We start from the raw sequence: 226,390 nt of genomic DNA, 5'->3' as shown, positions 1-226,390 counted from the left end.
GCAACTCCAGCAGTGGCGTGTGGGCGACCCGGACCTCGACGGGGTGGGTCAGCAGCAGGGTCGGGGCGAAATCGGTGAAGAGCGGTCGCTTGGCGGCCGGGTCCGGGCGCGACGACTCGAACAGCAACTCGACGGCGACCTTGAGGCGTTCCAGCGGGTCGGAGTGATTGGCCGTCGCGGCCCGGATCTGATCGGCGGCGCGGCTCAGGGCGTCTTCGAAGAGCGCCAGCAGCAGCTCGTGCTTGCCGTCGAACTGCAGGTAGAAGCTCCGCAGCGACTGGCGCGAGCGGTCCACGACCTCCTGGACGGTGAAGTCAGTGCTGCCCTTTTCGATGATGATCGACTGCGCGGCATCCAGAAACCGCTGGACGCGTTGCGCCGCGCGGATCTTCGCCGTCTTGATTGAGCGTTCGACCGCGCGCTGCTTCCAGGCCGGTTCCTCGCTCGGATTGGTCACCGGCGTTCCGGACGCTGCGGTGACCGAGACATGGCGCAACTGTACTGGACGTAAATGCGCCGGTGGCGCAGCACACCGGCGTGGGGGCGACGATTCAGAGATCGTAACTTCTCCATTCGAGAATGATATTCTCATCTGCGCGTCTAGGGAAGCGGACGAGCAAGATCGCCAGCCGCTTTCGAATCGGGTCTCCCGGGACGCCTGAGTCGAGGAGTTCGCCAGTGCAACTGACCTTTGATCCTGAAGTCGAGAACTTCCGGGCCGAGTTCGCGGCGTTCCTCGACGAGCATCTGCCCACCGACGCCGAGGCCCTGCAGCGGTCGCATTCGTGCTCGGACGTGCCGGACTGGGCGCGCCGCTGGCAGCGACTGTTGTTCGACAACGGCTGGCTGCTACCCGCGAACCCGCCCGAGTTCGGCGGCCGTAACGCCACGATTCTGCAGCAGTACGTGCACTCCGAGGAACTGTCCCGTCGGCGCATCTACCCCAGCTTCAACCCGCAAGGAGTCGGCATCATCGCGGCGTCACTGCTGTCGTTCGGTACCGAGGAGCAGAAACATCGTTGGGCGGTACCGATTCTGCGGGCCGAGATCACCGCGTCGCTGGGCATGAGCGAACCTGGCGCCGGATCGGATCTGGCCGGCCTGCAGACCCGGGCGGTGCTCGACGGCGATCATTTTGTGGTCAACGGACAGAAGGTCTGGACCTCCGGCGCCCACGACGCCGACGTGCTGCTGACGTTCGTACGCACCGACCCGGATGCGCCGAAACACAAGGGCATCAGTGTCCTGCTGATCCCCACCGACACCGAAGGCGTTGTGCGACGTCCCTTTGCATCGGCGTGCGCGCACGACGACATCGACTTCAACGAGGTCTTCTTCACCAATGTCCGGGTGCCCGCCGAGAACTTGGTGGGTCCGCTCAACGGTGGCTGGGGAGTGGCCAACGGCTCACTCGGGCACGAACGCACGTTGTTGTGGATGAGCTTCGCCGACCGGCTGCGCGATCTGATTCATGACTTCCAGCCGGCCGGTGCGCTGGACCGCGACCGCTTCGCCACGCTGCTGATGGACAACGAGGCGCTGCGGCTGCTCGGCTCGGTGGCGCTGGCGCAGGCCGCCCGCGGGGAGCAGGACGTGCCCGCACTGTCGGTGCTCAAGCTGCTGGGTTCAGAAGCCGTACAGAACGCCGCCGAACACGCGCTCGACAATGCGGGTGTAGCCGGCCTGATCCACCCCGGCAGCTCCGGTACCTATATGCCGCTCAACGAAGATCACGCCTCGGGAAGCTGGTTCGACCGGTACCTGCGCAGCTTCTCGGGAACCATCGCCGGCGGCACCTCGGAGATTCAGCGCAACATCATCGCGCAACGGGTGCTCGGTCTGCCGCGGGGATAGCCCAACTGCCTCGCTACCTCGCGAGTGGGAATTCAGCGACGCCGCAACGGCGTGTCGCGTCGTGGGATTCCCTCTCGGCGACCTAAAGCTGGACCATGCGGGGCGCCGAGCCGCGGGCCCGCAGGCCGCCGCCGACCTGGCGCGTCAAGTCGCGGGCATTGCCGAGCAGTCCGTCCAGCACCAGCACCCGCTCGACGTGACGGTGCAGCTCGTGTTCCGCGGTGAAACCGACCCCGCCGAGCACCTGCTGGCAGTGCTTGGCCGCGGTCAGCGCCGCCTTGCCCGCCGCGGCTTTGGCCAGCATGGAGGTGAGGTCCGGGCTGTCGATGACGGGCACCGAGAGGGTGGCCTCGGCGCCCTCGATGGCGACCAGGGTGTCGGCGAGCCGGTGCCGAACGGCCTGGAAGGAGGCGATCGGTTTGCCGAACTGCACCCGGTCCAGTGCGTGCTGGCGGGCCAGGGCCAGCATGGCTCGCGCCGAGCCGACCATCCACCAGCCCAACGCGCGGCGGGCTTCACCCACCCGCATCAGTTCCCCGCCGGGTACCTGGCGCAGTGGCAGCCCGCCGAGGACCGGATTGCCCTCGCGTTCGCTCCGTTCCCAGATCACCCAGCTGCCGCCGGCATAGGGCATCGGGGGAGTGCCGCCGGGCAGGCCGCCGATGGTCTCCAGGATCACGTCATTGAGTACCGAGGCGTGCGACCCGGTCTCGCCGAGCAGCCGGAACACCAGCGGGATCGCCAAGTCTGGATCCTCGGAAAGCATTTCCGCCCAACCGAGTTCAGCCAGTGCCCGGTCCAGTGCAGCGCCGGACGAAGTCGCCATGGTCTTGCGCAGAGTGTCTTCCAGCAGAACGATCGAGGCGGCATCCATTCCGGTGGTCACCGTCACTCCTTTCCGAGGTCGAGCAGTCGGCGGGCGATGATGTTGCGCTGAACCTCGGCGGTGCCGCCGTAGATGGTGGCCGCCCGGGAGTACAGGTACTCGGCGCGCCACTCGCCCTCGTCCAGCTCGATGACGCCCGGCAGCAGGTCGCGCGCGGTGTCGTAGAGCAACTGTTCGGCGCTGGCCAGCAGCACCTTGTCGATCGAGGTGTCCGGGCCCAGCCGTTGACCTTCGGCCAGTCGGTGCTGGGTGGCGCGGGAGCGGCAACGCAAGGTGTGCAACGCCAGATACACCGCCCCCAGGTCATTGTCGACCGCGGCGCCCTGGCGCTTCACCTCGGCGATCAGCGCATCGAAGCGTGCGTACAGGTAGGCGATGCGTTGCCAGAAGCACGTGGACCGCTCATACGGCAGCAGGTCCATGGCCAGCTGCCAGCCGTCGCCGGGCTTGCCGAGCATGCGCGAGCCGTCGACGACGACATCATCGAAGTACACCTCGCAGAACTCGTCGACGCCGTGCATGGTGCGCAGCGGGCGCACGTCGATGCCGCGGGTGTCCAGGTCGATGAAAAATGCTGTGATCGCTTGGTGATTCGGCGTATCGGCGCCCCCGGTGCGGGCGAGCAGAATGCAGCGCTGCGAATACTGGGCGAAGCTGGTCCAGACCTTCTGGCCGTTGATCACCCACTGGTCGCCCCGCGGCGCGGCGCGGGTGCTCAGTGATGCCAGGTCGCTGCCGGATCCGGGCTCGGAAAAGCCTTGGCACCACTGTTCCTTGCCGCTCAGCAGCTTGGGGACCATCTCAGCGGCCAGCTCGGGGGTGGCGTAGTCGATCATCGTCGGCGCCAGCACCTCGAGCATGGAGTAGGGGCCCGGCTCCACCAGGCGCCGCCCGACCACCTCCTCGCCCACGATGGCGCGCAGCATGGCCGGGCCGCCGAGGCCGCCGGCGTGCTCGGGCCAGCCGTAGCGACTCCAACCGGCCTCGTAGAGCGCCTGCTGCACGCGGGCGAACTGTTGCAGGTGTGCCTTCAGGCCAGGATCGGGAGGCGGTGTCAGATCGGTGGATTCGAGCCAGACGCGTAGTTGGGTGCGGAACTCGGCGGGATCGTGCAGTGCACTCATCCGGCTTCGGGCCTGCCGACCGCGTGGGGACGTCCGGCATCGTGCGCGCCGCTGCGGCGGATGAACGTCATCTTTCGGGTCCGCAACCGCCAGCCGTCGGCGGTGCGCACGTAGGTGTCGTTGTAGTAGCCGATTCGCATGTCGTGGCTGGCATGGTCGATGAAGCACAGCGGCTGGGTGCCGCTCGCGGTGTCGCCGTCCAACTCGATCACCGGGGTGCCGGTCATGAACAGGCCTTTGGGTGCGGCATCGACCAGCACCGGAAACCGGTCCAGCGAATAGGTTTCGCCGAATGCGCTGTAGGTGCCGTCCGGGGTGAATACGGCCACCAGTCCGTCGATGTCGCCCTGGGTGATGGTCACCGCGTAGCGGGCCAGCGTCTGCTGGATCTCGACCAGGTCGTCAGTTCTTGTTGACATATACCTTGCCGCCTTTCATGACGAAGTTCACGTTCCGGGTGACGGCGATGTCGGCCAGCGGATCACCGGGCACCGCAATGACATCGGCCAGCAGCCCCTCGGCCAGCCGGCCGCGGTCGGCGGCGTTGATGAGCTCGGCGGCGGTCACTGTCGCCGCCCGCAGCACGGCGGCCGGCGGCATACCCCAATCCACCAGGGTGACCAGCTCATCGGCGTTGCGTCCGTGCGGGATCGCGGGCGCGTCGGTGCCGACGGCGATCTTCACGCCGGCCTCGTAGGCCGCCTTGATCGACGTGCGGGCTTTGGGGAACATCTCGGCGGCCTTGGCCTGCAGCTCGGCGGGGGCCTTGGAGACGTCCATGGCTTCGGCCAGCCGCCGGGTGGTGACCAGGAAGCGGTCGTTCTCGACGAGCATCCTGATGGCCTCGTCGTCCATCAGAAAGCCGTGCTCGATGCAGTCGATGCCGCATGCCACCGCGTGTTTGACGGCCTCGGCACCGTGGGTGTGTGCGGCCACGCGCAGGCCCCGCCGGTGCGCCTCGTCGACGATTACGCGCAGTTCTTCGTCCGAATAGTGTTGTGCGCCGGCTTCTCCGGTCAGCGACATCACGCCGCCGGAGCAGCACACCTTGATCAGCTGCGCGCCGTGTTTGATCTGGTAGCGGACCGCTTTGCGGATCTCGTCGACACCGTTGGCGATGCCTTCCTCGACGGTCAGCTCCAGCACACCCGGCATGAACGCCGCGAACATGGTCGGATCCAGGTGCCCGCCGGTGGGGGTGATCGCGTGCCCGGCCGGCACCACGCGCGGCCCCTCGATCCACCCGGCGTCGATCGCCTTGCCCAGCGCCACGTCGAGCAGGTATCCGCCGGTCTTGACGAACAGACCGAGATTGCGCACCGTGGTGAACCCGGCGCGCAGCGTGCGCCGGGCATTGCCCACCGCGCGCAGTACCCGGGTCGGCGGATCGTCCTGTACCTGGGACAGGCCGGGATTCTCGCCGCGGCCGCCCATCAGCAGGTTGACCTCCATGTCCATCAGCCCGGGCAGCAGGATCGAGTCGCCGAGGTCGATGACCTCGTCGGTCTCTGATGGCGGTGACCCGCCGACGCCGACGATCCGGTCACCGTCGATGTGCAGCACACCAGGCCGGATGATCTCTCCGGAGTCGACGTCCAGTAGGCCGGCCGCCTTGAGCGTCAGCACCCCTAGATCACCGGCTCGCTCAGCAGTTCCACCCACGCCGCGCCGCTGTCCGGGACGCGCGGCTGCTTCCATGCCTCGATCGGGAACGACACCATGACGAGGGATTGCATGATGTGCATGAGAGTCTTTGCGTCATCCGGCAAGTCATCCAGTGGGAACTTGTCGCAGTAGGAAACGACGTCGTCCAGCATCGGGAACGCGACGTCGTAGAACTCCTGCATCTCGGCCATGGATGACGCCAGCCGCTTGGCGTAGCGGTCCGGCTCATGGGCCAGGTCCCAGCCCAAGTAGGGCTCCAGGGCGGCGAATTCAGACGGCAGCGGCACTTTGGTACTCCTTTACGAAGTCGCGGTTCACCTTGTGCAGGTGGCGGATCAGGATCTCTTGGTCGCACAGCAGGAAGTCCTTGACGGCCTTGGTGCCGATCATGGTCTGGGTGGCTTCCAGGGTATTGGCGTCCTGGAGCGCGTACTCCTTGAACGTGACGGCGGCCAGCTCCTGGGCCAGGCGTTCGCGGGCATTCTTCGGCGGCACGAAGTACAGATTCGCCTCGAAAGTGTGCTTGTCGACCGCGGTCGGCCAGTACTGGTAGGTCAGATACCAGCCCGGCTCCCAGATCAGCAGCATGAAGTTCGGGTAAAAGAGCCACGAGTCGATGCCCCACTGCGGCACTCGCTTGACGTTCACGCCTGGCGGCAGGTCCTTGAGGTTGGCGATGAGTTCCGGCTTGTCCCAAGGACCGAACAGCCCGCTGCGCAGCACCTGGTCCAATGGCTTGACCATGGACATGTCGGGGGGCGGCGCCTGGCCGCCCCACGTCGATTGCAGGCTGTGCGGGCCGGCCAGCTCGTAGTGCAGCGCTTCGTAGCCGAACTTCTGGATCTTGGCGGCTTCTTCCTTGGTGTACTGCCCCTGGTGCAGGATCGGCGCGTGGTAGAACTCGATGAACGCGTCGATGAACAGCTTCCAGTTGCTGCCGACCTCGGCGCGGTAGGAGTAGGTCTCGGTCATCTCGCCGAACGGGTAGCCCTCGATCCCCTTGGCCAGCGGCCCGAGGTAGTCGGCGAGCGGTTGCGCGTTGTCGTCGAAGTTGACGAAGATGAAGCCTTCCCATACTTCGCAGCGCACGCCTGCCAGACCGTAGTCGGTCTTGTCGACGTTGAAGAACTCGTCCTCCTGCTGGACGAAGGTCAGGTCGCCGTCCAGGTTGTAGCGCCAGGCGTGGTACTTGCAGGTGAACTGTCGGCAGGTGCCGGAGGTCTCCTCGTTGGGGAAGTCGTTCCACACCAGCTTGTTTCCGCGGTGACGGCAGATATTGTGGTAGGCCTTGACCGACCCATCCTTGGTCTTGACGACGATGATCGAGGTGCCCTTGCATACCGAGGGCAGCTCCCGGGTGAAGTAGCTGCCGGTCTTGGGGAGCCGCTCGACTCGTCCGACGTTGATCCACATGCGCTTGAAGACCGCTTCGCGCTCGGCCTCGTAGAATGCCGGGTCGATCGAGTCGCTGTAATCGACTGGCTCGGTGCCCAGTTCGGGATAACTCTGCGTCCAGCTGCCTGCAGCCGGCTTGGGGAAGTGGGGCACGGTGTTACCTCTCTGATTCGGGTTTTTCGTCGAGCTCAACGCCAAAAGTGTTGAAGGCCATGGCCAACATGGAGTAGCAGCCGACCGTGAAGACGAGTTCCATCAGTTGGTGCTCGTCCAGGTGTTTGGCGAGGACCGCCTCGGTGGCGGGGGAGAGCCGGGAGGTCTCCTCGAGTTCGTCGGCTGCGTTCACCACGGCCTGGTGCAGTTCGTCGCGTCCCGCGCCGTGCTGCAGGTCTTCGATGTCGGCGTCGGTGAGGCCGGCTTCCTTGCCGATCGTGATGTGGTGCACCCACTCGTATTCACAGCCGCGGCGGTGGGCGGTCCGCAGGATCGCAAGCTCGCGAAGGTTTCCGGGCAGCGATGAGCGGTAAAGCAGCTCGACATTGAATTTGAGGAAGGCCCGGGCCAGCTTCGGGTGGTGAACCAGCATGGTCATTGCCGACCCCGCGTCGCGGGAGTTGCGCCGATCGGCGGTCAGCACCTGGGCCAGGGCACGCTGGACTGCCTCCTCGTCCCACTGGGACTCCGACAGCGGAGTCAGGCGCATCGGTTCCTCCTCGCAAGCGAGAATCACATTCTCATATTTGACCAACAGATTTCCATGTTTGGCTCGATTGGTCAACACTTCGCCGTTTGTGCAGGTAGGAGGAGTGGGTGGAAGGGCCCTGGGCGCGGCCGGTACGGGAGCGGGTTCCGCAACCTATTGAGCCTGCGCGAAGGTTGATTCTCCGAAAACGGGAAGATAGTTTTCAGTGGAGACGTCAGAAGCGTCAGGGGACCGGCGCCGCTGCCGCGCCCGGAACGGAGGATGGCCGTGAACAAAGACGACATGATTCTGATCAGCGTCGACGACCACACCGTGGAACCGCCGGACATGTTCGCCAACCACCTGCCCCGTAAGTACCTCGACGACGCGCCGCGGTTGGTGCACAACCCCGATGGCTCCGACTCCTGGCAGTTCCGCGACGTAGTGATCCCCAACGTCGCGCTCAACGCGGTCGCAGGCCGGCCCAAAGAGGAGTACGGGCTGGAGCCGCAGGGCCTCGACGAGATCCGGCCCGGTTGCTACAACGTCGACGAACGGGTCAAGGACATGAATGCCGGCGGCATTCTCGGCTCGATCTGCTTCCCGTCGTTCCCCGGCTTCGCCGGCCGACTGTTCGCGACCGAGGATCCGGAATTCTCGGTGGCACTGGTGCAGGCCTACAACGACTGGCACATCGACGAATGGTGCGGGGCGTATCCCGGGCGCTTCATCCCGATGGCGATACCGGTGATCTGGGATGCCGAGAAGTGCGCCGACGAGGTGCGGCGGGTGTCCAAGAAAGGTGTGCACGCCCTGACGTTCACCGAGAACCCGGCGGCCATGGGCTACCCGAGTTTCCACGACGCGTACTGGAACCCGCTGTGGCAGGCGCTGTGCGACACCGACACGGTGATGAACGTGCACATCGGGTCGTCTGGGAAGCTGGCCATCACCGCTCCCGATGCGCCCATGGACGTGATGATCACCCTGCAGCCGATGAACATCGTGCAGGCCGCCGCGGATCTGTTGTGGTCCAGGCCGATCAAGGAATACCCGGACCTCAAGGTCGCCCTGTCCGAGGGTGGTACCGGGTGGATCCCGTACTTCCTGGAGCGGGCCGACCGAACCTACGAGATGCATTCGACCTGGACGGGCCAGGACTTCGGCGGGAAGGTGCCCTCCGAGGTGTTCCGGGAGCACTTCCTGACCTGTTTCATCTCCGATCCGGTGGGTGTGCAACTGCGCCACCTCATCGGCATCGACAACATCGCCTGGGAAGCCGACTACCCGCACAGTGACTCGATGTGGCCGGGCGCGCCCGAAGAGTTGTGGGACGTGCTGACCGCCAACGACGTCTCCGATGACGACATCCACAAGATGACCCACCGCAACGCCATGCGCTGGTACTCGTTCGACCCGTTCGCCCACATCACCCGTGAGCAGGCCACCGTCGGCGCCTTGCGGAAGGCTGCCGAGGGCCACGACGTCTCGATCCGTGCGCTCAGCCACCACAAGGATGGGGACCGGCAGACCAACGCGTTGATGGATGCCGCGCGGTCCAACAGCTGAGTCGGCGCAGCCCCAACACTGTTGACGGGCACCGGCGGCGTATGGAAGTCTGATCACCGGTTGCGAGAATGGCATTCTCGGTTGTGAGAGGGAGCGGAACAGCTCGATGGATCCAGACACGATCGACTTCTTCACCGACCAGTCGGTGGTCGGCGACCCCTACCCGTATCTGCGTGCGCTGCGGGAGCGCTCGCCGGTCACCCGCGAGCCGCACCACGATGTGATGATGGTGACCGGCTGGGAGGAGGCGTGCGCGGTGGCCGGCAACGCCGACGTCTTCTCCTCGTGTATCGCGGTGACCGGCCCGTTCCCCGGCTTCCCAGTGCCACTCAACGGCGACCTCGGCGGTGAGACCGTTGCCAGCCTGATCGACAAGCACCGCGATGAACTGCCGTTCAGTGACCAGTTGCCGACCCTGGACCCGCCGACGCACACCAACCACCGCGCGTTGCTGATGCGACTGCTCACCCCCAAGCGCCTCAAGGAGAACGAGGACGCCATGTGGGAGCTGGCCGATGCGGTACTCGATGACTACCTCGCGCCCGGCGCCGGGGAATTCATCAGCGGATTCGCCGCGCCGTTCACCCTGCTGGTCATCGCCGACCTGCTGGGCGTTCCCGACGAAGACCGTGACGACTTCGTCAAGAACATGCACCGCAACGTCGGCGGCGGGATCGGCAGCACGGACGCCAAGGCGCTGGCGCACAGTCCGTTGGAGTTCCTCTACGCCACCTTCGCCGGCTACATCGCCGATCGTCGCAGCGCACCGCGCGACGACGTGCTGACCGGTATGGCGGAGGCGACGTTCCCCGACGGTTCCATCCCGGACCCGATGGACGTGGCTAAGGTGGCCGCCAACGTCTACTCGGCCGGCCAGGAAACCACCGTGCGACTGCTCGGCTCCGCGTTGAAGATCATCGGGGAGCGGCCCGACATCCAGCAGCGCCTTCGCGGCGACCGCAGCCTGATCCCGAACTTCATCGAAGAGGTGCTGCGCTTCGAGAGTCCGGTCAAGGGTGACTTCCGGCTCTCCCGGGTGGACGCCGAGATCGGCGGCGTACATGTCCCGGCCGGCACCACGCTGATGGTGCTCGCGGCCGGGGCGAACCGGGATCCGCGCCGGTTCACCGACCCGGACACCTTCGACCCCGCGCGCTCGAATGCCCGTCAGCACATCACCTTCGGGCGTGGCATCCACAGCTGTGCCGGTGCGCCGCTGGCCCGCGCCGAAACCCGGATCGCGATCGAGCGCCTGCTGGACCGCACCACCGACATCAGGATCTCTGACGAGCTGCACGGCCCCGCCGGCGCGCGGCAGTACCACTACATTCCGACCTACATCCTGCGGGGACTGATCCAACTGAACCTGGAATTCACCCCGGTCAAGCGGGAAGCGCGATGAAGGCCTGGGTCGACCCGGATCGCTGTGCCGGACACGGCATCTGCACCACGATCTGCCCCGAGGTGTTCGCCATCAACGACGACGGATACTCCGAGGCCGCCGCAGGCGACGTGCCGGAGCAGTTCGAAGACGCGGTTCGCGACGCCATCAAGCAGTGCCCGGAACACGCCATCGACGACGTCACCGACGATTCATCCACGGAGGAGAGCTAATGGCCAATGCGCCCAAGGGATATGTCATCCTGACCGAGGCCATCAAGGATCCGGCGGGCATGGTCGCCTACGGCAAGGCGGCGGGGCCGACGATGGGCAACGCCACGATCCTGGCCGTCGAGACCCAGCATGAGGTGCTGGAAGGCGACTGGCACGGAAACCAAACCGTCGTCCTGGAATTCGAATCCGTGGACGCAGCCCGTGCCTGGTATCGCTCCGAGGGCTACCAGGAGGCCGCGAAGCTGCGGCAGGCCGCGGCCGAGTGCAACGCGGTCATCCTGTCGGGTTTCCCGGCGCGCTCCTGATCCGGGCCCGCTACGCGGCGCGAAACTCGTGCCCAGTGTGAATGTGACGACGTGACACCGGCGTGTCGCGTCGCCAGATTCACACTCGCGGCGAGGGCGCTGAATCCTCGGCGTCGACCTCGACCTCGACGACCGCCAGCGCTTGACGTGGGCAGCGGCGGACCGCCTCGATGACGTCGCGTTCGGTCTCCGGCGTGATGTCGGGCTTGAGAATGAAGAGGTTGTCGTCGTCGTCGACGTGGAACACGTCGGCGTTGATGCCCATGCAGATCGCATTGGCTTCGCACAGTCCGTAATCGACCACCACTTGTCGCCGCGACATCGACACTCCTATCGCAACACGCGGACCGGAACGTTCTTCCATCCGGAGACGTTCTGCATGTGAACTCGTTGCAGGCCAGACCAATCCACCTCATACCGAGGCATGAAGTCCAACAGTCGCTCCAAGGCGATCACACTTTCCATCCGGGCCAGCGCCGCTCCCAGGCAGCTGTGAATCCCATACCCCAGGCCCAGGTGCTGCGCCTGCGTCTGATCCCGGTCGATGTCGAAGGTGTCGGGATCGGTGAACGCTTCCGGGTCCCGGTTGGCCGCGGCGCCGATCAGAAACACCGGTTTGCCCGCGGGGATGGTACCGCCGGAGACATGTGCCTCTTTGAGGGTGTAGCGGACGTTGTACTGCACCGGGCCCTCGTAGCGCAGCAGTTCCTCGACGGCTGCGGGAACCTTGCTGCGATCATCCAGCAGCTTCTGCCACTGGTCGGGCTGGCGGGCGAAGATCACCGCGGCGTTGCCGACCAGCTTGGTGACGGTTTCCGCGCCGGCGGCCCCGAGCAGCGAGGCGAATCCGGTGATCTCGATATCGTCGAGACGCCGCATCTGGCCGTCTTCGCCGGGCATTTCGGCGGCGATCAGCCTGCTGATCATGTCGTCTTGCGGGTCGGCGCGCCGTTCCTGGATCAGTCCGTAGTAGTAGGTCGCGGTCTCGATGGTGGCCTGCATGCCGGCCTCGCTGGTCTCGATCTGCCCCGGTTCGCGGTGCAGCGAGGTGTCGATCCAGTGCCGTACCTGCTGGCGGTACTCGTCGGGTACCCCGGCCATCCGAGTGATGACCTCCACCGGGAACGGCCCGGAGAAGTCCTGCACCACGTCGAAACCGTCGGGGTCGACGGCGCCCAAGAACCGATCGACCTGCTCGATGACGGTGTCGCGCTGGGCCTGGATCGCGCGCGGGGTGAAGGCCTTGTTGAGCAGGCTTCGCATGTGCCGGTGATCGGGCGGGTCCATGAAGATGATCATCTTCTGCGGCGCATCACCGGAACGCACCATGGCAAGGTCACAGCCGCGCGCCGACGAGTAAGTCTCGAAGTCCTTGAACGCCGCCGCCACATCCTCGTGGCGGGTCAGGGCGTAGAAATCCTCGTCGGCGTTGTAATACAGCGGCGCTTCCTCGCGCATTCGCCGATAGATGTCGAACGGATTGTCGTAATACTCCTCGGAGAACGGGTCAAAGACGAGCTCAGCCTTGGTCATCGAGCCTCCTCAGGGCGCCGGGCGGTAGGTGAAGCCGACGCTGGGACGATGGACTATAACGGCAACTGTAAGACAAACGGCAGCTCGTCGGAAGGGGGCACCGCAGACCGGTGTCATCGGGGGTGGTCCATCAGCGACAGCGCCGCGTCGGCGGCATCGAGCACCGCACCGGGATCCGCCCCAGCCCGCTGCGCCAGGTCGGACACCAGCCGGACATCCTTTTGCAGCAGGGATCCCGCCAGGCCGGCCAGCCGGTCCAACGTGCCGCCGGAACCCCGGATGCTGTTCAGCGCGAAGCTGTTCGCACTGCCCCGTGACACCACCTCGGCGAGCCGGTCGGCGGCGACGCCCAATTGCTTGCCCAGAGCCAGCGCGGTGGCGGCGGTCCCGAGGTTGGCGGTGAACAACAGGTTGTTGAGCAACTTGGTTACTTGACCCGAGCCCAGATCGCCCAGATGCACCACCGGATCGGCGTAGGTTTCGAAGACCGGCCGGCAGCGCTCCACGACGTCGGCGTCGCCCCCGGCCATCACCAGCAACGTGCCGGCCGCGGCGGCCGGACCGCCCCCGCTCACCGGCGCATCGATCACCGAAACCTGCTGTTCGCCAAAGTCTTGAGCCAACCGGCGACAGGTCTCGGGATGCACCGTGCTGTGAATCGCGAGGATCCCGCCGGGCTGCAGACCGGCCAGCACGCCGTTGTCCCCTCGGACCACTTCGTCGACGTCGGCGTCACCGACCACGCAGAGGCAGACGAGGTCGCTCTGGCGGGCCAGCTCCGCGGGCGAGTCGGCAACGCGGGCCTCGGTGTCGGAGAAGGGCTCCAGCGTGCCGTCTCGTCGCGCCCACAACGTCGTTGCGTACCCGCCCTCGACGATGCGGCGTGCCATCGGCGCGCCTTGACTGCCCAATCCGATGAAGCCGACGCGCATCAGCTGACCTCCGAATCCCGCGCGACGACAGCAGCCGCGCAATCGTCGACGAATGACAGCACCGAGCGGTGATATTCCGCTGCGCTGAAGCCGAGGCTGAGATTGTGGCCTGCCTCGGGCTGCTGGTGGCTCGTGAAACTGTCTGCGGCGGTGAAGATGTCGCGGATCTCGCGCTGCGCGTCCGGGCCGGACTCCCAGACCTTCTCGTGCTCGGCGAAGGTGAAGCGCACTGGAACCCGAACCCGTCCCGCCAGCGACGGAAAGTCCCGGCGCGGCCAACTGGTAACCATGTCGGCTTCATAGGGCGAGCCCGGGGACGCGTTGGTGATCCCGCGCAGCACCGCCTCCGGATACAGCGCGGCGGGCTCCCAGAGCAGTTCGCGCAGACCGGCGGGCCGCTGGCCGGGCCCGGCCGAGCCCAACGCGGCTCGCGCGGCGTCCTGGTAGCGCAGTCCGGTACCCGCCAGCTCCAAGCCCAGCAGTTCGGAGCCCCGGTCATCTGCCGCCATCCGCACCGCCAGCTCGCAACCGTTGGAGTGGCCCAGCACGAACAGGCCGGCGCCGCGCGCCCGGTCACCGAGGATCCGGTCGACGGCCAGGTAGGCCAGCCGGACGCGTTGCTCGGGCTCGGTCATCGCCTCGGGATACAGTGCCGAACTGCCGTAGCCCGGACGATCCAACGCGATCACGGTGTAACCCAGCGCCGCACCGGTTCTCAACAGCGACAGCGTGGCCTGTCCGGGGCAGTCGAAATAGATCGACGTGGTCCCGCCGCCATGCAGCGCGACCACCACGGCATGCGGGTCAGGGACCTCGGCGACCAGCGCCGACATCGGCACCCCGTCGGCGCTGACCATCCGGGGGCGAACCGTGGCGGCCTTCACGCGTCTGTCCGCAGCAGTATGACCCCGCTCGGTGTGAGGCCGCCGCTGCTCGCCACGGCGACTCGCGCGCCGGCGACCTGGCGTTCACCGGCCTCGCCGCGCAACTGGGTGACGGCCTCGTGGATCAGTCCCATGCCGTGGGTGCGACCGTGCGAGAGTTGACCGCCGTGCGTGTTCAGCGGCAGCACCCCGTCGCGCGCGATGTTGGTGCCCCCGTCCAGGAAGCTCTTCGCCTCACCGATGCCGCAAAAGCCCAGTGCCTCAATCCAGGACAGGCAGTTGAAGGTGAACCCGTCGTAGAGCTCGGCGACGTCGACGTCGGCCGGCCGCAACGACGTCCGCGACCATAGGTGCGCGGACTGGCCGAGGACCTGCGGCTCATGGGTCAGCGTGCTCTGGTCCCAATCGATCCGCTCGATGATCTGGGTCCCGACCGCCTCGACTCGGATCGGCGGCTTGGCCAGGTCGCGTGCCGCATCGACGGCCGACACGATCACCGCGACCGCACCGTCGCAGGGGACGTCGCAGTCGTAAAGACCGAACGGGGTGGTGATCATCCGAGCGGACAGGTAGTCGTCCATGCTCATCGGGTCCCGGTAGATCGCCGTCGGATTGAGCGCGGCGTTGGCCCGCTGATTCAGCGCAATCCAGCCCAGGGTCTCGCGGGTGGTGCCGTAGCGGTGGAAGTGCCGTTGGGCGTTCTGCGCCAGGGTGTGCGCGGCCGAGGTGGCCCCGAACGGCATCTGCCAGCTCGTGGTCCGCCCGCCGGGTGGCCTGATCTTGCCCTGCTTCATCAGCTCGTTGTAGGTGGCCTCCCACAGGGTGCGGAAACACAGCACATGGCGCGCCAACCCGGTGGCCACCGCCAACATGGCGGCGATCACCGATCCGCTCGGCCCGAACGTCTCGAGTCCGCCGTTGTGCCAGGTCGGGTGGAGGCCCAACGCCGCTTCGAGCGCGGTCACTCCGCCCTCACCGAAGGGACCGGGCAGGCCGGCGCCGGGATACGTGGAGAGCCCGTCGATGTCCTCGATGCTCAGCCCTGCATCGGCGATCGCCGCCTCGCACGCGGCCACGGTCAGCGACAGGGGGTCCACCATCTGCCGGCGCCCCAACGTGGACATGCCGATCCCGGTGAGCGCCACCTTGTCCTCGAACTTGTCGGTCGTCACCATCGGGCGCACGTGCTGTGCGTAGTCCTCGGGTGCGATCTCGTCCTCGGGAAGCGGCTTGGTCTCCGCACTGTCCGGCACCGGGCGAAACAGCGGCAGCCACACATCCTCGATGTTCTCGAACGCCACCTGCACCTGCTGGCCCAGCTCGAGGTGGTCGGGATCGCAATCGATGATGTTGGTGGTCAACCGAACTCGCGGGTCTTCGTTGATCGCTACCTGGGCCACCACATAGGGCGCCGGCAGCCCGGGCAGGCTGAACCGATGGTTGACGGTGAACCCGGCCAGGGTGGCGCGCCCGGACACGTCCCGCACACCCATGTTCGTGCCGCGGCAATACCGGCATACCGGCTGCGGCGGGTGAATCAGCGCGGCGCAGTCGAGGCATTTCTGTACTCGCAGCACGCCGTCGGCGCCTGCGGTCCAGAAGAATTCGTTCTCGGGGGTAACGGCTGGAAGAGGGCGTCCGGGTGAGCTCATACGTCGTACTCCTCCTCGGTGATCTCGATGATGGCGTGCACCGGGCAGTCCAGCAGGGCGCGCATGACGTCGTGCTCGTCGGACTTCGCAACGGAACCGTCGCCGGTCAGGGACGCGTATCCCCAGTCGTCCAGGGAGAAATGCTTGGGCGCGTGTTTGGCGCAGTAGCCGAACCCGTCGCACAGCGTGCGGTCCAGGCGGATCTTCATGCCGTCACCTCCTCGACCGCGTAGGGACGTTCGGCGCGGAAGGCGCCGCCGCGGCAGGCGTCGCAGGAGCCGTCCAGGTGGCTGGCCACCAATTCCGGGAACCGAGTCAGCAGGCTGGCGGCAACATTGGTGGCGCCGTCCAGCGTGCCGCAGGCACCCCGCCCGGGCAGCGCACCGGCCCACCGTTGCAGTCGCTGCACGTCTTCAGCGGTCGCGACCCCGTCGCGCAGTGCTTCGGCGACCGCGGCCATGGCCACGGTGCCGTTGAAGCATGACCCGCACTGCCCGGCATTCTCCCGTCCGAAATAGGCCAACACCGAGGCTGCCACCGCGACGGGGCAGTCGTCGGTCAGGACGGAGATCGCTCCGCAGCCCAGACCGCTGCCGCGGGCGCGCAGCGACTCGTGGTCGAGGGTGGTCTCCAGTGCGTCGCGGTTGAGCAGGCCGGCGAAGTAGCCGCCCATGAGCGCACCGCGGACCTGCTCGGCCGGAATCCCGTGTACCCGCAGTAGTTCGGAGACCGTGATGCCATGCGGCAGCTCGTAGAGCACGGGCGGTCGCCCGCCGCCGCTCACCGTGGCCAGGAAGGTGCCCGGCGACAAGGCGGTCCCGTGTGCACGGAATGCCGCCGCGCCGTGTCGCAGCAGATAGGGAAGATTCGCCAGCGTTTCGACATTGGAGACCAGTGTCGGGCGCCGATGAATTCCCCGCTGGTAGGGGCGCGGCGGCTTGTCGGTCGGCTTGGCCGGGCCGCCATTGATGGCCCGAACCGCCGCGGTCTCCTCGCCGGCCACATAGCCCGCGTCGACGGTGTACACCGTGATCAGCAGCCTGCCAAGGACTTCCGGGGCGAGTTCGGACAGTGCGTTCTCGACGCTGCGGGCCGCCGACGGATCGGAGACATAGACGTAGGCGTGCGTGGCCGCCACGGCTGCGGCGGCCAGGCGCAATCCGTCCAGTACCAGGTGCGGGCGGTTGCGCAGCAGCCAGCGGTCCTTGACCGAGGCCGGTTCGCCCTCTTCGCCGTTGGCCAGGACAACGGTGTCGCGGCCACGCAACGCGGCGTCGCGCACCGAACGCAGCTTGACCGCAAGCGGAAACGCCGCTCCGCCGCGTCCGAGCAACCCGCTGCGTTCCACCTCGGCGAGGAACTCCTCCGCGTCGGGCAGCGGCCGATAGCCTTCGCCGGCGAGGTATTCCGCCGCGTCCTCGACGCCGGATCGCACGCGCAGCAGCCGCGGAGCGCAGCCTGCCCACGTGGCTACGGTGACCCCTGGCGTTGCTGCAGTTGTCGTCATTGCCACCTCTTTTGGCTAGGCTCGCGGACGTGAGAACAGCGGTGGTTCGCCTCGACGTCGACCCGGCGGGCAAGCTGTTGCCCGAGCATCTGACGGCGGGAATGGCAACCCTGCGAGAGCTGGCCGGCCAAGCCGGTGTCGATGTGGTCGATGCCGATATCGCCGCGATGCCGGTGGGTCGGCGCCACGTTCGGCTGCTGATCGCCGGACCCGAGACGGACGTCATCGACATCGGGATGCGACTGTGCGCCAACGCATTCGATACGATGCCTGCGCCGGGCGTGGTGACCTACCTGAGCCGGGGCACCGATGACGACGTGCACGGGGTGCTGGCCGGGCTCGGACTCTCCGGTGAGATTGCCCGTATACCGGGATCCGATGGTCTGGACATCGTGCACGTGACCTTGGCGGAGCCGGACCTGCAGCGAGTCGGTGAGAGCCGCATCCACACCGCGCTGGAGGCGTCGCTGAACTGCGAGGTTCACATCCACACCCGCTGAGGCCATCAGCGGCCCAGGAATTCGAGGATGGCCGGGGCGGCCTGCACCCAGGTGTCGAACATGTTGAAATGACTGACTTTTCCGGAGGCGCGCTCCTCGCCGGCTCGCTCCCAGGCGTCCTCCGGCCAGGGCGGATCGATCAGCTCCGAGCCCTTGATCAGGCAGTTCACCTCCAGCGAGGTGCGTTTCGGGTGGTCCCAGTCGTTCTCGCCGCCGCGGATGATCAGCGTGGGAACCGTGATCCGGTCGAACATCTCGTCGTCGACGCCGGGAATTGTCTGGCCCGGCTTGGACACAAATGCGTTGAGCCAGCGCAACATCACTTTGAGGAACGCATCACCGTCCAGGTCGAGCAGTCGCTGCTTGTTGTTCGGGTTCTCCTCGATCCGCTCCCGCCACTCGCGCATGCCCAGTAGGGCAGCCGGCCCGCCGCCCCGCACGGCCAGAATGCTGGGCACCACGTAGTAGGACCCGAGCACGAAGGTGCCGTAGACGCCGCCCACGATGTTCCACAGCGCCAGCTTGGTGACCAGCTCCGGATAGAGCATGGTGGTCAGGATCGAGTCCCGCGCCCCGCCCGAGCCGCCGGCCAGGATGACCGGCCCGGTGTCCAGGGCGGTGAGCAGTCCGTGCAGGGTCTCGGCGCGCATGTGCGATTCGGACTGGCCGTAGAACTGCACGTCGGAGGCGCCGCAGTTCGGACGGTCCCACAGCAGTACCCGGTAGCCGCCGTCGACGAGTGCTTCGGCGAGCGGGCGCAGCCCGGGAATTTCCTTGGAGAACCGGCCACCGGGTGTCAGCACGATCAGGTCACCGGCGGTGCCGAGGATTTCGTAGACAACGTTGCCCGCGTTGACTTCGATAGAGGCCACCGAAAACTCCTGTGTGCTAGGCCTGGACGAGGACGTCGTTGCCGACTACCCGCACCGGGTAGGTGCGGATGCTCCATTCCGGTTTGACCGCGGTCGTGCCGGTGGCGAGTTCGAAACCCCATTGATGCCAGGGGCAGTAGATGTACTCGAGGTCCCGCACCATGGTGGCGTCGCCCGGGCTCTCCTCGTCGACGACGGTGCGGCCCCGCAGCCGGCCCGAGCACAACGGACCGCCCTGATGGGGGCAGAAGTTCGCGATAGCGTAGAACGTCCCGTTGATGTTGTACACGCCGACCCCGTGATGCCCGATCGGGACGAGTTTGTGTGTGCCGGGCGGGATTTCATCGATGGTGGCAACAATGTGCTCGCGGCCCTGGGCCAGCCGGGGCCGCTTTTCGTCGGGACTCATCTAGAACACCCGCACCTGTCCTTCGAGGGCCGGGACCGTGTCGGGGAGGTGGTAGGTCTGCAAGCCGTTTTTGAACATCACCGCTTCCCTGGCCGCCTTGGGCAGGTGCTTCACCAGCCAGCGCGGGTCGTCGAAGGTCCAGTGCGGGTAGTCCGAGGAGTACAGCAGGATCTTGTCGCACTCCATCCATTCGAGGACCCGCGTGAGTTCGGTCTTGTCCTCCGGGTAGTCCAGCGGCTGGGTGGTGAATTTGATGTGTTCCTTGACGTACTCACTGGGCTTGCGCTTGATGTCCACCCATGACTTGCGGGCTTCGTAGATGGCGTCCATCCGCCACATCAGCGGCAGGATCCAGGTGAAGGCATGCTCGACCAGCACGATGCGCAGGGTGGGGAACCGGTCGAAGACTCCGTCGAAGACCAGGCTCATCACCTGATTCGCGGCCAGTAGCGAGTAGGTGACCATGAAGTCGTGGTTGTAGCTGGGCATCCCGACCGGCGGCATCGGCAGTTCTTCGTGGTGGCTGCGGGACAGGTGGCAGCTGACGGTGATGTCGTGCTTGGTGGCCGCCGCCCAGATCGGGTCGTATTTGGGGTCCCCCCACGACGGGCGGGGCTCGGCCTTGATCAGGACCTGTGCCATGTACGGGTGGCCGGCCCACTTCTCGATCTCATCGGCGGCGCCGGCAGGGTCCTCGATCGCGGCGCAGATCGAGCCGCGCCAGCGCTGGTGCCAGTTGTTCTTGGCGTCCAGCCAGTGGTTGGCCTGCCAGTCGTTGAGCGCCGAGGACATCGCCTGCTGTGCTTCGGGAATGCGGGCCGGGTAGGCGCCGGGCTCCAGGATCACGAAGTCAGAACCTGCGTCCATGATGAGCTGCTTGAACGCCAGATCCGGGTCGCTGCCCGGGAATTCGCCGTCGGCGGGAAACGCGTCGACGCGCATGGCGAAGGCGTGCGCGTAGTCGGGGGCGTCGTAGTAGATCAGCTCGCCGACCCGGCGGGGCAGGAAGTACTTGCTGCGCCACGGCTCAGGAAGGTACTGGACCAGTTCGCCGCGTCGCGGCATGGGATGAACGTCGGAGTCGACGCACCGTACGGCAATCCTCTCGGCGGCCGGCTTGCGCTCGGTGGCTGTCACAGACATCGTGATCTCCCTTGATCCCAACTGCTCTCTAGTGTGCGCCTGCGCGGGCCGGAACGTCGATGCCGTAGAGCCGACTGGCGTTGAGCCAGCACAGCTTGTCGCGTTGTTCGGCGCTGAACGCGCTCGGCACGGTCAGTTCGTTGCGCTGCCAGTGCGGGTAGCTAGACCCGTACATCACCATGTCCTCTTTGCCGGTGAATCCGAGCCATTCGCCGGCGAAGTCGGTGTCGCCGGGGCCGTCCATGGCGCCCTGAACGAAGAACACGTGGCCGGGCAGGTAGTCGCTGGGCATCTTCGGCGCCCACGGCGTCTGCTCCAGGTGCGGCCGGCCGAAGCAATCCATCCGCCAGATGAACGGCGTCAGCAGGTCCGCGGCGCCGTCGGCCCAGACGAACTTCAGCTCGGGCATCCGTTCGAAGACGCCCTCGGCGATCATGTTCATCAGGTGATAGATGTAGTTGCAGGCCATGAAGCTGGCGTACTGCTCGTAGGTGCGGGTGTTGCCCGACGGCGTCGGCGCCGCCGCGATACCCGCGCCGACCTCGATATGAGCTGCGACCGGTAGGCCCGCGGCCACGGCCGCCTCCCACAGCGGCCAGAACTGCGGTTTGCCGAAGAGCTCGCGGGACTGCAGCGGGATGCCGATCTGCACCACCCGGGGGTGGTCCTTCCACCGGTCGATCTCACGCAGCGCGCCGGCGATGTCGTCCGGGTTGACCCTTATGGTGCCGCGGAACTGCTCGCCGTACTCGGGGTGATCCAGCCAGCGTGACACCAGGATCTCGTTGTGCGCCGCGGCGATCGCCGAGCCCAGATGCCGGTCCGGCATGACGCCACGGGTCATCGGGTGCAGCACCGCCACGTCGACCCCGCGTTCGGTGAACAGGTGCTGGGCGACCACCTCGGGGTCCGACCCCGGGTATCGGCGCTGCGGGCCGTCGGTGCCGGGCGCGTATTCACCGCCCGGCGCGCCGTACCAGTCCATCTCGTAGTCCGGGAAGCCACGGCTCTTGAACGGCTCTCGCATGAAGCTGCGCAAATCCTTGTTGGATGCCGCGAAGATGTGCACGCTGGCGTCGATCACGGGCGTGCGGGCGCCGTCCGGGTGTTCGATCATCCACGCCGCCCTTCGTCGTACCGCCCGCCGGGCACGGTGCTGCAGTCACCGTGTCGCCCGGCCCCCCGGTGGAACCATTGTATAGCTGTATTCTTTGCACGCAAGAACAAGATTCTCATTCCGGCGCTCAACGGTCGACGGGCAGGGGTCGCGCGGCGGGGCGATCAATCCGTCGTTACGCAGCGGCGACAAGGTATCTCAAGGCGAGATCGTTACATCCGTTAGCGAGAATGTTATTCTCGATCGGCGCTTGGGAGAGGTGGCTGCAATGCTCTTGGAGTTCGACGACGATCAGCGGCTATGGCAGGGCACGGTACGCGATGTGGTGGGCAAACAGTGTTCGCCGTCGCTGGTGCGCAGTGTCGCCGAGGGCGAGGCGGACGGCGCTGTCGACGCCCTCTGGAAGGTCTACGTGGACCTGGGCTGGACCGAGCTGCACGAGCCGGACACCGCGGTAGAGCTGGCGATCGTCCTGGAAGAACTGGGCCGCGCCACCGACCCCACGCCGTTCCTGGCGACCATGACCCAGTTCGCTCCGCTGGTCGGGGACCGCCACAACCCCGACGGTTCCACCGGTGCGGCGGTCTTCAGCGGGGTGAGCGCACACCGTAACGCCGGCGGCTGGGTACTCGACGGAACCGCTCTGCACGTGCTGGATGGGGATCGCGCCGATCGGTTGGCGGTGGTCACCGCGGCGGGCGTGTTCGTGGTCGACGCCGGCGCGGTGACGACTCGCAAGTCGGCCGTCTTTGACCCGACGTTGCATGTCAGCGACGTGTCCTTCGCCGGAGTCGAGGTGCCCGACAGCGCCCGGATCCGGGTCGATGTCGAGCGGGCCCGCCACGTCGCGCTCAGCGGAATGGCGATGACGATGGTCGGCGCCTGCCAGCGCATTCTCGATCTGGCGCTGGAGCATGTCCGCAGCCGGCATCAGTTCGGGGTCCCGATTGGGTCCTTCCAGGCTGTCCAGCACAAGGCCGCAGACATGCACGTGGCGATCGAACGCGCCCGGGCGCTGGCCTATTTCGCCGCGCTGACGATCGCGGTCGATGACCCGCGGCGGCGGATGGCGTCCGCCATGGCCAAGGCTGCGGCCGGGGAATGCCAGTCGGTGGTCTTCCGGCACGGGCTGCAACTGTTCGGTGCGATGGGATTCACCTGGGAGAACGACCTGCAGTTCGCGCTGAAGCGGGCCAAGGCCGGTGAACTGATGTTGGGTGGTGCCGCGCAGCACCGCGCCGCGATCGCCGAGGAATACCTTGCAGCTCGCATTTGACGCGCAAGTCGAGGAATTCCGCGCCGAGTTCGCGGCCTTCCTCGACGCCAACCTGCCCGCCGAGGCCGACACGCTCGAGCGGCCACGTTCGGTGTCGCACATGCCGGGGTGGGCGCGCCGCTGGCAGCGATTGCTGTTCGACAACGGTTGGTTGTTGCCCGGCAACCCGCCGGAGTTCGGTGGCCGCAACGCCACCCTGCTGCAGCAGTTCGTGCATCTGGAGGAGCTGTGCCGCCGCCGCATTTATCACAGCTTCAATCCACAGGGTGTGAATATCATTGCGGCATCGTTGCTTTCGTTTGGCAGTGACGAGCAGAAGCGGCGCTGGGCGGTGCCGATTCTGCGCGCTGAGATCACCGCGTCACTGGGCATGAGCGAACCGAGCGCCGGATCGGACCTGGCGTCGTTGCGGACCAGGGCGGTACGCGACGGTATAGAAGGGGACGATTTCATTGTCAACGGCCAGAAGGTGTGGACCTCGGGCGCGCACGACGCCGACGTGCTGCTGACGTTCGTCCGCACCGATCCCGACGCGCCCAAACACAAGGGCATCAGTGTGCTGGTCATCCCCACCGACACCCCGGGGGTGGTGCGTCGTCCGTTCCCCACCATCTGCGGGATCGAGGACCAGGACTTCAACGAGGTCTTCTTCACCGATGTGCGCGTGCCGGCGGAGAACCTGGTCGGTCCGCTGCACGGTGGCTGGCGGGTGGCCAATGGATCGCTGGGCCACGAACGCACCATGATGTGGCTGGGTTTCGCCGACCGGTTGGACAACATCATCGCCGACTTCCACCCCGAGGGCGCGCTCGAACGTGACCGATTTGCCACGGCGGTCATGGACTACCAGGCCCTGCGCCTGTTGGGGTCGGCGGCGCTGGCGCGGGCGGCGCGCGGCCAGGAGGACGTGGCCGCACTGTCGGTGCTCAAGCTGCTCGGCTCCGAGGCCGAGATGTTCGCCTCCGGTCACGCGCTGGATGCGGCCGGGATCGACGGGCTCGTGCACCCGGCGAATTCGGGACCGTACGCGCCGATGAACCTCGACAGCTACTTCGCCAGCTGGTTCGAGCGGCACGCCCGCAGCTTCTCAGGCACCATCGCCGGGGGCACCTCGGAGATTCACCGCAACATCATCGCCCAGCAGGGGCTGGGTTTGCCCCGGGGCTGACGCAGCGCTCAGTCGATGACGACCATTTCCTTGCGCTCGGTGATCGGGCGTGCGCACTCCTGCTCGTCGCAGATCCGCTGCAGCTTCTCCAGCGTCTCGTCCAGGCCCGGCCCGAGCCGCTTGCCCGGCGTGAAGGTCGCCGGCAGGTTGCGCATGCCCTGGATGACACCGATGGTGTCGTAATGCACCGCCCCTTCGGGGTCGCACTGGTAGTCGGGCATCCGGTCGAGCACCGCGGTCAGCATCGACTTGAAAACCGTGCGCGCGACATTGGACCCGATGCAGCGGTGTACGCCCAGACCGAAGCTGAAGTGCCGGTTGCCTTTACGGTCCAGGATGATCCGGTTCGGGTCTTCGAAGATCGCGGGATCGCGGTTGGCCATCGCCCAGGACAGCCACAGCCGCTCGAACTGTTTGAACTGCTGCCCCGCTACCTCGACATCCTCGGCGAAGGTCCGGCCATCGCCCGGCGCCGGCGTGAAGAACCGCAGGAATTCCTCGGTCGCCGGGTCCAGCAGCGTGGCGCGTTCATCGCTGAGCCGCGTGCGCTCGGACGGGTGCTGGCCGAGCCATTCCAGCGCGTGTGCGGTCAGCGCCGTGGTGGTGTCGAACCCCCCGCCGATGACCAGGCCCAAGTTGCCCAGGATCTCGATGTCGGGTGCCGGCTCACCGTCGATGCGGAACTGCGTTAGCGCGTTGACCAGGCCGGGGCGCGGGTTCTCCCGGATCTCCATCATGTTGTTGATGATGTCGATGCCCATTTCGCGGTGCTGCTCGTTGATCTTTTCGCGGTCGGGCGAGTGCTCGGGGGTGTACACCGAGGCGTGCGTGGGCTCGCTGTAGACGTTCCACTTCTTGAGTTCGATGCCCATCATGGCGAGGGTGAACACCGCGGGCACCACATTGGCCAGATGCTCGACAAAGTCGATGTGGCCCGACTCGATGTGCTCATCGAGTGCGGCACGGGTGATCTCGTCCACGAACGGCACCCAGCGCTTGATGGCCGCGGGGGACAGGTAGGGGTTCAGTGCACCGCGGTAGAGGCTGTGCTCCGGCTCGTCCATCTCGAGGATGCCGCCGCGCACCACCGTCGCACGGCTGGCCTTGGGGATGGTGATGCCCTGGAAAGGCGTTTCGCCGGTGATGTCGTGGTGGTTCGAGACGACGGGGCAGCGGGCCAGTTCGAAGACGTGCTTGCTGTCGGCGGCCACCCAGTGCCCGTTGTATGTGGGGCTCCACGCCATCGGGCACTTGGCCTGCATCTCGGTGGTGATCTCTTCGAACTGATCGCGGTACTCCGGGGTGTGCCGGTCGAAGTAGAAGGTGTTCTTCTTACGATCGTCGGATGCATCGTCTTGGCCGGTCGCGGCCAGGGAATCGTTGACGCTCAAGGAATCCTCCTCCCTGTTCATTCCTCGATGAGAATGGCTTGTTCGGGGCAGGAGTGTGCGGCCTCGCGCACGGCATCCTGCTGATCGGCGGGAACCACTTCGGACACCGGCGACGAAGTGCCGTCAATGTCGTTGAGCACGAAGGAATCGGGCGCGATCATCGCGCACAGCGTGTGCCCTTGGCAGCGCTGTCCGTCGACGGAAACCTTCATGTTCTCGCTCCTTTCAACCGATTTCGGTGCGCTGCATCACGCCCGGCGAAACCACGGGCGCCATCAGACGTGGTAGTCGTACCACTTGAGGTAGCCACCGGCGTCGACCCTCAGCTGCATGCCCGTGACGTAGCGGGCCTCCTCGGAGGCGAGCCACAGCACCGCGTTGGAGATGTCCTCGGGTTCGATGAACGGCACCTTCATCGCCTGCTGGACATAGAAGACCGGTTCGGCATCGGCACGGGTCGGATGCTCGAGGTCGGGCCGGAAGGAGCGGTACATCGGCTCGCTCTGCAACATGTCGGTGTTGCAGTTGGTCGGGTGAATGACGTTGGCGCGGATGCCGCGTACCGCCAACTCCGTTGCGAGGTCGTGCACGTACTGCGCGATCAGGCGCTTAGAGGTCATGTAGGCCATCCCGCCCGGGTCGCCGCCCGGGTTGGCCTTCTGGTGGGCGTCCATCAACGCCGCTGCCGAGGAGGTGGCGATGATCGAGGCTCCCTCGGACAGGTGGGGCAGCGCGACCTGAATGCCGTTGATGGTTCCGACCAGGTTGGTGTTGATGACGTCGGTCCAGGCCTGCAGCGGTGGGTTGCCTTTCATGCCCGCCACACCCGCCTGCGCGACGACGATGTCGAGCTTGCCGAACTCGGCGAGACCGGCGTCGAGCGCGGTCTTGAGCGCCGCCGCGTCCCGCACGTCGGCCTGCGCGGTGACGATGCCGCGCCCGGTTTTCTCGACCAGCTTGGCGGTCTCCTCGAGGTCCTCGGGCCGCGCCATCGGGTAGCCGATCGTCTCGATGTCCTGGCACAGGTCGACGGCGATGATGTCGGCGCCTTCCTCGGCCAGTCGCAGCGCGTGGCTGCGGCCCTGGCCGCGGGCTGCCCCCGTGATGAATGCGACCTTTCCGGCAACGCGTCCCACAGCGGTTCCTTTCTTAGTGCTCGATTTGTGTGGCGAGTGTCAGGTGTTCCGGCCGCCGTTGACGCCCAGGATCTGCCCGGTGATGTAGCCGGCCTCCTCGGACGCCAGGAACGCGCAGGCCGCCGCGATGTCTTCGGGCTTACCCATGCGGCGCACGGGGGTCTTGGCGATGTTGTCCTCGATGTTGCCGAGGAACCCTTGACGATCGGCGTTGCGCAGCATCGGGGTGTCGATGAAGCCCGGTGGCACGGCGTTGACCGTGATACCGCTCGGGCCGTACTCCAGTGCCAGGGTTTTGGTGAGTCCGTTCACCGCGGACTTGGCCGCAACATAGTGCGCCATATAGGGAGTACCGGAGTGCGTGCTCGACGAGGAGATGTTGATGATGCGGCCCCAGCCGGCTTCGATCATGTCCGGCAGCACCGCCTGAATGGTGTGGAAGACACCGTTGAGGTTGATGTCGATGATCTGCTGCCAGTCTTCGAAGCTGATGTGGCTGAACTTCTTGAAGCCGTCTTTGCCGGCGGCGTTGACCAGGATGGTGACCGGCCCCAGCCGTTCGCGGATCTGCGACAGCGCGGCGTCGATCTGTGCGCGATCGGTCACGTCGGCGGCGAAGGCCAGATCCTGACCGCCGTCGGGTTTGAGATCGATGATGGCCACCCGGTGGCCGTCGGCGCGCAAGCGGTTCGCGACTGCCGCGCCGATGCCCGAGGCGCCCCCGGTCACGACAGCAGTTCGTACGAGGCCCGTCTCGGTCACAAAGAATCTCCTTTCCGAGCATTGAGAATCGTACTCTCGCACAACTGTTTCTGGCAAGGCGCGTTCGGACCGCCTCCCAGCAGCGAAAATGCCGCAGCCGCATTAACTCCTGTCGTAGAAGTGCAGGCCGCAAGGCTTTTCATGCACTCTTGAGTTCTCACATGCGAGATGTATGATTCGCCGCAGATGAGAATCTAGTTACCCCGCCGGGAGGCTTGGATGCATGCGCAGGACACGGCAGAGACCATCACCGATGGCTCCGCAGGGGGGACTGTCGCCCGGCGACTGCTGATCAACGGTGAGCTGGTGGGTGCCGACAAGACGTACCCGTCGCTCAACCCGGCCACCGGAGAAATCCTGGGATACGCCCCGGAAGCCAGTGTCGAGCAGGCGACCGCCGCCGTCGCCGCGGCGCGACGGGCCTTCGACGCGGGCGAGTGGGCCACCAACACCGAACTGCGAGTCCGCTGCCTGGACCAGCTGCACCGTGCGCTCGTCGAGCACCGTGACGAATTCGCCGCGCTCACCATCGCCGAGGTCGGCGCCACCGCGGCACTGACCCAGGGTGCGCAGCTCGACGGGCCGATCGCGATCGTGCGCTACTACGCCGATCTGCTCAAGGACTATCCGATGACCGAAGACCTCGGCAACGTCGAGAGTCGCGGGATGCAGCACCACCGCTGGGTGGAGAAGGAAGCCGCCGGCGTCGTCGCCGCGATCATCGCCTACAACTACCCCAACCAGCTGGCCCTGGCGAAGCTCGCCCCGGCGCTGGCCGCCGGGTGCACCATCGTGCTCAAGGCCGCGCCCGACACCCCGCTGGTCACGCTGACCCTCGGTGAGCTGATCGCCAACCACACCGACATCCCGCCCGGCGTGGTCAACGTGCTCAGCTCCTCGGACCCCGCGGTCGGTGCCGCGCTGACCACCGACCCGGACGTGGACATGGTCACCTTCACCGGCTCCACCCCGACCGGGCGGGCGATCATGGCCGCCGCCAGCGGGACGCTCAAGCGGGTCTTCCTGGAGTTGGGCGGCAAGTCCGCGGCGATCGTCCTCGACGACGCCGACTTCAACATGGCCGCGGTGTTCGCCGCGTTCTCGATGGTCACCCACGCCGGCCAGGGCTGCGCGCTGACGTCGCGGCTGCTGGTGCCCAAGCGTCATCACGACGAGATCGTCGAGATGATCAAGACCAACTTCTCCCACGTGCGCTACGGAGACCCGACCGACCCCACGACCTACATGGGCCCGCTGATCAGCGCCAAGCAGCGCGACAAGGTCGACGCCATGGTGCAGCGCGCGGTGGCCGCCGGCGCCACCCTGGTGACTGGCGGCGAGAAGGTCGATCCCGGATTCTTCTACACCCCAACGCTGTTGACCAATGTTGACCCCGACAGCGAGATCGCCCAGGAGGAAGTCTTCGGACCGGTCCTGACGGTGATCGGCTATGACGACGACGACGATGCGGTCCGGATCGCCAACAACTCGATCTACGGACTGTCCGGTGCGGTCTTCGGTAGCCAGGACCGTGCGGTGGCGCTGGCCCGCCGGATCCGGACCGGAACGTTCTCGATCAACGGCGGCAACTACTTCAGCCCGGACGCGCCGTTCGGGGGATACAAGCAGTCCGGCATCGGCCGCGAGATGGGCGTCGCCGGACTCGAGGAATTTCTGGAGAGCAAGACGTTCGCCGTGCCGGTCGCCGGAGCCGCTGGATGAGGCCGCTCGAAGGCGTTCGCGTGCTGGAAGTCGCGATGTACGGGTTCGTTCCCTCTGCCGGTGCGGTGTTGGCGGAGTGGGGCGCCGAGGTCATCAAGGTCGAGCACGCGGTGACCGGCGACCCGCAGCGCGGGCTGCGCCAAACCGGCATGCTGCGGGTCGAGGGCGACCCGAACCCCAACATCGAACACGCCAACCGCGGCAAGCGCAGTATCGGTCTGGACGTCTCAACGCCCGAGGGTCACGAGGTGCTGCTCGAATTGGCAAAGCGCGCAGACGTTTTCCTGACCAGTTTCCTGCCCGGCCACCGCAAGAAGTTCGCCATGGACGTCGAGGACATCCGCGCGGTCAACCCGAAAGTCGTCTACGCGCGCGGCAGCGCGCTGGGTCCCCGCGGCATCGAATCGGAAAAGGGCGGCTACGACATGACCGCGTTCTGGTGCCGCGCCGGTACCGCCGCGACCATCACCCCGCCCGGTATCGAGGGCATGATCGGCCCGCCCGGACCCGCCTACGGCGACACCATCTCCGGAACCAATCTGGCCGGTGGTATCGCGGCCGCACTGTTCAAGCGCGAGCGCACCGGTGAGCCGTCGGTGGTGGACGTGTCCCTGCTGGGCAGTGGCCTGTGGGCCATGGGCCACACCGTCGCCCTGACCAGTCATCTGGGCGAGCGTCTGATCCAACAGCCGCCCGGTGTCCATGGCTCGCCGATCAATCCGCTGGTTGGGGTTTACGCGACCGCCGATGAGCGTTACATCTCGTTTGTCATGATGCAGCCCACCAAGTTCTGGGCCGACGTGTGCAGGCACATGGAACTCGACGAGCACATCGACGATCCACGGTTCGCCACCGCGCAGTCGTTCGCCGAGCACACCCCGGCCGCCGTGGAGATCCTGCGCGCGGCAATGGCCAAGCGGACGCTGCCGGAGTGGAGCGAGCGCTTCGCCACTCTGGCCGGACCGTGGGCGCCGGTCCAGGACACCCTGCAGGCCGCTCAGGACCCGCAGATCCGCGCGAACGAATACATCGTGCAGGCCGGTGAACTGGAGTTGGTGGCCAATCCGGTGCAGTTCGACGTGACCGCGCCGGAGACCGGGCCGGCACCCGGATTCGCCGAGCAGACCGATGAAATCCTGGCCGAGCTCGGCCTGGACTGGGACCGCATCATCGAACTCAAGACCGTCGGCGCGGTCACCTAGGCCATCGAGTAGCAGCAGGGAGATCTCGATGCCGTGCCGGTTGAACCGCAAACGCCACCCGCCGGGTGCCCCTGGTGTGGCACAGTGCGTACAACTCTTCGGGGGTCCAACTGCGGTGTCAGCGGTAACCATCGTGGAAGGGGGCGGCAGCGGTGATCTCGGCACACGATGACGTCTGCCTCAACGCCTCAGCGACGGGGCGGTAATGGTTCTGGGAGCGACCGCGGATCCGCCGTTGGGCGGCCACCTCGACGATCCGAACCGAGGGCCGGCCGGCGCGGGCCGGCACCGGCCCACCGGTGCGAGGCGCCAGCAGCCCGCTTACCTACGCCCGCTGATCGGGCTGGCGACGGTCGTGACGATCGCGGCGCTCATCGGACTGCCGATCGGGCTGTTCCGGGGCAGCTTCACTCGTACCGTGCCGGTCACTGTTCTCTCGCAGCGCGCTGGCCTGGTGATGTATCCCGACGCCAAGGTCAAGATCCGTGGTGTGCAGGTCGGCAAGGTCGGTGACATCGAGGCCAAGCCGGACGGCACCGCGGTGCTGCACCTGAAGATGGAACCGGCGCAACTGTCGCGGATACCGGCCAACGTCAGCGCCCGGATCGCGTCGTCGACGGTGTTCGGCGCCAAATTCGTCGACCTGGTGCCGCCGCCCGATCCGGTGACGGCCCGAATGCACGCCGGCCAGGTGCTGGCGGGCCAGCACGTCACCGTCGAGATCAACACGGTCTTCCAGCAGCTGGTGCGGGTCCTGGACAAAATCGACCCGAAGAAGCTGAACGAGACCCTGAGTGCGGTCTCGACGGCGTTCAACGGACGAGGCCAGAAGCTGGGGCAGGCGCTCACCGACTTCGACAAGCTGCTCGCCGAGATCGAGCCCAGCCTGGGCACCCTCGAACACGAGGCCGCCGCCATGGCGCCGGTGTTCCGGTCCTACGCCGATGCGGCACCGGACCTCACCGCCGCACTGAACTCCACCAGCACCATGAGTGACAGCATCGTGCAAGAGCGCAACAGCCTGGACACCTTCCTGCTCAGCGCCATCGGGCTGGCCGACACCGGCAACGAGGTGCTGGGGGACAACCGGCAGGGGTTGACCGACCTGACGCAGGTACTGGAGCCCACCGCCGCGCTGCTGGACAAGTACCACGAGGAGCTCGGCTGCGCGATCGGCGGCTTGGTGCCGTTCGCCAACTCCCCGCCGTTCGACGTCCCCGGCATCATCATCACCGCCAGCTTCACCCTGGCCAAGGAACGCTACCGCTACCCCGACCACCTGCCGAAGGTGGCGGCCCGCTCCGACCGTTCCTACTGCACGGAACTGGGCCTGCCCGACGTGCCGCCGGAGTACCGGGTGCCCGCGTTGGTCGCCGACGTCGGCGCCAACCCGTACGACTACGGCAACCAGGGCATCCTGCTCAACTCCGATGGACTCAAGCAGGCGCTGTTCGGGCCGATCGGTGGGCCGCCGCGCAACAGCGCTCAGGTGGGGATGCCGGGATGAGAAGCGGGCTGGGAACTCTGATCAAGTTCGGCGTCTACGCCGTGGTGATGGTGCTGGCGACGATATTTCTGTTCGCGATCTTCGCTGAGGTCCGGACCGGACCCACGGTGGGCTACCAGGCCGTTTTCGCCGACGCATCCCGGCTCAAGGCCGGCGACAGCGTGCGGGTCGCCGGCGTGCGGGTCGGCACGGTCGGCGGCGTGGCGCTGCGTTCGGACGGCACGGTGTTGGTGAAGTTCCAGGCCGACCGCAACATTCCACTCACCACCGGCACCCAGGCCTCGGTGCGCTACCTCAACCTGGTCGGCGACCGCTACCTGGAGCTGACCGATGGGCCGGGCTCGACCCAGCTGTTGGGAAAGGGAGCGCAGATCCCGCTGGAACGGACCGCGCCGGCCCTGGACCTGGACCTGCTGCTCAACGGTCTCAAGCCGGTGATCCGGGGACTGAATCCCCAAGACGTCAACTCGCTCACGGCCTCGTTGATCCAGATCATGCAGGGCCAGGGCGGCACCATCGACTCACTGATGTCGCGGACGTCGTCGTTCTCGAACTCCCTGGCCGACAACAACGAAGTGATCCAGTCCCTGATCGACCAACTGCGCACGACGCTGGCGACCCTGTCCAACGGAGACAAGCGATTCTCCGGGGCGATCGACCGACTCAACAAGCTGGTCGCCGGACTGGCGGCTGACCGCGACCCGATCGGGACCGCGGTCACGGCCCTGGACCGCGGCACCGCGTCGCTGGCCGACCTGCTTGGCAACGCCCGCGATCCACTGACCAACACCATCACCCAGGTCGATCGGTTGACCACCGCGATCAACGCCGACCTGGCCGGCCTGGACATGTCGTTGCAGAAGGCGCCGGAGAACTACCGCAAGGCCATCCGGCTCGGGGCGTACGGCGGGTTCATCCAGTACTACCTGTGTGCTGTCCAGATCCGGGTCAGCGACACCCAGGGCCGCACTGCGGTGTTCCCGTGGATCAAAGCGGAGGAGGGCCGATGCAGCGACACCGACTGAGCGCGGTGCTGTCCGGTACCGCGCCGGTGCGGCGGGGGGCGCGCCGATGCTGAGGTATCACGGCAGCCATCTGATGCGCATGGGTCTGATCGGCGTTGTGGTGGTCGCGTTCATCGTCGCGATCGGGTTGCAGCCCGAGCAGTTGATCCAGTGGGCCACCTGCGTGCGATACCAGGCCCGGTTCGCCGAAGCCGGTGGCCTGAGTACCGGTGCCGACGTCACGCTGTCGGGAATCAAGGTCGGTTCGGTCACCGATGTCGCACTCGACAACGGTGACGCCCTGGTGACTTTCACGCTGGCGGGCAAGTATGGGCTGGGCGGGCAGACCACGGCGCACATCCGCACCGGGTCGCTGCTCGGTGAGCGGGTGCTGACCGTGGAGCCGGCAGGCAGCGGCAAGATGCACCCGCTCGAGGTCATCCCGCTCACCCGCACGTCGTCGCCGTACTCGCTGGTCGACGTGGTCGGTGAACTCACCACGAACACCGCCGGTACTGACACCGAGTCGCTGAACCGGTCGTTGGACACCCTCTCGGAGACCATCGACCAGATCGCTCCGCAGCTGGGGCCGACGTTCGATGGCCTGAGCAGGCTGTCCCGGGCGGTGAACAGTCGCAATGAGGGCCTTGCCGACCTGCTGAAGTCGGCCGCCGAGCTCACCGGTGTGCTCTCCGAACGCAGCCAGCAGATCAACTCGCTGATCCTGGACGCCGACAGTCTCGTCGACGTGCTCAACACCCGGCGGCAGGCGATCGTCAACCTGCTGGTCAGCACATCGGCGGTGTCGCGGCAGCTGTCCGAACTCGTCTCCCAGAACAACGAACAGCTGCGACCCACGCTGAACAAGGTCATCGCGCTGAACAAGATCCTGGAGAAGAACCGGGACAACCTTGCCAAGGCTCTGCCCGGCCTGGCGAAATACGAACTCACCCAGGGCGAGACGGTGTCAAACGGTGCTTACTACAGCGCCTATGTGCCGAACCTGTTCCTGCCGCAGCTGCTCCAGCCGTTCCTGGACTACATCTTTGGCTTCCGGCGTGGTGTCGACGCCGGTCAGCCCCCGGACAATGCCGGTCCGCGTGCCGAACTTCCGTTCCCGGTCAATGGGATTCCGCAACCAGGAGACCTGCCGCCCCGATGAAGACTCGTACGCCACTGCAGATCGCGGTCAGCGCGCTGGCCGCGCTGCTGCTACTTGCGGGTGCGGGAATCCTGGTCCGCCAGACCGTCCTGAAACCGACCCGGATCACCGCGTACTTCTCCACTGCGACCGCGATCTATCCCGGTGACGAGGTCCGGGTCGCCGGGGTGAAGGTCGGCAGCATCGACCGCATCGAACCCCAGGGCACCCAGGCCAAGCTCACCCTGCGCGTCGACCGCAAAGTGCCGATCCCGGCCGAGGCCAAAGCCGTCATCGTCGCGCCCAACCTGGTGGCGGCACGATTCGTCCAGCTGACGCCCGCCTACCATCGCGGCGACGGGCCGACCCTGCCCGACGGCGCGGTGATCCCGCGCGAGCACACCGCGGTCCCGGTCGAGTGGGACGAGGTCAAGACCCAGTTGAACCGGCTTGCCGCCGAACTGGGGCCGCGCAGCGGGGTCTCGGGAACGTCGGCGTCGCGGTTCATCGACAGCGCGGCCAATGCGATGGACGGCAACGGTGCCAAACTACGCGAGACGCTGAAGCAGCTCTCCGGCGTGGCCCGGATCTTCGCCGAGGGCAGCGGCAATATCATCGACATCATCTCGGGTCTACAGACTTTCGTGACCGCACTGCGCGACAGCGATCAGCAGATCGTGGTGTTCGAATCGCGGCTCGCCACGTTGACGAGCGTGGTCAACGACAGTCGATCCAACTTGGATGCAGCTCTCACCGACTTCGCCGGCGCGATCGACACGGTGCGGGATTTTGTAGCGGGGAGCCGCGCCGAAACCGCCGAGGCGCTGCAGGGCGTGGCCAACGTCAGTCAGACGCTGGTCGATTCGAAGAATGCGATCCGCAATATCCTGCACATCACCCCGAACGCGATCGCGAACACGCTCAACATGTACAACGTGACCAGCGGGACCCCGGTGGGTTCGTTCGCGTTCGCCAACTTCAGCAACCCGGTTCAGGCGATCTGCACGATGACCGGTGCGGTCGGCAATGTGACGTCGATGGAGACCGGCAAGCTGTGCGAGCAGTACCTGGGCCCGGCCATGCGGTTGCTGAATTTCAACGGGCTCCCGTTGCCGATGTCCCCGTACCTGACCAAGGCGGCCAGCCCGGACAAGTTGATCTACACCGACCCGGCGTTGATGCCGCACGCCGAGCACCCGGGAAACCTGCCGGAACAGACGCCGTCGATTTCGGCCTACACCGGGTTGAACGGCGACGTCCCGCCCCCGCCGGGGTGGACGGATCCGTTGCAGCCGCGCGGCTCCTACGCGCCCGACGGCCTGCCCGCCGCAGCGACACCGCCGCTGATCCCTGGTGCGCCGCTGCCCAGTCCGACCACCTTCGACGGGATGCTGCTGCCGGGCGGTCCGCCGCCGCCCGGACCGCCGCCGGGGCCGTTGCCCGCGGAAGGGGGTCCCACGCCATGATCGGTCTTCGTTCCCTGCGGCGCAGCGCGGCGGTCGCGGTCTTGGTCGCCGGCGCCACGTCCGGCTGCGCCTTCGGCGGCCTGAACTCGATGGCGCTGCCGGGTGTTCAGGGGCGCGGTTCCGGGGCGCAGCACTTCTCGGTCGAGCTGGCCAATGTCGGGACACTGGAATCTAATTCGCCGGTGATGCTCTCCGACGTGGTGATCGGCAGCGTCGGCAAGATGACCGTCAGCAACTGGCACGCCAACGTCGACATCGCGGTCAACCCCGGCGTCGAGGTGCCGGCGAACGCGGTGGCGACCGTCGGGCAGACCAGCCTGCTCGGGTCGATGCACCTGGCGCTGAATCCGCCGATCGGGCAGGCGCCGACGGGCCGGCTGATGCCCGGGGCCAGAATCCCGCTGAGCGACTCCTCGACTTATCCGTCGACCGAACAGACCCTGTCCTCGCTGGCGGTGTTGGTCAACGGAGGCGGACTCGGTCAGATCGGCGACATCATCCACAACTTCAGCGCCTCCATGGCAGGCCGGGAAAGCGACATCCGCGACCTGATCGTCCGGCTGGATCACTTCACCGGTGCACTGGACCGGCAACGCGACAACATCATCGACGCCATCAAAGAGATGAACCGGACGGCCACCACTTTCGCCGGGCAGCGCGACACCATCAACCGTGCACTGAACAAGATTCCGCCGGCCATCGACGTCTTGATCAAAGAGCGCCCCAAGTTCGTCACCGCCATGACCAAGCTGGGCCAGTTCGGTGACCTGTCGGCGGGTCTGGTCAACGACTCCGGGCACCAACTGGTCTCCGACCTCATCCACATCGAACCGGCGTTGCGCTCGCTGGCCGACATCGGACCGGAGCTCAACTCGGCAGTGGCCTACGCCTCGGCCTTCCCGTACGGGCCCAACGCGATCGAGCGCGCCGTGCGGGGCGACTTCCTGAACCTGTTCGCCGTCTTCGACCTCACCAAACCGCGACTCAAGCGGGCGCTGTTCCCCGGCACGCAGTGGGGAGACGAGGACGCGAAACTGGTTCCGGCGCCAGGCGATCCCTGGTATCTGAACTACTCCTACGATCCGCTGCAAGAGCCGATCCTGCAGTCGTCGGGCCAGGCCCTGCCGCCGGGCGCGGTTGCCTCGGGAGGCGGTGGCTAGATGCTGACACGGTTTGTACGGATCCAGCTGATCCTGTTCCTGGTGGCGTCGGTGATCGGCGTGGGAGCCATGATCTTCGGCTATATGCAGGTGCCGACCATGCTCGGGATCGGCCGCGTGATGGTCAAGCTGGACCTGCCCGAAACCGGGGGGCTCTACCGCTTCTCCAATGTCACCTACAACGGGGTGCAGATCGGCACGGTCACCAACGTCGAGCTGACGTCGGACGGCGTGCGCGCCACGTTGTCGCTGAATCGATCACCGAAGATCCCGGCCGATCTGGTGGCCGCGGTGCGCAGTGTTTCGGCGATCGGCGAGCAGTACGTCGACCTGCTGCCGCGCAGCGACGGCGGCCCGTACCTGCACAACGGCTCGGTGATCGCGGCGTCGGACACCCAAGTCCCCCAACAGGTCGGTCCCATGCTCGATCAGGTCAGCAAGCTGGTCGACTCGATTCCGAAGGACAAGCTCAGCAATCTGCTCGACGAGACCTTCCTGGCCTTCGACGGCGCCGGCTACGACTTCCAGTCCTTGCTGGACTCGGCGACCACCATCAGCGGTGACGCCAACCGAGTCTCGGACAAGGTGCGCAAGCTGGTCGACAACAGCGCGCCGCTGCTGGACTCGCAGGTGCAAAGCACCGACGCGATCCGGACCTGGGCGCGCAGCGTGGCCGGGATCTCCGAACAGGTAGCCGCCAACGACCCGCAGTTGCGCGCCATCCTGCAACGCGGCCCCGGGTTCGCCGACGAAGTCTCCGGCCTGATGCAGGATCTCAAGCCGACGCTGCCGATCCTGCTGGCCAACCTGAACACTCTTGGGCAGGTGCTGATGGTCTACAACCCGTCGCTGGAGCAGTTGATGGTGCTGCTGCCCGGATACATTGCGGCCCAGCAGTCGTTCGGTCTGCCCAAGAACAACCCGACCGGTCTGCCGCAGGGCGACTTCACCCTCACGTTCGGTGACCCCAACCCGTGCACCGTGGGCTTCCTGCCGCCGTCTTCGTGGCGTTCCCCGGCCGATACCACCACGATCGACACCCCCGACGGCCTGTACTGCAAACTGCCGCAGGACTCACCGGTATCGGTGCGCGGCGCCCGCAACTTCCCGTGCATCGAGCATCCGGGCAAGCGCGCTCCGACCGTCGAACTCTGCGACGACCCCAAGGGTTTCGTCCCGATCGCGATGCGCCAGCACCTCACCGGGCCAACCGCGTTCGACCCGAACCTGCTCAAGCAGGGTATCCCGGTCGATGACCGGGTCGACTTCAGCGACCGGCTCTTCGCCCCGACCGGGGGCACTCCGCTGCCGCCGTGGGCCACACCGTCGGGCACGTCACCGGACTCTCCACGGCCCGAGGTGCCGGCGCCGCCGCCGTTGGCAGGCAACGCCGGCATCGGTGAGCAGGCGCCGTCGGTCACGGTGGTGCCCTATGACCCGAACACCGGCAAGTACATGACCCCTGACGGGCGCTACGAGCAGCAGACGAACCTGGTGCCCGGTTCCGGGCCCAAGTCGTGGACCGATCTCATGCCGTCTTGAGTGCCGAAGGAGGACGAATGCGCGCACGTGAATTGATCGTCGCTACAGCGGCTTTCGGACTTGTCGTCGGGGCGGCACCGTCGCCGCCGGCGCAGGCTGCCCTGGGCTTCGAGCTCAACGGCCCCTACCGGGTCACTTCAAACGGGGACTGGGCCAAGACCAACGAAGTCTTCATGAACGAGGTCACGGTGACGTCGGTGTGGACGTTTCGTTCCAGTTGCGAGAACGCGCACGTCTGCACCGGCCAGGTGAGCAGTGACCAGGGCTGGACGGCGCCGCTGGAGTTTCGCACCTCACGCTGGATCGTCGACCGCTTCCACGAGAACTGGCAGACCTGCCCGGACGGCACCACCTCGTCGGGACGGCAGCGATACCAGTTTCAGGGCAGTGATGCCAACGGCCAGTACGACAAACGCAATATCGATCTCCTCGTCGGCTACGACAGGACGATCGGTGTCTCGGGAGCCTGCGGACGCAACCAGCCCACGGTCATCCTCATGCCGCTGACCGTGCAACGACTCTAGGCGGTAGGGGAGACCATGCAGAACCCTCGCGTGATGAAAGCACTCGTCGCGGCGGCACTTGCCGCTGGGGCGGTCGCCGGCGTGACACCCGCGGCGCCGTCGGTTGCCGACCCGTATGTGCCGATGTGCGACGTCCCGGCGTGCACACCGGGAATCGCGCCGAATGTCGTGCTGGGCGCGCCGTGCTCCAACACCACCTACTTCGTCTTCGGGTCCGCTGTCGCAGGGCCCTCGACCCTGCCGGGCAGGCTGGTGTACTGCGCGTCGCCGCGCCGCTACGAGCCCCGCTGGTTCCGCTCCCCGGAGATGCACGGCATCAAGGAGGAGAACAGCAAGTGCGACGAATATTCCGGCGAGGTGGCGCAGGCCCCCGACGGGCTTTTCTTGACCTGTGTCGCCGACGGCGAGACGCGGTGGCGGCGCGGAGACCTATAGCCGCACAACAGTTTTGGCACGTCGAGGGAGTTCGCCCATGATACGAACCACTGTCGGTGCAGCGCTGGCGGCGGTGACTGTCGCGACCGTCGTGGCGCCGCAGGCCGCGGCCGAGATGCGCTTCGGCAATTACGAGGTGTTGAGCAATCGGTGGCCCGACGCCACCTGGGTGTGGACGGCGTATCCCTGCGAGGAGATGGGGAAGTTCGACACTGTGCCCTCCGGCTGCGTTCTGGTGACCGCGGTGGACCGGCCGCATTTCTTCGGCCGCGGATATTACGGCGGCACCGCCAAACTGGTGGACGGACACTACTCGTTCACCTCGGACTACCCGGACGGTCTGCACTGCCCGGCCGGGCCCTCGATGCCGACCCGGGACACCTTCACCTGGGATGCGAACACCCTTGCCGGCGTGATGGAATCACACTTCGATGTGGGCTGTTTCAACGGCCCCGCCGGGGTCAACACCTGGACCTTCGCCCTGGTGCGGATGTAGATCGCCGCTAGACGGGGTCGAACGAGGAGATCAGCCACCGGCCGTCGTGCTTCACCAGGCCGACCTTGACGCTGCTCATCGAGAAAGCGCCGTCCGGGTTCGTCTTGCTGATCGTGGTCTGGTTGAGATAGATCAGCACCTCGGCGGAACTGGGGCGCAAGGACACGACGCCTTTGCGAACCACCGCGGCCACCGTCTGCACTTCCTTTTCCTTGACCGCCGGGGTGACGACCTTCTGGGTGAAATCGGTGTAGTGGGCGAGGAAGTCGCCGGTGAGGTGGCTCTCAGCGGCGGCGAAATCCTGTTCCATCGTCTTTGGTGCGTAGGTCAGGATGGCGACCGCGCCGTCGGCGGCGGCAGCCATCACCGTTTGTTCGTCCGCGGGACCGAGCTGCTGATCGGCCCGGAGCACCCCGAAGTAGAGCCAGCCGGCCAGCCCGGCCGACGCCACCAGCAGCCCGCCCAGCGTGGCCGCGATCCAGCGCGCGGTTGAGACGGTCGGGCCGACCTTCGGCTGCTCGGCCGGTGACTCTTCCGCCACCTGCTCGGCGGTTTCCAGGGTGTCGTCGGCCTCGGTGGTCGCGGGCTCGGACTCGGCTGCCTCGCGTGTCACGTCATCCTCGTCGGATTCGGTCATGCCGCGAAGTCCACCTTCGACATCTTGACCCGGTCGCCTTCGCGGGCCAGGTGCACGGTGAGGCGCCAGGCGCGGGGTTCCTCTTTCGCTCCGGCTTTATTGGTGACCTTGGTGTTCGCCGCGACCAGCACCACCGCGTCGTTGTCCGACATCGACTCCACGCCCGCGACCGCCGTGTCGACCGTGGTGACGGTTTTCGACTCGCGGGCCACCTTGGTGAAGTCGCCGGCGTGGGCCTCGAAGTCCTGCTTGAACTCGCCGGTTGAGTTGTCGAGGATCGCCTTGACGTCGTCATCGACGGTCTCGTAGTTCAGCGACATCAGCGTCACCACGCCCTGACGGGCGGCCGCGGCATACTCGGCCAGTTGATGCTGGCGCTGCGCGACATCGCGATGGTGGGACAGCATCAGCACATCAATCGCCAGGAACCCTCCGATCGCGAGTACCGCCAGCGTCGCCGCCACCCATCGCAGTTGTTTCCAGGCGTGGATGAGCTTGCGGGGCTGCTCAGCCGGTTCCTCGTCGACGCCCGCCTCTGGCTCGCCGGCGTCGGTGCTTTCGGCTTCGACGTCGGGTGCGGTTTCCAGCTCGACCGCCGGGGTGGACTCCGGCTCGGACTCCTGCTGCGCCTTGAGCAGTTCTGCTCGGGCGCGGGCCAACTCCGCCGCCGCCTCGGCGGCCTTCGCCTCGGCCTCCGCCAGCGTCAGAGCATTCTTCGAAGCGCGCTTGGCGGCGTGCTTTCCGACGTGTTTTCTGGGACCCCCCGGCTTCGCCGGATCACGCGACGGCATACGCCTCTCCTGTCCGTTGTCCACCCAGCACCAGGGTCCCTCACCAAGTGCGGAGCGAGCAGAGCGCCCCCTTGGTACCGGCGTCGGTGGCGACTACGACGTCGTCGACGCGCAGTTCACAGACGAACCCCGGTGAGGGCAGTTCGGGATGCATTCCGGGCAGCGACACCACCACCATGGCCCAGTCCTGCGGGTCGGCCAGGGTGGTCTCGAAGATCCAGGGCTGGTTGGGGCCGACCGTGACGTCCGCACGCGGGCTGTACTGGTAGGGATTGTGGCTGTACTCGCCGAAGTTGGGCGGTTGAACCTCGCGGTAGTAGACGAACGCCTGCGCGGTCTGCGTCGCGCTGACCGAGTAGCGCACCCGGTGCGGCGCCGGGTCGTCGGCGCCCGCCGGGGTGGCGGCGGCCAGCGCGCAGGCAAACGCCAGCCCCGTAGCCAGGGACGATACGGCGAGCTGCCTGCCTCTCACGGGCTCCTCCACTGCTGCATCCGCCGGAGCGGCCGCGCTGCCAAAGACTGAAATTCTTGGTAACGAAGAATAACATTTCCGCTGTGCTTGCGGCGGCCAACCAGCCGGCCCGTCACGCCCCGCTGCCGGTGGTGGCGGCCGCGCGCCCCGCCCGGAAGCCGAACACCATGGCCGGACCGATGGTGCCGCCCGCCCCACCGTAGGCCCGGCCGGTGACGCCCGCCATCGCGTTACCCGCGGCGAACAGCCCCGGGATGGGCCGGCCGGTGACGTGCAGGACCCGGCCGTCGGAGTCGGTGCGGGGCCCGCCTTTGGTGCCCATCGCTCCGACGGACAGCGGCACGGCATAGAAGGGTGCGGTGTCGACGGGTCCCAGGGTGCGACCGGCAACCGTGCTGGCCTGATCGTCACCCCAATAGCCGTCGTAGGCGCTGGATCCCCGCCCGAAGTCGGGATCCGATCCTGCCGCGACGCCGCGGTTCCAGGCGGCCACCGTCTGCGCCAGGCCATCGGCGTCGATTCCGGTCTTGGCGGCCAGGGCGGCCAGATCGGGCGATTCGGAGAACCACTCCGGGGCGGTGCCGTCGGGTGCGACGCCGAGGAATCCGTACCGGCGCAGGTGCCCGGCGTCGAACACGATCCATGCCGGGTCGTTGACGTATCCGCCGCGGGGCTCCAGGTAGTGGAAGGCGCCGGCCATCGAGTTGTAGTCGCAGGCCTCGTTGACGAACCGCCGCCCGGCCCGGTTGACGATGATGCTGCGCGGGCGGGTCCGCTCGAGCCGCACGCTGCGGCTGCGCTGCTCCCCGGCGATGGTGTCGCCGGGGATCCGCACGATCGGGACCCACCACGCCTCGCCCATGTTGGCCAGGTCCGCGCCGTGCGCCATCGCCATGCGCAGCGCGTCACCGGTGTTGTTCGGCGGTGACACCGCGCCGCGCATCGGCCCGCGCAGAAACGCCTCCACCAACGAGACGTCCCATTCGAAGCCGCCGTTGGCCAGAATGACTCCTCGCCGGGCGCGCACCCGGCGCGAGGTGCCGCCGCAATCGACCCGGACGCCCGCTATTCCGCCGTCGGCGTCGGCGATCAGTTCCACGCCGCGACAGCCCATCGCCGGCGTCACGCCGTGATCCAACGCGCCCCTGAGCAGCCCGCCGATCAGCGCGGTGCCGGCCACGCAGATATCACCGGCGGCGTCGGCCTCGATGTCGGCGTGCAGCCGAGCGCGAGTCTCGGCGTCGAATCCGACGTTGCTGTAGTCGGCGGGGAACGCGGTGATCCGGTCCCGCCAGGAGCCCACCCGGGAGACGTCGTAGGGCAGCGGGCTCAGTGAGCGCCCCCCGGACGGGCGTCCGCCGGGCAGCTCCGGCTTGTAGTCCGGGAAACCGGTGGCGACCTCGAAGCGGACATCACTGTGGGCTTCGACGAAGTCGACCATCTCCTGGCCGGTCCGCACGAACGTCGAGACCAGCGCGTCGTCCATCGCACCGAAGGATTGGGCGCGCAGGTAGTCCATCGCGGCATCGACGGTCAGCCCAGGAGCACGATTGTGCGCCGGAATCCAGGCAATGCCACCGGAGACCGCCGTGGTGCCGCCCACGGTGTCCGACTTCTCGTAGAGGGCCACCGACGCGCCGTGCACTGCCGCGGTGAGTGCGGCGGTGAGCCCGGCACCGCCGGTGCCCAGCACCACCACGTCGGCTGAGTCGTCCCAAGCGTCGTCGTCCCAATCGGCATGCGCACCGGCTGACATCAATGTTTTCCTCTCGGGCAGATTCAGCTCAAGATTTCGGACAGCCGGCTGGCTGCCGCCAGCACGGCGTCGCGGCCGCGCAGCACCACGTCCTCGCGATGCGAGATCAAGTTGATGCAGGTCGGCGGTGCCGGGGGCCGGCGGCGAACGGGAACGGCCAACCCGAAGGTTCCGGGCTCGATCTCGCCGTGGGTGACCACCCAGCCGCGCTCCCGCGTCTGCGGGACGATGTCGCGCTCTCCGGGGCGCGCGGGCATGGCTGCCAGCAGTGCGATCCCGGCGGCGCCCAGGCTGAGCGGATGGCGGCTGCCCTCGTGGAACGCGAGTTGGTAGCCGACTTGGGTGGGGACGATGACGGCGACGGCCACCTGCTGGTCGCCCTCGGCGACCAGCAGAGACACCGTGGTCCCGAGTTCGTCGGCGAGCGCGCGCAGCGTCGGCAGGCTCAGCTGTCGCACGTTGTTGTCGAACGAGGCTCCGAGTACGGCCAAGGCGGCGGCCGAGCGGTACCGGCCGTCGTCTCCCTTGGCTATCAGCCGGAAGCCGGTCAGCGTGTTGAGCAGCCGATAACTGATGGTCCGGTGCACGCCGACCCGGTCGGCGACCTGTTGCACCGTCAATCCCTCCGGCGCGGCGGCCACCGCCTGTAAGGCGGCCAACCCCCGGGCCAGGGTCTGCGAACCCCGCGCGGTCTCGGCGGCAGCATCGGACATCAGCCTGGGCATCAGCAGGGCCTCCTTGACATACACCCGCGTGAGAGTGATGCTCTTGAATATAACGTACATCTATGTGCGATAAAAGCACGTTTGATATGCCGCAAAATGAGAATGATATTTCCGCTGAGCGTAGGGAAGAGGTGGGCGGTGCCGGAGTTCGAGAGCGTCTGGAGTGACCTCCAGGGTGTCGCGTTCGAGCAGGGGTATCTCGACGCGAGCGGCGTTCGCACCCGGTACCTGCGGGCCGGCGACCCGGCCAAGCCGGTGCTGGTGCTGCTGCACGGCTCCGGCGGGCACGCCGAGGCCTACGTCCGCAATCTCGCCGCACACGCCGAGCACTTCTGGACCTGGTCGGTGGACATGCTCGGTCACGGCTACACCGACAAGCCCGGTCATCCCCTGGAAATCGGCCATTACGTGGCGCACCTGATGGATGTGCTGGACGCGATCGGTGCGCAGACGGCCAGCATCAGTGGTGAATCCCTGGGGGGATGGGTGGCGGCACGGGCCGCCATCGACCACCCCGACCGGGTCGGGCGGCTGGTGCTCAACACCGCCGGCGGGTCCCAGGCCGACCCCGAGGTGATGAAACGGATCATCACGCTGTCGATGGCCGCGGTCGAGAACCCCAGCTGGGAAACGGTCCAGGCGCGCATCAAGTGGTTGATGGCCGACAAGACCAAGGACTACGACGACATCGTCGCCAGCCGCCAGCGGATCTACCGGCTGCCGGGATTCGTCGACGCGATGCGCGACATCATGGCGTTGCAAGACCCACAGATCCGGGCCCGAAACCTGTTGGGACCAGCCGACTACGGAAAGATCACCGCGCCCACACTGGTGGTCTGGACCAGCGACGACCCTACGGCCGACGTCGAAGAGGGGAAGCGGATCGCCTCGATGATCCCGGGTTCCCGGTTCGAACTCATGCCCGGCTGCGGCCACTGGCCCCAGTATGAGGACCCCGAGACCTTCAACCGCCTCCACCTGGAATTCCTGCTGGAGCGCTAGCGTGGCCGTGCTCAGTGATGTCGAGGTCGTCGTGGTCGGCGCCGGTCCGGTCGGCCTGACCCTGGCCAATATCCTCGGCCTGCAAGGGATTCGCACCCTGGTCATCGAGGAACGCGACACACTCATCGACTACCCCCGGGGGGTCGGTCTCGACGACGAGTCGCTGCGCACTTTTCAGGCGATCGGTCTGGTGGACGCCGTGCTGCCGCACACCGTCCCGAACCAGATCCTGCGGTTCTACGACGGCCGGCGGCGATTGCTGGCCGAAATGGCGCCCGCCGACGCCTGTTTCGGGTGGCCCAAGCGCAACGGCTTCGTGCAGCCCCTGGTCGACGCCGAGCTGCTGCGCGGCCTGGAGCGCTTCGACCATGTCCAGGTGCTGTGGGGCCGGCCGATGAGCGGGGTCGCCGAGACTCCCGATTCGGTGACGGTGAGCATCGGCGGCGAGGGCCGGGAACCGCAGACAGTCTCGGCTCGCTACGTCGTCGGTTGCGACGGGGGACGCAGCGCCACCCGCCGGTTGATGGGAGTGTCCTTCGACGGCACCACCTCGTCGACGCGCTGGCTGGTGGTCGACATCGCCAATGACCCGCTCGGCCATCCCAACAGCGAGGTCGGTGCCGACCCGGCGCGCCCGTACGCCTCGATCTCGATCGCGCACGGTATTCGCCGGTTCGAGTTCATGATTCACGCCGACGAGACCGATGAGCAGGCCGAAGATCCCGAATTCGTCGCGGCCATGCTGGCTCCGTTCCTGCCGCATCCGCACGACGTCGACGTGATCCGTCACCGGGTCTACACCCACCACTCCCGGATCGCCGGCGCCTTTCGCCGTGGCCGGCTGCTGCTGGCCGGCGACGCCGCGCATCTCATGCCGGTCTGGCAGGGCCAGGGCTACAACAGCGGGATCCGCGACGCGATGAACCTGGGCTGGAAGCTGGCCGCGGTGGTCCGGGGTCAGGCGCGGCCCAGCCTGCTGGACAGCTACGACACCGAGCGGCGCAAGCATGCCCGCGCGATGATCGACCTCTCCACGATGGTCGGCAAAGTGATCTCCCCGACCAACCGCCGGGTGGCGGGCCTGCGTGACCGGGTGATCCGTGCGGCCTCGGCGGTGCCGACTCTCAAGCGCTACGTCCTGGAGATGCGGTTCAAGCCGATGCCGCGTTACGAGCAGGGCGCGGTCGTCCATGACCAGCCACGGCGTCCCGATTCCCCGGCGGGAACCCTGTTCATCCAGCCGCGCGTCGACACCCGCAGTGGTACCGACCTACTCCTGGACGACGTGATCGGCACCGGCTTCGCGGTCGTGGCCTGGAACAACAATCCCCGGGTTCTGCTCGGCGAAGACGCCTTCGCGCGGTGGACGGCGCTGGGGGCCAGCTTCATCGCGGTGCGGCCGTCGACCCAGCTGCACTGGACCCCGCCCGGTCAGGCCGATGACCCCGCGGTCACCATCGTCGGCGACCGGACCGGGCAGCTGAAGGCCTGGTTCGACCGGCACAGCGAGTCGGTGCTGTTCCTGCGCCCGGACCGCTGCATCGCCGCGGCCTGCATCGCGCAGCGCGCCCCCGAGGTGAGCGCCCGACTCTTCAGTGTCTTGGCCCTCGAGCCGGTGGCTTCGACGCCGCAAGGGGGTGATCGTCCCGATGGCACTGGCCCTGTGCTGCATGTCCCACAGCCCCCTGTTGAATCTGCCGGAACCACCCCGTGAGTTGATGGACGACATCGAGGCCGCGATCGCCGACGCCGCGGCGTTCGTCGCCGACTTCGACCCGCAGCTGACGGTGATCTTCGCGCCGGACCACTACAACGGGTTCTTCTTGCAGCTGATGCCGCCGTTCTGCATCGGCACCGCCGCCCAGGGCATCGGTGACTACGGCACACACCTCGGGGCACTGGACGTCCCTGCCGACATCGCGCGTGAGTGCGCGGCGGCGGTGCTGGAACGCGGTGTGGACGTGGCCGTTTCGGCGTCCATGGAGGTCGATCACGCGGTGACGCAGCCGCTGGCGCGGCTGTTCGGTGACGCTACGGCCTGCCCGGTGATCCCGATCTTCCTCAACGCGGTCGCCGCCCCGCTCGGGCCGATACACCGCGCTCGCGCGCTGGGCGCCGCGGTGGGGGAGTTCTTGGCCGGCCTGGAACTGCGGGTACTGGTGGTGGGATCCGGTGGGCTCTCCCATGATCCGCCGATCCCGACGCTGGCGACCGCGCCACCAGTCACCCGGGACCGGATCCTGCACGGCACCGCCATGAGCGCCGAGCAGCGCCAAGCCCGCCAGGACGCGACGATCGCGGCGGCCCGCGACTTCGCGGCCGGGGCGAACAACCTCGCACCGCTGAACCCGGAATTCGATCAGCGCTTTCTGTCCATCGTCGACAGCGGCCGGCTCGACGACCTCGCCGACTGGTCCAACACGTTCATCACCCAGGAGGGCGGCGGCTCCGCGCACGAGATCCGCACCTGGGCAGCAGCATTCGGCGCGCTCGCGGCCCAGGGCCGCTACCGCATCGCCCAGCGCTACTACCGGCCGGCCCCGGAACTGATCGCCGGGTTCGCCATCCGCACCGCGCAACCCACGGAGGTGATCCGGTGAGCGACCCAGACCACGTCGTCGACGTGCTCGTCGTCGGCTCCGGTGGCGGCGGAATGACCGCGGCGCTGGCCGCCGACTCCCGCGGGCTCGATACGTTGGTCGTGGAGAAGTCGCGATACTTCGGCGGTTCGACTGCGCTGTCCGGCGGCGGCATCTGGGTGCCCGGGGCGCCGTCGCAGCGTCGGGAAGGCTACGCGCCCGACCCCGACGACGTGCTGACCTACCTCCGGGTGATCACCGACGGGCTGGTCAGTGATGCGCGGTTGCGGCAATACGTGGATGCCGCCCCGCGGATGATGGAGTTCTTGGAGGCCAGCAGCCCCTGGTTCGAGTTTGTCTGGAAGCCCGGCTATGCCGACTACTACCCGGAGCTGCCGGGCGGGTCGGCGCTGGGCAGCACCATCAACGTGCCCGCCATCGACCTGCGCAAGCTCGGCGACGAGGAGCAGAATCTGCTGGCTCCGCTGGCGTTGGCGCCCAAGGGGATCTGGCTGGGCCCCAAGGATCTTCGGCTCTTCTACCAGGTTCGCCAGTCATGGCGCGGCAAAGCGATCCTGGTCAAGCTGCTGTGGCGGATGTTCCGCGCCCGGGTATTCGGGGATCGGATGGCCGCCATCGGTCAGTCGCTGGCCGCACGGCTCCGGCTGGCCATGCTCGAACGCGACATACCGCTGTGGCTGGACACACCGATGACCGAGCTGATCACCGACGACTCCGGCGCGGTGATCGGTGCGGTGGTGCGGCGCGGCGGTCGGACACAGCGCATCCTGGCGCGCCGTGGCATCATCTTGGCCAGCGGTGGGTTCGACCACGACTTGGCCTGGCGCCAGCAGTATCAGCCGGTGCTGGAACACGATTGGAGCTTCGGCAACCCGCTGGCCACCGGCGACGGTATCCGGGCCGGGGAACGCATCGGCGCGGCGACCGAACTGCTCGACGAGGCCTGGTGGTTCCCGGCGCTGTGCTGGCCCGACGGGCGACTGCAGTTCATGCTCAACGAACGCATGATGCCGTCCCAGTTCATCGTCAACGGCGACGGCGAGCGGTTCATCAACGAAGCGGCGCCCTACATGGATTTCGCGCACGCCATGATCGCCGGACAGCAGGCCGGCGTCACCCACATCCCATGCTGGCTGGTCACCGACCAGCGATCCTTCCACCGCTACGTCGTCGCCGGACACCTGCCGATCCCGAAGATTCCCGGAGCGCCCGTACCGACCGGGCGTCGGATACCGCAGGCCTGGCTGGAGTCCGGTGTGGTCAAGGCGGCCAACTCCTTCGAGGAGCTGGCCGGCGAGATCGGTGTCCCGCCGCAGCGGCTGCGGGCTACCGCGCAACGGTTCAACGAGTTGGCCCGCTCCGGCCACGACGACGACTTCAACCGCGGCGACAGCGTCTACGACAACTACTACGGGGACCCGACGCTGCCCAACCCCAACCTGCACCCGCTGGGCAAACCGCCCTACTACGCGTTCCGCATCATCCTCGGCGATCTGGGCACCTCCGGTGGCCTGCGTACCGACGAGCACGCCCGGGTGCTGCGCGCCGACGACTCGGTGATCGACCGGCTCTACGCGGTGGGCAACACCTCGGCCCCGGTGATGGGCCGCAGCTACGCCGGCGCCGGAGCCACCATCGGCCCCGCGATGACCTTCGGTTACGTTGCCGCCCAACACCTCGCCGACATCTCCGGTCACCAGCTCTCCGCCGAATCGCAGACTCCCAACCAATCGCCCAGGAGGTAAAACGTGAAGATCTCACTGTTCTACGAATTCGCGCTGCCGCGGCCATGGTCCGACGACGATGAACGCCTGCTGTTCTCCGACGGCCTGGACGAGGTGGAACTCGCCGACAAGTCCGGGTTCTCCACGGTCTGGCTCACCGAGCACCACTTCCTGGAGGAGTACTGCCACGCCACCGCGCCGGAGATGTTCTTGGCCGCGGCCAGCCAGCGGACCAAGAACATCCGGCTGGGCTTCGGGATCATGCACCTGCCCCCGGTGGTCAACCACCCCGCCCGAGTGGCCGAGCGGGTCGCCACCCTGGACCTGCTGTCCGGTGGCCGGGTCGAATTCGGCACCGGGGAAGGATCCTCGATCGCCGAGCTCGGCGGGTTCGGCATCGACCCGGCCGACAAGCGCGCGCAATGGGAGGAGGCCCTGGAGGTCTCGATTCGCTGTATGACCGAGGAGCCGTTCACCGGCTTTGACGGCCAACATGTGCAGATGCCCGCCCGCAACGTTGTCCCCAAGCCCATGCAGAAGCCGCATCCGCCGGTCTGGGTGGCCTGCACTCGACCGGCGTCGGTGCAGATGGCCGCCGAGAAATGCATCGGCGCACTGAGTTTCGCCTACACCGGTCCCGGACCGCTGGCCGAGCGGGTCAACGGCTACTACAAGGCACTGGAAGAGACCGGTGTCCCGGTCACCCCGCAGGTGAACCCGAACATCCTGGCCATCGGTGGTGACCTGTCGATGATGGTGGCCCCCACCGATGAGCAGGCGATCGCGCGTCTGGGGGTCGGCGGCGGATTCTTCTCGTTCGGGATCATGCACTACTACATGACCGGCGAGCACACCCCGGGCCGGACCGGAGTATGGAACCGCTATCTCGAAGAGGTCGAGAAAGATCCGACGCTGGCCTATGGGCCGGGCCGCGGGGCGATCGGAAGCCCGGCGACCGCACGGGAATTCCTGCGCGGCTACGAGGAGAGCGGCGTTGACGAGCTCATCCTGTTGCTCAACCCGCGCAGCCACGAGGCGACCATGGAGGCCATCGAGCTGATGGGCAAAGAAGTGCTGCCGGAGTTCATCGAACGCGATGAGAAGGCGGTCGCCGAGAAGGCCAAGCGGCTCGAGCCGGTGCTGGAGAAGCTGGAGGCTCGCCGTCCGGCGTCCGCCGCACCGGCATTCGACGAGTCCTACTCGTTCGGCGGACTGCCGACCGGGCGAGGCGGCACGTTCACCGCCACCGAGATCCCCGAGGCGATGGCCGAGATGAACGAGGGCCGGGTGCAGGCCGCCCAACTTGCTAAGGAAGAGCGAGCAGAGCGGGAACGCGGCCGGCGGTGAGCGCACCGTCTGGGCTGTGGCGCTACGACGGCCGACGAACCGTGGTCACCGGCTGTGCGTCGGGAATCGGCGCCGCGCTGGTGATTCAGCTCGCGGAGCTCGGAGCACGGGTCATCGGCCTGGACCGCGTCGAGCCTGCCACGGGTGTCGACGAGTTTCACGCGATTGATCTGGCTGATCCGGCGTCCATCGACCGGGCCGCCGCAGCGATCCGGGAGTCGGGGGAGGTCGACGCACTGTTCAACGTCGCCGGAGTGTCCTCGGGCATAGGCGATCCGGAGCGGGTGGTCACGATCAACTTCCTGGGTTTGCGCCACCTCACCGAAGCGCTGTTGCCGGCGATGCCGGCGGGATCGGCGATCGCCAATGTGTCCTCGCTGGCCGCGGCGACCTACCGCGAAAACGCGCCGACCACCCTCGGCCTGTTGAACTCGCCGGGCATGGCTGCCGGATTACAGTGGTGCCGTGCCAATCCCGCCGCGCTCGCCGACGGGGGCTACCGGCTGTCCAAAGAGGCGATCATCCTCTACGGCATACTCAACGCCGAACCGTTGGCGCACCGCGGGATCCGGATCAACTGCACCGCGCCCGGCGTCACCGAAACCCCGATCCTCGATCAACTGCGCAGCAGCTACGGTCAGGGCTTTCTCGACGGCATTCCCAAACCGCTGGGACGGGTCGCCAGTGCGGGCGAACAGGCTGCACCGTTGGTGTTCCTGAACAGTTCGGCGGCCGGCTACATCACCGGTCAGGTGCTCTGGGTCGACGGCGGCAACATCAGCAGCCGGGCCACTGCCGCGCTGACGGACGGATCGACGCCGTGGCCGGCCTGACCGAGTTCCGCCGGGTCGCCGAGACGGTCCGCAACTGGGGGCGATGGGGCGACGCCGACGAACTGGGCACGCTCAATCTCATCACCCCCGCCAAGATCGCCCAGGCTGCCGCCCTGGTCCGGCACGGCAAGGTGTTTCCGCTGGGGGTGGATTTCGGGTCGTCGGGCCCGCAGGGAGCGTTTCAGTTCCGGCACAACCCGATTCACGTGATGACCGTCGACGGTGGCGACGTCAGCACGCTGGCTCAGTACGGCCCGGAGTGGCATCGCAATATCGTGGCGCAGCAGCTCAGCGAGTTCTTCGTCGACAACCCGTTCCGGTTCAACGACGACATGATCGTGATGCCGCTGCAGGCCGCCAGTCAGTGGGATGCGCTGTCGCACGTCTACTACGACGACCAGCTCTACAACGGCTTCCCGGCCAGTTCGGTCACCAGCCTGGGCGCCTACCACTGCGGTATCGACAAAGTCGACGGCAAGGGCATCACCTCGCGCGGCGTGCTGCTTGATGTGGTCGCCCACCGCGGCGCGGGCACCTTCCTGCCGCTGGGCACCCCGATCACCCCGGACGAACTCGACGCGGTGGCACAGGCTCAACAGGTCACGGTCGAGCCCGGCGACATCGTGGTGGTCCGAACCGGCTGGTGGGAAAGGTTTCGACAGACCGGCGACGGCGCCGAACCGGGTGCCGGGTTGGACTGGCGGTGCGCCAGCTGGCTGCATGAGCGCGACGTCGCGGCGGTGGCCGCCGACAACCTGATGGTCGAGGATCCGGTGTCCGGCGTCGAGGGAACCTATCTGCCCCTGCACATGCTCTGCCTGCGTGACATGGGGTTGATGCTCGGGGAGTACTGGGACCTCGGCGCGCTCGCCGCGGATTGCGCCGCTGACGGTCGCTACGAGTTCCAGTTGGTGGCGCCGCCGCTGCGGGTGACCGGCGGAGTCGGGTCGCCGGTGAATCCGATCGCGATCAAGTAGCCCGGGGCAGGAGCGTCATGCGATTCGTCTTCGTGCACGGGGGGTTTCACGCAGCCTGGTGCTGGAGCCGCACCATCGCGGAGTTGGAGAACATCGGGCACACCGGTATCGCCGTCGACCTGCCCGGCCACGGCTCTCGGCTCAGCGAGGAGTCGACCCTGGCCAACCGCCGGGAGGCCGTCGCGTCGGTGCTGCAGCCCGGCGACGTCCTGGTCGGGCACTCCGGCGGCGGGTTCGACGCCACCCTGGGCGCGGACAGTGCACCGGATCTGGTGCGCCACATCGTCTATCTGGCCGCGGCGCTGCCCCGGGAGGGGCGCAGCTACACCGACGCGATGACGATGGGTAGCGAGGGAGCCGAGTTCTTCGACACCGCGGCCGCTGACATGCTGAACCATTTGCACTTCGCGGACGACGGGACGATGACCTTCGCCGACATCGATGGTGCGCGGCAGTACTTCTACCACGACTGCGATGACGACACGCTGCGCTGGGCTTTCGAACGGCTCGGGCCGGAACGGTTCGGCGACACCACGGTTGCGCCGGTGTCGGTGCCGCACTTCTGGGCGGCCGATATCGGCCGCAGCTTCATTCGCTGCGAGCAGGATCGGGCCTATCCGCGCTGGCTGGCCGATCTGGTCTGCCGGCGGCTCGGTGTCGAACCCCTGACCATCGACGCCTCGCACTCGCCCTTCCTGAGCCGACCCGCCGAACTGGCTGCACTGCTGGTGCACGCCACCACGACCCGGCCGATCGGCCCACTGATCCCCGACTGAGGAGCCGACCTTGCTGTTCACGCGCAAGACCGTCCTGGTGGACGGCCTGAGCACCTCCTACCTGGAGGCCGGCGACCCGGCGGCCCCGACCGTGATCCTGCTGCACGGCGGCGAGTTCGGTGCCGGCGCCGAAGTCGGCTGGGAACGCACCATTCCCGCACTGGCCGCGCGCCATCGGGTGCTCGCACCGGACATGCTCGGGTTCGGGGAGTCGGCCAAGGTCATCGACTTCAACGACGGACGCGGCATGCGGATCCGCCACGTGGCAGGGTTCTGCGCGGCGCTCGGCGTGGAATCGGCGGATTTCGTGGGCAATTCGATGGGCGCCATCATGCTGCTCGTCGACGCCACCTCGGACGCGCCGCTGCTGCCGGTGGGGCGACTGGTGGCCATCTGCGGTGGTGGCGAGATTAAGCAGAACGAGCACATGGCCGCGCTCTACGACTACGACGCGACGGTGCCCGCCATGCGCCGGATCGTGGCGGCGCTCTTCTATGACCCGGCCTATCCCGCCGACGAGGCCTATGTGGGACGGCGGTACGCGTCGAGCATCGCGCCCGGCGCCTGGGAGGCGGTGGCGGCGGCGCGATTCCGCCGGCCCGGCGCCGAGCCCCCGCCGCCGGCGTCGAGCAGCCGCCGCTACGAACGTATTTCAGTACCGACCCTGGTGATCGAGGGCGCCTGCGACAAGCTGCTCCCGCCCGGGTGGGCGGCCCAGATCGCCGATCAGATCTCCGGCGGGCACGCGGCGGTTGTCGACGCGGCCGGCCACTGCCCGCAGATCGAGCAGGCCGAAAAGGTGAACGACCTACTGCGGGACTTCTGTTCCGGTGACTGACCTAGTTGGTGGTTGGTGGTGCTTGTGGTTGGAAGGGTTGGTACCACCACCAGTCGGCTCGTTCGCCGGTGGGCCCGGGGCAGGGCGCGACCGCGGGTGGGGGTTGCTTGGGTGGGCGGGCCAGTGATGCGGCGCTCAATGGTCGGTCGGTGTTGTCGGTGACGGTGAGGTTGCCGGCCGGCCCGGTGATGGTGATGAGGCCTCGGTGATGCTGGCGGTGGTGGTAGGGGCAGACCAGCACCAGGTTGCTAACACGTCGGAAATGTATCCCCTTGGACGTGGTGGCGCGCGCGTCGCTAGGCGGGGGGATGCGCCGCAGGGGATCAACCGATCCGCCCGGGGTTCGATTGATCTCCCGAACGGGCATTCAACAATGCGGCCGGTGAGGTTGTGCAGCTCGACTTGGTGACGAGGCTCCAGAACTGGAAATGCGCCCTCAGCGCTGCCGCGCGGCCCGTTCGCGTCGACGGCTTCGCGTCGCACAACACATTGCCGAAGCAAGTATCGGCGTAACACGGCTCCAGCTCCTACAACGGTGTTGACCGGCGTTCAGCTTAACGATGTCGGCGGATTTAGCACTGCGACACGCCGCCGCCAAGGAGTCCAGGCGCGGTCCGGTCGTGACTCCTTGATCGGCTCCCCTCAGGTAGTGGTGCCCGGCGAGGTTAGCCCCGCCACCCGGCGGATCTCGGCCAGCCGTTCTTCACAGATGCGGTAGAAGACCCAGCTTCCGCGACGCTCCCGCGTGACCAGGCCTGCCTCGTGAAGGACCTTCACGTGGTAACTCACGCTCGGTTGGGAGATACCGAGTGGGCCGGTCATGTCGTAGCCGCATTCCCCGCCCGGTCTGCCTCTGAGCAATCCGAGGAGTTGGACTCTGGTCGGGTCAGCCAGGGCCTTGAACAGCTTGGCAATCCGTTCGGCCTCGTCGCGGGACATCGCCTGGTCCAGCGGCGGACAGGGGCTCGTGTCCTCGATAGCAGTAAAGAAAGTCCTCACGTGCGAGGTCAGGGCATGTGTCCCACGGTGGCCGGCGGTCTGGCCAGGCTCTGGTCGCCGCGCGAGAGGCGCAAACGCCGTTGGCCTGGCGGTGGCAGGCGCGAACACGGCCGGTGTTCTCACTGAGTGGTGGGCGCTGGTCTGGTGCTCGGCGGCGGACGCAGGGCGCAGTGGAGCGACCGGCGCGGACGGGAGCGCCAGCGGACGGAAGCGAAGGGAGCGCAGCGAAGCCCGGAAGGTAGCCGCCGAGCTGTCGCTTGTGCTCAACGTGTGGTGAGGAGTTCGATCAGGGTGTCGGCGTTGCGGCCGAGGTGGTCGAGGGCACTGCTGCCCTTGGCGGCGGTGGCCTGGGATGGTGAGCCGATGACGCCGGTGGGTGCGTAGGCGTGGATGCCGAGGCTGGTGAGGTAGCGGCGGTCGTTGGCGGTGTGGTCGCTGGTCTGCCAGCCGTCGCGCAGGTAGTCGGGTGCGGTGGCGAGCAGGATGGAGGTTTCCAGTTCGCCGGCGTGCATGTCGTCGTGGTTGCTGCTGTGGATTCCTGCGGCGGCGCGGGCTTCGGTCCAGTCTTCGCGGCTGGGGTAGAGCCCAACCTTGACGGGGTTCTTGGGGTGGTTGGCTTGTTGGACGACGTTGGTGAGTACCGCGTTGCCGCCGTGGCCGTTGACGACGATCAGCCCGGCGATGTTCTGGCGTGCCAGCGATTCGATGATGTCAGCGACGATCGCGGCCAAGGTGGTGGCGCTGATGCTGATGGTGCCGGGGTAGGCGGCGTGTTCGTGGGAGCAGCTGAACGCGACCGGTGGTAGCTGAAATACGTTGTGGTGCTGACTGATTACGGATGCGATGGCAGTGGCGATGAGGGTGTCGGTGCCCAGCGGAAGGTAGGGGCCGTGTTGTTCGAATGAGCCGACCGGCAGCACCGCGACCGTGTGGGTGGCCGCAGGGTCGGTGGTGGTGGTGTCGGGGATGATTCGACGGCTCACGGGGTGACTCCTTGGGTGGCGTTTTTGATGCGGCCGGCAAGCTGTTGCAGGATCGGGTCTTTGTTTCGCCGTCGACGGTCTCGCACGATTGTGCCTGCCCTGGCCAGATGAATCCTGGCTCGCTGCGAGGGCGCGGCCAGGTAGCCCGGGATCGCTGTGGCGGTCAGTGCCAGTGCTTGCTGGTATTCGCCGGTGGCGATGTAGGCGTGCAGGAGTCGCATATCGGCCACGGTCTGATCGCGGTGCTGCTGTGATGTCCAGGCGTGATGGTGCCCGGCGAGCAGGGTTAGGGCTTTATCCGGGTCACCGATGCGCAGGTAGCCCGAGGCGATCTCGCTGGCGACGTAGGCGCCGTGGGCATAGATCGCATGATCATGCGGGTGGGGTTGCAGGTCACCGAGTTCGAGGGCTGCGGCGGCGTGGCGATGAAATCCCCGCTCATTGTGATTGGCCAGCTCGGCAAGGGCCTGTTGGCGGGCGATGCTGGCGGCCAGGCGACCCACGTCGTGGCCGTCGATGAGGTCGGCGGCATCGGTGGCCAAGGCGGTGGCCAGGTCGGGGTTGGTGCGGGTGAGAATGTTGGATTGGCGCATCAAGATCATGGCGTTGAATGCCGGGCTTACCGTACGTAGGTGCAGGGCTGCGGTGTGGGTGAGCTTCTCCGCGGCGGCGTGATCTCCGAGGTCTTGGGCGATCCACCCGGCAACTTCGGCGATAGCCCCAGCGGCGCGCCGCATCTCTGCCTTGACCTGCGAGGGTGCGTGGGCAATCAGGGATTCGATGGTGACCAGATCGGATTCCACCAGGGGGCGGGCGTGTTGGGGGCCGAAGGTGTGCTCAGCTTGGATGTGGGCATGTTGCTGGGCCTCGATGACGGCGAGTACGTCACGGTCGACGGGTAGTTGTATCAGCAGCGGGTGCGGCAGCTCGGTGGCGATCGGCACGCTGAACATTTCGTCGGGTTCGACGCCGAACACCGCGGCCAGGTCTTCACGCCACAGCGGGCCGAGCATTCCGGTCCGCTCGATCTGGGCGATTTTTTGCCGCAGGGATTCCCGCGCGGGCAGGTCGGGATCGCCGCGTAGCTTGCGCACGTTTTCGACCTCGATCGCCAACTCACGCAAGCTGTAGCCGTAGCGTTTGCGGGCTTGGCTGAGCCGCTGCGCATTGAGTGCCCGGATCGGGTCGACTGCGGCCATGGCTTCGATCATGCCGCATACATCAGCGCAGGTCAGCTACGTGTGCGCGTGTGCGGTCATCACCAGTATCACTGCCTGTCACTTCCGGGCGCATCCGGGATGGCGCTGTCCTTGAGTCGCGGCCGAACAGACCGCGCCAACACCGCAAGGAAGGACAGCAATCCATGAAGTTACGTATCGACACCACCGGGGTGACGTTCCTCTGTACTCGGATTCCCGAGCAGCGCACGAATTTCGACACCGGTGCACCGCGCGTGGACAAGGCCACCGGGCAGGCGTTGTGGCAGGTGCAGCTGATCGCCCTGGACGCCACCGGCGGTGAAGTGCTGGCGGTCACCGTGGTCGGGGAACCGAAAGTCGTTGTCGGCCAGCCGGTGTCTGTGACGGGTCTGGTGGCGTTGCCGTGGTCGCAAGACGGCCGCTCGGGCATCGCGTACCGCGCCGAAGCCATCACCGCCACCGACCTCGCCACCGTCAAGACGGGCCAGCAGGCCCGGTAACCGCAGGCCGGCCCGGCAGCCCCGCGACAGCGTGCGCCTATGGGCTGCCGGGCCGACGCTCCCGCCCCTTGTTTCCCCGTCGTAAGTGAAGGCAGACCGTCATGTCGAATAGTCCAAACCGTAAGAACCACAACAACAATCCATCACCCGATGATGACTGGATCGGCGAGCTGATCGTCGGACTACTCAAAGCCGCCGGGTATCTGCTGTGGTGGGCAATCCTGTTTCCCTCCCTGAGCATTCCCACCGTCGTCGCCATCTGGGTCGGTTTCAGTCACGGCGCCCGAGCCGCGTTTTGACCGCCGTTGTGGAGGCCGCGGCATACCTCGGCTGGTGGGTGTGCCAGCCGGCCTCATTCACCCGGTGGGTCAGCGCTCCGCTGCGGCAGCGTTTCTGGGCGTGGTGGCGTTATCACCGCAACTGGGAATCGGTCTGCGCCCTGCACGGCCTGACCGCCAAACTGGGTGAACGCACGTTGGTGCCTGCCCTGCAATCGGTGCGGATCGGCCATCACGCCGACGTGCTGATCGTCAAGGTGGTGACCGGCCAGTCGATTGCCGACTGGCAGAAACGCGCCCTCGCACTGGCGGCGACCTGGGACGCGGAGCGGTTGACGATCCGCGCCACCACGCCGGGCCAGCTGCGGATCATCATCGGCCGCGGGGATGTGCTCGGCCAGCCGATCGCGGTGCCCATGCCAACCCCGGGTTCGGCGGTCGATCTGGGCGCGGTGCGGGTCGGGGTCACCGAATCACGGCGCTGGTGGCACCTACCGGTATTGGGCCAGCACATCCTGGCCGCCGGTGCCACCGGAGCCGGCAAAGGCTCGGTGTTGTGGTCGCTGATCGCCGGGCTGGCACCCCACGTTAAAACGGGGCGGGTGCGGTTGTGGGTGATCGACCCCAAAGGCGGCATGGAACTCAGTGCCGGCGCGCCGCTGTTCGCCCGGTTCTGCTACCACACCGGTCAGCCCACCGTGGAACTGCTGCGCGAGCTGGTGAAGCTGATGCAGACCCGCGCCACCCGGCTGCGCGGGCACACCCGCCTGCACACCCCCGCCCTCGCTGAGCCGTTGATCGTGCTGATCATTGATGAGATCGCCGCGCTGACCACCTATGTCACCGACCGCAAACTCCGCGCCGAGACAGAACAACTCCTCGGCCTGCTGTTGTCCCAGGGGCGTGCGGTCGGGATATCGGTGGTAGCCGCGGTGCAAGACCCGGCCAAAGACACCCTGCCGGTACGGCAGTTGTTCACCGTGCGGATCGGGCTGCGGATGACCGAGGCTACCCAAACCGCCATGGTCTTGGGCCAAGGAGCCCGCGATGCCGGCGCCGAATGCGACCTGATCGCTGATACCACCCCCGGCATCGGGTACGTGATGATCGATGGCACCGCCGACCCGATACGGGTCCGGGCCTTTCACGTCACCGATCGCGATATCACCTTGTTGGCCCGCACCTTTCGGGCACCGCGTTCAGGCGAACAGGGAAATCGGTGAAGACCGTAACGACGCAGAGCCCGGTGATCGCGCTGCCGGGCCTGCTTACCACCATCGATGCCGATGCGGTGGTCACCCAGATGTCTTAAGCGCGCCTCCTCACCCGGTTTCGGGTCGTGGTGGCGGCGAGTGGAATCGGTCGGTTACTGCGCCCACCCGATCCAGCTGCTCGGTGCCGACACCGCCGGGCGTCAGCACACGGTGTGGACGCGCTGCAACAACCGCCGTCACGCGGTGTGCCCGTCATGCTCAGACCTCTACGCCCGCGACACCTGGCAACTCGTGCACGCCGGAGCCGCCGGCGGCCACCACGACATACCCGTCGAGGTCGCCAACCGTCCGCAAGTGTTCACCACCTTGACCGCCCCCAGCTACGGGGCCGTGCACAACGCCACCGGAACCCCGTGTCACGCCATACCCAACAGGTCGGCGGGCCGCTGCCGGCACGAAAACTGCCTGCGCTGCACCATAATCCACAGTGTCGATGACCCTCTGGTGGGCCAACCATTGTGCGCGGACTGCTACGACTATCTGGGACATATCTTGTTCACCTGGCATCTGCCCGAGCTGTGGCGGCGGTTCACCATCGCACTACGGCGCGCCGTGGCGACGCACCTGAAAACAGTTGGCGTCAAGCCCGGCTCGGTGCGGGTCAGCTTCGTCAAAGTCGTTGAATTGCAAGCCCGCGCCATACCCCACATCCATGCCCTGATCCGCCTCGACCCGCCACCCGCCACCAACGACACCACGAAATCAGGTGACCACGATCGTCACGGCCCCGCCGCCCCGCGGGGTGGTGGGGTGTCTCGTCCGGTAGCCGAGCAGCATCCCGGCTGGTCGTCACCGATCACCGCCGCCGAGCTGGCCGCCTTGATCCAACACGCTGCCAGTCGCGTCAGTATCGACGTGCCCGCCGGCGACGACGATTACCCCAACCCGGGCGGGGTGCGCACGGTGCGGTTCGGCACCCAAATTGATACCCAACCATTGACACCCGAACCAATAACCGCAAGCGATTCCGAAGTCGACGACACCGCAGTCGCTTCGGCCTCGCGGTTGTCGCCGCGCAGGGTTGCGGCATATCTGGCGAAATACGTCACCAAATCCCTGCACGACTTCGGCATCACCGCGCGCCGGCTGTCCGCAGAAGCGATCGGCGAACTCGACGTTACTGAACATGTGCGGGCCATCCTGTCCACCATCGCCGGACTCGCCGAACACCCAGCGTCCGCGGGTCCGTCGTTGGCGGGGATTGGGCGCTGGCTGCACACCCTGGGCTACCGCGGCCACATCACTACCAAATCGCGGCGCTATTCGACCACCATGGGTGCCCTGCGCGCCGCCCGCGCCACCTGGACCCGTAACCAGATAGCCAAACATTCAGGGCGACAGGACGATACGCAATCCGCCCATTTCGCTGACGACGTGACGGCGAGCACAGGCAGGCAGCAGCAACCGATCGACACCGATGAGATGCTGTGGGAGTTCGACCGCGCCGGACACGCCAGCGCCGGTGACCGCGTCCTGGTCATCTCCGCAGCCCTGCGCCACATCAGCGCCCGCATCACCGGTATCACCGAATCCCGGACTGTCTCCACCCGCATCTCGCCGCCACCACGCGGGGCAGGGTGATGGCCACGACGCCCGCGGGCGGCGCCGCCAACAACCACGATGCCGGCGCGGTCCCGCTGCACGAGCGCCCGGAGTTCATAGCCTGGCTGACCGCCTCATGTGAACGCCAAGCCCTATCCGTCACCGTCACCGACCCCACCACCCTGGCTGCCATCGCAACCCTCCTGCGCTGAGCACGCAAAGGCACCGTACCGTCACCGGCCAACCGGATAGACGACGAAAGTTATTTCAACACAACCCTTCCCGGCGATAAGAGCATTCCTGGTGTCTGGGCTGGTGGGCCGTCCAGGCTCGAAGCTGGCTTCGACCGCGTGCGGCTTTGGCCTTGACGGCCCACCAGCCCAGACACACACTCGGCACTCGCCAGGGAGCATCCGCGACGCCGAAAACCTAGATGCGCCAATGGGGTTGCACGCGGTTAATGTCGAGACTGCGGGAACCGGGGGTGCCCGGTGCGATCACCGCGTGATCCAGGATCGATTTGACGATGCTCCGCTGGCGTTCCACGTCGAGGTCGGGCCATTGGCCGCGCAACGCCCCGCCGGTGCCCGCCAACTCATAAACCTCACTGGTATCGGTGGCCTCAGCGATGTCACGCCTGGCCTGCTGGATGCGGCTGGTGATCGGGTCGCGGGCCGCGATCCACTCCCGCGCGCTGATCGCGCCGTCGGCATACAACCCGGCCAGCTCATCGAGGCGCGTTTGATCGGCCTCCACGGCCGCCGCCAACGCCGCCACATCATGATTAGGGCTGGCTTTGCCGGCCAACACCTTCGCCAGATCCCGAGAATCCAGGCGGGTCAACACCGCATCAGTCAACAAAGCCTCAACCGGTTCGGCGACCACCGTCAGCCGACCACAGCCGCCATGATCGGGTCCTTTCAGACAAACATAGCGGCGCACCCGATGATCGGGATTACTGTGCCGGGCTTGCGAATACAGCCGATTACCGCAACGCCCACACCGCAGCATCCCTGACAACACATATGTGCGCGCCGCCCGCGTCTTGGTCACCGACCGCGCCGCGATACGCGCCAAGATCCGGTCCCGCTCCGCCGGCGTAATGATCGCCGGCCATTTCGCAGGCCCGATCACCTCACCACGATGCTCCCGCAGCCCGGCGATACGGCCCGAGCACAGGATCTGGCGCACCGCCGAGGTCTGCCACGACTTGGCCACCGCCGGGGAAACGCCGGAGTCGTTGAGCCACACCGTCAACGACAACAACGACTGGCCCGCCAAGTAGCGGTCCACCATCTCACGCACCACCGCCGCCTCCGACGTCCGCAGCGTGATCTTGTCGTCCTCGTAGCCGAACGGGCGCACCGAGCCGTGCGGTAGTCCCTGTTCGGCGTTCTGCAACATCTTGCGGCGAATACGTGCGGACTTGCGCCCGGACTCCTTGGCGGCGAACGCGGCGAAAATCCGGGCCATGAACAACCCGTCATCGTTACCCAGGTCAATATCGGCGGTCACGGTAGCCACGTCTCGCACACCCACCGACTCACACAAAGCGACAAACTCTTCCAACTCCACCGGTCGGCGATGCAACCGGTCCAAGTTGTAGACGATCACCGCATCCCGCGCCCCTGATGCCAGATCGGCCAGCATCCGCGCATACTGCCGACGCGGCTTGCCCGAGAACGCCGACACATCGTTATCGACATACTCATCGCCAACCGGCCAACCGCGGTCAGCAGACAGCTTGCGGCAATCCTCCAACTGCCGCGCCACCCCCAACCCGGTGCCCTCCACATCAGCCGAGATACGCGCGTAAATCGCCGCCGACCGCACCCCAGCCCGCTGACCAGCGGATTTCATCTTCGCCATGGGGGTATATTACCAACATCTGACCTTGGCTAGTTCGGTTTCGCCGCCGTCTTCCCAGTGCCGGATGTGATGGGCATGGAGGCCGCGGGTGGCTGCGCAGCCGGGAACCACGCAGCAGCGGTCGCGGTGTTCAAGGGCTCGCCGAAGCCGGCGGCTGATTCCGCGGGTGGTTCGGCCGGCACCGATGGGTTCGCCGTTGCGCTCGAACCATGTCTCAAAGGTGGCGTCGCACAGCAGGTATTGGCGTTCGTCTTCTGAGAGCAGCGGGCCCAGGTGCAGTGCGGCGGCCCGGTCTTTGATGTCGAGGTGGGCCACCACGGTGGTGTGCTGCCCGTGGGGCCGGCGGGTGGCCTCGGCGTCCCATCCGGCCTCGACCAGACGCAGGAATGCATCAGCGGTGGTCGGCAACGGAGGCGTTGGGTCGGTTGCGCGGTCGGGATCGTCGTGGTCGTGTTTCCACTGCGCCATCAGGGCATCGAGGTGAGACTGTAGTGCCGCGTCGAACTTGGCGGCGTCGAGGTGATCGAGTGTGATCCGCCAGCAGCTGCCCTGTTCGTCGCTGGTTTTGGTGATCGACCGCACCCGCTCTGGCCGGTACTCGGGTTCGGGTCGCGGTTCGAGCTTGACCGCGGTGCGCAGTTGGTTGACCGTGGCCACGCTGGCCAGTTGTGCGTAGTGCTCATCGGAGCCGTCGGCTGCCCGCGCGGCGATCACGCCGACCTGGTCCAGCGACAGGCGGCCCTCCCGCAGGCCTTGGGCGCAGCGGGGGAAGTGGGCAAGCCGGTGTGCCACCGTGCTGATCGTGTGGGCGTTTCCCGGTGACACGCCAGTCTTCCAAGCCACCAACGCCGCCACCGACCGCGCGCCGGTGTTTCCCCACAGTTGGTTGTGCTCGATCTCGGCGACGATGTCCACGATGCGCCCATCGATGGCATTGCGCTGACCGGTCAGCTCCGCCAATTCCTCGAACAGCACCTCAAGACGTTTGTCGGAGCGCGCTTCGGCGCTGGCTGCAGGTCCGGTCGGGGACATGACTTCATCATGGCAGTGAGGTCTGACAAGTCTGGCTGCCGAATCAACCGCCGTGGGGGCGGACCGGGGGATTGGTGAACCAGAGGTTCTCCTCGCGCAGGTTGCGGCTGCGCCAGCCATCGGGTGTGCGGACCAGGTCGTGATGGTAGTAACCGCCGCAGTAACTCAAATCCGCCATACCGGGCAGCTGCATGGGGTTGTAGAACATCGCCCGCACGAGCGCGGAATCCGCGGTGTGCTCCATGATCTCGATGTTGGTGATGTAGTGCATCGACATTGGAATTGCTGCAAAGCCGGCCGCCAGCCAGTCGGTAACTTCGTCGAGCGTGCCGCAGATGGCGCCGGCCGACGAATAGTCGATGACGGCGTTCTCGGTGAACACCGACCGGTACAGCGCCCAGTCCTTGGTGTCCACGGCACGGGCATAGCGGTAGAGCAGCGCGGAGATCTCCAGCCGATCATCGGCTGAGACGGGGCCTGTCATGCTGCCGACTTTAGGTCGCCTTCCCATTTAAATCAGTCGCTTGACTGAACCCGGGGAAGCGGGTTGAGTCGAACCACGGACACAGCGGAAGGGTGGTCGATGGGCAACGAGTTAGCCGGCAAGGTGGCGGTCGTCACCGGAGGTGCATCGGGGATCGGCCGGGGGATCGTCGAACGCTTCGTCGCCGAGGGGGCGCGGGTCGTCATCGCCGATCTGGATCGCGAGCGCGGCGAGGCGCTCGCGGGAGAACTCGGCGCGGATACGACCTTCCGGGTCGCCGACGTCGCCGACCAGGCGCAAGTGGGCGCGCTGGTCGAAGCGGCCGTCGAGACGTTCGGCGGACTGGACATCATGGTCAACAACGCCGGCGTCTCGGGGACCATGCACAACAGGCTCCTCAACGACGACCTGGCTGACTTTCACCGCATCATGGCGGTCAACGTGCTCGGCGTGATGGCAGGCACCCGCGACGCCGCCCGGCACATGTCCAAGGCCGGCGGAGGGTCGATTCTCAATCTGACCTCGATCGGCGGAATTCAGGCCGGCGGCGGGGTGATGACCTACCGGGCGTCGAAAGCCGCGGTAATCCAGTTCACCAAATCCGCGGCAATCGAGTTGGCCCACTACGACATCCGGGTCAATGCCATTGCTCCTGGCAACGTTCCCACGCCGTTTGTGGCGTCGTCGGCGGTGGCGGGCTTGGACCCCGAAGCCCTGGAACGCTATGAAGCCGCGATCCGTGAGACCATGCGCGCCGACCGGCCGCTGAAGCGGGAGGGCACCCCCGAGGATGTCGCCGAAGCCGCGCTGTATCTGGCCGGTGAGCGTTCCCGGTACGTGACCGGCGTGGTGCTGCCGGTGGACGGCGGGACTGTCGCGGGCAAGGCGATCCGACGCAAGCGCCCCGATGAGGCAAAAAATTAAATCAATCGCTTGACTTAATCCCTGAACCACGGTTGACTGGCGCCGTGACCACCGCTGATCGGGCCGTGCGGGCTGAACGGGCCAACAGCACGCGGGAGGCGATCCTGACCGCGGCCGAACGGCTGTTCGCCGAACACGGGGTGTTCGCGGTCTCCAACCGGCAGGTCAGCGAAGCTGCCGGCCAGGGCAACAACGCCGCCGTCGGTTACCACTTCGGCACCAAGACCGACCTGGTCCGCGAGATCGAGCGGCGCCACCGGGTCCCGGTCGAGCGGCTGCGCGAAGAGATGGTGGCGGAGGCAGCGGAGTCCACCGAACTGCGCGACTGGGTGTCGTGTCTGGTCCGCCCGCTCACCGATCACCTTGCTGCGTTGGGCAATCCGACCTGGTACGCGCGATTTGCCGCGCAGGTGATGGCTGACCCGGCGTATCACAACATCGTCGTCAAGGACGCGCTCAGTTCGCCGTCCCTGGTGCAGGTCATCGATGGCATCAACACCTGTCTTCCGGATCTACCGGTCCGGGTCCACCAGGCCCGCAACGTGATGGCCCGAAACCTGTTGATGCACACCTGCGCCGAACACGAGCGAGCGCTGGCGTCCGGAGCGTCGGCATCCGCCAGCTGGACCGAAGCCGGATCCGACCTGATCGACGCAATCGTGGGGCTGTGGCTCGCTCCGGTCACCGGAGTTCACGGAGGACCGCAATGAAAGTGACTGCTGACCAAGACATCTGCGCGTCGTCGGGACAATGCGTGGGATTCGCGCCCCGAGTGTTCGACCAGCGTGACGAGGACGGTGTCGTCGTGGTGCTCGACGAGTCCCCGCCTGAGGAGCTGGCCGAGGTCGTGCGCCAGGCCGCCCGAGTCTGTCCGTCCGGAGCCATCAAGATCGTCGAGGAGTGAGCGTGACCGACGCGACCACCATTGTCACCACCGCAACGCCGGAGTATCCGATGAGCCGGGACGGCCGGTGCCCCTTTGCGCCGCCGCCGGAAACCATGGCGCTGGCCGCGCAGCGGCCGCTGAGTCGGGTGCGGATCTGGGACGGCAGCACGCCGTGGCTGATCACTGGCTATGAGGCGGTGCGCACGCTGTTCTCCGATCCCCGCGTGAGCGTGGATGATCACCAGCCCGGCTTCCCGCACTGGAACGAGATGATGCGCGCCAGCGTCAATCACCGCCCCAAGTCGGTGTTCACCACCGACGGCGCCGAACACATCCGGTACCGGCGAATCCTGTCCCCGGCGTTGACCATGAAGCGCGTCGAGGCGTTGAAGCCGGTGGCACAACGGATCACCGACGAATACATCGACGCCATCCTGGCCGGGCCGCAACCAGCCGACCTGATCGAGGGATTCGCACTGCCGATTCCCTCCTTGGTCATCAGCGAACTGCTCGGCGTGCCCTATGAGGACCACGAGTTCTTCCAGCAGCACGCCACCATGGGCGTGGACCGCAACGCCACCTCCGACGACCTTGCCGAGGGCGCCACGGAACTGTCCAAGTACCTGGTCCGGTTGCTGGAGGCCAGGATGGCCGAACCGGCCGACGACATGGTTTCCGAGCTCGGCAAGCGGGTGCGCAACGACGAGCTGTCGGTGCGCGAGGCTACCCAGCTGGGCACCGGGATGCTGATCGCCGGGCACGAGACCACCGCCAACATGATCGGCCTGGGCATCGTGGCGCTGCTGCACGAGCCCGACAAGATCGCCGAGAAGACCGCGGTGTTCCGTGGCGACGACGACGCCGCGATCGCCAATGCCGTCGAGGAACTCCTTCGCTACCTGTCGATCATCCACACCGGCCAGCGCCGGGTCGCCCTTGAGGACATCGAGATCGCCGGCGAGACAATCCGGGCCGGCGAGGGCATCATCATCGACTTGGCGCCGGCCAACTGGGATGCCTCGGTCTTCCCCGACCCGGAGGCATTGGACCTGGCGCGCCCGGCCCGCCAGCACATGGCGTTCGGTTTCGGTCCGCACCAGTGCGTCGGTCAGCAGCTGGCCCGCGCCGAGATGGTGATCGCCTTCCGCACCCTGTTCCGGCGCATCCCCACCCTGAAGCTGGCGGTGGGCATCGACGAGATCCCGTTCAAGAACGACCGGCTCGCCTACGGCGTCTACGAACTCCCCGTCACCTGGTAACCGCCCGATTGAAAGTGGATTGACATGTCCAGCACATCAACTCAAGACGCTGCGTTCTATCCCGCCGGCGGTTACGGGGCGCCCAAGGACCGTCACGGACACGCCGGGGTCGGCACAAGTGATATCGGACTGCCCGCCGGAACCGAAGTGTTCTCCGCCGACAACCACATCTCGATCGCCGACGATATCTTCTACCAGCGATTCCCCGAGGACCTCAAGGACAAGGCGCCCCGGATCTGGTACGAGGACGGCGCGTACATGGTGGGCCGCAAGGGGCAGTCGTTCCTGCCGGGCGACTTCTCGGCGGTGCTCATGCAGTACGACGATCTGGCCGGCGCGGCCAGCAGCAATATCGAGGCCCGGATCCAGGAGCTGGCCAGCGACGGCGTCGACAAGGAACTGGCGTTTCCCAACGCTGTACTCGCGTTGTTTCATTTCCCCGACAAAGAGCTGCGGGAGCGGGTATTCCGCATCTACAACGAGTACATGGCGGAGCTGCAGGAGCGGTCGAACGGTCACTTCTACGGGGTGGGCCTGATCAACTGGTGGGAACCCGCCGGCACCCGGCGCACCCTGGAAGAACTGAAATCGTTGGGGCTCAAGACGTTCCTGCTGCCGCTGAACCCCGGCAAGGACGACGACGGCAACATCATCGACTTCGGCGCGCACGTGATGGACCCGGTGTGGGATGTGATCGAGCAGGCCGGGCTACCGATCACCCACCACATCGGTGAAACCCCGCCGAAGACGCCCTGCGAGGTCAACAGCGTCGTGGTGGGCATGATGGTCAATGTGGACTCGTTCCGCGAGCAGTTCGCCAAATACATCTTCTCCGGCATCCTGGACCGTCACCCGGGGCTGCGGATCGGCTGGTTCGAAGGCGGGATCGCCTGGGTTCCCACCGCTTTGCAGGACGCCGAGCACCTGCTCGCCTCCTATCAGCACATGTTCACCCATCAACTGCAGCACGGCATCCGGCACTACTGGGACACCCACATGAGCGCGTCGTTCATGGTCGACCCACTCGGCCTGCGACTGATCGACCAGATCGGGGTGGACAAGGTGATGTGGTCGTCGGACTACCCGCACAACGAGAGCACCTTCGGCTACTCGGAGAAGTCGCTGGCCAACGTTGTCGCAGCCCTGGGACCGCAGGACGCGGCGAAAGTGGTGAGCGGCAATATCAAAGCGTTCCTGGGGGTTTGATGGTGGCTGCTGCGGCAACGCTGTCGGCCGTGACCGGCAACGTTGAGATCGCAGAAGTCCCGGACCGGCCCCGGCTGCGCCGGGAGACCGGTGCCCGGCTGCGGGCGGCGATGGCCGAGCGGGGCATCGATGCCCTGGTGCTGCTGGGCAACAACGCCGTCACCTACGCCACCGGCACCGGCTGGCGGCTGGGCGACGCCGGTCTGTCCCACGTCGATCGACCGGTGGCCGTGGTCCTTGCCGACGACCCGTGGCCGCATCTGTTCACACCGCTGCGGGACGGCTGGGAGTCAAGTCTGGGCGCTGTCCACCTGCACGGACCGGCGTTCCTCGAATGTGACGAAGGTGTCGACCAATTCGCCCGAGTCATCGCCGAGCTGATCCCGGGCACCGCCGTGGTCGGGGTCGACGAATGCACCGGTGCCATGCGGCGCGCCCACCATCGGCTGTTCGCGGCGCGGCGGCCAGTGGACGCCGCGCAGGTGGTCAACGCCGCCAAACTGACCAAGACCGCCGATGAGCTGTCGTGCCTCCGCACCGCATGCCGGATCACCGGGCAGGCGATGGCCGAGGTGCAGGCGAGACTGGAGCCCGGCGTCCGTCAGCGCGAGCTATCGGCGCACTTTCTGCGGCGGGCTTTCGAATTCGGCGCAGACGCCGTCATGCTCGAACCGATCTGGCAGGTGATGACCGACGGCAGAGCCGCCGGTGACCTGCCGCTGGTGACCCCCGGCCGCGAGCTGACCGCGGGCGATGTGGTGTGGTCTGACGCCTCGATCGGCTACGGCGGGTACTGCTCGGCCTTCGGCCGCACTTGGCTCGTCGGAGCCGACCCGACACCACGCCAGCAGGCGCAGTTTCGGCAGTGGCGTGAGATCCTGTCCGCCGTACTGAACGTGACGCGGGCCGGCGTCACCGCCGGAGACCTGGCCCGGGTGGCCACTGCCGCCAACGGTGGACGGCGGCCATGGTTGCCGCACGGCTACCTCGGCCACGGCCTTGGCGTGACTGCCGGCGAGGCGCCGATGATCGGCACCGACCTGGGTACGGAGTTCGACGAGAACTTCGTGTTCGAGCCCGGCATGGTGCTGGTGCTGGAGCCGATGGTGTGGGAGGCCGGCACCGGCGGCTACCGCAGCAAGCACGTGGTGGCGATCACCGAGGATGGCTTCCTCTCCCTGACCGACGACCCCCACACGCCCTATGCGTACTGAGATTGCGCTGGACGCGCCGGCGCTGAACTATGGGCGACGGGACCGCGCACTGGCCCAGATGGAAGCCCACGACCTCGACGTGCTGGTGTTGGGGCGCCAGGCCAACGTCCGCTACGTCGCCGGCACTCCGCAGCGCTGGATGGCGGGCACCCGTTCGTTTGCTCCCAACTGCGTACTGGTGCGCGCAAGCGGTGCCGTGCACCTGCTGAGCTCTTCGGAACAAGGCGTACCCGAGGACATTCCGCACGATCACCTGAACGAGGTTTCGTGGAATCCGACGAACATCATTGCCGCGCTGGCGCATCTCGACGGGGCGCTGACCGCGCGACGGGTGGGAACCGACGCGATGTCACCGCTGTTCGCCCAACTGCTCCCGCTGGCCTTCCCTCGAGCCGAACTCGTCGACGGGGAACCCGCCATGCGGGCCGCGCGGTCCGTCAAGACCGCCGAGGAAGTCGCGGCGCTGCGGACCGCGGTCGCGGGCGCTGATTCGGCGCTGGCAGCGGCGGCGAGCGCATTGGAGGACGGCGTCAGCGAACAGACGTTGACCGGGGTACTGATGGAGGCGATGACCGCGGGAGGTGACAGCACCCCGGCCAACCAAGACGTCGCCTGGGTGACCTCGCGGGAACACCCGTGGCGGCGTGCGAGCGGCGACGGCAGAGTTCGGGCCGGGAATCTCGTTGCCATCTCGGCAGCTGTGCTCGCCGGTGGCTACCTCGGTGAGGTGGGACGCACCTTCGCGGTCGGCGGCCCGCCCGACGGTAACACCGCTGCTCTCTACCGGCGCTGGGATGCGCTGTGGGAGAAGCTGTCCGGTTCCTGCCGTCCCGGTGCGCCGGGCAGCGCGCTGTTGAGTGCCTACGCCGCCGCCGGGGAGCCGTTGCCGCCGGTTCCCGTGGCACACGGCCTGGGGCTGGGATTCGACCCACCGGTGGTATCGGCTCACCTGCCGCAGACCGCGGCTGCCGGACGGTTGGAGCCGGGCATGGTGCTGGCCGTCACCGGTTACGTGTTCGAACCCGGGGTGGGTTCGGTATTCGGACGCCAGTCCGTACTGATCACCGAAGACGGCCACGAAGTTTTGACCACCAGTCCGAGTTAAAGGAGCAGACCGCGAATGTCCGACACGACAGGGTCTTCCGCGAGGCCGTCCGCGGAGGAGATCATCCGCTACCACAAGGACCCGGCCACCAAGATCGCCACCATCACGTTCGACCGACCCGAGTATCTCAATGCTCCGACGTCATCGGCGCGGCTGCGCTACGCGGATCTGCTGCGCGGGGCCAGCGTGGACAACGACGTCAAAGTGGTGGTGATCCGCGGCGTCGGGGACAACCTGGGCAGCGGTGCCGACCTGCCCGAGTTCATGGAAGGCGTCGACGAGCCGGAAAAGCGGTTGGCCGAGCTGCGTTTGGAAGGCATGGATGTCAACTATCCGCCCAAGGGCACCTTTCGCAACGGCGCCACCATCAGCGCCTGGTACGCCAACGTGCAGGCCGGCAACCGGCCGCTGCAGGAGCTCAAGAAGATCAGCATCGTCGAAGCCAAGGGCTACTGCTACGGCTGGCACTTCTATCAGGCCGCCGACGCCGATCTGGTGATCTCCAGCGACGACGCGCTGTTCGGCCACCCGTCGTTCCGCTACTACGGTTGGGGACCACGGATGTGGACCTGGGTGCAGATGATGGGGCTGCGCAAGTTCTCCGAAATGGTTTTCACCGGCCGGCCTTTCACCGCCGCCGACATGGAGAAGTGCAACTTCCTCAACAAGGTGGTCCCGCGCGAGGAGCTCGAAGCCGAAGTCGACAAGTACGCACTGGCCTGCGCACGTAACCGCCCGGTCGACACCGTGTTCATGCAGAAGATGTTCTTCGAGGTGTACAAGCAGCATCAGGGCGAGTACATGGGCAGTCTGCTGTCGGCGTTCTTCGAGTCGATGGGCTCCGGTGTGGCGCCCGACGCCGACGACCTGATGCTCGACGACGCCATCGAATCCGGTCTGTCCGGAGCCGTCAAGGACAACGACTCGAGGTTCCCGCCGGACTTCCGGCTGAGCAAGTCCAGCCGCGACAAGGAATCCTGACGCCGTGGCACCGCTGCACGGCTACCTCGTCGTCGACCTGTCCGACGGTATCGCCGGTGCGTACGCCACCAAGATGCTCGCCGACGGCGGCGCGACGGTGATCAACGTCGAACCGCCCGAAGGTGATTCGTTGCGGGGCTGGTCGGCTTCGGGAGCGGGGGTCGACGTCGACGCCGGCGGGGCGCTGTTCAGCTTTCTGGGCTGCTCCAAACACAGTGTCGTCGCTGACCCAGGCAACGTCGACGACATCGAGTTCGTACACCGGTTGCTGGACTCCGCCGACGCGGTGGTGTGGTCGCCGGACGGGGCCGTCGGTCGCCACCCGTCGTTGGCGCCGGCCGAGATTCATCGGCGTCACCCGCATCTGGTGGTCACCGCCATCACGCCCTTCGGGCTGGACGGGCCGTGGTGCGACCGCCCGGCCACCGAGTTCACCCTGCAGGCCTGGTCGGGGGGAGCGGTCGGCCTTGGGCGTGGGTCGCAGGATCGCGCACCGGTACACATCGGCGGGCAGGTCGGGGACTGGCTCGCCGGGGCCTACGCGGCGGCGATGACGTTGGCGTCGCGGGTCCGCGCAATGCGCGACGGCACCGGCGAACTGATCGACCTGTCCGCACTGGAAGTCCAGATCCTCGGCCTCACTTACTATCCCGTCACCTACTTCCGGGTCCTCGATCGCCCTTGGCGGTCCGAACGCAGGCCGACGGTGCCCGGCGTGGCCGAGGCCGCCGACGGCCTGGTCGCCCTGGGCTGCGGCACCGCGCAGCAGTGGTTCGACCTGTGCGCAATGTCGGGTCACGATGAGTGGATCGACGAGAACTCGCCGCTGTCGATCACCGAGCAGGCGAACCTGCACGCTCCGGCACTGTACGAGTGGGTCCGCAATCACAAGGTCGACGATGTCCGCGATCTGGCGTCGGCGTTCCGGATACCCAACTCGCCCGTCGGCAACGGCGAGAACATACCGACGTTTGATCATTTCCGGCATCGCCAGGTGTTCACCCGCAATCCCCGAGACGGATTCCTCCAGCCTGTCCCGCCCTATCGGCTGAGCGGTGTGGCGTTGCAGCCGCCGACTTCGGCGCCCCGCCTGGGCGAACACACCGACGTCTACCGGCGGTCACCGCCGGTACGGCGCGACGTCCCGGCCTCGCAACCGGCCGGGGATGGACTGCCGCTCAGCGGTATACGTGTGCTGGACATGACCACCTTCTGGGCTGGACCCTCGTGCACGCACCTGCTGGCCATGCTCGGCGCCGAGGTGATCCACCTCGAGTCGACCCGGCATCCCGACGGCACCCGGCTGATCGCCGGAATACCGGTCAGCGAGGAGTTGTGGTGGGAGAAGTCCCCGATCTTCTCCGCGCTGAATACCAACAAGAAGGGCCTGACGCTGGACTTCCAGACCGCGGCCGGCCGCGACGTACTGCATCGGCTGATCGCCGGCTGCGACGTCATCGTCGAGAACTTCACCCCCCGCGTCATCGAAAACCTGGGCCTGGACTTCGCATTCGTGCAGTCGCTGCGAAACGACGTGATCATGCTTCGGATGCCCGGCTTCGGTCTGGACGGTCCGTGGCGGGACAACCCGGCGTTCGCCTACGTCATCGAGGATGCTGCCGGGCTGGCCTGGCTGACCGGCTACCCCGACCGCAACCCCTACGAGCCGTACTCGATCGGCGACCCGAACGCCGGTGTGCACGCGCTGACGGGCCTGCTGCTGGCCCTGGAGCACCGGCGCCGCACCGGCGAGGGCGTGCTGGTGGAGGCGGCCATGATCGACGCCGCACTCAACATCGCCGCCGAGCAGGTGATCGAATACTCCGCCAATGGTGCGCTGCTACAACGTGACGGAAACCGCGGACCCGCCGCCGCCCCGCAGAATTTCTACCAGACCGCCGGTATCGACGAATTCGGCAGGGAGGACTGCTGGGTGGCGATTGCGGTCGCCACCGATGAGCAGTGGACGGGCCTGCGCGCCGCGCTGGGCGACCCGTCCTGGGCCGCTGATCCGGCGCTCTCAGACGCCGCCGGACGCCGCGCCCGCCACGACCTCATCGACGAACAGCTGTCCGGCTGGTGCGCGTCCCGCAGCGCCGACGACGTCGTCGAAGCACTGTGGGAGGCCGGCGTACCGGCCGCCAAGGTGATGCAACCGCACCGCCAGACCGAGTTGCCGCAGTTGGCCGAGCGGGATTTCTTCGAGCAGGTCGATCACCCGGTCAACGGCCCCGCGCCGCACAGCACGTTGCCGGCCCGAATGTCGCGGGGCCCGCGGCGTATTCATAACCGCCATGCGCCGCTGCTGGGCCAGCACAATCACGAACTGCTTCGCGAGCTGGGCCTCACCGAGGACGAGATTGCCGCGTTGGCGGCCGACGGGGTTATCGGCAACGCACCCGGATAGGGCGGTGGGCTATCGCCCGGTGCGGTTGATCGAGTGCACCAGCTCGATCGCGGCGCCCAGCGTGGCAATCCGGTCTTCGAGGCGCTCGCCGGCCGGGTAGACCCGCACGGTGTCCACGCCGGCGTCGCACCAGACCTGCAGGCGGTCCCGAACCATCGAGGCGGTGCCGATCAGGGTGGTGGCCAGGACCATCTCGTCGGTGATCAGCGCGGCGGCGCCCTCCCGGTCGCCGGCCTGCCAGCGTTCCTTGACGGCAGCGGCGACCTCGGACCAGCCCTGGCGACTGTAGGCCTGGTTGTAGAAATTGGTACTGGCCGAACCCATTCCGCCCAGGCTGAAGGCCAGCTCGGCCTTGCGGCTGTCGATCAGCTCCTTCAGATGCTGCTCGTCGCTGGCGAACGACACCTCTGCGCCCTGGCAGATGTCGAGGTCCGCCCTGGTGCGCCCGGAGCGGGCCAGACCGTCGTCGAGGTGGGTGAAGTAGGCCGTGTCGGCGCCCTCGGGCACGAAGCTGGTGCCCAGCCAGCCGTCGGCGACTTCGCCGGTCAGCGTCAGCATCGCCGGGGTCAGGCTGGCCAGGTACAGCGGGATCTGGTGTTCGGCGCGCATCGACAACCGCATGGGCTTGGTACCAGAGCCGGAGCGGGGGATCTGGAAGTGCTTGCCGCTATAGGAGATTCGGTCTCCGGCGTTCGCCTGCCGGATGATGTCGATGGTCTCGCGCATCCGGCCGAGCGGCCGGGCGAAGGGCTGACCGTGCAGCCCCTCGATGACCTGGGGGCCCGAGGCGCCCAGACCGAGCAGGAACCGGCCCCCGGAGAGGTTGGACAGCGTGATGGCGGCTTGGGCGATGGCGACCGGCGTCCGGGTGGACAGCTGGATGATCCCGGATCCCAGCAGCATTCGGTCGGTGCACGCGGCGTAGTAGCCCAGGGCGGAGACCGCGTCCGCGCCCCATGCCTCGGCGACCCAGCAGACGTCCAGGCCCATCTTCTCGGCCTCGCGGACCAGCAACTTCTGGTGTTCCCAGCTGCCGACGCTGGCCGCTTCCAGCGTGATGGCCGCGCGCATCAGTGCTCGGCGCGCTGTTTGAGGTGCTCGAGTGTGGCCGTCATACCCGCCTCGAATTCACGCAGCCGGACGAACACGATCTTCTGCTCCTTGTCCGGCATCGCGGCGATGGCCAGTGAAAGGCCGGACGGCGCGGGCCCCAGCCGCATCCATTGGGTCAATCGGGTGCCGGTGCCCTCCGGGGCCAGGCTCAACCGCCACGTGGACGTGGGATTGGCAGGATCGCTGACCGCCCAACCGAACACCGTCAGCGGTTCGAATTCGACCACCTCGGAGATCGTGGACCATTCCCCGAGGGCGGGGTGCCGGTTGTATCCGGTGAACCGTGCGCCCAGCCGCGGCCCGTCACCGTCGGCCCATTCGACGCGCTGAAGTTCCTGACTGCTCTCGGCGACCGCGTGGATGTCGCTGGCCACTTCCCAGACGCGTTCCGGCGGGGCGTCGATCCAGGTGGAGACCTCCACCGTCGGTGCGTCGGCGTAGACGGCTCCGGTCCACTCCATGGCGGGTTCCTCTCAGTTGCTGCCGGGGCGACCGGCCGGGTCGGCGGTAGTGCAGAACAGGGTTCGGGCGGACACCAGCACGCGCAGTTCGCCGGCGACATCCTCCAGCGGCTGCAGGCTCGCCTCGGTGCGGCACATGATGATCGCGCCCTGCATCGCGGCGATGCACATGGTCGCCAGCCGGCCCGCCGCGTCGGCGTCCAGCCCGTCGGTGACGAAGCAGTCGATCAGCCGCGTCTTCCAGGCCGCGAAGATCCGTTCGGCGTGTTGGAGCAGCGGTGACTCCGGCGCTGAGCTGACCGCGGCCGACACCACCGGGCACCCGGCGGTGTAGCCGGTCTCGGTCAGCATCTTTCGCCAGAAGCCGGTCAGGCGATCGAGCACCGCGATCGGTCCGCCGGCCGCGGAGCCGGTGATCAGTGAGCCGATCGCGTCGCCGCCCAGTTGAACGGCTTCGTCGAGGATCTGGGCGCGACCGCCCGGAAAGTGGTGATAGATCGAGCCGCGGGGCGCCCCACTGCGGCTGACCAGGGTGTCCAGGGTGATCCCGTCGGCGCCGCGTTCGCGCAGCAGTGCCACGGCGGTCAGCACCATCGTCTGCCGGGTGTCGCGCGCCATTGGCCGATTATGATGAATCGCATAATCAGCCGTCAACAGCGCAGCTCGATCGCGAGGAATGCAGCACCGACAGTGCGCGGTCACCTATAGATTATGAAATTCGGCATATCCGCCCCGTTGATGTGATGAAGGGGCGGGGCCTCCGCTCCTCGTGACGTTCCCGGCGGATGCTGGGGGTGTCACTACCAATCACGATTGGGGAGGCCCCTAATGAGTGAGTATGCCGGAAAACAGTTCGTCGGGATTGACCTGCACCGACAGCGATCGGTGGTCGTCCGTCAAACCGATACCGGGGAGCAGCTCGCGGCAGTACGCATCGCCAACGATCCGGTGGCCTTGGCGTTGGAGATCGAGCGAGCTGGACCCAATCCAGAGGTGGTGCTCGAAGCCACCTACGGCTGGTACTGGGCGGTCGATGTTCTGCAAGCCGCAGGTGCCAGTGTCCATTTGGCGCACCCGCTGGGTGTCAAAGGATTCCGCTATCGGCGAGTGAAGAACGACGTGCGCGATGCCGCCGATCTGGCGGACTTGTTGCGGATGAACCGTCTGCCGCAGGCCTGGATCGCACCGCCGGCAACACGGGAACTGCGTGAATTGGTCCGCTACCGCGCCAAACTGGTGGCCCTGCGATCGGGGCTTAAAGCTCAGGTGCATGCGGTTTTGGCCAAGGCCGGGGTGTTGATCGTCGCGACGGACCTGTTCGGCGCCACGGCCCGCAAACGCCTCGAACGCACCCCACTGTCGGGTGTGTATGCCCAGCGGGTCGCCTCGCTGCTGCGTCTGATCGACATCCTCGATGCCGAGCAAACCGCCCTGTCCGAGCGCATCGCGGCAGAGTTACACCACCACGGCGGCTACCAGGCGATCCAAGAATTGCCGGGTGTGGGACCGGTCCTGGCTGCGGTCTTCGTGGCCGAGATCGGCGACGTGCACCGCTTCACCCGGGCGCAGCAGTTGTGTTCCTGGGCCGGTCTGACACCGCGGCACTACGAGTCCGACACCGTGGTGCATCGCGGGCACATCACCAAACAGGGATCCAGGCTGGTGCGCTGGGCCGCAATCGAGGCAGTGCAACGGCACCAGTGCACGGCCAAGATCGCCGCCGACAAAGACCGGATCGCCGCCCGACGTGGCACCAATATCGCCAAGGTCGCTGCGGCCCGCAAGCTGCTCACCCTGGTCTACTACGGCCTGCGCGACGAACATATTCGTGCATTGGCCAAGGACGCAGCGTGAGTAATCCGGGTGCGGTATACGCGTGGTCGCCGCAGAGTCTGGCCCCCCTCGGGCGTGGCCGTGGCGTTGATTGACCCCGTATACCGCACGCCGCACCGCTCCATGCCCTAGCCAATCGGCCTTGGGCGAAGGGATGACCGGCAGCCCGGAACAACCCGGGCCCTGCCCCAAAGCCTTTGCGCTTCACACTGGAGAGCCGGCACCACCCACAACTGCACACCAGGTTTGCCGATTTCGGTCTGCGCCGATTCTGCGCTGAAACGGGCGTCCTCAAGACCGTTCGTCCTCGCTACGCTGCGGGCGCTGCGTCATTGACCCCGACCCTCATTCAGCGCTGCCCGCACATATCCCGAAACCGAAAAAACCCCAGCACACCAAACCTTGACCAGACCCCACCCCTTCAGGGATGACTCTGCGCTCAGGGCGGCGGCTTCTCGCACTTTCCCGCCCTGGGCGCAGAGTCAACGGGGAAATCGCCTACTTCAGGCAGCTGCCCGCGTCGACCGGCAGCGTGACTCCGGTGATGTAGCGGGCCTCGTCGGAGGCCAGGAACAGCACGGCGTTGCTGATGTCGATCGCATCCACCCAGGGCACCGGCAGGGTGTGGAACATCTGGCAGATCGGCGCCATGTCGTCGGGCCCCGGGTTCTCCAGGTCCGGACGGAACATCTTCCAGGTGCCCTCGTTCATGATCATCCCGGTGCTGACATGGGTGGGGTGCACGGTGTTGACCCGAATGTTCTGGTGCCCCAACTCGACGGCGAAGGAGCGCATGATGCCCACCACCCCGTGCTTGGCGGCGACGTAGTTGCCGCAGTGCGGGTAGGCCTTCAACCCGCCGACCGAGCTGGTCAAGATGATCGACCCGCCCTTGCCGCCGGAAATGAGATGCGGGACGCCCGCTTTGACCGTCTTCCACACGCCCGAGAGGTTGATGTCGATCATCTCCTGCCAGTCGTGTTCGCTGCACTGGTCCAGGGTGTCGCCACCGTTGCCGATGCCGGCGTTGGCCACGATGATGTCCAGGCGGCCCAGCTCCTCCACGCCGGCGTCCACCGCGGCCTTGAGCCCGTCGAAGTCGCGAACATCGACCTCCGCCGTGAAGATCCGGCGACCGCGAGCCTTGACCAGATCGACGGTTTCAGCCAGTTCCGCACGCGTGGCCGGCGGGATGGGTGAGTTCTCGACGATCGGCTTACAGACGTCGATCGCGATGATGTCGGCGCCCTCCTCGGCCAGCCGCACCGCGTGGCTGCGGCCCTGACCGTGGGCCGCGCCGGTGATGAACGCGACCTTGCCTTCAACACGTCCAGCCATGGAAAACCTCAATTCGTAACTTGTAGAAGTGGATTCATCCGACCGAAGCGGGCATGGACTCCCACCCGCGGACCGTCGAAGTCGGTGACAGCGCTGCCTTGGTGAGGTCGACGTCCCACTCGGGGAAGCGTTTGAGAATCTCCTCCAGCGCGATTCGCCCTTCCAGGCGGGCCAGTGCGGCACCCAGGCAGTAGTGCGCGCCCACGCTGAAAGTCAGGTGCTGGCGGGCTTCGCGGTGGATGTCGAAGACGTCGCCGTCGGGAGCGAATCGCCGATGGTCGCGGTTGGCCGCGCCGATCAGCATCATCATCACGCTGCCTTCGGGCACGGTCTGGCCGTAATACTCCACATCGCGGGTGACGTAGCGTGCGACGTGTGGTGCCGGTGGCTCGAAGCGCAGCAGCTCTTCGATGGCCTGCGGTATCAGTGCCGGGTTCGCCACCAAATCGCGGCGCTGGTCGGGATGTTCGGCCAGCACCTTGCCGGTCCAGCCGATCAGCCGGGTGGTGGTCTCGTTTCCGGCCCCGGCCACCAGCATCACGTACATCAGCAGCTCGTCGCGCGACAGCCGCCGGGTGGTGCCGGATTCGTCGGTGAATTCGACGTTGAGCAGTTCGGTCATGATGTCGTCGGACGGGTGCTCGACGCGCCAGTCGAGGTAGTCGGCGAAGATCGAGCCGTCGTCGAAGCCCTCGGACGCAACCGTCATCGGCTTGCCCGCTTCGGTGCGCATGTTGTCATTCGAGCGGTCCCGGATGATCTCCTGATCGGCTTCGGGAATGCCCACCAGCATGCCGATGACCCGCATCGGCATCTGCGCGCCCAGGTCGGCCACGAAATCGAGGCGGCCGGTGCCGATCAGCGGATCGAGGCAACGCGCGCAGTACTCGCGGATCTTGGATTCGAGTTCGGCGATCTTGCGCGGCGTGAACATCCGGGCCAGCAGTTTGCGGTGGATGTCGTGGATCGGCGGGTCCTCGAACAGAATCAGTCCCGGCGGGATCGGGGTGTTGGCCTTGATCAGCTCCAGAATCGCGCCGCGCGCCGAGCTGAACGTCTGGTGATCGACCAGGGCCTTGTTGACGTCGTCGAAGCGGCTCAGCGCGTAGAAGTCATGCTCGGCGTTGTAGTACAGCGGCGCCTCTTCGCGGAGCCGGCGAAACATCGGGTACGGATCACTGTTGAGGTCAATGTCATACGGGTCGTAGCGCGCTTCGTCGGTGGTGGTCACCGTCATGTTGTCCGTCCCTCGTGTCGGTGAGAGCTGTGGTCTACAGGCCGGCGGTGACCGGAGCCGCCACCGGGGTGAATTCCAGGTGCAGTTCGGTCAATCCGCGCAGGATGAAGGTCGGCTCAAAGGTGAACCGGCGCTCGCCTGCCGGGCCGTGCCGGGTCTCGTCGAGCCGGATGTCGGTCATCCGATCCAGGATTCGTTCCAGCGAGATACGGCTCTCGGCGCGCGCCAACGGTGAACCCGGACAGGTGTGGCTGCCGCGGGCGAATGCCAGGTGCTCGCGCACATTGGGGCGGTCGATCCGCAGCTCGTGCGGGTCCTCGAACTTGCGGGGGTCGCGGTTGACCGCCCCGGGGAACATGACCACGACGGTGCCGGCCTTGAGCTCCACCCCGCCCAGCGTGGTGGTCTTGCGCACCAATCGGGGGTCGGTCTTCACGGGGCTTTCCAGCCGCAGGGTCTCCTCGAGGAAGTTCGGGATCTTGCTGCGGTCGCTGCGCAGCTGCTCGACCAGGGCCGGGTCCTCGGCCATGAACCGCAGTGCGGCACTGAGCAGTTTGGTGGTGGTCTCCTGGCCGGCGCCGAACAGGAACGTGGCGCTCTTGACCACGTCGATGATCTCGGGAGTCGAGCCGTCCTCGTAGGTGGCGGTGGCCAGATCGGTCAGCACGTCGCCGCGCGGGCTCTCCCGCCGGTCAGACAGGTAGCGGCTGAACTTGTCGTCCAGCCAGGCCAGCGGGTCGTGGGCCAGCTCCTCGTGGTCCAGCGATCCGATGCGGGCCCCGGGCTGTGGTGCGCCCAGCACTTCCTGGAATACCGGCCGGTCCTCTTCGGGTACACCGAGCAGGTCGGCGACCACCAGCAGCGCGAACGGCCTCGCGTACTCGGAGAGGAATTCGCAGCTGCCGCTGTCGATGAAGTAGTCGAGCTGGCGGTCGGCCAGCCGCCACATGAAGTCCTGGTTCTCCTTGAGCCGTTTCGGAGTGAGCAGTCGGTTCAGCAGCGACCGAGCCTTGGTGTGCATCGGCGGGTCCATCGTCACCATGTGCTCGGTCATCGGCATCAGGTGGCGGTTGGCCTCGATCTGCTCGCTGATGTCGTCGCCCTCGGGAGTGAACGGCAGCGGCGGAAAAGGCCCGCCGACAGCGACCAGGTTGGAGTAGGTGTCGGAGTCGCGGTAGATCTCGTTGGCCTCTTCGTGGCCGGTCACCGCGACCACGTCGTACACGCCCAGCGGAGTCACCGGGTTGCGGGCCCGCAGGTAGTCGAAGTACGGGTGCGGATCGGGCACCAGGGACTGATCGGTGAAGAAGTCGATCGTCGCGAAGTCAGTCAACGGGGACCTCTCTGCAGAACGGGCTGACAGCTGCTGTGCACCTGCTTAGCATGGGCGGGGTTGGGGGGTCAAGGGTTGCGACGCCACTACGATGGCCGCCGAAGGTGTAAAGGTGACGACAACGATGCGGAGCGAACGGTATGCCCGAATCGGCTAAGGGACAGCGCAGAATTGGCGCCCCGGACGCGAAGAACCGGACCCTGTTGCTCGACGCTGCGGAAGAGCTGCTGCTGACCGCCGGCGCCGGCGCGGTCAGCTCCCGTCGCGTCGCCGAGCGGGCGGGCCTCAAGCATCAGCTCGTGCACTACTACTTCCGCACCATGGACGACCTGTTCCTGGCGATGTTCCGCCGGCGAGGCGATCAGGGTTTGGCCGAACAGGCGGCGGTGTTGGCGTCGCCGCAGCCGCTCTGGGCGCTGTGGCGATTCAACACCGATCCGGCCTGGACGGCGTTGACCATGCAATTCATCACCGTGGCCAACGAGCGCGAGGCCCTGCGGGCCGAGATCGCCAATTACGCCGAACGGCTGCGCGCCGAACAGATCGCGGCGGTATCCGGGCTGTTTGCCCGGTACGGCGTCGACGACGCGGAGTTCCCGCCGACCGTGCTGATGGTGCTGATGACCAGCGCCTCGCGGATGCTGATCATCGAGCAGGAGGCGCTGGGCATGACCCTCGGCCACGCCGAGACCGTGGAGTTCGTCGAGCGCTGGCTGCAACGGCTCGAGGGGGACCCGCCGCCGTACGCGCCGCTCGCCGGCGTCGCACTGGCCTCGGGGCCCGTCGAGCATTAGCGCTGCTTCCTGCCTTGTTGGAGGCGATCCGCGGCCTCCCAATGCTCGTCGGCGACCCACAACCGGGCGAACGCCGCCACCGCCTCGTCCGCCGAGGCGCCACCGAGCACCCGTTTGATCTCGCCGGCCGACGGGTTGGCCAAGGACCGGGCCAAGGCGCGCCATTCGGCGTCGAAGGATTCCCGGGGAACCACCCGGTTGATCAGGCCGATGCGTTCGGCCGCCGGAGCGTCCAGCATGGTTCCGGTGCCGGCCAGCAGCAGCGCCTGACTGTGTCCGACCAACTTGCCCAGCCGCTCGGCGCCACCCCAGGCCGGCATGATCGCCAGCGACACCTGATTGAACGCGATCTTGATGTCCGCGGCGGCGATGCGGATGTCGGCCGCGACCGCGACTTCGGCGCCACCGCCCAACGCGTGGCCGTTCAGGGCGGCGATCACCGGTGCCGGAAACGCGGCGATCCGATCACACAGCGTGCGCATCCGCCAGGCCATGGTCGCCGCTTCGGCCTCGGTGCGCAGGGCGGCGAGCTGCTTGAGGTCGCCGCCGGAGACGAAAGCCCGGTCGCCGCCGCCGGTGATCACCAGCGCCTGCGCCCCGGCGACCTTGTCCAGCGCCCGGTCGAGTTGGTCCATGGTCTCCGGCGCGATGGCGTTGCGGGCCTGGGGCCGGTCGATGGTGATGATGGCCAGGCCGTCATCCAGTTGCACGTCCAGCTCGTCCGGACAGTCCTGGCCCATGGCTCTCCACTCAAGATATTGGCATTCTCAAAAACGGAGAATAGCATCGCGGGCGAGATGCGAAAGATTCCTGCCGACCTGGTTCGGCGCTACGAAGAGCAGGGCTGGTGGACCCGCGAAACCCTCGGTGACCTGCTCGCGGCCGGGCTGGCCGCGGGTGCCGAGACCGGCTTCGAGGTGCATTCGGCGGTTCGGCCGTGGCGGGGAAACTTCGGTGACGTGGAGCTCGTTGCCCGCCGGTTGGCGGCCGGGTTGCGAGCCCGCGGAGTCGGCCCGGGTGACGTGGTGGCCCTGCAGCTGCCCAACTGGATGGAGGCCGCCGCGGCGTTCTGGGCGGCGGCGTTTCTGGGTGCGGTCGTGGTGCCCGTCGTGCATTTCTACGGCCCGCGGGAGTTGGGCTTCATCTTGTCGGCCAGCCGGCCGCGGGTGTTCATCACCGCCGAACGATTCGGGCGGATGAGTTTTCGTCCCGAGCTGTGCGCCGACGTCCCGGTTGTCGGCGTGGTGGGCGGGAACGGTGCGAGCGTCGTGGGTCAGAACTTCGAGGACCTGCTCGCCGATGAACCGATGGCGGGCACGCTCGATGCCGACCCCGGGGCGCCGGCGTTGATCGCGTTCACCTCCGGGACCACCCGCGAACCCAAGGGTGTGATCCACAGTCACCAGACCCTGTGCTGCGAGACGCGCCAGTTGCTGGCCAACTACCCGAAGGACCGCGGCCGGCAGCTGACCGCCACTCCGGTCGGACACTTCATCGGCATGGTCGGGGCGTTCCTCATCCCGGTGCTGGAGGGGGCGCCGATCGATCTCGCCGACGTCTGGGATCCCGCCCGGGTGCTGGCGCTGATGGCGGAGCAGGGGGTGTCGATCGGCGGTGGGCCGCCGTACTTCGTCACCAGCCTGCTCGACCATCCGGACTTCACCGACGAGCACCTGAGCCATATCCGTCACGTCGGCCTCGGTGGGGCGACGGTGCCCGCCGCCGTCACCCGCCGACTGGCCGAGCTGGGCATCTTCGTCTTCCGCTCCTACGGCAGCACCGAGCATCCGTCGATCACCGGTTCGGGCCCGAACGCCCCGGAGCACAAGCGGTTGTTCACCGACGGCGACGCCCGGCCGGGTGTGGAGCTGAGGCTGGCCCCCGACGGCGAAATCCTGAGCCGCGGACCCGACCTGTGCCTGGGCTACACCGATGACGCGCTGACCGAGGCGGCGTTCGATGCCGAGGGCTGGTACCACACCGGCGACATCGGAGTGCTCGACACCGACGGGTATCTGACCATCACCGACCGCAAGGCTGACGTGATCATTCGCGGTGGCGAGAACATCAGCGCGGTGGAGGTCGAGGAGGTCCTGCTGGCGATGCCGGCGGTGGCCGAAGCGGTGGTGGTCGCGGCGCCGGATGCCCGGTTGGGGGAGCGGGCGGTCGCGGTGCTGCGCCTCAAGCCGGGATGCGTGCTGCCGGCCCTAACGGAAGTGCGGGAGCACTTCGAGCGGATGGGCGTCGCGCGGCAGAAGTGGCCCGAGGAATTGCGGGAGGTCGAGGACTTCCCGCGCACCGCCAGCGGCAAGGTGCAGAAGTACCTGGTGCGCAAACAGCTCGCCGAGAGTGTTGCAACGACACCTTTATGAGAATAAGATTCTCATGAACCGAAAAGGAGCATTTCATGGGTCAACTGTCACATCGCGTGGACGTCCCGTTCCCCTTGTTTGATGCGGATAACCACCTTTACGAGCCGCCGGAAGCGCTGACCAAGTACCTGCCCAAGGAGTACAAGGACGTCGTCCAGTACGTAGAGGTGAACGGGCGCACCAAGATCGCCATCCGCGGCCAGATCAGCAACTACATCCCGAACCCCACCTTCTCGGTGGTCGCCAAGCCGGGCGCATGGGAGGAGTACTTCAAGTACGGCAACCCCGACGGCAAGAGCAAGCGCGAACTGTTCGGCGAACCGATGAAATCCATCCCGGCGTTCTTCGAGCCCGCCCCTCGGCTGGAGCTGATGGATGAGCTGGGTATCGATCGCTCGCTGATGTTCCCGACCCTGGCCAGCCTCATCGAGGAGCGGCTGCGGGATGACCCGGTCACCATCCACGTCATCATCCACGCGCTGAACCAGTGGCTGGACGAGGTCTGGGGCTTCAACTACCAGAACCGCATCTTCACCACGCCGGTCATCACGCTCCCGATCGTCGAGAAGGCGATCGAGGAACTGGAGTGGGTGGTCAAGCGCGGCGCCCGGGCGATTCTGATCCGTCCGGCCCCGGTGCCCGGCTTCCGCGGCCCGCGTTCGTTCGCGCTGCCCGAGTTCGACCCGTTCTGGGAGAAGTGCGTCGAATACGACGTCTTCATCGGGATGCACTCGTCGGACAGTGGCTACTCTCGCTACACCTCCGAGTGGGACGGTGCGGTCGAAGAGATGCTGCCGTTCCAGACCAACGCCATGGGCATCCTCAACGAGTGGCGCCCGATCCAAGACGCGGTGGCCTCGTGGGTGATCCACGGTGCGCTGTTCCGGCACCCGAAGCTGAAGGTCGGCATCGTGGAAGCCGGCTCCAAGTGGATGTTCCCGCTGTTGGACTCGATGGCCGAGGTCTACCGGAAGGCGCCCGAGGCGTTCCTCGGAAACCCGATGGAGGAGATCAAGAACCGGATCTACGTCAGCCCGTTCTACGAGGAGGGCATCGACGACTTGATCAACCTGGTCGGTGTGGACCAGGTGCTCTACGGTTCGGACTGGCCGCACCCGGAGGGCCTGGCCGAGCCGACCCACTACATCACCGCGCTGTCGCATCTGCCCATCGAGGACCAGGCCAAGATCATGGGCGGTAACCTCGGTCGGCTCGTCACCGTCTAGGGGTGCCACGCTGGGAGACCATCCCCGAGATGGTCCTGAGCGTCGGCGATCGCTTCGGGGATGCCGAAGCGATCGTCGACGGCCCGGTGCGGCTGAGCTTCACGCAGCTGGCTGACCGGGTTCGTTGTGCGGCAGGTGCCTTCGCCTCGGCGGGTGTGGGCAAGGGCGATCGGGTGGCGATCTGGGCGCCGAATTCGGCGGCCTGGATCATCGCCGCCTTTGGGCTGCTGACCGCCGGCGGGATCCTGGTTCCGGTCAACACCCGGTTCAAACCGAGCGAGGCCGACGACATCATCCGTCGTAGCGGCGCCAAGCTGGTGCTGGTCGAGAAGGGCTTTCTCGGACTGGATTTCAGCGCCCCGCCTGGGGTTCCGGTAATTGACCTGAAATCAGACTTCCTGAGCAGCGGTTCGCCGTTGCAGCGCAGCGTCGACGGCGGCGACATCGCCGACATCATCTTCACCTCGGGCACCACCGGTCGGCCCAAAGGCGTCATGATGACCCACCAACAGAACCTGCGGCTCTACGCCGAGTGGTGCGATCTGGCCGACCTGCGCGAGGGCGACCGGTATCTGATGGTCAACCCCTACTTCCATACGTTCGGCTATAAGGCGGGCTGCATCGCCGCGTGCATCCGGGGCGCCACCATGGTGCCGGTGCGGGTCTTCGACGTCGATGCCGTGCTGGAACTTATTGAAGCAGAACGCATCACCATGCTGCCGGGGCCGCCGACGCTGTATCAGTCACTGCTGGACGCCGGCGGAACACACGACTTGTCATCGCTGCGGGCCGCGGTCACCGGCGCCGCAGACATCCCGGTGGACCTGATCCGCAGGATCCGCAACGAGTTGCCGTTCACCTCCATCATGACCGGATACGGGCTGACCGAAGCCGGCACGGTGACGGCTTCCCGGCGTGGCGACTCGTTCGAGGACATCGCGACCACGGCCGGTCAGGCATGTGAGGACATCGAAGTCCGCATCGCCGGCGATGCTGAAGCCGGTGAGGTCCTGGTGCGCGGCTACAACGTGATGGTCGGCTATCTCGATGACCCGGCTGCTACCGCCGAGGCCATCGACGCCGAAGGCTGGTTGCACACCGGGGATGTCGGCACGCTGGACGCCGCCGGCCGGTTGCGGATCGTCGGCCGCAAGAAGGACATGTTCATCGTCGGCGGCTTCAACGCCTATCCCGCCGAGATCGAGGGTTTCCTGCTGGAGCATCCGGGGATCTCGCAGGTCGCGGTGATCGGGGTGCCCGATGAGCGGATGGGCCAGGTGGGCAAGGCGTTTGTGGTCACGAACGCCGCGGAGTCGCCGATCTCCGAGGCGGAGCTGATCGCTTGGAGCCGAGACCGGATGGCCGGGTTCAAGGTTCCGCGCTCGGTGTGTTTCGTGAACACACTGCCGCTGAACGCCACCGGCAAAGTGGACAAGTCTCAGCTGGAGGCAAGGGCTCTTGAGGCCGGGGCGTGACGCGCTGTGTACGTCTGCTTGTGCGCTGGGGTGACCAGTCAGCAGGTGATCGACGCAGCCCGGGCCGGCGCCTCAACCACCAAGCAGGTCGGTGAGTGCACCGGCGCCGGCACGGTGTGCGGACGTTGCCGGAACAACATCCGGGCGCTCATCGCAACGGCCCTCCAGGAATCCCGCACGCTGACTTAAGTCATCCAATGCGCGCGGAGACGCTGAGGCGCTACTGTCGTGGCCGTGGCGGACAAGCCAGAGAAGATGACGGCGCGCGAAGCCCGGCGGCTGCAGACCCGCGAGCGGCTGCTGGGTGCGGCGACCGCGGAGTTCAAGCGCACCGGGATGGCTCAGGCCGACGTCGGCGCCATAGTGGCCGCGGCCGGCGTCGCGCACGGCACGTTCTTCTTCCATTTCCCCACCAAGGAGCATGTGCTGCTGGAGTTGGAGCGCCGGGAGGAAGAACGAATCACCAAGCAGTTCGAAAAGTTTCTGGTCGAGCACCAGGGTCTTTCCGACATCTTGAGTGAGTCCGCGCGTCTGATCATCGATTTGGAGAAGCGCCTGGGCGATCCGCTGTTCACCGAATTCCTAGCGCTGCACTTCTCGCCGACTCGACCGCCTGCTGAGAACGGCGAGCATCACCCGCTGATCGTGCTGATCGCCGAGCGTATCGACGTGGCGCGGGAACGCGGCGAAATCGACGACGACGTCATCGCGATGAACAGCGCCGTTTTCTTCCTGCTCGGTCTCTATGCGCTACTCATCACCACGCACGACTGGCCGAACCGGCCGGAGTTGGTCGCCGACTACGTGGCCAGGACCTTGCGTGGCCTCGGCGCCGACCGCGGGCCCCAGTAAAAGTCATTGACTTAAGTCAGTGATTTCCTTACCGTCGTAGGCGTGCGACGGCTACCGCAGGACGGGTCCGGGCTGGGGCTCGACGAGCACCTGGACCTGTCGCGAGCCGCCCAGCGTCGAGCAGACCGCTGGATGATCTCCGGCGGCATGCTCATCGGCACGGCGGCGGCCGGTGTCTTCGGCCTCCCGCTGTTCCTGCGCGGAATCTGGTTGCAGGGCAAGGCTGCGCGTGACGGACTGACCGTGCGGCCCATGCTCGTGACATTGCTGGGCTACCTGGTCATCATCGATGCCGCGATCAACGCCGTGGGCTGGGCGCTGGACATGGTGGCCAACCACACCCTGCTGGCCCGGGTGCTGCTCAACGGCTGGGGCGCGATGTTCGATGCCGGCTATTTCTGGCACTACAACGAGCTGTGGATCGGTGGGGCTGCCGGCCCGGGGGAGAAGGGCTGGGAGATCGGGCTGATCTTCACGGTCTTCACCATGCGGATCGCCGCGGCGATCGGATTTCTGCAGATGAAGCGGTGGGGTCATCAGTGGATGGTGGTGACCTGCTGGATGGGCGTAGTGATCTGGCTCGGCTACGTGTTCAACATGACCATGTATGCCGATGTGCGCTACGCCGGTGTGGTGTTCCCGGTGATCGGCTGGTGGCTCTACGACATCTTCTACATCACACCGTTTTTGGCGATCCCGTACCTGCACACCGTCAACCGGGAGATCTTCTCCGACTGATCAACGATAGGAAGTCCTGATGGCCTGGCTCTGGGAAATTCTCCGTTACGTCGCCGCGTGGGGCGGAACGTGTTTGATCATCGCGTTCTGGTACTGGATGTTCTCCAGCATCGGAACCTTTTGAGCCAGCCGTGGACCCCCTGGCGCTCGAGACCAGCTGCGCGCTGACGGCGGTCGCACTGAGCGACCGGCGCCGCGAAGGCGCGCGGTTGATGACCGGCGCCCGAAGAAGCTTCAGCCTGAACCCGAACCTGTCCACCGTCTATGTGCCCCATCCTGCGGAGCCGGGCTGGACTCGACGGACGCTGACCTGCGGGGTGGCGCTGCAATGTTCACCCTCCAAGGAGCGAATCGCGCAGTACCGGTTGGCCGACCTGTCGCCGCGTGAGCGTCTGGCCCTGACCTTCGTCGAGTCGCAGGTGGCCCTCGGCTGGGTTGCCGGGCGGTGGCCGGGACTGGTGGCTGAGCTGCAACGGATGCTGCCGGATCTCGATCCCGCCGATCCCGAGATGCCGGCCGCCGAGATGGTCGATCGCGCGATCGCCTTGGCGCGCACCCGGCAACCGCTGGCCGGGCATTCGCTGACGGGGACACTGCCGGCCGCTTGGACCGGACCGGGGCGCCTGGCCTCCTCGGTGCGTCGCCTCGGCCGGATGCCGTGGTCCAGCAACGAGAAACGGCGCCCACGTCCGTATTCGGTACCGGTGGGCGGTGACGGGGGTGTTCGCAACACCACCATGCCGCCGCCGAGCCGGCCCGAAGACGACGATCGCTTTCTCGGTCGTGACCGCAGGCCGGGCATCCCGTACCCGGAGTGGAACCTGCACACCGGCGCCCTGTTGCCAGACCACGTCGCCGTAGTGGAATTCAACCGGCGAATACCTTCAGGCGAGCCGTCCCCGGCCGCGGTCGATCTGCGTAAGTGGTTCGAACAACACACCGTCCGCGCCATGACCAATCGGCTTGCCGATGGATCCGATCTCGATGTCGACGCCTACGTCGGCTACCGACTCGACGTGGCGGCCGGCACGGCCGGCGAGCCCCGGATCTTCCGGGACCTGCTGCGCGCGGACCGGGACGTGACCACAGCGGTGCTGCTCGATGCGAGCTCGTCGCTGGGGGTGCACGGTGGCCGGTTGTTCGGCCTGGAGCTCGCCTGCGCGGACGCGCTCTCGGCGGCGATGACGCGCGCGCGTCAGCGCCACGGCATCTTCGCGTTCACCGGCAACACCCGCCACCACGTGGAAGTGCACTGCCTCAAGGACTTCGGCGACCGGAGGTTCGTGGCGCCGAGCGCGCTGGGACTTTTGACCGGCGGCTACACCCGGCTGGGCGCCCCGCTGCGGCATCTGACCAGCCGGCTGCTGACGCAGCCTGGCGGACGGCGGCTGCTCATCGTGATCGGCGATGGGCTGATGTCCGACGAGGGCTACGAAGGTCGATACGCCTGGGCCGATGTCGCGCACGCCGTCGAAGAAGCCGAGGAGGCCGGCGTCTGCGTGTACTACGTCGGGGTCGGACCCGTGCGCGTCGATCCGCTGCCCGAGGTGTTCGGACCGCGCCGCTCCCAACGGATTCGGCGGGTCGCGGAGCTACCGCGCGTACTGGCCCACGTACACCGCGAACTGACCGCAGCATGACCGACGACGTGCGAGGAGCCCGATGAGCAGCGATGTCTACTTCGCCAACGGCAACGAGGTGCAGTTGTTCGAGAAGGCCTACCGCCGCCGAATCCCGGTGATGCTCACCGGCCCGACCGGCTGCGGCAAGACCCGGCTCGTCGAGCACATGGGCCAGCTGCTGGGGCGCCCCGTGGTCACCATCAGTTGCCATGACGACCTGACCAGCTCGGACCTGGTGGGCCGGTTCCTGGTGTCCGGCGGTGACGTGGTGTGGACGGACGGACCGCTGACCCAAGCGGTCAAGGCCGGTGCGATCTGCTACCTCGACGAAGTCGTCGAGGCGCGGCACGACTCGCTGGCCATTCTGCACTCGCTGACCGATCACCGGCGCAGCCTGTACCTGGATCGTGCCGGCGAAACCATCACGGCGCCGGACACCTTCATGCTGGTCTGCTCCTACAACCCCGCCTACCGGAGCTCGCTCAAAGAGCTGAAGCCCTCATTCCGGCAACGGTTCGCCACGCTGCCCATGCAGTACCTGCCGCCGGAGCGCGAGGCGCAGGTGATCGTCGCCGAGACCGGCATCGAGTCACAGATCGCCGGTCGGCTGGTGCGGTGCGCCACCGCGCTGCGCACCGCAGACCAGGCGTTGCACTTCGAACCGCCGTCGACGCGCACGCTCGTCAACGCCGCGCAGCTGGTCGCCGCCGGCGCCCCCGAACTGGAGGCGGCCGAAGCGTGCATTCTCGCGCCGCTGACCACCGACGGCGGAATCCACGACGGCCTGCGTGAAGTGGCCGCCAGTGTGCTCACCGCTCAGGCCGAGCGCCACTAGGAAAGGAAGTCGCAGAACATGGACCAGCAAGAACGCAACCGCAAGCGAGCCCTGATCGTCTTTCAGATCTTCATCTACGGCTACCTGGCCATCATGTTCGGCATCCAGCTGTACATGTCGTTCGCGCGGGGATGGTGGCAGCTGTGAGCGCGCCGGCTTCGGCGACAGACTTCGCCGCGCTCGACGATCATGAGACGCAATCGCGTGCCGCCCAGCGCCGAGCCGACCGCTGGATGATCGCCGGCGCAGCGTTGATGGGAATGTGGGTGCCGGGCATCATCGGCTTGCCGATCTTCCTGCGCGGCGCTTGGCTGCAGCGGCAATCACTGCACGCCGGCTTGGCCGTACGGCCGATGATCGTCACCCTGATCGGATACCTGGTGCTGATCGACGGCATGCTCAACAGCCTGGGTTGGTCGCTGGACCTGGTCGCCAACCACACCCTGATCAACCGGGTCCTGATGGTCGGCTGGGGCGGCATGTTCGATGCCGGCTATTTCTGGCACTACAACGAACTCTGGATCGGCGGCTCAGCCGGACCCGGCGAGAAATCCATGGTCTTCGGCATGATCCTCACGGTCTTTGCGATGCGCTGTGCCGCCGCGATCGGGTTCCTGCAGATGAAGCGCTGGGGCCACCAATGGATGATCGTCACCTGCTGGATGGGCGTACTCATCTGGATTCTCTACGTGTTCAACATGACCATGTATGCCGATGTGCGCTACGCCGGTGTGGTGTTCCCGGTGATCGGCTGGTGGCTCTACGACATCTTCTACATCACACCGTTTTTGGCGATCCCCTACCTGCACACCGTCAACCGGGAAATCTTCTCCGACTGATCAAGGAGCCCCACGATGGAAACACCTTCCGCCGACGCACTGCCGCCGGGCACCACCCCGTACTACGCACGGATGCACAAGTGGATCAAGCGCGCCACCTTGGTCTGCCTGGTGGCGCTCGTCATCGAGGGCGCCTTCACCCTGCCGTTCATGGCGGTGTACTACGGCTACCCGACGCTGAGCCTCACCCAGATCTGCAGTGAACTGCTCAAGACCCGGTTCTCCGACGACACCCTGGAGTGCAAGCACCCCTACCCGCCGCTCGGGCCACCAGAGGGGGCTGCAGGCAAGGCCAGTGCCCAAGACGAGTGGGGTATCCAGCCCGTTCCCCACTACCACCGGCTGCGTTTCCGGGAACTGGTGCGCATTCACAACGAGCGGATTGCGCAGCAGGACTAGCGCCGCCCGGGTCCGACCGGGCCGGGGCCGACGGGGCCCGGTCCGGCCGGGCCTACGCCGGCGGGGCCAACAACGCCACCAGGTCCCGCGGGGCCGCCAACACCGACGCCGAACGGTCCGACGGGTCCGACGATCGGATGCGGGTCTACGCCCCCGGGCTCGCACTGATTTGTGTCTGTGTTGAAGTACATGCCGTAGCCGCAGCCATCTAGCGGGTCGGCCAGGCTGACGGCGGGTGAAGCGAGTCCGATCAGGGCCGCTGATGTCACAGCAAGGGCAAATGCCGGCATCGTGGCGCAATGCCGCAGCGCTGAACTCATTGCCGTCCTCCTGTTGTCATCGGGGCGCTGCTAACGGTGTCAGCCGGTCACCATAGTCGTGCGTAATCGGATCTAGGGGTGGATCAGTGGAATACGATCCGCCGACCTTGACGACGACAGTTCCCGTGACGAACAGGCACCCCGTTCAGTACTGGGTGCAGCCCTGATCCACCGGAATCGCGGCGGCGGTGACAAGGTGCGAGTCGGCGCTGGCCAGCCAGCACACCGTGCCGGCGATGTCCTCCGGTTCGGCCACCCACGTGGGCAGGAAAGGCGTGAGCATCTGAGACAACTGCGGGTTGGTCTCCATGGCCTGGTTCAGCGCACTCATCATGTCGCCGGTGCCCATGTCGGTGTTGACCGGACCGGGGTGCACGCTGTTGACCCGAATTGCGTGCTTGCCCAACTCAGCGGCGAACGCGCGGGCCATTCCGGTGACGGCGTGTTTGCTGGCCGTGTAGTGGACCATGAACGGCTGCATCTTGATGCCGGCGGCCGAACTGATCAAGATGATCGAGCCGCCGCGCTGCCCGGCGATGATGTGCGGTGCGCCGGCCATCACAGTGTTCCAGGTGCCAGTCACATTGATGTCCATGACATCGCGAAAGTTCTCCGGCGAGATGGCATCCCACGCTTGGGGGGCAGCAACACCGGCGTTGGCGACGATGATGTCCAGCCTCCCCAGTGTGCTCACGCCGTCGGTGACCGCCTCACACAAGCCGTCGTAGTCACGGGTGTCGACGATCGAGGACACCATGCGCTGCCCGGTGGCCTCCACCAGCCGGACGGTTTCGGCCAGATCTTCCGGGCTTGCCGGGTTGTACGGCACGCAGTCGGGCAGTTTCCCGGCCACGTCGACCGCGATGATGTCGGCTCCCTCGCCGGCCATCCGTACCGCGTGGGCGCGTCCCTGTCCCCGTGCCGCGCCGGTGATGAATGCCACCTTGCCGGTCAGTCGTCCTGTCATATCCGTTCCCTCCGTTGTTGGTTCACGCCTAGGTCGACGTGGCACCCAGTGCTCAACATGTCCCGTACCCGCCGTTTGTCGACTTTGCCGGTCGGCCCATGCGGGATGGCATCGGGCCCGGCGACTATCAGCCACACGGTCGGCACCTTGAACGAGCTCAACAGATCTCGACACCGGTCGCGCAAGTCATCGATGGTCAGCCCATCGCCGGCCACCACCGCTCCCACCCGGCTCCGGTCTCCGTCGGGCACGTTGGTGACGACCGCGGCCTGGACACCGGCGATGCCGCGCAGGGCCGTCTCGACTTCGCTCGGATAGACCGTGGCGCCGCTGACCTTGAACATGTCGTCGGATCTGCCGTGGTAGAACAGGAACCCGTCGTGATCGAGCCGGCCCAGGTCGCCAGTGGGGTAGAAGCCGTCGACCGTGAAGACGTCCTCCCGGGTGCGACGGCAGATGCCGCGCAGCGTGTGCGGCCCGCGCAGCTGGATCATCCCGACCGTGCCGGCGGGCACCGGCACGCCGGTGTCGGTGTCGACGATCCGAACGTCCATGCCCGCGAACGGCTTACCGCAGCTGCCCCACGCCGAACGCGGTAGGTCGGTGTCGGCGGCGTAGCCGCAGTACGGCCCGAACGCCTCGGTCATCCCGAACAGGTTGGCCCTCGCCCCGGGCTCGGGGCGCAACTCCGGCGGCAGCAGCGCCTCCAGACTGCCCGGCCGCAACGCCGACAGGCCGGCGGTACCAGCGTGGCGGGCCAGTGCCGCGGCCTGGTCCGGCCAGCCGCGGAACAACGTGACCCGCTCGGACTCCAGCAACTGCAAGGTGGTCTCCGGCTTGGGAAGCTCCTCGGTGACCAGGGTGGCCCCGGCCAGCAGCGCCGACAGCACCCCGCCACCGAAGCCGCCGACCCAGAAGAACGGCATCGGCAGATACAGCCGGGTGTCGGCGTCGATGCAGCGGGCGGCCAGTCCGGACCGGACCGCGCCCAAGGCGCTGCCGTGCGAATGCAGCACACCCTTGGGCGGGCCGCTGCTGCCGGAGGTGAACATGATCAGCATCGGGTCGGCGGGGGTCACGGTCGCGGACAGCGCCTCAACGATTCTGGCGGGGCCGTCGCCGGCGGCGGCCGACGCCAAGCTTTGAGTGGACCAGACATGCTGCAGCGCAGGAAGATCCGCTGTCAGCGACGAGTCCGCGCGTAGGTCGTCGAGATAGCGGCGGCCACGGAACTCCTCGACGCTGATCAGAAACTGCACCGCAGCGACGCGAAGCTGCGCGCGCAGTTCCGGCGGGGTCAGCAGAGTGCTCAGGGGCACCAGCACCGCTCCGATCCGGGTGAGGGCGATCGCGATGCGGACCCAGTCAACGCCGTTGGGCATGATCAACCCCGCCCGGGTGCCCTTGCCGATACCAGCCTGAACGAAGACCGCGGCCAGCTCACGCGACGTCGAGTCGAGCTCGGCATAGCTGAGTCGGTTGATCGGGTCGATCACCGCCGGTTTGCCCCGATGGAGAGCGGCATGGGCGCGGACCAGGGCGTCGACGGTCAGAGTCTCAGGCATCGAGCGCCTCCGCCAGCCGTCGCAGATCGACTTTCCCGCTGGACAGCAACGGGATCCGGGCCGCGGGGACGCTGGTGATCCGGCGCGGGATCTTGTAGGCGGACAGCTCGGTGGCAAGTCGAGCCCTTAGCTGTCCCTCGTCGATCGCGCCATCGCCGGTCACGATGACCGCGGCCACCAGCTGTCCACGGACGGGATCGGGGACGCCGAACACGTGCGCGACGGATCCGCCGGTGACGTTGGCGATGGCTCGCTCCACCTCGGCCGGAGACACATTGGCTCCGGCGGTCTTGATCACCCTGTCTCGTCGGCCCAAGAAGTAGTAGAAGCCGTCGGCGTCGGTGCGGACCAGATCGCCGGTGTGGAACCAGCCCTCGGCGTCGAAACACTCTTCGCGGCTGCGCTTGTGGTAGCGCCGCATCAGGTAGGGGCCGCGCACCCACAGTTCCCCGTCCTCGATGCGGCACTCGAACCCCGGAGCGGGTTTGCCGTAGCTACCGCGACGGTGTTCGGGCTGGTCGGTGTCGTCGTCACTGAGCAATATCGGGCCCCCGGTCTCGGTCATCCCGAGCATGCTGTGCCGCAGCCCAGGGTCGGCCGGGCGCGCTTCTGGCGCCATGATCGGGTACAGGTTGCCGCGCCGGAGGCTGGTCAGGTCTCGGTCGCCGAGGCTGGGATGCTGACTCAGGGCGGCGATACCGTTGACGAAACCATTGGTCAGCGTGGGCTTCTCGGCCTCCAGCAGGTCCAGCGTGATGGCGGGGTCGGTGGCGTTGGAACACAGCAGCGTCGATCCGGCCAGCACCGTGGCCAGCAGCGCGAACGCGAACCCGCCGATCCAAAAGAACGGCGAGTTGCAGAACAGGGTGTCCTCGGCGGTGAGTCGCCGGATCGCGTTGAGATTGCGTTGGTGGCCGATCAGGCTCGCGTGACTGTGCACCGCGCCTTTGGGCGTGCCGCTCGACCCGGAGGTGTAGATGATCGCCAGCGAGTCACCGCCGTCGACGTCGTTCTCAATGGCCTCCAGGGTGGCCTGGTCGCCCGGCGCTCCGGAGTTCTCGGCGTCGAACAGCACATGGCGCAGTTGCGGCGCGTACACGCTGAACAGCGGTGCGGCGCTGTCGATATCGACGTCGACGAGAATCTCGGCCAGCCGAGCCCGATAGTCGTGTGATCGGTACGATTCGGCCGTCAGCAGGATCCGCACGTCGCTGTGCACCAGTTGGTCACGCAGCTCGGGTGCCGTGGACGGGGTCGGGAATGGGACCACCACCGCGCCGATGCGGCCCGCGGCGAGCATGCCGACCACGAACGCTGGGCCGTTGGGATACAACAGTCCGATGTGGCTGCCCTTGCCGGCGCCCAGTGCGACGAGCCGGCGGGCCAACGCGGCGGAACGCTGGTCGGCGTCGGCGTAACTGATCCGCTCGGTGTCGCAGATCAGCAGTGGGTGGTCGCCGCGAGTCCGCGCTTGGACGCGCAGGATCTGTGGGAGGGTCTCAGTCAGCATTCTTGCTCGACATACCGATCAGCTCCCGAACCGCGCCCAGGTCGGCCTTGCCCGAAGGCGTACGCGGGATGACGTCGACGATCGCGATCTCGGTGGGAATCTCATAGCGGGCCAGTCGGCCGCGCAGAAACTCGGTCAGCGTCCCGGCGTCGGCGAAGGCTCCAGACCGCAGCTCGACCGCCGCCACCGGAGTCTGCCCGAGACGCTCGTCGGCGCGGCCCACGACGGCGGCGCCTTTGACCGCCGGATGCGCCTCCAGAGCGACCCGCACGTCATCGGGCAACACCTTGAATCCGCCGCGGATGATGGCTTGATCCGCCCGGCCCAGGATCCATAGGAAGCCGTCGGCGTCGATGCGCGCCAGATCGGTGGTCCGCATCCACTCCGCGTCGGGGCCCAGCTGGCCCGGTTTGACCTCCAGCAGCCCGGGCTGATCGGGGCCGAGTGGGGCGCCGTCGTCGTCGACCACGCGCAGTTGCGCGCCGAGGCTGGCGCGCCCGACGCTGCCGCGTTTGTCCTGCCAGTACTGCTGATAGTCGGCCAGCGTCCAGCCGGCTACGCCGCCGCCGAATTCGGTTGCCGCGTAAGAGGTGAGCACCGGGATGCCGAACTTGGCGGTGAACGCGTCGGCGTCGTCGGCGGACAGCGGAGCGGTTCCCGAGGTAACCGCACGGATCCCGGCCAGGTCCTCGCGGCTGAGGTCCGAATGCAGCACCGTGCGCAACGCGGCCGGCACCAACGAGACCGCGCGCGGCCGGCAGGTGCGTACCGCCTCGGCCCAGCGCTGCAGCTCGAATCGCTCCAGCAGCACAAAGGATCGTGCCTCGGCGATGCACTGCAACACCCGGTACACGCCACCGATGTGCACCAGCGGCGAGTTGACGATCGCGATGCCGCGTCGCAGCTGCGGTGCCGGGGCATGCTCGGGGTCGGGACCGATCACGCTGTGCGCCAACATGTCGTAACGCAGGTCGACGCGCTTGGGCGGCCCGGTGGTTCCGCTGGTCAGTATCCACACCGCCACGCCGGGGCGCCCGGAATCCGGGTTGGGCTCGCTCGCCACGTCGATCTGCGGGGCGGTGGCGAGATCGCAGATCGTCACCACGGCGGTGCGCCGTGTCGCGGTCACCAGGGCGGCCAGATCATCGGGATCCCCGATGATCACCGGCAGTTCCAGCGCCGCGATTTCGCTGCGGGTGCGGTCGTCGCCGCGGGACGGATTGATCACCACCACGCAGCCCCCGGCCAGCAGCACGCCGAGCAACGCGGCCACCTGCGGGGGGCGGTTGCGCAGCAGGATCCCGACTCGTCCACCGGCCGGTGTCAGCTCCGCGATGCGCCGCGCCAGGGTCGCGAGCTGCGACCAGGAATACCACCGGCCGTCGTATTGCAGTGCCGGTGCCTCAGGCGCCAGATCGAGCACCTCGGCAATGCGCCGGCTCAGCGGATGCGGCATCAGCGGATCCGCGGCGGTGTGGCGGGGCGCGGCGGCAGTGCGTCGAGTTCGGCCTTGCCCAGTGGGTTGCCCAGCCTGGTGTAGATCAGGCCCTGATCCAGGGCGGCACGGTACGGTTTGTCCAGCGACTCCCAGATCGCCTTCACCGTGCCCTGCGTGGCCGACGGCGGCTTGGCCGCAATCGTGGCGGCAATCTCCTGGGATCGCGTCCAGAGCTGTTCGCGCACAACGATTTCCGATACCAAGCCGATGCGCAACGCGGTGTCGGCACTGACCCGCTCATCGTTGCCCATCAGCGCGATCCGCAGGGTCTCCCCCAACCCGATTCGGCGCATCAGCCCGATCGGCTCGAGTGCGCAGACCAGTCCGGCAGAGACGTGGGAGTCGAAGAACGTGGCGTCCTGCGAGCAGATCACCACGTCGGCTTCGTTGAGGAAGTAGAACGCTCCGGCGGTGCACATGCCCTGCACGGCACAGATGACGGGTTTGAACATCTTCTGCCACTTGGGACTGAGCAACTCGCCGGGATCTTCGTGATGCCAGACGTTGTCGGGTTGTCCGTAGGAGGATTTGATGTCCAGCCCGGCGCTGAACGCCCGGTCACCGGCGGCACGCAGCACGACGGCGTTGACCTGACTGTCGAGTTTGACGATCCGCCACGCCGCGGCCATCTCCTCGCACATGGTGCGGTCGAACGCGTTGAGCCGGTCCGGCCGGTTCAACGTGATGGTCGCGACGCGCGCGGCGCGATCGAAGTCGAGCAGGATGGTGGTGAAGTCGGTGCTCATCGGCACTGCCATTCCGGTGCCCGCTTCTCGACGAAGGCCCGCGGCCCCTCCAGCGAATCCTCGGTGTGCAGGTTGCGTTCCCGGAACGACTCGGCGAGCATCTCCGCCTCGTGCAGCGGCAGGTCCAAGCCCTTGAGGATCGCAAGCCGGGTACCGCGCACTGCCAGCGGCGCGTTGGAGTTCAAGACGTCGGCGATCTCGTGAGCGCGCTCGAGCAGCCGGTCGTGTTCCACCACCTCGCTGATCATGCCGAGGTCGTAGGCTCGTTGAGCGTCCATCCGCTCGTGCTTGCCCATCATGGCCATCCGCAGCGCGATCGAGCGGGGCAGCACCCGGGCCAACCGGACCACTTCGCGCCCGGCGACCAGGCCGATCGAGACGTGCGGGTCGAAGAACGTCGCGCGGTCCGAGGCGATCACGATGTCGCAGGTGGTCACCCAGTCCAGTCCTGCTCCGCAACAGATCCCGTTGATGGCCGCCAGCACGGGTTTGGCCATCGTCCGGAACGGGGGAGTGCCCTCCTGCGGAGCCTCCCACTGCTCGTAGGTGGACAGATACGGCCGTTCATTGATCACCTTGCCGTCGCCGGGGATCTCCTTGACGTCGGCGCCGGTGCAGAACGCCCGCCCGTTGCCGGTGACGATGACCACCCACACCGCCTCGTCGCTCTCGGCCTCGGCATAGGCGGCGCGCAGTTCGGTGACCATGTGCGGGCTCAGCGCGTTGAGCGCCTCAGGACGGTTCAGTGTGATCGTGGCGGTGTGCCCGCGCACGTCGTAGTCGATGGTGTCGAACGTCGGCATGACCGATCCCTTTCCTGTCAGCGGCCGGTGAAGCCAGGCGGGCGCCGCTGCGCAAACGCGGCCAATCCCTCTTTGAAATCTCCTGTACGGCAGCTGAGCTCGAGATTGAACAGCTCCTGGGTCAGGGATTGTTGCAGCGTTGCCTGCTGTCCGTAATGCAGCGCTTGCTTGGTCAGACCGATCGCTACCGTAGGTCCCTGCGCCAAGGCGGCCAACAGTTCTTCGGTGGCGGAGTCCACGTCGGCCGGCGCGACCGCCTGGTGGATCAGCCCCCAGTCCTGCGCGGATGCGCCACTGACCTGCTCGCCGAGCAGCAACATGCGTCTGGCCCGCGCCAGCCCCACCAGACGCGGCAGCAGCCAGGTCGATCCCGAGTCGGGGCTGAAGCCGCGTGCCACAAACGGTTCCCAGAACACCGCGTCGGTGGCGGCCACGGTGAAGTCGGCGGCCAGCGCCAGGTTGCAGCCCAGGCCCACCGCCCAACCGCGCACGCTGCACACCACCGGCAGCTGGATGGTGTGGATCAGTTCGATCACCCGGTGCGCGGCGTGCGGGATGCGGCGCACCAGATCGCCGGTACGGGGTCGTTGGTCGCCGGCATTGGTGGCCACCCAGTCGGCGCCCGCGCAGAAGTCATCACCGGCGCCCCGGATATGGATGGCGCGCAACGTGTCGTCGCTCGCCGCTTCGGTGAGGGCCGTGACCAGTGCAGCGGTCATCGACGAGCTCAGGCAATTCCGGCGATCCGGGCGCGCCAAGGTCAGCCGGAGCAGCGCGCCGTCACGCAGCGCCGTCACCGCACCGTCGGGCGCGGAGCCGGACCCGGAATCGGGGGAGTCGGCCACGGTGGTGTCCACCTTTCAACGCTATATCGTGATAGCTACAGTAGGCTATACGATTAACGCGGTTCGGCGGAGAAAGGCCTATGGCGGACGGTTCGGGGAACTCAGTGATTTCTACCGGCGACGCCGCCCGTTTCGGCGAGCTGCCGCTGGCGCAGACCGTCGCGGTGGCCGGCGCCATGCGGCGCCTGACCGGGCTGCTGCTCGCGTTGGAGCATCCGCATCCGGCGGTGGACGACATGCTGACGCGGTTCAGCGACTGGGAGCGGCAACTGGCCGCCGTCGCCCCCGTCGAGGCGATGCCCCGCCTGGAGGATGCCGACGGCCAGGGCGGTCGGGTCTACCTGGCGCACGCCTTCGACGTCGGGTCGTTCAACCCCTGCTTCCCGGAGTACCGGTTCGACCACCTCGATGGTGAGACGGCCGCGGGCACAGTCACTTTCCCGCTGCCCTACGAAGGTCCGCCGGGGCTGGTACACGGCGGCTTTCTCGGGGTGTTCTTCGACTGTGTGACTCAGCATCAGAGCTGTGCGGCCGGCTCGGCCGGGCGAACCCGCTCACTGCTGGTCACCTACCGGCGTCCGACGCCGATTCTCACCGAGCTGGACTTCGACATCGTGCGAGCCGAGGTGGAGCGGGGCATCGCCTCCACCGCGCGACTTCTCCATCACGGCGAACTGCTGTGCACCGGCGAGGTCACCACGGCGGCGGCGCCGCCGAACAAATTGAGTGCCATTCGATTCGGCCGCCGACAGGATGAGGAGTCCCACCGATGAGCGCTGCCGAGACCACCGACGACCGTGTGCTATTCGATGTCGATCCCGACGGGCGCATCGCCACCATCACGCTGAACAATCCCGGCCGGCGTAACTCCTACGATGCCGCCATGCGCGACGCGGTCGCCCGCTGCCTGGACCGGGTCGCCGAGGACGACGATCTGGTCGTGGTGCTGCTGCGTGGCGCCGAGGGAGTGTTCAGCACCGGGGCCGACATGAACAACGCCTACGGCTGGTACGGCGAGCGCGGGGAGGCTCCGCAGCCGGCGGCCAAGGGCAGGCCCAGCCAACGGCGCCGGCTTACCGTGGACCGCAAATCATTTGGCTTCTACCACAATCTGATGGGCTTCCCGAAGGTCACGGTCGGTGAGATCAGCGGGTACGCGCTCGGCGGCGGCTTCGAGATGGCGCTGATGACCGACCTCTCGGTGATCGCGCGGGACACCAAGATCGGTATGCCCGCGACGCGGTTTCTGGGCCCGGCGCTGGGCAGCCTGCACATGTTCTTCCACCGCCTCGGTCCGGTGTTGGCGCGGCGGCTGCTGTTGACCGGCGACATCATCGAGGCCGCCGCGGTCGAGCATCTGGGTGTGTTCACCGAGACGTGCGACCCGGCGGCGGTGACGGCACGGGCACGGTACTGGGCGTGCAAGGCCGCGAAGATGCCCGCCGACGGAGTGGTCATCGCCAAGGAGGCATTCCGGCTCGTCGAGCAGAGCCAGGCGTATCAGGGCGAAGAGGTGGCCAGCTATCTGTTTCACGCCTACGGCACCAACTTGCAGTTCGCGCCGGGGGAGTTCAACTTCGTCAAGACCCGGGCCCAGCACGGAACAAAGGAGGCGTTCCGGCTGCGTGACGAGCACTTTCACGTACCGGAGCCGTAAGGCGGGTGGGTCCAGCAGGAACATCGTTAGCTTTACAAATCAGTCGAATAATGTAAGGTCGGAAAAATGCCTACACCTGTCATTGTCGGTGCCGTTCGCACGGCCATCGGACGTTCGTTCAAGGGGACACTGGTCAACACGCCCCCGGAGACCCTGATCACCACGGTGCTGCCCGAGGTGGTGCGGCGGTCCGGCGTCGAGCCGACCGAGATCGACGACATCATCTTCGCCGAATCCCACTACGGCGGCGGCGATCTCGCCCGCTATGCGGCAGCCGCCTGCGGCATGGAGTCGGTACCCGGCCAGTCGGTCAACCGGCACTGTGCCGGCAGTCTGACCGCGATCGGCAACGCCTCCGCGCAGATCGGTTCCGGGATGGAGCGGGTGCTGATCGCCGGTGGCGTGCAGTCGCTGTCGATGACGCCGCTGACGAACTGGCGCATCCCCGGCCCCGAGCTGAAGTTCGAGGAGCGCTGGATGCCGCCGACGCACCCGGAGACCCCGGATGCACCCACCCGCGACATGTCGATCACGGTGGGGTGGAACACCGCGCAGGCCGCCGGCATCAGCCGCGAGGAGATGGACGCCTGGGCCGCGCGCTCGCACCAGCGGGCGATCGCCGCGATCGACGCCGGCAAGTTCGTCGACGAGATCATCCCGCTGAAGGTCGAACTGCCCGACGGTTCGGTGACCGAGTTCAAGGTCGATGAGTTCCCGCGCCGTGACACCACCGCCGAGAAGCTGGCGGGCCTGAAGGTGCTGCACCCCGAGATCGAGGGGTTCTCGATCACCGCCGGCAACAGCAGCGGCACCAACGACGCCGCGGCCGCGGTCGCGCTCGTCGACTCCGACTACGCCCGCGATAAGGGCCTGACCGTGATGGGAACCGTCAAAGCCTGGGGCTCGGTCGGTGTTGCGCCCCGCGACACCGGGCTCGGCGGCGTCAAGGTGATCGGCAAGGTACTGCAGCGGGCCGGACTGTCCGTCGGCGACGTCGCGCTGTGGGAGATCAACGAGGCCTTCGCCTCGGTGCCGATCGCGGCGTGCAAGGAATACGGCATCGACGAAGAGCTGGTGAACTTCTCCGGCAGCGGCTGCAGCCTCGGTCACCCGATTGCCGCATCCGGTGCCCGGATGGTGACCACCCTGCTCTACGAACTGAAGCGGCGCGGTGGCGGCATCGGTGTGGCCGCCATGTGCGCCGGTGGCGGTCAGGGCGGCGCGGTGGTGATCGAGGTCTAGCCCGGCCGGACCCCATAGGGATAGTCGCCCGCCTTTGCGCGACAAATTGCAGCGGGCCTGTCCACGCGGTCGCAGTTGTCGCTCAAAGCCGGCCAACTGCCCTATTCCCTAAGCCGACCTATGCCTGACTAAGCGAGCCGCCCGGCTCTGGCGGGCCTGGTTCATGCTGCGAGGGTTGGAGTGATAGCTGCACCGACGATCTTGGCGTCACGGGTGGCGATAGTCAGATTGCGGCGTAATGCCTGCGCGACAATGATGCGGTCGAACGGGTCACGGTGTTCCCACGGAAGCCGGCCGGCAAGGATCGCGTCAGCGGAGTCGATCGCCAGCTCGGTGCTGCTCATGTCGGCGACGACGTCCGTCCAGGTCGACAGCAGAGCCGCACCGTCGAGGCTGCCCAGCCGCGTCTTGGTCGCGATTTCCCATGCCGAGGCAGCGGTGACCCAGATGGAGGTTCCCGGGTCGGACAGGATCGCGAGCGCTTCGGCCTCCAGGTGCGACGGCTTGCTCACCAGCCAAAGCAGCGTGTGGGTATCGAGCAGGATATTCACGCCTCGACGTCTTCCCAGGCCGCGAGTTCTGCTGCCGGCAGCGCGTCGTCGAAGTTGTCGGGCACGACGAGGCGCGGCAGCTGGCCGAACCTGCGCGGGACGGCCGTGATTGGTATGAGCTGCGCGACGGGCTGGCCATGGTTGGTGATGGTGAACGACGCACCGGCCTTGACGTCATTCAAGAGCCGGTTGAGCTGATTTTTGGCGTCCGTGCTGCTGATCGTCTCCACGGAAAGTATGGTAGCCGCGCTACGCGGGTCACGCTAGCGGCACTAGCGCGATTAGCGAGCCCCGGCCGAATTGCCCGCGCGACGCCGCGCCGGCTTGGTGTTCTTCGCGATGAGCCGTTCGGCGTGATCAAGGATGCAGTTGAGGCCGTACTCGAAGTTGGCATCGTCGGCCGCGCCGACCCGATGGCCCTGCCGAGTGGTCTCTGCAAGCAGTGGCGTCACAGCCGGGTCGATGACCAGCGCCTCCTCGAAATCGGACGGCCCCTCGGCGTCCGACGCCCGGTTCTTCTCGTAGAGGCGCTGCAGCACCACCGACCCGCGGATGTGCACCGAGACCGCCGAATAGGTGTCGAAGGCGTCCTGCGGCGATAGGCCGGCCTCCACCAGGCTGGCGATCGCGCGCTCCACCTCCCGGACACCGAGCTGTGCGGCCCGCGAGCTCAGTGCGGCCCGAATCAGGATGAGATCGCACAAGATCGGGTTGCCCAGAAACGTCGACCGCATGCTGTGCGCGTGGTTGCTCAACGTCTGGCGCCAGTCCTTGGCCTCCACGTACGGGGTGGCGAACGTGTACTGGCGCAGGGCCCGGGTTGTCATCGCGTTGAGCAGGTCGTCCTTCTTGCGGAAGTACCAGTAGATGCTCGTCACGCCGACGCCGAGATGTTTACCCAGCAACGGCATGCTCAGGTTGTCGACCCCGATCTGTTCGGCGAGCTCGAACGCGCCGTCGATGATGTCGTCAGGGTTGATCGATCCGCGTTCGCGCCGTTGCCGCTTCTCGGCGACTGGCTGCTTTGCCACTGCGGGTACCTCCAGTTCTGGTCGACACGGCCGGATTCGTCGCCGTTAAACCTAGCCGTTAAACCTACCTGTGCCCGTCGCCGCCACGGGGAATTGAGCTTCTCTTACTGTAAAGCATATGGTAAGTACTTTGGTAAACGTTGTCACAACGCCTGAAGGGTGAGTCGTGTCAGATGCGGTACTCCGCGAGCGTCGCGGTCGAATTCTCGTCATCACGATCAACCGGCCGGAGGCCCGCAACGCAGCCAATAAGGCGGTTGCCGAGGGACTGGCTGCCGCCTGCGACGAACTCGACGACACCCCCGAACTGTCGGTCGGGGTGCTCACGGGAGCCGGCGGCAATTTCTGCGCGGGGATGGACCTCAAGGCGTTCGCGGCCGGGGAATTGGCGTATGTCCCGGGGCGCGGGCTCGGCTTCACCGAGCGCCCGCCGCGCAAGCCGCTCATCTCCGCGGTCGAGGGTCACGCGGTGGCCGGTGGCACCGAGCTGGTGCTGGCCACCGACCTCGTGGTAGCCGCCAAGGACGCGAAATTCGGTATCCCGGAAGTCAAGCGGGGCCTGGTGGCGGCCGGCGGTGGTCTGTTGCGGTTGCCGCACCGCATTCCCTATCAGAAGGCGCTCGAGTTGGCTCTGACCGGCGAGAGTTTTACCGCCGATCAGGGTGCCCAGTGGGGATTCGTCAACGTGCTTACCGAACCGGGCGAAGCGTTGGACGGGGCCATCTCCTTGGCCGAGCGGATCACCGCGAACGGTCCGTTGGCTGTCGCGGTGACCAAGGAGATCATGGTGAAGGCGGCAAGCTGGAGCCCAGACGAGATGTGGCGCAAGCAAAATGAACTGATCGCGCCGGTATTCGCCTCACAGGACGCCAAGGAAGGCGCCATCGCGTTCGCTGAGAAGCGCGCACCGAACTGGACCGGCGCCTGAATCCTGGCCCCGACCGTGGGCGCGAAGCGCGCGCCGTCGCCGGCGCTGCTGCCGGTGCCCGACGAGACCCGGTCAACGTGCCCTCACCCGGCGGTTTCGCCTCCGAGGTGCTGGTCGGCTGGATCCCTCGGCGGCTCGGGTTTTCCCTGGTCGGCAAACCGGTAATTCGCTCCTGAACTGCTGACATGACTGTCTTTGACTGGATCGGCGCGGGTTGCAGAATGGTCTACTGAAAGGTATACAGTAAGAATAATTCCAGTCGGACTTCTGACGGTCGGTCGAGGCATCCGAAGCGAGGAGGTGCGGGATCGATGACCGCTGCCGACGACGGCACGCTCGTTGAGACGGGCCCCTCGGACGAGCCCGGGGTGCTCTACGACGTACGCGACGGGGTCGGGGTGATCACCTTCAACCGCCCGCAGCGGCTCAACGCCTGGGGGCCTGACATCGCGGCCGGCTTCTACGCCTCGATCGATCACGCCGAGGCGGATCCCGTGGTGCGAGCGATCGTGGTGACCGGCAGCGGCCGGGGCTTCTGCGCCGGCGCCGATTTGGGCGGCGGTGCTCAAACAGGCCCCGGCACAGACGCATCCGGCACTGACGTATCCCAGTTGGTCGGGGACCGTCACCCGCATTTTCTGACCGAACTGCGCAAGCCCGTCATCGCGGCCGTCAACGGTTCCTGCGTGGGGATCGGCCTCACCCACGCCCTGATGTGCGACGTCCGGTTCGCCGCCGCCGGAGCGAAATTCGCCACCGCGTTCACCCGGCGCGGACTGATCGCCGAACACGGGATCACCTGGATACTCCCGCGACTGGTCGGATGGGGCGCGGCGATGGACCTGCTGCTGTCCGGGCGCACCTTCCTCGCCGAGGAAGCGCGCGAGCTCGGTCTGGTCAACCACGTCGTGGCGCCCGAGCTGCTGTTGGAACGTGCGATGGACTACGCGGCCGACCTCGCCGCCAACTGTTCGCCGGCTTCGATGGCGGTGATCAAAGGACAGGTCTATCGCGACGCGCTCGACGACGTCGCCGCGGTGAGTGCGCGCGCCGAAACCCTGATGTACGAATCGCTGGCGCGGCCGGACCTCATCGAGGGAATCACCAGTTTCTTCGAGAAGCGCCCGCCGAACTTCCCGCCCCTCACTTGAGAAAGGTTGAGCACATGACTGCCGCACCTGAACGGCTCCCGTACTTGGCCGTCGACGTCGACAACCATTACTACGAGCCGCTGGACGCCTTCACTCGGCACCTGCCCAAGGAATTCCGCAGCCGCGGTGTCCAGATGGTGCAGGATGGCAATCGCACTCTGGCGGTGTTCGGCGGGGTCGTCAACCACTTCATCCCGAACCCGAGCTTCGACCCGATCATCGAACCCGGCTGCCTGGATCTGCTGTTCCGCGGCGAGATCCCCGAAGGCGTGGATCCGGCGTCGTTGATGAAGGTCGACCGGCTCTCCGAGCATCCCGAGTACCAGAACCGCGACGCCCGCGTGCAGGTGCTCGACCGGCAGCGGCTGGAGACGGTGTTCATGCTGCCGACCTTCGCCTGCGGTGTGGAGGAGGGACTCAAGCACGACATCCCCGCCACCATTGCGTCGGTGCACGCGTTCAACCTGTGGCTCGACGAGGACTGGGGCTTCGACCGTCCCGACGGCCGCGTGATATCCGCACCGATCATCTCGCTGGCCGACCCCGAAAAGGCCGTCGAGGAAGTCGAATTCGTGATCGGTCGCGGCGCCAAGCTGGTGTGTGTGCGCCCGGCCCCGGTGCCCGGCGAGGTCCGGGCCCGGTCCCTCGGCGACCCGGTGCACGACCCGGTGTGGGCGCGCCTTGCTGAGGCTGGCGTCGCAGTCGTCTTCCACCTGTCCGACTCCGGCTACATGGCGATCCCGGCGTTGTGGGGCGGCAGCGGTGTGTTCAAGGGATTCGGTAAGCGCGACCCGCTGGACATGGTGATCATGGACGATCGCGCGATCCACGACACTATCGCCTCGATGATCGTGCACCAGGTGTTCACCCGTCACCCCAAGCTCAAGGTGGTCAGCATCGAGAACGGCTCGTACTTCGTCTACCGGCTGATCAAGCGGTTGAAGAAGTCGGCCAACAACGCGCCGTACCACTACAAGGAAGATCCGATCGAGCAGCTGCGCAACAACGTCTGGATTGCCCCCTACTACGAGGACGACGTGAAGTTGCTGGCCGACACCATCGGCGTCGACAAGATCCTGTTCGGTTCGGACTGGCCGCACGGTGAGGGCCTGGCCGACCCGACCACCTTCACCGCCGACATCCCGCAGTTCCCCGAGTTCAGCGTGGAAGATACCCGAATGGTGATGCGGGACAACGCACTGACTCTGCTGGGTGATCCGAACCGTACCGCACCGGGCGTCGCCCACCTGGCAGCTTCGGTCTGACGGTGGGCGAATGGACCCTCGGCGCGGTCCTCGACGCGATCGCCGAGGCTGTGCCCGACCGGGCCATGACGATCTGCGGGGACCGGCGCAGCACGTTCGCGCAATCCGCGGAGCGCACCCGCAGGCTGGCCAACTACCTGGCCGGCCGCGGACTCGGCGCTCAGCGTGAGCGTTCGGAGTTGCGCAACTGGGAATGCGGCCAGGACCGGGTCGCGCTGCTCATGCACAACGACCTGTACCCCGACATGGTGATCGGCTGTCTCAAGGCGCGCACCGTCCCGGTCAACGTCAACCACTACTACACCCCGGCCGAAGCCGCCGAGCTCCTGGACTATCTGCGGCCCCGAGCCGTCATCTACCACGGGTCGCTGGAGGCGAAATTCGCTGACACCCTGCGGGCATCGGGTGCCGAGCTGCTGATCCGGATCGACGACGGCGCTGCCAACGGCGGCGGACTGGATGCGGTATCGCTGGACGACGCACTGGCGCAGGGCGATACCGATCAGCTGGTGGCGCCGTCCCCGGACGATCTGCTGATGATCTGCACCGGGGGAACCACCGGGCGCCCGAAGGGCGTGTTGTGGCGTCAAAGCGACATCTACGTGTCGTCGATGGTCGGTGACGACCACGCTTCGGTGACGGAGATCCACCAGAAGGTGCAGCATGCCGGTCCGCCCTGGTTCGCGCTGTCACCGCTGATGCACGCCGCCGGACTGTGGACCGCGTTCTCGGCGATCCTGAGCGGCCAGACGGTGATCCTCAACGACACCCGCACCAGATTCGACCCCCGTTCGGTGCTGGAAACCGCCGCGCGCGAGAAGGTGGGGTTGATGACCATGGTGGGCGATGCCTACGCTGCGCCGCTGGTCGACGAACTCGGCAGGGCAAGCTATGACTTGTCGTCGTTGCACTCGATCGGAACCGGTGGCGCCGCAACCAATCCGAAGTATCAGGCGGCGCTGCTGGAATTGCTTCCGCAGATCACCCTGATCAACGGGTACGGATCCTCGGAGACCGGCAACTTGGGCTTCGGGCGCAGCCAACGCGACGCGCGGCGTGACACCTTCGATCTGCGGGACGGGGGGTCGGTGGTGTCGCAGGACCGGACCCGGTTCCTGGAACCCGGTGACGCGGAAGTCGGTTGGGTGGTGCGGACCGGCCGGATCCCGCTCGGATACTTCGACGACGCCGACGCCACGGTGCGCACCTTTCCCGAGGTCGACGGCAAGCGTGTGGTGATCTCCGGCGACCGGGCCTGCATCGAGGAAGACGGAACCCTGCGACTGTTCGGACGTGATGCATTGGTGGTCAACACCGGCGGGGAGAAAGTGTTCGTCGAGGAGGTCGAGGAAGTGCTGCGTGCCCACCCCGGGGTGGCGGATGCGCTGGTGGTGGGGCGGCCCAGTGATCGGTGGGGCGAAGAGCTCGTCGCTCTGGTGGCATCGCAACCGGGTTCAACGGTCACCGACGACCTGCTGGACGCCCAGTGCCGGTCGGTATTGGCGGGGTTCAAAGTGCCGAAGGAGTTCATCATGGTGGCGCAGGTGCGTCGGCTGGGAAACGGCAAGGCCGACTACCGCTGGGCGAAACGTCAAGTGAGCGAAGAGGTGTCTGCCGGATCATGAAAGCCATCGATTGCCTGGTCAACGTGCACTTCGGCGAGCGCGAGCAGCCGTCCTGGATGACTGCGACGCGCGACGACTACTTCAAGGGCTCCAAGTCGATGTTCTCCCCGGCTGACATGTCGGCGCTGCTCGACGAGATGGACGCCAACGGTGTAACCAAGGCCGTCTTGATGGACAACCTGGTCAAACCGTCGGTGACCGCGCGAAAATTCGTCGAAGCCAGGCCGGACCGGTTCGTGCTGGCCATCGGCGGCATGAACCTGCTGCGCCCAGTGCCCACATTGCGGGAGCTGAGCGCCGTCGTCAACGACCTGCCGGTGGTCTACGCCGTGGTGGGGCCCAGCTTCTGGGGAGACGGCCAGTATCCGCCGAGTGACGCCGTCTACTACCCGCTTTACGCCAAGTGCGCCGAACTGGGTCTGCCGCTGTGCGTCAACACCGGTATTCCGGGGCCCCCTATTCCGGGCGAGGTGCAACACCCGATCCATCTCGACCGGGTGTGTGTGCGCTTTCCCGAACTGCGGCTGTGCATGATCCACGGCGCCGACCCGTGGTGGGACGTCGCGATCCGCATGCTTATCAAGTACCGCAACCTTCGGTTGATGACCTCGGCCTGGTCGCCGAAACGTCTGCCGGAAGCCCTGCTGCACTTCATGCGCACCCGCGGCGCCGACAAGGTCATCTTCGCCTCGGACTGGCCGGTGCTGCGGATGGAACGGGTGGTGCCCGAGGCGCGCGCCCTGGACCTGCCACCCGACGTGCTCGACAAGTACCTCTACCGCAATGCTGCCGACTTCTTCTTCGCCGAACGCGGCGCCGTACCCGAACAGGAGAGCTGAGATGGATCGTTTCGAACTGCGCAGGCTGGACTACAGCCTGACCGAGGACCACGTCGCGCTGCAGGCTGCCTACAAGCAGTTCTTCACCACCCACTGTCCGATCGAAACGGTACGCGCCGCAGAGGAATCCGGTTTCGACAAGAACCTGTGGGAGCGGCTGTGCGCGATGGGCGCCACCACCATGGCGTTGCCGGAGTCGGTCGGCGGCGACGGCGCCACCCTGGTCGACCTTGCGCTGGTGGCCGAGGAGGTCGGCCGCTGCCTGGCACCGGTGCCCTGGATCGACCAGGTCTGCGCCGCCCGCCTCTTGGGCCGCCTCGGTGGGTTGTCGCCGGAAGCGGACGACACTTCCGACATCGTGAGCGGGACTCGACTGATTGCGTTCGACCCGCACCAGGAGGCTGTGGCCGGACCCCGACTGCTGCCGACCGGTTCAATCGCCGACACGATCATCGTCCGTGACGGCGATTCGGTGGTGCGACTCTCTTTCGACACCCGCCCGGTCCGGGTCGACAACATCGGCCGGTTGCCGATGGCCTGGGTCGACCCGGCCGCCGCCGACTCGGCGACGGTATTGGCCAGCGGACCCGGGGCGCTGGCGGAATACCAGCGGGCACTGGATGAATGGCGACTACTCACCGCGTCCGCTCTGGTCGGGATGGTGGAGCAGACCATGACCATCGCCGCGGAGTTCGCCAAGACCCGCTACACCTTGGGTGTGCCGATCGGCACCCTGCAGGCCATCTCACACCCGCTGGCGAACATGGCCATCACAGTCGCCTCCGGCCGCAACCTGGCCTACCGCGCCGGGTGGTTCCTGGACAACGAGCCCGACGAGCGTCCGGAACTGGCGGCCTCGGCGTTCGTCTTCATGGCCGAGGAAGCCGCCAAGGCCGCCACCATGGCGGTGCACATCCAGGGCGGTCTCGGCGTTTCAGCCGAAGCCGCCGCCACCGCCTACCTGGTCCGGGCCCGAGGCTGGCCGCTGGCCGGAGGCGACCCTGGAGCCACCGCCTGCCGCATCGGCGACATCGTCGCTGCCCGTGAAACCGACTCCCGCGCAGCCGAATAGGACACCGACCATCATGGACTTCTCACGACCGCAGCTGACCGACGACGACCTGGCTTTCCGCGACGAGGTGCGCACATTCCTGGCCACCCACGTGACCGAGGACGTCAAGCGCCGAGACCGCGAGACCGGGGACAACTTCGACGAAGGCGTCCACCTGGCGCTGGGCGCGGCGGGCTACCTGGAGGCGGAGTGGAAACCCGAGGCCGACGGCGGCTTCACCCGGGTGCGCCGGCGCATCTGGGAGCTGGAGAAACGCCGCGCCCACGTGCCCTGGGTCACCTGGGGGACCACGGCGATGGTGGCCCGGTCGGTCGCGTCCTTCGGCTCGCCCGAGCTGCGCGAGGAGATTCTGCCCGGGGTCTTCAGCGGCCACATCCGGCTCTGCCTGGGCTACACCGAGCCCGAAGGCGGCTCCGACGTCGCGACCTGCAAGACCCGCGCGGTACGCGACGGTGATAACTGGATCATTAACGGCTCCAAGATGTTCACCACCGGAGCCCACAACTGCCAGTACGTCTTTCTGATCACCAACACCGACCCGGACGCGCGGAAACACAAGAGCCTCACCATGTTCCTGGTCCCGCTGAATTCGCCGGGCATCGAGATCCAGGGCCTGCGCACCGTCGACGGCGACCGGACCAACATCGTCTACTACAGCGACGTCCGCGTCGACGACAAATACCGCCTCGGCGAGGTCAACGGCGGCTGGACCGTGCTGCGCGAGCCGCTCAACGTCGAGCACGGAGCGGTGGACGCCAATCCCGACGGATTGCAGGACGTCTCGATCATGATGCACCAGGCGAACTTCATGGCCGTCGCCGTCGACAAAGCGGGCGAGGTGGCCGGGCGGTCGGGCAGTATCGCGGATCGTTCGGTGGCCTACCGGCTGGGCAAGGCGGCAGCCCGGGTCGAGGCCTCGCTGTCGGCGCCGTCCATTTTCGGACGGGTGGCGCTGGCACAGGCGATGCGCGATGTCTCGCCGGACCTGATGGACCTGCTCGGCAGCGCGTCGGCGCTGCCGATCGACACCGACGGTGCCATCGACAACGGCGCGAGCGACTACGTCTTCCGGTTCGCGCCGCTGGTCGGCATCTACGGCGGCACTCTGGAGGTGTTCCGCAACATGATCGCCCAGTACGTGCTGGGTCTGGGCAAGCCGAATTACTCTGCGCCAGTGGTCAAGACGTCGTGATGCGGCGGTGATAGCTCGACGGGGCCTCACCGGCGAATCGGGTGAACGCCCGGGTGAACGCGGACAGGCTGTCGAAGCCGACGGCGGTCGCGGTCTGTTGCACGCCTTGATCGGGCGCGGCCAGCAGCGCCATCGCCTGCAGCATCCGGGCGTGCAGTAGGTAGGTCCGCCAGGACATGCCGGTCACCGCCTCGAACTGGCGGCGCAGGGTGCGCTCGGACACCGCGACGGCGTGGGCAACCTCGGTCGCCGTCACCGACGCCAGGTGCGCCTTGGTGTAGACCATCGCCGCGCCCACGATCGGGTGATCGGAGACGGGCAGACTCAGCGGCGCCTCGTGGTCCAGTGCCGCGGACACCAGATGGCCCAGGGTGCGGAAGAAGTCGTCGGAGACCGTGTCGCCGTCGGGCCGTTCGATCGGCCAGCGCAGCGAGTGCAGCATCATCTCGCGGATCAGCGGCGAGACGGTCAGGATGCGCGCCCGGTCACCTGCCTGCGCGACCAGCTCGGGGTCGAACATCACCGCCACCGTGCGCACCTCCGGGCGCATGGTGGCCTGATGCTCCAGGCCGGCCGGAATCCAGGCCGCCTGCTGCGGCGGCAGCAGATAGTGCGCGGCGGAGGTCTCGACCTCGACCACCCCGCCCACGGCGTACTCGATCTGGTGCATGTCATGGGAGTGCCATCCGGTGACGAGCTCCTGGCCCTCGTAGAGATAGCTGCCGGCCCGAGCACGGCCGCCTCGACGCAGATCGATGTTGGCCGGTTGGGCAAAATCTATGGCCGAACGCGCGGAGACGGTCACGATTTTCCAGGGTACTAGTAGAACCATGAACATCGACGACTTGATCCTGGTCAGCATCGACGACCACGTGGTAGAGCCGCCCGACATGTTCCTCAACCACGTCCCGGCCAAGTACAAGGCGGAGGCGCCGATCGTCGTCACCGACGAAAAGGGTGTCGACCAGTGGATGTATCAGGGCCGTCCGCAGGGCGTCAGCGGCCTCAATGCGGTGGTGTCCTGGCCGGCCGAGGAATGGGGCCGCGACCCGGCCGGTTTCGCCGAGATGCGCCCCGGCGTCTACGACGTGCACGAGCGGGTGCGCGACATGAGCCGCAACGGCATCCTCGCCTCGATGTGCTTCCCGACCTTCACCGGATTCTCCGCGCGACACCTCAACATGACCCGCGAACACGTCACCCTGGTGATGGTGTCGGCCTACAACGACTGGCACATCGATGAGTGGGCGGGCTCCTACCCGGGCCGGTTCATCCCGATCGCGATCCTGCCGACCTGGAACCCCGAAGCGATGTGCGCCGAGATCCGCCGGGTGGCGGCCAAAGGCTGCCGCGCGGTCACCATGCCCGAACTGCCGCACCTGGAAGGGCTGCCCAGCTACCACGACGACGAGTACTGGGGGCCGGTGTTCACCACGCTCTCGGAGTGCAACGTGGTGATGTGTCTGCACATCGGCACCGGATTCGGGGCGATCAGCATGGCCCCCAACGCGCCTATCGACAACATGATCATCCTGGCCACCCAAGTCTCGGCGATGTGCGCCCAGGATCTGCTGTGGGGCCCGGCAATGCGCAACTACCCGGATCTGAAGTTCGCCTTCTCCGAGGGCGGCATCGGCTGGATCCCGTTCTACCTGGACCGCAGCGACCGGCACTACACCAACCAGAAATGGTTGCGTCGCGACTTCGGTGACAAGCTGCCGTCCGAGGTGTTCCGTGAGCACTCGCTGGCCTGCTACGTCACCGACAAGACCTCGCTCAAGCTGCGCCACGAGATCGGGATCGACACCATCGCCTGGGAATGCGACTACCCGCACTCGGACTGCTTCTGGCCGGACGCCCCCGAACAGGTGCTCGCCGAACTGGAGGCCGCCGGAGCCGACGACTCCGACGTCAACAAGATCACCTGGCAGAACTCCTGCCGGTTCTTCGGCTGGGATCCGTTCGCCCGCATCCCGCGTGAGCAGACGACGGTGGGCGCGCTGCGCGCGACGGCCACCGACGTGGACGTCTCCATCCGGCCACGTGCCGAGTGGGCGCGCCGGTACGCCGACAAGCAACTGGCGCAGGCGTAGCGCGATGGTGGCGGTGATCACCGGTGGCGCCGGCGGGATGGGGCTGGCCACCGCGAAGATCGTCGGGCGCGAACAGCCCGTCGTGCTCTGTGACGTCCGGCAGGACCGGCTGGACGCCGCGGCGGCTGCGCTAGCCGACCTCGACGTGACGGTCGTCAACTGCGACGTCACCGACCGCGGTGCCGTCGCCGCGCTGTTCGACAGGGCGGCCGGTATCGGGCCCGTCACCTCGGTGATCCACACCGCCGGGGTCAGCCCCAGCATGGGCGATGCCGACTACATCATGCGCACCAACGCGGTCGGCACGCTCCACGTCAACGAGGTCTTCCACGCCGTTGCCCCGGAAGGGGCTGCGATCGTCAACGTGGCATCGATGGCCGCCCACCTGCTGCCCGACGAGCTGATCCCCACCGGTCAGTTTCCGTTGGCGCTGCAGGACGTTCACGGCTTCACCCAGGCCATGGCCGCGGTCTGCGAGCCGATGCCGCCGGAGGTGCGTTCGGGTATCGCCTACGCGGTGAGCAAGGCGTTCGTCCGCTGGTATTCGAGTTCGCAGGCCGAGCGGTTCAACGGGCGTGGGCTGCGCATCGTCTCGGTGTCGCCGGGCTCGGTGGACACCGAGATGGGCCGGTTGGAGGAGCAGGCCGGTGCGGGGTCGCTGGTCGCCGACGCCGCGGTCCCGCGCTGGGGAACGCCCGAGGAGATGGCCGAACTGCTGGCGTTCTGCGTCAGCGCGAAGGCCGGCTATCTCACCGGCACCGACATCCTCAACGACGGTGGCGTGGTGGCCTCGGTGCGGGAGCGTGCGCGGGTGGCGGCCGCCGGCTGAGGTCGCCCGCGAACTTGCAGACGTCGACTATTCGACGTATTTTTCGAAAGTATGACGGTCTCTTCGCCGCCCACCGAGCGCGTGATGAGGATTCTGGAGTTGCTCGCCGCCGATCCGGAACGGCGCTTCTCGATGTCGGAGATCGCGCACACCCTCGACATCAGCCACGGCACCTGCCATGCGATCGTCACGACCTTGGCGGGCCGGCAGTGGATCGTGCGCGACCGGCACTCGGGCGGCTATTCCTGGGGGCCGGCCATCGCCGCGCTCGCCCGTCCGGTCAACAAACAGGCGTTCCGGCCGGAGCTGCAGCGGCTTTTCGACGCGGTCGGCAGGCAGGCCGTCCTCGGTGTTCGCCAGGGCGCGACGGTGGTGGTGACCGATTCGGTCGGGGAGTCGATCGCCGGCCTGCGGTTGGGTGCCGGGTTCCGGATGCCGCTGGTGGCGCCGTTCTGCCGTGAGTTCGTCGCCGGCGCAGGCGAGAAGGTCAAGAAGGAATGGCTGAGCGGCCTGGGCGCACCGTCGCCACGGCTGCGACGCCGGCTGGGTGCGGTGCTCGACGAGGTCGGTGGGCGCGGCTACGCGATCGACCGGATGAGCCGCGAATACGTTCGGGTGTACTCCGCGTTGCAGGCGCTGGCCGCCGAGGGAGAGCCGGACGAGATCACCGCGCGACTCGCCAACGCTTTCGCCGATCTGACCGTGGTCGACTACCTGCCCGACGAACTGGCCGACGCGGAACACCATCAGATCGCCAGCGTGTCCGCCCCGGTCCGTGACGCCGACGGGACGGCGACCATGTCAGTGGGGGTCGCGCCGTTCGCAAGCCTGACCGCCGCGGAGGTCGCCGACCTCGGCGCGGCCGTAAAAGAGTCCGCCGCGCGTATCCAGTCCCAGTGGACTGCACGTGGAGAACATGAGGAGACCGCGTGAGCGTGACGCTCAACGCCGAACAACGCCAGCTCGGGGAGTCGTTGCGGCAGTTCACCGGCCGGCATGCGCCGATGGCCGATAGCGTCCCGTGGAGTGGTGGACTTCGGATCGGACGTGGTTCATGCGTCGTGATCGACGAGTCATGGTGAACGCTAAGCGATTTGGTGTTGTTTGGCAAGCGCTTCGGCGGTGTGTTTCTTGGCGATGACGGTGCGTAGTTCGTCCATGGAGACATCGGAGAGATAGCGGCGGGTGACCTGCCATTCGTCGTGGGCTTCGATGACTACCGCCGTCGCCAGGCGCAGGAACGCCGCGGGGTTGGGGAAGATCTCCACGACATCGGCCCGGCGCTTGATCTCCTTGTTCAACCGTTCTATGGGGTTGTTCGACCAGATCTTCTGCCAGTGGGCCTTCGGGAACGCGGTGAACGCCAGCACATCGGTCTTGGCCTCGCCCATCATGGCCGCGACCTTCGGAAACGATTCGGCGAGGGTGTCGGCGACGCGGTCCCACTGGTCGCCGACTCCCTCGGGGTCGGTGTGGGCGAAGATCGTCTTGACCGCCGCGGTCACCGCGGGGGCATGCTTCGCGGCCACGGCGGTGTGCAGGTTACGCATGAAATGCACCCGGCACCGCTGCCACGACGACCCACTGAACTGTTGGGCCACCGCAGCTTTCAAGCCCGCATGGGCATCGGAAATCACCAGGTGCACCCCGGACAGACCACGCGATTTGAGCGAGGCGAGGAACTCCCGCCAGAACTCGAAGGACTCGCTATCGCCGACAGCGGTGCCCAGCACCTCGCGGGTGCCGTCGATCGAGACCCCGGTGGCCACCACCAGGGCCTGGGAGACCACATGCGCCCCGACCCGCACCTTGCAGAACGTGGCGTCGCAGAACACGTACGGAAACTGCGTGTGAGCCAGGCTGCGGGTGCGAAACGCCTCGATCTCGGTATCGAGGCCGGCGCAGATCCGGGAGACCTCCGACTTGGACACCCCGGATTCGACGCCCATCGCGGCTACCAGGTCATCGACGCTGCGCGTGGACACCCCGTGCACGTAGGCCTCCATGATCACCGCGTGCAGGGCCTTGTCGATGCGGCGGCGGCGTTCCAGCAGCGACGGGAAAAACGAGCCGGCCCGCAGCTTGGGGATGCCCACCTCGATATCGCCGGCGGTTGTGGCCACCGTCTTGGGGCGGTGCCCGTTGCGCTGCGTGCTACGCCCGCCGGTGCGCTCGTAGCGGCCGGCCCCGATCGCCTCGGTGGCCTCGGCCTCGATCAGCGCCTGCAGCCCGGCGCGGATCAGCTCAGCGAACACCGCACCGGAGTCGGCGGACTTGAGTGCATCGAGCTGGGCCAGCAGGGCAGAATGGTTCTGGGTCATCGCGTCGTGTGTCTTCCTGTTGAGTCACTTGGTAGGTAACTCACCGATCACTACGCGATGGCCCACCCCAACACCGGCACCGACACACCCGGGACCTTCAACCCTGGCCGGACCGCCTCCCGAAACCCCACCACCCCAGGGGACTTACCCCGATGGCCGACACCCGCAAGGCCTTCGATGCGCTGGCGGCCGGGGAACTGCCACCGTGGTGGGATGACTTGGTAGCGAACGGGTTTCATGCGATTCACCTGCCCGAACAATACGGCGGCCAGGGTGGCGGGCTGCTCGACGTCGCCGCGGTCCTGGAGGCCGCGGGAACGGTGTCCCTGCCGGGTCCGCTGCTGCCGACGGTGACCGCCGGCGCGGTAGGTCTGCTCGCCGAGGCCACCCCGTCGCGGGAGGAGTTTCTGCGTGCCCTTGCCGCCGGTGCGCCGGCGGCCGTCGCGCTTGCCGGGCAGTCGGACTTCGTCGCGCGACGAGGCGACGACGGCTGGCTGATCAGCGGCACCTCCGACGTGATCTCCGGGGCTCGCTCGGCCCGGCTCGCGCTGGTCTGCGCCCGCTGCGACGACGGGACCGACCTCTGGACGGTGGTCGACACCGCTCGGGTGGCGATCCAGCCGGTGGCCGGCACCGACCTGCTCACCGACCTGGCCACGATCACCCTGGCCGATCACCCGGCGAGCGCCGGCGACGTCCTGGCCGGGGTCGACACCGAGCGCGCGGAGTGCCTCGCCGTCGGTCTCGCCGCAGCGGTGTGCGCCGGCATCGCCGGGTGGTGCGTCGAGGCGGCCACCGCGCATCTGCACACCCGGGAACAGTTCGGCGTCCGCATCGGCACCTTCCAGGCGCTGCAGCACCAGGCGGCCATGTTGCTGGTCAACGCCGAATTAGCCTGCGCCGCAGCCTGGGACGCACTGCGAGCCGTGACCGACACGGTTGAGCAGCAGCGCATCGCCGCGGCCACCGCAGCGCTCATCGCGGTCGCGCCGTGTCCGGACACCGTGTTCGACACCTTAACGATGTTCGGCGCCATCGGGTTCACCTGGGAGCACGATCTGCACCTGTATTGGCGACGCGCCACCAGCATCGCCGCTTCGATCGGTGCCGCCACCGGCTGGGCGCGTCGGCTCGGCGAGCTGACCGTCGCGCAGCAGCGGGACTTCACCGTGGATCTCGGCGGCGCTGAAGCCGAGTTCCGGGCGGGTGTCGCCGCAACGCTCGACGCTGCCGAAGCGCTGGACAACGACGGGCCGGGACGCCAGGGCGACTACCCGCACTTCGAAACGGGCCTGCAGCGGACGCTGATCGCCGACGCCGGGCTGATCGCCCCGCAGTGGCCGGCGCCGTGGGGACTGGATGCCTCCCCGCTGCAGCAGCTGATCATCATCGAGGAGTTCGCCAAACGACCCGGACTGGTCCGGCCGTCACTGGGCATCGCCGAATGGATCCTGCCGTCGCTGGTGCGGGCCGCACCGGATGCGTTGCAGCAGCGGCTGATTCCTCCCACGCAGCGCGGCGAACTGGCATGGTGCCAGCTGTTTTCCGAGCCCGGTGCCGGCTCCGACCTGGCGTCGTTGAGCACCCGTGCGGTCAAGGTCGACGGCGGATGGCGCATCAACGGCCACAAGATCTGGACATCGGCAGCGCAGCGTGCGGACTACGGCGCACTGCTGGCCCGTACCGACCCCGATGCGGCCAAACATCGCGGTATCGGCTATTTCGTCGTGGACATGCGCTCGCCCGGGATCGAAGTCCAGCCGATCGTGATGGCCACCGGCGCTGCCGAATTCAACGAAGTGTTCCTCACCGACGTCTTCATTCCCGACGAGATGCTGCTCGGCGAGCCCACCGAAGGCTGGCAGCTGGCGATCGCGACCATGGCCGAGGAGCGCACCGCCATCAGCGGATACGTCGAGCACGACCGGGCGGTCGCGCTGCGGGCCATCGCCGCGGTCCCGGGCCGGTCGCGCGATGACGCGCTACGCGCGCTGGGCGAACTCGACGCCTACGCCAACGCGATCAGGGCGCTCGGGGTACGCGAGACCATCAGGCTGCTGGACGGCGAGGGCATGGGGGCGTCGTCGAGCATCGCGAAAGTGGCGATGAACGTTTTGCTGCGCCGCACCTTCCACGCGACATTGGCGACCGTCGGGCGGCTGGCGATGGTCGCCGATTCCGACCCGGCCGTCGTCGAGCCGTATCTGTTGTCGCCGGCCGAGCTGATCGGCGGCGGCACCAAGGAAATTCAGCTGAACATCATCGCGCAGATGATTCTCGGCCTGCCCCGCAAATGAGATGAAGGACACCCGCATGGGACTACGTGGAGACGCCGCGATCGTCGGCTATGTCGAGCTGCCGCCGGAACGGATGAACAAGGCCGCCCCGGCCCCGTTCACCCTGGAGCAGTGGGCCGAGTTGAGCGCGGCCGCGCTGGCCGACGCAGGCCTTCCGGGTGAACTCGTCAACGGCATCGTCACCTCGCATCTGGGTGAATCCGAGATCTTCGTGCCGTCGACAATCGCTGAATACCTCGGTATGCCAGCGCGGTTCGCCGAGATCGTAGATTTGGGCGGGGCCAGTGCCGCGGCCATGGTGTGGCGGGCCGCGGCGGCGATCGAACTCGGCATCTGTGACGTGGTGCTGTGTGCGCTACCCGCCCGCTACATCACCCCGATGTCCGAACGTAAACCCAAGCCGCTGGTCGACGCCATGTTCTTCGGGTCGTCGAGCAACCAATACGGTTCTCCGCAAGCCGAGTTCGAGATTCCCTACGGCAACCTCGGCCAGAACGGTCCCTACGGGCAGGTCGCCACCCGCTACGGCGCCGTCTACGGCTACGACGAACGGGCGATGGCCAAACTGGTGGTCGACCAGCGCGTCAACGCCAACCACACCGACGGCGCGATCTGGCGCGACACTCCGCTGACGGTGGACGACGTACTGGCCAGCCCGGTGATCGCCGATCCGCTGCGCATGCTGGAGATCGTGATGCCCTGCGTCGGCGGTGCCGCCGTGGTGATCGCCAGCGCCGATGTCGCCAAGCGGGCCAAGAATCGCCCGGTGTGGATCAAGGGATTCGGCGAACACGTGCCGTTCAAGACACCGACGTATGCCGCGGATCTGCTGGCGACCCCGATCCGCGAGGCCGCCGACACCGCCTTCGCCATGACGGATCTGACTCGCGCGGACATGGACATGGTCTCCATCTACGACTGCTACACGATCACCGTGCTGCTGTCGCTGGAGGACGCGGGGTTCTGCGAGAAGGGCAAAGGCATGCAGTTCATCTCCGACCACGACCTGACCTTCCGCGGTGACTTCCCGCTCAACACCGCGGGCGGTCAACTCGGCTTCGGACAAGCCGGCCTGGCCGGCGGTATGCACCACGTCTGCGATGCAACGCGGCAGATCATGGGCCGCGCCGGCGCCGCGCAGGTGGCCGACTGCAACCGGGCCTTCGTCTCCGGCAACGGGGGGATCCTGTCGGAACAGACCACCCTCATCCTGGAAGGAGATTGAGCACCGATGATCACCTTTGAACGGCCGATGCCCGTCAAGACGCCCACCACCGCTCCGTTCTGGGATGCGCTGGCGCAGCACCGCATCGTCATCCAGTACTCGCCGTCGACCGAGAGCTACGTGTTCTATCCGCGGGTCCGCGCGCCGCGCACGCTGGCCGACGATCTGGAATGGCGCGAGATCTCCGGGATGGGCACCCTGTACTCCTTCACGGTGGCTCGCCGCCCGGTCGGCCCGCATTTCGCCGACGCGGTGCCGCAACTGCTGGCGATCGTCGAATGGGATGAGGGCCCGCGGTTCTCCACCGAACTGGTCAACGTCGATCCCGCTGATCTGGTGGTGGGGATGCGGGTGCAGCCGGTGTTCTGCGACTATCCGGAACACGACGTCACGATGCTGCGCTACGAACCGGCTCCGGATCATGGCTGACGACGCCGCGGCGCAGATCGAGGCGATCAAACGCCTGAAGTCCCGCTACTGCCGCTATCTGGACACCAAGGACTGGGCGGCCTGGCGTGCCCTGTTCACCGATGATTTCGTCAGCGACACCTCAAAGGCCGGCGGCAAAATCATCACCGGCGCTGACGAATTCGTCGCCTTCATCCGAAAGACCCTGAGCACGAGGGCGACAGTGCATCAGGTGCACGCGCCCGATATTGAGCTCGACTCGCCGACCACGGCGCACGGGGTGTGGGCGCTGGAAGATGTGGTGCGGTTCGGCCCCGGCGTCAATCTGCGCGGCTACAGCCATTACACCGAGACCTACGAGAAGGTCGACGGCGACTGGCGAATCAAGACCTCGACGCTGACCAGGCTGCGCGAGGACATCTTCAACGGAGTATTCGCGGTCTATCTCTCGCCGCGGGTCCGCGCGGTGCTGGCCCGGGCTGCCGGCCGGTTCATGAACTGAGCGCTTGACGCGGCTGTCCGAGCTCATCGTCGGCTCGATGGCCGTGACCCCTGTACCGTCATACCGAATGTATTACGGGAATGGCTATAGTATAGGCGCCGGGACCGGGTCCCGGGTCGTCGTATCCAAACAAGGGGAGTGTTCGTGGAGATCGAAAACAAGCGCGCGATCATCGTTGGTGGCGCATCCGGGTTCGGCAAGGCGACCGCGGAGCTGTTGGCCAAACGCGGTGCCCAGGTGGCAGTCCTGGACCGGCCGCAGTCAAAGGGCAAGGAAGTGGCCGAGTCGATCGGCGGCCATTTCTTCGAAGCCGACGTCACCGATTTCGCCGGTACCGAGCGGGTACTCAACGAGGCAGTCGAGGCGTTGGGCGGGGTGCACATTGCGGTCACCACAGCGGGTGGCGGTATCGGTCAACGAACGATCAATCGGGACGGACCGCACGACCTGGAGGCGTTTCGCAGCACCCAGGATCTCAACGTCGTCGGGACCTTCAACGTCAGCCGGCTCGCTGCCTGGCACATGAGCACCAACGAGCCCGAAGACGACGAACGCGGCGTGATCATCAATACGTCCTCGATCGCGGCTTTCGAAGGCCAGATCGGGCAGGTCGCCTACACGGCATCCAAGGCCGCGATCGCCGGGATGTGCCTGACGATGGCCCGCGATCTGGGCAGCGTCGGCATCCGGGTGCTGGCGATCGCTCCCAGCCTGTTCGCCACGGGCCTCACCGAGGGCATCCCCGACGAGTTCGCCGCGGTGCTGACCAAGGATGCGGCGTTCCCGAAACGGCTGGGCCGGCCCGAGGAGTACGCCAAGCTGGCGGCTGCCATCGTTGAGAATCCGATGCTCAACGGCCAGTGCATCCGCCTGGACGCCGGCCAGCGCTTCGCGCCGAAATGACACTGCGTTGACTCTGCGGTCAGGGCGGCGAAATGCGTTGTGTCGCAGCCCTGACCGCAGAGTCAACGCTAGGCGTCGGCGAGCGCCGGCGGCTTGCTGGCCGCCGAATCCGGGTTCGCGATCGGCAGTCCCATGAACCGGCGGGCGTTGTCGCCCATGAAGTCGTAGGTGCGCCGCACATCCATGCCCTCGGCGTACTTCCAGAATCCCTTCGGCTCGGCCAGGCCCTCGGGGTGCGGATAGTCCGACCCGAACAGCACCTTGTCCCAGCCGACGGTGTCCACGACATCGGAGACGGCGCCCTCCCAGAACGGGCTGACCCAGATGTTGCGCCGGAACACGTCATGTGGATGCTCCGGGAAGTTCTGCGGCATCTTCTTGTAAAGGTCGCCGAAGTCATCGAAGAGCGGCCGGATCCACGAGCTGCCGTTCTCCACGCTGGCGATGCGCAGCTTGGGGAATCGGGTCAGGGTGCCGTGGCAGATCAGGCTGGTGATCATGTCGGCGATCTCGCGGTGGCCCAACACCATCCAGCGGAAGGCGCTCTGCGCCATGAAGTTCTGCGTGTACGGTGGCTCCCACCGGCCGACGTAGTCATCGAGCGGCGGGAAGCTGGCGTGCAGCACGATGGGTAGGCCCGCGGCCTGCACATCGCGCCAGAACGGGTCGAACTCCGGCAGTGCCGGCGAGCGCCAACCGCGGATGCCCTTGACCGGGCCGGGTTTGATCAGCGCCACCGCGGCACCCTGGCCGAGGATGTACTCCAGTTCTCGCTGCGCGCCGTCGACCTCGGAGAGGTTGATGATCGGTGTGGAGAACACCCGGCCGCGGTAGTTGTAGGTCCAGTGCTCGGCCATCCACTGGTTGAGCGCGTGAATGATGGCCAGCGTGAGCTCCGGGTCGTCGGCGCTGGAGTGCTCGACCAGGCTGGCCAGCGTGGGGTAGTTCAGCGCCTCGGTGACGCCCTGGCGGTCCAGTTCGGCGACCCGGTCGGCGGGGTTGCGGGTGGCCGCCGGCGCCTCGATGGCCGGGCCCTGCATCTCGCGCAAGGTCAGGCCCTCGGTGTTCTCCCCCGCGAAGAACTTCTCGTGTGCACCCGGCGCGGCGACCCGCTCGAAGGTGGGGTTGGGGATGAAGTCGCTGACATGGTTGTTGATGATGATCCGGGTCTGGCGGCCGATCTGGGCGAATTGCACCGCCCGCGAATACTTCTCCGGGAGGTACTTGGTCAGCGACTCGGGGGTTTCGTACATGTGTTGGTCGGCATCGAAGATCGGTGCGTCACGGAACTGGCTCATGGAGCGCTCCTTTCTTACCGCGAGCAGACGCAAAAGCCCCTAGAACGAGGGCATTTGGGGGGCTTTTGCGTCTGCTCGGCATGGGAATCAGGTGGTCAGGATGGTGGCGGCCGCGGTGCCGGGCGCGCCGTAGAGCTGAGCGAACCCGACCTTCGGCTCCCCGGGCACCTGGCGGTCGCCGGCTTCGCCGCGCAGCTGGCGCACCAGCTCGTGGATCTGGCGCAGCCCCGACGCGCCGATCGGCTCGCCGTTGGCGATCAGCCCGCCGTCGGTGTTGACCGGCAGCGACCCGGTGATCTCGGTCGCCCCGTCGGCGAGCAGCTTCTCCTGGTCGCCGTCGGCGCAGAAGCCGCACTCGGCCATGTGGATGATCTCGGCGCCGGCGTCGGTGTCCTGCAACTGGATGACGTCGACGTCTTCGGGTGCGACACCGGACTTTTCAAACGCGGCGCGGGCCGCGTAGACCGTGGGCGCCACGTCTTCGGTGACCGGGGCGAAGGTGGTGTTCACCTCGTACGCGCCGTAGCGCCGGGTGCGGACCTCCACCGCGCGCAGATACACCGGCTTGTCGGTGTAGCGGTGCGCGATGTCGGCGCGGCACATCACCACCGCCGCAGCGCCCTCGTCGGGCGCGCAGAACATGTACTGGGTCAGCGGGTAGTTCAGCATTGTCGATCCCAGGATCTCCTCCTCGGAGATCGGCTTGCGCCGGAACGCGTTCGGGTTCAACGCGCCGTTGCGGAAGTTCTTCGCCGCGACCCTGGCCAGCGTCTGCTGGGAGATACCGTGATCGTGCAGATAGCGATTCGCCTTCATGCCGAAGAACTGGGTGGTCAGGTACTGGCCGTTCTCGGCGTACCAACGCGGCATCCCGACCAGAGCCGGGTCTTCGGTGAACGCCCCGCGCGGGTGCTTGTCCAGGCCGACGGCGATGCCGATGTCGTAGTCGCCCAACCGGATACCGTCCGCGCAGACCTTGGCCGCGCTGGCCGCGGTGGCACATGCGTTGAACACGTTGGTGAACGGGATGCCCGACAGTCCGACCATCCCGACGATCGCGTCCGGGTTGGCCACCGTCCAGCTGCCGCCGGTCGCGGCCCCGATGTCCTTCCAGTCCACGCGCGCGTCGGCGACCGCGGCGAAGATGGCGTCGACCCCCATCGCCATCGCGGACTTGCCCTCGAATCGGCCGAACGGGTGCAGGCCGACGCCGATGATCGCTACGTCATGAGTCATGGGATCGCGGTCTCCGATACCGGCCGGAAGGCGAAGGTGATGACGTCGTTGCCGTCGGCGTCGGAGGTGAAGGGCACCATGACCAACTCCACCGGCATGCCGAATTCCAGCTTGTCGGGGTCGTTCTCGGTGAGGCGACCTTCGACGCGGATGACGTCGCCGAGCTGCACCAGGCCGACACCGAACGGCACGAAGTCCTTGCCGGTGGGGCCCAGATACGGGGCTCCGGGTGGAAAGCCCTGGGTGGTCCAGGCCACCAGGGTGCCGGTGCGCGGCAGCAGCTCCTGGCACATCTGGTCGCCGCTGCAGCTCGGGCAGCGCGGCTGGGCCGGGAATACCGTGGCGTCACAGGCGCCGCAGCGGCTGCCGATCAGCTGCGGGTTCTCGTCCGGCCACGTCGATATGTCGGGTGCGAGTGCCGTCTGCATGGATCCTCCTGAGTTGTTTAGATCGACGTGTTGTCTCTTGCGCGGGCAGAGCTAGGCAATGTCACCGGACTCTTTGAGCTTTTCGATGCGGTCCCAATCCATCCCGAGTTCCATCAGGATGATCTCGGTGTGCTCGGAGGCTTGGGGGGCACGCGTGGTCTCCAGCGGCTCGTGGTTGAACTGAACCGGCCCGCGGACCACCTTGAACGGCGGTCCGCCGTCGCCGGGTTCCACCTCAACGATCATGTCGTTGGCGATGGCCTGCTCGTCGGAGCCCAGATCGACCAGGCTCTGGAACGGCGCCCACTGGCCCTTCATGGTCTTGAGGTGGTGACGCCAGTACTCGAACGGCTTAGCGCCGATCGCGGCGACGATCAGTGCGCTGGCCGCCTCGGCGTTCTGCATCAGCGGCAGCACCTCGGCGAAGCGCGGGTCGTCGGCGGCCTCGGGAATCCCCAGATGCTCGAAGGTGTCTCGGATGTAGCCGGTCGGGCTGACGATGCACAGGTTGATGGTGCCGCCGTCGGAGGTCGTGTAATTGCCCAGGAACGGGTTGCCCACCGAACCGTCGGATTCCGGCATCATCGCCCGCATGGCTTCGCCGGTGTCCATGCCCTGCGTCACGCTGGCACCAGCGGCCCACCACGCGGTGGACAGCAACGACACGTCGACCTCAAGCGCCTCGCCGGTGCGTTCACGATGCAGTAGCGCAGCGGCGATCCCGCCGGCGATGTTCATCCCGCCGATCGAGTCGCCGAATGCGGGAATGCCCTGGGACAGCGGCGCGCCCAGTTCCTCGGGGCTCAGTGCGTGGCCGACCCCGCTGCGGGTCCAGAAGGCGGTGCCGTCGAAGCCGCCGATGTCGCGTTCGGGGCCCTTGTCGCCGTAGGCGCTGCCGCGGGCGTAGACGATGTTGGGATTGGCGGCGCGGATGTGCTCGACATCGAACTTGTTCTTCTGCCGTGCCCGCGGCAGATAGTTCGTCAAGAACACGTCGGCCGTGGCAGCCAGTTCGTAAAGCACCTGCTGCCCACCGGAAGTCGAGACATCGATCCCGACGCTGCGCTTGCCCCGATTGGGATGCTCGATCAGCGGATGACGGTCGGGGTTGAGTTCGAAACCACCCATCCGGATGAACCCGCGCTGGGTGTCGCCCCGCACCGGGTGCTCGACCTTGATGACGTCGGCGCCCCAATCGGCAAGGATCGCCCCGGCGGCCGGCACGAAGGTGAATTGCGCGACTTCCAGCACCCGGAAACCGTCCATGACCCTGATCAACTCAGCGCGCTCCTGCCGCCGTCTGAACCCCTGGAGAACCAACTAGAGTATTCTACTGTAATGTTTACGGTTGGGCATCCGAAAGGGGCGAGGTGAGCAACGTCGGACGGCAGGCCAGCAGCGTTGAGATCGGTGAAAGGGCCGCCGCGGCGGCGGAGCCGCGCATGCTGATCGACGGCAAGCTGGTGGCAGCGGCCTCGGGTGCCGAGTTCGACAATGTCAGCCCGGCCACCGGGCGGCGGTTGGGGACCACCGCGGCCGCGGGCAAGAGCGACATGCAGGAGGCGATCGGTGCGGCCCGGCGGGCGTTCGATGACACCGATTGGTCGACCAACCGCGCGCTGCGCAAGCGCTGCCTGGTGCAACTGCAGTCGGCGCTGGAGTCCGAGAAGGAACAGCTGCGTACCGAGCTGATCGCCGAAGTCGGGTGCCCGGTGATGACGACCCAACTGGCGCAGCTGGATTGGCCGCTCGCCGACGGGCTGCGCTACCCGGGACGGTTGATCGATGAATTCGAGTGGGAGCGGCCACTCGACGGCGGCGGACTGTTCGGCGACCGCAACGTCCGCACCGTCGTCAAGGAGCCGGTCGGTGTGGTTGCGGCGATCACGCCGTCCAATTTTCCCATCGAGGTGATCCTCAACAAGCTGGGGCCGGCCCTGGCGGCCGGCAACACCGTGGTCCTCAAGCCCGACCCGAACACCCCGTGGAACGCCACCCGGTTGGGGCGCCTGATCGCCGAGCACACCGACATCCCCGCCGGGGTGGTCAATGTGGTGCCCACGCCGTCCAACGAGGTCGCCGGACTGCTTGGCACCGACCCCCGGGTCGACATGATCTCGTTCACCGGGTCCACCACGGTCGGCAAGCTGCTGGCCCGCAACAGCTCCGACACCATGAAGCGGACCTTTCTGGAGCTGGGCGGCAAGTCGGCGCTGATCGTGCTCGACGACGCCGACCCCGCCAAGGTGATCCCCGGCGCGGTGGGGGTGTGCGTGCACGCCGGGCAGGCCTGCGCGGCCACCACCCGGATGCTGGTGCACACCAGCATGTTCGAGGAGTTGGTCGCTGCGGTCACCGCGGCCTTCGCTGCGGTCACCGTGGGCGACCCGGCGCTGCCGCAGACCCTGGTCGGCCCGCTGATCAGCGCCGCGCAGAAGCGGCGTGTGCTCGACGCCTACGCGCAGGCCCGGCAAGACGGTGCCGAAATCACCACCGGTGGTGGGGAAGTCGACGGTCTTCCGGCAGAGCTGGTGGGCGGGCACTACGTGCAGCCGACGGTGATCGTCGGGGTCGACAACGGCACGGCCATCGCCAGGGAGGAAGTGTTCGGGCCGGTGGTGGTGATACTGCCGTTCGGCGACGACGACGAGGCGGTGCGCATCGCCAACGACAGCGCCTACGGGCTGGCCGGTGCGGTGGTCTCGGCGTCGAACGACCGGGCACTGGAAGTGGCTCGCCGGATCCGGACCGGCGCGGTCGGCGTCAACGGTGGCATGTACTACGGGGCCGATGCCCCGTTCGGCGGCTACAAGAGCAGTGGCTGGGGCAGGCAGTGCGGGATCGAGGGGTTCGCGCAGTATCTGGAGACCAAGACGATCGCCTACCGCGAGCCTCGCGGGGGACATTGACGCGTCGAGTGTGCGGTTTGGTGGGCCAGTGAGGCGTGTCGCCTACCAAACCGCACACTCGGCAGGTCTTCCGAACTCAGGCAGATCTCTTGCTGGTGAACGTCACCGGCAGCGAACGGGGGGAGCGGAACGGCTGCCCGTAGATGTGCGGGTTGCCGTCGGTGACCAGGGTGATCTCGCCGAGCCGGTCCAGTAGGCATTCCATCGCGACCCGCATCTCCATGCGGGCCAGATGCAGTCCCATGCAGGTGTGCTCGCCCGCGGCGAACGTGATGTGCGGAATCCACTTGCGGAAGATGTCGAACTCCTCCGGGCGTTCCCACCGGGCCTCGTCACGGTTGGCCGACCCGATGCAGACATCGACGACGGCGCCGGCGGGAATCTCGACGCCGGCCACCGCGGTGTCGCGGATGGCGGTGCGCTGCACCGTGGTCAGCGGAGTCTCGTAGCGCAGCCCCTCCTCGATCGCGGCGCCGATCAGATCGTGGTCGGCGCGCACCGCCGCGAACTGTTCGGGATGGGTGAGCAGCAGGTACAGCAGGTTGCTGGTGGCCCGGTAGGTGGTCTCCAGACCGGCCGGCAGCAGCAGGCGAAGGAACGAGAAGATGGCTTCGTCGGTGAGCTTTTCGCCGTCCACCTCCGCGGTCACCAGGTCGCCGATGATGTCTTCGGTGGCCCGCGACTTACGTTTCTCCATCTGGGCCAGGAAGTAGTCCTTCAGCTGCGCCGAGGCGGCGAACGCCCGCTCGTAGTCGACGGTGTAGCTGATCAGCTCGATCGCCCGCTGACGAAACCACGGCAGATCCTCCTCGGGCAGGCCCAGCAGCCTGGAGATGACCCGGGTGGGGAACTCGAAGGTGAACCCCGACACCAGATCGGCGGTGCCGTCGGCGACGAACTCATCGATCAGGGCGTTGCAGACCGGCCGGACCACCTCCGGCTCCCAGCGCACCAGCGATCTCCGCTTGAACGCCGACGAGACCAGGTTGCGATGCTTGCGGTGCGGCTCGCCCTCCATCGCCAGGATCGTCGGTCCGATGAACAGGCCGATGGTGACGTCGTAAATGTGCGAGTTGAACGAGTCCGCGTCGCGGAAGACCTGGTTCACCGCCTCGAAAGAGACCGCGGCGAACGGAGTTTTGGGCCGCAGCGATGCCGGGGTCTTGGAGTAGTCCATGACCGTTCCCGGAAAGACCCCGGGTCCGCCGCGCTTGCTCTGGAAGTACGGGTAGGGGTTCTTCAAGTAGTCGGCCGGCTTGTCGAGTGCGGCAGCGATGTCGTCGACCTGACTCTCCACGGCTGATCTCCCGTCGGCGTAGCAACATACTGTAATGATTACAGTAAATGATTAAGCAAGTATTGCGCCAGCGTCAGGCGAGGCTGATCGGCATTCGTTTGATGCCGTGCACGAAGGTGCTCTGCAGGTATTCCGGTTCGCCGATCCTGACCTCGGGCAGTCGGGTGAGCAGCTCATGGAACAGGTGGCGCAGCTCCATCCGGGCGACATGGGTGCCCAGGCAGTAGTGCGCTCCACCGCCGCCGAACCCCAGGTGCGGGTTGGTGGTGCGGGTGATGTCGAACTCATGCGGCCGGTCGAACACCGTCTCGTCGCGGTTGGCCGAGCAGTAGAACAGCGCCACCTTCTCGCCGGCCTTGATCTCGGTCCCGGCGACCTCGGTGTCCACCACCGCGTGGCGGGCGAAGGCCAGTACCGGTGTCGCCCAGCGCACGAATTCCTCGACCGCCCCGCCGATCCGGTTGTCGTAGTCCGCCAGCAGCCAGGCGCGTTGCTCGGGATGCTCGACGAGGGCCTTGAACGCGTGCGTGGTGGCCTGCTTGGTGGTGTCGTTGCCCGCCGAGCCCAGCAACACCATGAAGGAGCCGAGTTCGGTGTCAGTGAGACGGTGGCCGTCGACCTCGGCGTTGACCAGCTCGGTCATCAGGTCATCGTGCGGCTCGGCGCGTCGGCGCTGGGCCAGTTCGACGCCGGAACCGGCGAGCACGCCCAGCTGCGTCATGACGTGCACGGCCCGCTCCTCCAGCGAGGCGTACTCGTCGTCGCTGCCACTGAACAGGCACTCGGCGGCGTAGGCGACCTTCTGCTGGTCGGCCGGGTCGATGCCGATCATGTCGGAGACGGTGCGCATCGGCAGTTGGCCGGAACAGCTTGCGACGAAGTCGATCTGGTCGCCGCTGCGCAACTGGGCCAGCAGGTCGTCGACGATGCTGCGGGAGTTGGCCTTGATCTGGTCCTCGATGCGTCGGACCTGCCGCGGTGTGAATCCCGAGCTGATCAGCTTGCGGTAACGGGTGTGCTCGGGCGGGTCCATCGCCAGGAAGAACGTCATGTTGCGCTGGATCTCGGCCGGCATCGGGTCGACGCTGACGCCTTCGCTGGAACAGAACAGCTCTTCATGCTGGCTGATGAATTTGACGTCGGCGTGCCGGGTTGCCGCCCAGTATCCGGTCTCCTGATGCGGGAACACCGCGTCTATCGGTCGGTGCCAAGTCAGCCCCGGCTCGTCGCGCAGCGTCGCAAACGTTTCGTCCCGGGTCCGGAAGTCCTTGCCCCAGAAGCCGGTTTCGGAGATGTCGAGCCGATGGTACGGGTGCGGGGATATCGGTGTGGCAGGTGACGAATCCAATGTCATGGTTTCCTCTCGGGGCGTTGACCCTACGCGGGGATGGGTGTGCCGGCGGTGATCGAGTTGATGAAGCCGCCATCGACGAGAACGTCCTGGCCGGTGATCCAGCCAGCGGCGGGGGAGCCGAGGAAGTCGATCACCGGGACGATGTCCTCGACGCCGGCGTGCCGGCCGACAGCGGTGCGTACGGTGTCGAGCATCTCTTTGCCCATCGACCGCTCGAAGTCGGGCAGGATCGGCGTTTCCACCGGGCCCGGGCTCACGGTGTTGATCCGCACGCCGTACTGGGCGTGTGCCGTCGCGGCTCGCCGCTTGGCGTACAGGATCATCGCCTGCTTGGAGGTGCTGTAGACCGGGTAGGCCGGGTCCTGGCCGGCCTGCCAGCGCATGACTGCCTGCGCATCGGTCGATTCGAGTAAGCCGTTGAGCACCTGGATGCGTTGTTCCCACCCGAGCGCCGCCGTCGATGCCACCGCGACCACCGCCCCGCCGCGCCGAAGCCGCGGCAGCAGCCCCTCGGTCATCAGGCGCATGCCCAGGTAGTTCACCGTCAGCACATCAGCGGCCGATGCGGTGCCGGGTACGCCGGCGACGTGAGCCAGCAGGTCCCAGCCGTCTCCGATCCCGGCGGTGAACTCGGCGATGGCCGCGGGATCCCGAATGTCGCAGCTGGCGTGTTGCGACGCCGGCGTGTCATGGGCGCGCACGTCGACGGCGAGGACGAAATCGCCGCGCTCGTAGAAGTGCGCGGCCGTCGCGGCGCCGATTCCCGACCCCGCGCCCACGACCACGACCTTGCGCTGCGGGTTGGTCATCCTGGCCAGCCTTCTATGTACCCGAAAAGTCGACAGTAAGCTCGACTGTAACGAATTCAGCGCTTGTGGACAATGCTACGGTTGGGCTTACCGGATAGCCGAAAGCTGCCTTGAGGAGCCGAGAATGAGCGCAACGGACCAGATCGTCGGATTCGTTGGAGCCGGCAAGATGGGCGAACCGATGGTCCTGCGCCTGGTTGCCGCCGGGTACCGCGTTCAGGTGTATGCGCGCCGGCCCGAGGTGCGCGAGCGCCTCGCGGCCGCCGGCGCCGTGCCGGTGGATTCGGCCGCCGCGACCGCCCGTGATGCCGGCATCGTGGTCAGCTGCCTGTTCTCCGACGCGCAACTGCTCGACGTCGCCGCCGGCGCCGACGGCTTGCTGGCCAATGCCGACCCGGGCACTGTCGTGGTGTCCCACACCACCGGAACGGTGAGCACGCTGTCCAAACTGGCGGAGGAGTTCCCGGACGGCCCGGTGCTGGTGGATGCTCCGGTGAGCGGCGGCGCTCACGACATCGAGGCCGGCACGCTGACGGTGCTGCTCGGCGGCCCCGACGACGCGGTGGCCCGCGCGCAGCGGGTCTTGGCGGCTTACGCCGACCCGGTGATCGCCACCGGCGAGCTGGGCACCGCGCTCAACCTCAAGCTGATCAACAACGTGCTGTTCGCCGCCAATGCGCAACTGGCCGCCGCGGCGGTCGCGTTGGGCAAGAGTCTAGGGGTGCGCGACACCAGCCTGTTCGAGGCACTGTCGCAGTGCAGTGGCGGCAGCCGGGCCGCGGGGTACGTGCAGTCGGCTGGTGGTGTGGACAGCTTCGCCAAAGTCGTTGCGCCCTTTATGCGCAAGGACGTTGCGGCCTGTATCGAGGCCGCCGCGGACCGTGGCGTCGAACTGGGCCTGCTGCAGACCGTGGCCCAAAACGGGCCACTGGACCTGTCGTGACGGCCGAGCTGGCAAATCTGCTGGAGAAGCAGCGGCGGTCCTTCGTGGCCGACGGGCCGCCCAGTGACGCCGTCCGGCGCAACCGCATCGACCGATTGCTGGCGATGGTGCTGGACAACGTCGACGCCTTCACCGCGGCGATGGCGCAGGACTTCGGCACCCGGTCGCGGGCGGCCTCACTGGCCACCGAGATGGTCGGCATGGTCCCGGTGGTCGAGCACACCAGATCGCATGTCCGCCAATGGATGCGTCCCAGCAAGCTGCTGCGTGCCGCCCGTCTGGTCGGCTTGCGTGCCGAGGTGCAGCCCAGTCCGCTCGGCGTGGTGGGCATCATCGGGCCGTGGAACTTCCCGCTGCAACTGGTGGTGGTGCCGGCCGCGGCGGCCTTCGCGGCAGGCAACCGGGTGATGGTCAAGATGTCCGAGATCACTTCGCGCACGGCCGAGGTGATGCAGCAGCTGGCGCCAAAGTACTTCGACGAGAACGAGTTCGCCGTCGTCACCGGCGGCGCCGACGTGGCAGCCGCGTTCGCCGGTCTGCCCTTCGATCACGTCTTTTTCACCGGCTCGCCGTCGGTGGGCGCGCTGGTGCAACGCGCCGCCGCGGACAATCTGGTCCCGGTGACCTTGGAACTGGGCGGGAAGAATCCCGTCGTGGTGGCGCCGGGCGCCGACATTCGCCGCTCGGCGAAGCGGATCGCGTCGGCCCGCATGGTCAACGGCGGTCAGGTCTGCGTGTGTCCGGACTATGTCCTGGTGCCCGAGAATGACATTGACGCCTTCGTCGACGTGGCCCGGCAGACCCTACGGGACATGTTCCCGACGATCCTGGACAACGGCGACTACTGCTCGAGCGTCAACGACGCCAACTTCGACCGGGTGCTGGGCCTGATCGACGACGCGCGCGACCGCGGAGCCGTCGTGGAGAGCATCGCGCCCGACGGGGAGACACTGCCGGATCGCGCTGTCCGCAAGATCGCCCCCACCATCGTGCGTGGCGTTGACGCGACCATGCGCATCGCCGACGAGGAGATCTTCGGTCCGGTGCTGACGGTGCAGGGCTACGGCACCCTCGACGAGGCGATCGAGATGATCAACGCGCGCCCCGCTCCGCTGGTCGCCTACTGGTTCGGGCCGGGCGACAAGAACTTCCGGGACTTCGTACGGCGCACCAGAAGCGGCGGTGTGGCCCGCAACGACTTTGCCGCGCAGATGATTCCGTCCGGGGCACCGTTCGGCGGCGTGGGCCGCAGCGGCATGGGTGCCTACCACGGCAAGGCGGGCTTTGACGCGTTCAGTCACTACCGGACCGTGGTGGGCTCAGATCTGCCGTTCAGTATGACCGGCAGCGCGGCACCACCGTTCAAGCCGGCGATGCGGTTCTACGCCGATGCGATGCTGCGCTCGGCGCGTAACCGGACTCGTCGGCGACTGAAGCGCCGCTGACCCGGCGTCAGCCCTGCTGGGCCTGCTCGCGCGCCCACCGGTAGTCGGCCTTGCCGGCCGGACTGCGCACGATCGTCGACCGAAACACCACTGCCTTGGGCAGCTTGTAGCGTGCCAGTGACCCGCCTGCATGCTCGATGAGCTCGGCGGCCGTGACGGCAGCACCCTCGGCGAGGGCCACCACGGCCACCACCTCCTGGCCCCAGCGTTCACTGGGCCGGCCCGCGACCACCACGTCGATGACGCCCGGATGTGACGCGAGGGCCGTCTCGACCTCTTCGGCGAAGATCTTCTCCCCGCCGGAGTTGATCGTCACCGAATCCCGGCCGAGCAGCTCGATCGATCCGTCTTCCAGGTGCCGCGCTCGGTCGCCGGGAACCGCGAAGCGCGTCTCACCGATCACCGGGAACGTCGCCGCGGTCTTGGCGGCATCGCCCTTGTAGCCCAGGGGGACATAGCCGCGCTGACCGAGCCAGCCCAGGCCGTCGTGCCCGGGTTGCAAGACGGTCCCGAGGTCCTCGGCCACCACACAGGTGTCCGGTCCACCGGCGAAGGTTCCGGTGGAGACCGCACCCGAGGTCGACATGTGACGCATCTGGGCGCCGGTCTCCGACGAACCGACCCCGTCGATCACCATGGCGCCGGGCAGGGTCTCGACGATCTGCTGCTTGACGTACGGCGTCAGCAGGGCGCCGCCGTTGGCCACCACCAGCAGCGACGACACATCGGCCGTGCCCTTGCGGATCGCGTCGAGCAGCGGCCGGGCCATCGCGTCGCCGACCACGGTCACCGACAGCACTTTCTCCCGCTCAATGGCGCGTACCACGTCGTCGGCGTCGAAATGGTCCACAACCGAAGGGAAGACGAGGGTTTGGCCGGTGTTGATCGCGGTCATCACCGCCCACTGCGCGGCGCCGTGGATCAGCGGCGGCAGGATCATCAGCTTGACGCCCGGGTTCTCCCGGACCGGCCCCACGATGTCGTCGATGGAGCTGACCTCTTCGGCGGTCATGAGGTTGCGGCCGCCGAACGAGCCCATGAAGATGTCGTGCTGACGCCAGAGCACACCCTTGGGCATCCCGGTGGTGCCGCCGGTGTAGAGCACATACAGGTCGTCGGGCGAGGGCTGCACCGGAGGGGGTTCCGGTGAGCTGTCCGCCAGCACCGTCTCGTAGTCGACCGCCCCGTCGAGCAGGGCGTTGCCGGAGTCGTCGGCGATCTGGATGAGCACTTTGAGCTGGGGGAGGTCGGGGAGTACCTCGGCCAGGGTGGGCGCGAACGCGGCGTGGTACACCAGTGCGGTGGCGCCGGAATCAGCCAGCAGGTATGCCAATTCCTTGCGCACATAGCGGTAGTTGACGTTGAACGGCGCCACCCGGGCCCGGAAGCTGCCCAGCAGGGTTTCGACGAACTCATTGCCGTTGTAGGCGTAGATCCCCAGGAGATCCTGGCCGGTCTCGTGCGCAGACAGGTCCGACCGCGGCGTGTGACATCCCAGCCCGCGGGAGTGCAGGTAGGACGCCAGCCGGTTGGACCGCTCGAGGATCTGCGCATAGGTGTAGCGCCGGTCGCCCTGGACGATCATGTCGCGGTCGGGAATCGCCGCGGCCACCGCGTCGGTGACCTCCGGCACGGTGAACTGGGTCAGGAGTGCCACGTGTGCATCAGCTCCTCTGTGGTGGTGATCGTCGCCAGCAGGGACAGGGTGTTGTCGATGATGGCAGCACCGTACTCGGCCGGCACACCGGCCACCGCGTCGCGGGGCACCACCACGCGGTATGCGGCGTTGACCGCGTCCATGACCAGGTTCGGGATGGCCACGTTCAGCGAGACTCCCACGGCGACAATGGTGGAGACCCCCAGATTGCGCAGCACCGCATCCAGATCGGTTCGGCCCATCGGTCCCAGGCCGTGATATCGGTGCAGCACCAGGTCAGACGGCTCCGGCCCGAACTCGGGCAACAGGGTCGCGCCGGGGCTGCCCGGATCGATGCGCACCGCGCTGCGGCCGGCGGCGAACAGTCGGGCGTTGTGGTTGGAGCCCAATCCGTCCGGGCGACGGTGCACCAGGCAGTGCACCACCGCAACACCGGCCGCCCGCGCCACCGGGAGCAGTCGGCCGATGTTCGGCAGTGCAACGCGGCGCGCCTCGTCGGCAAGCATCCGCAGCCCGGCGTCGGGTCCGACGACCGCGCCCTGCAGCTCCTGGGTGATGAGCGCGGTCCGCTCCGGCACCACCAGCTCCGCCAGCGTTTCGGTCATGCCGGAACGTCGTAGAACTGCGTCGCCCATTTCCGGAGGGTCATAAAAGGTTTCGCGTCGACTTTGGACAGCGCCGGATTCTGGATGTAGCGCTGATAGCGCCAGATGCCCAGGTCGTCTTCGACAGTGGTCAGGAACTGCTTCTCGACACGCGCCCGTACGTCATCCGGCGGCGCGTCGGAATCATCGCCGGGAATCCGCGGCCACCAGATCGAATAGAACAGATCCGAGCGGCCGTCGTCGACCGGAGTGCAGGTGAAGATCAGCCGGTGCTGCTGTACGCCCTCGAAGATGCTGATCGCCCCGCCGAGTCCGAACAGGTGGCTGTGGAAACGCAACGCCATCTGCTCCGGGTCATCGGCGTGCTCGTCGGGCCAGCCGGCGACGAACTGCCATTCCTGGTCGACCATCTTCCAATCGAGGACCCTGGGTGTCACGGTCGCGTGGTGCACGTACTGGAAATGTGCGCTGTCAGCGGCGTTCTCGGCCACGATCTGCGGGTGAACCGGTTCGCCCTCCAGGCGTCGGGAGAACTCCGGGTAGGCCCGGTAGTAGTCCTGCGGGCCGGCGGTGAACTGGGGAAACTTGCCGAAGATGTCGGGCATCTCCCAGTGGGGTTCGGCGCCGTCGGGGTGGTGCCAGATGAACACGCAGCCGTGCTGCTCGCGGACCGGGTAGACCCGAAGGCGCAACGCCTTGTTCGGCCGGTCCGGCTGATAGGGGATGTACTTGTTGCAGCCGTCGGGCCCCCACTGCCAGCCGTGGAATGGGCACTCGACGCGGTCTTCGACCACCGTGCCGCCGTGGCCCAGGTGGGCGCCCATGTGCTTGCAGTGCGCCTCCATCACATGCAGCTCACCGTCGGCGTCCCGGTAGGCGACCAGGTCCTCGCCGAAGTAATGCAGGGCGCGGGTCGCTCCGGCGACGAACTCCGGTGACCAGCCGATCATGAACCAGCCGGTGACCTTCCAGGTGAACGGAACCTTCATCGGGTGTCCTCTCGCGGGCGGTCAACTGAATACCGTACCGTAAACCCATCGATAGGCACATCCAAGGGAGGAATGGGAGCGTGGTCATGGGCCGATCCGAGCGGGTCCTCCACGAGCTGGGCTACTACCTGCTGGCCGGCGCCGGTGGCGAAGGCCCGGCCGCGTTGATGGATGAGGCCCGCCGCGGCGAGGAACTCGGCTTCGGCACCGCATTCATCTCCGAACGCTGGAACGTCAAGGAGGCGTCATCACTGGTCGGGGCGGCGTGCGCAGTCACCAACCGGATGCAGATCGCCACCGCGGCAACCAATCACAACACCCGCCACCCGTTGATCACCGCGTCGTGGGCGACCACCATGCACCGGCTGTCCGGCGGGCGGTTCACCCTCGGCATCGGCCGCGGGGTGGGTGCCCTGTATGCCGCGTTCGGGATTCCCAACGTCACCACCGCGCAGATGGCCGACTTCGCGCAGGTGATGCGGCGCCTGTGGCACGGCGAGGTGATCTTGGGCCACGACGGGCCGATCGGCCGCTACCAGGTGCTGTTCTTGGACCCGGACTTCCGTGAAGACATCCGGCTGGCGCTGGTGGCATTCGGGCCGAAAACCCTCGAGTTGGGTGGGACGCTGTTCGACGACGTCATCCTGCACACCTACTTCACCCCGGAGACCTTGCAGCGCAGTGTGCGCACGGTGAAGGACGCCGCGGAACGCGCCGGCTGCGACCCGGCGAGCGTGCGAGTGTGGTCCTGCCTTGCCACGGTGGGCGATCACCTGCCCGAGGAGCTGCGGCTGAAGAAGACCGTCGCGCGGCTCGCCACCTACCTACAGGGTTATGGCGATCTGCTGGTGCGCACCAACAACTGGGATCCGCTGGTGCTGCAGCGCTTCCGCGAGGACCCGGTGGTGACGTCGATACCGGGCGGTATCGATCACAAAGCCACCGCCGAGCAGATCGAGCACATCGCGACCTTGCTCCCCGACGAATGGCTGGAACCCGCGGCTACCGGACCGGCGCGGGGCTGCGCCGAGCGCATTCGCCGGGAGTTCGACTACGGCGCGGACGCGGTGATCCTGCACGGTGCCACCCCCGACGAGCTGGAGCCGGTGGTCACCGCCTACCGCGACGTCGTGGGTTGAGCCCCGGTCGCCCCTTTGCGCGACGGTGCGTGTCCCCGCCCGACACGCCCACGAAATTCCCGGGTTTACGCACACTCACGCCGCACGCGACCGGGATAACTCCCGTTCGATCCGGCGCACCATATCCCAGGATCGGCGTCGTACGTCGTCGTCGACAATGGACAACACCGCCCATCCGACATCCTGCAGCGCGGCGCGCTTGCGCCGCTCCCGGCGGAGGGCCTCGGGGCTGCTGTGGAAGTCGTAACTGTCGTATTCGACCGCGACCCGAAATCCCGGCCAGGCGAAGTCCACCCGCCAGGTCTGGAAGTTGTGGTCGACGATCTCGTATTGCAGTTCCGGCGGCGGCAGCCCGCCGTCGAGCATCCCCAGCCGCGCTTCGCTCTCCATCGCCGAGTCCGACCGACCGTCGGCCAGCGGGATCAGGTCCCGCACAATGACGATCCCGCGTCGACCGGACTGGCGGGCCGCAGCGCAGCGCAACTGGCGACGATCACAAGTGCCGCTGCGCAGGGCCGCGTCAAGGGTGGCCAATGCCCGGGGCCGGCGAAGGCTGCGGGCGACTTCGACCGCGGTCCAGCCGGCTTCGGTGGCAAGCCGGCCGTCGACGATCGCCAGGGGCGCTCCCTGGCGGCGGTGCACCACCAGCCCATCGGATTTACGCAGTTGACGACCGACCGGGTTCAGCACGTGTAGGTCGGGATCCCCCTCGGTGTCGAAACCGTATGCTGCAGCGGCGGTTCCAAGGCAGACCGCGACTTGTTCACCGGCTCTCAGATCCAGACCCGCCAGCCGCAGCGTCGTATCGGGATCGCTCCGGGAATACACGCCGAACCACACCTGGGCGAGGTCGCCGCGGGCGACGCTCGTTTCGAACGCGGCGCGGCCAAGATAGCGCTGAAACTGTCCGGCGGTTGCCACCCCGCCCTGCTCGGCCAGCAGCATGTCCAGTTCGTCGGTCATCGCCGCAGCGTGCGGCGGGAACGACAACCCCGCCAGTCACGGCTGTGGATAACTGGCGGCTACCTCGGGGACAACCGACGGCGACCTCAGCCCTGTGGATGGCGAGCGTGCGTGGACCCGGCTCCGGCACGGAGTGTCGGGCCGGGGACACGCACGCTCGCGCGAAAACGGGTCAGTCCAGGCCGCCGCGGATCGCGTCGAACGCCTCGCCGAGAACCGGTGGCAAGGCCAGTGACTCGTCGCCCAGCCAGCGTTCGTAGGCGCTGAGCGCCACCCCCAGCATCATCCACGCCACCGTCTGTGGTCGCGGGTCGTCAGCGTCCAGGCCCGCTCGGCGTGCCACGTATTCCGCGATGACGTTGCGCCAGCCGGCGTACATCGTCATCGAGTACGCCTGCAGCTCATCGGTCTGCAGGATCACCCGCATCCGCCGGCGGTGGCGCGCCGTCTCGCTCTCGTCGAAGGTGTTGAACGCCAACAGTGCCGCCCGCAGCGCATCACCGAGCGGTGCCTCCGGCTCGATACCGTCCAGCAGGTCCCGCAGCTGTTGCAGGTGCGCGTCGAAGTCACCCCACGGGATGGCGTTCTTGGAGGCGTAGTACCGGAACACCGTGCGACGGCCGATGCCGGCGGCCTGCGCCACATCGTCGACGCTGACCTCACCGAATCCGCGGGCGGCGAACAGGTCGATGGCCACGTCGGTGATGTGCTGCGGGGTGGTGGAGCGACGCCGCCCGGCGCGGGGATGCGGTTCCGGCGTACCGCCCATCTGACAGCCCCACTTCCTTTACGGCACCCGATGCCATATTCTGTCCGAGATTGTGACCGACACGACAGTCCGTTGTCGAACCCCACTGTGAGAGAGGCCTGCGTCATGGACCAGAACCAGCAGAACGACACCGCCGAGATCGTCACCGAGACCCTGGTCGAAGAGGTGTCCATCGACGGCATGTGCGGCGTCTACTGACCATGCCGGAGGTCGCCGTGGCGTCGGAGGCAACTGCGTTCGACCCCGACCGCGGCTGGGAGCTGCACCCGCAGGTGGCGCTCCGTCCGGAGCCGTTTGGTGCGCTGCTGTACCACTTCGGCACCCGTAAGTTGTCGTTCCTGAAGAACCGCACCATCGTCGAGGTGGTGCGGTCTCTTCCAGACCACGACGATGTCCGATCCGCCTGCCGCGCAGCCGGAGTCGACGACGCCGACCAGGGTCCGTACCTGCATGCGCTGCGCGTGCTGGCGGATTCGAAGATGCTGATGCCCAGGGAGGGCCAATGACATCCGTGGCACCGGTGCCCCGGCTGATCGAACAATTCGAGCACGGGCTTGACGCGCCGATCTGCCTGACGTGGGAGCTGACCTACGCCTGCAACCTGGCGTGCGTGCACTGCCTGTCCTCGTCGGGTAAGCGCGACCCCCGCGAGCTGTCCACGCAGCAATGCAAGGACATCATCGACGAGCTCGAACGCATGCAGGTGTTCTACGTCAACATCGGTGGCGGGGAACCCACTGTGCGGTCGGACTTTTGGGAGCTGGTGGACTACGCCACCGAGCACCACGTCGGGGTGAAGTTCTCCACCAACGGCCTGCGGATCACCGCCGAGGTGGCGGCCAAGCTGGCGGCCAGCGACTACGTCGACGTCCAGATCTCCCTGGATGGCGCCACCGCCGAGGTCAACGACCCGATCCGCGGTCCCGGCTCGTTCGACATGGCGATCCGGGCACTGGAGAACCTGGCCGCGGCCGGATTCTCCGACGCCAAGATCTCGGTGGTGGCGACTCGCCACAACATCGATCAGCTCGACGACTTCGCCGCCCTGGCCAGCCGGTACGGGGCCACGCTGCGCATCACCCGGCTGCGGCCATCGGGGCGGGGCGCCGACGTGTGGGACGACCTGCACCCGACCGCCGACCAGCAGGTCCAGCTCTATGACTGGCTGGTGGCCAACGGGGAACGGGTGCTCACCGGTGACTCCTTCTTCCACCTGTCCGGTCTGGGCGCACCCGGTGCGCTGGCCGGACTGAACATGTGCGGCGCCGGTCGGGTGGTGTGCCTCATCGACCCGGTCGGCGATGTCTACGCCTGCCCGTTCGCCATCCACGACCGTTTCCTCGCCGGAAACGTGTTGTCCGACGGTGGTTTCGACAACGTCTGGAAGAACGCCCCGCTGTTCCGGGAACTGCGGGAGCCGCAGTCCGCAGGGGCCTGCGGAAGCTGCAACCACTACGACAGCTGCCGCGGCGGCTGCATGGCCGCCAAGTTCTTCACCGGCCTGCCGCTCGATGGCCCCGACCCGGAATGCGTCCAGGGCTACGGCGCTCCCGCGTTGGCCGCCGATCGCACCAAGCCCCGTCCGGCCGCGGACCATTCCCGCGGCAAGCCGATCACCACTGTGGTGCCGTTGACGCTGTCCATGCGTCCGCCGGCCCGCCTCTGCAATGAAAGCCCCATCTGACCATGGCTCGTGATGTTTGGTTCGAAACCGTCGCTATTGCCCAGGAACGAGCCAAGAAGCGGCTCCCGAAGTCGGCGTACTCCGCGCTGATCTCGGCCAGCGAAAAGGGCCTGACGGTCAGCGACAACGTCGCGGCGTTCAGCGAACTGGGATTCGCCCCGCACGTGGTGGGTGCGCCGGCCAGCCGTGAGCTGTCCACAACCGTTATGGGGCAAGAGATCTCGATGCCGGTGCTGATATCGCCGACCGGTGTGCAGGCAGTCGACCCGGATGGCGAGGTAGCCGTCGCACGGGCGGCGGCCGCGCGCGGTACTGCGATGGGTCTCTCGTCGTTTGCCAGCAAACCGATGGAAGAGGTGATCGCAGCCAACCCCAAGACCTTCTTTCAGATCTACTGGCTGGGGGGACGCGACGCCATCGCCGAGCGGGTGGAGCGCGCCCGGGCAGCCGGAGCGGTCGGGATGATCGCGACCACCGACTGGAGCTTCTCGCATGGGCGGGACTGGGGCAGCCCCACCATCCCGGAGAAGATGGACCTCAAGACCATGGTCAAGATGATGCCGGAGGCTCTCACCAGGCCGGGATGGTTCCTGCGGTGGGCCAAGACCATGCGCCCGCCGAGCCTGCGGGTGCCCAACCAGGCCGGTCGCGGCGAACCCGGGCCGCCGTTCTTCCAAGCCTACGGGGAATGGATGGGCACCCTGCCGCCCACCTGGGAAGACATCGCCTGGCTGCGCGAGTTGTGGGGTGGGCCGTTCATGCTCAAGGGCGTGATGCGGGTGGACGACGCGAAACGGGCTGTGGATGCCGGTGTTTCGGCGATCTCAGTCTCCAATCACGGCGGCAACAACCTGGACGGCACCCCTGCGGCGATCCGGGCTCTCCCGGCCATCGCCGAGGCGGTGGGCGGCCAGATCGAGGTGTTGCTGGACGGTGGTATCCGGCGCGGCAGCGACGTCGTCAAGGCGGTGGCGCTGGGGGCGCGCGCGGTGATGATCGGACGCGCCTACCTGTGGGGTCTGGGCGCCGCCGGACAGTCCGGGGTGGAGAACGTCCTGGACATCCTTCGGGGCGGCATCGACTCGGCCCTGATGGGCCTCGGCCGGGCCTCGGTGCACGATCTGTCGGCGGACGACATTCTGATTCCGGGTGGATTCGCCCGGGCGCTCGGGGTGCCCACCGCCGACGTCTAGCCGGATGGCGGCGGCCACGCCGCTCGTCCGACCGGCGTGCCCACCTGGGAAATCCGGGCCGGTCCTGATACGCCCGTGGCGGACGAGACGGACGTGATCACACGGGACCGTTTCGGGCCCCGGAGCGAAAAATTTACCGCGGCCGTCCTCGTCAACAACTGGTGTACGACAGGTGAATTCGCTTACCATCGTCCGATGGCGGTTGGCGGCGAGCTCGGTAGTTCGACCTCGAACGAGCTGCAGAACCAACTACAGAGCCGGCTGCCGGGGCGGGGGATGGGGCTTCTGGTCCCGGTCGGGTCGACCGAGCAGCACGGTCCGCACCTACCGCTGGACACCGATACCCGGGTCGCGCAAGCACTCGCCCAGGAGCTGGCGCAGCGGTTGGCGGGAGCCGGGACGGGACACGGCTGGGCGGTCGCGCCGGCCATTGCCTACGGCGCCAGCGGCGAGCATCAGAGCTTTGCCGGAACCATCTCGATCGGCACCGAGGTGCTGATCCAGCTGTTGCTGGAGTACGGCCGTTCCGCCTGTTGCTGGGCGCAGCGCGTGGTCTTCGTCAACGGCCACGGCGGCAATGTGCCCGCGGTGGTCGAGGCGGTAGGCCGGCTGCGGTTCGAAGGCCGCGACGTCGCCTGGCTACCGTGTGCCGCCCCGGGTGCTGATGCCCACGCGGGGCACACCGAAACGTCTCTGCTGCTTCATCTTTCGCCCGACAGTGTGAGATTCGACCGGGCGCGGCCGGGTAACAGCGCTCCGTTGGCGCAGTTGCTGCCCGCGATGCGCGCCGGCGGTGTCGCCGCCGTGAGCGCCGTCGGGGTGCTCGGCGACCCGACCACCGCCACCGCCGGCGAAGGGCAGCGGCTCTTCGGCGAGATGGCCGACGCCGGCCTGACGGCCCTTGACGCCTGGGCGCCCGGGCCGGACGGGATGCTGCGATGACCGCGGCCCGGTTGCCGGACGGCTTCGCCGTGCAGGTCGACCGGAAGGTGCGGGTTCTGGGACGCGGATCCACCCTGTTGGGCGGTTCGCCGACCCGGCTGCTGCGGCTGGCGCCGGCCGCCCAGGGAATGTTGTCGGACGGCCGCCTGGAAGTACGCGACGCCGTCAGCGCACAACTGGCCCGCACCCTGCTCGACGCCACCGTGGCCCACCCGCGCCCGGCCGGCGGGCCATCGTATCGGGACGTGACGGTGGTTATTCCGGTGCGCGACAATATCATCGGACTGCAACGGTTGATAGCGGCGCTGCGCGGTCTGCGTGTGGTGGTGGTGGATGACGGGTCACAGGTCCCGATCCGCCAGGAGGATCTGACCGCAGCGCACTGCTGCGAGGTACAGGTGCTGCGCCATCCGGAGAGTCGGGGGCCGGCGGCCGCGCGCAACACCGGGTTGGCGGCCTGCACGACGGACTTCGTGGCCTTCCTGGATTCCGACGTGGTGCCGCGCCGGGGCTGGCTGGAGGCACTGCTGGGGCACTTCTGCGACCCGGCCGTGGCACTGGTAGCCCCTCGGATCGTCAGTATGGCCGACAGCGGACACCTCATCGCGCGATACGAGGCGATCCGTTCGTCGCTGGACCTGGGCGGCTGCGAGGCGCCGGTGGTTCCCTACAGCAAGGTTGCCTACGTCCCCAGCGCGGCGATCATCTGCCGCTCCACGACGCTACGGGAGCTCGGCGGCTTCGACGAGGCGCTGCGTTCCGGCGAAGACGTCGACCTGTGCTGGCGGTTGGTGGACGCGGGCAGCAGGCTGCGCTACGAGCCGATTGCGCAGGTCGCCCACGACCACCGGGTGGAGCTACGGGATTGGGTGGCGCGCAAGGCCTTTTACGGTGGATCGGCGGCACCGCTGTCGGCCCGCCACCCGGACAAGACCGCGCCCATGGTGATCTCGGGCTGGGCGCTGGCCGGTTGGGCGCTGATGGCGCTCGGCTCGGCGCTGGGCTATCTGGTCTCGTTGGCGATCGCCGCGCTGACCGGGTGCCGGATTGCCAAGTCCATGCGGGGCCCAGACACCGCGCCGGCAGACGTACTGATGGTGACGTTGCGTGGACTGGCGAGCGCCGGGCTGCAGATCGCCTCGGCCCTGTGCCGGCACTACTGGCCCGTCGCACTGCTGGCCGCCTTGGTTTCACAGCGATGCCGCCGGGCACTGCTGCTGGCGGCGGTCGCCGACGGGGTGGTGGATTGGCTACGGCACGCGCGCAGTGAGGACGATTCCCGCCCACTGGGGCTGCCGGCCTACCTGCTGCTGAAGCGGGTCGACGATCTGGCATACGGCGCCGGCCTGTGGAGCGGCGTGGTGCGGGAACGCAACCTCGCTGCACTCAAGCCGCAGATCCGCAGCTAGGCCGCCTTGACCGTTCCGGTAATACACAGCGATGTCCTGGTGGTGGGCGCTGGAAGCGCGGGATCCATTGTGGCAGCCCTGCTCTCGGCGGATCCGGCATGCACGGTGACGGTGGTGGAAACTGGTCCCGGGCTGGAAGATCCGATCGTGGAAGCGCAGACCGCCAACGCGACGCAGTTGCCGATCGGCGCGGCCAGCCGGCTGGTGCACCGCTACCGCGCCGAGCTCATCAGCGGCTCTGACAAGGCGCTGACGATCGTCCGGGGCGCGACTTTCGGCGGCTCCGGCGCGGTCAACGGGGGGTATTTCTGCCGAGGTCTCCCAGCCGACTTCGCCGGCTACCCGGCGGGTTGGTCGTGGCCGCAAGTGCTGGAGTCTTTTCGCGCGGTTGAGACCGATCTTGACTTCCACGGCCCTCAGCACGGCGACTCCGGCCCGATACCCGTCCGGCGCGTCCATGAAATGAGCGATGGCTCAAAGCGATTCAATGAAGCCGTGCAGCGGGCGGGGTTCGGCTGGATCGACGATCTCAACGACGCGTCGATGACGACGGTTTCCGGCGCCGGCGCCGTTCCGCTCAACGTCACTGCCGACGGCGTGCGTACCGGCCCGGGCGCGGCATACCTGCGGCCCGCGCTGTCGCGGGACAACCTGACGGTGCTCACCCAGACCCGGGCGGTCCGCGTCGCCATCGAAGCCGATCGGGCCGTGGCAGTGGACGCGATCGGGCGGGAAGGCCCGATCACGCTGACAGCGGATCGAATCATGTTGTGCGCCGGTGCGATCGGATCATCGCATCTGTTGATGCTGTCCGGTGTCGGTGAGGAGGCAATGCTGCGCGATGCCGGTATCCCGGTACGGGCTGCGCTACCGGTCGGTGCGCACTGTGCGGACCACCCGGAGTGGCTGGTGGCAGCGGAATGGCCGGGCACGCCGGGGCGCCCCGTGCTGGAGACGGTGCTGCACCATGACGACTTGGAAATCCGGCCATACAGCACGGGTTTCGCCACGATGGTCGGCGAAGCGACGGCGCCCGATCCACCGCAGATCGGGGTGGCGCTGATGACGCCGCGGGCCCGCGGCCGGATAAGTCTGGTCTCGGCGGACCCGCAGGTGCCGCCGCGGATCGAACACCGCTACGACACCGAGCCGGAAGACCTGGTGGCGTTGCGCCGCGGAGTGGACCTGGTCGAGCAGATTGTGGGCGTGAAAGACATTGGTGCAGAGCCGCGTTGGTCGACCTCGCAGCACCTCTGCGGTAGCGCGCCCATCGGCGCTGACGACGACCAGGCTGCGGTGCTCGACGCGCAGTGCCGGGTGCGCGGCATCGACGGGCTGTGGGTGATCGACGGCTCGGCGCTGCCGCGGATCACCAGTCGTGGCCCGCACGCGACGATCGCGATGCTGGCGCACCGAACCGCGACACTGCTCTGCGGTCAGGGCCTCAGCCGGTAGCGGATCGGCAGGTGCTTGAGGCCGCCGACGAACGTCGTCGACACCAGCTGCGGCTCTCCGGCCAGTTCGATGGCTTCCAGCCGCGGCAACAAGGCGCTGAAGAAACTGCTGATCTCCATGCGCGCCAAGGCGGATCCCACACAGAAGTGCACGCCATGTCCGAACGCCAGATGCTTGTTCGGGTCGCGCCCGACGTCGAAGGCGAACGGGTCGTCGAACACGTCCTCGTCGCGGTTGGCCGAAACGTAGGACAGATAGACCGATTCGCCCGCGGCGATCGGGACCCCGCGCACCTCGGTGTCGGCGGTGGCGGTGCGCATGAACTCCTTGACCGGCGTCACCCAGCGGATGATCTCTTCGACGGCGGTCGGCATCAGGCGCAGGTCGCCGCGGAGCCGCTCCCGCTGATCGGGGTGTTCGATCAGCGCGCGCAGGCCGCCACTGATCGCTGCGCTGGTGGTGTCGTGGCCGGCGGTGGCGATGATGACGTAGTAGGAAGCGGTGTCCACATCCGACAGCGGTGCGCCGTCGATGGTCGCGTTGGCGATCGTGGAGGCCAGGTCCTCGGTGGGTTGTGCTCGCCGCGCCGCGGTCAGCGCCCCGAAGTAGGAGAAGAAGTCGAGCAGCACCGGCAGCTGCTCCTCGGGAGTCAAGCCGCGGCGGTACTCCTCGTCGTCGCCGCCGAACAGTTCCTGGGTCAGCCGCAGCATCCGGCCGAAATCCGATTCCGGTAGGCCCAGCAGCGACAAAATGACGAACAGTGGGTAGTTGACCGCGACCTCCTGGACGAAGTCGCACTCCGGGCCGAGCTGCACCATCTTCTCGACGTATTGCAGGGCGAGCTCGTCGATGCGGGTCTTGAGCATCCGCATCGCCTTGGGGCGGAACCAATCTGAGACGATTGTGCGCATCTTGTGGTGCTGCGGATCGTCCATGTGGATGAGCGTGCGCAGCCCCATCCCGGACTCCAGTAGGGAGCGCTGCAGGTCGTCGGCGTCGGCGGGTGCCAGCACTGGGCGCGGCGCGTTGATCCACAGCTGGTTGTCGCGTTCGATCTCCATGATGTCGGCGTGCCGGGTGATGGCCCAGAACGGGCGGTAGGGCCGATGGTCGACCAGGGACACCGGTGCGTGTGCGCGGAGGTGGGTCAGCGCCGCGTGCAACCGAGGCTCGTCGGCATAGGCGCTGGGGTCGACGAACACCCGGGCGGCCTGGTCGATTATCGGTGTGCTCATGCCTGCTCCTCGCCCACATTTTTGACACGTGTCAGGTTTGAAACCAGTGTCGCGGATAGCCGGCCGTCGTGGCGGCACTTTGCGTTGATCCTCCGCGATTAGGCTCTTCGGTCATGTCGATCGGATCGTGCCGCCGGGGCCTGCGGGTCGGCGCTGTCGTACTGGCGCTGACCGCGGTGGTGGCGGTCGGGTGCGCCCGCTCCGACGGGGCGGCGTCCCACCCGAGCGTGGGTGCCCGCGCGGTCGCGCTCAACGCCGACGTGGTGCGGACCGGCTCCGGCCTGGTGAGGGGAACAGTCGGCCCGGATCACCGCCTGTTCCAAGGGATCCCGTACGCCGCGCCGCCGGTCGGGCCGCTGCGGTGGCAGTCGCCGGCGCCGATGCCGGCGTGGCCGGGTGTGCGTGACGCGGTCAGGCGCGGGCCGTGGTGCATTCAGCCGGATGCCGCCGACATGGATCCGATCAGCGAAGACTGCCTGACGCTCAACGTGTGGACGCCGACCGGCTCGGCCGCCGAGCCGCTGCCGGTCATGGTGTGGATCCACGGCGGCAGTTTCATGCGGGGGGCCGGCGACATCTACCACGCGCAACGGCTTGCCGTCCGCGGACGTGTCGTCGTCGTCACCATCAACTACCGGCTCGGTGCGCTTGGATTCCTGGCTGATCCCGCGCTGGGGGAGCCCGGCAATTACGGGCTGGCCGACCAGCAGGCGGCGCTGCGTTGGGTTCGCGACAATATCGACGAGTTCGGCGGCGACCCGGACAAGGTGACGATCGCCGGGGAGTCCGCCGGCGGGATGTCGGTCTGCGACCACCTGGCCGCCGCGGGCTCGGCTGGGCTGTTCCGGGCCGCGATCATCCAGAGCGGGCCGTGCCAGGCCCAGGTCGAGGTGCCCGAGGCGCAGCGGATCAGCCGCGAATACACCCGGTCCCTGGGGTGCGGCGAGCGGGGTACGGCCCAGCAGGATCCCGACGAGGAGATCGCGTCGTGCCTGCGGGCATTGCCACCCGATCGGCTGACCAAACCGCTGTGGTACTCGCGGTTCGGCACGGATCACCTCAGTGGACCGGTGGTAGGAACCGAGCTGCTACCCAAGGATCCGGTGCGGGTGTTCCGGGAGTCCCCGGGTGAGGGCGGCCCGGCGGGCAAGCCGGTGTTGCTCGGCGTCAACCGTGACGAGTTCACCATGTTCGTCGCGCTGCGGTATCTGCGCGTCGGCCAGGAGATCACCGCCGCGGAATACCCCGACGAACTGGGCGACACGTTCGGCCGCGACTCCGCCGCCGCGGTGGCCGAGCACTATCCGCCGGCCCGGTTCGACGGCAACATCTCGCTGGCCTATGCGGCCGCAGCGACCGACGACATCTTCGCCTGCCTGGCCGACCGGATGGCCCGCGGCCTGGCCGGCGGCGCGCCCGTCTACGGCTACGAATTCGACGACCCGCACGCCCCGGCCCCGGAGTTGTACGACCAGGTGCCGTTCCCGATCGGAGCCACCCATTCACTCGAGATGCGCTATCTCTTCGACATCGGCGGCGCCCCGCCACTGAACCCCGCCCAGCGCCGGTTGTCCGATCAGATGGTCGAGTACTGGACCGGGTTCGTGGTGACCGGTGCGCCGATCGCCGTCGACCAACCTGACTGGCCAGCGATCGGGACCGGGCCGGACCGGCGGTGGATGTCACTGCGGACCGACGGCAGCCGGATGATCAGCGACTACGCCGCCGAGCACCAGTGCGACTTCTGGGCGACCGTGCGCGGCTGACCCGCGGCTCGGCGAGAATTGGGGAGGCGTGAGGTTCAGGCCGGCGTCACCCAGGTGGTGATGTCGGCGTGCACCACCTCGACACCCGCCTTGTCGGTGATGCTCACCGGCACCACCACCTCGGTGCCTTCAGTGATGGCGCTGAAGGCCGGTGGGTCCAGCCGGGCGGTCGCCCGCAGCGACGTCGTCGCCTTGGCCAGGTAGGCCACGTTCATCGCCTTGGGGATCCAGCGGTGGCTGCGCGGCACGGTGGCCTCCATCAACATCCCCATCGCGACCTCGGCCGCGTTGCAGGACGCGATCGCGTGCACAGTGTGCAAGTGGTTGTAGACAAAGAGTTTCGATCTTTGGGCACGTAGTGGATACGCTGGTAGCCATGCGGTGTGCCATTTACACGAGGATCTCCCGAGATCTGACCGGTGAGCAGGTCGGCGCTGATCGACAGCTCAAGGAGTGCCGTGAGCTTGCGGATTCCGGAGGGCACGAACTTGTTGCCACCTACCGCGACAACGACGTCAGTGCGTACTCGGGGCGTGCGCGACCTGATTTCGAGAAGCTGCTCGACGCCATGGCGGCGGGCGATTTCTCGGTGTTGATCGTTTGGCACATCGACCGGTTGTACCGCTCGATGAAGGATCTGGAGCGCATCATCGATGTGGCGGAGGGCGGTGGTATCCAGATTCAGACAGTCAGTTCTGGCGACTTGGACCTCTCCACCTCGGCCGGGCGGATGATCGGACGCATTCTCGGGTCGGTGGCGCGGCAGGAGTCGGAGCACCATGCCGAACGGCGCAAGTTGGCCAACAAGGAGCATGCTCTGGCCGGACGGTGGTGTTCGACCGGATCGCGGCCCTTCGGCTACGACAAGACCGGTGTACCCCTGGAGCCGGAAGCCACAATGCTGCGCCATGCGGCGACGGACGTCCTTGCGGGCAAGTCGCTGCATGCCGTTGCCCGCGAGTGGAACGCGTCAGGGGTGACGACGGTGCGTGGTGCGCAGTGGACGAACCTTCATGTCCGTCGGGTCCTGACCAACGCGCGACTCGCTGCGCTGCGGGTCCACCGTGGCGAGATCATCGGGCAGGGCGCATGGGAGCCGATCATCGACGAAGGTATCTGGCGAGGACTTTGGGCCTTCTTGCGTGACCCGGAACGGCGCAACGCGGTGGCGTTCGAGCGCAGGCACATGTTGTCCGGTATTGCCCGGTGTGGCCTGTGCAAGGGGCCGTTGTACGTCGCCCGCCCGCACGGTCGGGACCGGCCAGCGGCATACGTTTGTCGCCGCCCTGGTGCGCATGTGGGCCGCAATCAGGCGGCACTGGATGGTTATGTCGAGAGAGTGGTGCTCGGTTATCTGGAGCGCCACGGTTTAGGTGCGGACCTTCGTCGAGGCCAAGACGGTGTTGATTTCGACGGTTTGCGAGCTGAGCGGGAAGCCAAGGCTACGACTAAGGATCAGCTGGCCACGTTGCTCCGAACAGGGGTGCTCGACATGGCCGCAGTGGAACGCGAGTCTGCCGTGCTCACCGCCGAGATTGACGCGATCGACCGCCGCCTGGCCGATGCTGTAGCGAGCCCTCCGGCGCTCGCGCTGTTGGCCGGGGAAGATGACCCGGCCGCGTTGGACACCGACAAGCTGGTCGAGCGCTGGCTGGCCGCATCGCCCGACCTCAGAGGAAAAATCGTCAACTCCCTGTTCGAGGTGGTCGTGAACCCAGTCCGCAAGGGCGTGAGGAACTTCGATCCTGACTTCGTTGAGATCAACTGGCGCTGAAGAGGTTTGCGCTGGTCAGCCGCCCCGGCTATCGAATACCGGTGGTCTACCAAACGGAATTCAGCCGTCCTATAGCGTTGCTATAGTCGACCTATAGAGGTTAAATACGCTGGCAGTAGATGTTTTAGCGAGATTATCGGGGTTGCTGCGACGGCCGGAAGCTGCTTACACTGGGCAGCAAGCTTGAAGGGGTCACGCCAAGGCTGACAAGTGCAGCGGGGCTGCGGCGGACCGCCCGGACGTTGAGTAACCGGGCGCTGAGATGAGACCGGCACGCAAAAAGTCATTGCGTTCTCTCTCTTCATCTTTCCAGGAGAAACCCTTGTCTGCCAGGGACTTTCAGCGACATCGAGCGCGCTATGCTGCGCTGACTCGCTCCCGGCCTGGCGATGACCCAGAGCTGGTAGACGCTCGGCGGCTTATGCAGGAGGAACGCCTTGTCAAGGCCATCGAGGATGCCCTAGATAAGGCTCCCCCGATGACTACGCAAGTCCGCCAACGGATTGTCGGACTTCTGTCGCAGGGAGGCTGAGGGTGGTGTCGAGTGCCGGTGATTCTCACCACCATCGATCAGGAGGCCCGGCTACGGTGCCCCGCGTGCGCGTGGCGGATTCGGCGCTCAATTGTTTGGGTAGCACCCGCACAGGACCTCGGGGGCGAGGGTTCCGGCGTGAGCAAGTTCGACCGCCTGGCTTGTTTTTCGTAACGAGACCCGACCTGCCGTTGGGCTTCGAGTCACCAAGTTGAGCGCATCGTGCAGCGATCGGGCGTTCGCATTCAGACCCTGTCAAACACGTTCCGAGTCGGTCACAAGGCGTAGATGGGGTCAAAGCCTCCATCCGGTTACGGCCACCGCAGGCCGACGGAGGATCACGATGAGCGACACCCAATGCAACATCATCAGCCGACAGGTCTTACTGGAATGGCTCGGCGTCTCCGACAGCACGGAGCGCCGCAAGCGCAAGGAAGGTCGTTCCTGGCCGCCGCACCTGATGATTGCGGGCAAGGTCTGCTACCGGCGCTCCGCCGTCGAGGACTTTATCCGCGCCCAGGAAGCCATATGCCAAAAAGTCATCTCAGAAGCTCACGGTAAGGCGTCGGCCGTACCCGAAGGCCAGGTCCGGCATGCCCCGCGCGCCGAGGGCATCGATTCTGGGGCTGTTCGCAGCGCTGAGGTGATCGGCTGATGGTGGAGAACAGCAACCCCGGCGAGGAGCGCGACGGGGTCACCGAGGAGAACCGCCAGCCTAACGACCAGGATGAGCATGACGTACTCGATGTGATGGCCGCTAGTGTCGTCGGTGGTTCAGGTGCCCCGCTTTTGGAGCTGCTTGGCATCCGGCAGGACGAGCACGTCAGCGTGTGCTGGCAGCGCCCCGACCGCAACTTCATGGCCCAACTGACCAGCGGTAGTGACGCTGCCCGGGTTGCTGCCGAACACATCAATGACGCAAACGTCTGGTTCGGGGTCAACCCCATCGGTAGGCATGTGCGCGGTGGACGGGGGAGGGCGGAAGACGTGACCCGGTGCGTCGCGCTCTGGGCGGACCTTGACGTCGGCAAGGACGGTGCCTGCGTTGATGTCGACCAGGCCTTAATGATCGTCAAGGAGGTCAGCGAGATGTTGGGGGCCAACCCCATCGCGCTGGTGGACTCCGGCAGCGGTGGACTGCACCCGTATTGGTTGCTCGACGTGGGCGACCCCGCCTGGCGATTCAAGCTCAACCCCGAGGAGCCGTGGAAGGATAACGCGGCCAGAGAGCGGGCGCAGAACGGGCTGCGGCGGTTCCAGCGGCTGGTGGACCACGTCGCAGCACGGCATGGTGTCAAGGTCGACAACGTCAGCGACATGAGTCGGGTCCTGCGTTGGCCGGGGTCATACAACAGAAAGCGGCCAGACCAGCCGGGCCTGGTTGAGCTGGTGGAGTCCCCGCTGGGCATACCTGAACCGCTCACGCTGGAGTGGGTGGAGAACGCCCTGGATGAGGCTGGTATCCCGGCTGAGGCCCCGAAGAGTAGACCCGGCAGCGGTGACGGCGCGACCGTCGCGGGTAAGGCCGGAGACTGGCGCTACGGGATGCTCACCCACCCGTACGTCCTGTCGATGATCGAGGGCTGGAAGACCGAGGCGGTCAATGGTCGTCATCACTGGATGTTGAGCTGCTTCATCCGGTTGGCCTGCGCTCACCGGTGCGGGCGGATCACCGAGAGCGACTACGGGCGCGGCCGGGATGTCGTCCTGGGCAGGTTCACGGTTGATGACTTGGGCCGAGAGCTTCGGGTCGACGAGGGAGCGCCCGAGTTGCAAGAGGCCATCCGCAGGGCAGAAGCCAAGAGTGACGAGGAAGCCCTGCGAGAGTGCGGAGGTCGGGACAGAGACGCAGGGCAGACCGACTCCGAGTACTGGGCCGAGAGCGTCGACGTTCAGCGGTCCGACAGCGGGGAGATCGACACCACTGATCGGCTGGAGGACGCTTATCTAGGTGAGCGCATCTATCGGGAGAGCTTGCAGGACTACCAGTGGACCGCCGAGTTCGGATGGATGCACTATGACGGGCGGCGGTGGACGCGGACTAAGGACCCGATCGTCGCTGACGAGGTCCGTAGTGCACTGATAGAGCTGCATCGGGGTGGCGCGCTCGCCGGTGCCGACCACAACCGGCTGCAGAAGATCTCCGGGCTGCTGTCCAGGAGCCGCATCGAGGGTCTCGCCGGGGTGGCAAGGATGGTCAGCGCGAAAGAGTCACAGTCGATCCGCTTCGATGATCATCCGGACCTGCTCAACGTAGGCAACGGCGTGGTTGACCTGCGCACCGGTGAGCTGAGTCCGCACGGCCGCGAGCTGTACCTGACGAAGGTCATCGACGTCGACTATGTGCCCTACGCGGTGCACGAGGACTGGGATAAGGCATTGGAGGCCCTGCCGGACGCCGAGTGTGAAGTCTGGCTACAGGAACGGCTAGGTCAGGGCATAACGGGCCACCCGGTGCCGGACGACAGGCTGCTCGTCCTGAAGGGCGGCGGATCGAATGGGAAGACCACGATCGTTGACGGCGTCCGGGGTGCACTCGGCGGCGACTACATGGTGTCCATGCCCGAGCGGATTTTGCTGGCCAGGCCGAGTGATCATCCCACCGAGATGATGAAGCTTTGTGGGGCCAGGCTGGCCGTCATGGAGGAGTTCCCCGACCAGCACATCAACGTTAAACGCCTCAAGGACATCCAAGGCACCGGCGAGATGACCGCTCGCCATATCGGCAAGGACTCGGTCTCCTGGAAGCCGACTCACAGTGCGGTCATCACGACGAATTACTTTCCGAAGGTCGACGAGTCGGACCACGGAACGTGGCGGCGGCTGGTGATGTTGGATTTTCCGTACACCTACCGCAAGGCGGGGGAGAGGCTGGGGCCCGACGACCGGTTGGGAGATCCGGGCCTGCGGGGAAGGGTCGAGGGCGGGACGGAGCAGCAGCAGGCCGTGCTGGCCTGGCTGGTCGAAGGTGCACGGCGCTGGTATGCCAATGACATGGCCATGTCAGCAGACCCGAGAAGCGTCACCGAGGCCACGGCTCAGTGGCGTGAACAGTCGGACGTGATGCTCCGCTACATCACTGAACGCCTGGTCTTCGACCCACAGCAGTGGGTGCCGACGGGGGATTTGTTCGACGACTTCACCTCCTGGTCGGCGGACGCGAAGCATCGGCAGTGGACCGCGCAGACGTTCACCTCACGGTTCCTCGGTCACGAGGATGTTGACAAGGCTGGGGTGCGCAAGGGCCAGGTCTCCACTAGCCGGGAGGGGTTGTCTCGGAGACCGAGCAGGGTCTCCGGCCAACCTACGGGCGCTCCGCTACCGAAGCGGACCATGGCGATGCTCGGGGTCGGCTTCCGGGTCGACGAGGGTGGAGAAGCTGTAGAGGAGGGGTGGGCGGAGCGGGCAAAACGGTCCTGACCAGCGGGATGGTGGAAGTGCAAGGGATGCAAGGATGAAATTGGAGATCCTTTACATTGGACCTCGTATGAGCGACGGCCAATTTCATCCTTGCGCCCCTTGCATACCAACTACCCGGCGGCTAGTCCGATACCTGGCTCCCACAACGTCATTGATCTCTGGGGCCTGTTAAGACGTGGCGTCGTGGGGACGGCGGCCCCTGCGCCCGTGCGCGGCAACAGCGGCCAGCCCCGCACGCAGCTAACGAAGTCCCGGGTGGCCCAGGGCTCGCTGGGGATCAGCCGCGTGGCTGTCGCGCTTTCGGTTCATGGTCTGGCAGTCCGTCCGGCCGTGGCGGCATCGCCAGACCGGCACGTCGATCTCGCAACCGAAGAAGCTCGCCCAAAAGGTGCAATGCCTGCACGGCGAAGTAGAGCGTGATGTCCTTGCGTGCGGTCATCCGATAGACGGGGTGACCGTCCGCGCCGCTGTCGACCTGCTCGCGGTGTAAGAACCCGTGATGTGCCCACGGTCGCCCATGCGCGAACCCTGACGTGATCTGCCAATCGCTGTACACCGGCAAGTCGGTGTACTGCGCGCCACCCTTAATCGGCTCGGTGACCTTAAACCCCGACTTGGCGCGTTTCGCGTTGATCCCCAAACGTTCCGCGACATCGCCGATCAGATCCAGATTGCCAGCATTGCGTTTCAACATGTCCGCTGCCGAAGAGCCCGAAGAAGTCACATAATTCGCGAAGTCGTGATAGTTCCTAGCATGCCAGCGCAGTGCACGCTCGATCCGTTCAGGTCGGGCTTTGGGGCCCAAGATCCACAGTCCAGTCGCGGTGTTCTCCAAGGCTGCCCGGACAAGAGTGTTACTCACCGCCAGGTGCTGGTAGTTGGCGTCCCTCACCACCACCTTCACACCGTGCAGCTGGTCAACGGAGGCATTGATGATGTGACGCAACGCAAGGCTGACCTCAAACGGGTGAGACTTGGCGTCGTCCCCCGCCAACGAACTGCTTGACTCCACCGGAAAGTCGTCAGGGTCCCCGACCCGCGCCGCCAACGCTTCGACCGCTTCTGCGTACTCCCGCCATTTTTGTTCGATCTGTTCGGCGGCGACCTCAGACATCAGCTGACCCGATCCACGAGCCGGATGAGGGATGCCCGCCGGTGACGTTCTGGAAGGCGCGGGGTTATCGCAGAATCGTGCTGACAGACCGGCATTCGGATTATCCTGCCAGCAACTCACTGTGCGCTACCGAAGGTGCGCACGGCCGTCCGCTGGTCCATCAGGTGCGTAAAGTTCTTGGCCCAGGAGGCCATGCCATGTCGCCGCTCTTGTTGGCTGATATGGACCGCGCAACAAGTCGGCGATCCTCCCGATCAGGTTGGCGTGGTTCTAGGCCTGCCGTTGGGTCTGCACTATGGACGCAGTCTGCTCCCTGGGGTCGAACTCGGGATACCCGGGAAGTTGCCCCACCCCGCCGACGGCGGCCCGCAGTCTGACGACGCAACCTGATCAATTCTGTCGCCGCCTGCAGGCATACTCGGCCGAGTGCTGATACCGCCTGACCCCATCTACCTAGAAGGTCCTGGCACGATCCGCTGGGCAGCCGGGTGTCCTGATGGCCGCCGTTCGCTGACCTGGGTTGTGACTGGGGCGAAAAACAGCGACGACATCTACATCGGGACGCGTTCGATGATGAAGGATATGAAGCTGAGCCTTCACCCGAGAAGGTGGCGCATGGCATTGACGACCCAAGCCGCCGCCCGCCATCTGCCAGAGGGCTCCGACCGAGTTTTGGCCCGTTGGGATGTTCCTGCCGACCGGTGGCCGGGCTGGAGACTTGCGGCGGCAATCCTAACTCCCGCCATCACTTTCACGGCCCCGTTCAATGAGCGTCGCCCAAGTGATGGCGGCCCGATTCTATGGTTTCCGGCCCCGACACCGCCGGAGCATCTCCGGTTCTACGTACTCCTCGGGGAACCTGATGCTGGATTGGCGATCAACAACGTCATCGGGGACGTAGGCCGAATGACACTCAGCTCGGGCCTGCGTGTGTGGATAGTCGCCGATGCCTTCACCGTGACTGCGGAACACCAACGGCATATCGAAGATATCCGGCGGGCGATGGCACTGCACCCTGACGCGGCTTGCGGATGGGCCTGGGGCGAGGTGGAAGGGATACCGAACCTTCTCGATCTAGCTGCGCTGAGACCTGCGACTGCAGGCGCGCCCGGACCTGGTGGCAACTACCTGGCGCGTGTTCGGCTAGACCCGACTGGCGAACCGGCAATCCCAGCAACGGTCGATGACCTAGATGACACCCGCGCCTGAGGTGGCCCGGTAGCTGCAGACCGTTGCGGGGTCCTCAGTGCCTGGCAGGGGCAAGTTAGCCCTTTTCGGCCAGCAGTCGGTACATCGTGGGGCGGCTGACACCGAGGGTTTTGGCGATCTCGGGCACCGGCTCGCCTGCGGCACGCATCCGCTCGGCCAGCGCGATCTGGTCGGGGGACAGCGCCCGAGGCCGTCCGATGGGTAAGTTGCGGGCCTTGCGCGCAGCCTTAGCCGCATCTCGACGCTCTCGACCCAGCTCCAGCTCCAGCTCGGCGAGGCTGGCCATGATGCCCAGGACAGCCCTGCCTGTGGGAGTGGAGCTGTCCACCCCTTCGCGCAGCGACCGGATGACCACCTCACTGTCCAGAAGGTCCTTGATGGTCAACATGACCTCGGCGGCGCTGCGGCCCAGCCGGTCGATCCCGACGACCACGATTGTGTCACCGGGCCGGGCGTAGTTCAGCAGTCCGGCCAGGCCGGTGCGCTGCTCCTTGGTCGACGTGCCGGTTAGCTTGTCGCTGTAGACGCGGTCTGCATCGACACCGGCGGCGGTGAGCGCGTCAGCCTGGGCATCCAGGGACTGGTGCCCGGTGGACACCCGGGCGTAGCCCAACAGCTGGCCGGTGGTCTGGGCGGTTACGACGGTCATGCCCATTATCGTATCTCGAAAGTCCGTCAGTCACTGTTCTGATACGAGACAACTTTCGAGAATTTTCACCTGTGAATACGCGGTGGGAGGGATCGGTCCGTGGGGGCGTCTCGGAACTAAAGAATCGAGACGGTTCGACTAGGGCGAGTTCATGTCGGATCAGGAATCTCCCAAGGGCGCTGGAAGGTCGTGTTGGGCCCACCGCTGATGTCATTTTCTCAGCGGTGGTGTCATGTCATGTAGATGCATGTGTGGGGGACGAATGTTGGTTGCACTGATGGCGTGAGCGGCGGCTCGCTGAAGCCCGGCGTGATGTCCGCCTGTCCCAGCTGGTTGTGGAGTTATCGGTGTGTGGTTGTTGATCGTCGGTTGTGTTGGGGCCACCAGCTGGCTTCGCCGAGGAGTGTGGCGATGGCGGGGACGGTGAGGGTGCGAACGAGGAATGTGTCGAGCAGGAGCCCGCAGCCGATGACGAGGCCGACTTGGATCATGATCGCGATGGACCCGAACATCAGTCCGAACATGCTGGCGGCGAAGATGATTCCGGCCGAGGTGATGACCGAACCGGTGCGGGCGACGGTGCGCAGTACCCCGACGCGAATGTTGTGTCTGGATTCCTCCCGCAACCGTGAGACGAGCAGCATGTTGTAGTCGGCGCCGACGGCTACCAGGATGATGAACGCCAGCAACGGCACGGGCCACGCGATTTCGTAGCCGAGTCCCCATTGGAAGACCAGGACGCCGATGCCCAATGAGGCGAGGTAGTTCAGCACGACCGTCCCCAGCAGGTACAGCGGGGCGAGCAGGGCGCGCAAAAGCAGGACGAGGATGAGTCCGACGATGACCAGGGTGCTGATGGCCATTTGAGTGAAGTCAGCCGACAGCAGCCGCTGGATGTCGGAGTTGACGGCGGGAAACCCGGCAACGGCGATAGTGGCGTTGGCCAGGGTGGTGTTCGGGCGGGCGGCGTCGGCGGTTTCGACGATCTGGTGGGCGAGTGTGATCGCTTGCGCGCTGTAGGGGTCGTAGTTGGATTCGACGACAAAGCGGGCGGTTTTGCCATCGGGTGAGATGAACTGTTTGGCGACGTCGGTGAATTGACGATTGTCGAAGGCGCTGCTGGGCAGGTAGAAACCGCTCGCCGCGTCGGAGTCGGCGCTGGCGCGGGCCGAGTTCTGCAGTTGGGCGGCGACCTGGCCCATCCGAGCCAGCATTTCGATGTTGCTGTCGGCTAGGGCGTGCACACCGGCGGCCAGCGCCTGCGCCCCGGCGGCGAGTTGGCTGATGCCGCCTTGAAGCCGTCCGATGGTGCCGGCCGGATCATCCGCAGGAGCCCCTGGGGCTCCGAAGGCCCTGTCGAGCGCTGCGGCGGCGGTTTGGATGTCGGAGAGGGTGCCGGCAATGGTGGCGTCGGTGTCGGGGTTGTAGCGGTCGCCGAGGGTGGCGACTTCGGTGAAGAATCCGTTATCGCGCAAGCTCACCAGGATCTGGACCTGGTCACGGATTTGCGCGCATTGCGGCGTGGTGGCACACCATCCCGAACTGTTGAGGCCATCGACGAGAGGGGCCAGCACGGCGAGGGCGGTTTCGGCTTGACCCGCCCGTGTCCGTAGTCCGGGGCCGGACTGGATGGCTTGGTCGATGGTGGGTGCGGTGGCCGAAAGTTCTTGCAGCAACGGTCGAGATGACCACAGCAGGGTGTCACCGGATTGGGCGCGGGCCAGTACGCCCGACAGCGGGGTCAAGATGGCGTGCAGGGCGGCATCGAGCTGGGCCAGGCCACCGGCGAGTTGATCGGCGCCGTCGGTGAGTTGGGCGAGGTCGCCTTTTCGGGCGTCGCCGTCGGACACGGCGTCGGCCATCTTGTCGCCGATCTGCCTGTTCTGCCAGGACAGTTGGGCTTGTTCGAGGCGGGTGCCGGTAGGGCGGGTTATGCCGACGACTTTGGTGACCCCGGGTACTTGGGCGACTCGGGAGGCCATCTCGTCGAGGTCGGCCAGCCCTTTGCTGGTGCGCATATCGTCGGGGTTTTCCACGACGAGAAATTCGGTGATGACGACGTCTTTGGGGAAGTGGCGATCCAGCAGTTGGTAACCCTGGTTGCTGGCAGTGGTGGCGGGCTGGCCTTTGCGGTCGTCGTAGCTGATCTTCATCGTGGTCGCGACCGCCGCGAGGGCCACGAGGATGACTAGGCTCGCGGCCAACAGCGGCACCGGCCGGCGGACCACCGCGACAGCCACACTGTTCCAGTAGCGGCGGGTTCGATCGGATTTCGGCTCGCCGATTCCACGGCGGGCGGCCAGCGCCAGCACCGGCGGCAGCAAGGTGACAGTGGCCAGGAATCCGACCAGCACGGCGACCGCGCAGGCCGGACCGAGCCCAGCGAAAACGCTGAGGCGGGCGAAGACCATGGCAAAAAAGGCCAGCGCAACGGTGGCCGCCGAGGCCAGGATGACGCGCCCGATGCTGGCGGTGGCATGAATGACGGCCTGATCGGCGGGTACGTGTGCGCGGCGCTGTTCGTGGTACCGGCTGATCAAAAACACCGTGTAGTCGGTGCCCGCGCCGAGCAGGATCACCGTCATGAACGCCACGGTGAACTGCGAGACGGGCATGCCGCTTTCGCCGAGGGCAGACAGCACACCACGGCCGACGGCCAGGCTGACCCCGATCACCAGCAGGGGCAGCAAGGCGGTGAACACCGACCGGTAGACGATCAGCAGGATTAGTGCGATCAGCGCGGCGGTGGCGATCGAGATCAGCAGCAGGTCGTGTTCGGCGGCGGCGATCTGGTCGTTGAAGGTTGCCGCCGGGCCCGTCACGTGCACGATCGTCGGTGAACCGGCGAATACGCCGGCGGCGATGTCGCGCACGGCTTGGACGGATTCGGCAGCCTTGGGGTCACCCAGGGTGCCGGCCACACCCACCGGCAGATACCAGGCTTTGCCGTCCGAGCTGGTCGCATGCGCCGCAGTGACCGGGTCGGCGAGCAGATCTTGAACCAGCAAGACATGGTCGCTATCGGCGCGCAGCTGCACCACCAACTGCTCATAGCGGTTGCGCACCGGCGCGGTGAAGCCGTCGGGGTCTTCCATCGCCACGACCAGCATCGTTTTGGAGCCCTGTTCCCCGAAGGCCGCGCTCATCCGGTCCACGGTCTGAAACGACGTCGCGTCGCGGGGAATCAGGTTCACCGACTGCTGCCGGACCACGGTTTCCAGCTGCGGGAACACCAGCGCCAGCAGCATGGCGACGGCGATCCAGCCGCCGATGACCAGTGCTTTATGGCGCACCGTGAACCCGGCCAGTGCCGCTAGCCGGCTGCTGTACTCACTGGATTCGCCCGGATCGGCCACGCCGTTGCGGGGCCGGCGGGGCATGGTTACTGTGCCCGCACCGCCGGGGTTGTCGACACTCACCGTGCCTGCGCCCATACAAGTTGCTGGCACTGGCCACAAGGGCCTGGCCGTCGACGACGACGATCCTTAGTTGGGGGTCGTTGCACCGGAATCGTCGTCCTCGTCGTCGGGGATGTCATGACGGACCACCTTGACCCTGCCGTGCGGCAGGCACGCCATGTAACCGTGGTGTTTGCCGTAGAGCTCCCAGGCGGTGGCGCGCTCATGGGCACTGACTTCGATACGCAGGCCGTTGGAGAAGCTCAGGTGCAGCCGACCGGAATCGTCGTGGCATGCCTTCGTGCACACGGCACCCGCCAGATCCAGTAGCGGACGTTGGTGGGCGGCGACCTCACGCGGATCGATGAGCACTTCCTCGGCCGGAAACTCACCGCTAGCGGGCAGCGCAAGCCACAGCAGGCAACTGATGACCACCTCGTTGGCGTCATCGAAGCTCAACACCAGATCACCCTGCAACGACATCCGCTGCACGGTGCAACCTTCGATCCACGTGGCGTACATCACGCACCTCCGTCGACGCCCAACCGGTCTGCACTGAAATGGTACGACAAGTAGCGCTGCGCTACTAACAATATCGTTATGGGCTTCGGGTCAGGACCCCGGATCGCTCGGCGCCCCGGTGTCCCCGAGCAGCCGAAGAAGATGTTCGAACGCGGCTACATCTCCATAGGCGGCGAAGTGATCGACGGCGACCACGACAAACACCGCTCTTGCGGTGAATCGGGTGAGCCCCTCGGGGTCGGTGCCGGTCGCGCCGATGTCCAGCACGCGGCCTTCCCGGGAGGCGATGCGCGCGGTGATGCGGTGGGATCGATGCAGCACGACCGGCTGGAGATACTCGACGGTCAGGCTGCGTGTCACAGCGGGCGCGCCGGCAATCCACAGCGCGAACCCCAGTACGTCGTCGCAGGCGGCGGCGATCGCCCCGCCGTGCGCCAGACCGGGCGCCCCGATGTGGCGTTCGTCGAAGGTCACGTCCGCGTACACCGTGTCGCCGCTGCGGTAAGCCACCAGCTGCAGACCGTGCGGATTCTGCGGCCCGCAACCCATACACGTTGGGGTATGTGCGGGCAGCAACTCGGGCCGTGCCGCGTCCGTGCGGCCGGACGCGACGTCTTGATGCGGTAAGTGATCAGCCATCAACGACACCTTCGGTACACATAGTTTCGCTGCGCTACTGTTGGTACGGTACGCGCTACGCGCGGGGGCGCGCACAATTGGTCGGGAATCTGGAATGCAGCGAGGTGAGTGGGTGTGAGCAGCGAGCAGGTACCGCCGGCCCCTGATGACGACGATATCGACCCCCGCCGGACCCGGTCGCGCAACCGCTTGCTCGACGCCGCGACCGCGCTGCTCAGCAGCGGTGGCATCGAAGCCGTCACCATCGAGGCAGTCACCAAAGCTTCCAAGGTGGCCCGCACCACCCTCTACCGCCATTTCGGCAGCTCATCGCAGTTGCTCGCGGCCACCTTCGAGCGACTCTTACCTCAAGTGACCCCGCCCGCGCCGGCCAGTGGGACACTGCGCGAACGGCTCATCGAACTGCTCACCCGGCAGGCCGCGCTGTTCGCCGACGCCCCAGCCCACATCACCATGTTGGCCTGGCTCGCCCTGGGCCCGACCACAATCGATCACGCCAGCACCGAACATGCCCCGCAGGCGCTGCGAGCGCGGGTCATCAACCAATACCGGCAGCCCTTCGACGCCATCCTGCAAGACATTGAGGCCGCTGCTGAGTTCGACGGCCTGGACCCGGATCTTGCGCTGTGCCAGCTCATCGGACCACTCGCGTTCGCACGAATGACCGGCCTGCGATCCATCACCGCACACGACTGCGCCCGCATCGTCGACGACTTCCTGGCCGCGCACCAACGAACGCAGACTCAATCCCTACGCCTGAAACCTATCGACTAGAAGTGATTCCGTTCGACCGAAAATAGGCAAGCAAGGATCTGCCCACATCGAACGGCAACGCCATCAACCAGATTGCAAGGTGATCTGAAACACCGAACTCAACACCAGGCCAGACGTCCACGGGCAGCATGGAAAACAGACTCAGTGTGGAAATGACAGGGATCTGAGGCAGAAACCAGCTGACACTAACGGAGAGCCTCGGCATATCACCAGGTCATTCGCCCGGCACACGACACGCAGCACGAGACCCTACAGGTCGCCGAATAACCTTTGTGCGCCGGTGATGTAGCCCAACGCGTCGGTATCGCATGTTGTGGCTCGTTCACGTAGCTTTTTGAGTCGCCAAGACAGTCCGACTCTGCCCAACAGCGGAGATCAGGCTAGCCGGGTTACGACCTGCGCCGAGGTCGTGACCACCTCGCCCAGGGGGTTGAACAATACTGGGCCGACTTCTTCGTCGTAGCCATGTGTATCGGCGAATTCCTGAGTGGCTGACCGGGCCGCCTGCGCGAATACAATGTAGTGGTGCACTGCTCGCTGGGGGAGATGTGCAACAAGAGCCGCAGTCTCTAATTCATGAAGAGATTTCCGGAACAGGCGGTAGTTGACCTCATCCGGGCCGCCCGCCCATCTCGCCTCCTCAACCTCTGCGAGGTGTTTGAGTACACCTCAGCGTATTTCTCGACGCTCCCGGCTGGACAGCAGATACTGAGTGATCAGCGAGCCGATGCCCAGCGCGCCGAGTGAGGTGCTGATGATCGAGAAGTCCACGGGGCTCAAAATAGTCTCGGCGGAATCCGGCCGTCGTCGAGGATGCCCAGTTGGGCAACGCGCAGCCTGCTGAGTTCTGTGGCCTCGTCTTTGGTCCTTGCTGCGTCACGATGATGGCGGCAGAGATTTCGTGTCGACGGTCACGTAATTCCCCAGGGGTAGTCGTCACGTAATTCCCCAGGTTGGGAGCTGCTGGTGGTGAGGGTAGCGGGGTTGGCGGTCGGTGTCAGGTGGTGGTGACTCCGGGGCGCTTGCGGGGCCGGTAGGAGGGGCCGTCCATGAGGACTTGGTGGCTGGTGTTGATCAGCCGGTCGAGCAGTGATTCGGCGACGACGGGGTTGGGGAACAGCGGGTACCAATCCTTGGGGGCGCGGTTGCTGGTCAGGATCAGCGGCTTGGCGGCGATGGCGCGGTCGGAGACCAGGTCGTAGAGGTCGTCGCTTTGGGTGGGGGTGTGCTCGCGCATGGCGAAGTCGTCGACGATGAGGACCAGGGGGCGGGTGTATTCGCGCATGCGTTGGCCGATGGTGCGGTCAGCGTGACCGCCGGCGAGGTCGGCGAGCATTCGGGAGCATTTGACGAAGCGGATGTCGCCGCCGCGTCGAGCTACTTGGTGTCCGAGTGCTTGTGCTACATGGGTTTTGCCGACTCCGACGGGTCCGTAGAGGATCACCGATTCGCCGGCGTCGAGCCAGCGCAGTGCGGCCAGATCGCGCAGCATCGCGGCGGGCAACTTGGGGCTGACGGCGAAGTCGAAGTCCTCGAAGGTGTTGGCTTGTTCGAAGCGGGCGCGCCGTATTCGCCGTGCCAGGGCGGCGGTCTCGCGGCGGGCGATTTCGTCTTCGCAGAGCACCTGCAGGAATTCCAGGTGGCCGAGTTTCCCGTCGCGGGTTTGGGCCAGGCGGGCATCGAGGGTGTCGAGCATGCCGGTCAGTTTGAGAGTCTTGAGTGCGGCACGAAGGCTGGGGTCGTGAATGGTCATGACGGTAGTCCTTTGTTGAATCGAGTTGGCGCAGAGCAGGATTAGCGGCTAGTAAGCGTCAGGCGGTACGTTCGGTGTCAAAGGCGGCGGGGCCGCGCAGCAACGCCGGCACTGCCGGGGTGGTAGGCCGCGGCGATTCCTCGCCGTATTCGGTACCGGCGGCCAGGATCCCCTTGACGGTGCGGTAGCCCGGATCGTCGATCGCCAGTGCGCGAGCACACGCCGCGTCCAGGCGGGCGTCACCGTATTTGTCGCGTAGCCGGATGATCCCCTGGATGGCCCTCAGTCGGTGGATGGCGTTGACCGCCGACAGTTCGGCGACGATCGCGACGGCACCAGGTCCGATCTGCTCGGCTTGGGTGCGACACCACGTCACGTTGCGCAGGGTATGGGCGATCTTGTTCGGCGGGTAGTGCTCGTAGTTGGTCGATCGGCCCGACAGATGCAGCACATGGGTCGCCACAACCGCATCGCTGTGGAAGATCTGCACCACATCACCTGCAGTGCGCACCAGCAGTTTCTGGCCCATCAACCGCCACGGTGCTGAGTAGAACGCTTTGCCCGACTTGACATGACAGTCCGGTGCCAGGGTGCCAACCGTGTAGGTCACGGACTCAAATCGACGCTGCGGCAACGGCATCAGTGCATCGCGTTCCACCGCGGTGAACACCGATGCTGGCCTCTGACCGTCCAGGCCGCGGTGCTTGTGGACGCCATAGACGTCGGTGGACCACCGCAGCGCCTCGGCCTGCATCTGCTCCAGGCTGGTGAACTCCCGCCCGGCGAAGAACGAATCCCGAATGTAGGGCATCGGCCGCTCAATGCGAGGCTTGTCTTTAGGCTTTCGTGCCCGCGCGGGGTCGATCAGGGTGCCGTAGAACGCGGCGAGCTCGGCGTAGGCCGGGTTGATCTGTGGGTCATACAGATCCGCCCGCAGCACCCCGGTTTTCAGGTTGTCGCAGACCAACCGCGCTGGAACACCATCAAAGAACTCGAATGCCGCCACGTGCGAGGCGTTCCACGAGTGCTGATCCATCCGCAGCACCGGCTGGACGAACAGGGCCCGTGAGCACGCCAGGATCATCGCGAACGCCCACACCGCCACCCGACGCCCCGCCTCCGGGTCGAACCACATGCCGAGCCTGCCGTAGTCGATCTGGGCTTCACTGCCGGGTTCGACAGCGCCCCGCGGTACAGTGGCCTTGCCTTCGAGGCGTTGTTCAGCGAAAGCTGTTGTGATGTAACGCCGCACCGTCGACTCCGACACATCGACGTGATAGTCGTCGCGTAGCCGTTGGGCGATGGTGGCCACCGTCACTGGCGCCGCAAGCTGATCTTTGATCCACTGATGGTGCACCGCGATCAGCGGCCAGGTCAGTGCCCGTGCGGTCGGGTCGACCAGCTCAGGGAACCACCGCGCGATCCGCGCCCGCCACAGCTCCTCGTCGAACGACCCATCAGCGCTGGCATCAGCCCCTCGGCCAGCGCCGGGGTCAAATACTTGCGGATCGTCTTGCGGTCGATGCCCAGTGCCTCATGAATCTGCACCTGGGATCGGCCGGCGTTCCAGTGTCGGAACATCTCCACGAAGTCGGTCACGGTCCACGCTCTCCTTGCCACCTCAGGCCCCTTCCAGGCCCCCGGAGCGGGGCACCTGAACGGAGCGAACCTGAGCAGCACCCCAACCCCACCCGACACACCCCGGGGTGGGGAATTACGTGACGGCAGGTGGGGAATTACGTGACGGACAACCCCTCAAACCTGGGGAAATACGTGACCGCTGACATTCGGTTCGGAGTCGGTTATGTGCAGCATCCGGGGTCCAGCCCAGTGCTAGCGCTTGCAGTGCATCTGGGCGGACTTGGTGAAAGACATTCATCCCACGGCGATCCGAGATCACTAGGCCCGGCGATGTGCAACTGCTCAACAACGACACGGTTCTGCACTCACGCGAGGAATACACCGACCACGACGACCCCGCCGCCGGTGGGGGCGAGACGGATGCTGCTGCTACCTAGATAACGCCTGGCGCGTCGCCTCGATCAGTGCGGATCTGTATTTCGGACATAGGTTTTCTACGGCCCTGCTGACTGTGAGCCCCGCTTCACGGGCGGTGTATTGATAGTCGGGGTCGTCCATCAGCCTGTAGTGAATCTTGGTGACGCTCGGGACTGATACGCCATTGACACCAAGATCATTACAGATGAGCGCGTAGACGTCCTCCATGGTGACCGGGCGGATATCTTGAGGGTCCGTGATTGTCGGTGGACGGCCTGTCTTGGGTGTTCCGCCTGCCGAGCCCTTGTGTTGGCAACCAGACATGCAGCGGTTGTATTCGGAGCTTCCCGGGCCGAGCATGAAGCATCCGGCATCACACCCATCCGTGCTGCACGTCGCCGGAGCTGCAGCTGCGAGGGGGCCGATCAGCAACATTGCGATGGTGGCCTTCTGGAGCCTCCGCCGTCCGCCCTCCCGCAACTTCACGACGGGTCCCTTTGGGGCCCCGAGTGGCTCAGCCGACTGGACTTGAGCAACGAAGAGGGGCGATGCGCCATGATCATCCTTCACTGTTCGGGGCACACGTACCGGACCCCGTTTACCTGTACTGAGACCTGTACTCGGAGTAGGCGGCGCTGAACTTGGGGCAGTGACCATTGATCGCATAACCGACTGCCGACTGCATCTGTCGGTAGTTGAGGCCACCGTCAGAGTAGATAGGTCTTTGTTCTGTCAAGAGAACTGAAATGGCGGCCCAGATGCCGTGGGCGGTCGGCTCTTGGCCGACAAAGTTGCAGATCACCTCGTGGTTGGCGTCGCCGAATGCCTGTGCCTTGTCAGCATGGCTGGTCGGTGCGCATGCCAGCCCGAGCCCAATCATTGATCCAAAAACCGCTGCCCCACTCCTGATTTTCTTCACTTCGTTGTCCTAACGTGGGCTGATCTTCTGTTGCCACTGGCGATCGGCACCTGGATTTGCCATTGCCGCCCCGTCCACCGTCGCCGCCAGGCGGTCTCTCGAAACTACGAAGAATCGAGACAGCGGCCCTACCTGCCCGGGCTGTCCAGAACTAAGGGATCGAGACGGCGGTCACGCTCTAGCTGAGGCCCGGACTGACAGGCCGCCCCGAGACTCCCCAGTCGCCATGGAGACCGGAGATGGACCCGCTCGTGCCGCCCATGGCACCCATGCCGGCCCTGCCACCGGCCCCGCCATCGCCACCATTGCCGCCGTCACCGAAAAGGGAGGCGGCGTTGCCGCCTAGACCGCCGTCACCGCCGCGAGCGTAGTTAAGGAGGGCGCCGGGGCCGCTGTAGTCGCCACCGTAGCCACCTTTGCCGCCGTTGCCGCCGTTGCCGCCGTTGCCCGAGAAGAACCCACCACTACCGCCGGAACCGCCAACACCGCCAGCGCCCCCAGGGAAATCGCCCCCGGGGAAATACAGTGTCGCGGCGTCACCGCCCGCGCCGCCATCACCACCGTTGCCACCGTTGCCGGAGAAGAGCCCGCCACTACCACCGAAACCGCCATCGCCACCAGCGCGGCCCTGGGGACCCAGCTCAGTGCCGTCACCACCGGCACCGCCATCGCCACCATTGCCGCCGTTACCGAAAAGGGAGGCGGCGTTGCCGCCTAGACCGCCGTCACCGCCGCGAGCGTAGTTAAGGAGGGCACCGGGGCCCCTGTAGTCGCCACCGTTGCCAGCGTTGCCGCCGTTGCCGCCGTTGCCACCATCGCCGAAGAAGAAGCCACCTTGGCCGCCGTTACCGCCCGCCCCGCCGTTGCCGCCGTCGGGGTGCAGTTCCGTGCCGTTGCCGCCATTGCCACCGTTGCCGCCATTGCCGCCGTTGCCGAACAAGAAGCCGCCACTGCCGCCCGCGCCACCGGCCCCGCCGTTGCCGCCGAACTGGCCGTCGCCGCCGTTGGTGCCGTTGCCGCCGTTGCCGAACAGGGACGCGGCGTTGCCACCGACGCCGGGGGTGCCGTTGATCGCACCGGAGCTTTCGGCGGCAAAAGTAGTGACCGGCGAATGGGTGCCGCCTGCTTCGGCGGACCCGGCGTTGCCGCCGTCACCGAAGAACCATCCGGCGTTGCCGCCGCTGCCGCTGTAGCCGTACCCGTTGCCGCCGTCGCCGAACAACAGCCCGGCGTTCCCACCGTCAGGGTTGTCGGCGGTTCCGTTAGCGCCGTCGCCGATCAGATACTGGCCTGATACCGAGTTGACGAGGTTGGCGAATACTTGCCCGTCGGAGCTGTTGATCCAGGTGTCGATGGAGGCGTGCAGCGGGGTATAGAAGTATTCGTTGAACAGGACTGCACCGAAGCTGGGGTCGTCGAGGTTCAGAAGTAGGGCATCCCAGTTGTCCTGCAGGATCAGGGCATCCCATGCCGCGTCGAGGGCGTCGGGGTCGGTCCAGGTCGAGGACTCGAATAGCGAAGCCACCGTATCGATGATCACGTCATCGACGTCAGCCTTCGCGGCGGGCTCGGCGAGTGGCGTCATCCCGAACGCCAAGAACACCCCCACTGCGGTGCCGCCGCCCAGTGCGCGACGGCGACTGACGTTGTTCCCGAAAGAGTGGGTGTTGCCCGAGCGTCGGCCCTGCTCCACGGAACTGCGGCGAGTCATCAATCAGTCTCCCTCTTGAGGCGTCAAGGAAATTCTCAGGTGCTACCCAGTTACGGGCCGAGGTTACAGGCCGGTTACGCATGTGCGCAACAGGCATGGGCTCGTTACGCTCTGGCCGATTCCGCGCGGGCCGTATGTCGTTGGACACCGTGTCCGACGACCAGCCCAAGCCAGCCCTCAACGAGACCACCCGCGTGTTCGGCGAACGGGTCCGCGACCGCCGCACGGCACTTGGCCTCAGTCAGGAGGCTGCCGCTGTTCGTTGTGGCATCCACTGGACGCAACTGGGCAAAGTGGAACGGGGCCAGCGCAGCCTGCGTCTAGAAACGATCATGAAGATCGCCGCCGGTCTGGACATCGATGCCGGAGAGCTCGTCAGCGAACTGCCCGTGCCGCAGTTCTAACCGTGTGGACGGGAACTCCAGCCGTAGCGCCTACGACTTGCTGGGCTTCATGTGTCCGGCGCGCTTAGTTCACTGCGCGGGACCGATGCACCCATCTTCGACCACTTGAGCCCCTGGGGATCGTGGGCGTTCATCCGGTTAAAGCGTTCGTTATCGGAGCGCAGCTTGGCCAGATGCTCCGGGTCGGTCGTAGCGGGCCAGTATCCAAGCTCCTCGGCGAGCCTCCGATATTCGCTCACGTTCGCCAGCACCTCACTCCCGGTTGTCATGCAGATGGGCGCAGTCCAATTGTTTCTGTGCGTTCACAACGGATCGCGGACGCTGTGGATGAACACGCCATAACGAGTCGGGTCGCTATAGATCACAAGGTTGTCGGAAGCGCCCTACCAGCATCGGGGACGTGCGAGGATCACGCGGTCGACAGCACGGGAGTGCGGTAACCAGGAGGTTGGCAGCGCGTGCCGATTCCAGCTACGAGCGGGCAGTATGCGACGTTGCCAGTTGGTCGGCACGTTGCCACACTCGACGAGGTCTACGAGACCTTTGTAGTGAATGCACCGTTCCGTCCCCGGCGCGAGTTAATCTTCCGCGCTCTCACGCTCTACATCGACCTCGTCTCGGCTCAGTTCAGCACGTGCCGGTACTGGATCGACGGTGGGTTCGTGACTCACAAGCCGTGGGAGCAGCCCGAGGACGCGGACGTGCTGGTTGTCGTACCCCCGGGTGAGCATGGAAAGGTGATGACGCCGGAGTTTCTGCCTCATTGGACGCTACTGGAGACTCTGCCCGCACAGCCGAGCGTCTACGCCGACAAGGTGCATCCGATGGGCGGGTTGCTCGACTGCTTCATCGAGCCCGATGTTCCCCAGGTGCTGGGCGTCTGGGACTTTCGGTGGTCGTCAGTGCGCGATCAGCAGCACAATGTGGTTCCAGGTGTCCGTAAGGGTTATTTGGAGGTGAGTGCGTAATGGCTGTCGACCGTGAGCTTGAGGCATCGCTGCTCGATGCGCTGCACTACTCCTCGGGTGACCCTAACTCCGATCGTGCGGTGCGCGAGTCGATCCGTGCCGGGATCGTCGGCAATGATGCCGACTTGATCAATATCTATGAGCGTGAGGTCGGGCCGGAGCAGGCAGAAGTGGACCTTCACCTGATTGGTCCCGGCATCGAGAAGAACGCCGCCAATGCACGACAGTTCTCGCTGTTCGTGAGTGGCATCAGTGACGCGGTCAAGGAGACCGCCAAGGCGCGCGCAGGCCGCAAACGGTACCGCGACAATCTGCTGATTGAGGGCACGACACCGGGATCGGTTCGGGTGGTGATGCGCGTGGCGATACCCGAGGTTTCCGACGGCCAAACAGTCGACGACGAGACTGCGGCATCGACCGTCGACTCGGACGCGTTGCGCACGGTGGCATCGATCCTCGCGCACGCTAGCGATCCCGACCTCGATACACCGCTCGCGGCGGAGATTGCCGAACTGCCGATCAAGGCGCGGACCGCGCTGAAACGCGTGGCCAATGCCTCTCAGCAGGGTGGGTGGGCGGTTCGCGGGATGATCCGCCAGAGACGGGTCGGGGCAGCAGGCCTCGAACTCACAAACGATGGTGCGGTCCGGTTGCGGATTGAGCTGGAAGTGGCCCAGGAGAAGCGCCGCCAGGAACACAGGGTGGGCACTATCGACGGCTTTCGCTGGTCTCTCGGCACTCTCTATTTCAGGCCGGACGAAGGGCCAGCCTTCACTGCTGGTGTGATGGAGAGCAAAGTCGCGCTGGAAGTCACTAGGTTGATGAACGATCCTGAGCTGCGCGTCATGGCGGACTTCGATGTCGTCGAATCCTATCTACCTGGCGACCAGACACGTTCCCGTGTGAGCCGCGTGCTGACTGGTATTCGGTCTCTTGGCGAGCAGACCGCCATCCCGGTTGGGACGGCCTGACTGGCCTTGTGGGTCCGGTACCACTCCCGTCTCATCTCCCGGCTATGTGTGGAGCCGTGAAATTTCCACTCGACTGGTGTCCCAGCGCAGGTCAGCGATGGGCGGAGCGCACACGTGGGCTGCTGGATTGTCCTGTGGCCGTCGCCAAGTTGGCGGTCAACAAGTCACAAGAATGGCGCAAAAGCCGATACAGAATGTGGTGGGTGGACGGTCCAGCTCCGTTGCAGGATCGGGTCTCGTCTGTGCTCGTGGCCAGTGTTGACCGCACACGCGCGGGTGAACTTACTTCGCAGTAGGGTGTCGTCATGACAGGTCGTCCCAGCACTGCCTACCGGATGTGGCAGAGACTGTCTGCCTACCCCGGCGGCAGCCGGTTATTCTCCGCAGCGGTCATGGCCCGCGCACCGTATTTCACGACCGTGCTGCCGCATATCAGGAGCATGGAGCCAGGTCTGGCTGAGATTGACGTCCCGAACTGGACGATGGTGCACAACCATCTGAAGACCATGCACGCCATTGCGTCTTGTAACGCCGCCGAGGTTGCCATGGGGATGCTGATGGAGGCCACCGTGCCGTCCAGTCACCGCTGGATTCCGAAGGCGATGACCGTCCAGTACCTGGCCAAGGCGACCACCTCGCTGCGGGCCACCGCCCGACTCGACCCTCCGGATTTCGAGGGCATCGCCGAGGGGGTCGAGTTGGTGGTGCCGGTCAGCATCACCGATCGCGGCGGTATTGAAGTCGTGCACGCAGACATCACCACCTGGGTAACGCCCGTTCGGTAGTTGCCTGCCCGTCCGGGTCCGGGCTGCCGGAACTGCGGCGACCGGCGGAAAACGAACTGACCGTGATGAGAACTAGACGTTCTTCACGAACGGCCACTTGGGCACCAGCACCTCGGCCAGTCCGGGCTCCATCCGGACCACATGCGGCAACACCGAGGCGAAGTAGGGGACTCGGGCCATCGCCGCGGCCGAGAAGAGCCGGGTGCCGCCGGGGATGCCCGCCAGCCGTCGCCATGTCTGATAAGTACTGGTGGATCCGGTCACGTCGACCTACCTTACCGGCAAGTAAGGTCGACCGCGGAGCGGCTCCGGGGTGGCGGTCCGCAGGGCTCGGGAGCGCTGTCGCTGGGTTGATGCCGCGGTTCCGGCGTCGCCTCTCCTTCGTCGAGCCTCGCTAAACCGCGGGGATTTGGCCGCTGACCCGATCTGGGGCATACTATTCAGGTTCGCCTGCGCCGGGGTTGTCCCTGGCCGGGCATACGACCAGCGCCCACCCGGGCGCGTCCGGTCCCATTCTCGCCGCACGGAGTTTTTTCACCGTGCACGAGGCCGTGTGCGGGCGACACGCCCGACCGCGGGGACCGGTGGACCAGGACAGGTAAACAGCGGCGGCAGCGCCCAGCGCAGTGTCGACACCGGACCCACGGGTCCGAAAAGGTAGCGACGAGCTGGGGCACAAAGGGTTCGAAAAACGGACCCCCTTTGCAGGAGTGAGGTAGCAGAAGCGTGGCGGGACAAAAGATCCGCATCAGGCTCAAGGCCTACGACCACGAGGCGATTGACGCCTCGGCGCGCAAGATCGTTGAGACGGTCACTCGTACCGGTGCGTCCGTAGTCGGCCCGGTGCCGCTGCCGACCGAGAAGAACGTGTATTGCGTCATCCGGTCCCCGCACAAGTACAAGGACTCGCGGGAGCACTTCGAGATGCGCACCCACAAGCGACTGATCGACATCCTCGATCCCACGCCGAAGACCGTTGACGCCTTGATGCGCATCGATCTGCCGGCCAGCGTCGACGTCAACATCCAATAAGGCATCCCAGTAGGAGCTCGGAAGAAACCATGGCACGCAAAGGTATTTTGGGTACCAAACTGGGCATGACACAGGTGTTCGACGAGAACAACAAGGTCGTGCCGGTCACGGTCGTCAAGGCCGGGCCGAATGTGGTCACCCGCATCCGCACCCCTGAGCGCGACGGCTACAGCGCCGTCCAGCTCGCTTACGGCGAGATCAGCCCTCGCAAGGTCAACAAGCCGCTGAGCGGTCAGTACGCGGCCGCCGGGGTCAACCCGCGCCGGCATCTGGCCGAGCTGCGTCTCGATGACGAGGCCGCCGCCGCCGGCTACGAGGTCGGCCAGGAGCTGACCGCCGAGATTTTCGCCGACGGCAGCTACGTCGACGTCACCGGAACCTCCAAGGGCAAGGGCTACGCCGGCACCATGAAGCGGCACGGCTTCCGCGGTCAGGGCGCCGGTCACGGCGCCCAGGCCGTGCACCGCCGGCCGGGTTCGATCGGTGGCTGCTCGACCCCCGGCCGGGTGTTCAAGGGCACCCGGATGTCGGGCCGGATGGGCAACGACCGGGTCACCACCCAGAACCTGGTGGTGCACAAGGTTGACGCCGAGAACGGTGTGCTGTTGATCAAGGGCGCCATTCCGGGCCGCAACGGTGGGCTGGTTCTGGTCCGCAGCGCGATCAAAAAGGGTGAGAAGTAATGGCCGGCATCAAGATTGACGTCAAGACTCCGGACGGCAAGAAGAGTGGCTCGGTTGAGCTGCCCGCCGAGCTGTTCGACGCTCCCGCCAACATTGCGCTGATGCACCAGGTGGTGATCGCTCAGTTGGCCGCGGCCCGTCAGGGTACGCACTCCACCAAGACGCGCGGTGAGGTCAGCGGCGGTGGCCGTAAGCCTTACCGGCAGAAGGGAACCGGCCGGGCCCGTCAGGGTTCGACTCGGGCGCCGCAGTTCACCGGTGGTGGCGTGGTGCACGGCCCCAAGCCGCGCGACTACAGCCAGCGCACCCCGAAGAAGATGATCGCCGCCGCCCTGCGCGGAGCGTTGTCGGACCGGGCGCGCAACGGCCGGATCCACGCGATCACCGAGCTGGTGAGCGGACAGACCCCGTCGACCAAGGACGCCAAGACGTTCCTGGGCTCGATCACCGACCGCAAGCAGGTGCTGGTGGTCATCGGCCGGGCCGACGAGACGGGCGCCAAGAGCGTGCGCAACCTGCCGGGTGTGCACATCCTGTCCCCGGACCAGCTCAACACCCACGATGTGCTGCGTGCCGACGACGTGGTGTTCAGCGTCGAGGCCCTGAACTCCTACATCGAGGCACACACCGCCAAAACCGAGGAGGTTTCGGCCTGATGGCGACCATCCCCGACCCCCGCGACATCATCCTCGCGCCGGTCATCTCCGAGAAGTCCTACGGGCTGATCGAGAACAACGTGTACACGTTCGTGGTGCACCCCGACACGAACAAGACGCAGATCAAGATCGCGATCGAGAAGATCTTCGCGGTCAAGGTGGCGTCGGTGAACACCGCGAACCGGCCGGGTAAGCGCAAGCGGTCCCGGACCGGCTACGGCAAGCGCAAGGACACCAAGCGCGCCATTGTGACCCTGGCGCCCGGCAGCAAGCCGATCGACCTGTTCGCCGCACCGGCCTGACCGGAGTGAGAGAGAGATCTAACTGACATGGGAATCCGCAAGTACAAGCCGACGACCCCCGGTCGTCGCGGTGCCAGCGTCTCCGATTTCGCTGAGCTCACCCGCTCTCACCCGGAGAAGTCGCTGGTTCGGCCGCTGCACGGCCACGGCGGGCGTAACGCCCACGGCCGGATCACCACCCGGCACAAGGGTGGCGGCCACAAGCGCGCCTACCGCGTGATCGACTTCCGTCGCCACGACAAGGACGGCGTCAACGCCAAGGTCGCGCACATCGAGTACGACCCGAACCGCACCGCGCGGATCGCGCTGCTGCACTACCTGGACGGCGAGAAGCGCTACATCATCGCCCCGCAGGGTCTGTCGCAGGGCGACGTGGTCGAATCGGGCGCCAACGCCGACATCAAGCCCGGCAACAACCTGCCGCTGCGCAACATCCCCGCCGGCACCCTGGTGCACGCGGTGGAGCTGCGCCCGGGCGGTGGCGCCAAGCTGGCCCGCTCCGCCGGTTCCAGCATCCAGCTGCTGGGCAAGGAAGGCGCTTACGCCTCGCTGCGTATGCCTTCTGGCGAGATCCGCCGGGTCGACGTGCGCTGCCGCGCCACCGTCGGCGAGGTGGGCAACGCCGAGCAGGCCAACATCAACTGGGGTAAGGCCGGCCGTATGCGGTGGAAGGGCAAGCGCCCGACCGTCCGTGGTGTCGTCATGAACCCGGTGGACCACCCGCATGGTGGTGGTGAGGGCAAGACCTCCGGCGGCCGGCACCCGGTCAGCCCGTGGGGTAAGCCGGAGGGTCGCACCCGCCGGCCGAACAAGCCCAGCGACAAGCTCATCGTCCGACGCCGGCGCACCGGCAAGAAGCGCTAGGAATCGGAGGGAAAGCGATGCCACGCAGCCTCAAGAAGGGTCCGTTCGTCGACGACCATCTGCTCAAGAAGGTCGACGTCCAGAACGAAAAGAACACCAAGCAGGTCATCAAGACCTGGTCACGTCGGTCGACGATCATCCCGGACTTCATCGGGCACACGTTCGCCGTTCACGACGGCCGCAAGCATGTTCCGGTATTCGTCACCGAGTCGATGGTCGGGCACAAGCTCGGCGAATTCGCTCCGACGCGCACCTTCAAGGGACACATCAAAGACGACCGGAAGGCTAAGCGCCGGTGAGCGTTACGACTGAATATCCGTCCGCTGTTGCCAAGGCCCGCCATGTGGGTATCTCGGCCAGCAAGGCGCGCCGGGTGATCAACCTGGTGCGCGGCAAGTCCGTTGCCGAAGCGCTGGACATCCTGCGCTGGGCCCCGCAGCAGGCCAGCCTGCCGGTGGCCAAGGTCATCGCCAGCGCGGCGGCCAACGCCCAGAACAACGACGGCTTGGACCCGGCCACCCTGGTGGTGGCGACGGTGTACGCCGATGAGGGCCCAACCGCCAAGCGGATCAAGCCGCGCGCTCAGGGGCGTGCGTACCGGATCCGCCGGCGCACCAGCCACATCACTGTGGTGGTGGAGAGCCGGCCGGTGAAGGGCGGCGGTTCGGCGCAGTCCGCCAGCGCTGCCCGGGCGCGTCGTGCGCAGGGCAGCAAGGCGGCCGCTGGGACGGCCGCGCCGGCGAAGAAGGCTTCGGCGGCCAAGGCGGCCGAGAAGGCGCCGGCCAAGAAGGCTTCCGCAGCCAAGGCTGCCGAGAAGACGACTGAGAAAGCGGCGGCGAAGAAGGCGCCCGCCAAGAAGGCGGCAGCCAAGAAGGCGCCTGAGACGTCCGACGCGAAGGAGGGCTCGGAGTAATGGGCCAGAAGATCAACCCGCACGGCTTCCGGCTCGGGATCACCACCGACTGGAAGTCGCACTGGTACGCCGACAAGCAGTACGCGGAGTACGTCAAGGAAGACGTGGCGATCCGCCGGCTGCTGTCGAGCGGCCTGGAGCGCGCCGGCATCGCCGACGTGACCATCGAGCGCACCCGCGACCGGGTCCGGGTCGACATCCACACGGCTCGTCCGGGCATCGTCATCGGCCGCCGTGGTACGGAGGCAGACCGGATCCGTGGCGACCTGGAGAAGCTCACCGGTAAGCAGGTGCAGCTGAACATTCTTGAGGTGAAGCAGCCGGAGGCCGTCGCCCAGCTCGTCGCGCAGGGTGTTGCCGAGCAGCTGAGCAACCGGGTGGCGTTCCGCCGCGCGATGCGCAAGGCGATCCAGTCGGCGATGCGTCAGCCCAACGTCAAGGGCATCCGGGTGCAGTGCTCGGGCCGTCTCGGCGGTGCTGAGATGAGCCGCTCGGAGTTCTACCGCGAGGGTCGGGTGCCGCTGCACACGCTGCGCGCCGACATCGACTATGGGCTGTACGAGGCGAAGACCACCTTCGGCCGGATCGGCGTGAAGGTCTGGATCTACAAGGGCGACGTGGTCGGCGGCAAGCGTGAGCTGGCCGTCGCCGCACCGTCGGCCGACCGTCCGCGCCGGGAGCGCCCGTCGGGCACCCGCCCGCGCCGCAGCGGCGCCTCGGGTACCACCGCGACCAGCACCGACGCCGGGCGGGCCGCTGAGAGCACCGAGAACACCGCTGCTGCGGAAGCGGTCACCGAGGGCGCAGCGACCGCGGAGTCACAAGCAACGCAGAGCACGGAGAGCTGATCATGTTGATTCCCCGTAAGGTCAAGCACCGCAAGCAGCACCACCCCAAGCAGCGCGGTATCGCCAGCGGCGGCACCGCGGTGACGTTCGGTGAGTACGGCATCCAGGCACTGGAGCACGCCTACGTCACCAACCGGCAGATCGAGTCGGCTCGTATCGCCATCAACCGGCACATCAAGCGTGGCGGCAAGGTGTGGATCAACATCTTCCCGGACCGTCCGCTGACCAAGAAGCCCGCCGAAACCCGGATGGGTTCCGGTAAGGGTTCGCCGGAGTGGTGGGTCGCCAACGTCAAGCCGGGTCGGGTGCTGTTCGAGCTGAGCTACCCGAACGAGGCCATTGCCCGCGCCGCACTGACCCGGGCGATCCACAAGCTGCCGATCAAGGCGCGCATCGTCACCCGAGAGGAGCAGTTCTGATGGCAGTGGGAGTTACCGCTGGCGAACTGCGCGAGCTGAACGCCGACGAGCTCGTCGAGCAGTTGCGCGAGTCCAAAGAAGAGCTGTTCAACCTGCGTTTCCAGATGGCGACCGGGCAGCTCACCAACAACCGTCGGCTCCGCACGGTGCGCCACCAGATCGCGCGCATCTACACCGTGTTGCGCGAACGGGAACTGGGCCTGGCGTCCGGTCCCGCTGGTTCTGAAGGCGAGGCATCGTAATGGCACAGGCTGCAAAGGCTAGCGCCGCGGAGAAGGGCCCCAAGCACACTCCGCGCACCGAGACGCCGCGGGGCCGCCGCAAGACCCAGATCGGCTACGTGGTCAGCGACAAGATGGAGAAGACCATCGTCGTCGAGCTCGAGGACCGGGTGAAGCACCCGCTCTACGGCAAGATCATCCGGACCACCAAGAAGGTCAAGGCGCACGACGAGAACAACACGGCCGGCATCGGCGACCGCGTGTCGCTGATGGAGACCCGTCCGCTGTCGGCGTCGAAGCGCTGGCGCCTGGTCGAAATCCTGGAGAAGGCCAAGTAATACGACAAGGCCCCGCGACCTGCGTCGCGGGGCTTCGTCGTGCCTGGGGTCGTGGCCGCGTCACGCCGGCACTTTGACCCGCTGCGGTTGCTGCGCGGTCGGACCGAGCGGAACCTGCAGTGAATCCTGGCCGTTGAGCACTCGGGCCGGCACCGCCAGTGTGCGTCGTGTCGGCGTCGGCAGGCTGGTCCGTAATGCCGTCAATTGGCGTCCGTTGAGACGGTTCAGTCCGGCCGAGGTGGTCCTTCGCAATCTGCTCGCGCTGTGGTAGCGCACCAGCACCGCGACGTCGGTGTGGTGCTGGCGCCTCGTCAGGCGCACCGTGACTGCGGTCGTGTCGGTCTCCGGCAGCCACAGCCGCTCCAGGTTCTCCGTGCTGATGTCGCGCGGCGACATCCAGAAGGTGGCCGCGAATTGCTTGGGCCCCTTGCGTTCCTTCTGCTTTAGTCGGCGCCGACGCCGGCGGAGACGGGTGGGCTGGAGGCCGGCCAAGAGAGCCGCGTCGACCTGATCGAACTCCTCGGCCGACAGGATGCGCGCGTCGAGGTGACGTTCGCAGAGGTCGCGGGCCAGTCGTTCGGTGGCTACGGCCAGGGTCGCGGCCACGGAATCGCGAACCGCCACCGCCTCGGTGTTGTGCATCGGATCCATCCGCAGGATCAGCCAGTTGACCTGTGGTCCGCAGGAGCCGGGCGCCTTGACCGCCTGGACCGCCGCCGTGTCGGTGCGGTGTTCGTCATCGGGGGAGTCGTCGGGGGAGTCGCACGTTCGTATTGACACGATGTCGATCCCGTCCAGGCGCACGTCGAACTGCCGCAGGCCCGCGGCGACGAGTTCAGCTGGCAGCGTCGGTGCCGGCGCCGGGACGCGACGATGTCGCCCGGCCGTTTCGGCCGTAGCAACGGGTATGGCGATCACCGACACCAACCGGCCCCGGTACTCACGCACCCCGACGACGTCGCGACTGTAGCGGCGACGGTGGTCGAAGCCGGGAGTACAGCCTTCGGTGAGAAACGCCGCCGGGGTGGCGAATCGATCGGACAGCCGGGCCAGCAGGATCGCCGTCAGCGGTACTCGGCGGTGGGTGATCAACGCGGCCGTGGTGAGCACTGCGGCGAGGCCCACTGCGGGCCACCATGCGCGCTCGGGGGGCCCGAGCTGGGCCGGCCAGTGGCGGGCCAGCCACAGGATGCCGATATCGATCAGAAATACCGTGGTCACGCGCAGCCAGGACAGATTCAGCCCCAACGTATGCTGCGCCCTCATCGATGTGTCCGCCTCATGGTTCCCCCCAGAACTTCCATGGTTTGTGCGGTGACCGGGGTGCCCACTTCGGTACCGAGCCAAACATCCCAGGCCCTCCGGCATGGACCTGGGATGTTCAGCCGTCCATTCGCCCCGGCCCGGACGAACGTCAGATTCCGAACAGGCTCGTCGGGTCGAATAGGCTCGTCGGGTCGAACATGCTCGCCACGTCTCCGGCACCTCCGGCGGCGTCGGCCGCACTGCTCACAGCGTCGGCCGCGCCGCCCGTGGCGTCTGCACCCAACATCGACAGGCCACTGAACGCATCGCCCGGGTCGAGCAGTCCGGCCGCATCGAAATCGGTCGGAATGTTGAAGTCGCCGAACGGTGTCGACAGCGTGTCAGTGATGGTGTTGGCGGCGCCGTCAGCCCCCGGGATGTCGGTGTAGATGTTCTCGAACCCGTTCCCGAAGTTCATCACGTCGTACACCGTTCCCACCGCGGGAAGGTCAGAAGCCGTCGCTCCGGAAGCCGGATCTACGTCGGTGATCGTGAACTCGGTGTTGTGGATGCCGCCAACGAGATTCGTGACGTTCTCGCTGGCGGTCACGTTGCCCAGATCGGTGGCGCCGTCCCCGGTGCCGCTGCTGACGTCGAAGGATTGTTCGCCTTCGCCGACCTGGAACAACGGCGGGGCGCTGAACACCGGACTGAGCGGGGTGAAACCCGCCGACCCGTCGTCCAGCACGGGGTTGAAGGTGGTGTCGCCGATGGTGAAGCTGTCGCCGGCGCCGGGCGCCGCGTCGGTGGGTGTGAGGTCGCCGGGTGTGACGTCTCCGGGCGTTGTGGCGTCGGGAGTGCCGGCGGTCGGCGGGATAGCGCCGATATCGCCCAGCGGCGACGGGCTGAGCGTTCCCGCCGTGGGTGCCAGCGCGCCGAGGCCGGTCAGCGGGGTGGGGGTTGTGGTCAGGTCTGGGCTGAGGGCACCGGCGTTACCGAGTGCGTCCGTGCCGCCGGCGCCGGTCACGTTGCTGGCCAGGTCGACCGGCAGGGCAGTGCTGCCGATGTCTCCGGCTGCGCCGACACCATTGTCGGCGAAAGCGACTGATACGGGCAGGAATGTGGTCGTAAGTAGACCGGCGGTGGCGCCACCGGCCGACAATATGATCCGACGATTCATTTTCGGTGCGTTCCTTCCGTTCTGGGATGGTCCCGGCCCTGTGTGTTCCCCTTCGAAACATGCCGGGAAGAGCTGAACATCGGTCGATCGCCTCGCGCAACGCGCACAACAATTCCGGTGTGAACGCTGTGAAGGCGTCGATGACGTTGGGCGACAACGGATGTCCAGATGCCAGAGACACTGCCTCAACCCCCTCGGCATCCTCGTCAGACGCTAACGGGTCTAAGGCGTCGTCACCACCCCTGTGGGCCGATATTTCAACAGTTAATCTCAATGTAGAGAATCGTTGTCATCGATCAACGCACGTGAACGCGGCGATGTAAGTCATTGCGGCACTGCGCTTATGGCAAAGATAAGTGTTTGTCAGGGCTTGGTCTCAGGCGCGTTAAAGTAATAGCCTTGGCGGAACGGAACTTTCGATTTGACCAATCGGAGCCGGGCGGCACACTGAGCGCTATGGAACTGCGGCAGTTGAAACATTTTGTCGCTGTGGCTGAGGAGCTGCACTTCACGCGCGCGGCCGCCAAGGTTCACGTGGTGCAGTCCACCCTGTCCGCGTCGATCAGCAGCCTGGAGCAGGAACTCGGTACCGCGCTGCTGGTGCGCAACAACCGCCGTGTCGACCTCACCACGGCCGGCCTGGCGCTGCTGCCGGATGCGCAGAACGCCCTGGCTGCTGCGGAACATGCGCGTGCCGCGGTCGACGCAGTCAAGGGGGTGCTGTCGGGGCGGCTGAGCATCGGCGTGATCCAAGGGCTGGGGGCCGTGGACCTACCGGCGTTGCTGGCGCGCTATCACCGGAGCTTTCCGCGCATCGAGATCGCAATGCGACACGATCCGATTGACACGCTGGTGCACGCGACCGCCGACGGTGACCTGGACCTGGCGTTCGTCAGCCAGCCCTACGACGGGAGCCGGGTCAAGGGGCTGTCATTGGGATCCGAGCCGCTGGCGCTGGCGGTGCGACATGACGATCCGCTCGCCGATCGCGATGTGGTGGACCTGACCGACCTGCGGGATCGGGAGTTCGTCGAGCGGCGTTCCGATCTGCGGACGCGGCTGCACATCGATGGGATCTGCGCCGACCTCGGCTTCGTTCGAACCGTCTGCGCCGAGTCCAACACCCCGATCGACCTCGTGGATCTGGTGGCCGCCGGCGTAGGTATCGCGTTCCTGCCGCCGGCGCTGGTGGCGAAATCGGATCAGCTTGTGGGTGTGGCGACCGATCCGGTGATTCCCCGTGAACTGGCCCTGATCACCCCGAGTGAGCGGGCACCGTCGCCGGCGGCCGCGGCCTTTCTCGGCGAGCTGCTGGCGGCCGGTGCAGGCCAGGGCCATACATCGCAGCGTCGGGAACCCTCCGTGGTGTGAAGACTGCCGCTTTGCCGCCGGGCCGGTAGTGTCTCATCCGTCCTGGGGGCCGACAACGGAGTGAGCGATGGTGGATTTCGCGGGCAAGGTCAGTCTCGACATCCGGGATTCCGAACCGGATTGGGGGCCGTTCGCCGCGCCGACCGCTCCCGAGGGCGCGCCCAACGTGCTGTACCTGGTCTGGGACGACACCGGGATCGCCACCTGGGACTGCTTCGGCGGGCTGGTGGAGATGCCCACGATGAGTCGGATTGCCGAGCGCGGCGTCCGGCTGTCCCAGTTCCACACCACCGCACTGTGCTCGCCGACCAGGGCGTCGCTGCTGACCGGGCGTAACGCCACCAGTGTCGGCATGGCCACCATCGAAGAGTTCACCGACGGTTTCCCCAACTGCAGCGGGCGCATTCCCTTCGAAACCGCCTTGCTCAGTGAGGTTCTCGCCGAACAGGGCTGGAACACCTTCTGCGTCGGCAAGTGGCACCTGACCCCGCTGGAAGAGTCCAATATGGCCGGCGCCCGACGGCACTGGCCTACGCAGCGGGGATTCGAACGGTTCTACGGTTTCATGGGCGGCGAGACCAACCAGTGGTACCCGGACCTGGTTTATGACAACCACCCGGTCGCGCCGCCCGCGACGCCGGAGGACGGCTACCACCTGTCCAAGGACATCGCCGACAAGACAATCGAATTCATCCGGGATGCCCAGACGGTCGCGCCCGGAAAGCCTTGGTTCGGCTACATCTGCCCGGGCGCCGGCCATGCCCCGCACCATGTGTTCGCCGAGTGGGCCGACCGCTATGCCGGGCGCTTCGACATGGGCTACGAAGAGTACCGGGAAATCGTGCTGGCGAACCAGAAGGAGCTGGGGCTGGTGCCGCCGGACACCGCGCTGTCCGAGATCAACCCCTATGCCGATGTCACCAGTGCCGACGGCCAGCCTTGGCCGCTGCTGGACACGGTCCGACCGTGGGACAGCCTCGATGACTCCGAGAAGCGTCTGTTCGCCCGAATGGCCGAGGTGTTCGCGGGTTTCCAGAGTTACACCGACGCTCAGATCGGCCGGATCCTGGACTACCTGGAAGAGTCCGGACAACTCGACAACACCATCGTCGTGGTGATTTCCGACAACGGAGCCAGCGGCGAGGGCGGTCCGAACGGGTCGCCCAACGAGAACAAGTTCTTCAACGGCTACATCGACTCCGTCGAAGAGGCGATGAAACTCTTCGATCAGCTGGGCAGTCCGGAAACCTACAACCACTACCCGGTCGGATGGGCGATGGCGTTCAACACGCCCTACAAGCTCTACAAGCGCTACGCCTCTCATGAGGGTGGTATCGCCGACCCTGCGATCGTCAGCTGGCCCAACGGAATCGCCGCGCGCGGCGAGGTACGCGACGCCTATGTCAACGTGTGCGACGTGACCCCGACGGTCTATGACCTGCTCGGCATCACTCCGCCGGAGACCGTGCGCGGTGTTGCCCAACGTCCGCTGGAAGGCGTGAGTTTCAAAGCCGCGCTGGTGGATCCGGCGGCAGATACCGGCAAGCACACCCAGTTCTACACAATGCTGGGCACTCGCGGGATCTGGCACCGCGGCTGGTTCGCCAACACCGTGCATGCGGCGACTCCGTCGGGCTGGAGTCACTTCGACGACGACCGGTGGGAGCTCTACCACCTCGCCGAGGATCGCAGTCAGTGCCACGACCTGGCCGCAGAACACCCCGAGAAACTCGAAGAGCTCAAGGCGATGTGGTTCGCCGAGGCCGACAAGTACAACGGTCTGCCGTTGGCGGACTTGAACATCTTCGAGATGACCAGCCGGCAGCGGCCGTACCTGTCCGGCGACCGGACCGGCTACACCTATTACCCGAACACCGCCGAGGTGCCGTTGGGAGCGTGTGTCGAGCTTCGCGGCCGGTCATTTTCGGTATTGGCCCGAGTCACGGTGGATTCCGCTGCTGCTGAGGGACTGCTGTTCAAGCAGGGCGCCCGGCACGGCGGTCATGCGCTGTTCGTTCAGGACGGCAAGCTGCACTACGTCTACAACTTCCTCGGCGAGCGTGAGCAGTGGCTGTCATCGCCTGGACCGATTCCGTTGGGCCAGCACATTTTCGGTATCCGGTTCGAGCGCACCGGAACCGTCGAGGGCAGTCACACGCCGGTTGGCGAAGCCTCGTTGTACATCGACGACGAGGTGGTCGCCACCTTGCCCGACATGGTCGCCCAGCCGGGCGCCTTCGCGTTGGCCGGCGGTGGAGTCAGCGTCGGGCGCAATACCGGCCAAGCGGTGTCGTCGGCCTACCGTGCACCGTTCGCCTTCACCGGCGGGACCATCGCGGACGTCGCCGTCGACGTCAGCGGCGAGCCGTACCTGGACGTGAAAAGAAGTATCGCGGCCGCGTTTTCGCGGGATTGATCTCATGCTGACGGACCTCGTCGAGATCCCGGCCGGCGTGTTCCGGATGGGCTCGACGAGTTTCTATCCCGAAGAGGCGCCCATCCACAGCGTGGCGGTGCAGCCGTTCGCGCTGGAGCGTCATCCGGTGACCAATGCGCAATACGCCGAATTCGTCGCCGCGACCGGTTATGTGTCCCTCGCCGAGCAGGAACTCGATCCTGCGCATTACGGCGATGCCGAACCGGGCGCCCTGGTCTTCACCCCAACGGACGGGCCGGTCGATCTGCGTGACTGGCGGCAGTGGTGGCGGTGGATCCCCGGCACGAGCTGGCGGCACCCGTTGGGACCGCACAGCACTGTCGAGGACAAGCCGGATCATCCGGTGGTCCAGGTGGCCTATCCCGATGCGGCTGCTTTTGCCCGGTGGGCGGGGCGGCGGTTGCCGACCGAAGCCGAATGGGAGTACGCCGCCCGGGCCGGCAGCGCAAGCACCTATGCGTGGGGGGAGGAGGAGAGGCCGGGCGGTGCGTTGATGGCCAACACCTGGCAGGGCGCGTTTCCGTACCGCAACGACGGCGCCCTGGGCTGGGCCGGGACGTCGCCGGTGGGGACATTCCCGCCGAACGGCTGGGGGCTGGTCGACATGATTGGCAACGTGTGGGAGTGGACCGCCACCGAGTTCAGTGGCTATCACCGGCTCGACGCACCGCCGAAACCCTGCTGCGCGCCGGCCGGCCCCGCCGACCCGGACATCAGTCAGACCCTCAAGGGCGGGTCGCACCTGTGCGCGCCGGAGTATTGCCACCGTTATCGGCCTGCGGCTCGGTCCCCGCAGTCGCAGGACACGGCGACCAGTCATATCGGGTTTCGTTGCGCGGCGGACAGGGAGACATAGCGCGAAGGTGCGTGTCTGTACGTCTTGTCCCGGTGTGTCGCGTACAAGTACGCACCCTCATGGTCGGGGAACGGACCCTATCCAACGCTGAAAGGCGTCAACGTCGACGTTGCTGCCGCACACGACGGTGACCACGTGTCGGCCGGCGAAGCGGTCTCGGTCCTCGAGGATCGCCGCGATGCCCAGTGCGGCGGACGGTTCCACCACGAGGCCAGCATGGGTGAAGAGCATCCGCATACCGGCGACGATCGACGACTCCTGGACTAGGACGGCGTCGTCGACGACCAGCAAGAGATCATCCAGGACGGCCGGGATGGGACGCCGGGCGGCGACGCCGTCGGCGATGGTGTCGGTCGAGTCGGTGGTGACGACTTGCCGTTGACGCCACGACTGCGTCATCGCCGGGGCGCCGGCGGGCTGAACGCAGATCACCTCGACGCCAGGGGCGAGAGCTTTCAGTATGTGGCCGACCCCGGTGGCCAGCGCCCCACCCCCGAGAGCGATCAAGACGGCATCGAATGATCCCGGGGAGTCCAACAGTTCAAGGCCGATGGTTGCCGCAGCCTCGCAGGTCTCGACGTCCTGGCTGTCTTCGACCAGACGGATCCCTTCGCGTCGGGCGATGGCCGCCGCTTGTTCCCGCGCGGTGTCGAAGTCGCCGTCGGACAGCTGCAACGTGGCGCCCAGCGCGCGGATCCGGTCGAGTTTGGCCACCGGCGCCGTGCGGGATGCCACGACGGTGATGTCGAGTCCGCGGCGGCAACCCGACCAGGCCAGGGCATGGCCGAGATTGCCGGCACTGGCGCACACCGCGGCCTTGGATCCGTTGCCGAGCAGCCGGCTCGTGACGACCTCGGTGGCACGCGCCTTGAAGCTGCGCACCGGGTTTGCTGTCTCGAGTTTGATGCTCACCGTGCAGCCGAGGCCCCTACTCAGCGCCTCACAGGGATACAGCGGAGTGTCGAGAAACATCGGATCGATCAACCGGCGCGCCGCCCGGATCCGGCCGGTGTCGAGCCGCGTCCCCGTCATCCCCGGAGCGTAACGGCGGTGGGCATCTCAGACACCGCCGCGAAGGTGCATCGTTGTACGCCGCGCCCGGAGTGTCGCGGGCCAAACACGCACGCTGGGCGGATGGGCGATGAGCACGCTGGGCGGATAGCGGCACGAATTTGGTGCTGGGCGATACGTCACCTAAGCTCTAGGGGTTGCCGTGAGCAGACCTCGGCCAGCGCAAGTTGGCCCTGCGTGCTCATCGGCTCCGTAAGAACTGCAAGACCACGCACGTCCGGGGAGATTCCGGCTGGCACCGCCATGCCGCGCGTCGACTCGATTATTGAGGAGATCTGGTGATTCAGCAGGAATCGCGGTTGAAGGTCGCCGACAACACCGGCGCCAAGGAGATCTTGTGCATCCGGGTGCTCGGCGGCTCGTCGCGGCGCTACGCCGGCATCGGTGATGTCATCGTCGCGACCGTCAAGGACGCCATCCCGGGCGGCAACGTCAAGCGGGGTGATGTCGTCAAGGCCGTCGTGGTGCGCACCGTCAAGGAGCGTCGCCGCGCCGACGGCAGCTACATCAAGTTCGACGAGAACGCGGCCGTGATCATCAAGGCCGACAACGACCCGCGCGGAACCCGCATCTTCGGGCCGGTCGGTCGCGAGCTGCGCGAGAAGAAGTTCATGAAGATCGTCTCGCTGGCACCGGAGGTGTTGTAGATGAAGGTCCACAAAGGCGACACCGTCCTGGTCATCGCCGGTAAGGACAAGGGCGCCAAGGGCAAGGTCCTGCAGGCTTTCCCCACCCGCAACCGGGTCCTGGTCCAGGGCGTCAACCGGATCAAGAAGCACGTCGCGAACTCGGCCAACCAGGCCGGTGCGTCCTCGGGCGGGATCGTCACGCAAGAGGCCCCGATCCACGTTTCCAACGTGATGGTCGTCGACTCCGACGGTAAGCCCACTCGGATCGGCTACCGGGTGGACGCCGAGTCCGGCAAGAAGGTTCGCGTCTCCAAGCGCAACGGCAAGGACATCTAGAGATGACGACTGCAGAGAAGATCCAGCCTCGGCTGAAGGTGCGCTACCGCGAGGAGATCCGGGACGCGCTCAACAAAGAGTTCAACTACGCCAACGTGATGCAGATCCCGGGCGTGGTGAAGGTCGTGGTGAACATGGGCGTCGGTGAAGCCGCCCGGGACGCCAAGCTGATCAACAACGCGGTCACCGACCTGGCCGCGATCACCGGCCAGAAGCCGGAGATCCGCAAGGCCCGCCTGTCCATCGCGCAGTTCAAGCTGCGCGAGGGCATGCCGATCGGCGCCCGGGTCACCCTGCGCGGTGACCGGATGTGGGAGTTCCTGGACCGGCTCACCTCGATTGCTCTGCCGCGTATCCGCGACTTCCGCGGATTGTCGGCCAAGCAGTTCGACGGTTCCGGCAACTACACCTTCGGGCTGGCCGAGCAGTCGATGTTCCACGAGATCGACGTGGACTCCATCGACCGCCCGCGGGGGATGAACATCACCGTCGTCACCTCGGCGACCAACGACGACGAAGGACGAGCGCTACTGCGGGCTCTCGGCTTTCCGTTCAAGGAGAACTGACCATGGCTAAGAAGGCGTTGGTTATCAAGGCGGCCCGCAAGCCCAAATTCGCGGTGCGCGCCTACACCCGCTGCAACAAGTGCGGCCGCCCGCGCGCGGTGCTCCGGAAGTTCGGCCTGTGCCGAATCTGCCTGCGCGAAATGGCGCACGCCGGCGAGCTGCCCGGTGTGCAGAAGAGCAGCTGGTGAGGGTGGAGGAGCAGCCTAAATGACTATGACGGATCCGATCGCGGACTTCCTGACCCGTCTGCGTAACGCCAACTCGGCGTACCACGACGAGGTGACCCTGCCGCACTCGAAGATCAAGGCCAACATCGCCGAGATCCTCAAGCGCGAGGGTTACATCACCGACTACCACGTCGAAGACGCCCGGGTGGGCAAGGCGCTGGTGGTCAACCTCAAGTACGGCCCGAACCGGGAGCGCAGCCTCGCCGGTCTGCGCCGGGTGTCCAAGCCGGGCCTGCGGGTCTACGCAAAGTCGACCAACCTGCCACGGGTGCTCGGCGGCCTGGGCGTGGCGATCATCTCCACGTCCTCGGGTCTGCTCACCGACCGTCAGGCGGCCAGGCAGGGCGTGGGCGGCGAAGTCCTCGCGTACGTGTGGTGAGGGAGTAGCAGACATGTCGCGTATTGGTAAGCAGCCGGTCCCGGTTCCCGCCGGGGTCGACGTGACCATCGATGGTCAGAACGTATCGGTCAAGGGACCCAAGGGCACCTTGGAGCTCACCGTGGCGGAGCCGATCAACGTCGCCCGCAACGACGACGGCGCCCTCGTGGTGACCCGGCCGGACGACGACCGGCGCAACCGGTCCCTGCACGGCCTGAGCCGCACCCTGCTGGCCAACCTGGTCACCGGTGTGTCGGAGGGCTACGTCCGCAAGATGGAGATCTTCGGCGTCGGCTACCGCGTCGCGCTCAAGGGCAGCGACCTGGAGTTCGCGCTGGGCTACAGCCACCCGGTGCTGATCAAGGCTCCCGACGGCATCACCTTCGCGGTGGAGACGCCCACCAAGTTCTCGGTCTCGGGCATCGACAAGCAGAAGGTCGGCCAGATCTCGGCGAACATCCGCCGCCTGCGCCGCCCCGACCCCTACAAGGGCAAGGGCGTGCGCTACGAGGGTGAGCAGGTTCGCCGCAAGGTCGGAAAGACAGGTAAGTAGTCATGGCGCAATCACAAGCAGACCCCGCGGTCCGCAAGCCGGTCGGGCAGAACATCTCCGAGGTTCGGCGCGCGCACCGGATTCGCCGGCACGCGCGGCTGCGCAAGAAGGTGGCTGGCACCGCCGAGCGTCCGCGTCTGGTGGTGCACCGCTCCTCGCGGCACATCCACGTCCAGCTTGTCGACGACCTGGCCGGCCACACCGTGGCTGCGGCGTCGTCGATCGAGGCCGACGTGCGGGCCGTGGACGGCGACAAGAAGGCCCACAGTGTGCGGGTCGGCCAGCTGATCGCCGAGCGCGCCAAGGCCGCCGGTGTCCAGAACGTGGTGTTCGACCGCGGTGGCTACACCTACGGCGGGCGCATCGCTGCACTGGCCGACGCGGCGCGCGAGGGCGGATTGAACTTCTGATGACTGACGTGAAGATGACTGGAAGGACCGCATGATGGCGGAGCAGCCGACAGGGGCCTCCTCGGCAGGTCCCGACACGGGCAGCCGCAGCGACGGGCGCGACAACCGTGACAACCGGGGCGGACGCGGTGGCCGCGACGGCGGTCGTGGTGGCCGTGACAACCGGGACGGCGACAAGAGCAACTACCTGGAGCGCGTTGTCGCGATCAACCGGGTGTCCAAGGTGGTCAAGGGTGGTCGCCGGTTCAGCTTCACCGCGCTGGTGATCGTCGGCGACGGCCACGGCCTGGTCGGCGTCGGCTACGGCAAGGCCAAGGAAGTGCCTGCCGCGATCGCCAAGGGCGTGGAGGAGGCTCGCAAGGGCTTCTTCCGGGTCCCGCTGATCGGTGGCACCATCACCCACCCGGTTCAGGGTGAAGCCGCCGCCGGTGTGGTGTTCCTGCGCCCGGCCAGCCCCGGTACCGGTGTGATCGCCGGTGGTGCGGTGCGTGCGGTGCTGGAATGCGCCGGCGTGCACGACATCTTGTCCAAGTCGCTGGGCAGCGACAACGCGATCAACGTGGTGCACGCCACCGTCGCCGCGCTGAAGATGCTGCAGCGTCCCGAAGAGGTGGCGGCCCGACGTGGTCTGCCCATCGAAGACGTGGCTCCGGCCTCGATGCTCAAGGCTCGCCGCGAGAGCGAAGCGCTGGCTGCCGCTGCGGCGCGGGAAGGCACGGCGTAACCATGGCAAACCTGAAGATCACCCAGGTCCGCGGCACCATCGGTGCACGCTGGAAGCAGCGCGAAAGCCTGCGCACCCTGGGCCTGCGCAAGATCCGCCAGTCGGTGGTGCGTGAGGACAACCCGCAGACCCGTGGGCTGATCCGGGTTGTTCACCACCTCGTAGAAGTTGAAGAGGCCGGGGAGAAATAATGACGCCCATCAAGCTGCACGACCTGCGCCCTGCGCCCGGGTCGAACACCAAGAAGACCCGCGTCGGCCGTGGTGAGGGTTCCAAGGGTAAGACCGCGGGCCGCGGCACCAAGGGCACCAAGGCACGCAAGAACGTGCCGGTCCGGTTCGAGGGTGGGCAGATGCCGATCCACATGCGGCTGCCCAAGCTGAAGGGCTTCCGCAACCGGTTCCGCACCGAGTACGAGGTCGTCAATGTCGGCGACATCAACCGGTTGTTCCCGGAGGGTGGCACCATCGGCCTCGACGAGCTGGTCGCCAAGGGCGCGGTCCGGAAGAACACGCTGGTCAAGGTGCTCGGCGACGGCAAGCTGACGGTCAAGGCCGACGTCACCGCCCACAAGTTCAGCGGCAGCGCCCGCGACAAGATCACCGCAGCCGGAGGCACCGCCACCGAGCTGTAGATCTCGCCGCGCCGCGAGAAGTCACAGAATCGCACTCCACCGCTTGGTGGGGTGCGATTCTGCGTCTGGTCGCGGTGTCGCACGGCGCCGGTAGGCTCAAAATCATGTTCTCCTTGCTGACCGGCGTGCCCGGCCTGGACGACCTGCGCGGCGTCGCCCGTCGCATCGACACCGCCCGGCACCACGGCGTGCCCAACGGCGTGATCCTCGAACTCGACCTGCAGGAGCTGCCCCACGAGACCGGGGCTTTCGACCCGCTGGCGCTGATCCGTTCCGGTGGCCGGCCGCCGGTGCTGCGCGATGTGGTGGCCGCCATCCACCGTGCCGCCGAAGACCCGCGAGTAGCGGGATTGATTGCCCGGGTGCAGCTGTCGTCTGCGGCCGCCGGGCCGGTGCAGGAGCTGCGGGCGGCGATCGCCGAGTTCACCGCCGTCAAACCGTCGCTGGCCTGGGCCGAAACCTACCCGGGCACGCTGTCCTACTACCTGGCCTCGGCGTTCGGTGAGGTCTGGATGCAGCCGTCGGGGACGGTCGGGTTGATCGGTTTCGCCACCAACGCGACCTTCCTGCGCAGCGCGCTGGATAAGGCCGGCATTGAGGCGCAGTTCGTCGCCCGGGGCGAATACAAGTCGGCGGCCAACCTGTTCACTCAGGACTCCTACACCGAGGCGCACCGCGAGGCCGACACCGCTCTGGTGCAGAGCCTGCACGCTCAGGTGCGTGCGGCCGTCGCCGAGTCCCGCAACCTCGACGCCGGCGTCATCGACACCCTGGCCGACAAGGCGCCGCTGCTGCGTGACGACGCGGTGCAGTCGGGCCTGATCGACCGGATCGGATTCCGCGACGAGGCCTACGACCGGATCGCCGAACTGGCCGGAGCCGAGGACATCGCCGGCGCCGACGACGACAACGCGCCACCGCGCCTGTACCTGGGGCGCTACGCCCACGCCACGGCCGGCGGGTCTGGTCCCGCCTTGCCCGGGCGTAAGCCCAAGCCGGCGATCGCCGTGGTGACGGTGTCCGGTGCGATCGTCAGCGGCACGGGCGGGCCGCAGCTGTCGCCGTTGGGCAACCGCAACGTCGGTGGCGACACGATCGCCGCGGCGCTGCGAGAGGCGGCGGCCGATGATGAGGTCGCCGCGATCGTGCTGCGGGTGGACAGCCCGGGCGGTTCGGTCACCGGGTCCGAAACCATCTGGCGGGCGGTGCAGCAGGCCCGCGCGGCGGGCAAGCCGGTGGTGGCTTCGATGGGCGCGGTCGCGGCATCCGGCGGCTACTACATCTCCGCGGGTGCGGACACCATTGTGGCCAACCCGGGCACCATCACCGGATCCATCGGGGTGGTGACCGGCAAACTGGTGGCCCGTCAGCTCAAGGACCGCCTCGGGGTAGGCACCGACTCGGTGCGCACCGGTGCCAACGCCGACGCCTGGTCGATCAACGCTCCGTTTACCGCCGAACAGCAGGGGCAGGTCGAGACCGAGGCCGACCTGTTCTACAACGACTTCGTGGCGCGGGTGGCGCAGGGCCGCAACCTGTCCACCGAGGCGGTGGACGCGGTCGCTCGCGGGCGGGTATGGACCGGCGCCGACGCGGCCGAACGGGGGCTGGTCGACGAGCTGGGCGGGCTGCGCACGGCGGTGCGACGTGCCAAGGTGCTGGCCGGGCTCGACGCGGACGCGCAGGTCCGCACCGTGTCCTACCCCGGCTCGTCGTGGTGGGAGTTCGTCCGGCCGCGCCCCTCTTCGCAGCCGGCGGCGGCGCTGTCCGATGCGGTCGGCAACCTGGTGGTGCGGTCCCTGACCGGGCTCGTCGACCAGGTCGAACGCTCGGTCAACGGTGCGCAGGTGCTGTGGCTGGGGGAGTCGCGCTGGTAAAGCACGTAACGCAGAATCAACAATTCTCTTCGCGGCAGTAAAAGCTCGGTAACACGTCTTTAACGGGCCCCGGCCATCCTTAGAGCCATGAAACGGTTACTGCTGCTGGCAGGTCTGAGCGCGATGGTCGGCCTGGCCGCTCCCGCCAACGCCGCGCCCGCCGGTATCGATGGCCAGTTCCTGGCCACCCTGAGCGGAGCCGGACTGAGCCACCGGGCCAACGACGAGGCCACCGTGTCGGCCGGCCACGCCGTGTGTCAGCTGATGGACGCGGGGCTGTCGCCGATGGACACCGTCGTCGCGGTGCAGACCACCAACCCCGGCTTCACCATTCACACGGCTGCCCAGTTCGCCGCGATCTCGACGGCGCACTACTGCCCGCAGTACATGTAGTTTGTTCGCCGTGGGCCGCTAGGACTGCAGTCGGGCGCCCAGCACGTCCCGGAACAACGCCTGTCGCAGCGCGAGTTCGCGAGGGTCGCTGTAGAGGTGAAAACCCAGGCGGTTCATCACATATGAGTAGCCGATGCCGGTGTCGGGGTCGGCGAATCCGAAAGAACCTCCGAAACCCGGTGTGCCATAAGCTTTATCCGAGGAACCGAAGGCGGAGCCGAACGCCGGCTTGGACAGCCCCAGCGAGAACACCACCTCAACGCCCAACACTTTGTCGCGTTCGCCGCGAGACGGCGATGCCGGCATGGCAGTGAGCTCATCGCGCACACCGGGACTCAGCGGCAGGGCGGGATCCGCGGTTGCCGCGGCGCCGTAGAGTCGCGCGATCGCCGACGCGGAACCGATTCCGTTGGCCGACGGGATCTCCACGGCCCGCACGTCGTCCCGGTTGTAGTCGCCGTCCCAGGGCTTGATGTCGCGTGGCATGGAGCTCGCTCGTCCCAGCAGTCCGAACGGGTTGAACGATGCGGCCACCAGGGCGGCCGGCATCACATTGAGGTGCAGCAGGGACTCGGCGCGTTTCCACTGGTGCAACAACGCCACTTGGTCGCGGGTGACCGAGTTCGGCAGGCCGATGTACAGGTCCAGCCCCAGCGGGCCGGCGATTTCGTCGGCGAAGAACCGGCCCAGAGTGCGACCTGCCGGGTCGGTGCGACGGATCAGCTCGGACTCGTACCAGCCCAACGTGATCGCGTGATACCCGTGCCGGGTGCCCGGCACCCAGAGCGGCTTCTGGGCGGCGAGCATGGGCGCCAGGCGATCCGGGGCGGCGACGTCGGCCAGGGTCGGTGCGGGCTTCAGTGCGCTCAACCCGGCCTGATGGCCGAGGAGCTGGCGGACGGTGACCTCACCCTTGCCGGCCTGCGCGAACTCCGGCCAGTGGGTTGCCACCTTGTCGTCGTAGCCGAACAGGCCCCGCGAGACCGCCAGCGCCACGGCCAGGGCCGCCACGCCCTTGGTGCTGGAGAAGACGTTGACCATGGTGTCCGGCTGCCATGGCTCGCGCGCAACCCCGTCGCGGTAGCCGCCCCACAGGTCGACGACTTTGACGCCGTCGCGGTACACCGCGACGGCGGCGCCGACCTCGCGGCCGCTGGCGAAGTTGGCCCGGAACGCGTCGGCGACCTTGCCGTAGCCCACATCGACGTCTCCACCGATCAGACCTTGGGGAACCGCGACCTTGAGCACCATGGGGTGGTTATACCGCTGCCGGTCACCCGGCTATCCCCGAATGGTGAAAGCCGCGCTCCGAGCCCGCGCGGTCGTCCCGTTCAGGACACCTCGGTGCTCGGGGATCAGGAATCCCGTCGGCCAGTGCGCGAGTTTGCCCGATGGGCCGCGTAGTCATTTTTATGGGGGTCTCGCTATTTCGCATATGGGGGCCAATATGTAAGCAATATTACCTACTTGTGGTGACGGTCACACGCATCGGTAAACAATGATGTCGCCCATATGACCCAGCTCTCAATTTCGGCTAATTCTCAGGTCAGTCATGGTTTATTGCCGCAGGAGGCTCCGCAGATACCTAATTTTCAATTCGTCGCAAGCGTCAAATTCGGCTAACTTGCAGCGCGGGCAGGCCAAGTCGCGGTTGGCGTACTCCAGCGGAACCGACGACTAATTGGCGTGAATTCAGGAATTGAGGAATTCGGCATGAAGCAGAGTCGTGAAGGTCGGCAGGGTAACCGTTCAGGTGGTGTCGCTCGGCGGGTGGCCGGCGCGGGTAGCGCAGTCGGCGCCTTCCTGGCTTTCGGAGTGGGTCCGGTGGCAGGTGCTCCCGCTGCCACCGCTGACTTCGACGACCTGTTCTCGCAGCCGATCCTGGAGGTGTTCGAATCCTGGTCCGTGGGCTCGGACTTGTGGCTCACCGGGTCATCGGCCGACATCCTCGCCGGCCTCGACGCGGGTGCCGCGTTCGACTCGAGCATTTTCGCCTTTGACCCCACCCAGCCGTTGGGCCCGTGGCTGGCGGAGCTGGACCACCTGCTCTACTCGGGCTTCCAGAACTACGTGTATCTGCCGTTGTACGCCATCAGCCAAGACTTGATGGGCTACGCCGAACCGTTGCTCAACATCGTCAACCAGCCCTTCGTCGACCTGTTCGGTCGGGTGCTGATCGGCAACGGCATCGACGGCTTCGACGGCGTCAATGACTCGCTGCTGGGCAGCTCGGGAATCTTCGGCAACCTCGGCGATGGCGGGTTCCTGTTCGGTGACGGTGGCGCCGGGGTTGCCGGTAACGCCATCAATGCCGACGGCGGGATCGGTGGAGCGGCCGGACTGATCGGCAACGGCGGCGCGGGCGGCGCCGGACTCGACGGCGTTGCCGGCGGCGACGGCGGTGCCGGCGGGGACGGCGGTGCCGGCGGGGACGGCGGTGCCGGCGGCTGGCTGCTGGGCAACGGTGGCCTGGGCGGCGCTGGTGGTGCCGGTGGAATCGGTGGTGGCGCTGGTGGTTTCGGTGGTGCTGGCGGTGCGGCCATCTTCATCGGCAACGGTGGCGCCGGCGGCGCCGGTGGTGCCGGAGGTTTCGGCGGCGACGGTGCCGACGGAGCCACGTTCGGCGCGAGCGGTGACAACGGCGGCTTCGGCGGTATCGGCGGCAACGGTGGTACCGGCGGCCGGGCGGGCTTGCTGTTCGGCGCCGCAGGCAACGGCGGCAATGGTGGAATCGGCGGCGACGGTGGTGCCGGTGGTGACGGTCAGAACGGCCTGCACGGCACCAACGCCGGCGGTGCCGGCGTCAGCAGCGGCCTTCCCGGTCAAGACGGTATGGACGCCGGCGACGGTGGTAACGGCGGAAACGGTGGTGCCGGTGGTAACGCCGGTAAGGGCGGCGCCGGTGGATTCCTCGGTATTCACCCGGCTGGGGCTTCCGGCGTGGCCGGGGCCGGCGGCAGCGCCGGTGACGCCGGCAATGCCGGCAACGGCGGCAACGGCGGCAACGGTGGCAACGATGGAACCGGCCTTTCCGCCGGTGACGGTGGTAACGGCGGCGCGGGCGGTGACCGTGGTATCGCCGGCGTCGCGGGCCTCGGCGGCCTGAACAGTGACGGCACGCGTGCCGCCTCCGGCGCGGCCGGCGCGGTGGCGATCAGCGGTGGCAACGGTGGTCACGGCGGCAATGGCGGCAACGGCGGCGTGCTCAGCGACGGCCAGGGCCAAAACGGTGGCGCCGCCGGAAACGGTGGTGCCGCAGGGCGGATCGGCGACGGCGGCAACGGTGGTAACGGCGGGCACGGCGGCGACAGCGCCGCCGGTGCCGACGGCGCCAACCCCGGCGACGCCGGAGTGGACGGCAAGGTCGGCGGTTACGGCGGCCACGGCGGTAACGGCGGTGCCGGCGGTCGAGACGCCGGCAACTCCGGCAACGGCGGCAACGGCGGAAACGGCGCGGACGGCGGCGACGGCGGTGCGGGCGCCCACGGCGCCGACGGAATCTTCCCCGGCCAGGACGGCCAAGACGGCGGCCACGGCGGCAGCGGTGGCGATGGCGGCGCCGGCGGTAACGGTGGCAACGCGGGCGTGGTCTACAACGGTGTGGTCGGACTCAACGGCAACGGCGGCGACGCCGGTAACGGTGGCAACGCCAACACCCCCGGCAACGGCGGCAACGGCGCGGCCGGCGACGCGGAGAACCCCGACGGCGGCAAGGGCGGCAACGGCGGTAACCCCGGCACCGCAGGCAACGCCGGTATTGGCGGTGTGCACGGGACCGGCGGTAACCCGGCCAGCGGCGTCGACGGTCTCGACGGCGTCGCCGGGACCGGAGTGACCGGAATTCACGGCAACGGCGGTAACGGCGGTGCGGGTTATGACGCCTCGACCGACCCCGACGCCGTTCCAGGCGCGGACGGCGGCGCCGGCGGTGCCGGAGGTCACGGCGGCCTGATCGGCAACGGCGGAAACGGCGCGGCCGGCGGTAGCGGCGCGCTGGGCGCACTGGGCGCTGATGGCGATGTGCCCGGCGCATCGGGCGGTACCGGTGGCGCCGGGGGCGCTGGTGGTGCCGGGGGCGCCGGCGGTAATGGTGGCGCGCTGGCCGGTAACGCCGGTGACGGCGGCAACGGTGGTAACGGAGCCACCGGTGGTGCCGGCGGCACCGGCCAGGACGGTGCAACCGGCGTGGCCGGTGTCGACGACGGCGCGGGCGGTAACGGCGGCGACGGCGGTAACGGCGGTGTGGGCGGCAACGGCGGCGTGGGAGGTAACGCCGGCACCGCCGCCAACGGCAACGGCGGCAGCAACGGCGACGGCGGCAATGCCGGTGACGGAGGAAACGCCGGTAACGCCGGCAACGGCGGAACGGGTGCCGCCGGTGACGCCGACAACCCCGACGGCGGCAAGGGCGGTGACGGCGGCGACCGCGGTGAGGCCGGCCTGGGCGGAACCGGCGCCGGAGCCGGCACCGGCGGCAGCGGCGGTGCCGCCGGAAGCGACGGCGCCGCCGGCGCGGACGCCACTGCAGGAGGAGACGGCGGTGACGGTGGTCGAGGCTTCGACGCCACCGCCCCGGGAACCAACGGCGGCAACGGCGGTGCCGGCGGTAACGCCGGAGCCGTCGGCACCGGTGGTGACGGCGGCGCGGGGGGTACCGGCGCCAACGGCCTGGCGGGCGTGACCGACGGCAACGGCAACGGCACCCTCGGCGGCGATGGCGGTAAGGGCGGCAATGGTGGCGCCGGTGGTGCCGGCGGAACCACCTCCGGTGACGCCGGCAACGGCGGGATCGGCGGGGCCGGTGGCGTCGGCGGGATCGGCGGAAGCGGCGCCAACGGCACCGCCGGTGTCGACGCCACGGTGCCCGGCGGCAACGGTACGGCCGGCGGCGACGCCGGTGACGGTGGTGTCGGCGGTACGGGCGGTGGCGGCGGCAACGGTGGTGCCGGCGGCACTGCCACCAACGGCAACGACGGGCAGGCCGGCGCGGGCGGTGTTGGTGGCGCGGGCGGAAACGCCGGTAACGCCGGCAACGGCGGGGTCGGTGGCGCCGGCCTGGGCGGCGGTGCCGGTGCGGCGGCCGGCAACGGTGGCGACGGCGGCGACGGCGGCGTGCGCGGCACGGCCGGGGCCGGCGGCCAGGGCGGAACCAGCGGCGACGGGACCACCCAGGCGGCGAGCGGCGCCACGGGCGCCAATGCGACCGGTGGCGACGGCGGCGCAGGCGGTAGGGGTGGCGCGGCGACCAACGCGAGCCAGACCGGCGGCAACGGTGGAAAGGGCGGCAACGCCGGCCCCGACGGCCGCGGCGGCGACGGCGGTGTGGGCGGCAAGGGCTTCAACGGCGCCAACGGCACCAACTCCACAAACCCGAACGTGGACGGCACCAACGGCGGCAACGGCACCGCCGGCGGCGACGGCGGTGCGGGCGGTCTCGGCGGAACCAACTCCGGTGTCGGCGGCAACGGTGGAGCCGGCGGTGCGGGCGGCAACGGCGGCAACGGCGGCCACGGCAGCAACGGCACCACCGGAGGCAACGGCACCAGTGCGAACCCGGACGGCTCCGCCGGCGGCGACGCCAGCAGTGGCGGTAACGGCGGTAACGGCGCCGCCGGCGGCAACGGCGGCGCGGCCGGTACCGGGGCCAGTGGCGGCGGCACCGCCGGCGCCGGAGGCAAGGGCGGTAACGCCGGTAACGCCGGCAATGCCGGCAACGGTGGTAACGGCGGCGACGGGATCGCCACCAACACCACCGGATCGGGTGCACACGGCGGCCACGGGGGCAACGGCGGTAACGGCGGGGACCGCGGTACCGCAGGCACCGTCGGCGCCGGTGGTATCGGCGGTGACGGAACCCAAGCCGCGAACGGCTCCGCCGGATCGAGCGGTACCGGCGGCAACGGCGGTAACGGCGGCAAGGGTGCCGACGCCACCAGCACCGGCCAGTACGGCGGCAATGGCGGTAAGGGCGGCAACGCGGGTGCCGACGGCAACGGCGGCAACGGCGGTGACGCCGGTAAGGGCGCCAACGCGCCCACCGGACCCGGCGCGACCGGGGGGACCGGATCGACCGGTACCGACGGAACCCAGTCCGGCGACGCCAACGGCGGCACGGGCGGTACCGGTGGTAACGGCACCGGGATCGGCGGTAAGGGCGGCAACGGCGGTACGGGCGGTACCGGCGCCGACGGCGGCAGTGTTCCTGGCCAGTCGGCGGGTGCCGGCGGCACCGGCGGCACCGGCGGCAACGGCTCCAACGGCGCGGACGGCGGCTACGGCGGCAAGGGTGGCGACGGCGGCCTCGGCGGCAGCAACTCCGGTAACGGCGGTAACGGCGGCAAGGGTGGCGCCGGTGGCAATGGCAGCAGGGGCGGCGACGGCGGGGCTGGTGGTGCCGGCGCCAGCGGCGGTAACGGCAGCGACGCCAACCCCAACGGCGGCGCCGGCGGCAACGGCGGTAGCGGTGGTAACGGCGGCAGCGGCGGGAACGCGGCCGGCGGCAACTACGGCGGCAAGGGCGGCGCGGCCAACAACCCCAACGGCACCTCAGGCCAAGACGGTGCCAACGGCACCGACGGCACTCCGGGTGGTCCCGGAGCCGCCGGGCCGGGTGGGCCGGCCGGCGGTGGCGGCGCTGCTGCCGGCGGCGGCACGGCGGGCCCGCCCGGACAGCCCGGTGAGGGCGGCAAGGGCGGCGGGGTCATTCCCCCGAGCTGATAGCGGGGCGCCCCGCAACACGCCTATGGCCGCCGGTCCTTCGACCGGCGGCCACAGGCGTTGTCGTGGCAAGGTGCCGTTTAGAGCCGAATCGCCTCGATCGCAACCGAATTGCGCAGCCGCGCCACGATCTCACCGTCGGGAAAGGCGCGGCCGTAGTCGGCGAACACCGTCTCTCGGCCGCGCTCGCGCACCTGCCACCCGCGCTCGCGCAGGTATGCCCCGACCGGGTTTCGCTCGCCGGCGTACACCAGGGTGGTGATGTCGAGATCCAGACCTTGGTCGGCGAACCGCTGACCCAGCGACTGGTTGGAGCCGCTCAGCGCGGCCGCGCCGTCGGGGTGGTATTCGGTGGCCAGCCGGCTGCCCGGGGCGCTCAACGCGGTGATGTGGTCGAACAGCCGGTCCTGCGCTTCCGGCGGCAGATAGATGAGCAGGCCCTCCGCGCTCCACGCGGTGGGCTTCGTCTCGTCAAAACCGCTGTCGCGCAACGCAGCCGGCCAGTCGTCGCGCAGATCAACGGCCACGGCGCGGCGATCGGCGATCGGCTGGGCTCCCAGGTCGGCCAGCGTGCGGGACTTGAACTCGATCACGTCCGGCTGGTCGATCTCGTAGACCACGCTGCCCTGCGGCCAACCCAGCCGGTAGGCCCGCGAATCCAGTCCGGCGGCCAGAATGACCGACTGCCGGACGCCGGCGTCCGCGGCTTGCAGAAAGAAATCGTCGAAAAACCGGGTGCGCACCGCCATCACGGCGGTCATCGGGCCGGCGGCGGACTTGGCCTCCGCGGCCACCGCCGGGTCCAGCGTGCCGTCGACCATCTTGGTGAAGAAGTCGATACCGACCGCGCGCACCAGCGGCGCCGCGAACGGGTCGGAGATGATCGGCTCGGCCTCCGCGGTGGCCAGCGCGCGGGCGGCGGCGACCATGGTGGCGGTGGTGCCCACGCTGGAGGCCAGGTCCCAGCTGTCCCCAAGGGATCGTGCACCGCCGGTGCGTTCCATCACTGTCCTCCTCCCCGGACCGCGCTGATGTAGGCCAGCTTGCCGAAGCCGGGCTCCTCGTCGATATCCAGCGGTGGCAGCCCGTACTCGGCGAACAGTGCGTCGACGCCGCGGCTGTCTACCCGCCAGTCGTGGCCGGCCAGGTAACTACCCGCCTCGTTGCGGTCCCCGAAATAGAGCAATTCGGCCATGTCGATGTCCACCCCGTGGCTGCGCATCCGTTCCGCGGATTCCTGCATGCGACGGCGGGCCTGTTCTTCGGTGTCGGCGTCGAGGCCCGGGATGCTCTCGGTGGCGATCCGGCTGCCCGGTGCACTCAGTGCGGTGACGGTGTCCAGCAGCCTGTCCTGTGCCTCCGGTGGCAGGTAGCCCAGCAGGCCCTCCGCGCTCCAGGCGGTCGGCAGGGCGGGGTCGAAGCCCGCCGCTCGCAGCGCCGCCGGCCAGTCATCGCGCAGGTCGATCGAGACGGTCCGCCGGTCGGCTGTCGGTTCCGAGCCCTGCTCGGCCAGCACCCGGGTCTTGAAGTCGATCACCTCGGGCTGGTCGACCTCGTAGACGACGGTGCCCGACGGCCAGTCGAGGCGGTAGGCGCGTGAGTCCAGCCCGGACGCCAGGATGACCACCTGCCGGATGCCGGCATGGGTCGCCTCGGTGAAGAAGTCGTCGAAGAATCGGGTGCGCGCTGCCATGTTGTCGGCCATCCGGGCGAGGCCCGCGGGTGCCTCGTCACCGAATTCTTCCGGGGCGATCTCACCGCTGGCCAACCTGGTGAACAGATCCACGCCGACGGCGCGTACCAGGGGTTCGGCGAAGGGGTCGTTGATCAGGGGACGGTCGGCCCGGCTGGCGACCGCACGAGCCGCGGCCACCCCGGTGGCGGTGATGCCCACACTGGAAGCCAGGTCCCAGGTGTCTCCAGGAAATCGGCCGGTACTTGCCATGGTGCACACTCCTATCTCTCTAGCTTCTATCTAGCTATGCCGGTCGAGTGCCGCCGGGAAGTTAGTTAGCGTATTTAACGAGCTATCGATGACTGTACGCCGCTACGCTGATCGCACGCTGGCAGTGCCGCCAACGCCCGCCCGGCCCGCGGTGCGCAGCTGTTACTCTCGTAGACTGCTGACGCGCCTAAGACACGCGTGGCCTCGTCATGATCGGCCGGCACGTGTACGCGAAAACGCAGGACTAACCCAGGACTAACCGGGGCTGGGACACCAACAGCCCATTGGAACGCCGCGACCGGACCTCGGCTGCGCAGGAGGAGAAGAGTGTTCTCGGCTTTCATCTCATCACTGCGGACGGTCGACCTGAGGCGCAAGATCTTGTTCGCGCTGGGCATCATCGTCGTGTACCGCCTGGGAGCCGCGATCCCGTCGCCGGGCGTCGACTACCAGAACGTGCAGCAGTGCATCAAGGAAGTCAGCGGCGGCGATGCCGCGCAGGTCTACTCGCTGATCAACCTGTTCTCCGGTGGCGCGCTGCTGCAGCTGACGGTGTTCGCCATCGGCGTGATGCCCTACATCACCGCGAGCATCATCGTGCAGCTGCTCACGGTGGTGATCCCGCGCTTCGAGGAACTGCGTAAAGAAGGCCAGTCCGGCCAGAACAAGATGACGCAGTACACCCGTTATCTGACGGTCGCGCTGGCCGTTCTGCAGGCCACCAGCATCGTGGCACTGGCCGCCAACGGCGGACTGTTGCAGACCTGCAGCCTGCGTCACGACATCATCTCCGATCACAGCATCTTCACCCTGATGGTGATCGTGCTCGTGATGACCTCCGGCGCGGTGCTGGTGATGTGGCTCGGTGAGCTCATCACCGAACGCGGCATCGGCAACGGCATGTCGCTGCTGATCTTCGTCGGCATCGCCGCCCGCATTCCGATCGAGGGCAAGACCATCCTCGACTCCCGCGGTGCCGTGGTGTTCACCATGGTCTGCTTGGCCGCACTGGCCATCGTCGTCGGTGTGGTCTTCGTGGAGCAGGGCCAGCGCCGTATCCCGGTGCAGTACGCCAAGCGCATGGTGGGCCGGCGCATGTACGGCGGTACCTCGACATACCTGCCGCTGAAGGTCAACCAGGCCGGCGTTATCCCGGTCATCTTCGCCTCGTCGCTGATCTACATTCCGCAGCTGATCACCCAGTTGGTCCACAGCGGCAGCGGTGGCCCCGGCAACAGCTGGTGGGACAAGTTCGTCAGCACCTACCTGTCCGATCCGTCCAACTTCGTCTACATCGCCATCTACTTCGGCCTGATCATCTTCTTCACGTACTTCTACGTGTCGATCACGTTCAACCCCGACGAGCGGGCCGACGAGATGAAGAAGTTCGGTGGCTTCATTCCCGGCATCCGGCCGGGACGCCCGACCGCGGACTACCTGCGCTACGTGCTCAGCCGGATCACCCTGCCTGGCTCGATCTACCTGGGCGTGATCTCGGTGCTGCCCAACCTGTTCCTGCACATGGGCAGCTCCGGCACCGTTCAGAACCTGCCCTTCGGCGGCACCGCGGTGCTGATCATGATCGGCGTCGGTCTGGACACGGTGAAGCAGATCGAGAGCCAGCTCATGCAGCGCAACTACGAAGGGTTCCTCAAGTGAGAGTCGTACTGCTGGGACCGCCGGGAGCAGGCAAGGGCACCCAGGCGGTAAAGCTCTCGGAGAAGCTGGGCGTTCCGCAGATCTCCACCGGTGACCTGTTCCGGCACAACATCGCCGAGGGCACCGAGCTGGGCAAGCAGGCCAAGCAGTACCTCGATGCGGGCGACCTGGTGCCGCCCGAGCTGACCAACGCGCTGGTCGAAGACCGGCTCGACCAACCCGACGCCGCGGGCGGCTTCATCCTGGACGGCTACCCCCGCTCGGTGGAGCAGGCCGAGGCCTTGCACGCCATGCTGGAGCGCCGCCAGACCAAACTGGATGCGGTGCTGGAGTTCCGGGTCACCGAGAGCGAACTGCTCAAGCGGCTCAAGGAACGTGGTCGCGCCGACGACACCGCTGAGGTCATCCACAACCGGATGATGGTCTACCGCGAAGAGACCACGCCGTTGCTGGACTACTACCAGGACGAGCACGACCTGCATGTGGTGGACGCGCTCGGCACGCTCGACGAGGTGTTCAACCGCGCCCTGAACGCCCTGGGACAGTAGTGGTCGGGTGGGCGAAGCGGCGCAAAGCGGTGCCGCATCGCAGTCCGGGTGAGCTCGACGCGATGGCCGCGGCGGGCGCCGTCGTCGCCGCCGCTCTGGCCGCAGTCCGCGAAGCGGCGGCCGTCGGCGTCTCGACCCTGCAATTGGATGAGATCGCCGAATCGGTGATCCGCGAGGCGGGCGCCACGCCGTCGTTCCTGGGCTACCACGGGTTCCCGGCGTCGATCTGCAGCTCGGTCAACGACCGGGTGGTGCACGGCATCCCGACGGCAAGCGAGGTGCTGGCCGCGGGCGATCTGGTGTCCATCGACTGCGGCGCGATCCTGGACGGCTGGCACGGCGACGCCGCGGTCACCTTCGGGATCGGCACGCTGAGCGCCGCCGACGAAAACCTGTCCGCGGCGACCCGGCAGGCGCTGGAGGCCGGGATCGCGGCGATGGTGGTGGGCAACCGGCTCAGCGACGTGTCGCATGCCATCGAAATGGGCGCCCGGGCCGCGTCGACCGAGTTCAAAAGCTCGTTCGGCATCGTTGCCGGCTACGGCGGCCACGGTATCGGCCGTCAGATGCACATGGACCCGTTTCTGCCCAACGAGGGATCACCGGGCCGCGGGCCGCTGCTGGTGGCGGGGTCGGTGCTGGCCATCGAGCCGATGCTGACCCTGGGGACCGACCAGACGGTGATCCTCGAAGACGAGTGGACGGTGGTCACCGCCGACGGGTCGCGTGCCGCGCACTGGGAGCACAGCGTCGCGGTGACCGAGGACGGGCCCAGAATTCTGACCAGCCCGGCCGCGAGCTGACCAGTAGGGCAGTGAACCAAACGCTCGGCTGATCCGTGTCATCACGGTGAGGGTGCGAGCCTTGAACGCGCCATCAGCCTTGCGAGTCCTTGTCATCGGCGCAGGCGTGGCGGGGATCTCCCTTGCTCGCGGCCTGCTGCGTGACGGCCACGACGTCACGGTTTTTGAGCGACGGCCACATCTTCAGCCGGGCGGCGGCGCGGTGACCATCTGGCCCAACGGCGCCACGGTGCTGGACCAGCTGGGCGTTGACATGGCAGGAGCCGGGCAGCCGTTGTCGGCGGTGCAGGTGACGACGTCCACCGGGCACCCGCTGGCCACCCTCGACATGACCGCGATGGCGCACGGGCTGGGCGCGCCGGTCCGGATGCTCCCGCGCCGGCTCCTGCTGGAGCGGCTGCTGGACCAACTCCCGGCCGAGCGCATCCGGTGCAACGCCCGCGCGGTGGGCGTGCGCGATGCCGACGGCGGGGTACGCGTCGACTTCGACGACGGCAGCTCGGCCAGTGGTGACCTGTTGATCGGCGCAGACGGGCTGCATTCCATGGTGCGGGATCTCCTCGGCGTGCCATCGGCCAAGCCGACCGGCTGGTGCAGCTGGCAGGGCCTGGTCAGCCTCCCGGACGTTGTCGCCGACAAGCGGGTGGCGCTGATGATGGTCGGCAAGCACGGGAACCTTGGGCTGTGGCCGGCCGGTGGGTCCGAACTGCAGTGGTGGTTCGACCTGCCGTGGTCACCGGACTTCGTTCGGCCGGCCTGTCCGATCGCCATGATCCGGGAACGGTTCGCCGGCTGGTCCGAACCGGTCGATCGGGTGCTGGGCGCCCTGACCGACGACGACCTGGCCGGCTCGCCCTACCCGCACTTTCGTCACCCGGTGGCCGGGGCAGGTCGGGGTGCGCTCACCCTGATCGGCGACGCGTTGCACACCATGCCGCCCACCATGGCGCAGGGAACCAACCAGGCGCTGCTCGACACCATGGTGCTGTGCAAGGCGCTGGCGGATCTCCGCGCGGCACCGTCGCACGGTGACCTGGCGCGCGCGCTGCGCTGGTATGAGAACACTCGCCGGCGCAAGGTGGCGGCGGTGTCTCGGGTGACGGCGCTGCAGCTCTCCCACAGTGAGCTGGTGCTGCGCCCGGCGGCGTTCATCCCGGACCGATGGCACACCTGGGGGATGACCATGTTTCTGCGCTGGGTCAGCCATCGCGGGATGTCGGCCGAGATCAGCCGCGGCCTCGGGCTGGCGGACATCGGTGAGATCGCCGGCCAGACAACAGATCGCAGCCATTGAGGAGGACGGGCCGATGTCGCTTCCCGCGCATGACGATGTGGTCGCTCGCCCCGTCGCGCCGGCCCCGGCCGACCCGGTACGGGTGCGCGGTGAATTCGACGGCCCCTCTCGCTGGCTCTGGCTGGTCAAATGGTGCGTGCTGGCCACCCCGCACTACCCGATCCTGATCGCCCTCTATCTGGCCTATCTGCCGCTGACCGCCGTTGCCGGAGTGGCGATTGCGATCACCGGGCGATATCCGCGACCGATCTTCGACTTCAATGTCGGCGTGCTGCGCTGGTCGTGGCGGGTCATGAATTACCGGTTTCCGATGAACAGCACCGACAGGTACCCGCCGTTCACGCTGGCATCGCGGCCCGACTATCCGGCCGATCTGCAGGTCGACTATCCCGAACGGCTCGAGCGCCGGGCTGTGTTGGTCAAATGGTGGTTGTGGGGGCTGCCGCAGATCCTGATGTGCTGGGCTCTGGAGCCTGCGCTGCAGTTGCTGTGCGTGATCACGGCGGTGACGCTGTTGATCACCGGCACGATCCCGACCGGCATGTCGGACCTGCTGTTGGGCATCGTTCGGTGGCGTTACCGGGTGGCTGTGTACGTCTCCTTGATGCGTGACGAGTATCCGCCGTTCCGGCTGGATCAGGGCGAGCTGTGGGCTACCGATGGCGCGCCGTAATCCGCTGTTCCCGTACGTGTATCGACTCGGAATGCCGTGCTTCGACCGGCTTTTCTATCGCCGGTACCGACGTACCGCCATGAGTTACGCAATGGGCCGGCTGCTGATGATCGGCCTCGGGCCCGGCGCGGACCTGATGTTCCTGCCCGCCGCGGTGACGTCGGTCGCCGCCGTCGAGCCGGAGCCCGCCATGCGCCGGATGGCCGCCGCCTTCGCCCGCCGCAACGGCATCACGGTGGATATCGTCGACGGAGTCGGTGAGTCGATTCCCTTCCCGGACAACAGTTTCGATTCGGTACATGTCGGGCTCGTGCTGTGTTCGGTGGACGACGTCGATGCCACCCTCGACGAGATCCGCCGAGTGCTGGCCCCCGGCGGCCGGCTGGTGGTGCTCGAGCATGTCCGCGGCGACGGCGTGATGGGCCGATTCCAGGACCTGATCGCGCAGCCGTGGGCATGGCTGGCGTCCGGCTGTCGGCCGAACCGCCGGACTCTCGACGCCATCGCCGCAGCAGGATTCGACACCACCGGTCTGTCCAGCATTCGACGTACTCCGGTACCGCCGCCGTGCACACCGCAGCTGCAGGGGTTCGCCACCGTGCGGCAGGGTGACCCGGGTGGCCAACAGCGTGGGTCTGAGTAACAACGAGAGATGGGAGTCCCACCATGAGTAATACCGTTGCCAATCGGCGCCGGGCAGTGATGGTCGTCGGCGCGGCCTTGGCCGCCTGGCTCGGCCCGTTGGCGTTCAGCGCCCCGGCTTACGCCGACGGGGGTTCTCGTGGCACGAGTCCCGACCCGTGGTTCATCGGTGATCCCGGCGACCTGAGCGCTGTGCTGTTCGGGACGGCCGATGATCCGGACTTCATCAGTCACACCACCGATTTCGGGTTGTTCACCCTCACCTCGGCCGGCGACCCCTCTGACGACAACTATGTTGCGGTCGTCCTTCAAACCTCGCTGTTCACCGACATCCTGACGTCCGGAACCGACCCGGAGGACAATCTGGGGTTCGGGGCCGCGAGCATTGGGGTGGCCGGGGAGACGGTCAATACGTTTATCGTTCCGGACAATCCGGACCTGGACTTCACGTTCTCCCTGCCGTTCACCGATCCGTTCGCCGAATTCTTCATCGAACTCATCCAGCTCGGTCTCGTCTGAGCCACAACCCTATTCGGAGGAAACCGCATCGATGATGTTGAGCCGGGCGGCTCGTCGCGCGGGTGGCACCGAGCCGAGCAGGCTGATCGCCACCGCACCCAAGGCGTAGGCCGGTGCCACGGCGCTCGGCCGGAATGTGACGGTGAAATTCATGATCTCAGCGCTGACCAGGCTGTAGAGCCACTGATCGGTCAGGCCGATCACCAGCCCCGCCAGGCCGCCGATCACGCCGATACCCGCCGCCTCGGCCAGCACCATCTGGACGGTGAAGCGGCGATCGGCGCCGATTGCCCGCAGCACGCCGATCTCGCGGCGTCGTTCGAGCACTGAGAGCGTCAGCGTGGTGAAAAGGGCGACCGCGGCCACGAACACCACGATGAGCCACACCGCGTTGGCGATCACCATGCTCTGATGCAGCGGCGCCTCCAGGCCCGCCAGCGCGGTGCGACCGTCGTAGACGTAGTTCGGCTCGGGGACCACTCGGTGGATATCGGCCAACAACCGCCCCGGATCGACATCGTCGCCGGCGGTCACCTGCAGCGTCGTCACCGCCGGGCGATCGAACCAGGCCCGCAGTTGGTCGAGTCCGATCCCGACGGTCCCGATGACGGTCGAGAAGTACGGCACCAGCGCCAGCACCGCGGCCTGCCGCGGGCCTCGCGGTGTCTGGAGACGCAGTTCGTCGCCGACTCGAACACCCAGCGTCGTGCCCAGGTTCTGTGACAGCACCACGCCCCGGCCGGCGAGCACCTCGCGGCGCGTCGGGTCGTCGAGTGCGCGAAACAGCGGGTCGGCCGATCCGGGAGAGAACCCGTCGAGCATCACCCGGGTGCCGCCGATCACCGCAAATCCGTAGGCACCCGCGCAGACCCGGGCCACCCCCGGTACCGCGGCCACTCGCTCTTCCAGACCCTGCGGCAGCGCGTCGGTGGGAAAGCTGTCCGGAGCGTTCGCGCTGACCCACACGTCGACTCCTGCGACGGGTGCGAAGATGGCGCGGGCGGAGGCGATCATGTCGTTGTCGGTGCCGGTGATCACCACAGTGGTGACCACCGCGATCAGTACGGTCATCACGGTCGCCCACACCCGCCGCGGCGCACGTTCGATGGTCGCCGCTCCGACCGCGCCGACCGTTCCAAAGGCCCGGGCGGCGGCGGCCGCGGCGGCGACCAGAGCTGCGGTGAGCGCGAAACCGAGGGTGATCTCGGCGCAGAACACCGCGATCATCGCCGCCAGGGAGGTGGCGCCGCGATGGCCGACGATGATCAGCAGCGACACCGCGATCACCGCGACGGCCGCGATCCCGCTCACCGTCCGCAGCCGGCGGGGCACGGTATCGGCGGCGGAGGTGCCAACCGGTGCCAATGCCTCGATCGGCGACACCTTGTACACCTGCCGCGCCGCCATGGCCGCTGCGGTCACGCTGCTGAGCACTGTCGCGGCGATGGCGACCGGCAGTGCGTAGCCGGGCAGCCAGTACTCGACCCGGGCTTCGAGTCCCTGCGTGATAGCCGGCGGCAGCCGGCGGATCGCCAAGTGGCCCAGGAGTATTCCCAAGACCGCTCCGACCGCGCCGCCCAGCACGCCGAGGGCCGCGGCTTCACCGATCAGATCCGCGACGATGGTGGCGCGCCGGCCCCCGATCGCGCGCAGTGTCGAGATGGCCGGGCGGCGCTGGGCGATCGCCATGGTCATCGTGGTGTAGACCAGGAACGCGCCGACCACCAGAGCAACCGCCGCGCCCATCAGCGCCATGTAGTTCATCAGCCTCACGCCGTCGCCTGCCCGAGCGGCCCGCATCCGGGGCTCGGCGACGATCGCGCGCCCGTTGACGGCCGAGGTCACCGCGGTACGAACCGCGGCGGGGTCCGCCCCCGGCTTGGTGGTGATCAGTATCGAATCGAGCTGACCCCGCCGTCCGGTGATGTTCTGCGCCAAGGCAAGTGGAGCCAGCACATAGTTTCCGCCGTTGAGGTCGGCGAGATGCTTGCCGGTGAGTACCTGGGCCACCGTCACCCAGGTTGCCCCGAGCCGGAATCCGTCGCCTTTGGTGTGGCCGACGCCCGGCCCGACCTGGACGCCGCTCGGTGTCTTCGATGGCCCCGTCGGCGGGTGAGCGAGCGCGTCGGCCAAGGCGCCGGCCAGGGCGACGCTGCTCGCATCCGCGCCGAACAACAGCATCGTCCCGGCGGCCGTGGGAGTGACCGTCCGGATCAGCGGCGCCGCGGTCGCGACGCCGGGAACCCGGGCTACGTCGGCTGCCAGTGAATCGGGAAATCCGGCGTCGGTGACGCCGGACACCTCCAGTGTGGCGATCCCGGCGATCCCGTCGGAGAGCCGGTTCACCGAACCGGTGATCGACCCGAAGATGCCCAGCACCGCAACCAAATACATCGCCGACACGGCCATGACGGTGATCGAGGCGAGGGTGCGCCGCCGGTGCACGGCCAGTTCGCGCAGACTGAACAGCCGAAGCCGGCTCGCGGTGGCCGCGATCGCCGACATCATCGCGGGACCGTCGCCCGTTCGTTGCGGTCGGAGCCGACCCGACCGTCCTGCAGGCCGATCACCCGGTCGGTGGCCGCCGCGGCATCGCGGTCATGGGTCACCATCACCACCAGCCGGGCTCGGCCGCCCTCGTGTGCCACCTCGGCAAGGAGCCGCAGAATCGAAGCGCCCGTTGCGGAATCAAGGTTGCCGGTAGGTTCGTCGGCAAGAATCAGGGACGGGTCCATCAGCAGGGCCCGCGCGATCGCGACGCGCTGCAACTGGCCCCCGGACAGCTCCGCCGGCCGGTGCTCGACTCGATTGCCGAGCCCGACCCGCCCCAGCAGTCCGATCGCTTCGCTTTTGACCCGGTCCAGTCGGCTGCCGTCGAGGAGCTTCGGAACGGCTACGTTCTCCCACGCCGACAGGGTCGGCAGCAGGTTGAAGAACTGAAAGACGAAGCCCACCCGGTGCCGGCGAAACGCCGAGGCCTGCTCGTCCCCGAGTCGGCCGATCTCGGCACCGTCGAAGATGATCGAACCGCTGTCGGGGGAGTCCAGTGCACCGAGCAGATGCAGCAGCGTGCTCTTGCCCGCGCCCGACGGCCCGACGACCGACACGAACTGGCCGCCGGTGAGTTGCAGGTTGATCCGGTCGAGAGCTCGTACCCGTTGGCCGCCGATCCGGTACTCGCGGACGACGTCGCGCAGTTCGATGGTCAGCTCATGCGGGCGCGACTGATCGCGGTGAAGACGAAGATCGGTGTGCAAGGGCGTCACTCCCTATCCGCGGGTTCTGATCCTTGACACGCTTGGCGACGCCGCGTGGTTCAGCGTGGGGCGGGGTGCGGGGAATTGCACCGACGGGCAGCTAGGACGCCGCGGCGTCGAACAGTGCGCGCAAGGTGGTGTGGATCTGGCGGACGGCATCGTCGATGCTGCCCATCGGCTGCAACAGATGGCTCAGCGTCAACCGGACGTCGACCTCGACGATCGAATTCAGCTGCCGGTCGATCGCGTCCGGCAGGTCGTAGGACGACCGGACCGCAGCCGCCATGGCCTCGATCGCACCGGCCAGGATCGGGTTCGGTCCCGCCGTCAACAGCGGCGTCAGGCCCGCTTCCGCATCGTTCTCGCGGGTCAGCGTCGCGGTGACCAGGGGATCGTCGGCGGCGGCACGCAGGGTGAAGGCGGCGCCGGCAGCCAGACCGGCGGCCACGTCGTCGGGGTGGGACTGAATGGCCGCGATGACCCCGGCGATGAATCGGCTGGTCTCCCGCTGAACCAGGGCCGCGCCCAGCGCCTGCTTCGCGCCGATTTCCTTGTACAGCACCTGCCGGCTGATGCCGACTGTGGCGGCGATGCGCGACATGTTCACCGCTTGCCATCCCTGCTCGCAGACCAGCGCGTGGGCCGCGTCGAGGATCCGGTTGTGCAGCATCTGCCGGACCTCGGCCTGAAAATTCGGCACGGCGGGCATGCCTCAAAGGATAGGTGACGAAAGTATAGGAATGTCTTGGGGCGGACATCTATAGTCGAGATGTATCGGTTCCATACACATACTGGCTAGTTGTACTAAGTCGGAGGCGGATCGGGATGGTGCCGTCTGGTGGTGCGGACCAGGTCAAAGGTGCGCTGACCCAGTTGTCGGGCCGGTACCGCGCGATGATTTACCGGTCCTACTACCTGGGCTGGACGACAGCGCAGATCGCCGCCGACCTCGGGATCGATGACGACACCGTCAAAGGCGAACTGCACGACGCGTTGTGCGCATTGCGGGCCGGTCTGCGGTCCGGGGCGGCTCAGGCGTAGCCCAGCGCCGAATTCTCCAACCGGATCCGGACCCGCAGCAGTGCGGCGTTGGCCAGCGTGAAGATGGCGGCGGTCAGCCACGCCGTGTGTATCAGCGGCAAGGCCAGACCCTCGAGGACCACCGCCACATAGTTGGGATGCCGCAGCCATCGATACGGCCCCTGGTGCACCAAGGGAACATCGGTCAGCACGATCACCCGGGTGTTCCAGCGTCGTCCCAACGTCCGCACGCACCACCAGCGCAATGCCTGGCTCAACGCCGCCAAGGCCAGCATCGGCCAGCCCAGCCATCCGATGAACGGGCGGTGCAGCAGCCATACCTCGGCCGCGCAGGCGACCAGAAATCCGGAGTGGAGGATGACCATTGCGGGATAGTGGCCGCGGCCGTACTCCCGGCCGCCTCGGGCGAAAGCCCAGTTGGCATTCGAAGTGGACACGGCCAGCTCCACCAGCCGTTCAAGACCGACGGCCAGGATCAACAGGTAGTACATCCGGCTACCAGCCGAGCAACACGAGCTCGGAACAGAATCCCGGCCCCATTGCGACCATCAGGCCGAACGAACCCGGCGGCGGCGGATCGGCCATGGTGGCCCGCAGCACGTCGAGGACCGAGACCGAAGACAGATTCCCATTCTCGCGCAATGACTTTCGGGTTCGGTCCAGCGCGTCGGCGGGCAGGTCCAGCACGTTCTGGACCGCTTCGATGACCTTCGGTCCGCCGGGGTGGCAGATATAGGTCGACACGTCGTCGACGGACATCCCACAGTCGGCCAGAAAGTTGCGAACATCCTCGGCCAGATATTTCTCGACGACGGTGGCGACCTCGACGGACAGCTTGATCCGGAATCCGCCGGTGCCGATATCCCAGCCCATCACGTCCTGGGTGTCGGGGTAGAGCCGGCTGCGGGTCGCCAGTACTTTCGGCAACTTCGGTCGGGCCGGGCGCCGGTTCGCCCCGGTCGCGATCACGGCGGCCGCGCCGTCACCGAAGAGGCTGGCCGCCACGAAGTTGGCCATCGAACGGTCATCGCGCTGGATGGTCAGTGAGCACAGTTCGACCGCGACCAACGCCGCCACATGGTCGGGGTAGGCGCGCAGATAGTCGTACATCCTGGCCACCCCGGCCGCACCCGCGACGCAGCCCAGGCCGAAAAGCGGCACCCGTTTGACGTCGGGCCGCAGCCCGACTCGGGCCGCCAGCCTGGCCTCCAGCGTCGGTACGGCAAGCCCGGTCACGGTCGTCGACACCACGACGTCGACGTCGGCAGGTTTGACCTTGGCGGCGTCCAGGGCTGCCAGCAGCGCCTGCTCACCGAGGTCGAGGGCGACGTCGATGAAGGTGTCGTTCGCCTCCGTGAAACCGCTCAGCTCGGCGTAGCGGGGCAGCGGCAACGCCAGGTGGCGGGAGGCCACTCCGCTGGCGTCGAAGAACCGCCGAAATTCTGGGCCGGCGAAGTCGCCCAGCGCTTGGGCCGATTCCTCTTGGCTGTAGCGGTTCGGCGGGAATTCAACGGCTGCCGCGGCGAGCGAAGGCGTGGTCATGGTCATGCCGGTGTCACGTTGCCGAGTGCTCAACGGTTCAGTGCGCCGAACTTGGCAATTGCCGCACACCGGCGTGACCGCGCCGCGCGGTGCGGTAAGAAAAGGGCGTGGCAGCTTTCAGTCCCTCCGGCGACGCCGACCCGATCGCACTGGCCCGCGCCAACTGGGAGCGGGCCGGCTGGGGTGAGGTCGCCGACGGGATGGTGGCGGTGACATCGGTGATGCGCGCCCATCAGATCCTGCTGGCCCGGGTGGAAGCGACCTTGCGGCCCTACGACTTGAGCTTCTCCCGATTCGAGTTGCTGCGGCTGCTGGCGTTCAGCCGTTCCGGCGCGCTGCCGATCACCAAGGCCTCCGACCGGCTGCAGGTCCACGTCACCAGCGTCACGCACGCGATCCGGCGGCTGGAGGCGGCCGGCCTGGTGGAACGGCTGCCGCACCCCACCGACGGCCGCACCACGTTGGTGTCCATCACCGAGTTGGGCCGCGCCACCGTCGCCGACGCAACGGTCAGCCTCAACCGGGAGGTGTTCGCCGACATCGGGATGTCGGTGGAGGAGTCGCGGACGCTGTCCTCGGCGATCGAGACGTTGCGGCGCAACGCCGGGGACTTCTGAGACCGGGGCCACCACCCGCCGACACAGCCGATACGAGGGAGCCAGCAACGTGAAGTACCGGACCGGCACAGTGGTGTCAGCCGACGGCACCGAGGTCTCGCACCGCATCGTCGGCGAGGGCGGCGCCCCGATCGTCCTGGTGCACGGCGGAATTCAGGCCGCACAGAGCTTCCAGCGGCTCGCCGAGCTGCTCGGTTCCCACTACACCGTCTACCTTCCCGACCGGCGCGGTCGGCGACCCGAAGTGCCGGCCGGCGAGGACTACGGGCTGGCGCGCGAAGGCGAAGACCTGCACGCGCTGCTGAGCTCGGTCGGGGCGCGCCGAGTCTTCGGCTTGAGCTCCGGAGCTGTTATCGCGCTCTACACGGCGATTGAACACGGTGGCATCGACAGTCTGGTGCTCTATGAACCGCCGCTGACCATCGACGGCGCCACCCCGGCGGCGTGGCTGCCGAAGTATGAAGAGGCGCTTGTTGCTTCGGGACCTGCCGCCGCCGTGGCCGAGGTGTTGAAGGGCACCGGCGACCGGACGCCGCTGCAACTGCTGCCGAGGTGGGCGCTGACCGGCCTGGTGCGAGTCGCACTCGGCGTCGACGCCAAGACCCACCCTCGCGGGGACATCGCCCTTCGTGATCTCGTCCCGACTATGCGTCTCGACGGCATCGCAACGCTGGAATCGGTGGAGAAGGTCAATCCCCGTATCGAGGAACTGCGTTGCGAGGTGCTGCTGCTGGGCGGGGCGAGGAGCGCGCACCAACTCCACCTCGGGCTCGACGCGCTGTCCCGGCGGCTGCCGAACGCCAAGCGCATCGAGCTCAAACGGGTCGGACACATCGCCGCCGACAATCGCGGCTCGCCGCGCAGGGTCGCGCGGCTGCTCGAAGACTTCTGGGCGGACTAGGGATCCGCTCGGACGACCGGCGGCACCGGGATGGTGGCGGTGACGGCGGTGCCTGCCCCCGGGCGCGACCGGATGTTGAGCCGGCCGCCGACCAGCTCGGCGCGCTCGGCCATCGACAGCACGCCGTAGCCGCCCATCTCGTCGCCGCCCACCGGGTGCTCGAAGGTGTCGAAACCCACCCCGTCGTCGACGATCTCCAGCCGCGCGGTATCGGGGTCGGCGGTGATCGCGAATCCCAGCCGCACCGTGGTCGCCGCCGCGTGTTTGACCACGTTCTGCAGGCCCTCCTGCGCGATCCGGTACAGCGCCAGCTCGATGTGCTCGGGCAACCGGGTCTCGGCCAGGTCCAGCTCGATCTTCAGCTGCGGGATGGACCGGGCCAGGCTGGCCAACCCGCCGGCCAGGCCCAGGTCGTCGAGGACCGGGGGCCGCAGCCCGCTGATCGCCACGCGGGTCTCCTGCAGCGTCAGGCCGGCCAGTTCGCGGGCGGCTTCCAGCTGCACCGACGCCTCCTCCGGGTCGCTGCCGACCGCGCGGGCGGCAGCGTCCAGCCGGTAGGACAGCGTCACCAGCCGCTGCGAGATGCCGTCGTGGATGTCGCCGGCCAGCCGGCGCCGCTCGATCTCCTGGGCTTCGATCACCTGCTCGACGAAGAGCTCGTGGGCACGTTCGCGGGCTACCAGCTGCCGGTGCAGCCGGGCCTGGTGCATGGCACCGGCGATGAGCCGGCCGATCACCCGCAGCAGCTCGACATCGCCGGGGGTGAACTCGCGGCGCGTCACGGTGTGCACGTTGAGCACACCCACCAGCCCGCCCGGATCGGTCTCCATCGGCACCGACACCATCGAGGTGAAGTCACGCCCGCGCAGCGACTCGATCGGCAGGTAGCGCGGGTCGGCTTCCTTGTCGTGGCTGATCACCACCGGCTCGCGATGGCGGGCCACCCAGCCCGACACCCCCGACCCCAGCGGCAGCCGGATCTTGCCCACCTCGGTGTCGAACGGCGGGGTCGCGCCGGTCAGCGTCAGCGAGCGTTCGGTGTCGTCGAGGACGTGCACGAAGCAGACGTCCGTACCGGTGGCCGCGGTGATCATCCGGGCCGCCGCGGCGGCCAGCGGTTCCACTCCGGGTCCGCTGGACGCGGCCTGGATGAGCTCTCGCAGCAGCGCCAGCTCATGGTTGGCGTCGACGAAATCCCGTACCGCGTTGGGCTTGCGGGTGCGGGACCGTTGTCCGCCCGAGGAGCTCACCGGTAGATGCCTTCACGCAGCGCGGTGGCCACCGCGCCGGTCCGGTCGGACACCCCGAGCTTGCGGTAGATCGAGCGGAGATGGGATTTGACCGTCTCGTCGCCGATCACCAGCTTGGTGGCGATTCCGCGGTTGGACAGCCCGCTGACCATGTAGGCCAGGATCTCACTTTCCCGCTGAGTCAGCCCCTGCCGGGCGCCGGGCCAGAACTCGTCGCGCTGCAGCCGGGCGGCGGTGCCGGCCGCGCGCGCCGCCAGCCCGGGGTCGATCACCGTCTCGCCGCGGTGGGCCAACTCGATCTGGTGGACCAGGTCGTCGCTGCTGATGCTCTTGAGCAGGTAGCCGCTGGCACCGACCCGCAGCGCCTCGAACAGGTACTGCTCGTCGTCGTAGACGGAGAGCATCACGACCTTGCGTTCCGGGTCGCGTTCCCGCAGGGCCAGGCAGAGGTCCAGGCCGCTCTCGCCGCGCATCCGCACGTCGCAGAGCACGATGTCGGGGTCGGTCTCGGCGATCACGGCCATGGCCTGTTCGGCGTTGATCGCCTGGCCGACCACTTCGATCCGGTCGGCGAACGCGGTGAGCATGGCCCGCAGACCCTCGATCACCATTTCGTGGTCGTCGACGAGGACCAGGCGCACGGGCATAGCAAGACAATAGGGGCACCGGGAGGGCTCCCGAATGAACCCCGCGGGTGATTACCCCGCCCGGATCCCCCCAATGGGGGAGGACACCCGCGCCCGTTTCCGGCACCGTGTCTGTTATGCAGATCACAACTGAACTCGCGACATGGACCGGTCCTGGCCGCCCGTTCTGGTGGGACCAGGTGCGCCCGGATGCCGAGGTCTACCCCCTACAAGCGGTGATCTTTGATCTCGACGCGCTCGCCGACGCCGACGGTGAACCTCGGTCGGGCCTGGTGGACCTGGTGTTGAGCCTGTTCGCGACCGGTCTGTGGATCGCGGTGGTGGGCGCCGGCCCGCGTGCCTGGGTGCAGGAGCGGGTGCGGGAACTGATCGGCGACGGCATGGCCGAGACCGTGGTCAGCGCCGACGACCTGACCGGTCCCGCCGGTGATGCCGAGCTCTACCGGCTGGCGCTGTGGGAGCTGGGCATCGTGGCCGGGGAGGCGCTGGTGATCGCCGGCTACGAGTCCGGGGCCCGCACCGCGGCCGCGATCGGCCTGCCGGTGATCTACGCGGGTTCCAGCCGTTACGACGGGCTGCTGGCCAACGGATGCCGGGAGTTGCAGGCGCAGCGGGTGGTCGCCCGGTTCAGCTGCCGCGAAGCAGGCTGATCACGGCGCTGGTCACCACGCCACGCCGCAGTCGTTGTTTGCGCTGACGCCACCGGTCACCGACCATGATGTGGTGCGTCGACTGGTGGTTCTGCTGTGCGCAGCGCTGTGCGCGATGGGCGTGACCTCGGTGACCGCGCCGCGGACCGCGGCGGTCGTCGAACCGTGGTTCGGAAATGCGGTCGGCAACGCCACCCAGGTCGTTTCGGTTGTCGGAGTGGGGCATTCGATCGCAAAGATCGATGTTTATCAGCGGACTCCCGCGGGCTGGGAAGCGGTCGCGGCCGGGATTCCGGCACATGTCGGCTCGGCGGGCATCACGCGAGGGACCAAGGAAGGTGAGCCGTCCACCCCGATGGGGTTTTTCACGCTCGATTCGGCGTTCGGCACCGCTCCGAATCCCGGCGGTGGCCTGCCGTATGTGCAGGTCGGATCCGACCACTGGTGGGACAGCGACTCCAACAGCCCGACCTACAACACCATGCAGGTCTGCAAGAAAGCCCAGTGCCGGTTCGACACGGCGGCCAGCGAGAACCTCGACATCCCGCAGTACCGGCACGCGGTGGTCATCGGCGTCAATAAATCCCGCACACCCGGTGACGGCTCCGCCTACTTCTTTCACACCACCGACGGCGGGCCTACCGCGGGCTGTGTGGCGATCGACGACGCCACGCTCGTGAAGATCATCGGCTGGCTGAGGCCCGGCGCGGTGATGGCAATCGCGAAGTAGCCCGCAGTGAGGTCCGACAAGTCTGGGCGGCCCGATCGTGACCGAGCACGCCGGCGGAGAGCTCAGCTGCCGCGCAGCAGATTGATCACGGCGCTGAAATCCTGCGCGCCGTGTTCGGCGGCGAACTCGCGGTAGATCTGGGCGGCGTGGCTACCGAGCGGGGCGGCCGACCCCGTCGCGGCGACCGCATCCATCGCCAGGCCCAGGTCCTTGTTCATCAGCGCGGCGGCAAAGCCGGGCTCGAAGTTCCGGTTCGCGGGCGAGGTGGGCACCGGCCCGGGTACCGGGCAGTTGGTGTGCAGCGCCCAGCAGTTTCCGGTGGCCCCGGTCATCACGTCGAACAACGCCTGGTCGGCCAGGCCCAGCTTTTCGGCCAGCACGAACGCCTCGGCGACCGCCACCTGCTGCACGGCCAGCACCATGTTGTTGCAGATCTTGGCGGCCTGGCCGGCGCCCGCCGCGCCGCAGTGGATGATCTTGGCGGCCATCGGCTCCAACACGGGGGTCGCCCGCGCCACTGCGGCGTCTTCGCCGCCGACCATGAACGCCAGCCGTCCGGCGACCGCGCCGGTCACCCCGCCGGACACCGGCGCGTCGAGCTGGGCGATGCCGTGGGAGCCGGCCAGGGCGTGCACCTCGCGGGCGTCGGCGACCGAGATGGTCGAGCTGTCGATGAATAGGGTGCCCGGGGTGGCCGCCGGCAGGATCTCGGCGTAGCAGCTCTTCACCGCGTCCCCGTGCGGAAGCATGGTCACCACCGCGTCGGCGCCGGCCACCGCCTCGGCGGCGCCGGTGTGGACGCTCACGCCGTGTTGCTCGGCGGCTGCGCACGCCGCCGGCACCGGATCGAAGCCGCGCACGGTGTGCCCGGCGGCGACCAGGTTCGCCGACATCGGCCCACCCATGTGGCCGAGGCCGAGAAACGCGACGATTGCCATATGTGCTCCTTTGGCGGCGGGTTACTGGCCGGAGCGGACGCGGGCCGCCTCGGCCCGGCCGATCACCAACCGCATGATCTCGTTGGTGCCCTCCAGAATGCGGTGCACCCGAAGATCCCGGACGATTTTCTCCAGACCGTATTCGCGCAGATATCCGTACCCGCCGTGCAGCTGCAGCGCCTTGTCGGCGACATCGAAGCACGCGTCGGTGACGTAGCGCTTGGCCATTGCGCACAGCTCGACCTTGTCGGGGGAGTTGTTGTCGAGCGCGGTCGCCGCGCGCCACAGCAGTAGCCGCGAGGTCTCCAGCGCGGTGGCCATGTCGGCGAGGGTGAACCGGATGGTCGGTTCGTCCAGCAGCGCCTTGCCGAATGCCGTCCGGTCGGCCAGGTAGCTGCCGGTCTTGTCGAACGCTGCCTGGCCGCCGCCCATCGAGCAGGCGGCGATATTGATCCGGCCGCCGTTGAGGCCGTTCATCGCGATGTTGAACCCGTTGCCATCGCCTTCGGGACCGCCGAGCATCGCCTCGGCCGGAACTCGCACGCCGTCGAAGATCACCTGCGCGGTCGGCTGGGAGTTCCAGCCCATCTTCTGCTCGGCGGCACCGAAACTCAGTCCCGGCGTGTCCTTTTCGACGATGAACGTGGAGATGCCCCGCGGTCCGTCACTGCCCGTTCGGGCCATCACCACATAGACGTCGGAGACGCCGGCGCCGGAGATGAACTGCTTGACGCCGTCGAGCACGTAATCGCTACCGTGGCGCACCGCGCGGGTGCTCAACGCGCTGGCGTCCGAGCCGGCGCCGGGCTCGGTGAGGCAGTAGCTGGCCACCGCCTCCATCGACGCCAGTCGTGGCACCCAGCTCTTGCGCTGGTCTTCGGTGCCGTAGCTGTCGATCATCCAGGCGCACATGTTGTGGATCGACAGGTAGGCCGCGATCACCGGGTCGGCGATCGAGAGCTGCTCGAAGATCCGCACCCCGTCCAGCCGGCGCAGCCCGGAGCCGCCGACGTCGTCGCGACAGTAGATCGCCGACATCCCCAGCTGGGCCGCCTCCCGCATCACGTCGACCGGAAAGTGGTGGGTGGCATCCCATTCCAGTGCATACGGGGCCAGGCGCTTGTCGGCGAACGCCGCTGCGGTGTCGACGATCACCCGTTCTTCGTCATCCAAGATCGTGTTCATGAGCGCGGGCCTATTGCATTGTGGGGATGTGGAATTCGGCGCCGTCCTTGATTCCAGACGGCCAGCGCTGGGTGACGGTCTTGACCTTGGTGTAGAAGGTGATGGACGCGGTACCGTGCTGGTTGAGGTCGCCGAAGCCGGAGCGCTTCCAGCCGCCGAAGGTGTGATAGGCCACCGGCACCGGAATCGGCACGTTCACCCCGACCATGCCGACCTGGACCCGGGAGGTGAAGTCGCGGGCGGTGTCGCCGTCGCGGGTGAAGATCGCCACCCCGTTGCCGTATTCATGCTCGCTGGGCAGCCGCAACGCCTCTTCGTAATCGTGGGCGCGCACGATGCTCAGCACCGGACCGAAGATCTCGTCGGTGTAGATCGACATCTCGGTGGTGACGTGGTCGAAAAGCGTCGGCCCGGCGAAGAAGCCGCCGGTCAGGTCGGCGTCACCGAACTGGGTGTCGTCGCTGGCCCGTTCGCGGCCGTCGATCACCAGCTCGGCGCCGGCGGCCGCGCCTTGGGCGATGTAGTCGTTGACCCGCTCGAGGGCGGCCCGGGTGACCAGCGGCCCGTAGTCGGCCTTCGGGTCCAGGCTGTGGCCCACCCGTAGGTTGTTGATCCGCTCCACCAGCCGGGCCCGCAGCCGGTCGGCGGTCTGCTCGCCGACCGGCACCGCCACCGAGATCGCCATGCAGCGCTCGCCGGCGCTGCCGTAGCCGGCGCCGATCAAAGCGTCGACGGCCTGGTCCAGGTCGGCGTCGGGCATCACGATCATGTGGTTCTTGGCGCCGCCGAAGCACTGCGCGCGCTTGCCGTTGGCCGTGGCGGTCGAGTAGATGTACTGCGCGATGTCGGAGCTGCCGACGAAGCCGATCGCAGCGACGCCCGGGTGGTGCAGCAGGGCGTCGACGGCCTCCTTGTCGCCGTGCACCACCTGCAGCACCCCCGGGGGCAGACCGGCCTCGACAAACAGCTCGGCAAGACGCACCGGCACCGACGGGTCGCGCTCGGAAGGCTTGAGGATGAACGCGTTTCCACACGCCAGGGCCGGTCCGGCCTGCCAGAGCGGGATCATCGCCGGGAAGTTGAACGGGGTGATCCCGGCGACCACACCCAGCGGCTGGCGCAGCGAGAACACGTCGATGCCCGGGCCGGCGCCTTCGGTGTGCTCACCCTTGAGCAGGTGCGGGATGCCGACGCAGAACTCGATCACCTCGATGCCGCGCTGGATGTCGCCGCGGGCGTCGTCGAGGGTTTTGCCGTGCTCGCGGGAGAGCAGCTCGGCCAGCTCATCGACATGGCTGTTGACCAGGTCGATGAAACGCATCATCACCCGGGCCCGGCGTTGCGGGTTGTAGGCGGCCCAATCGCGCTGGGCCACTGCCGCGGAGGTGACCGCGGCGTCGACGTCGGCTTGGTTGGCCAGCGGCAGGGTGGCCTGCACCTCGCCGGTGTTGGGGTCGAAGACGTCGGTGGTGCGCTGCGAGGTGCCGGCGTTTCGGTGGCCATCGATGAAGTGCGGAATCTGTGTGCTCATGCGGTCATCCCGGGAGTGTTTTCAGTGGCGAGTGGGGACCGGATCGGCCCGGCCCCGAGAATACTAGGATGTCCTAGTAATTACCAGAGGGGGTCCCCGCGCCGCGCTCCAGCGCGCCGCCGCTGCTCGGCCCGCCGGATCCGCCGAGTTTTCGACGACGGCTGCGATGGGATTATCGGTACGGTCGTAAAAGTCATTTCCCGCTGTTCTCATGCCGGAATTTCATCCGTCGACTATTCTTGGATTTTAAATCTGACGCTGGCGGAGGAAATAGCATGGGGCGACGGAGAATTATCTGCACGCTGATGCTGGTGGCCGCCTGGGCCATCGCCGTACCGGTCCGAGTGCCTCCGGTGTCGGCCGAACCCGGCGCCGCCGGCGGCTACGCCGCGATCCCCGACGTGATCGCCGGAACAAGACCGGATCATTTGGGCACCTGGGAAGTTCGATATCAACGTGTCGCCGGGGGTGATGAGAACGTTGCGGCCGCGATCAACGACGTGATCGATGCCGAGGCCCGCGGCCAAGTCGCGACGTACGAGCCCAGCGCAAGCAAGACCGTTCCCTGGACGTTCAATTCCACCGGCACCTTGTCATTCCGTCCGATCACTGTCTCAGAGCTTTTCGTCGGCGAATACAACACCGATATGCCGAATATGCCTTTTCATGCGGTGGCCACCCGGGTATTCGACAAACGCAGCGGCATCCTGATCACTTGGGACAATTTATTCGTCGACAAACCGGCCGGCCTGGCCCGGCTGGCCGAGCAGACCAAGCAGATCCTGCCGACCGAGTACGCGCCGCCCAGGCAGGGCACCTGGCAGTTCGGCAACGAGGTGGCGCCGCTCGATATCAACTTCAAGTACTGGATCCCCACCGCCGACGGCATCGAGTTGCACTTCGGCGACTATCAGTTCGGCCGTGGTCTCGCGGTGATCACCGTGCCGTGGGCGCGGGTGGCCGACCTGATCGCCCCGGAGTTCGCGGCGATCACCCAGTAGGCTGCGCCACCCGCGGAGTGAAAC

At 67.0% G+C, this 226,390-nt stretch carries 219 protein-coding genes and 10 pseudogenes (2 of these 229 cut by a window edge); 133 read left to right on the top strand and 96 right to left on the bottom strand.

Annotation, left to right across the window (positions count from 1 at the left end; translation table 11 throughout):
* Window positions 1-457, bottom strand: partial view of a TetR/AcrR family transcriptional regulator gene (locus K3U94_RS19840; RefSeq protein WP_082133983.1) — the 5' portion only. The gene continues 197 nt to the left of window position 1, outside the view; 457 of the gene's 654 nt are visible here — the first part of the coding sequence; it begins with the start codon at window positions 455-457; its stop codon lies beyond the left edge, outside the window.
* Between the two features lie 221 nt (window positions 458-678).
* Between K3U94_RS19840 and K3U94_RS19835 the strand changes: the two genes are divergently transcribed.
* Complete coding sequence (locus tag K3U94_RS19835) at window positions 679-1,854, top strand: acyl-CoA dehydrogenase family protein (protein ID WP_220694790.1); 1,176 nt, start codon at window positions 679-681, stop codon at window positions 1,852-1,854.
* A gap of 82 nt (window positions 1,855-1,936) precedes the next feature.
* On the opposite strand, the gene K3U94_RS19830 is transcribed toward K3U94_RS19835, so the two are convergent.
* Genes K3U94_RS19830 through K3U94_RS19800 form a run of 7 tightly spaced genes read right to left on the bottom strand, consistent with a single transcriptional unit; the run spans window position 1,937 to window position 7,627 of the window.
* Window positions 1,937-2,728, bottom strand: a complete 792-nt coding sequence (locus K3U94_RS19830; RefSeq protein WP_220696879.1) for an acyl-CoA dehydrogenase family protein — start codon at window positions 2,726-2,728, stop codon at window positions 1,937-1,939.
* Window positions 2,729-2,742: 14 nt separating this feature from the next.
* Window positions 2,743-3,864 (bottom strand): acyl-CoA dehydrogenase family protein, encoded by a 1,122-nt coding sequence (locus tag K3U94_RS19825; protein WP_220694789.1) that lies wholly within the window; start codon window positions 3,862-3,864, stop codon window positions 2,743-2,745.
* Window positions 3,861-4,283: a nuclear transport factor 2 family protein gene (locus tag K3U94_RS19820; RefSeq protein WP_047318230.1), complete on the bottom strand. Its 423-nt coding sequence runs from the start codon at window positions 4,281-4,283 to the stop codon at window positions 3,861-3,863. The genes K3U94_RS19825 and K3U94_RS19820 overlap by 4 nt, the downstream gene beginning before the upstream one ends.
* Entirely contained in the window at window positions 4,267-5,490 is a 1,224-nt protein-coding gene (locus K3U94_RS19815) for a metal-dependent hydrolase family protein (RefSeq protein WP_220696878.1), read from the bottom strand. Before K3U94_RS19815 ends, K3U94_RS19820 begins: the two co-directional genes overlap by 17 nt.
* A gap of 2 nt (window positions 5,491-5,492) precedes the next feature.
* A complete protein-coding gene (locus K3U94_RS19810) occupies window positions 5,493-5,816 on the bottom strand; it encodes a hypothetical protein (RefSeq protein WP_220694788.1) in 324 nt (107 codons plus the stop codon).
* The gene (locus tag K3U94_RS19805) at window positions 5,800-7,077 is read right to left on the bottom strand and encodes an aromatic ring-hydroxylating oxygenase subunit alpha (protein WP_220694787.1); all 1,278 of its coding nucleotides are present in this window, start codon (window positions 7,075-7,077) and stop codon (window positions 5,800-5,802) included. The genes K3U94_RS19810 and K3U94_RS19805 overlap by 17 nt, the downstream gene beginning before the upstream one ends.
* Before the next feature lie 4 nt (window positions 7,078-7,081).
* On the bottom strand, window positions 7,082-7,627 hold the full coding sequence (locus K3U94_RS19800; RefSeq protein WP_047318376.1) for a carboxymuconolactone decarboxylase family protein: 546 nt from the start codon (window positions 7,625-7,627) through the stop codon (window positions 7,082-7,084).
* Window positions 7,628-7,894: 267 nt separating this feature from the next.
* Here K3U94_RS19800 and K3U94_RS19795 point away from each other — a divergent pair, with 267 nt between their 5' ends.
* From K3U94_RS19795 to K3U94_RS19780, 4 genes are all read left to right on the top strand, one after another.
* Window positions 7,895-9,175 (top strand): amidohydrolase family protein, encoded by a 1,281-nt coding sequence (locus tag K3U94_RS19795; RefSeq protein ID WP_220694786.1) that lies wholly within the window; start codon window positions 7,895-7,897, stop codon window positions 9,173-9,175.
* A gap of 106 nt (window positions 9,176-9,281) precedes the next feature.
* On the top strand, window positions 9,282-10,577 hold the full coding sequence (locus K3U94_RS19790; RefSeq protein ID WP_220694785.1) for a cytochrome P450: 1,296 nt from the start codon (window positions 9,282-9,284) through the stop codon (window positions 10,575-10,577).
* The gene (locus K3U94_RS19785) at window positions 10,574-10,789 is read left to right on the top strand and encodes a ferredoxin (protein WP_047318235.1); all 216 of its coding nucleotides are present in this window, start codon (window positions 10,574-10,576) and stop codon (window positions 10,787-10,789) included. The genes K3U94_RS19790 and K3U94_RS19785 overlap by 4 nt, the downstream gene beginning before the upstream one ends.
* Window positions 10,789-11,094 (top strand): DUF1330 domain-containing protein, encoded by a 306-nt coding sequence (locus K3U94_RS19780; protein WP_220694784.1) that lies wholly within the window; start codon window positions 10,789-10,791, stop codon window positions 11,092-11,094. Before K3U94_RS19785 ends, K3U94_RS19780 begins: the two co-directional genes overlap by 1 nt.
* Before the next feature lie 79 nt (window positions 11,095-11,173).
* Here K3U94_RS19780 and K3U94_RS19775 read toward each other — a convergent pair whose 3' ends face one another.
* The 7 genes and pseudogenes from K3U94_RS19775 to K3U94_RS19745 form a co-directional block, all read right to left on the bottom strand.
* On the bottom strand, window positions 11,174-11,416 hold the full coding sequence (locus K3U94_RS19775; protein WP_220694783.1) for a ferredoxin: 243 nt from the start codon (window positions 11,414-11,416) through the stop codon (window positions 11,174-11,176).
* An 8-nt stretch (window positions 11,417-11,424) separates the two neighbouring features.
* Entirely contained in the window at window positions 11,425-12,627 is a 1,203-nt protein-coding gene (locus tag K3U94_RS19770) for a cytochrome P450 (RefSeq protein ID WP_220694782.1), read from the bottom strand.
* Window positions 12,628-12,740: 113 nt separating this feature from the next.
* Window positions 12,741-13,559: an NAD(P)-dependent oxidoreductase gene (locus K3U94_RS19765; RefSeq protein ID WP_220694781.1), complete on the bottom strand. Its 819-nt coding sequence runs from the start codon at window positions 13,557-13,559 to the stop codon at window positions 12,741-12,743.
* Complete coding sequence (locus K3U94_RS19760) at window positions 13,559-14,443, bottom strand: alpha/beta hydrolase (protein WP_434084880.1); 885 nt, start codon at window positions 14,441-14,443, stop codon at window positions 13,559-13,561. Before K3U94_RS19760 ends, K3U94_RS19765 begins: the two co-directional genes overlap by 1 nt.
* A complete protein-coding gene (locus K3U94_RS19755; protein ID WP_220694780.1) occupies window positions 14,440-16,095 on the bottom strand; it encodes a thiolase C-terminal domain-containing protein in 1,656 nt (551 codons plus the stop codon). Before K3U94_RS19755 ends, K3U94_RS19760 begins: the two co-directional genes overlap by 4 nt.
* Before the next feature lie 14 nt (window positions 16,096-16,109).
* Window positions 16,110-16,304: pseudogene (locus K3U94_RS19750) on the bottom strand (ferredoxin); the annotation flags it as partial.
* Window positions 16,301-17,602, bottom strand: coding sequence for an NADH-ubiquinone oxidoreductase-F iron-sulfur binding region domain-containing protein (locus tag K3U94_RS19745; RefSeq protein ID WP_220694778.1), 1,302 nt, complete (start codon window positions 17,600-17,602; stop codon window positions 16,301-16,303). The pseudogene K3U94_RS19750 and the gene K3U94_RS19745, both read right to left, overlap by 4 nt.
* A 29-nt stretch (window positions 17,603-17,631) precedes the next feature.
* Here K3U94_RS19745 and K3U94_RS19740 point away from each other — a divergent pair, with 29 nt between their 5' ends.
* Entirely contained in the window at window positions 17,632-18,102 is a 471-nt protein-coding gene (locus tag K3U94_RS19740; RefSeq protein WP_220694777.1) for a hypothetical protein, read from the top strand.
* A 5-nt stretch (window positions 18,103-18,107) separates the two neighbouring features.
* Here the strand turns inward: K3U94_RS19740 and K3U94_RS19735 are convergent, their stop codons facing one another.
* The 4 genes from K3U94_RS19735 to K3U94_RS19720 are packed head-to-tail and all read right to left on the bottom strand — an operon-like array spanning window position 18,108 to window position 21,643.
* Window positions 18,108-18,974 carry an alpha/beta fold hydrolase gene (locus K3U94_RS19735; protein ID WP_047318243.1) on the bottom strand — a complete coding sequence of 289 codons (867 nt, stop codon included), beginning with the start codon at window positions 18,972-18,974 and terminating at the stop codon, window positions 18,108-18,110.
* A gap of 16 nt (window positions 18,975-18,990) precedes the next feature.
* Window positions 18,991-19,383 (bottom strand): Rieske (2Fe-2S) protein, encoded by a 393-nt coding sequence (locus tag K3U94_RS19730; protein WP_047318244.1) that lies wholly within the window; start codon window positions 19,381-19,383, stop codon window positions 18,991-18,993.
* Entirely contained in the window at window positions 19,384-20,526 is a 1,143-nt protein-coding gene (locus K3U94_RS19725; protein ID WP_047318245.1) for an amidohydrolase family protein, read from the bottom strand.
* Between the two features lie 28 nt (window positions 20,527-20,554).
* A complete protein-coding gene (locus K3U94_RS19720; RefSeq protein ID WP_220694776.1) occupies window positions 20,555-21,643 on the bottom strand; it encodes an amidohydrolase family protein in 1,089 nt (362 codons plus the stop codon).
* Between the two features lie 268 nt (window positions 21,644-21,911).
* On the opposite strand from K3U94_RS19720, the gene K3U94_RS19715 reads away from it, so the two are divergent.
* Both K3U94_RS19715 and K3U94_RS19710 read left to right on the top strand, forming a co-directional pair.
* Entirely contained in the window at window positions 21,912-22,919 is a 1,008-nt protein-coding gene (locus tag K3U94_RS19715) for an acyl-CoA dehydrogenase family protein (protein WP_220694775.1), read from the top strand.
* A complete protein-coding gene (locus tag K3U94_RS19710; RefSeq protein ID WP_220694774.1) occupies window positions 22,903-24,087 on the top strand; it encodes an acyl-CoA dehydrogenase family protein in 1,185 nt (394 codons plus the stop codon). Before K3U94_RS19715 ends, K3U94_RS19710 begins: the two co-directional genes overlap by 17 nt.
* An 8-nt stretch (window positions 24,088-24,095) precedes the next feature.
* Here the strand turns inward: K3U94_RS19710 and K3U94_RS19705 are convergent, their stop codons facing one another.
* The 4 genes from K3U94_RS19705 to K3U94_RS19690 form a co-directional block, all read right to left on the bottom strand.
* Window positions 24,096-25,499 (bottom strand): cytochrome P450, encoded by a 1,404-nt coding sequence (locus tag K3U94_RS19705; protein ID WP_220694773.1) that lies wholly within the window; start codon window positions 25,497-25,499, stop codon window positions 24,096-24,098.
* Window positions 25,496-25,690, bottom strand: a complete 195-nt coding sequence (locus K3U94_RS19700) for a ferredoxin (RefSeq protein ID WP_024440885.1) — start codon at window positions 25,688-25,690, stop codon at window positions 25,496-25,498. Before K3U94_RS19700 ends, K3U94_RS19705 begins: the two co-directional genes overlap by 4 nt.
* Window positions 25,691-25,753: 63 nt before the next feature.
* A complete protein-coding gene (locus tag K3U94_RS19695) occupies window positions 25,754-26,614 on the bottom strand; it encodes a mycofactocin-coupled SDR family oxidoreductase (protein ID WP_220694772.1) in 861 nt (286 codons plus the stop codon).
* A gap of 39 nt (window positions 26,615-26,653) precedes the next feature.
* Window positions 26,654-27,376, bottom strand: a complete 723-nt coding sequence (locus K3U94_RS19690) for an SDR family NAD(P)-dependent oxidoreductase (RefSeq protein ID WP_047318250.1) — start codon at window positions 27,374-27,376, stop codon at window positions 26,654-26,656.
* Between the two features lie 219 nt (window positions 27,377-27,595).
* On the opposite strand from K3U94_RS19690, the gene K3U94_RS19685 reads away from it, so the two are divergent.
* The 11 genes from K3U94_RS19685 to K3U94_RS19635 all read left to right on the top strand — a co-directional run bounded on the left by K3U94_RS19685 (window position 27,596) and on the right by K3U94_RS19635 (window position 39,575).
* Entirely contained in the window at window positions 27,596-29,098 is a 1,503-nt protein-coding gene (locus tag K3U94_RS19685; protein WP_047318251.1) for an aldehyde dehydrogenase family protein, read from the top strand.
* A complete protein-coding gene (locus tag K3U94_RS19680) occupies window positions 29,095-30,300 on the top strand; it encodes a CaiB/BaiF CoA transferase family protein (protein WP_220694771.1) in 1,206 nt (401 codons plus the stop codon). The genes K3U94_RS19685 and K3U94_RS19680 overlap by 4 nt, the downstream gene beginning before the upstream one ends.
* Window positions 30,301-30,505: 205 nt before the next feature.
* Window positions 30,506-31,807, top strand: coding sequence for an MCE family protein (locus tag K3U94_RS19675; protein WP_220694770.1), 1,302 nt, complete (start codon window positions 30,506-30,508; stop codon window positions 31,805-31,807).
* Window positions 31,804-32,832: an MCE family protein gene (locus K3U94_RS19670; RefSeq protein WP_047318253.1), complete on the top strand. Its 1,029-nt coding sequence runs from the start codon at window positions 31,804-31,806 to the stop codon at window positions 32,830-32,832. The genes K3U94_RS19675 and K3U94_RS19670 overlap by 4 nt, the downstream gene beginning before the upstream one ends.
* 46 nt (window positions 32,833-32,878) lie before the next feature.
* Window positions 32,879-33,973, top strand: coding sequence for an MCE family protein (locus tag K3U94_RS19665; RefSeq protein WP_047318254.1), 1,095 nt, complete (start codon window positions 32,879-32,881; stop codon window positions 33,971-33,973).
* The gene (locus K3U94_RS19660; protein WP_220694769.1) at window positions 33,970-35,418 is read left to right on the top strand and encodes an MCE family protein; all 1,449 of its coding nucleotides are present in this window, start codon (window positions 33,970-33,972) and stop codon (window positions 35,416-35,418) included. The genes K3U94_RS19665 and K3U94_RS19660 overlap by 4 nt, the downstream gene beginning before the upstream one ends.
* Window positions 35,415-36,578 (top strand): MCE family protein, encoded by a 1,164-nt coding sequence (locus K3U94_RS19655; RefSeq protein WP_220694768.1) that lies wholly within the window; start codon window positions 35,415-35,417, stop codon window positions 36,576-36,578. The genes K3U94_RS19660 and K3U94_RS19655 overlap by 4 nt, the downstream gene beginning before the upstream one ends.
* Window positions 36,579-38,120 carry an MCE family protein gene (locus K3U94_RS19650; RefSeq protein WP_220694767.1) on the top strand — a complete coding sequence of 514 codons (1,542 nt, stop codon included), beginning with the start codon at window positions 36,579-36,581 and terminating at the stop codon, window positions 38,118-38,120.
* Between the two features lie 17 nt (window positions 38,121-38,137).
* The gene (locus tag K3U94_RS19645) at window positions 38,138-38,644 is read left to right on the top strand and encodes an Rv2253/PknI dimerization domain-containing protein (protein WP_047318258.1); all 507 of its coding nucleotides are present in this window, start codon (window positions 38,138-38,140) and stop codon (window positions 38,642-38,644) included.
* Window positions 38,645-38,677: 33 nt separating this feature from the next.
* Window positions 38,678-39,079: a hypothetical protein gene (locus K3U94_RS19640; RefSeq protein WP_230987236.1), complete on the top strand. Its 402-nt coding sequence runs from the start codon at window positions 38,678-38,680 to the stop codon at window positions 39,077-39,079.
* A gap of 37 nt (window positions 39,080-39,116) precedes the next feature.
* Window positions 39,117-39,575 carry a hypothetical protein gene (locus K3U94_RS19635; protein WP_047318260.1) on the top strand — a complete coding sequence of 153 codons (459 nt, stop codon included), beginning with the start codon at window positions 39,117-39,119 and terminating at the stop codon, window positions 39,573-39,575.
* Window positions 39,576-39,582: 7 nt separating this feature from the next.
* On the opposite strand, the gene K3U94_RS19630 is transcribed toward K3U94_RS19635, so the two are convergent.
* From K3U94_RS19630 to K3U94_RS19610, 5 genes are all read right to left on the bottom strand, one after another.
* Window positions 39,583-40,212 carry a twin-arginine translocation pathway signal gene (locus K3U94_RS19630; protein ID WP_220694766.1) on the bottom strand — a complete coding sequence of 210 codons (630 nt, stop codon included), beginning with the start codon at window positions 40,210-40,212 and terminating at the stop codon, window positions 39,583-39,585.
* Window positions 40,209-41,003 carry an Rv1363c family protein gene (locus K3U94_RS19625; RefSeq protein WP_220694765.1) on the bottom strand — a complete coding sequence of 265 codons (795 nt, stop codon included), beginning with the start codon at window positions 41,001-41,003 and terminating at the stop codon, window positions 40,209-40,211. Before K3U94_RS19625 ends, K3U94_RS19630 begins: the two co-directional genes overlap by 4 nt.
* 40 nt (window positions 41,004-41,043) lie before the next feature.
* Window positions 41,044-41,475 carry an Rv2576c family protein gene (locus tag K3U94_RS19620; protein ID WP_047318382.1) on the bottom strand — a complete coding sequence of 144 codons (432 nt, stop codon included), beginning with the start codon at window positions 41,473-41,475 and terminating at the stop codon, window positions 41,044-41,046.
* Between the two features lie 112 nt (window positions 41,476-41,587).
* Window positions 41,588-43,231 (bottom strand): FAD-dependent oxidoreductase, encoded by a 1,644-nt coding sequence (locus tag K3U94_RS19615; protein WP_220694764.1) that lies wholly within the window; start codon window positions 43,229-43,231, stop codon window positions 41,588-41,590.
* Window positions 43,232-43,254: 23 nt separating this feature from the next.
* Window positions 43,255-43,956: an IclR family transcriptional regulator domain-containing protein gene (locus K3U94_RS19610; protein WP_047318383.1), complete on the bottom strand. Its 702-nt coding sequence runs from the start codon at window positions 43,954-43,956 to the stop codon at window positions 43,255-43,257.
* 138 nt (window positions 43,957-44,094) lie between these two features.
* Here K3U94_RS19610 and K3U94_RS19605 point away from each other — a divergent pair, with 138 nt between their 5' ends.
* From K3U94_RS19605 to K3U94_RS19565, 9 genes are read left to right on the top strand one after another with little or no spacing between them, the layout of a single operon-like run.
* Window positions 44,095-44,958: an alpha/beta fold hydrolase gene (locus K3U94_RS19605; protein WP_220694763.1), complete on the top strand. Its 864-nt coding sequence runs from the start codon at window positions 44,095-44,097 to the stop codon at window positions 44,956-44,958.
* A gap of 1 nt (window position 44,959) precedes the next feature.
* Window positions 44,960-46,672: a bifunctional 3-(3-hydroxy-phenyl)propionate/3-hydroxycinnamic acid hydroxylase gene (locus tag K3U94_RS19600; protein ID WP_220694762.1), complete on the top strand. Its 1,713-nt coding sequence runs from the start codon at window positions 44,960-44,962 to the stop codon at window positions 46,670-46,672.
* A complete protein-coding gene (locus tag K3U94_RS19595; protein WP_230987235.1) occupies window positions 46,629-47,558 on the top strand; it encodes a 3-carboxyethylcatechol 2,3-dioxygenase in 930 nt (309 codons plus the stop codon). The genes K3U94_RS19600 and K3U94_RS19595 overlap by 44 nt, the downstream gene beginning before the upstream one ends.
* Window positions 47,555-49,303 carry an FAD-binding protein gene (locus K3U94_RS19590; RefSeq protein ID WP_220694760.1) on the top strand — a complete coding sequence of 583 codons (1,749 nt, stop codon included), beginning with the start codon at window positions 47,555-47,557 and terminating at the stop codon, window positions 49,301-49,303. Before K3U94_RS19595 ends, K3U94_RS19590 begins: the two co-directional genes overlap by 4 nt.
* A 3-nt stretch (window positions 49,304-49,306) precedes the next feature.
* The gene (locus tag K3U94_RS19585; protein ID WP_220694759.1) at window positions 49,307-50,629 is read left to right on the top strand and encodes an LLM class flavin-dependent oxidoreductase; all 1,323 of its coding nucleotides are present in this window, start codon (window positions 49,307-49,309) and stop codon (window positions 50,627-50,629) included.
* Entirely contained in the window at window positions 50,626-51,462 is an 837-nt protein-coding gene (locus K3U94_RS19580; protein WP_220694758.1) for a coniferyl-alcohol dehydrogenase, read from the top strand. Before K3U94_RS19585 ends, K3U94_RS19580 begins: the two co-directional genes overlap by 4 nt.
* Complete coding sequence (locus tag K3U94_RS19575; protein ID WP_220694757.1) at window positions 51,450-52,439, top strand: cyclase family protein; 990 nt, start codon at window positions 51,450-51,452, stop codon at window positions 52,437-52,439. The genes K3U94_RS19580 and K3U94_RS19575 overlap by 13 nt, the downstream gene beginning before the upstream one ends.
* A gap of 17 nt (window positions 52,440-52,456) precedes the next feature.
* Window positions 52,457-53,215, top strand: a complete 759-nt coding sequence (locus K3U94_RS19570; RefSeq protein ID WP_220694756.1) for an alpha/beta fold hydrolase — start codon at window positions 52,457-52,459, stop codon at window positions 53,213-53,215.
* Between the two features lie 10 nt (window positions 53,216-53,225).
* Window positions 53,226-54,053 carry an alpha/beta fold hydrolase gene (locus K3U94_RS19565; protein WP_220694755.1) on the top strand — a complete coding sequence of 276 codons (828 nt, stop codon included), beginning with the start codon at window positions 53,226-53,228 and terminating at the stop codon, window positions 54,051-54,053.
* A gap of 1 nt (window position 54,054) precedes the next feature.
* On the opposite strand, the pseudogene K3U94_RS19560 reads toward K3U94_RS19565, so the two are convergent.
* The 4 genes and pseudogenes from K3U94_RS19560 to K3U94_RS19545 all read right to left on the bottom strand — a co-directional run.
* Window positions 54,055-54,306 (bottom strand): annotated as a pseudogene (locus tag K3U94_RS19560) (hypothetical protein); the annotation flags it as partial.
* A gap of 389 nt (window positions 54,307-54,695) precedes the next feature.
* The gene (locus tag K3U94_RS19555) at window positions 54,696-54,992 is read right to left on the bottom strand and encodes an ArsR/SmtB family transcription factor (RefSeq protein WP_220694754.1); all 297 of its coding nucleotides are present in this window, start codon (window positions 54,990-54,992) and stop codon (window positions 54,696-54,698) included.
* Window positions 54,993-55,315: 323 nt separating this feature from the next.
* On the bottom strand, window positions 55,316-56,035 hold the full coding sequence (locus K3U94_RS19550; protein WP_220694753.1) for a creatininase family protein: 720 nt from the start codon (window positions 56,033-56,035) through the stop codon (window positions 55,316-55,318).
* Window positions 56,032-57,234, bottom strand: a complete 1,203-nt coding sequence (locus K3U94_RS19545; protein ID WP_220694752.1) for a hypothetical protein — start codon at window positions 57,232-57,234, stop codon at window positions 56,032-56,034. Before K3U94_RS19545 ends, K3U94_RS19550 begins: the two co-directional genes overlap by 4 nt.
* Window positions 57,235-57,398: 164 nt before the next feature.
* Here K3U94_RS19545 and K3U94_RS19540 point away from each other — a divergent pair, with 164 nt between their 5' ends.
* The 4 genes and pseudogenes from K3U94_RS19540 (at window position 57,399) to K3U94_RS19525 (ending at window position 61,040) form a co-directional block, all read left to right on the top strand.
* Window positions 57,399-57,734 carry an SCO3933 family regulatory protein gene (locus K3U94_RS19540; RefSeq protein ID WP_024637274.1) on the top strand — a complete coding sequence of 112 codons (336 nt, stop codon included), beginning with the start codon at window positions 57,399-57,401 and terminating at the stop codon, window positions 57,732-57,734.
* A 101-nt stretch (window positions 57,735-57,835) separates the two neighbouring features.
* A pseudogene (locus K3U94_RS19535) lies at window positions 57,836-59,235 on the top strand (FtsK/SpoIIIE domain-containing protein).
* Between the two features lie 80 nt (window positions 59,236-59,315).
* Window positions 59,316-60,867 (top strand): annotated as a pseudogene (locus K3U94_RS19530) (replication initiator).
* Window positions 60,867-61,040 (top strand): hypothetical protein, encoded by a 174-nt coding sequence (locus K3U94_RS19525; protein WP_165576417.1) that lies wholly within the window; start codon window positions 60,867-60,869, stop codon window positions 61,038-61,040. The pseudogene K3U94_RS19530 and the gene K3U94_RS19525 overlap by 1 nt, the downstream one beginning before the upstream one ends.
* 217 nt (window positions 61,041-61,257) lie before the next feature.
* On the opposite strand, the gene K3U94_RS19520 is transcribed toward K3U94_RS19525, so the two are convergent.
* The 3 genes and pseudogenes from K3U94_RS19520 to K3U94_RS19510 all read right to left on the bottom strand — a co-directional run bounded on the left by K3U94_RS19520 (window position 61,258) and on the right by K3U94_RS19510 (window position 64,213).
* Complete coding sequence (locus tag K3U94_RS19520) at window positions 61,258-62,697, bottom strand: recombinase family protein (RefSeq protein WP_024637089.1); 1,440 nt, start codon at window positions 62,695-62,697, stop codon at window positions 61,258-61,260.
* Between the two features lie 21 nt (window positions 62,698-62,718).
* Window positions 62,719-63,729 (bottom strand): annotated as a pseudogene (locus K3U94_RS19515) (HNH endonuclease signature motif containing protein); the annotation flags it as partial.
* A gap of 43 nt (window positions 63,730-63,772) precedes the next feature.
* The gene (locus K3U94_RS19510) at window positions 63,773-64,213 is read right to left on the bottom strand and encodes a nuclear transport factor 2 family protein (protein ID WP_220694750.1); all 441 of its coding nucleotides are present in this window, start codon (window positions 64,211-64,213) and stop codon (window positions 63,773-63,775) included.
* 99 nt (window positions 64,214-64,312) lie between these two features.
* Here K3U94_RS19510 and K3U94_RS19505 point away from each other — a divergent pair, with 99 nt between their 5' ends.
* Genes K3U94_RS19505 through K3U94_RS19465 form a run of 9 tightly spaced genes read left to right on the top strand, consistent with a single transcriptional unit; the run spans window position 64,313 to window position 74,195 of the window.
* Window positions 64,313-65,137, top strand: a complete 825-nt coding sequence (locus K3U94_RS19505; protein ID WP_220694749.1) for an SDR family NAD(P)-dependent oxidoreductase — start codon at window positions 64,313-64,315, stop codon at window positions 65,135-65,137.
* Between the two features lie 44 nt (window positions 65,138-65,181).
* On the top strand, window positions 65,182-65,847 hold the full coding sequence (locus K3U94_RS19500; protein ID WP_047318275.1) for a TetR/AcrR family transcriptional regulator: 666 nt from the start codon (window positions 65,182-65,184) through the stop codon (window positions 65,845-65,847).
* Window positions 65,844-66,041 (top strand): ferredoxin, encoded by a 198-nt coding sequence (locus K3U94_RS19495; protein ID WP_047318276.1) that lies wholly within the window; start codon window positions 65,844-65,846, stop codon window positions 66,039-66,041. Before K3U94_RS19500 ends, K3U94_RS19495 begins: the two co-directional genes overlap by 4 nt.
* A 50-nt stretch (window positions 66,042-66,091) precedes the next feature.
* Window positions 66,092-67,282 (top strand): cytochrome P450, encoded by a 1,191-nt coding sequence (locus tag K3U94_RS19490; protein ID WP_047318385.1) that lies wholly within the window; start codon window positions 66,092-66,094, stop codon window positions 67,280-67,282.
* Between the two features lie 24 nt (window positions 67,283-67,306).
* A complete protein-coding gene (locus K3U94_RS19485) occupies window positions 67,307-68,488 on the top strand; it encodes an amidohydrolase family protein (protein ID WP_220694748.1) in 1,182 nt (393 codons plus the stop codon).
* A 2-nt stretch (window positions 68,489-68,490) separates the two neighbouring features.
* Window positions 68,491-69,702: a M24 family metallopeptidase gene (locus K3U94_RS19480; protein ID WP_434084879.1), complete on the top strand. Its 1,212-nt coding sequence runs from the start codon at window positions 68,491-68,493 to the stop codon at window positions 69,700-69,702.
* Window positions 69,692-70,807, top strand: coding sequence for a M24 family metallopeptidase (locus K3U94_RS19475; RefSeq protein WP_220694746.1), 1,116 nt, complete (start codon window positions 69,692-69,694; stop codon window positions 70,805-70,807). Before K3U94_RS19480 ends, K3U94_RS19475 begins: the two co-directional genes overlap by 11 nt.
* 15 nt (window positions 70,808-70,822) lie before the next feature.
* A complete protein-coding gene (locus K3U94_RS19470) occupies window positions 70,823-71,788 on the top strand; it encodes an enoyl-CoA hydratase/isomerase family protein (protein ID WP_047318280.1) in 966 nt (321 codons plus the stop codon).
* A gap of 4 nt (window positions 71,789-71,792) precedes the next feature.
* Complete coding sequence (locus tag K3U94_RS19465) at window positions 71,793-74,195, top strand: CaiB/BaiF CoA-transferase family protein (protein WP_220694745.1); 2,403 nt, start codon at window positions 71,793-71,795, stop codon at window positions 74,193-74,195.
* A 9-nt stretch (window positions 74,196-74,204) separates the two neighbouring features.
* On the opposite strand, the gene K3U94_RS19460 is transcribed toward K3U94_RS19465, so the two are convergent.
* Genes K3U94_RS19460 through K3U94_RS19450 form a run of 3 tightly spaced genes read right to left on the bottom strand, consistent with a single transcriptional unit; the run spans window position 74,205 to window position 76,387 of the window.
* A complete protein-coding gene (locus K3U94_RS19460) occupies window positions 74,205-75,266 on the bottom strand; it encodes an LLM class flavin-dependent oxidoreductase (protein WP_220694744.1) in 1,062 nt (353 codons plus the stop codon).
* On the bottom strand, window positions 75,266-75,769 hold the full coding sequence (locus K3U94_RS19455) for an SRPBCC family protein (RefSeq protein ID WP_220694743.1): 504 nt from the start codon (window positions 75,767-75,769) through the stop codon (window positions 75,266-75,268). The genes K3U94_RS19460 and K3U94_RS19455 overlap by 1 nt, the downstream gene beginning before the upstream one ends.
* A gap of 12 nt (window positions 75,770-75,781) precedes the next feature.
* Window positions 75,782-76,387, bottom strand: coding sequence for a TetR/AcrR family transcriptional regulator (locus K3U94_RS19450; RefSeq protein ID WP_220694742.1), 606 nt, complete (start codon window positions 76,385-76,387; stop codon window positions 75,782-75,784).
* Between the two features lie 210 nt (window positions 76,388-76,597).
* Between K3U94_RS19450 and K3U94_RS19445 the strand changes: the two genes are divergently transcribed.
* On the top strand, window positions 76,598-77,623 hold the full coding sequence (locus tag K3U94_RS19445; RefSeq protein ID WP_047318285.1) for an IS110 family RNA-guided transposase: 1,026 nt from the start codon (window positions 76,598-76,600) through the stop codon (window positions 77,621-77,623).
* 477 nt (window positions 77,624-78,100) lie between these two features.
* On the opposite strand, the gene K3U94_RS19440 is transcribed toward K3U94_RS19445, so the two are convergent.
* From K3U94_RS19440 to K3U94_RS19430, 3 genes are read right to left on the bottom strand one after another with little or no spacing between them, the layout of a single operon-like run.
* Window positions 78,101-78,940: a mycofactocin-coupled SDR family oxidoreductase gene (locus tag K3U94_RS19440; protein WP_047318286.1), complete on the bottom strand. Its 840-nt coding sequence runs from the start codon at window positions 78,938-78,940 to the stop codon at window positions 78,101-78,103.
* A gap of 34 nt (window positions 78,941-78,974) precedes the next feature.
* Window positions 78,975-80,177, bottom strand: a complete 1,203-nt coding sequence (locus K3U94_RS19435) for a cytochrome P450 (RefSeq protein ID WP_047318287.1) — start codon at window positions 80,175-80,177, stop codon at window positions 78,975-78,977.
* A 34-nt stretch (window positions 80,178-80,211) separates the two neighbouring features.
* Complete coding sequence (locus K3U94_RS19430) at window positions 80,212-81,510, bottom strand: cytochrome P450 (protein WP_047318288.1); 1,299 nt, start codon at window positions 81,508-81,510, stop codon at window positions 80,212-80,214.
* A gap of 140 nt (window positions 81,511-81,650) precedes the next feature.
* Here K3U94_RS19430 and K3U94_RS19425 point away from each other — a divergent pair, with 140 nt between their 5' ends.
* Window positions 81,651-82,304 (top strand): TetR family transcriptional regulator, encoded by a 654-nt coding sequence (locus K3U94_RS19425; RefSeq protein ID WP_220694741.1) that lies wholly within the window; start codon window positions 81,651-81,653, stop codon window positions 82,302-82,304.
* Here the strand turns inward: K3U94_RS19425 and K3U94_RS19420 are convergent.
* Complete coding sequence (locus K3U94_RS19420) at window positions 82,301-83,044, bottom strand: enoyl-CoA hydratase/isomerase family protein (RefSeq protein ID WP_047318290.1); 744 nt, start codon at window positions 83,042-83,044, stop codon at window positions 82,301-82,303. The genes K3U94_RS19425 and K3U94_RS19420 overlap by 4 nt on opposite strands.
* 57 nt (window positions 83,045-83,101) lie before the next feature.
* Between K3U94_RS19420 and K3U94_RS19415 the strand changes: the two genes are divergently transcribed.
* The 11 genes from K3U94_RS19415 (at window position 83,102) to K3U94_RS19370 (ending at window position 92,662) form a co-directional block, all read left to right on the top strand.
* On the top strand, window positions 83,102-84,676 hold the full coding sequence (locus K3U94_RS19415) for an AMP-binding protein (RefSeq protein WP_220694740.1): 1,575 nt from the start codon (window positions 83,102-83,104) through the stop codon (window positions 84,674-84,676).
* Between the two features lie 35 nt (window positions 84,677-84,711).
* On the top strand, window positions 84,712-85,902 hold the full coding sequence (locus tag K3U94_RS19410; protein WP_024441866.1) for an amidohydrolase family protein: 1,191 nt from the start codon (window positions 84,712-84,714) through the stop codon (window positions 85,900-85,902).
* A 2-nt stretch (window positions 85,903-85,904) separates the two neighbouring features.
* Window positions 85,905-87,377 (top strand): FadD3 family acyl-CoA ligase, encoded by a 1,473-nt coding sequence (locus tag K3U94_RS19405; protein ID WP_267878327.1) that lies wholly within the window; start codon window positions 85,905-85,907, stop codon window positions 87,375-87,377.
* Window positions 87,378-87,383: 6 nt separating this feature from the next.
* Window positions 87,384-87,566 carry a (2Fe-2S)-binding protein gene (locus K3U94_RS19400; RefSeq protein ID WP_220694739.1) on the top strand — a complete coding sequence of 61 codons (183 nt, stop codon included), beginning with the start codon at window positions 87,384-87,386 and terminating at the stop codon, window positions 87,564-87,566.
* A gap of 39 nt (window positions 87,567-87,605) precedes the next feature.
* Window positions 87,606-88,229, top strand: coding sequence for a TetR family transcriptional regulator (locus K3U94_RS19395; protein ID WP_220694738.1), 624 nt, complete (start codon window positions 87,606-87,608; stop codon window positions 88,227-88,229).
* Between the two features lie 132 nt (window positions 88,230-88,361).
* Window positions 88,362-88,967: a hypothetical protein gene (locus K3U94_RS19390; RefSeq protein WP_434084936.1), complete on the top strand. Its 606-nt coding sequence runs from the start codon at window positions 88,362-88,364 to the stop codon at window positions 88,965-88,967.
* Window positions 88,968-89,098: 131 nt separating this feature from the next.
* Entirely contained in the window at window positions 89,099-90,607 is a 1,509-nt protein-coding gene (locus K3U94_RS19385) for a nitric oxide reductase activation protein NorD (protein WP_220694736.1), read from the top strand.
* Window positions 90,608-90,629: 22 nt separating this feature from the next.
* Window positions 90,630-91,424: a CbbQ/NirQ/NorQ/GpvN family protein gene (locus K3U94_RS19380; protein ID WP_220694735.1), complete on the top strand. Its 795-nt coding sequence runs from the start codon at window positions 90,630-90,632 to the stop codon at window positions 91,422-91,424.
* 18 nt (window positions 91,425-91,442) lie between these two features.
* Window positions 91,443-91,571 carry a hypothetical protein gene (locus tag K3U94_RS24165; RefSeq protein WP_024441860.1) on the top strand — a complete coding sequence of 43 codons (129 nt, stop codon included), beginning with the start codon at window positions 91,443-91,445 and terminating at the stop codon, window positions 91,569-91,571.
* Window positions 91,556-92,263, top strand: coding sequence for a hypothetical protein (locus tag K3U94_RS19375; protein ID WP_220694734.1), 708 nt, complete (start codon window positions 91,556-91,558; stop codon window positions 92,261-92,263). The genes K3U94_RS24165 and K3U94_RS19375 overlap by 16 nt, the downstream gene beginning before the upstream one ends.
* Window positions 92,264-92,278: 15 nt before the next feature.
* Window positions 92,279-92,662 carry a hypothetical protein gene (locus K3U94_RS19370; RefSeq protein ID WP_047318298.1) on the top strand — a complete coding sequence of 128 codons (384 nt, stop codon included), beginning with the start codon at window positions 92,279-92,281 and terminating at the stop codon, window positions 92,660-92,662.
* A gap of 465 nt (window positions 92,663-93,127) precedes the next feature.
* Here K3U94_RS19370 and K3U94_RS19365 read toward each other — a convergent pair whose 3' ends face one another.
* Genes K3U94_RS19365 through K3U94_RS19335 form a run of 7 tightly spaced genes read right to left on the bottom strand, consistent with a single transcriptional unit; the run spans window position 93,128 to window position 100,868 of the window.
* Window positions 93,128-93,949 carry a mycofactocin-coupled SDR family oxidoreductase gene (locus tag K3U94_RS19365; RefSeq protein WP_220694733.1) on the bottom strand — a complete coding sequence of 274 codons (822 nt, stop codon included), beginning with the start codon at window positions 93,947-93,949 and terminating at the stop codon, window positions 93,128-93,130.
* The gene (locus tag K3U94_RS19360) at window positions 93,946-95,514 is read right to left on the bottom strand and encodes a class I adenylate-forming enzyme family protein (protein WP_220694732.1); all 1,569 of its coding nucleotides are present in this window, start codon (window positions 95,512-95,514) and stop codon (window positions 93,946-93,948) included. The genes K3U94_RS19365 and K3U94_RS19360 overlap by 4 nt, the downstream gene beginning before the upstream one ends.
* Window positions 95,507-97,024 (bottom strand): class I adenylate-forming enzyme family protein, encoded by a 1,518-nt coding sequence (locus K3U94_RS19355; RefSeq protein ID WP_220694731.1) that lies wholly within the window; start codon window positions 97,022-97,024, stop codon window positions 95,507-95,509. Before K3U94_RS19355 ends, K3U94_RS19360 begins: the two co-directional genes overlap by 8 nt.
* Window positions 97,014-98,480 carry a class I adenylate-forming enzyme family protein gene (locus K3U94_RS19350; RefSeq protein ID WP_220694730.1) on the bottom strand — a complete coding sequence of 489 codons (1,467 nt, stop codon included), beginning with the start codon at window positions 98,478-98,480 and terminating at the stop codon, window positions 97,014-97,016. The genes K3U94_RS19355 and K3U94_RS19350 overlap by 11 nt, the downstream gene beginning before the upstream one ends.
* Window positions 98,480-99,268 (bottom strand): enoyl-CoA hydratase/isomerase family protein, encoded by a 789-nt coding sequence (locus K3U94_RS19345; RefSeq protein WP_220694729.1) that lies wholly within the window; start codon window positions 99,266-99,268, stop codon window positions 98,480-98,482. The genes K3U94_RS19350 and K3U94_RS19345 overlap by 1 nt, the downstream gene beginning before the upstream one ends.
* Window positions 99,265-100,071, bottom strand: coding sequence for an enoyl-CoA hydratase/isomerase family protein (locus K3U94_RS19340; RefSeq protein WP_047318303.1), 807 nt, complete (start codon window positions 100,069-100,071; stop codon window positions 99,265-99,267). The genes K3U94_RS19345 and K3U94_RS19340 overlap by 4 nt, the downstream gene beginning before the upstream one ends.
* A 17-nt stretch (window positions 100,072-100,088) precedes the next feature.
* Window positions 100,089-100,868, bottom strand: a complete 780-nt coding sequence (locus tag K3U94_RS19335) for an enoyl-CoA hydratase/isomerase family protein (RefSeq protein WP_412178183.1) — start codon at window positions 100,866-100,868, stop codon at window positions 100,089-100,091.
* Between the two features lie 128 nt (window positions 100,869-100,996).
* Here K3U94_RS19335 and K3U94_RS19330 point away from each other — a divergent pair, with 128 nt between their 5' ends.
* The 3 genes from K3U94_RS19330 (at window position 100,997) to K3U94_RS19320 (ending at window position 103,815) form a co-directional block, all read left to right on the top strand.
* Window positions 100,997-101,689, top strand: a complete 693-nt coding sequence (locus K3U94_RS19330) for a hotdog family protein (RefSeq protein ID WP_220694728.1) — start codon at window positions 100,997-100,999, stop codon at window positions 101,687-101,689.
* Window positions 101,686-102,573, top strand: a complete 888-nt coding sequence (locus K3U94_RS19325) for an enoyl-CoA hydratase/isomerase family protein (protein WP_047318305.1) — start codon at window positions 101,686-101,688, stop codon at window positions 102,571-102,573. The genes K3U94_RS19330 and K3U94_RS19325 overlap by 4 nt, the downstream gene beginning before the upstream one ends.
* Before the next feature lie 66 nt (window positions 102,574-102,639).
* Entirely contained in the window at window positions 102,640-103,815 is a 1,176-nt protein-coding gene (locus K3U94_RS19320) for a thiolase family protein (RefSeq protein ID WP_220694727.1), read from the top strand.
* A gap of 161 nt (window positions 103,816-103,976) precedes the next feature.
* On the opposite strand, the gene K3U94_RS19315 is transcribed toward K3U94_RS19320, so the two are convergent.
* The 3 genes from K3U94_RS19315 to K3U94_RS19305 are packed head-to-tail and all read right to left on the bottom strand — an operon-like array spanning window position 103,977 to window position 105,397.
* Window positions 103,977-104,366: a type II toxin-antitoxin system VapC family toxin gene (locus tag K3U94_RS19315; protein ID WP_220694726.1), complete on the bottom strand. Its 390-nt coding sequence runs from the start codon at window positions 104,364-104,366 to the stop codon at window positions 103,977-103,979.
* Window positions 104,363-104,596, bottom strand: a complete 234-nt coding sequence (locus K3U94_RS19310; RefSeq protein ID WP_220694725.1) for a type II toxin-antitoxin system Phd/YefM family antitoxin — start codon at window positions 104,594-104,596, stop codon at window positions 104,363-104,365. The genes K3U94_RS19315 and K3U94_RS19310 overlap by 4 nt, the downstream gene beginning before the upstream one ends.
* Before the next feature lie 51 nt (window positions 104,597-104,647).
* The gene (locus K3U94_RS19305) at window positions 104,648-105,397 is read right to left on the bottom strand and encodes a TetR/AcrR family transcriptional regulator (RefSeq protein ID WP_220694724.1); all 750 of its coding nucleotides are present in this window, start codon (window positions 105,395-105,397) and stop codon (window positions 104,648-104,650) included.
* A gap of 166 nt (window positions 105,398-105,563) precedes the next feature.
* Between K3U94_RS19305 and K3U94_RS19300 the strand changes: the two genes are divergently transcribed.
* The 7 genes from K3U94_RS19300 to K3U94_RS19270 all read left to right on the top strand — a co-directional run bounded on the left by K3U94_RS19300 (window position 105,564) and on the right by K3U94_RS19270 (window position 113,469).
* Window positions 105,564-106,325 carry a crotonase/enoyl-CoA hydratase family protein gene (locus K3U94_RS19300; RefSeq protein WP_220694723.1) on the top strand — a complete coding sequence of 254 codons (762 nt, stop codon included), beginning with the start codon at window positions 105,564-105,566 and terminating at the stop codon, window positions 106,323-106,325.
* A 311-nt stretch (window positions 106,326-106,636) separates the two neighbouring features.
* Entirely contained in the window at window positions 106,637-107,476 is an 840-nt protein-coding gene (locus K3U94_RS19295; RefSeq protein WP_220694722.1) for an enoyl-CoA hydratase, read from the top strand.
* Window positions 107,477-107,490: 14 nt separating this feature from the next.
* Window positions 107,491-108,741, top strand: coding sequence for an amidohydrolase family protein (locus tag K3U94_RS19290; RefSeq protein WP_220694721.1), 1,251 nt, complete (start codon window positions 107,491-107,493; stop codon window positions 108,739-108,741).
* A 2-nt stretch (window positions 108,742-108,743) separates the two neighbouring features.
* Window positions 108,744-110,366 carry an acyl-CoA synthetase gene (locus tag K3U94_RS19285; RefSeq protein ID WP_220694720.1) on the top strand — a complete coding sequence of 541 codons (1,623 nt, stop codon included), beginning with the start codon at window positions 108,744-108,746 and terminating at the stop codon, window positions 110,364-110,366.
* Window positions 110,363-111,205 carry an amidohydrolase family protein gene (locus tag K3U94_RS19280; protein ID WP_220694719.1) on the top strand — a complete coding sequence of 281 codons (843 nt, stop codon included), beginning with the start codon at window positions 110,363-110,365 and terminating at the stop codon, window positions 111,203-111,205. Before K3U94_RS19285 ends, K3U94_RS19280 begins: the two co-directional genes overlap by 4 nt.
* A 1-nt stretch (window position 111,206) precedes the next feature.
* Window positions 111,207-112,277 carry an acyl-CoA dehydrogenase family protein gene (locus tag K3U94_RS19275; RefSeq protein ID WP_220694718.1) on the top strand — a complete coding sequence of 357 codons (1,071 nt, stop codon included), beginning with the start codon at window positions 111,207-111,209 and terminating at the stop codon, window positions 112,275-112,277.
* A 13-nt stretch (window positions 112,278-112,290) separates the two neighbouring features.
* A complete protein-coding gene (locus tag K3U94_RS19270) occupies window positions 112,291-113,469 on the top strand; it encodes an acyl-CoA dehydrogenase family protein (protein WP_220694717.1) in 1,179 nt (392 codons plus the stop codon).
* Here the strand turns inward: K3U94_RS19270 and K3U94_RS19265 are convergent.
* A complete protein-coding gene (locus K3U94_RS19265; RefSeq protein WP_220694716.1) occupies window positions 113,456-114,274 on the bottom strand; it encodes an AraC family transcriptional regulator in 819 nt (272 codons plus the stop codon). The two genes, K3U94_RS19270 and K3U94_RS19265, sit on opposite strands and share 14 nt — an antisense overlap.
* Window positions 114,275-114,299: 25 nt before the next feature.
* On the opposite strand from K3U94_RS19265, the gene K3U94_RS19260 reads away from it, so the two are divergent.
* From K3U94_RS19260 to K3U94_RS19245, 4 genes are read left to right on the top strand one after another with little or no spacing between them, the layout of a single operon-like run.
* Complete coding sequence (locus tag K3U94_RS19260; RefSeq protein WP_220694715.1) at window positions 114,300-115,562, top strand: amidohydrolase family protein; 1,263 nt, start codon at window positions 114,300-114,302, stop codon at window positions 115,560-115,562.
* Window positions 115,563-115,566: 4 nt separating this feature from the next.
* On the top strand, window positions 115,567-116,391 hold the full coding sequence (locus K3U94_RS19255) for an SDR family oxidoreductase (protein WP_047318319.1): 825 nt from the start codon (window positions 115,567-115,569) through the stop codon (window positions 116,389-116,391).
* Between the two features lie 51 nt (window positions 116,392-116,442).
* The gene (locus tag K3U94_RS19250; RefSeq protein WP_220694714.1) at window positions 116,443-117,324 is read left to right on the top strand and encodes a helix-turn-helix domain-containing protein; all 882 of its coding nucleotides are present in this window, start codon (window positions 116,443-116,445) and stop codon (window positions 117,322-117,324) included.
* Window positions 117,321-117,473 carry a hypothetical protein gene (locus tag K3U94_RS19245; protein ID WP_220694713.1) on the top strand — a complete coding sequence of 51 codons (153 nt, stop codon included), beginning with the start codon at window positions 117,321-117,323 and terminating at the stop codon, window positions 117,471-117,473. The genes K3U94_RS19250 and K3U94_RS19245 overlap by 4 nt, the downstream gene beginning before the upstream one ends.
* Before the next feature lie 3 nt (window positions 117,474-117,476).
* On the opposite strand, the gene K3U94_RS19240 is transcribed toward K3U94_RS19245, so the two are convergent.
* Window positions 117,477-118,712: an IS256 family transposase gene (locus K3U94_RS19240; RefSeq protein WP_220694712.1), complete on the bottom strand. Its 1,236-nt coding sequence runs from the start codon at window positions 118,710-118,712 to the stop codon at window positions 117,477-117,479.
* Window positions 118,713-118,864: 152 nt separating this feature from the next.
* Here K3U94_RS19240 and K3U94_RS19235 point away from each other — a divergent pair, with 152 nt between their 5' ends.
* The 5 genes from K3U94_RS19235 to K3U94_RS19215 all read left to right on the top strand — a co-directional run bounded on the left by K3U94_RS19235 (window position 118,865) and on the right by K3U94_RS19215 (window position 124,047).
* Window positions 118,865-121,009 (top strand): acyl-CoA dehydrogenase family protein, encoded by a 2,145-nt coding sequence (locus K3U94_RS19235; RefSeq protein ID WP_230987234.1) that lies wholly within the window; start codon window positions 118,865-118,867, stop codon window positions 121,007-121,009.
* A 16-nt stretch (window positions 121,010-121,025) separates the two neighbouring features.
* The gene (locus K3U94_RS19230; RefSeq protein ID WP_047318390.1) at window positions 121,026-122,234 is read left to right on the top strand and encodes a thiolase family protein; all 1,209 of its coding nucleotides are present in this window, start codon (window positions 121,026-121,028) and stop codon (window positions 122,232-122,234) included.
* A gap of 6 nt (window positions 122,235-122,240) precedes the next feature.
* Window positions 122,241-122,663: a Zn-ribbon domain-containing OB-fold protein gene (locus tag K3U94_RS19225; protein ID WP_047318322.1), complete on the top strand. Its 423-nt coding sequence runs from the start codon at window positions 122,241-122,243 to the stop codon at window positions 122,661-122,663.
* Complete coding sequence (locus K3U94_RS19220; RefSeq protein ID WP_220694711.1) at window positions 122,656-123,144, top strand: nuclear transport factor 2 family protein; 489 nt, start codon at window positions 122,656-122,658, stop codon at window positions 123,142-123,144. The genes K3U94_RS19225 and K3U94_RS19220 overlap by 8 nt, the downstream gene beginning before the upstream one ends.
* 144 nt (window positions 123,145-123,288) lie before the next feature.
* Entirely contained in the window at window positions 123,289-124,047 is a 759-nt protein-coding gene (locus tag K3U94_RS19215; protein ID WP_047318391.1) for an SDR family NAD(P)-dependent oxidoreductase, read from the top strand.
* A 68-nt stretch (window positions 124,048-124,115) separates the two neighbouring features.
* Here the strand turns inward: K3U94_RS19215 and K3U94_RS19210 are convergent, their stop codons facing one another.
* From K3U94_RS19210 to K3U94_RS19195, 4 genes are all read right to left on the bottom strand, one after another.
* A complete protein-coding gene (locus K3U94_RS19210; protein ID WP_047318324.1) occupies window positions 124,116-125,345 on the bottom strand; it encodes an amidohydrolase family protein in 1,230 nt (409 codons plus the stop codon).
* Between the two features lie 87 nt (window positions 125,346-125,432).
* Window positions 125,433-126,581 carry a thiolase family protein gene (locus K3U94_RS19205; RefSeq protein ID WP_047318325.1) on the bottom strand — a complete coding sequence of 383 codons (1,149 nt, stop codon included), beginning with the start codon at window positions 126,579-126,581 and terminating at the stop codon, window positions 125,433-125,435.
* Window positions 126,578-127,009: a Zn-ribbon domain-containing OB-fold protein gene (locus K3U94_RS19200; RefSeq protein ID WP_220694710.1), complete on the bottom strand. Its 432-nt coding sequence runs from the start codon at window positions 127,007-127,009 to the stop codon at window positions 126,578-126,580. Before K3U94_RS19200 ends, K3U94_RS19205 begins: the two co-directional genes overlap by 4 nt.
* A 51-nt stretch (window positions 127,010-127,060) precedes the next feature.
* Window positions 127,061-128,275, bottom strand: coding sequence for a CaiB/BaiF CoA transferase family protein (locus K3U94_RS19195; protein ID WP_047318327.1), 1,215 nt, complete (start codon window positions 128,273-128,275; stop codon window positions 127,061-127,063).
* 176 nt (window positions 128,276-128,451) lie between these two features.
* On the opposite strand from K3U94_RS19195, the gene K3U94_RS19190 reads away from it, so the two are divergent.
* Window positions 128,452-129,918, top strand: a complete 1,467-nt coding sequence (locus tag K3U94_RS19190; RefSeq protein WP_434084935.1) for an aldehyde dehydrogenase family protein — start codon at window positions 128,452-128,454, stop codon at window positions 129,916-129,918.
* 76 nt (window positions 129,919-129,994) lie between these two features.
* Here the strand turns inward: K3U94_RS19190 and K3U94_RS19185 are convergent, their stop codons facing one another.
* The 3 genes from K3U94_RS19185 to K3U94_RS19175 all read right to left on the bottom strand — a co-directional run bounded on the left by K3U94_RS19185 (window position 129,995) and on the right by K3U94_RS19175 (window position 133,378).
* Entirely contained in the window at window positions 129,995-131,215 is a 1,221-nt protein-coding gene (locus K3U94_RS19185) for a cytochrome P450 (RefSeq protein ID WP_220694708.1), read from the bottom strand.
* A 73-nt stretch (window positions 131,216-131,288) separates the two neighbouring features.
* Window positions 131,289-132,569: a cytochrome P450 gene (locus tag K3U94_RS19180; protein ID WP_220694707.1), complete on the bottom strand. Its 1,281-nt coding sequence runs from the start codon at window positions 132,567-132,569 to the stop codon at window positions 131,289-131,291.
* A 23-nt stretch (window positions 132,570-132,592) separates the two neighbouring features.
* Entirely contained in the window at window positions 132,593-133,378 is a 786-nt protein-coding gene (locus K3U94_RS19175; RefSeq protein ID WP_047318331.1) for an SDR family oxidoreductase, read from the bottom strand.
* Window positions 133,379-133,502: 124 nt separating this feature from the next.
* Between K3U94_RS19175 and K3U94_RS19170 the strand changes: the two genes are divergently transcribed.
* Together K3U94_RS19170 and K3U94_RS19165 are read left to right on the top strand one after the other, a co-directional pair.
* A complete protein-coding gene (locus tag K3U94_RS19170) occupies window positions 133,503-134,321 on the top strand; it encodes an NAD(P)-dependent oxidoreductase (protein WP_220694706.1) in 819 nt (272 codons plus the stop codon).
* Window positions 134,322-134,338: 17 nt separating this feature from the next.
* Entirely contained in the window at window positions 134,339-135,766 is a 1,428-nt protein-coding gene (locus K3U94_RS19165) for an aldehyde dehydrogenase family protein (protein ID WP_220696875.1), read from the top strand.
* Window positions 135,767-135,773: 7 nt separating this feature from the next.
* Here the strand turns inward: K3U94_RS19165 and mig are convergent, their stop codons facing one another.
* The 3 genes from mig to K3U94_RS19150 are packed head-to-tail and all read right to left on the bottom strand — an operon-like array spanning window position 135,774 to window position 139,017.
* Complete coding sequence (gene mig / locus K3U94_RS19160) at window positions 135,774-137,423, bottom strand: medium-chain acyl-CoA ligase Mig (RefSeq protein WP_047318333.1); 1,650 nt, start codon at window positions 137,421-137,423, stop codon at window positions 135,774-135,776.
* Window positions 137,411-138,028, bottom strand: coding sequence for a cysteine hydrolase family protein (locus K3U94_RS19155; RefSeq protein ID WP_220694705.1), 618 nt, complete (start codon window positions 138,026-138,028; stop codon window positions 137,411-137,413). Before K3U94_RS19155 ends, mig begins: the two co-directional genes overlap by 13 nt.
* Window positions 138,025-139,017: an aromatic ring-hydroxylating oxygenase subunit alpha gene (locus K3U94_RS19150; protein ID WP_220694704.1), complete on the bottom strand. Its 993-nt coding sequence runs from the start codon at window positions 139,015-139,017 to the stop codon at window positions 138,025-138,027. The genes K3U94_RS19155 and K3U94_RS19150 overlap by 4 nt, the downstream gene beginning before the upstream one ends.
* Before the next feature lie 86 nt (window positions 139,018-139,103).
* Here K3U94_RS19150 and K3U94_RS19145 point away from each other — a divergent pair, with 86 nt between their 5' ends.
* A complete protein-coding gene (locus K3U94_RS19145) occupies window positions 139,104-140,156 on the top strand; it encodes a TIGR03857 family LLM class F420-dependent oxidoreductase (protein WP_220694703.1) in 1,053 nt (350 codons plus the stop codon).
* Between the two features lie 75 nt (window positions 140,157-140,231).
* Here K3U94_RS19145 and K3U94_RS19140 read toward each other — a convergent pair whose 3' ends face one another.
* Both K3U94_RS19140 and mftR read right to left on the bottom strand, forming a co-directional pair.
* Window positions 140,232-141,119 carry a type IV toxin-antitoxin system AbiEi family antitoxin gene (locus K3U94_RS19140; protein WP_220694702.1) on the bottom strand — a complete coding sequence of 296 codons (888 nt, stop codon included), beginning with the start codon at window positions 141,117-141,119 and terminating at the stop codon, window positions 140,232-140,234.
* A 172-nt stretch (window positions 141,120-141,291) separates the two neighbouring features.
* On the bottom strand, window positions 141,292-141,888 hold the full coding sequence (mftR, locus tag K3U94_RS19135) for a mycofactocin system transcriptional regulator MftR (protein WP_047318338.1): 597 nt from the start codon (window positions 141,886-141,888) through the stop codon (window positions 141,292-141,294).
* A gap of 105 nt (window positions 141,889-141,993) precedes the next feature.
* On the opposite strand from mftR, the gene mftA reads away from it, so the two are divergent.
* The 7 genes from mftA (at window position 141,994) to mftG (ending at window position 148,571) form a co-directional block, all read left to right on the top strand.
* Complete coding sequence (gene mftA / locus K3U94_RS19130; protein ID WP_082104109.1) at window positions 141,994-142,086, top strand: mycofactocin precursor MftA; 93 nt, start codon at window positions 141,994-141,996, stop codon at window positions 142,084-142,086.
* A gap of 2 nt (window positions 142,087-142,088) precedes the next feature.
* Window positions 142,089-142,394, top strand: coding sequence for a mycofactocin biosynthesis chaperone MftB (mftB, locus tag K3U94_RS19125; protein WP_047318339.1), 306 nt, complete (start codon window positions 142,089-142,091; stop codon window positions 142,392-142,394).
* Window positions 142,391-143,572: a mycofactocin radical SAM maturase gene (gene mftC / locus K3U94_RS19120; RefSeq protein ID WP_047318340.1), complete on the top strand. Its 1,182-nt coding sequence runs from the start codon at window positions 142,391-142,393 to the stop codon at window positions 143,570-143,572. The genes mftB and mftC overlap by 4 nt, the downstream gene beginning before the upstream one ends.
* A 2-nt stretch (window positions 143,573-143,574) precedes the next feature.
* The gene (gene mftD / locus K3U94_RS19115) at window positions 143,575-144,765 is read left to right on the top strand and encodes a pre-mycofactocin synthase MftD (RefSeq protein ID WP_047318341.1); all 1,191 of its coding nucleotides are present in this window, start codon (window positions 143,575-143,577) and stop codon (window positions 144,763-144,765) included.
* A gap of 195 nt (window positions 144,766-144,960) precedes the next feature.
* On the top strand, window positions 144,961-145,707 hold the full coding sequence (gene mftE, locus K3U94_RS19110) for a mycofactocin biosynthesis peptidyl-dipeptidase MftE (RefSeq protein WP_047318342.1): 747 nt from the start codon (window positions 144,961-144,963) through the stop codon (window positions 145,705-145,707).
* Entirely contained in the window at window positions 145,704-147,116 is a 1,413-nt protein-coding gene (mftF, locus tag K3U94_RS19105) for a mycofactocin biosynthesis glycosyltransferase MftF (protein ID WP_047318343.1), read from the top strand. The genes mftE and mftF overlap by 4 nt, the downstream gene beginning before the upstream one ends.
* A 6-nt stretch (window positions 147,117-147,122) precedes the next feature.
* On the top strand, window positions 147,123-148,571 hold the full coding sequence (gene mftG, locus K3U94_RS19100) for a mycofactocin dehydrogenase MftG (RefSeq protein ID WP_047318344.1): 1,449 nt from the start codon (window positions 147,123-147,125) through the stop codon (window positions 148,569-148,571).
* Here mftG and K3U94_RS19095 read toward each other — a convergent pair.
* The gene (locus tag K3U94_RS19095) at window positions 148,553-149,806 is read right to left on the bottom strand and encodes a cytochrome P450 (protein ID WP_047318345.1); all 1,254 of its coding nucleotides are present in this window, start codon (window positions 149,804-149,806) and stop codon (window positions 148,553-148,555) included. The genes mftG and K3U94_RS19095 overlap by 19 nt on opposite strands.
* A gap of 113 nt (window positions 149,807-149,919) precedes the next feature.
* Here K3U94_RS19095 and K3U94_RS19090 point away from each other — a divergent pair, with 113 nt between their 5' ends.
* Entirely contained in the window at window positions 149,920-151,572 is a 1,653-nt protein-coding gene (locus K3U94_RS19090; protein ID WP_047318346.1) for a carboxylesterase/lipase family protein, read from the top strand.
* A gap of 35 nt (window positions 151,573-151,607) precedes the next feature.
* On the opposite strand, the pseudogene K3U94_RS19085 reads toward K3U94_RS19090, so the two are convergent.
* Window positions 151,608-151,907: pseudogene (locus K3U94_RS19085) on the bottom strand (PaaI family thioesterase); the annotation flags it as partial.
* Window positions 151,908-151,930: 23 nt separating this feature from the next.
* Here K3U94_RS19085 and K3U94_RS19080 point away from each other — a divergent pair.
* The 3 genes from K3U94_RS19080 (at window position 151,931) to K3U94_RS19070 (ending at window position 157,298) form a co-directional block, all read left to right on the top strand.
* Window positions 151,931-153,346 carry a recombinase family protein gene (locus K3U94_RS19080; RefSeq protein ID WP_131721474.1) on the top strand — a complete coding sequence of 472 codons (1,416 nt, stop codon included), beginning with the start codon at window positions 151,931-151,933 and terminating at the stop codon, window positions 153,344-153,346.
* An 875-nt stretch (window positions 153,347-154,221) separates the two neighbouring features.
* Complete coding sequence (locus K3U94_RS19075) at window positions 154,222-154,533, top strand: helix-turn-helix transcriptional regulator (RefSeq protein WP_046302235.1); 312 nt, start codon at window positions 154,222-154,224, stop codon at window positions 154,531-154,533.
* Complete coding sequence (locus K3U94_RS19070) at window positions 154,533-157,298, top strand: DNA primase family protein (protein ID WP_046302236.1); 2,766 nt, start codon at window positions 154,533-154,535, stop codon at window positions 157,296-157,298. Before K3U94_RS19075 ends, K3U94_RS19070 begins: the two co-directional genes overlap by 1 nt.
* 277 nt (window positions 157,299-157,575) lie before the next feature.
* On the opposite strand, the gene K3U94_RS19065 is transcribed toward K3U94_RS19070, so the two are convergent.
* The 5 genes from K3U94_RS19065 to K3U94_RS19045 all read right to left on the bottom strand — a co-directional run bounded on the left by K3U94_RS19065 (window position 157,576) and on the right by K3U94_RS19045 (window position 164,829).
* The gene (locus tag K3U94_RS19065) at window positions 157,576-158,412 is read right to left on the bottom strand and encodes a hypothetical protein (protein WP_047318347.1); all 837 of its coding nucleotides are present in this window, start codon (window positions 158,410-158,412) and stop codon (window positions 157,576-157,578) included.
* Between the two features lie 1,264 nt (window positions 158,413-159,676).
* Window positions 159,677-160,270, bottom strand: a complete 594-nt coding sequence (locus tag K3U94_RS19060) for a recombinase family protein (RefSeq protein WP_046301964.1) — start codon at window positions 160,268-160,270, stop codon at window positions 159,677-159,679.
* 341 nt (window positions 160,271-160,611) lie between these two features.
* Window positions 160,612-163,704 carry an MMPL/RND family transporter gene (locus K3U94_RS19055; RefSeq protein ID WP_046301963.1) on the bottom strand — a complete coding sequence of 1,031 codons (3,093 nt, stop codon included), beginning with the start codon at window positions 163,702-163,704 and terminating at the stop codon, window positions 160,612-160,614.
* Window positions 163,705-163,755: 51 nt separating this feature from the next.
* Window positions 163,756-164,190, bottom strand: coding sequence for a DUF6188 family protein (locus K3U94_RS19050; RefSeq protein ID WP_046301962.1), 435 nt, complete (start codon window positions 164,188-164,190; stop codon window positions 163,756-163,758).
* 90 nt (window positions 164,191-164,280) lie between these two features.
* A complete protein-coding gene (locus K3U94_RS19045; protein ID WP_046301967.1) occupies window positions 164,281-164,829 on the bottom strand; it encodes a PaaI family thioesterase in 549 nt (182 codons plus the stop codon).
* 114 nt (window positions 164,830-164,943) lie between these two features.
* Between K3U94_RS19045 and K3U94_RS19040 the strand changes: the two genes are divergently transcribed.
* The gene (locus K3U94_RS19040) at window positions 164,944-165,603 is read left to right on the top strand and encodes a TetR/AcrR family transcriptional regulator (protein WP_046301966.1); all 660 of its coding nucleotides are present in this window, start codon (window positions 164,944-164,946) and stop codon (window positions 165,601-165,603) included.
* A gap of 997 nt (window positions 165,604-166,600) precedes the next feature.
* Here the strand turns inward: K3U94_RS19040 and istB are convergent.
* The 4 genes and pseudogenes from istB to K3U94_RS19015 all read right to left on the bottom strand — a co-directional run bounded on the left by istB (window position 166,601) and on the right by K3U94_RS19015 (window position 171,984).
* Complete coding sequence (gene istB, locus K3U94_RS19035) at window positions 166,601-167,356, bottom strand: IS21-like element helper ATPase IstB (RefSeq protein WP_046301961.1); 756 nt, start codon at window positions 167,354-167,356, stop codon at window positions 166,601-166,603.
* Window positions 167,357-167,414: 58 nt separating this feature from the next.
* Window positions 167,415-168,955, bottom strand: a pseudogene (istA, locus tag K3U94_RS19030) (IS21 family transposase).
* 203 nt (window positions 168,956-169,158) lie between these two features.
* Window positions 169,159-169,265, bottom strand: a pseudogene (locus K3U94_RS19025) (Rv2640c family ArsR-like transcriptional regulator); the annotation flags it as partial.
* A 1,186-nt stretch (window positions 169,266-170,451) separates the two neighbouring features.
* Window positions 170,452-171,984 (bottom strand): hypothetical protein, encoded by a 1,533-nt coding sequence (locus K3U94_RS19015; protein WP_131721475.1) that lies wholly within the window; start codon window positions 171,982-171,984, stop codon window positions 170,452-170,454.
* A gap of 134 nt (window positions 171,985-172,118) precedes the next feature.
* Between K3U94_RS19015 and K3U94_RS19010 the strand changes: the two genes are divergently transcribed.
* A complete protein-coding gene (locus K3U94_RS19010; protein ID WP_046302447.1) occupies window positions 172,119-172,388 on the top strand; it encodes a helix-turn-helix domain-containing protein in 270 nt (89 codons plus the stop codon).
* 47 nt (window positions 172,389-172,435) lie between these two features.
* Here K3U94_RS19010 and K3U94_RS19005 read toward each other — a convergent pair whose 3' ends face one another.
* Window positions 172,436-172,627 carry a hypothetical protein gene (locus K3U94_RS19005; RefSeq protein WP_131721476.1) on the bottom strand — a complete coding sequence of 64 codons (192 nt, stop codon included), beginning with the start codon at window positions 172,625-172,627 and terminating at the stop codon, window positions 172,436-172,438.
* 219 nt (window positions 172,628-172,846) lie between these two features.
* Between K3U94_RS19005 and K3U94_RS19000 the strand changes: the two genes are divergently transcribed.
* The 3 genes from K3U94_RS19000 (at window position 172,847) to K3U94_RS18990 (ending at window position 175,112) form a co-directional block, all read left to right on the top strand.
* Window positions 172,847-173,356, top strand: coding sequence for a DUF6932 family protein (locus tag K3U94_RS19000; protein ID WP_047318349.1), 510 nt, complete (start codon window positions 172,847-172,849; stop codon window positions 173,354-173,356).
* The gene (locus K3U94_RS18995) at window positions 173,356-174,327 is read left to right on the top strand and encodes a hypothetical protein (RefSeq protein WP_046301584.1); all 972 of its coding nucleotides are present in this window, start codon (window positions 173,356-173,358) and stop codon (window positions 174,325-174,327) included. The genes K3U94_RS19000 and K3U94_RS18995 overlap by 1 nt, the downstream gene beginning before the upstream one ends.
* A 305-nt stretch (window positions 174,328-174,632) precedes the next feature.
* Window positions 174,633-175,112 carry a hotdog fold domain-containing protein gene (locus K3U94_RS18990; protein WP_046301585.1) on the top strand — a complete coding sequence of 160 codons (480 nt, stop codon included), beginning with the start codon at window positions 174,633-174,635 and terminating at the stop codon, window positions 175,110-175,112.
* Window positions 175,113-175,190: 78 nt separating this feature from the next.
* Here K3U94_RS18990 and K3U94_RS18985 read toward each other — a convergent pair.
* Window positions 175,191-175,376: pseudogene (locus tag K3U94_RS18985) on the bottom strand (DUF4442 domain-containing protein); the annotation flags it as partial.
* 462 nt (window positions 175,377-175,838) lie between these two features.
* On the opposite strand from K3U94_RS18985, the gene rpsJ reads away from it, so the two are divergent.
* Genes rpsJ through rpsQ form a run of 11 tightly spaced genes read left to right on the top strand, consistent with a single transcriptional unit; the run spans window position 175,839 to window position 181,388 of the window.
* The gene (gene rpsJ / locus K3U94_RS18980) at window positions 175,839-176,144 is read left to right on the top strand and encodes a 30S ribosomal protein S10 (RefSeq protein WP_003883485.1); all 306 of its coding nucleotides are present in this window, start codon (window positions 175,839-175,841) and stop codon (window positions 176,142-176,144) included.
* A gap of 29 nt (window positions 176,145-176,173) precedes the next feature.
* On the top strand, window positions 176,174-176,827 hold the full coding sequence (gene rplC / locus K3U94_RS18975) for a 50S ribosomal protein L3 (protein WP_047318350.1): 654 nt from the start codon (window positions 176,174-176,176) through the stop codon (window positions 176,825-176,827).
* Complete coding sequence (rplD, locus tag K3U94_RS18970) at window positions 176,827-177,483, top strand: 50S ribosomal protein L4 (protein WP_047318351.1); 657 nt, start codon at window positions 176,827-176,829, stop codon at window positions 177,481-177,483. The genes rplC and rplD overlap by 1 nt, the downstream gene beginning before the upstream one ends.
* On the top strand, window positions 177,483-177,785 hold the full coding sequence (gene rplW / locus K3U94_RS18965; protein ID WP_047318352.1) for a 50S ribosomal protein L23: 303 nt from the start codon (window positions 177,483-177,485) through the stop codon (window positions 177,783-177,785). Before rplD ends, rplW begins: the two co-directional genes overlap by 1 nt.
* 27 nt (window positions 177,786-177,812) lie before the next feature.
* Entirely contained in the window at window positions 177,813-178,649 is an 837-nt protein-coding gene (gene rplB / locus K3U94_RS18960) for a 50S ribosomal protein L2 (protein ID WP_024440413.1), read from the top strand.
* Between the two features lie 17 nt (window positions 178,650-178,666).
* A complete protein-coding gene (gene rpsS / locus K3U94_RS18955) occupies window positions 178,667-178,948 on the top strand; it encodes a 30S ribosomal protein S19 (protein ID WP_006245110.1) in 282 nt (93 codons plus the stop codon).
* Window positions 178,945-179,562 (top strand): 50S ribosomal protein L22, encoded by a 618-nt coding sequence (gene rplV, locus K3U94_RS18950; RefSeq protein ID WP_047318353.1) that lies wholly within the window; start codon window positions 178,945-178,947, stop codon window positions 179,560-179,562. The genes rpsS and rplV overlap by 4 nt, the downstream gene beginning before the upstream one ends.
* Complete coding sequence (rpsC, locus tag K3U94_RS18945) at window positions 179,562-180,410, top strand: 30S ribosomal protein S3 (RefSeq protein WP_047318354.1); 849 nt, start codon at window positions 179,562-179,564, stop codon at window positions 180,408-180,410. The genes rplV and rpsC overlap by 1 nt, the downstream gene beginning before the upstream one ends.
* 2 nt (window positions 180,411-180,412) lie before the next feature.
* The gene (rplP, locus tag K3U94_RS18940; RefSeq protein ID WP_024440409.1) at window positions 180,413-180,829 is read left to right on the top strand and encodes a 50S ribosomal protein L16; all 417 of its coding nucleotides are present in this window, start codon (window positions 180,413-180,415) and stop codon (window positions 180,827-180,829) included.
* Window positions 180,829-181,071 carry a 50S ribosomal protein L29 gene (gene rpmC / locus K3U94_RS18935; protein ID WP_047318355.1) on the top strand — a complete coding sequence of 81 codons (243 nt, stop codon included), beginning with the start codon at window positions 180,829-180,831 and terminating at the stop codon, window positions 181,069-181,071. The genes rplP and rpmC overlap by 1 nt, the downstream gene beginning before the upstream one ends.
* Window positions 181,071-181,388 (top strand): 30S ribosomal protein S17, encoded by a 318-nt coding sequence (gene rpsQ / locus K3U94_RS18930; protein WP_047318356.1) that lies wholly within the window; start codon window positions 181,071-181,073, stop codon window positions 181,386-181,388. The genes rpmC and rpsQ overlap by 1 nt, the downstream gene beginning before the upstream one ends.
* Window positions 181,389-181,448: 60 nt before the next feature.
* Here rpsQ and eccE read toward each other — a convergent pair whose 3' ends face one another.
* Together eccE and K3U94_RS18920 are read right to left on the bottom strand one after the other, a co-directional pair.
* Window positions 181,449-182,654 (bottom strand): type VII secretion protein EccE, encoded by a 1,206-nt coding sequence (gene eccE, locus K3U94_RS18925; RefSeq protein WP_047318357.1) that lies wholly within the window; start codon window positions 182,652-182,654, stop codon window positions 181,449-181,451.
* A 148-nt stretch (window positions 182,655-182,802) separates the two neighbouring features.
* Complete coding sequence (locus K3U94_RS18920) at window positions 182,803-183,813, bottom strand: hypothetical protein (RefSeq protein WP_047318358.1); 1,011 nt, start codon at window positions 183,811-183,813, stop codon at window positions 182,803-182,805.
* A gap of 456 nt (window positions 183,814-184,269) precedes the next feature.
* On the opposite strand from K3U94_RS18920, the gene K3U94_RS18915 reads away from it, so the two are divergent.
* From K3U94_RS18915 to K3U94_RS18905, 3 genes are all read left to right on the top strand, one after another.
* Window positions 184,270-185,184: a LysR family transcriptional regulator gene (locus K3U94_RS18915; RefSeq protein ID WP_047318359.1), complete on the top strand. Its 915-nt coding sequence runs from the start codon at window positions 184,270-184,272 to the stop codon at window positions 185,182-185,184.
* 67 nt (window positions 185,185-185,251) lie between these two features.
* On the top strand, window positions 185,252-187,600 hold the full coding sequence (locus K3U94_RS18910) for an arylsulfatase (RefSeq protein WP_220694701.1): 2,349 nt from the start codon (window positions 185,252-185,254) through the stop codon (window positions 187,598-187,600).
* A gap of 4 nt (window positions 187,601-187,604) precedes the next feature.
* Window positions 187,605-188,477, top strand: a complete 873-nt coding sequence (locus K3U94_RS18905; RefSeq protein ID WP_220694700.1) for a formylglycine-generating enzyme family protein — start codon at window positions 187,605-187,607, stop codon at window positions 188,475-188,477.
* A gap of 57 nt (window positions 188,478-188,534) precedes the next feature.
* On the opposite strand, the gene K3U94_RS18900 is transcribed toward K3U94_RS18905, so the two are convergent.
* A complete protein-coding gene (locus K3U94_RS18900) occupies window positions 188,535-189,509 on the bottom strand; it encodes a threonine ammonia-lyase (RefSeq protein WP_220694699.1) in 975 nt (324 codons plus the stop codon).
* Between the two features lie 317 nt (window positions 189,510-189,826).
* Between K3U94_RS18900 and rplN the strand changes: the two genes are divergently transcribed.
* The 12 genes from rplN to K3U94_RS18840 all read left to right on the top strand — a co-directional run bounded on the left by rplN (window position 189,827) and on the right by K3U94_RS18840 (window position 196,276).
* Entirely contained in the window at window positions 189,827-190,195 is a 369-nt protein-coding gene (rplN, locus tag K3U94_RS18895) for a 50S ribosomal protein L14 (protein WP_024440402.1), read from the top strand.
* Window positions 190,196-190,513, top strand: coding sequence for a 50S ribosomal protein L24 (rplX, locus tag K3U94_RS18890; protein WP_047320735.1), 318 nt, complete (start codon window positions 190,196-190,198; stop codon window positions 190,511-190,513).
* 2 nt (window positions 190,514-190,515) lie between these two features.
* Complete coding sequence (rplE, locus tag K3U94_RS18885) at window positions 190,516-191,079, top strand: 50S ribosomal protein L5 (RefSeq protein WP_046285615.1); 564 nt, start codon at window positions 190,516-190,518, stop codon at window positions 191,077-191,079.
* A 2-nt stretch (window positions 191,080-191,081) separates the two neighbouring features.
* The gene (locus K3U94_RS18880) at window positions 191,082-191,267 is read left to right on the top strand and encodes a type Z 30S ribosomal protein S14 (protein WP_024440399.1); all 186 of its coding nucleotides are present in this window, start codon (window positions 191,082-191,084) and stop codon (window positions 191,265-191,267) included.
* A gap of 19 nt (window positions 191,268-191,286) precedes the next feature.
* The gene (gene rpsH, locus K3U94_RS18875) at window positions 191,287-191,685 is read left to right on the top strand and encodes a 30S ribosomal protein S8 (protein WP_013830245.1); all 399 of its coding nucleotides are present in this window, start codon (window positions 191,287-191,289) and stop codon (window positions 191,683-191,685) included.
* Between the two features lie 13 nt (window positions 191,686-191,698).
* Window positions 191,699-192,238 (top strand): 50S ribosomal protein L6, encoded by a 540-nt coding sequence (gene rplF / locus K3U94_RS18870; RefSeq protein ID WP_047320736.1) that lies wholly within the window; start codon window positions 191,699-191,701, stop codon window positions 192,236-192,238.
* Window positions 192,239-192,240: 2 nt separating this feature from the next.
* Complete coding sequence (rplR, locus tag K3U94_RS18865) at window positions 192,241-192,648, top strand: 50S ribosomal protein L18 (RefSeq protein ID WP_220694698.1); 408 nt, start codon at window positions 192,241-192,243, stop codon at window positions 192,646-192,648.
* A gap of 34 nt (window positions 192,649-192,682) precedes the next feature.
* Window positions 192,683-193,372, top strand: coding sequence for a 30S ribosomal protein S5 (gene rpsE, locus K3U94_RS18860; RefSeq protein ID WP_082134210.1), 690 nt, complete (start codon window positions 192,683-192,685; stop codon window positions 193,370-193,372).
* 2 nt (window positions 193,373-193,374) lie between these two features.
* Window positions 193,375-193,563, top strand: coding sequence for a 50S ribosomal protein L30 (gene rpmD, locus K3U94_RS18855; protein ID WP_047320739.1), 189 nt, complete (start codon window positions 193,375-193,377; stop codon window positions 193,561-193,563).
* Window positions 193,563-194,006, top strand: coding sequence for a 50S ribosomal protein L15 (rplO, locus tag K3U94_RS18850; protein ID WP_047320740.1), 444 nt, complete (start codon window positions 193,563-193,565; stop codon window positions 194,004-194,006). The genes rpmD and rplO overlap by 1 nt, the downstream gene beginning before the upstream one ends.
* Window positions 194,007-194,110: 104 nt before the next feature.
* Window positions 194,111-195,883 carry a signal peptide peptidase SppA gene (sppA, locus tag K3U94_RS18845; protein ID WP_220694697.1) on the top strand — a complete coding sequence of 591 codons (1,773 nt, stop codon included), beginning with the start codon at window positions 194,111-194,113 and terminating at the stop codon, window positions 195,881-195,883.
* An 87-nt stretch (window positions 195,884-195,970) separates the two neighbouring features.
* Window positions 195,971-196,276, top strand: coding sequence for a DUF732 domain-containing protein (locus tag K3U94_RS18840; protein WP_047320741.1), 306 nt, complete (start codon window positions 195,971-195,973; stop codon window positions 196,274-196,276).
* Window positions 196,277-196,294: 18 nt separating this feature from the next.
* Here the strand turns inward: K3U94_RS18840 and K3U94_RS18835 are convergent, their stop codons facing one another.
* Window positions 196,295-197,527, bottom strand: a complete 1,233-nt coding sequence (locus tag K3U94_RS18835) for a serine hydrolase domain-containing protein (protein ID WP_220694696.1) — start codon at window positions 197,525-197,527, stop codon at window positions 196,295-196,297.
* A 462-nt stretch (window positions 197,528-197,989) separates the two neighbouring features.
* Between K3U94_RS18835 and K3U94_RS24315 the strand changes: the two genes are divergently transcribed.
* The gene (locus K3U94_RS24315) at window positions 197,990-202,993 is read left to right on the top strand and encodes a PE family protein (RefSeq protein WP_275564532.1); all 5,004 of its coding nucleotides are present in this window, start codon (window positions 197,990-197,992) and stop codon (window positions 202,991-202,993) included.
* Window positions 202,994-203,073: 80 nt separating this feature from the next.
* Here the strand turns inward: K3U94_RS24315 and K3U94_RS18820 are convergent, their stop codons facing one another.
* Together K3U94_RS18820 and K3U94_RS18815 are read right to left on the bottom strand one after the other, a co-directional pair.
* Window positions 203,074-203,997: a class I SAM-dependent methyltransferase gene (locus tag K3U94_RS18820; protein WP_047320743.1), complete on the bottom strand. Its 924-nt coding sequence runs from the start codon at window positions 203,995-203,997 to the stop codon at window positions 203,074-203,076.
* Window positions 203,997-204,938 carry a class I SAM-dependent methyltransferase gene (locus K3U94_RS18815; protein WP_220694695.1) on the bottom strand — a complete coding sequence of 314 codons (942 nt, stop codon included), beginning with the start codon at window positions 204,936-204,938 and terminating at the stop codon, window positions 203,997-203,999. Before K3U94_RS18815 ends, K3U94_RS18820 begins: the two co-directional genes overlap by 1 nt.
* A 327-nt stretch (window positions 204,939-205,265) precedes the next feature.
* Between K3U94_RS18815 and secY the strand changes: the two genes are divergently transcribed.
* The 7 genes from secY (at window position 205,266) to K3U94_RS18780 (ending at window position 211,076) form a co-directional block, all read left to right on the top strand.
* Window positions 205,266-206,597 (top strand): preprotein translocase subunit SecY, encoded by a 1,332-nt coding sequence (gene secY, locus K3U94_RS18810; protein ID WP_047320744.1) that lies wholly within the window; start codon window positions 205,266-205,268, stop codon window positions 206,595-206,597.
* Complete coding sequence (locus K3U94_RS18805; protein ID WP_047320745.1) at window positions 206,594-207,145, top strand: adenylate kinase; 552 nt, start codon at window positions 206,594-206,596, stop codon at window positions 207,143-207,145. The genes secY and K3U94_RS18805 overlap by 4 nt, the downstream gene beginning before the upstream one ends.
* Window positions 207,145-207,948: a type I methionyl aminopeptidase gene (gene map / locus K3U94_RS18800; RefSeq protein ID WP_047320746.1), complete on the top strand. Its 804-nt coding sequence runs from the start codon at window positions 207,145-207,147 to the stop codon at window positions 207,946-207,948. Before K3U94_RS18805 ends, map begins: the two co-directional genes overlap by 1 nt.
* 61 nt (window positions 207,949-208,009) lie before the next feature.
* A complete protein-coding gene (locus tag K3U94_RS18795; protein ID WP_230987230.1) occupies window positions 208,010-209,242 on the top strand; it encodes an FAD-dependent oxidoreductase in 1,233 nt (410 codons plus the stop codon).
* Between the two features lie 82 nt (window positions 209,243-209,324).
* Entirely contained in the window at window positions 209,325-209,915 is a 591-nt protein-coding gene (locus tag K3U94_RS18790; protein WP_220696873.1) for a DUF4389 domain-containing protein, read from the top strand.
* Complete coding sequence (locus K3U94_RS18785; RefSeq protein WP_220694694.1) at window positions 209,902-210,558, top strand: class I SAM-dependent methyltransferase; 657 nt, start codon at window positions 209,902-209,904, stop codon at window positions 210,556-210,558. The genes K3U94_RS18790 and K3U94_RS18785 overlap by 14 nt, the downstream gene beginning before the upstream one ends.
* A gap of 23 nt (window positions 210,559-210,581) precedes the next feature.
* Window positions 210,582-211,076, top strand: coding sequence for a hypothetical protein (locus tag K3U94_RS18780; protein ID WP_220694693.1), 495 nt, complete (start codon window positions 210,582-210,584; stop codon window positions 211,074-211,076).
* A 9-nt stretch (window positions 211,077-211,085) separates the two neighbouring features.
* On the opposite strand, the gene K3U94_RS18775 is transcribed toward K3U94_RS18780, so the two are convergent.
* From K3U94_RS18775 to K3U94_RS18765, 3 genes are all read right to left on the bottom strand, one after another.
* Window positions 211,086-213,584 carry an FtsX-like permease family protein gene (locus K3U94_RS18775; protein ID WP_220694692.1) on the bottom strand — a complete coding sequence of 833 codons (2,499 nt, stop codon included), beginning with the start codon at window positions 213,582-213,584 and terminating at the stop codon, window positions 211,086-211,088.
* The gene (locus K3U94_RS18770; protein WP_220696872.1) at window positions 213,581-214,285 is read right to left on the bottom strand and encodes an ABC transporter ATP-binding protein; all 705 of its coding nucleotides are present in this window, start codon (window positions 214,283-214,285) and stop codon (window positions 213,581-213,583) included. The genes K3U94_RS18775 and K3U94_RS18770 overlap by 4 nt, the downstream gene beginning before the upstream one ends.
* Before the next feature lie 148 nt (window positions 214,286-214,433).
* The gene (locus K3U94_RS18765; protein WP_047320751.1) at window positions 214,434-215,042 is read right to left on the bottom strand and encodes a TetR/AcrR family transcriptional regulator; all 609 of its coding nucleotides are present in this window, start codon (window positions 215,040-215,042) and stop codon (window positions 214,434-214,436) included.
* Window positions 215,043-215,194: 152 nt separating this feature from the next.
* On the opposite strand from K3U94_RS18765, the pseudogene K3U94_RS18760 reads away from it, so the two are divergent.
* Window positions 215,195-215,374: pseudogene (locus tag K3U94_RS18760) on the top strand (sigma factor-like helix-turn-helix DNA-binding protein); the annotation flags it as partial.
* On the opposite strand, the gene K3U94_RS18755 reads toward K3U94_RS18760, so the two are convergent.
* Window positions 215,365-215,865 (bottom strand): isoprenylcysteine carboxyl methyltransferase family protein, encoded by a 501-nt coding sequence (locus K3U94_RS18755; RefSeq protein WP_220694690.1) that lies wholly within the window; start codon window positions 215,863-215,865, stop codon window positions 215,365-215,367. The pseudogene K3U94_RS18760 and the gene K3U94_RS18755 sit on opposite strands and share 10 nt — an antisense overlap.
* Before the next feature lie 4 nt (window positions 215,866-215,869).
* Window positions 215,870-216,916 carry a type III polyketide synthase gene (locus K3U94_RS18750; RefSeq protein WP_047320804.1) on the bottom strand — a complete coding sequence of 349 codons (1,047 nt, stop codon included), beginning with the start codon at window positions 216,914-216,916 and terminating at the stop codon, window positions 215,870-215,872.
* A 107-nt stretch (window positions 216,917-217,023) separates the two neighbouring features.
* Between K3U94_RS18750 and K3U94_RS18745 the strand changes: the two genes are divergently transcribed.
* Together K3U94_RS18745 and K3U94_RS18740 are read left to right on the top strand one after the other, a co-directional pair.
* Complete coding sequence (locus K3U94_RS18745; RefSeq protein ID WP_047320754.1) at window positions 217,024-217,533, top strand: MarR family winged helix-turn-helix transcriptional regulator; 510 nt, start codon at window positions 217,024-217,026, stop codon at window positions 217,531-217,533.
* 49 nt (window positions 217,534-217,582) lie between these two features.
* Entirely contained in the window at window positions 217,583-218,434 is an 852-nt protein-coding gene (locus tag K3U94_RS18740) for an alpha/beta fold hydrolase (RefSeq protein WP_220694689.1), read from the top strand.
* Here the strand turns inward: K3U94_RS18740 and K3U94_RS18735 are convergent.
* Together K3U94_RS18735 and K3U94_RS18730 are read right to left on the bottom strand one after the other, a co-directional pair.
* A complete protein-coding gene (locus tag K3U94_RS18735; RefSeq protein ID WP_047320756.1) occupies window positions 218,431-219,684 on the bottom strand; it encodes a GAF domain-containing sensor histidine kinase in 1,254 nt (417 codons plus the stop codon). The two genes, K3U94_RS18740 and K3U94_RS18735, sit on opposite strands and share 4 nt — an antisense overlap.
* The gene (locus K3U94_RS18730; RefSeq protein ID WP_047320757.1) at window positions 219,681-220,331 is read right to left on the bottom strand and encodes a response regulator; all 651 of its coding nucleotides are present in this window, start codon (window positions 220,329-220,331) and stop codon (window positions 219,681-219,683) included. The genes K3U94_RS18735 and K3U94_RS18730 overlap by 4 nt, the downstream gene beginning before the upstream one ends.
* A gap of 116 nt (window positions 220,332-220,447) precedes the next feature.
* Between K3U94_RS18730 and K3U94_RS18725 the strand changes: the two genes are divergently transcribed.
* Window positions 220,448-220,981 (top strand): HAD family hydrolase, encoded by a 534-nt coding sequence (locus K3U94_RS18725; protein WP_047320758.1) that lies wholly within the window; start codon window positions 220,448-220,450, stop codon window positions 220,979-220,981.
* A gap of 73 nt (window positions 220,982-221,054) precedes the next feature.
* Window positions 221,055-221,711, top strand: a complete 657-nt coding sequence (locus tag K3U94_RS18720) for a L,D-transpeptidase family protein (protein WP_220694688.1) — start codon at window positions 221,055-221,057, stop codon at window positions 221,709-221,711.
* Between the two features lie 62 nt (window positions 221,712-221,773).
* Here K3U94_RS18720 and mmsB read toward each other — a convergent pair whose 3' ends face one another.
* Genes mmsB through K3U94_RS18705 form a run of 3 tightly spaced genes read right to left on the bottom strand, consistent with a single transcriptional unit; the run spans window position 221,774 to window position 225,365 of the window.
* Window positions 221,774-222,649, bottom strand: a complete 876-nt coding sequence (mmsB, locus tag K3U94_RS18715; protein ID WP_047320759.1) for a 3-hydroxyisobutyrate dehydrogenase — start codon at window positions 222,647-222,649, stop codon at window positions 221,774-221,776.
* A gap of 21 nt (window positions 222,650-222,670) precedes the next feature.
* Entirely contained in the window at window positions 222,671-223,834 is a 1,164-nt protein-coding gene (locus tag K3U94_RS18710; protein ID WP_220694687.1) for an isobutyryl-CoA dehydrogenase, read from the bottom strand.
* Between the two features lie 10 nt (window positions 223,835-223,844).
* On the bottom strand, window positions 223,845-225,365 hold the full coding sequence (locus tag K3U94_RS18705; RefSeq protein ID WP_220694686.1) for a CoA-acylating methylmalonate-semialdehyde dehydrogenase: 1,521 nt from the start codon (window positions 225,363-225,365) through the stop codon (window positions 223,845-223,847).
* 275 nt (window positions 225,366-225,640) lie between these two features.
* On the opposite strand from K3U94_RS18705, the gene K3U94_RS18700 reads away from it, so the two are divergent.
* Window positions 225,641-226,366: an RsiV family protein gene (locus tag K3U94_RS18700; RefSeq protein WP_230987226.1), complete on the top strand. Its 726-nt coding sequence runs from the start codon at window positions 225,641-225,643 to the stop codon at window positions 226,364-226,366.
* On the opposite strand, the gene K3U94_RS18695 is transcribed toward K3U94_RS18700, so the two are convergent.
* Window positions 226,356-226,390 carry the 3' portion of a carotenoid oxygenase family protein gene (locus K3U94_RS18695; RefSeq protein WP_230987225.1) on the bottom strand. Its footprint extends 1,411 nt past the window's final position, so 35 of the gene's 1,446 nt are visible here — the last part of the coding sequence; its start codon lies off the right edge, out of view; it ends in the stop codon at window positions 226,356-226,358. The genes K3U94_RS18700 and K3U94_RS18695 overlap by 11 nt on opposite strands.

It is taken from the genome of Mycolicibacter heraklionensis (genome assembly GCF_019645815.1).
GTDB lineage: Bacteria > Actinomycetota > Actinomycetes > Mycobacteriales > Mycobacteriaceae > Mycobacterium > Mycobacterium heraklionense.
Note: the sequence above shows the minus strand (reverse complement) of the source record. Positions and strands in the feature narration are given on the sequence as shown.

Coding starts and splice junctions, on each gene's coding strand:
- K3U94_RS19830 (WP_220696879.1), bottom strand. CDS start 2,728: ATGGATGCCGCCTCGATCGTTCTGCTGGAAGACACTCTGCGCAAGACC.
- K3U94_RS19825 (WP_220694789.1), bottom strand. CDS start 3,864: ATGAGTGCACTGCACGATCCCGCCGAGTTCCGCACCCAACTACGCGTC.
- K3U94_RS19820 (WP_047318230.1), bottom strand. CDS start 4,283: ATGTCAACAAGAACTGACGACCTGGTCGAGATCCAGCAGACGCTGGCC.
- K3U94_RS19800 (WP_047318376.1), bottom strand. CDS start 7,627: ATGCGCCTGACTCCGCTGTCGGAGTCCCAGTGGGACGAGGAGGCAGTC.
- K3U94_RS19790 (WP_220694785.1), top strand. CDS start 9,282: ATGGATCCAGACACGATCGACTTCTTCACCGACCAGTCGGTGGTCGGC.
- K3U94_RS19785 (WP_047318235.1), top strand. CDS start 10,574: ATGAAGGCCTGGGTCGACCCGGATCGCTGTGCCGGACACGGCATCTGC.
- K3U94_RS19780 (WP_220694784.1), top strand. CDS start 10,789: ATGGCCAATGCGCCCAAGGGATATGTCATCCTGACCGAGGCCATCAAG.
- K3U94_RS19775 (WP_220694783.1), bottom strand. CDS start 11,416: ATGTCGCGGCGACAAGTGGTGGTCGATTACGGACTGTGCGAAGCCAAT.
- K3U94_RS19770 (WP_220694782.1), bottom strand. CDS start 12,627: ATGACCAAGGCTGAGCTCGTCTTTGACCCGTTCTCCGAGGAGTATTAC.
- K3U94_RS19765 (WP_220694781.1), bottom strand. CDS start 13,559: ATGCGCGTCGGCTTCATCGGATTGGGCAGTCAAGGCGCGCCGATGGCA.
- K3U94_RS19755 (WP_220694780.1), bottom strand. CDS start 16,095: ATGAGCTCACCCGGACGCCCTCTTCCAGCCGTTACCCCCGAGAACGAA.
- K3U94_RS19745 (WP_220694778.1), bottom strand. CDS start 17,602: ATGACGACAACTGCAGCAACGCCAGGGGTCACCGTAGCCACGTGGGCA.
- K3U94_RS19730 (WP_047318244.1), bottom strand. CDS start 19,383: ATGAGTCCCGACGAAAAGCGGCCCCGGCTGGCCCAGGGCCGCGAGCAC.
- K3U94_RS19725 (WP_047318245.1), bottom strand. CDS start 20,526: ATGTCTGTGACAGCCACCGAGCGCAAGCCGGCCGCCGAGAGGATTGCC.
- K3U94_RS19720 (WP_220694776.1), bottom strand. CDS start 21,643: ATGATCGAACACCCGGACGGCGCCCGCACGCCCGTGATCGACGCCAGC.
- K3U94_RS19715 (WP_220694775.1), top strand. CDS start 21,912: ATGCTCTTGGAGTTCGACGACGATCAGCGGCTATGGCAGGGCACGGTA.
- K3U94_RS19705 (WP_220694773.1), bottom strand. CDS start 25,499: ATGAACAGGGAGGAGGATTCCTTGAGCGTCAACGATTCCCTGGCCGCG.
- K3U94_RS19700 (WP_024440885.1), bottom strand. CDS start 25,690: ATGAAGGTTTCCGTCGACGGACAGCGCTGCCAAGGGCACACGCTGTGC.
- K3U94_RS19685 (WP_047318251.1), top strand. CDS start 27,596: ATGCATGCGCAGGACACGGCAGAGACCATCACCGATGGCTCCGCAGGG.
- K3U94_RS19680 (WP_220694771.1), top strand. CDS start 29,095: ATGAGGCCGCTCGAAGGCGTTCGCGTGCTGGAAGTCGCGATGTACGGG.
- K3U94_RS19675 (WP_220694770.1), top strand. CDS start 30,506: ATGGTTCTGGGAGCGACCGCGGATCCGCCGTTGGGCGGCCACCTCGAC.
- K3U94_RS19670 (WP_047318253.1), top strand. CDS start 31,804: ATGAGAAGCGGGCTGGGAACTCTGATCAAGTTCGGCGTCTACGCCGTG.
- K3U94_RS19665 (WP_047318254.1), top strand. CDS start 32,879: ATGCTGAGGTATCACGGCAGCCATCTGATGCGCATGGGTCTGATCGGC.
- K3U94_RS19660 (WP_220694769.1), top strand. CDS start 33,970: ATGAAGACTCGTACGCCACTGCAGATCGCGGTCAGCGCGCTGGCCGCG.
- K3U94_RS19655 (WP_220694768.1), top strand. CDS start 35,415: ATGATCGGTCTTCGTTCCCTGCGGCGCAGCGCGGCGGTCGCGGTCTTG.
- K3U94_RS19650 (WP_220694767.1), top strand. CDS start 36,579: ATGCTGACACGGTTTGTACGGATCCAGCTGATCCTGTTCCTGGTGGCG.
- K3U94_RS19645 (WP_047318258.1), top strand. CDS start 38,138: ATGCGCGCACGTGAATTGATCGTCGCTACAGCGGCTTTCGGACTTGTC.
- K3U94_RS19640 (WP_230987236.1), top strand. CDS start 38,678: ATGAAAGCACTCGTCGCGGCGGCACTTGCCGCTGGGGCGGTCGCCGGC.
- K3U94_RS19635 (WP_047318260.1), top strand. CDS start 39,117: ATGATACGAACCACTGTCGGTGCAGCGCTGGCGGCGGTGACTGTCGCG.
- K3U94_RS19630 (WP_220694766.1), bottom strand. CDS start 40,212: ATGACCGAATCCGACGAGGATGACGTGACACGCGAGGCAGCCGAGTCC.
- K3U94_RS19625 (WP_220694765.1), bottom strand. CDS start 41,003: ATGCCGTCGCGTGATCCGGCGAAGCCGGGGGGTCCCAGAAAACACGTC.
- K3U94_RS19615 (WP_220694764.1), bottom strand. CDS start 43,231: ATGTCAGCCGGTGCGCATGCCGATTGGGACGACGACGCTTGGGACGAC.
- K3U94_RS19610 (WP_047318383.1), bottom strand. CDS start 43,956: ATGCCCAGGCTGATGTCCGATGCTGCCGCCGAGACCGCGCGGGGTTCG.
- K3U94_RS19595 (WP_230987235.1), top strand. CDS start 46,629: ATGTCCCACAGCCCCCTGTTGAATCTGCCGGAACCACCCCGTGAGTTG.
- K3U94_RS19570 (WP_220694756.1), top strand. CDS start 52,457: ATGCGATTCGTCTTCGTGCACGGGGGGTTTCACGCAGCCTGGTGCTGG.
- K3U94_RS19555 (WP_220694754.1), bottom strand. CDS start 54,992: ATGTCCCGCGACGAGGCCGAACGGATTGCCAAGCTGTTCAAGGCCCTG.
- K3U94_RS19545 (WP_220694752.1), bottom strand. CDS start 57,234: ATGGCCGCAGTCGACCCGATCCGGGCACTCAATGCGCAGCGGCTCAGC.
- K3U94_RS19540 (WP_024637274.1), top strand. CDS start 57,399: ATGAAGTTACGTATCGACACCACCGGGGTGACGTTCCTCTGTACTCGG.
- K3U94_RS19525 (WP_165576417.1), top strand. CDS start 60,867: ATGGCCACGACGCCCGCGGGCGGCGCCGCCAACAACCACGATGCCGGC.
- K3U94_RS19520 (WP_024637089.1), bottom strand. CDS start 62,697: ATGGCGAAGATGAAATCCGCTGGTCAGCGGGCTGGGGTGCGGTCGGCG.
- K3U94_RS19510 (WP_220694750.1), bottom strand. CDS start 64,213: ATGACAGGCCCCGTCTCAGCCGATGATCGGCTGGAGATCTCCGCGCTG.
- K3U94_RS19505 (WP_220694749.1), top strand. CDS start 64,313: ATGGGCAACGAGTTAGCCGGCAAGGTGGCGGTCGTCACCGGAGGTGCA.
- K3U94_RS19495 (WP_047318276.1), top strand. CDS start 65,844: ATGAAAGTGACTGCTGACCAAGACATCTGCGCGTCGTCGGGACAATGC.
- K3U94_RS19490 (WP_047318385.1), top strand. CDS start 66,092: ATGAGCCGGGACGGCCGGTGCCCCTTTGCGCCGCCGCCGGAAACCATG.
- K3U94_RS19485 (WP_220694748.1), top strand. CDS start 67,307: ATGTCCAGCACATCAACTCAAGACGCTGCGTTCTATCCCGCCGGCGGT.
- K3U94_RS19475 (WP_220694746.1), top strand. CDS start 69,692: ATGCGTACTGAGATTGCGCTGGACGCGCCGGCGCTGAACTATGGGCGA.
- K3U94_RS19470 (WP_047318280.1), top strand. CDS start 70,823: ATGTCCGACACGACAGGGTCTTCCGCGAGGCCGTCCGCGGAGGAGATC.
- K3U94_RS19460 (WP_220694744.1), bottom strand. CDS start 75,266: ATGCGCGCGGCCATCACGCTGGAAGCGGCCAGCGTCGGCAGCTGGGAA.
- K3U94_RS19455 (WP_220694743.1), bottom strand. CDS start 75,769: ATGGAGTGGACCGGAGCCGTCTACGCCGACGCACCGACGGTGGAGGTC.
- K3U94_RS19450 (WP_220694742.1), bottom strand. CDS start 76,387: ATGGCGCGCGACACCCGGCAGACGATGGTGCTGACCGCCGTGGCACTG.
- K3U94_RS19445 (WP_047318285.1), top strand. CDS start 76,598: ATGAGTGAGTATGCCGGAAAACAGTTCGTCGGGATTGACCTGCACCGA.
- K3U94_RS19440 (WP_047318286.1), bottom strand. CDS start 78,940: ATGGCTGGACGTGTTGAAGGCAAGGTCGCGTTCATCACCGGCGCGGCC.
- K3U94_RS19435 (WP_047318287.1), bottom strand. CDS start 80,177: ATGACGGTGACCACCACCGACGAAGCGCGCTACGACCCGTATGACATT.
- K3U94_RS19425 (WP_220694741.1), top strand. CDS start 81,651: ATGCCCGAATCGGCTAAGGGACAGCGCAGAATTGGCGCCCCGGACGCG.
- K3U94_RS19420 (WP_047318290.1), bottom strand. CDS start 83,044: ATGGGCCAGGACTGTCCGGACGAGCTGGACGTGCAACTGGATGACGGC.
- K3U94_RS19415 (WP_220694740.1), top strand. CDS start 83,102: ATGCGAAAGATTCCTGCCGACCTGGTTCGGCGCTACGAAGAGCAGGGC.
- K3U94_RS19410 (WP_024441866.1), top strand. CDS start 84,712: ATGGGTCAACTGTCACATCGCGTGGACGTCCCGTTCCCCTTGTTTGAT.
- K3U94_RS19390 (WP_434084936.1), top strand. CDS start 88,362: ATGATCTCCGGCGGCATGCTCATCGGCACGGCGGCGGCCGGTGTCTTC.
- K3U94_RS19380 (WP_220694735.1), top strand. CDS start 90,630: ATGAGCAGCGATGTCTACTTCGCCAACGGCAACGAGGTGCAGTTGTTC.
- K3U94_RS24165 (WP_024441860.1), top strand. CDS start 91,443: ATGGACCAGCAAGAACGCAACCGCAAGCGAGCCCTGATCGTCTTTCAG.
- K3U94_RS19375 (WP_220694734.1), top strand. CDS start 91,556: ATGGTGGCAGCTGTGAGCGCGCCGGCTTCGGCGACAGACTTCGCCGCG.
- K3U94_RS19370 (WP_047318298.1), top strand. CDS start 92,279: ATGGAAACACCTTCCGCCGACGCACTGCCGCCGGGCACCACCCCGTAC.
- K3U94_RS19365 (WP_220694733.1), bottom strand. CDS start 93,949: ATGACAGGACGACTGACCGGCAAGGTGGCATTCATCACCGGCGCGGCA.
- K3U94_RS19360 (WP_220694732.1), bottom strand. CDS start 95,514: ATGCCTGAGACTCTGACCGTCGACGCCCTGGTCCGCGCCCATGCCGCT.
- K3U94_RS19355 (WP_220694731.1), bottom strand. CDS start 97,024: ATGCTGACTGAGACCCTCCCACAGATCCTGCGCGTCCAAGCGCGGACT.
- K3U94_RS19350 (WP_220694730.1), bottom strand. CDS start 98,480: ATGCCGCATCCGCTGAGCCGGCGCATTGCCGAGGTGCTCGATCTGGCG.
- K3U94_RS19345 (WP_220694729.1), bottom strand. CDS start 99,268: ATGAGCACCGACTTCACCACCATCCTGCTCGACTTCGATCGCGCCGCG.
- K3U94_RS19340 (WP_047318303.1), bottom strand. CDS start 100,071: ATGCCGACGTTCGACACCATCGACTACGACGTGCGCGGGCACACCGCC.
- K3U94_RS19330 (WP_220694728.1), top strand. CDS start 100,997: ATGGCGGACGGTTCGGGGAACTCAGTGATTTCTACCGGCGACGCCGCC.
- K3U94_RS19325 (WP_047318305.1), top strand. CDS start 101,686: ATGAGCGCTGCCGAGACCACCGACGACCGTGTGCTATTCGATGTCGAT.
- K3U94_RS19320 (WP_220694727.1), top strand. CDS start 102,640: ATGCCTACACCTGTCATTGTCGGTGCCGTTCGCACGGCCATCGGACGT.
- K3U94_RS19295 (WP_220694722.1), top strand. CDS start 106,637: ATGACCGCTGCCGACGACGGCACGCTCGTTGAGACGGGCCCCTCGGAC.
- K3U94_RS19290 (WP_220694721.1), top strand. CDS start 107,491: ATGACTGCCGCACCTGAACGGCTCCCGTACTTGGCCGTCGACGTCGAC.
- K3U94_RS19280 (WP_220694719.1), top strand. CDS start 110,363: ATGAAAGCCATCGATTGCCTGGTCAACGTGCACTTCGGCGAGCGCGAG.
- K3U94_RS19275 (WP_220694718.1), top strand. CDS start 111,207: ATGGATCGTTTCGAACTGCGCAGGCTGGACTACAGCCTGACCGAGGAC.
- K3U94_RS19270 (WP_220694717.1), top strand. CDS start 112,291: ATGGACTTCTCACGACCGCAGCTGACCGACGACGACCTGGCTTTCCGC.
- K3U94_RS19260 (WP_220694715.1), top strand. CDS start 114,300: ATGAACATCGACGACTTGATCCTGGTCAGCATCGACGACCACGTGGTA.
- K3U94_RS19255 (WP_047318319.1), top strand. CDS start 115,567: ATGGTGGCGGTGATCACCGGTGGCGCCGGCGGGATGGGGCTGGCCACC.
- K3U94_RS19250 (WP_220694714.1), top strand. CDS start 116,443: ATGACGGTCTCTTCGCCGCCCACCGAGCGCGTGATGAGGATTCTGGAG.
- K3U94_RS19240 (WP_220694712.1), bottom strand. CDS start 118,712: ATGACCCAGAACCATTCTGCCCTGCTGGCCCAGCTCGATGCACTCAAG.
- K3U94_RS19235 (WP_230987234.1), top strand. CDS start 118,865: ATGGCCGACACCCGCAAGGCCTTCGATGCGCTGGCGGCCGGGGAACTG.
- K3U94_RS19230 (WP_047318390.1), top strand. CDS start 121,026: ATGGGACTACGTGGAGACGCCGCGATCGTCGGCTATGTCGAGCTGCCG.
- K3U94_RS19225 (WP_047318322.1), top strand. CDS start 122,241: ATGATCACCTTTGAACGGCCGATGCCCGTCAAGACGCCCACCACCGCT.
- K3U94_RS19220 (WP_220694711.1), top strand. CDS start 122,656: ATGGCTGACGACGCCGCGGCGCAGATCGAGGCGATCAAACGCCTGAAG.
- K3U94_RS19210 (WP_047318324.1), bottom strand. CDS start 125,345: ATGAGCCAGTTCCGTGACGCACCGATCTTCGATGCCGACCAACACATG.
- K3U94_RS19205 (WP_047318325.1), bottom strand. CDS start 126,581: ATGACTCATGACGTAGCGATCATCGGCGTCGGCCTGCACCCGTTCGGC.
- K3U94_RS19200 (WP_220694710.1), bottom strand. CDS start 127,009: ATGCAGACGGCACTCGCACCCGACATATCGACGTGGCCGGACGAGAAC.
- K3U94_RS19195 (WP_047318327.1), bottom strand. CDS start 128,275: ATGGACGGTTTCCGGGTGCTGGAAGTCGCGCAATTCACCTTCGTGCCG.
- K3U94_RS19190 (WP_434084935.1), top strand. CDS start 128,452: ATGCTGATCGACGGCAAGCTGGTGGCAGCGGCCTCGGGTGCCGAGTTC.
- K3U94_RS19180 (WP_220694707.1), bottom strand. CDS start 132,569: ATGACATTGGATTCGTCACCTGCCACACCGATATCCCCGCACCCGTAC.
- K3U94_RS19175 (WP_047318331.1), bottom strand. CDS start 133,378: ATGACCAACCCGCAGCGCAAGGTCGTGGTCGTGGGCGCGGGGTCGGGA.
- K3U94_RS19170 (WP_220694706.1), top strand. CDS start 133,503: ATGAGCGCAACGGACCAGATCGTCGGATTCGTTGGAGCCGGCAAGATG.
- K3U94_RS19155 (WP_220694705.1), bottom strand. CDS start 138,028: ATGACCGAAACGCTGGCGGAGCTGGTGGTGCCGGAGCGGACCGCGCTC.
- K3U94_RS19150 (WP_220694704.1), bottom strand. CDS start 139,017: ATGAAGGTTCCGTTCACCTGGAAGGTCACCGGCTGGTTCATGATCGGC.
- K3U94_RS19145 (WP_220694703.1), top strand. CDS start 139,104: ATGGGCCGATCCGAGCGGGTCCTCCACGAGCTGGGCTACTACCTGCTG.
- K3U94_RS19140 (WP_220694702.1), bottom strand. CDS start 141,119: ATGACCGACGAACTGGACATGCTGCTGGCCGAGCAGGGCGGGGTGGCA.
- mftR (WP_047318338.1), bottom strand. CDS start 141,888: ATGGGCGGTACGCCGGAACCGCATCCCCGCGCCGGGCGGCGTCGCTCC.
- mftA (WP_082104109.1), top strand. CDS start 141,994: ATGGACCAGAACCAGCAGAACGACACCGCCGAGATCGTCACCGAGACC.
- mftB (WP_047318339.1), top strand. CDS start 142,089: ATGCCGGAGGTCGCCGTGGCGTCGGAGGCAACTGCGTTCGACCCCGAC.
- mftC (WP_047318340.1), top strand. CDS start 142,391: ATGACATCCGTGGCACCGGTGCCCCGGCTGATCGAACAATTCGAGCAC.
- mftD (WP_047318341.1), top strand. CDS start 143,575: ATGGCTCGTGATGTTTGGTTCGAAACCGTCGCTATTGCCCAGGAACGA.
- mftE (WP_047318342.1), top strand. CDS start 144,961: ATGGCGGTTGGCGGCGAGCTCGGTAGTTCGACCTCGAACGAGCTGCAG.
- mftF (WP_047318343.1), top strand. CDS start 145,704: ATGACCGCGGCCCGGTTGCCGGACGGCTTCGCCGTGCAGGTCGACCGG.
- K3U94_RS19095 (WP_047318345.1), bottom strand. CDS start 149,806: ATGAGCACACCGATAATCGACCAGGCCGCCCGGGTGTTCGTCGACCCC.
- K3U94_RS19090 (WP_047318346.1), top strand. CDS start 149,920: ATGTCGATCGGATCGTGCCGCCGGGGCCTGCGGGTCGGCGCTGTCGTA.
- K3U94_RS19075 (WP_046302235.1), top strand. CDS start 154,222: ATGAGCGACACCCAATGCAACATCATCAGCCGACAGGTCTTACTGGAA.
- K3U94_RS19070 (WP_046302236.1), top strand. CDS start 154,533: ATGGTGGAGAACAGCAACCCCGGCGAGGAGCGCGACGGGGTCACCGAG.
- K3U94_RS19065 (WP_047318347.1), bottom strand. CDS start 158,412: ATGTCTGAGGTCGCCGCCGAACAGATCGAACAAAAATGGCGGGAGTAC.
- K3U94_RS19060 (WP_046301964.1), bottom strand. CDS start 160,270: ATGACCGTCGTAACCGCCCAGACCACCGGCCAGCTGTTGGGCTACGCC.
- K3U94_RS19055 (WP_046301963.1), bottom strand. CDS start 163,704: ATGGGCGCAGGCACGGTGAGTGTCGACAACCCCGGCGGTGCGGGCACA.
- K3U94_RS19050 (WP_046301962.1), bottom strand. CDS start 164,190: ATGTACGCCACGTGGATCGAAGGTTGCACCGTGCAGCGGATGTCGTTG.
- K3U94_RS19045 (WP_046301967.1), bottom strand. CDS start 164,829: ATGGCTGATCACTTACCGCATCAAGACGTCGCGTCCGGCCGCACGGAC.
- istB (WP_046301961.1), bottom strand. CDS start 167,356: ATGACCATTCACGACCCCAGCCTTCGTGCCGCACTCAAGACTCTCAAA.
- K3U94_RS19015 (WP_131721475.1), bottom strand. CDS start 171,984: ATGACTCGCCGCAGTTCCGTGGAGCAGGGCCGACGCTCGGGCAACACC.
- K3U94_RS19010 (WP_046302447.1), top strand. CDS start 172,119: ATGTCGTTGGACACCGTGTCCGACGACCAGCCCAAGCCAGCCCTCAAC.
- K3U94_RS18995 (WP_046301584.1), top strand. CDS start 173,356: ATGGCTGTCGACCGTGAGCTTGAGGCATCGCTGCTCGATGCGCTGCAC.
- K3U94_RS18990 (WP_046301585.1), top strand. CDS start 174,633: ATGACAGGTCGTCCCAGCACTGCCTACCGGATGTGGCAGAGACTGTCT.
- rplC (WP_047318350.1), top strand. CDS start 176,174: ATGGCACGCAAAGGTATTTTGGGTACCAAACTGGGCATGACACAGGTG.
- rplD (WP_047318351.1), top strand. CDS start 176,827: ATGGCCGGCATCAAGATTGACGTCAAGACTCCGGACGGCAAGAAGAGT.
- rplW (WP_047318352.1), top strand. CDS start 177,483: ATGGCGACCATCCCCGACCCCCGCGACATCATCCTCGCGCCGGTCATC.
- rplB (WP_024440413.1), top strand. CDS start 177,813: ATGGGAATCCGCAAGTACAAGCCGACGACCCCCGGTCGTCGCGGTGCC.
- rpsS (WP_006245110.1), top strand. CDS start 178,667: ATGCCACGCAGCCTCAAGAAGGGTCCGTTCGTCGACGACCATCTGCTC.
- rpsC (WP_047318354.1), top strand. CDS start 179,562: ATGGGCCAGAAGATCAACCCGCACGGCTTCCGGCTCGGGATCACCACC.
- rplP (WP_024440409.1), top strand. CDS start 180,413: ATGTTGATTCCCCGTAAGGTCAAGCACCGCAAGCAGCACCACCCCAAG.
- rpmC (WP_047318355.1), top strand. CDS start 180,829: ATGGCAGTGGGAGTTACCGCTGGCGAACTGCGCGAGCTGAACGCCGAC.
- rpsQ (WP_047318356.1), top strand. CDS start 181,071: ATGGCACAGGCTGCAAAGGCTAGCGCCGCGGAGAAGGGCCCCAAGCAC.
- eccE (WP_047318357.1), bottom strand. CDS start 182,654: ATGAGGGCGCAGCATACGTTGGGGCTGAATCTGTCCTGGCTGCGCGTG.
- K3U94_RS18920 (WP_047318358.1), bottom strand. CDS start 183,813: ATGAATCGTCGGATCATATTGTCGGCCGGTGGCGCCACCGCCGGTCTA.
- K3U94_RS18915 (WP_047318359.1), top strand. CDS start 184,270: ATGGAACTGCGGCAGTTGAAACATTTTGTCGCTGTGGCTGAGGAGCTG.
- K3U94_RS18910 (WP_220694701.1), top strand. CDS start 185,252: ATGGTGGATTTCGCGGGCAAGGTCAGTCTCGACATCCGGGATTCCGAA.
- K3U94_RS18905 (WP_220694700.1), top strand. CDS start 187,605: ATGCTGACGGACCTCGTCGAGATCCCGGCCGGCGTGTTCCGGATGGGC.
- K3U94_RS18900 (WP_220694699.1), bottom strand. CDS start 189,509: ATGACGGGGACGCGGCTCGACACCGGCCGGATCCGGGCGGCGCGCCGG.
- rplX (WP_047320735.1), top strand. CDS start 190,196: ATGAAGGTCCACAAAGGCGACACCGTCCTGGTCATCGCCGGTAAGGAC.
- rplE (WP_046285615.1), top strand. CDS start 190,516: ATGACGACTGCAGAGAAGATCCAGCCTCGGCTGAAGGTGCGCTACCGC.
- K3U94_RS18880 (WP_024440399.1), top strand. CDS start 191,082: ATGGCTAAGAAGGCGTTGGTTATCAAGGCGGCCCGCAAGCCCAAATTC.
- rpsH (WP_013830245.1), top strand. CDS start 191,287: ATGACTATGACGGATCCGATCGCGGACTTCCTGACCCGTCTGCGTAAC.
- rplF (WP_047320736.1), top strand. CDS start 191,699: ATGTCGCGTATTGGTAAGCAGCCGGTCCCGGTTCCCGCCGGGGTCGAC.
- rplR (WP_220694698.1), top strand. CDS start 192,241: ATGGCGCAATCACAAGCAGACCCCGCGGTCCGCAAGCCGGTCGGGCAG.
- rpsE (WP_082134210.1), top strand. CDS start 192,683: ATGGCGGAGCAGCCGACAGGGGCCTCCTCGGCAGGTCCCGACACGGGC.
- rpmD (WP_047320739.1), top strand. CDS start 193,375: ATGGCAAACCTGAAGATCACCCAGGTCCGCGGCACCATCGGTGCACGC.
- rplO (WP_047320740.1), top strand. CDS start 193,563: ATGACGCCCATCAAGCTGCACGACCTGCGCCCTGCGCCCGGGTCGAAC.
- sppA (WP_220694697.1), top strand. CDS start 194,111: ATGTTCTCCTTGCTGACCGGCGTGCCCGGCCTGGACGACCTGCGCGGC.
- K3U94_RS18840 (WP_047320741.1), top strand. CDS start 195,971: ATGAAACGGTTACTGCTGCTGGCAGGTCTGAGCGCGATGGTCGGCCTG.
- K3U94_RS18835 (WP_220694696.1), bottom strand. CDS start 197,527: ATGGTGCTCAAGGTCGCGGTTCCCCAAGGTCTGATCGGTGGAGACGTC.
- K3U94_RS24315 (WP_275564532.1), top strand. CDS start 197,990: ATGAAGCAGAGTCGTGAAGGTCGGCAGGGTAACCGTTCAGGTGGTGTC.
- K3U94_RS18820 (WP_047320743.1), bottom strand. CDS start 203,997: ATGGAACGCACCGGCGGTGCACGATCCCTTGGGGACAGCTGGGACCTG.
- K3U94_RS18815 (WP_220694695.1), bottom strand. CDS start 204,938: ATGGCAAGTACCGGCCGATTTCCTGGAGACACCTGGGACCTGGCTTCC.
- K3U94_RS18785 (WP_220694694.1), top strand. CDS start 209,902: ATGGCGCGCCGTAATCCGCTGTTCCCGTACGTGTATCGACTCGGAATG.
- K3U94_RS18780 (WP_220694693.1), top strand. CDS start 210,582: ATGAGTAATACCGTTGCCAATCGGCGCCGGGCAGTGATGGTCGTCGGC.
- K3U94_RS18775 (WP_220694692.1), bottom strand. CDS start 213,584: ATGATGTCGGCGATCGCGGCCACCGCGAGCCGGCTTCGGCTGTTCAGT.
- K3U94_RS18765 (WP_047320751.1), bottom strand. CDS start 215,042: ATGCCCGCCGTGCCGAATTTTCAGGCCGAGGTCCGGCAGATGCTGCAC.
- K3U94_RS18755 (WP_220694690.1), bottom strand. CDS start 215,865: ATGTACTACCTGTTGATCCTGGCCGTCGGTCTTGAACGGCTGGTGGAG.
- K3U94_RS18750 (WP_047320804.1), bottom strand. CDS start 216,916: ATGACCACGCCTTCGCTCGCCGCGGCAGCCGTTGAATTCCCGCCGAAC.
- K3U94_RS18730 (WP_047320757.1), bottom strand. CDS start 220,331: ATGCCCGTGCGCCTGGTCCTCGTCGACGACCACGAAATGGTGATCGAG.
- K3U94_RS18725 (WP_047320758.1), top strand. CDS start 220,448: ATGCAGATCACAACTGAACTCGCGACATGGACCGGTCCTGGCCGCCCG.
- mmsB (WP_047320759.1), bottom strand. CDS start 222,649: ATGGCAATCGTCGCGTTTCTCGGCCTCGGCCACATGGGTGGGCCGATG.
- K3U94_RS18710 (WP_220694687.1), bottom strand. CDS start 223,834: ATGAACACGATCTTGGATGACGAAGAACGGGTGATCGTCGACACCGCA.
- K3U94_RS18705 (WP_220694686.1), bottom strand. CDS start 225,365: ATGAGCACACAGATTCCGCACTTCATCGATGGCCACCGAAACGCCGGC.
- K3U94_RS18700 (WP_230987226.1), top strand. CDS start 225,641: ATGGGGCGACGGAGAATTATCTGCACGCTGATGCTGGTGGCCGCCTGG.